Source organism: Dickeya chrysanthemi NCPPB 402 (genome assembly GCF_000406105.1).
GTDB lineage: Bacteria > Pseudomonadota > Gammaproteobacteria > Enterobacterales > Enterobacteriaceae > Dickeya > Dickeya chrysanthemi.
In genome coordinates this window covers 1,333,286-1,529,000 of the sequence record NZ_CM001974.1, presented here as the reverse complement: position 1 = coordinate 1,529,000, position 195,715 = coordinate 1,333,286, and the positions used below count along the sequence as shown (strand labels likewise).

Annotated in this window: 169 protein-coding genes, 1 tRNA gene and 5 pseudogenes; 75 read left to right on the top strand and 100 right to left on the bottom strand. The window is 55.4% G+C overall.

The genetic code is table 11. The features are described 5' to 3' along the window. Positions 1–9: 9 nt before the first annotated feature. On the bottom strand, positions 10–891 hold the full coding sequence (locus DCH402_RS06960; protein WP_040000465.1) for an NmrA family NAD(P)-binding protein: 882 nt from the start codon (positions 889–891) through the stop codon (positions 10–12). Positions 892–969: 78 nt separating this feature from the next. Here DCH402_RS06960 and DCH402_RS06955 point away from each other — a divergent pair, with 78 nt between their 5' ends. After that, positions 970–1,584 (top strand): TetR/AcrR family transcriptional regulator, encoded by a 615-nt coding sequence (locus DCH402_RS06955; RefSeq protein ID WP_040000464.1) that lies wholly within the window; start codon positions 970–972, stop codon positions 1,582–1,584. A gap of 264 nt (positions 1,585–1,848) precedes the next feature. Here DCH402_RS06955 and DCH402_RS06950 read toward each other — a convergent pair whose 3' ends face one another. Next, positions 1,849–2,334, bottom strand: coding sequence for a winged helix-turn-helix transcriptional regulator (locus tag DCH402_RS06950; RefSeq protein ID WP_200864872.1), 486 nt, complete (start codon positions 2,332–2,334; stop codon positions 1,849–1,851). Between the two features lie 268 nt (positions 2,335–2,602). Between DCH402_RS06950 and DCH402_RS06945 the strand changes: the two genes are divergently transcribed. From DCH402_RS06945 to DCH402_RS06900, 12 genes are all read left to right on the top strand, one after another. Continuing rightward, on the top strand, positions 2,603–3,586 hold the full coding sequence (locus DCH402_RS06945) for an MBL fold metallo-hydrolase (RefSeq protein ID WP_040000463.1): 984 nt from the start codon (positions 2,603–2,605) through the stop codon (positions 3,584–3,586). A gap of 8 nt (positions 3,587–3,594) precedes the next feature. Next, complete coding sequence (locus DCH402_RS06940; protein ID WP_040000462.1) at positions 3,595–4,488, top strand: alpha/beta hydrolase; 894 nt, start codon at positions 3,595–3,597, stop codon at positions 4,486–4,488. An 81-nt stretch (positions 4,489–4,569) separates the two neighbouring features. Continuing rightward, entirely contained in the window at positions 4,570–4,980 is a 411-nt protein-coding gene (locus DCH402_RS06935; protein WP_040000460.1) for a hypothetical protein, read from the top strand. Between the two features lie 70 nt (positions 4,981–5,050). Continuing rightward, a complete protein-coding gene (locus DCH402_RS06930; RefSeq protein ID WP_040000459.1) occupies positions 5,051–5,464 on the top strand; it encodes a tautomerase family protein in 414 nt (137 codons plus the stop codon). Positions 5,465–5,535: 71 nt separating this feature from the next. After that, entirely contained in the window at positions 5,536–6,258 is a 723-nt protein-coding gene (locus tag DCH402_RS06925) for a hypothetical protein (RefSeq protein ID WP_040000458.1), read from the top strand. 144 nt (positions 6,259–6,402) lie between these two features. After that, positions 6,403–6,531 carry a hypothetical protein gene (locus DCH402_RS23265; protein ID WP_264085368.1) on the top strand — a complete coding sequence of 43 codons (129 nt, stop codon included), beginning with the start codon at positions 6,403–6,405 and terminating at the stop codon, positions 6,529–6,531. Positions 6,532–6,555: 24 nt separating this feature from the next. Then, positions 6,556–7,632 (top strand): alkene reductase, encoded by a 1,077-nt coding sequence (locus DCH402_RS06920; protein ID WP_040000457.1) that lies wholly within the window; start codon positions 6,556–6,558, stop codon positions 7,630–7,632. 59 nt (positions 7,633–7,691) lie between these two features. Further along, positions 7,692–8,312, top strand: a complete 621-nt coding sequence (locus DCH402_RS06915) for a flavin reductase family protein (protein WP_040000456.1) — start codon at positions 7,692–7,694, stop codon at positions 8,310–8,312. A gap of 157 nt (positions 8,313–8,469) precedes the next feature. Continuing rightward, entirely contained in the window at positions 8,470–9,366 is an 897-nt protein-coding gene (locus tag DCH402_RS06910) for an alpha/beta hydrolase (RefSeq protein ID WP_040000455.1), read from the top strand. 30 nt (positions 9,367–9,396) lie between these two features. Next, a complete protein-coding gene (locus DCH402_RS06905; protein WP_040000454.1) occupies positions 9,397–10,185 on the top strand; it encodes an enoyl-CoA hydratase/isomerase family protein in 789 nt (262 codons plus the stop codon). Between the two features lie 32 nt (positions 10,186–10,217). After that, positions 10,218–10,451 carry a hypothetical protein gene (locus DCH402_RS22850; protein ID WP_196808435.1) on the top strand — a complete coding sequence of 78 codons (234 nt, stop codon included), beginning with the start codon at positions 10,218–10,220 and terminating at the stop codon, positions 10,449–10,451. 401 nt (positions 10,452–10,852) lie between these two features. Continuing rightward, positions 10,853–11,746 (top strand): MBL fold metallo-hydrolase, encoded by an 894-nt coding sequence (locus DCH402_RS06900; protein ID WP_040000453.1) that lies wholly within the window; start codon positions 10,853–10,855, stop codon positions 11,744–11,746. A gap of 197 nt (positions 11,747–11,943) precedes the next feature. Here DCH402_RS06900 and DCH402_RS06895 read toward each other — a convergent pair whose 3' ends face one another. The 7 genes and pseudogenes from DCH402_RS06895 to DCH402_RS06865 form a co-directional block, all read right to left on the bottom strand. Then, on the bottom strand, positions 11,944–12,351 hold the full coding sequence (locus DCH402_RS06895; protein WP_081642138.1) for an SbtR family transcriptional regulator: 408 nt from the start codon (positions 12,349–12,351) through the stop codon (positions 11,944–11,946). Positions 12,352–12,649: 298 nt separating this feature from the next. Continuing rightward, positions 12,650–13,432 (bottom strand): SDR family NAD(P)-dependent oxidoreductase, encoded by a 783-nt coding sequence (locus tag DCH402_RS06890; RefSeq protein ID WP_040000452.1) that lies wholly within the window; start codon positions 13,430–13,432, stop codon positions 12,650–12,652. Positions 13,433–13,512: 80 nt separating this feature from the next. Beyond that, positions 13,513–14,603: pseudogene (locus DCH402_RS06885) on the bottom strand (alkene reductase). A 445-nt stretch (positions 14,604–15,048) separates the two neighbouring features. Further along, complete coding sequence (locus DCH402_RS06880) at positions 15,049–16,050, bottom strand: NADP-dependent oxidoreductase (RefSeq protein ID WP_040003449.1); 1,002 nt, start codon at positions 16,048–16,050, stop codon at positions 15,049–15,051. A gap of 527 nt (positions 16,051–16,577) precedes the next feature. Next, on the bottom strand, positions 16,578–17,147 hold the full coding sequence (locus tag DCH402_RS06875; RefSeq protein WP_040003447.1) for a TetR/AcrR family transcriptional regulator: 570 nt from the start codon (positions 17,145–17,147) through the stop codon (positions 16,578–16,580). Between the two features lie 321 nt (positions 17,148–17,468). Beyond that, positions 17,469–17,939 (bottom strand): annotated as a pseudogene (locus DCH402_RS06870) (transposase); the annotation flags it as partial. Positions 17,940–17,981: 42 nt separating this feature from the next. Then, a complete protein-coding gene (locus DCH402_RS06865) occupies positions 17,982–18,899 on the bottom strand; it encodes a LysR family transcriptional regulator (protein WP_040000451.1) in 918 nt (305 codons plus the stop codon). A 107-nt stretch (positions 18,900–19,006) separates the two neighbouring features. Between DCH402_RS06865 and DCH402_RS06860 the strand changes: the two genes are divergently transcribed. The 4 genes from DCH402_RS06860 (at position 19,007) to DCH402_RS06840 (ending at position 23,557) form a co-directional block, all read left to right on the top strand. After that, entirely contained in the window at positions 19,007–19,591 is a 585-nt protein-coding gene (locus DCH402_RS06860; protein WP_040000450.1) for an NADPH-dependent FMN reductase, read from the top strand. Beyond that, on the top strand, positions 19,588–20,427 hold the full coding sequence (locus tag DCH402_RS06855; protein WP_040000449.1) for a pirin family protein: 840 nt from the start codon (positions 19,588–19,590) through the stop codon (positions 20,425–20,427). The genes DCH402_RS06860 and DCH402_RS06855 overlap by 4 nt, the downstream gene beginning before the upstream one ends. A gap of 114 nt (positions 20,428–20,541) precedes the next feature. Next, positions 20,542–21,186, top strand: coding sequence for an NADPH-dependent F420 reductase (locus DCH402_RS06850; protein ID WP_040000448.1), 645 nt, complete (start codon positions 20,542–20,544; stop codon positions 21,184–21,186). Positions 21,187–22,309: 1,123 nt separating this feature from the next. Next, the gene (locus DCH402_RS06840) at positions 22,310–23,557 is read left to right on the top strand and encodes a glycosyltransferase (RefSeq protein WP_040000446.1); all 1,248 of its coding nucleotides are present in this window, start codon (positions 22,310–22,312) and stop codon (positions 23,555–23,557) included. Between the two features lie 66 nt (positions 23,558–23,623). On the opposite strand, the pseudogene DCH402_RS21115 reads toward DCH402_RS06840, so the two are convergent. After that, positions 23,624–23,890 (bottom strand): annotated as a pseudogene (locus tag DCH402_RS21115) (sulfite reductase subunit beta); the annotation flags it as partial. A gap of 184 nt (positions 23,891–24,074) precedes the next feature. Between DCH402_RS21115 and ggt the strand changes: the two are divergent. Then, positions 24,075–25,838, top strand: coding sequence for a gamma-glutamyltransferase (gene ggt / locus DCH402_RS06830; RefSeq protein ID WP_040000444.1), 1,764 nt, complete (start codon positions 24,075–24,077; stop codon positions 25,836–25,838). Here ggt and DCH402_RS06825 read toward each other — a convergent pair. After that, a complete protein-coding gene (locus tag DCH402_RS06825; protein WP_040000443.1) occupies positions 25,832–27,430 on the bottom strand; it encodes a methyl-accepting chemotaxis protein in 1,599 nt (532 codons plus the stop codon). The genes ggt and DCH402_RS06825 overlap by 7 nt on opposite strands. A 380-nt stretch (positions 27,431–27,810) precedes the next feature. Here DCH402_RS06825 and DCH402_RS21110 point away from each other — a divergent pair, with 380 nt between their 5' ends. After that, positions 27,811–28,029: a hypothetical protein gene (locus DCH402_RS21110; RefSeq protein ID WP_071604678.1), complete on the top strand. Its 219-nt coding sequence runs from the start codon at positions 27,811–27,813 to the stop codon at positions 28,027–28,029. Next, the gene (locus DCH402_RS22225; RefSeq protein WP_226051576.1) at positions 27,981–28,112 is read left to right on the top strand and encodes a hypothetical protein; all 132 of its coding nucleotides are present in this window, start codon (positions 27,981–27,983) and stop codon (positions 28,110–28,112) included. Before DCH402_RS21110 ends, DCH402_RS22225 begins: the two co-directional genes overlap by 49 nt. Here the strand turns inward: DCH402_RS22225 and DCH402_RS06820 are convergent. Continuing rightward, entirely contained in the window at positions 28,103–28,987 is an 885-nt protein-coding gene (locus DCH402_RS06820) for a LysR substrate-binding domain-containing protein (protein WP_040000442.1), read from the bottom strand. The genes DCH402_RS22225 and DCH402_RS06820 overlap by 10 nt on opposite strands. A gap of 345 nt (positions 28,988–29,332) precedes the next feature. Here DCH402_RS06820 and DCH402_RS06815 point away from each other — a divergent pair, with 345 nt between their 5' ends. After that, positions 29,333–30,508, top strand: coding sequence for a pyridoxal phosphate-dependent aminotransferase (locus DCH402_RS06815; protein WP_040000441.1), 1,176 nt, complete (start codon positions 29,333–29,335; stop codon positions 30,506–30,508). Between the two features lie 138 nt (positions 30,509–30,646). Continuing rightward, positions 30,647–31,423, top strand: coding sequence for a transporter substrate-binding domain-containing protein (locus tag DCH402_RS06810; RefSeq protein WP_040000440.1), 777 nt, complete (start codon positions 30,647–30,649; stop codon positions 31,421–31,423). Positions 31,424–31,788: 365 nt separating this feature from the next. On the opposite strand, the gene DCH402_RS06805 is transcribed toward DCH402_RS06810, so the two are convergent. Together DCH402_RS06805 and DCH402_RS20740 are read right to left on the bottom strand one after the other, a co-directional pair. Continuing rightward, on the bottom strand, positions 31,789–32,229 hold the full coding sequence (locus tag DCH402_RS06805; RefSeq protein ID WP_040000439.1) for a LysE family translocator: 441 nt from the start codon (positions 32,227–32,229) through the stop codon (positions 31,789–31,791). Beyond that, on the bottom strand, positions 32,222–32,890 hold the full coding sequence (locus DCH402_RS20740; RefSeq protein ID WP_050583271.1) for a formyltransferase family protein: 669 nt from the start codon (positions 32,888–32,890) through the stop codon (positions 32,222–32,224). Before DCH402_RS20740 ends, DCH402_RS06805 begins: the two co-directional genes overlap by 8 nt. Before the next feature lie 415 nt (positions 32,891–33,305). Between DCH402_RS20740 and DCH402_RS23260 the strand changes: the two genes are divergently transcribed. From DCH402_RS23260 to DCH402_RS06785, 4 genes are all read left to right on the top strand, one after another. After that, positions 33,306–33,707, top strand: coding sequence for a pyridoxal-phosphate dependent enzyme (locus DCH402_RS23260; RefSeq protein ID WP_267879510.1), 402 nt, complete (start codon positions 33,306–33,308; stop codon positions 33,705–33,707). Continuing rightward, positions 33,704–34,240 (top strand): pyridoxal-phosphate dependent enzyme, encoded by a 537-nt coding sequence (locus DCH402_RS23255; protein ID WP_324607071.1) that lies wholly within the window; start codon positions 33,704–33,706, stop codon positions 34,238–34,240. The genes DCH402_RS23260 and DCH402_RS23255 overlap by 4 nt, the downstream gene beginning before the upstream one ends. Positions 34,241–34,247: 7 nt before the next feature. After that, positions 34,248–35,255 carry a 2,3-diaminopropionate biosynthesis protein SbnB gene (gene sbnB, locus DCH402_RS06790; protein ID WP_040000438.1) on the top strand — a complete coding sequence of 336 codons (1,008 nt, stop codon included), beginning with the start codon at positions 34,248–34,250 and terminating at the stop codon, positions 35,253–35,255. 190 nt (positions 35,256–35,445) lie between these two features. Further along, positions 35,446–35,991, top strand: coding sequence for an NADPH-dependent FMN reductase (locus tag DCH402_RS06785; RefSeq protein WP_040003443.1), 546 nt, complete (start codon positions 35,446–35,448; stop codon positions 35,989–35,991). Between the two features lie 45 nt (positions 35,992–36,036). On the opposite strand, the gene cobA is transcribed toward DCH402_RS06785, so the two are convergent. The 7 genes from cobA to DCH402_RS06750 form a co-directional block, all read right to left on the bottom strand. Beyond that, entirely contained in the window at positions 36,037–36,864 is an 828-nt protein-coding gene (cobA, locus tag DCH402_RS06780; RefSeq protein ID WP_040000437.1) for a uroporphyrinogen-III C-methyltransferase, read from the bottom strand. Between the two features lie 27 nt (positions 36,865–36,891). Continuing rightward, a complete protein-coding gene (locus DCH402_RS06775) occupies positions 36,892–39,540 on the bottom strand; it encodes a nitrate reductase (protein WP_040000435.1) in 2,649 nt (882 codons plus the stop codon). Beyond that, a complete protein-coding gene (gene nirB / locus DCH402_RS06770) occupies positions 39,537–43,715 on the bottom strand; it encodes a nitrite reductase large subunit NirB (RefSeq protein WP_081642135.1) in 4,179 nt (1,392 codons plus the stop codon). The genes DCH402_RS06775 and nirB overlap by 4 nt, the downstream gene beginning before the upstream one ends. Before the next feature lie 12 nt (positions 43,716–43,727). Beyond that, positions 43,728–44,522 (bottom strand): ABC transporter ATP-binding protein, encoded by a 795-nt coding sequence (locus DCH402_RS06765; RefSeq protein WP_040000434.1) that lies wholly within the window; start codon positions 44,520–44,522, stop codon positions 43,728–43,730. 10 nt (positions 44,523–44,532) lie between these two features. Next, entirely contained in the window at positions 44,533–45,465 is a 933-nt protein-coding gene (gene ntrB, locus DCH402_RS06760; protein ID WP_040000433.1) for a nitrate ABC transporter permease, read from the bottom strand. Between the two features lie 12 nt (positions 45,466–45,477). After that, positions 45,478–46,776, bottom strand: a complete 1,299-nt coding sequence (locus DCH402_RS06755; RefSeq protein WP_040003439.1) for an ABC transporter substrate-binding protein — start codon at positions 46,774–46,776, stop codon at positions 45,478–45,480. A 451-nt stretch (positions 46,777–47,227) separates the two neighbouring features. Continuing rightward, complete coding sequence (locus DCH402_RS06750; RefSeq protein ID WP_040000432.1) at positions 47,228–48,517, bottom strand: nitrate regulatory protein; 1,290 nt, start codon at positions 48,515–48,517, stop codon at positions 47,228–47,230. Between the two features lie 299 nt (positions 48,518–48,816). Between DCH402_RS06750 and DCH402_RS06745 the strand changes: the two genes are divergently transcribed. Both DCH402_RS06745 and DCH402_RS06740 read left to right on the top strand, forming a co-directional pair. Continuing rightward, a complete protein-coding gene (locus DCH402_RS06745; RefSeq protein WP_071604677.1) occupies positions 48,817–50,466 on the top strand; it encodes a family 43 glycosylhydrolase in 1,650 nt (549 codons plus the stop codon). Between the two features lie 18 nt (positions 50,467–50,484). After that, positions 50,485–50,682, top strand: a complete 198-nt coding sequence (locus DCH402_RS06740) for a hypothetical protein (protein WP_040000430.1) — start codon at positions 50,485–50,487, stop codon at positions 50,680–50,682. A gap of 66 nt (positions 50,683–50,748) precedes the next feature. On the opposite strand, the gene DCH402_RS06735 is transcribed toward DCH402_RS06740, so the two are convergent. Next, positions 50,749–51,729, bottom strand: coding sequence for an alpha/beta hydrolase (locus DCH402_RS06735; RefSeq protein WP_012769170.1), 981 nt, complete (start codon positions 51,727–51,729; stop codon positions 50,749–50,751). Positions 51,730–52,537: 808 nt separating this feature from the next. Continuing rightward, positions 52,538–53,473, bottom strand: coding sequence for a formate dehydrogenase accessory protein FdhE (gene fdhE / locus DCH402_RS06730; protein WP_040000429.1), 936 nt, complete (start codon positions 53,471–53,473; stop codon positions 52,538–52,540). Positions 53,474–53,806: 333 nt separating this feature from the next. Here fdhE and DCH402_RS06725 point away from each other — a divergent pair, with 333 nt between their 5' ends. Beyond that, positions 53,807–55,105: an MFS transporter gene (locus tag DCH402_RS06725; protein WP_040000428.1), complete on the top strand. Its 1,299-nt coding sequence runs from the start codon at positions 53,807–53,809 to the stop codon at positions 55,103–55,105. A 167-nt stretch (positions 55,106–55,272) separates the two neighbouring features. On the opposite strand, the gene fdoI is transcribed toward DCH402_RS06725, so the two are convergent. The 3 genes from fdoI to fdnG are packed head-to-tail and all read right to left on the bottom strand — an operon-like array spanning position 55,273 to position 59,860. Further along, entirely contained in the window at positions 55,273–55,905 is a 633-nt protein-coding gene (fdoI, locus tag DCH402_RS06720) for a formate dehydrogenase cytochrome b556 subunit (RefSeq protein ID WP_040000427.1), read from the bottom strand. Then, on the bottom strand, positions 55,892–56,794 hold the full coding sequence (gene fdxH / locus DCH402_RS06715; protein ID WP_040000426.1) for a formate dehydrogenase subunit beta: 903 nt from the start codon (positions 56,792–56,794) through the stop codon (positions 55,892–55,894). Before fdxH ends, fdoI begins: the two co-directional genes overlap by 14 nt. A 15-nt stretch (positions 56,795–56,809) precedes the next feature. Continuing rightward, positions 56,810–59,860: a formate dehydrogenase-N subunit alpha gene (gene fdnG, locus DCH402_RS06710; protein ID WP_071604676.1), complete on the bottom strand. Its 3,051-nt coding sequence runs from the start codon at positions 59,858–59,860 to the stop codon at positions 56,810–56,812. An 809-nt stretch (positions 59,861–60,669) separates the two neighbouring features. Here fdnG and DCH402_RS23250 point away from each other — a divergent pair. After that, a complete protein-coding gene (locus DCH402_RS23250; protein WP_267879509.1) occupies positions 60,670–60,804 on the top strand; it encodes a hypothetical protein in 135 nt (44 codons plus the stop codon). Here DCH402_RS23250 and DCH402_RS06705 read toward each other — a convergent pair. The 15 genes from DCH402_RS06705 to DCH402_RS06635 all read right to left on the bottom strand — a co-directional run bounded on the left by DCH402_RS06705 (position 60,801) and on the right by DCH402_RS06635 (position 77,602). Continuing rightward, entirely contained in the window at positions 60,801–61,526 is a 726-nt protein-coding gene (locus DCH402_RS06705) for a glutamine amidotransferase (RefSeq protein ID WP_071604675.1), read from the bottom strand. The two genes, DCH402_RS23250 and DCH402_RS06705, sit on opposite strands and share 4 nt — an antisense overlap. Positions 61,527–61,649: 123 nt before the next feature. Further along, the gene (locus tag DCH402_RS06700) at positions 61,650–62,126 is read right to left on the bottom strand and encodes a YlaC family protein (protein WP_040000424.1); all 477 of its coding nucleotides are present in this window, start codon (positions 62,124–62,126) and stop codon (positions 61,650–61,652) included. A 125-nt stretch (positions 62,127–62,251) separates the two neighbouring features. Continuing rightward, positions 62,252–64,543, bottom strand: a complete 2,292-nt coding sequence (gene hypF / locus DCH402_RS06695; RefSeq protein WP_152486899.1) for a carbamoyltransferase HypF — start codon at positions 64,541–64,543, stop codon at positions 62,252–62,254. 557 nt (positions 64,544–65,100) lie between these two features. Then, positions 65,101–66,129 carry a hydrogenase expression/formation protein HypE gene (hypE, locus tag DCH402_RS06690; protein WP_040000423.1) on the bottom strand — a complete coding sequence of 343 codons (1,029 nt, stop codon included), beginning with the start codon at positions 66,127–66,129 and terminating at the stop codon, positions 65,101–65,103. Then, a complete protein-coding gene (gene hypD / locus DCH402_RS06685) occupies positions 66,129–67,244 on the bottom strand; it encodes a hydrogenase formation protein HypD (RefSeq protein WP_040000422.1) in 1,116 nt (371 codons plus the stop codon). The genes hypE and hypD overlap by 1 nt, the downstream gene beginning before the upstream one ends. Continuing rightward, the gene (gene hybG / locus DCH402_RS06680) at positions 67,231–67,518 is read right to left on the bottom strand and encodes a hydrogenase maturation factor HybG (RefSeq protein ID WP_013318684.1); all 288 of its coding nucleotides are present in this window, start codon (positions 67,516–67,518) and stop codon (positions 67,231–67,233) included. Before hybG ends, hypD begins: the two co-directional genes overlap by 14 nt. A gap of 2 nt (positions 67,519–67,520) precedes the next feature. Continuing rightward, a complete protein-coding gene (hypB, locus tag DCH402_RS06675) occupies positions 67,521–68,735 on the bottom strand; it encodes a hydrogenase nickel incorporation protein HypB (protein ID WP_050583270.1) in 1,215 nt (404 codons plus the stop codon). 70 nt (positions 68,736–68,805) lie between these two features. Further along, positions 68,806–69,150, bottom strand: coding sequence for a hydrogenase maturation nickel metallochaperone HypA (gene hypA / locus DCH402_RS06670; RefSeq protein ID WP_012769155.1), 345 nt, complete (start codon positions 69,148–69,150; stop codon positions 68,806–68,808). Next, positions 69,143–69,652 carry a hydrogenase-2 assembly chaperone gene (gene hybE, locus DCH402_RS06665; RefSeq protein ID WP_050516111.1) on the bottom strand — a complete coding sequence of 170 codons (510 nt, stop codon included), beginning with the start codon at positions 69,650–69,652 and terminating at the stop codon, positions 69,143–69,145. Before hybE ends, hypA begins: the two co-directional genes overlap by 8 nt. Positions 69,653–69,698: 46 nt before the next feature. Continuing rightward, positions 69,699–70,199 carry a HyaD/HybD family hydrogenase maturation endopeptidase gene (locus DCH402_RS06660; RefSeq protein ID WP_040000421.1) on the bottom strand — a complete coding sequence of 167 codons (501 nt, stop codon included), beginning with the start codon at positions 70,197–70,199 and terminating at the stop codon, positions 69,699–69,701. Beyond that, complete coding sequence (gene hybC / locus DCH402_RS06655) at positions 70,199–71,905, bottom strand: hydrogenase 2 large subunit (RefSeq protein WP_040000420.1); 1,707 nt, start codon at positions 71,903–71,905, stop codon at positions 70,199–70,201. The genes DCH402_RS06660 and hybC overlap by 1 nt, the downstream gene beginning before the upstream one ends. After that, the gene (gene hybB, locus DCH402_RS06650; protein WP_040000419.1) at positions 71,883–73,082 is read right to left on the bottom strand and encodes a Ni/Fe-hydrogenase cytochrome b subunit; all 1,200 of its coding nucleotides are present in this window, start codon (positions 73,080–73,082) and stop codon (positions 71,883–71,885) included. Before hybB ends, hybC begins: the two co-directional genes overlap by 23 nt. After that, positions 73,069–74,085 carry a hydrogenase 2 operon protein HybA gene (gene hybA, locus DCH402_RS06645; RefSeq protein ID WP_040000418.1) on the bottom strand — a complete coding sequence of 339 codons (1,017 nt, stop codon included), beginning with the start codon at positions 74,083–74,085 and terminating at the stop codon, positions 73,069–73,071. The genes hybB and hybA overlap by 14 nt, the downstream gene beginning before the upstream one ends. A gap of 3 nt (positions 74,086–74,088) precedes the next feature. Continuing rightward, positions 74,089–75,216, bottom strand: coding sequence for a hydrogenase 2 small subunit (hybO, locus tag DCH402_RS06640; RefSeq protein ID WP_071604674.1), 1,128 nt, complete (start codon positions 75,214–75,216; stop codon positions 74,089–74,091). Between the two features lie 793 nt (positions 75,217–76,009). Continuing rightward, positions 76,010–77,602, bottom strand: coding sequence for an ABC-F family ATPase (locus tag DCH402_RS06635; protein ID WP_040000417.1), 1,593 nt, complete (start codon positions 77,600–77,602; stop codon positions 76,010–76,012). Between the two features lie 213 nt (positions 77,603–77,815). On the opposite strand from DCH402_RS06635, the gene DCH402_RS06630 reads away from it, so the two are divergent. Beyond that, positions 77,816–78,697, top strand: a complete 882-nt coding sequence (locus DCH402_RS06630) for a PhzF family phenazine biosynthesis protein (RefSeq protein ID WP_040000416.1) — start codon at positions 77,816–77,818, stop codon at positions 78,695–78,697. Positions 78,698–79,088: 391 nt separating this feature from the next. On the opposite strand, the gene DCH402_RS06625 is transcribed toward DCH402_RS06630, so the two are convergent. From DCH402_RS06625 to lrhA, 15 genes are all read right to left on the bottom strand, one after another. Continuing rightward, entirely contained in the window at positions 79,089–81,281 is a 2,193-nt protein-coding gene (locus tag DCH402_RS06625) for a multicopper oxidase family protein (RefSeq protein WP_081642132.1), read from the bottom strand. 396 nt (positions 81,282–81,677) lie between these two features. Then, the gene (gene nuoN, locus DCH402_RS06620; protein WP_040000415.1) at positions 81,678–83,135 is read right to left on the bottom strand and encodes an NADH-quinone oxidoreductase subunit NuoN; all 1,458 of its coding nucleotides are present in this window, start codon (positions 83,133–83,135) and stop codon (positions 81,678–81,680) included. Positions 83,136–83,141: 6 nt separating this feature from the next. Next, positions 83,142–84,677, bottom strand: coding sequence for an NADH-quinone oxidoreductase subunit M (nuoM, locus tag DCH402_RS06615; RefSeq protein ID WP_027711557.1), 1,536 nt, complete (start codon positions 84,675–84,677; stop codon positions 83,142–83,144). Between the two features lie 96 nt (positions 84,678–84,773). Beyond that, positions 84,774–86,624, bottom strand: coding sequence for an NADH-quinone oxidoreductase subunit L (gene nuoL, locus DCH402_RS06610; protein WP_040000414.1), 1,851 nt, complete (start codon positions 86,622–86,624; stop codon positions 84,774–84,776). After that, positions 86,621–86,923, bottom strand: a complete 303-nt coding sequence (gene nuoK / locus DCH402_RS06605) for an NADH-quinone oxidoreductase subunit NuoK (RefSeq protein WP_012769142.1) — start codon at positions 86,921–86,923, stop codon at positions 86,621–86,623. The genes nuoL and nuoK overlap by 4 nt, the downstream gene beginning before the upstream one ends. Continuing rightward, entirely contained in the window at positions 86,920–87,471 is a 552-nt protein-coding gene (nuoJ, locus tag DCH402_RS06600) for an NADH-quinone oxidoreductase subunit J (protein ID WP_012769141.1), read from the bottom strand. The genes nuoK and nuoJ overlap by 4 nt, the downstream gene beginning before the upstream one ends. Positions 87,472–87,481: 10 nt before the next feature. Next, positions 87,482–88,024, bottom strand: coding sequence for an NADH-quinone oxidoreductase subunit NuoI (nuoI, locus tag DCH402_RS06595; protein WP_012769140.1), 543 nt, complete (start codon positions 88,022–88,024; stop codon positions 87,482–87,484). 16 nt (positions 88,025–88,040) lie between these two features. Beyond that, positions 88,041–89,015, bottom strand: a complete 975-nt coding sequence (gene nuoH, locus DCH402_RS06590) for an NADH-quinone oxidoreductase subunit NuoH (protein ID WP_012769139.1) — start codon at positions 89,013–89,015, stop codon at positions 88,041–88,043. Then, positions 89,012–91,738, bottom strand: coding sequence for an NADH-quinone oxidoreductase subunit NuoG (gene nuoG / locus DCH402_RS06585; RefSeq protein ID WP_040003428.1), 2,727 nt, complete (start codon positions 91,736–91,738; stop codon positions 89,012–89,014). The genes nuoH and nuoG overlap by 4 nt, the downstream gene beginning before the upstream one ends. Positions 91,739–91,852: 114 nt before the next feature. Beyond that, on the bottom strand, positions 91,853–93,202 hold the full coding sequence (gene nuoF / locus DCH402_RS06580) for an NADH-quinone oxidoreductase subunit NuoF (protein WP_040000413.1): 1,350 nt from the start codon (positions 93,200–93,202) through the stop codon (positions 91,853–91,855). After that, on the bottom strand, positions 93,199–93,729 hold the full coding sequence (gene nuoE, locus DCH402_RS06575; RefSeq protein ID WP_033576343.1) for an NADH-quinone oxidoreductase subunit NuoE: 531 nt from the start codon (positions 93,727–93,729) through the stop codon (positions 93,199–93,201). The genes nuoF and nuoE overlap by 4 nt, the downstream gene beginning before the upstream one ends. A gap of 2 nt (positions 93,730–93,731) precedes the next feature. Then, positions 93,732–95,531, bottom strand: coding sequence for an NADH-quinone oxidoreductase subunit C/D (gene nuoC, locus DCH402_RS06570; RefSeq protein WP_040000412.1), 1,800 nt, complete (start codon positions 95,529–95,531; stop codon positions 93,732–93,734). Between the two features lie 117 nt (positions 95,532–95,648). Beyond that, the gene (locus tag DCH402_RS06565) at positions 95,649–96,323 is read right to left on the bottom strand and encodes a NuoB/complex I 20 kDa subunit family protein (RefSeq protein ID WP_012769134.1); all 675 of its coding nucleotides are present in this window, start codon (positions 96,321–96,323) and stop codon (positions 95,649–95,651) included. 18 nt (positions 96,324–96,341) lie between these two features. Beyond that, positions 96,342–96,785 (bottom strand): NADH-quinone oxidoreductase subunit A, encoded by a 444-nt coding sequence (locus tag DCH402_RS06560; protein WP_012769133.1) that lies wholly within the window; start codon positions 96,783–96,785, stop codon positions 96,342–96,344. A 648-nt stretch (positions 96,786–97,433) separates the two neighbouring features. Beyond that, positions 97,434–98,363 (bottom strand): transcriptional regulator LrhA, encoded by a 930-nt coding sequence (gene lrhA, locus DCH402_RS06555; RefSeq protein ID WP_040000411.1) that lies wholly within the window; start codon positions 98,361–98,363, stop codon positions 97,434–97,436. A gap of 1,337 nt (positions 98,364–99,700) precedes the next feature. On the opposite strand from lrhA, the gene DCH402_RS06550 reads away from it, so the two are divergent. Continuing rightward, positions 99,701–100,915: a pyridoxal phosphate-dependent aminotransferase gene (locus DCH402_RS06550; protein WP_012769130.1), complete on the top strand. Its 1,215-nt coding sequence runs from the start codon at positions 99,701–99,703 to the stop codon at positions 100,913–100,915. A 145-nt stretch (positions 100,916–101,060) separates the two neighbouring features. After that, positions 101,061–101,660: a 5'-deoxynucleotidase gene (yfbR, locus tag DCH402_RS06545; RefSeq protein WP_040003426.1), complete on the top strand. Its 600-nt coding sequence runs from the start codon at positions 101,061–101,063 to the stop codon at positions 101,658–101,660. A gap of 62 nt (positions 101,661–101,722) precedes the next feature. Here the strand turns inward: yfbR and DCH402_RS06540 are convergent, their stop codons facing one another. From DCH402_RS06540 to yfbV, 4 genes are all read right to left on the bottom strand, one after another. Further along, positions 101,723–103,558: an SLC13 family permease gene (locus DCH402_RS06540; RefSeq protein WP_152486898.1), complete on the bottom strand. Its 1,836-nt coding sequence runs from the start codon at positions 103,556–103,558 to the stop codon at positions 101,723–101,725. 144 nt (positions 103,559–103,702) lie between these two features. After that, positions 103,703–104,359 carry a sugar phosphatase gene (locus DCH402_RS06535; RefSeq protein ID WP_040000409.1) on the bottom strand — a complete coding sequence of 219 codons (657 nt, stop codon included), beginning with the start codon at positions 104,357–104,359 and terminating at the stop codon, positions 103,703–103,705. A gap of 41 nt (positions 104,360–104,400) precedes the next feature. After that, on the bottom strand, positions 104,401–104,895 hold the full coding sequence (locus DCH402_RS06530; RefSeq protein WP_040000408.1) for a YfbU family protein: 495 nt from the start codon (positions 104,893–104,895) through the stop codon (positions 104,401–104,403). Positions 104,896–105,031: 136 nt separating this feature from the next. After that, on the bottom strand, positions 105,032–105,487 hold the full coding sequence (yfbV, locus tag DCH402_RS06525) for a terminus macrodomain insulation protein YfbV (RefSeq protein ID WP_040000407.1): 456 nt from the start codon (positions 105,485–105,487) through the stop codon (positions 105,032–105,034). 450 nt (positions 105,488–105,937) lie between these two features. Here yfbV and ackA point away from each other — a divergent pair, with 450 nt between their 5' ends. Next, positions 105,938–107,140 (top strand): acetate kinase, encoded by a 1,203-nt coding sequence (gene ackA, locus DCH402_RS06520; RefSeq protein ID WP_040000406.1) that lies wholly within the window; start codon positions 105,938–105,940, stop codon positions 107,138–107,140. A gap of 90 nt (positions 107,141–107,230) precedes the next feature. Next, positions 107,231–109,372: a phosphate acetyltransferase gene (gene pta, locus DCH402_RS06515; RefSeq protein ID WP_040000405.1), complete on the top strand. Its 2,142-nt coding sequence runs from the start codon at positions 107,231–107,233 to the stop codon at positions 109,370–109,372. Between the two features lie 103 nt (positions 109,373–109,475). Here the strand turns inward: pta and yfcD are convergent, their stop codons facing one another. Beyond that, the gene (gene yfcD, locus DCH402_RS06510) at positions 109,476–110,090 is read right to left on the bottom strand and encodes an NUDIX hydrolase YfcD (protein WP_050583269.1); all 615 of its coding nucleotides are present in this window, start codon (positions 110,088–110,090) and stop codon (positions 109,476–109,478) included. A 90-nt stretch (positions 110,091–110,180) separates the two neighbouring features. Then, positions 110,181–110,732 (bottom strand): phosphodiesterase, encoded by a 552-nt coding sequence (gene yfcE, locus DCH402_RS06505; RefSeq protein WP_040000404.1) that lies wholly within the window; start codon positions 110,730–110,732, stop codon positions 110,181–110,183. Between the two features lie 252 nt (positions 110,733–110,984). On the opposite strand from yfcE, the gene yfcG reads away from it, so the two are divergent. Both yfcG and DCH402_RS06495 read left to right on the top strand, forming a co-directional pair. Next, on the top strand, positions 110,985–111,614 hold the full coding sequence (gene yfcG, locus DCH402_RS06500; RefSeq protein WP_040000403.1) for a GSH-dependent disulfide bond oxidoreductase: 630 nt from the start codon (positions 110,985–110,987) through the stop codon (positions 111,612–111,614). Positions 111,615–111,881: 267 nt separating this feature from the next. Continuing rightward, positions 111,882–112,790, top strand: coding sequence for a TIGR01777 family oxidoreductase (locus DCH402_RS06495; RefSeq protein WP_040000402.1), 909 nt, complete (start codon positions 111,882–111,884; stop codon positions 112,788–112,790). 42 nt (positions 112,791–112,832) lie between these two features. Here the strand turns inward: DCH402_RS06495 and hisP are convergent, their stop codons facing one another. The 16 genes and pseudogenes from hisP to tctD all read right to left on the bottom strand — a co-directional run bounded on the left by hisP (position 112,833) and on the right by tctD (position 128,616). Next, on the bottom strand, positions 112,833–113,606 hold the full coding sequence (gene hisP / locus DCH402_RS06490) for a histidine ABC transporter ATP-binding protein HisP (RefSeq protein WP_013318727.1): 774 nt from the start codon (positions 113,604–113,606) through the stop codon (positions 112,833–112,835). A gap of 25 nt (positions 113,607–113,631) precedes the next feature. Then, the gene (locus tag DCH402_RS06485; RefSeq protein WP_040000401.1) at positions 113,632–114,348 is read right to left on the bottom strand and encodes an ABC transporter permease; all 717 of its coding nucleotides are present in this window, start codon (positions 114,346–114,348) and stop codon (positions 113,632–113,634) included. Beyond that, on the bottom strand, positions 114,341–115,030 hold the full coding sequence (locus DCH402_RS06480; protein ID WP_040000400.1) for a histidine ABC transporter permease HisQ: 690 nt from the start codon (positions 115,028–115,030) through the stop codon (positions 114,341–114,343). Before DCH402_RS06480 ends, DCH402_RS06485 begins: the two co-directional genes overlap by 8 nt. Before the next feature lie 68 nt (positions 115,031–115,098). Continuing rightward, positions 115,099–115,878: a lysine/arginine/ornithine ABC transporter substrate-binding protein ArgT gene (gene argT, locus DCH402_RS06475; RefSeq protein WP_040000399.1), complete on the bottom strand. Its 780-nt coding sequence runs from the start codon at positions 115,876–115,878 to the stop codon at positions 115,099–115,101. A 379-nt stretch (positions 115,879–116,257) separates the two neighbouring features. Then, positions 116,258–116,827: a UbiX family flavin prenyltransferase gene (locus DCH402_RS06470; protein ID WP_040003420.1), complete on the bottom strand. Its 570-nt coding sequence runs from the start codon at positions 116,825–116,827 to the stop codon at positions 116,258–116,260. Positions 116,828–116,971: 144 nt separating this feature from the next. Next, positions 116,972–118,489 (bottom strand): amidophosphoribosyltransferase, encoded by a 1,518-nt coding sequence (purF, locus tag DCH402_RS06465; protein WP_040000398.1) that lies wholly within the window; start codon positions 118,487–118,489, stop codon positions 116,972–116,974. Between the two features lie 30 nt (positions 118,490–118,519). Continuing rightward, the gene (gene cvpA, locus DCH402_RS06460; protein ID WP_012769112.1) at positions 118,520–119,011 is read right to left on the bottom strand and encodes a colicin V production protein; all 492 of its coding nucleotides are present in this window, start codon (positions 119,009–119,011) and stop codon (positions 118,520–118,522) included. Positions 119,012–119,284: 273 nt separating this feature from the next. After that, a pseudogene (gene dedD, locus DCH402_RS06455) lies at positions 119,285–120,141 on the bottom strand (cell division protein DedD). Next, the gene (gene folC, locus DCH402_RS06450) at positions 120,131–121,399 is read right to left on the bottom strand and encodes a bifunctional tetrahydrofolate synthase/dihydrofolate synthase (protein ID WP_040000397.1); all 1,269 of its coding nucleotides are present in this window, start codon (positions 121,397–121,399) and stop codon (positions 120,131–120,133) included. Before folC ends, dedD begins: the two are co-directional and overlap by 11 nt. A gap of 79 nt (positions 121,400–121,478) precedes the next feature. Beyond that, on the bottom strand, positions 121,479–122,390 hold the full coding sequence (gene accD / locus DCH402_RS06445; protein ID WP_040000396.1) for an acetyl-CoA carboxylase, carboxyltransferase subunit beta: 912 nt from the start codon (positions 122,388–122,390) through the stop codon (positions 121,479–121,481). A gap of 229 nt (positions 122,391–122,619) precedes the next feature. Continuing rightward, a complete protein-coding gene (locus DCH402_RS06440) occupies positions 122,620–123,282 on the bottom strand; it encodes a DedA family protein (RefSeq protein ID WP_040003418.1) in 663 nt (220 codons plus the stop codon). Between the two features lie 80 nt (positions 123,283–123,362). Continuing rightward, positions 123,363–124,193 carry a tRNA pseudouridine(38-40) synthase TruA gene (truA, locus tag DCH402_RS06435; RefSeq protein ID WP_040000395.1) on the bottom strand — a complete coding sequence of 277 codons (831 nt, stop codon included), beginning with the start codon at positions 124,191–124,193 and terminating at the stop codon, positions 123,363–123,365. Then, positions 124,193–125,203, bottom strand: coding sequence for an aspartate-semialdehyde dehydrogenase (locus DCH402_RS06430; RefSeq protein WP_040000394.1), 1,011 nt, complete (start codon positions 125,201–125,203; stop codon positions 124,193–124,195). Before DCH402_RS06430 ends, truA begins: the two co-directional genes overlap by 1 nt. A gap of 85 nt (positions 125,204–125,288) precedes the next feature. Next, the gene (gene pdxB / locus DCH402_RS06425) at positions 125,289–126,422 is read right to left on the bottom strand and encodes a 4-phosphoerythronate dehydrogenase PdxB (protein WP_040000393.1); all 1,134 of its coding nucleotides are present in this window, start codon (positions 126,420–126,422) and stop codon (positions 125,289–125,291) included. Positions 126,423–126,563: 141 nt separating this feature from the next. After that, positions 126,564–127,955, bottom strand: coding sequence for a sensor histidine kinase (locus DCH402_RS06420; RefSeq protein ID WP_040000392.1), 1,392 nt, complete (start codon positions 127,953–127,955; stop codon positions 126,564–126,566). Next, complete coding sequence (gene tctD / locus DCH402_RS06415) at positions 127,942–128,616, bottom strand: transcriptional regulator TctD (RefSeq protein ID WP_040000391.1); 675 nt, start codon at positions 128,614–128,616, stop codon at positions 127,942–127,944. Before tctD ends, DCH402_RS06420 begins: the two co-directional genes overlap by 14 nt. A gap of 202 nt (positions 128,617–128,818) precedes the next feature. On the opposite strand from tctD, the gene DCH402_RS06410 reads away from it, so the two are divergent. The 4 genes from DCH402_RS06410 to flk all read left to right on the top strand — a co-directional run bounded on the left by DCH402_RS06410 (position 128,819) and on the right by flk (position 133,245). Next, entirely contained in the window at positions 128,819–129,796 is a 978-nt protein-coding gene (locus tag DCH402_RS06410) for a Bug family tripartite tricarboxylate transporter substrate binding protein (protein WP_040000390.1), read from the top strand. A gap of 14 nt (positions 129,797–129,810) precedes the next feature. After that, entirely contained in the window at positions 129,811–130,239 is a 429-nt protein-coding gene (locus tag DCH402_RS06405) for a tripartite tricarboxylate transporter TctB family protein (RefSeq protein WP_040000389.1), read from the top strand. A gap of 15 nt (positions 130,240–130,254) precedes the next feature. Continuing rightward, entirely contained in the window at positions 130,255–131,772 is a 1,518-nt protein-coding gene (locus DCH402_RS06400; protein ID WP_040000388.1) for a tripartite tricarboxylate transporter permease, read from the top strand. A gap of 261 nt (positions 131,773–132,033) precedes the next feature. Continuing rightward, positions 132,034–133,245: a flagella biosynthesis regulator Flk gene (gene flk, locus DCH402_RS06395; protein WP_040000387.1), complete on the top strand. Its 1,212-nt coding sequence runs from the start codon at positions 132,034–132,036 to the stop codon at positions 133,243–133,245. Between the two features lie 99 nt (positions 133,246–133,344). On the opposite strand, the gene fabB is transcribed toward flk, so the two are convergent. Beyond that, positions 133,345–134,565: a beta-ketoacyl-ACP synthase I gene (fabB, locus tag DCH402_RS06390; RefSeq protein ID WP_040000386.1), complete on the bottom strand. Its 1,221-nt coding sequence runs from the start codon at positions 134,563–134,565 to the stop codon at positions 133,345–133,347. Between the two features lie 158 nt (positions 134,566–134,723). Between fabB and mnmC the strand changes: the two genes are divergently transcribed. The 4 genes and pseudogenes from mnmC to DCH402_RS06370 all read left to right on the top strand — a co-directional run bounded on the left by mnmC (position 134,724) and on the right by DCH402_RS06370 (position 138,944). Then, entirely contained in the window at positions 134,724–136,742 is a 2,019-nt protein-coding gene (gene mnmC / locus DCH402_RS06385) for a bifunctional tRNA (5-methylaminomethyl-2-thiouridine)(34)-methyltransferase MnmD/FAD-dependent 5-carboxymethylaminomethyl-2-thiouridine(34) oxidoreductase MnmC (RefSeq protein WP_040000385.1), read from the top strand. Positions 136,743–136,966: 224 nt separating this feature from the next. Beyond that, positions 136,967–137,799: pseudogene (locus DCH402_RS06380) on the top strand (AraC family transcriptional regulator). Positions 137,800–137,889: 90 nt separating this feature from the next. After that, positions 137,890–138,630 (top strand): AzlC family ABC transporter permease, encoded by a 741-nt coding sequence (locus DCH402_RS06375; RefSeq protein WP_081642131.1) that lies wholly within the window; start codon positions 137,890–137,892, stop codon positions 138,628–138,630. Then, complete coding sequence (locus tag DCH402_RS06370) at positions 138,627–138,944, top strand: AzlD domain-containing protein (protein ID WP_040000384.1); 318 nt, start codon at positions 138,627–138,629, stop codon at positions 138,942–138,944. Before DCH402_RS06375 ends, DCH402_RS06370 begins: the two co-directional genes overlap by 4 nt. Before the next feature lie 65 nt (positions 138,945–139,009). On the opposite strand, the gene DCH402_RS06365 is transcribed toward DCH402_RS06370, so the two are convergent. The 4 genes from DCH402_RS06365 to DCH402_RS06350 all read right to left on the bottom strand — a co-directional run bounded on the left by DCH402_RS06365 (position 139,010) and on the right by DCH402_RS06350 (position 142,348). Then, a complete protein-coding gene (locus tag DCH402_RS06365) occupies positions 139,010–139,435 on the bottom strand; it encodes an organic hydroperoxide resistance protein (RefSeq protein ID WP_040000383.1) in 426 nt (141 codons plus the stop codon). 69 nt (positions 139,436–139,504) lie between these two features. Then, a complete protein-coding gene (locus DCH402_RS06360; protein WP_040000382.1) occupies positions 139,505–140,134 on the bottom strand; it encodes a glutathione S-transferase family protein in 630 nt (209 codons plus the stop codon). Between the two features lie 25 nt (positions 140,135–140,159). Further along, complete coding sequence (locus tag DCH402_RS06355) at positions 140,160–140,837, bottom strand: type 1 glutamine amidotransferase domain-containing protein (protein ID WP_027711521.1); 678 nt, start codon at positions 140,835–140,837, stop codon at positions 140,160–140,162. A gap of 92 nt (positions 140,838–140,929) precedes the next feature. Then, complete coding sequence (locus DCH402_RS06350) at positions 140,930–142,348, bottom strand: coniferyl aldehyde dehydrogenase (protein ID WP_040000381.1); 1,419 nt, start codon at positions 142,346–142,348, stop codon at positions 140,930–140,932. Positions 142,349–142,537: 189 nt separating this feature from the next. Here DCH402_RS06350 and DCH402_RS06345 point away from each other — a divergent pair, with 189 nt between their 5' ends. Next, positions 142,538–143,449 (top strand): LysR family transcriptional regulator, encoded by a 912-nt coding sequence (locus DCH402_RS06345; protein ID WP_040000380.1) that lies wholly within the window; start codon positions 142,538–142,540, stop codon positions 143,447–143,449. 48 nt (positions 143,450–143,497) lie between these two features. On the opposite strand, the gene DCH402_RS06340 is transcribed toward DCH402_RS06345, so the two are convergent. From DCH402_RS06340 to prmB, 6 genes are all read right to left on the bottom strand, one after another. Beyond that, positions 143,498–143,776 (bottom strand): YfcL family protein, encoded by a 279-nt coding sequence (locus DCH402_RS06340; RefSeq protein WP_040000379.1) that lies wholly within the window; start codon positions 143,774–143,776, stop codon positions 143,498–143,500. Positions 143,777–143,810: 34 nt separating this feature from the next. Continuing rightward, complete coding sequence (locus DCH402_RS06335) at positions 143,811–144,374, bottom strand: elongation factor P hydroxylase (RefSeq protein ID WP_040000378.1); 564 nt, start codon at positions 144,372–144,374, stop codon at positions 143,811–143,813. After that, positions 144,374–145,174 carry a sulfite exporter TauE/SafE family protein gene (locus DCH402_RS06330; protein ID WP_040000377.1) on the bottom strand — a complete coding sequence of 267 codons (801 nt, stop codon included), beginning with the start codon at positions 145,172–145,174 and terminating at the stop codon, positions 144,374–144,376. Before DCH402_RS06330 ends, DCH402_RS06335 begins: the two co-directional genes overlap by 1 nt. A gap of 3 nt (positions 145,175–145,177) precedes the next feature. Beyond that, entirely contained in the window at positions 145,178–146,008 is an 831-nt protein-coding gene (gene mepA, locus DCH402_RS06325) for a penicillin-insensitive murein endopeptidase (RefSeq protein WP_040000376.1), read from the bottom strand. A gap of 67 nt (positions 146,009–146,075) precedes the next feature. After that, positions 146,076–147,161 (bottom strand): chorismate synthase, encoded by a 1,086-nt coding sequence (gene aroC / locus DCH402_RS06320; protein WP_040000375.1) that lies wholly within the window; start codon positions 147,159–147,161, stop codon positions 146,076–146,078. A 74-nt stretch (positions 147,162–147,235) separates the two neighbouring features. After that, entirely contained in the window at positions 147,236–148,168 is a 933-nt protein-coding gene (gene prmB / locus DCH402_RS06315; RefSeq protein ID WP_040000374.1) for a 50S ribosomal protein L3 N(5)-glutamine methyltransferase, read from the bottom strand. A 231-nt stretch (positions 148,169–148,399) separates the two neighbouring features. Here prmB and smrB point away from each other — a divergent pair, with 231 nt between their 5' ends. Further along, a complete protein-coding gene (smrB, locus tag DCH402_RS06310) occupies positions 148,400–148,945 on the top strand; it encodes an endonuclease SmrB (protein ID WP_027711514.1) in 546 nt (181 codons plus the stop codon). A gap of 94 nt (positions 148,946–149,039) precedes the next feature. Here smrB and sixA read toward each other — a convergent pair whose 3' ends face one another. From sixA to DCH402_RS06290, 4 genes are all read right to left on the bottom strand, one after another. Continuing rightward, the gene (gene sixA / locus DCH402_RS06305) at positions 149,040–149,525 is read right to left on the bottom strand and encodes a phosphohistidine phosphatase SixA (RefSeq protein WP_040000373.1); all 486 of its coding nucleotides are present in this window, start codon (positions 149,523–149,525) and stop codon (positions 149,040–149,042) included. 895 nt (positions 149,526–150,420) lie between these two features. Beyond that, entirely contained in the window at positions 150,421–152,619 is a 2,199-nt protein-coding gene (gene fadJ, locus DCH402_RS06300; RefSeq protein ID WP_040000372.1) for a fatty acid oxidation complex subunit alpha FadJ, read from the bottom strand. Further along, a complete protein-coding gene (gene fadI / locus DCH402_RS06295) occupies positions 152,616–153,929 on the bottom strand; it encodes an acetyl-CoA C-acyltransferase FadI (protein WP_040003414.1) in 1,314 nt (437 codons plus the stop codon). The genes fadJ and fadI overlap by 4 nt, the downstream gene beginning before the upstream one ends. 277 nt (positions 153,930–154,206) lie before the next feature. Next, positions 154,207–154,503, bottom strand: coding sequence for a YfcZ/YiiS family protein (locus tag DCH402_RS06290; RefSeq protein WP_012769078.1), 297 nt, complete (start codon positions 154,501–154,503; stop codon positions 154,207–154,209). A gap of 384 nt (positions 154,504–154,887) precedes the next feature. On the opposite strand from DCH402_RS06290, the gene fadL reads away from it, so the two are divergent. Then, positions 154,888–156,153 carry a long-chain fatty acid transporter FadL gene (gene fadL, locus DCH402_RS06285; protein ID WP_040000371.1) on the top strand — a complete coding sequence of 422 codons (1,266 nt, stop codon included), beginning with the start codon at positions 154,888–154,890 and terminating at the stop codon, positions 156,151–156,153. Positions 156,154–156,240: 87 nt separating this feature from the next. Here the strand turns inward: fadL and mqo are convergent, their stop codons facing one another. Together mqo and mlaA are read right to left on the bottom strand one after the other, a co-directional pair. Then, the gene (gene mqo / locus DCH402_RS06280; protein ID WP_040000370.1) at positions 156,241–157,812 is read right to left on the bottom strand and encodes a malate dehydrogenase (quinone); all 1,572 of its coding nucleotides are present in this window, start codon (positions 157,810–157,812) and stop codon (positions 156,241–156,243) included. 402 nt (positions 157,813–158,214) lie between these two features. After that, complete coding sequence (gene mlaA / locus DCH402_RS06275) at positions 158,215–158,976, bottom strand: phospholipid-binding lipoprotein MlaA (RefSeq protein ID WP_040000369.1); 762 nt, start codon at positions 158,974–158,976, stop codon at positions 158,215–158,217. Positions 158,977–159,474: 498 nt separating this feature from the next. Here mlaA and DCH402_RS06270 point away from each other — a divergent pair. The 6 genes from DCH402_RS06270 to DCH402_RS06245 all read left to right on the top strand — a co-directional run bounded on the left by DCH402_RS06270 (position 159,475) and on the right by DCH402_RS06245 (position 163,287). Next, positions 159,475–159,549: transfer RNA gene (locus DCH402_RS06270), tRNA-Arg, on the top strand. 165 nt (positions 159,550–159,714) lie between these two features. Next, on the top strand, positions 159,715–160,929 hold the full coding sequence (locus DCH402_RS06265; RefSeq protein WP_040000368.1) for a tyrosine-type recombinase/integrase: 1,215 nt from the start codon (positions 159,715–159,717) through the stop codon (positions 160,927–160,929). Positions 160,930–161,011: 82 nt separating this feature from the next. Further along, positions 161,012–161,665, top strand: coding sequence for a hypothetical protein (locus DCH402_RS06260; protein ID WP_040000367.1), 654 nt, complete (start codon positions 161,012–161,014; stop codon positions 161,663–161,665). A gap of 154 nt (positions 161,666–161,819) precedes the next feature. Further along, positions 161,820–162,026: a helix-turn-helix transcriptional regulator gene (locus DCH402_RS06255; protein ID WP_040000366.1), complete on the top strand. Its 207-nt coding sequence runs from the start codon at positions 161,820–161,822 to the stop codon at positions 162,024–162,026. Continuing rightward, positions 162,026–162,442: a hypothetical protein gene (locus tag DCH402_RS06250; RefSeq protein ID WP_040000365.1), complete on the top strand. Its 417-nt coding sequence runs from the start codon at positions 162,026–162,028 to the stop codon at positions 162,440–162,442. The genes DCH402_RS06255 and DCH402_RS06250 overlap by 1 nt, the downstream gene beginning before the upstream one ends. Positions 162,443–162,456: 14 nt before the next feature. Continuing rightward, positions 162,457–163,287, top strand: coding sequence for an antA/AntB antirepressor family protein (locus DCH402_RS06245; RefSeq protein WP_040000364.1), 831 nt, complete (start codon positions 162,457–162,459; stop codon positions 163,285–163,287). A 39-nt stretch (positions 163,288–163,326) separates the two neighbouring features. Here DCH402_RS06245 and DCH402_RS06240 read toward each other — a convergent pair whose 3' ends face one another. Beyond that, positions 163,327–163,518: a toxin-antitoxin system HicB family antitoxin gene (locus DCH402_RS06240; RefSeq protein WP_027713390.1), complete on the bottom strand. Its 192-nt coding sequence runs from the start codon at positions 163,516–163,518 to the stop codon at positions 163,327–163,329. A 134-nt stretch (positions 163,519–163,652) separates the two neighbouring features. Here DCH402_RS06240 and DCH402_RS06235 point away from each other — a divergent pair, with 134 nt between their 5' ends. The 16 genes from DCH402_RS06235 to DCH402_RS06165 all read left to right on the top strand — a co-directional run bounded on the left by DCH402_RS06235 (position 163,653) and on the right by DCH402_RS06165 (position 176,739). Further along, a complete protein-coding gene (locus DCH402_RS06235; protein ID WP_040000363.1) occupies positions 163,653–163,841 on the top strand; it encodes a host cell division inhibitor Icd-like protein in 189 nt (62 codons plus the stop codon). Beyond that, a complete protein-coding gene (locus DCH402_RS06230; RefSeq protein ID WP_040000362.1) occupies positions 163,834–164,022 on the top strand; it encodes a hypothetical protein in 189 nt (62 codons plus the stop codon). The genes DCH402_RS06235 and DCH402_RS06230 overlap by 8 nt, the downstream gene beginning before the upstream one ends. Further along, positions 164,015–164,191 (top strand): hypothetical protein, encoded by a 177-nt coding sequence (locus tag DCH402_RS22585; RefSeq protein WP_161624064.1) that lies wholly within the window; start codon positions 164,015–164,017, stop codon positions 164,189–164,191. Before DCH402_RS06230 ends, DCH402_RS22585 begins: the two co-directional genes overlap by 8 nt. Next, positions 164,181–164,381: a hypothetical protein gene (locus DCH402_RS06225; protein WP_040000361.1), complete on the top strand. Its 201-nt coding sequence runs from the start codon at positions 164,181–164,183 to the stop codon at positions 164,379–164,381. Before DCH402_RS22585 ends, DCH402_RS06225 begins: the two co-directional genes overlap by 11 nt. Continuing rightward, entirely contained in the window at positions 164,374–164,559 is a 186-nt protein-coding gene (locus tag DCH402_RS06220; RefSeq protein ID WP_040000360.1) for a hypothetical protein, read from the top strand. Before DCH402_RS06225 ends, DCH402_RS06220 begins: the two co-directional genes overlap by 8 nt. Next, positions 164,556–164,774 (top strand): hypothetical protein, encoded by a 219-nt coding sequence (locus DCH402_RS06215; RefSeq protein WP_040000359.1) that lies wholly within the window; start codon positions 164,556–164,558, stop codon positions 164,772–164,774. Before DCH402_RS06220 ends, DCH402_RS06215 begins: the two co-directional genes overlap by 4 nt. 80 nt (positions 164,775–164,854) lie before the next feature. Beyond that, positions 164,855–165,403 (top strand): hypothetical protein, encoded by a 549-nt coding sequence (locus tag DCH402_RS06210; RefSeq protein ID WP_152486897.1) that lies wholly within the window; start codon positions 164,855–164,857, stop codon positions 165,401–165,403. 10 nt (positions 165,404–165,413) lie between these two features. Beyond that, a complete protein-coding gene (locus DCH402_RS06205; protein ID WP_040000357.1) occupies positions 165,414–168,113 on the top strand; it encodes a TOPRIM and DUF927 domain-containing protein in 2,700 nt (899 codons plus the stop codon). Positions 168,114–168,632: 519 nt separating this feature from the next. Next, positions 168,633–169,157 (top strand): thioredoxin domain-containing protein, encoded by a 525-nt coding sequence (locus DCH402_RS06200; protein ID WP_040000356.1) that lies wholly within the window; start codon positions 168,633–168,635, stop codon positions 169,155–169,157. Further along, on the top strand, positions 169,154–169,438 hold the full coding sequence (locus DCH402_RS06195; protein ID WP_040000355.1) for a helix-turn-helix transcriptional regulator: 285 nt from the start codon (positions 169,154–169,156) through the stop codon (positions 169,436–169,438). Before DCH402_RS06200 ends, DCH402_RS06195 begins: the two co-directional genes overlap by 4 nt. Before the next feature lie 5 nt (positions 169,439–169,443). Then, entirely contained in the window at positions 169,444–169,737 is a 294-nt protein-coding gene (locus DCH402_RS06190; protein ID WP_040000354.1) for a hypothetical protein, read from the top strand. Between the two features lie 11 nt (positions 169,738–169,748). Further along, positions 169,749–170,501: a hypothetical protein gene (locus DCH402_RS22995; RefSeq protein ID WP_040000353.1), complete on the top strand. Its 753-nt coding sequence runs from the start codon at positions 169,749–169,751 to the stop codon at positions 170,499–170,501. Beyond that, entirely contained in the window at positions 170,498–173,773 is a 3,276-nt protein-coding gene (locus DCH402_RS20735; RefSeq protein ID WP_233276323.1) for a hypothetical protein, read from the top strand. Before DCH402_RS22995 ends, DCH402_RS20735 begins: the two co-directional genes overlap by 4 nt. Positions 173,774–173,829: 56 nt before the next feature. Then, on the top strand, positions 173,830–174,624 hold the full coding sequence (locus DCH402_RS06175; protein ID WP_040000352.1) for a TIGR02642 family protein: 795 nt from the start codon (positions 173,830–173,832) through the stop codon (positions 174,622–174,624). A 226-nt stretch (positions 174,625–174,850) separates the two neighbouring features. Beyond that, positions 174,851–175,399 (top strand): hypothetical protein, encoded by a 549-nt coding sequence (locus tag DCH402_RS06170; RefSeq protein ID WP_040000351.1) that lies wholly within the window; start codon positions 174,851–174,853, stop codon positions 175,397–175,399. Positions 175,400–175,965: 566 nt separating this feature from the next. After that, positions 175,966–176,739, top strand: coding sequence for a CatB-related O-acetyltransferase (locus tag DCH402_RS06165; RefSeq protein ID WP_040000350.1), 774 nt, complete (start codon positions 175,966–175,968; stop codon positions 176,737–176,739). Between the two features lie 435 nt (positions 176,740–177,174). On the opposite strand, the gene DCH402_RS06160 is transcribed toward DCH402_RS06165, so the two are convergent. Beyond that, positions 177,175–177,966 carry an NPP1 family protein gene (locus DCH402_RS06160; protein ID WP_040000349.1) on the bottom strand — a complete coding sequence of 264 codons (792 nt, stop codon included), beginning with the start codon at positions 177,964–177,966 and terminating at the stop codon, positions 177,175–177,177. Between the two features lie 657 nt (positions 177,967–178,623). Between DCH402_RS06160 and DCH402_RS06155 the strand changes: the two genes are divergently transcribed. Continuing rightward, entirely contained in the window at positions 178,624–179,433 is an 810-nt protein-coding gene (locus DCH402_RS06155; protein ID WP_040000348.1) for a 5'-nucleotidase, lipoprotein e(P4) family, read from the top strand. Between the two features lie 195 nt (positions 179,434–179,628). On the opposite strand, the gene DCH402_RS06150 is transcribed toward DCH402_RS06155, so the two are convergent. Next, complete coding sequence (locus tag DCH402_RS06150; RefSeq protein ID WP_040000347.1) at positions 179,629–181,485, bottom strand: Svx/AvrXca family virulence/avirulence protein; 1,857 nt, start codon at positions 181,483–181,485, stop codon at positions 179,629–179,631. Between the two features lie 413 nt (positions 181,486–181,898). On the opposite strand from DCH402_RS06150, the gene fepB reads away from it, so the two are divergent. Then, complete coding sequence (gene fepB, locus DCH402_RS06145) at positions 181,899–182,945, top strand: Fe2+-enterobactin ABC transporter substrate-binding protein (RefSeq protein ID WP_040000346.1); 1,047 nt, start codon at positions 181,899–181,901, stop codon at positions 182,943–182,945. Between the two features lie 35 nt (positions 182,946–182,980). Here the strand turns inward: fepB and entS are convergent, their stop codons facing one another. Further along, a complete protein-coding gene (entS, locus tag DCH402_RS06140) occupies positions 182,981–184,255 on the bottom strand; it encodes an enterobactin transporter EntS (RefSeq protein ID WP_040000345.1) in 1,275 nt (424 codons plus the stop codon). A gap of 265 nt (positions 184,256–184,520) precedes the next feature. Between entS and fepD the strand changes: the two genes are divergently transcribed. From fepD to DCH402_RS06125, 3 genes are read left to right on the top strand one after another with little or no spacing between them, the layout of a single operon-like run. After that, entirely contained in the window at positions 184,521–185,543 is a 1,023-nt protein-coding gene (gene fepD, locus DCH402_RS06135) for a Fe(3+)-siderophore ABC transporter permease (protein ID WP_050583268.1), read from the top strand. Between the two features lie 12 nt (positions 185,544–185,555). Further along, entirely contained in the window at positions 185,556–186,590 is a 1,035-nt protein-coding gene (fepG, locus tag DCH402_RS06130; RefSeq protein WP_040000343.1) for an iron-enterobactin ABC transporter permease, read from the top strand. A gap of 37 nt (positions 186,591–186,627) precedes the next feature. Next, entirely contained in the window at positions 186,628–187,425 is a 798-nt protein-coding gene (locus DCH402_RS06125; protein ID WP_040000342.1) for an ABC transporter ATP-binding protein, read from the top strand. Positions 187,426–187,804: 379 nt separating this feature from the next. Here the strand turns inward: DCH402_RS06125 and DCH402_RS06120 are convergent. Further along, positions 187,805–195,715: non-ribosomal peptide synthetase (locus DCH402_RS06120; RefSeq protein WP_040000341.1), on the bottom strand; the 7,911-nt coding region annotated here is incomplete at its 5' end.

Here is a 195,715-nt window from a genome sequence, read left to right as displayed (position 1 = left end):
CCTGGTCTTTTACCTAAAGAACTCAATGTTTTCCTTAAGCCAGTCAGAAAGCTCACGCGGGGCTGAGCCGGTTAGTTCTTCGACCGTCAGGGTTCGCTCTATCAGTACTGACTGATTGAATATTTGATCCAGTCCAACCAGCAGTTCTGCAACGAATGAAGGCAGGCCTTCAGCCAGTAACGCAGCACGCTGTTCCTCGGGTGAGCGGTCCATATAGGTGACCGTACGACCTAAAAGATCGGATAATTTCTCTGCAACCTCATGCATTGTCCAGGTACGTGGGCCTGTAAGGTGATAAGCACGCTGGGAGTTATCCGCTACTTTTTCAAGTAGCGCCGCACGTGCCGCATCGGCTATATCCCGAACGTCAATCAGATTGACACGCCCCTTACCTGCTGCGCCTGCCCAGGTTCCAGCAGCGACATGTCTGCCAGCGCGCTTGAGTACATCCATGAAAGTCGTCGGTCTCAATACGGTTGAGGCTACAGGTTGTTGGGCCAGATGAGCCTCTATCGCTGCATGCCACGCAAAAGGATTGGCGAGCGTCGCGGGTCCCATCACGGAAAGTTTAACAATATGGCGTACGCCTGTTTTTACCGCTGCATCAATGAGTGCCATCTCATTAGCCACCTGTTGAAGGGATGTACCATGGGAGATAAAAAGCTTATCGACCCCCACAAGCCCCATTTCTAACGTTGAAGGCTTATCAAAATCCACAACCGCAAATGATACTCTGTCGGAAATATTTTCAGGTTCCTTTTGACGCGTGAGTGAAATAATCTCCACGGGATCTGATGAAAGCTTATTGATTAAGTGTGAACCGACCCGACCTGTCGCTCCTGCAACAGCGATACGCAATACAGGTGCGGGAGTATTCGATTGATTAAGCATGGTGAACCCTTATTATATGATGGAACGATCAGTACAACAATCTTGGTACGATCATTCCAGATTGTCAACGGAGGATTTATGAGCGGTAAACCGCAATACGATGAAAATGCCGTGCTGAATGCAGCGATTGATGTTTTCTGGGGGCATGGTTATGCAAACGCATCCATCAGCGACCTTACTGAAGCAACTGGCCTGTCCCGGTCGAGCCTTTATCAGCGTTTTGGGGATAAGGACGGGCTATTCAATGAGTGCCTCAGGCTGTATACGGACCGCGTCCTGACACGCATGAATTCGATTCAATCTGAGTCTTCAAGAGTGAGGGTTGAAGCATTGCTGCGTGAATTCCTTCCTGACAGCGCTGGAACAAGCCACCGCAAAGGTTGCCTGCTGTCTCGCAGCCTCACTGAGCAGGCAGACCTTACACCCGAAGGAAAAATAACTACGAATGTGGGCATTTGCCAACAGCGACAGGTATTTTTAAACATTTTGGCGAAAGGGCAATTAGCGGGTGAAATCGCGGAGGATGTCGATCTGGAACTGCTGGCCTGGTATTACTTTGGCATTCTGCAGTCAGTTGTCAATCTGCCTTCAGCCGGAGCAAGCCGACAGACGCTTTCACAGCTCATTGATATTTCAATGTCGGCCTGGCCAAAAAGCGAGATTACCCATCCAGATTCTGATGGGATAACCTGAATCGGTATCATCAAAAATATCAGGCCCCGCACTTACCGGAGTTTAAAACCAGAAATTGCCGGCGCATCAGCAGGCAGCGTTGTGCCTAAACAACACATCTGAGTGCCCCACCGTTTCTCATTTCATCTCAGCAGCCTGATCAAACCGCCACCTGGCGGCTTCAACTTCAGGCTATTTATTAAGCGTCCATTAGTGTAGTTCACGGAATGGTTGCTGCAAGGTCCGGCTGCCATCGGGATGTATGTCATGGCGCAAAGATGAGTACTAATGATCGATTGCCTTCTTATCGTCGCCCTGGAGCTCGCCCAATACTGAGCGCGCCGGACGCGGTGCACCGAGATGCAGGTAACGGAGTTCATCCATAAAGGCACTCCAAAATGAGGGCCCCCCCCTTTCCAGCCGCTCCGCACGCAAAGACGCTTCCTTGCTAGCTTGCGTATGCCGAAGACCCCAGGCAGCCATCTGTGCGAGCAGAGGTACAAGCTGTATGGCCGCTTCCGTAAGGCTGTAGATCCCTTTCTGATGATGATTCGGATCCGGACATCGTGTCAGCAGGCCTGACGCGGTCAAGTGCTTCAGCCGACTTGCGAGAATGTTAGTGGCGATGCCTTCCTGATTTTGCTCCAGCAGGGCGCCATAACTGCGTCGGTTCTCGAACATAACATCGCGGATAACGATCAGGCTCCAGCGGTCGCCTATCTGTTCAAGCGTCAGGTTGATCGGGCAGCCCGATCGTCTTGTTTGCGGCACAGCGATTCTCCTTAAATTTCCACTTGCATTATGCAAGTTTCACAAATATCATTCAACCACTTGCAGTTTGCAAGTAATGCGATTCCTGACGGATCGACAGCGAAATCGAACATGCGTGTGGCTTTCACCACGGATTATGTCGGCAATTCGGTAGTGCGGGTGGCCGGAAAGGCAACAACGACATGGCACGATGAGCCGGCGTTCCGCGAAAGATCATTACGTATTTACGTACCTATCTCACTACACACAACAATGATTAGGAAACACGATGAAATTCTCCACTATCAGTTCGCGTACCCTGCTCGCGGTATCGTTAGCATTCGGCGGCACCTTCGTTGCTGTCGCACCGGCCCAGGCTGCAGCGCCGATGCAGCACAAGCAGGTTGCGGGCTTCTATCGCACGATGATTGGCGACTATGAAGTCACCGTGCTCCATGACGGCAGCGGCAGCATTGACTCCAGCCTCCTGCATGGCGATCCGGCGCTCATCCAGTCCCTCCTGGCGCGCTCCTTCCAAAATGATCCCAAGAAAGTCTCGGCCACCGTCCAGGGCTACCTCGTCAACACCGGATCCAAGCTCGTTCTCATCGATACCGGCTCAGGCGGCCACTGGGGCGGCCCCACGCTGGGCAAGCTCGTGCAGAACCTGAAGGCCTCTGGCTACAAGCCGGAGCAGGTTGACCTGGTGCTGCTGACCCATCTTCACGCTGACCATAGTGGCGGGATCTACAAAGACGGGAAACGCGTCTTCCCGAATGCGACCGTGATGATGAAGAAGGCCGACGCCGACTTCTGGCTGTCGAAGGACATCATGGCCAAGGCCCCGGAAGACGCAAAAATCTTCTTCACGGTGGCACAGGATGCCGCCGCGCCTTACATCGCTGCAGGCAAGTGGAAACCGTACGAAGGCATGGACGAAATCGTCCCCGGCATCGCACCGTATGCCATTCCCGGCCATACGCCTGGTCACACCGGCTACATGATTTCCTCAAAGGGTCAGTCACTGCTGGTCTGGGGCGACGTCGCTCATGTTGGCGCCGTGCAGATGCCGCACCCGGAAGTCAGCATCGTCTTTGACTCAGACAGCGCATCGGCTGTCAAAACGCGTGAAGCCCTTCTGGTGAAACTCGCCGCGGACAAGACAATGATTGCCGCTGCCCACATGCCGTTCCCTGGCCTGGGCCGTCTTCGCCAGGCCGACAACGGCGTGGGCTATGACTGGGTGCCGGCTACCTTCGTCAACCTGAAATGAGGTGAACCATGAACTACGACTCATCTTCCATCCGCACGCTCCGCGATGCGATGTTCGCATCCAACTTAGCGCATCCCGTACAGACCATCGAGACGCTTCGCGTCGACATGGAGGCAATTTCACAGGTGAACCCGCCGGCGGCTGACCTAACCGTCGAGCCGACCGAGCTCGGTGGCGTAGCCGCGGTGGCGATTACGGCTCCCGGCGCGTCCAAAGACCGGGTTATCTACCATTTCCACGGTGGTGGCTGGGTGGCTGGCTCTCCTGCCTCGCATTTGGGCATGCTCGGAGAGCTGTCTCGAGCGGCAAAGTCCCAGGTCATCGTTCTGGACCACTCCAAGGCACCCGAGCACCCATTTCCGGCGTCCTACGACGAGTCCATCCGCGGCTACGAAGCAGTGCGTGCGCTTGGCAAGCCGTTCGCCGTGACAGGAGATTCCAGTGGCGGCGGCATGGCTCTCAACGTTCTTGCCTACGCATCCTCAAAGGGCCACAAGGACGCGCGAGCCGCGCTACTCATTAGCCCATGGGCAGACTTAACGCTGACGCTGCCCTCGTTAACGCAGTTGGCCGACCGCGACCCAATGGTCAACGCGAGCGCAATGCGGGAGATGGTCAAGGCGTACGCAGGCGACCACGACTTGAAGGATCCCCGCATCTCACCCCTGTTCGCCGACATGCACGGTTTTCCTCCACTGCTCATCCATGTCGGAAGCGACGAAATACTTCTCGACGACGCGCTTGAAATTGACCGAAAGGTGCGAGCGGCCGGCGGTGAGTCGCACCTTGAGGTCTGGCCGGAGATGCTCCACGTCTGGCACATCCAGACAGCCTCTTTTCCTCAGGCCCACGACGCGCTGCAGCGAGCCGGCGAGTTTCTCATCGGGCACCTCGAGAAATAGCCCGCGCACACTCTGCGAAGACGCAGACACTCGATAGAAGATTGTAATCACTACTGACAAGACATCAGACAGGAGATTGTAATGAATACTGACACCAACGCGCCGGGAACGGCATGGATGCAAATCGTCATGAAGAAAGGCACGAGCGACTTCGCGAAGTCGTTTACCGCTGACGCCAGCCTTCAGACCTCAGCCCTCAGCAAGACCGTGGTCGGCCCGACACTCATCGGGGCGTTCTTTGCCGCGACAAGCACGATGTACGAACACTTCGTGTTCACTGCGGAGACCGTCGACGGTGCGAAGACTTACCTTGAGTGGGATGCCATCCACGCTGGCAAGCCGATCGCCGGCGTCACCCTGCTCACTCGGAATGAGTCCGGCCTCATCAACAACATCAAGCTCTTCCAAAGCCCGTTTGCCGTCGTTCGTGAGTTCTCATCCGGCCTTAGGGAGCGACTCGAAGGAACACTCGGTCAGGACTTTTTCAGCTAAGCCGGAAAACAAGCTAAGCCGGGAAAACAGCACCTCATTTAACCTGAACAACACAGCCGAGGAAACACTCATGCCAATATTTCACGCCCACATTCCGGCTCAAAAATTCTCTGGCGACGAGAAGCGGGCTCTGGCGGATGCCTTAAATCTCGCACTTCATGAAGCCATGGATACACCTATGGATGACCGTTTCGTCATCATCAGCGAGCACAAGGACGATGAATTCTTCATCCATCCGACTTTTCCTGACATGAAAAGATCCGACAAGCGCATGATCGTAACGGTGACGACCGGTACGAGCAGGACAGTGGAGCAGAAACGCAAGCTCGCGGAGTTGGTCACCCGATACGCAGTAGAAAAGGTCGGCGTCAGCCAGGACGATGTCACCCTTATAATGCAGGCTATTCCCCTGGAGAGCATGAGCTTCGGCGGTGGAAAGCTGGTCTCTGACATCGACCTTTCTATGCCGTGGGTAAACAAGTAAATCAAACTTAAGGAGTTCTTTTTCAATGTGCTACTGCATCAGATTTATGATTTAAAGGGGAGGAATACGATATGAACGAATTATTAGAGCTTGCAGTAAAAGCTCATGGCGGCCTGGATCGCTGGGAGAAAATTTCAAAAGTAAACGCCCAATCAAACATTGGAGGAGCGCTGTGGCATATCAAAGGAAACCCAGGTCTTTTGGACGATTACGACTTTGAAATTAAAACACACGAACAACACGTGATCTTCAATAGTTTCTCCGCAGTGGATCGACGCAGTATTTATACACCGGATCATGTATCCGTAGAAAGCACGAGCACGGGCGAAACATTCCTTAGCCGTCACAATCCACGTGATTCATTTGATGGTCATGTTCTAGAAACACCGTGGGACGATCTACATGTAGCATATTTCGCAAGTTATGCAATGTGGACGTATATGACTCAGCCTTTTTTGTATACGTATCCCGGCTTTGTGACTGAGGAACTGTCTCCATGGTTGGAAAATGGCGAGACATGGCGTCGTCTTAAAATTACATTCCCTGAGAACATTGCTACTCATAGCCGTGAACAGGTTTCTTATTTTGGAGAAGACGGCCTGTTGCGTCGACATGATTATACAGTAGATGTTAGTGGTGGTGCGCCTGGTGCCAATTATGCGTCTGATTACCATGAGTTCAACGGCATCATTGTACCGACAAAACGACGTGTTTACCCTATGCAACCGGACGGACAAAAGGTACCGGAGCCTCTACTAGTTACCATAGATATGAGCAAAATCTCTTTCATATAACTAGGGAATCTTTTGAGTCTTTCCGAAAAAGATTCGGTTTTTGAGGTATTCAAAAAAGGTCAGTAAAACGGGAAACGCGTCTTTCCGAATGCGACCGTGATGATGAAGTAGGCCGACGCTGACTTCTGGCTTTCGAAGGAAATCATGGTCAAGGCCCCGGAAGAAGCAAAAATCTTCTTCACGGTGGCACAGGATGCCGCCGCGCCTTACATCGTTGCAGGCAAATGGAATAGCCGCTTAAGTTCCAAACAGAATGCATCACTACACGACTAATTCAGCTTGAAAGAGGCACACTCCATGACCACCTTGTTCGATCCCATCCAAGTCGGCGACCTGCAGTTACCCAACCGCATCGTCATGGCGCCGCTGACCCGCTGCCGCGCCAGCGCCGGCCGTGTTCCCAATGCCTTAATGGCCGAGTATTACGCCCAGCGTGCCAGCGCCGGACTGATCCTGAGCGAAGCCACTGCCGTCATGCCAATGGGCGTCGGTTACCCCGATACTCCGGGCATCTGGTCCGCAGAACAGGTGGCCGGCTGGAAGCTCGTCACCGATGCGGTTCATGCCGCAGGCGGGCGCATTTTCGTGCAGCTGTGGCATGTCGGGCGGATTTCCGATCCGGTTTATCTGAACGGCGAGCTGCCCGTGGCGCCGAGCGCCATTGCCGCCAAGGGCCATGTGAGCCTGCTGCGGCCAATGCGCGATTTTGTGACGCCGCGCGCGCTGGAAACCGCAGAGATTCCGGGCATCGTCGAGGCCTACCGCAAGGGCGCGGAGAACGCGAAGCTCGCCGGATTTGACGGCGTGGAAATCCACGGTGCCAATGGCTATCTGCTCGACCAGTTTTTGCAGGACAGCACCAACCTGCGCACCGACCAGTATGGCGGCTCAATCGAAAACCGCGCCCGCCTGATGCTGGAAGTGACCGATGCCGCGATTTCGGTGTGGGGCGCCGGTCGGGTCGGTATGCACTTGGCACCGCGTGGCGAGTCGCACTCGATGGGCGATTCCAATCCGCTGGCGACTTTCGGTTACCTGGCCAAGGAACTGGGCCAGCGCGGCATTGCGTTCATCTTTGCCCGCGAATCGCTCGGCAAAAAACGGATCGGCCCGGCGTTGAAGCTGGCGTTCGGCGGCGTGTTTATTGCCAATGAGGCATTTACCGGCGGCACTGCTCGCCAAGTACTCGCCGCCGGCGAGGCGGATGCCGTTTCTTTCGGCAAGGATTTCATCGCCAACCCCGATCTGCCGCACCGACTGGAACTGGACCTGCCACTCAATGCGCCGCGCCCGGAAGCCTTCTACCCTTACGGCCTGCCCGATCCGGTGGTGGGTTACACCGACTACCCGAGCCTGGCACCGGTGATGGGATGAACTCGGATTAATAAACGTACAACGAAGCCCGCCAAGCTGCGGGCGCTTTAGGTAAAACTATGACCGACTGGCATTTCTATGAACCGGCGCAGGGGCATTCCCTGCGTCACGATCCGCTCAACGCCATCGTCGCTCCGCGACCGATCGGCTGGATCAGCACAGTCTCTAACGATGGCGTGCGCAACCTTGCCCCCTACAGCTTCTTCAACCTGTTCAGTTACAAACCGCCGATCATCGGCTTTTGCTCGCTGGGTGCGAAGGACTCGCTCGCCAACGCGCGCGACACCGGCGAGTTCGTATGGAACCTGGTGACGAGAGAGCTCGTCGAGACGATGAACGCCTCCGCGGCGATGGTGCCAGCACACGTCGATGAGTTCGGGTTAGCCGGGCTGGAGAGTCTGCCTTCTGCCAAAGTGCGGCCATCGCGCGTTGCGGCTAGCCCGGTGCAGTTCGAGTGCGTGGTTACCCAGATCGTGCAGCTTGAGGCGCAGGGCGGCGCGGCGCTGCCGGCGTGGCTGGTGTTGGGCGAAGCAGTAGCGATCCACATCGACCGGAAGTTGATCAAGGACGGCGTGTACCAGACTGCGCAGGCGCGCCCGATCCTGCGCGGCGGTGGGCCGGCCGACTACTTCGAAATCAGCGCGGAGCAGCTTTTCAGGCTTGAGCGACCGGTTGATTGACCCGGCGCCGAGCAAGATCGTGCATACAGAGATTCATCACCGGCCGCTCGATGGCGTCCGGAAATTTTCCGCGAAACTCGGTCGCCGCCAGCAAGGCAAGGTCGATGCCAGTCACTTTTACGGCGCCGCCTGACATTTTTCTACAAGGAGAACTCCCATGTTTCAACGTACCGATATCTCATTTGAAGCCGAGGGCGGTGTCACACTACGCGGCTGGCTCTATGTGCCCACCGGCGGTACCGGCCCTTATCCCGCCATCACCATGGCGCATGGCTATGCCGGCGTGAAGGAGCACGGCCTGGAGCGATTCGCCGAGAAATTCGCCTCGAATGGCTTTGTCGTCCTCCTGCACGATCACCGCAACTTCGGTGCCAGCGATGGCACGCCGCGCCAGGATATCGACCCATGGCGCCAGATCGCCGATTGGCGGCGCGCGATCAGCTTCCTGGAACATCAGGACGTCGTCGACGCGAAGCGCATCGGCTTGTGGGGCACGAGCTATTCCGGCGGTCACGCGCTCGTGCTTGGCGCAACCGAACGCCGCTTGCGCGCGGTCGTCGCGCAGGTGCCGACGATCAGCGGCTTCGAGCAAGGACTGCGCCGTATTCCGCCCGACGCCGTTGCCGCCATTGAAGACGCCTTCGCGGCGGACGAGCGCGCGCAAGCACGCGGTGAGTCGCCGCACCGACAGACGATCGTCAGCGCCGATCCTACCATCCCTGCTTCGTACCGCGCCAAGGATGCCGTCGAGTTCTATCTGCAGCCCGTGCCCGACGGCGTCTGGGAAAACAGCGTCACGGTGCGCTCGACGCGCGCCGCGCGCATGTACGAACCGGGCACGTGGATTGCGCGCGTGTCTCCCACGCCGCTGCTGATGATCGTCGCGCTGCAGGACACGATCACGCTGACCGATCTCGAGCTGGCCGCCTACGAGCGCGCCCTTGAGCCGAAGCGCCTCGTGACGATCCCCGGCGGCCACTTCGATCCGTACACCACCAGATTCGATCAATCCAGTGCCGCCGCGCTGGACTGGTTCAAGGAACACCTCGCGTAACCTCAACTTACGACAACACAGGAGTCCGGCATGTCTCATCTCACCCATACCATCGATCATGGCATTGCCACGATCATTCTCGCTCGCTCGCCGCAAAACCGCATCGGCGACCAGATGGTTGACGAACTGGCTACAGCGATCAATGCGATCGAACGCAGTGATGCACGCGTCGTACTGGTGCGCGCCGAAGGCGAGAACTTCAGCTTTGGCGGCGACATCATGCCCTGGCCCGACGACACCCCCCGCCAGTTGCGTGCGCGCTTCGAGGGTTACATGGATGTCTTCAATCGCTTCGAACGCCTGCCCTTGCCTGTCATTGCGGTGGTGCACGGCTTATGTGCCGGCGGTGGTTTTGAACTGGCGTTGCGCGCCGATGTCATCTTTGCCGCCGAAAGCGCAACGTTCTGCCATCCGGAACAGTCGCTTGCCCTCGTGACCCTGCTGGGCGGCATCTATCGCGTCGCCGAACGCGCAGGACGCGCACGTGCCATGGAATGGGCGCTGACTTCCGAGCGCGTCCCTGCCGCGACGATGGAGCGCTTCGGCGTGATCAACCGCGTCGTCGCCGATGCCGAGCTGCTTGCAGAGGCGCATGCCTTCGCCGCGAAGTTCGTGCACGGCCCGACACGCGCCCACGCCGCCCACAAGGCCTTGCTGCGCGCCTGGGCTAACGGCGGTGTCCAGACGGCCGACGATGTGATGTTCAACATCGCCATGCCCTTGTTCGAGACGGAAGACGTGAAGGACGGGCTTGCTTCGGCTATCAAAGCCCTAAAGGCCGGCACGCCGCGCCCGATGCTCGAATTCAAGGGCTATTGATCCGCCACGCAAGCCCTGTCAGGGAGCGGAACATGCCCGAATTGCTGACACGGGTGGTCGAGGCGAATGGGGGATTGGCGCGCTGGAAGAAAAGGCATGAAACGCTCAGCACCGCTATCGTGACGGGTAGCGCACTGTGGGCGCTGAAGGGACTGGTTCAGGATGTCAGTAGAAAAGGCTGGCGTCAGCCAGGACGATGTCACCCTTATAATGCAGGCTATTCCCCTGGAGAGCATGAGCTTCGGCGGTGGAAAGCTGGTCTCTGACATCAACCTTTCTATGCCCTGAGTAAACAAGTAAGAAAGACGAAGCGGCCCAGTTCCTGGAAACGAGGCCGCGAAGTTGACTTGAAACGGATGTCTCGTGCGTTTCTCCGGCGTGGGGCTCATGTGGCTCCGATCCGACACCGCTCACTTCTGATTTGACAGCCACAACGGATCTACCATCTGGCCCCCACAACGGCAGGGCCAACCCTGAATCTCCGTCTTCAGAGATGGTTCACTCGACCCTGCCGCTTTTCCCTGCAGGATGCGATATACGATACCGCCGATTCGACAGCTTCGCCCATGTTAATCAGTTATGGAATCGGCAACAGGCCAAAGATCTTGACATCTTGTACTTATCGTTCCATGATGACCTTGTGAAAACAATTCTATAGGAACGTTATATGTATATGAAAATAAATGGAATTATAAAAAACCTCCTGATGCTTTGCACCCTTACTCTCACAGCTGGAACAGTTTTCGCCAGCCAATCAGTCAACGTTTCCGATCTGACTTTTCATGTATTCACTTCAGAAGACGATGGCTTTTTTGATAACTCGGTGATTGTTGAGGGGGATAAAGAACTCCTGCTGATTGATGCGCAACTTACTCGAGCGAATGCGCTTAAAGTCCTCGATTTGATACGATCGCTCAAAAAGAATCTTAAGCAGATTTATATCACTCACGAACATGCTGATCATTTTTTGGGGTTGGAGGTCTTCAAGGACGCTTTTCCACAAGTGGAGATTTTAGCTAACCCTAAGGTCGCGAGCCGTATAGATGAGGTATACAAGGCCAAGCTTGAAAAGTGGCATGGGATACTGTCGTCAAAGGCTGCTACCCGTGAAATTCCCATAACCAGATACGATGGAGACCAACTCAGTATTGAAGGTACAAAAATCGAGATTCATAAACATCTTCAGGGGGATACCGATGAGAACTCCTACCTTTGGTTCCCAAAAGAGCGTGTCGCGGTAGTCGGTGACATGGCCTATGACCAAATGCACGTCTATACCGTCGAAACGACGCCTGAGAGCCGAAAACGCTGGGTTCAAAATCTCGATGCGCTTGCAAAACAAAACCCTAAAATCGTTATTCCAGGGCATAATTTTCCGAATAAAAAACTTGACGCCTACAGTGCAATTTATTTCACAAAACAATATCTTTTGGTTTTTGAAGAAGAACTTTCCAAATCAAGCAGTCGCGCCGAATTTCAAAACCGCATGAAAATAAAATATCCAGATGCAGAGCTTTTCTTTAGCGTAGAAAGAGCCTCCGCTAAGTTTTTAGCTCAATAACTCTTATCACAATTATACCCAAAATAATTCGAGCTGCAGGACAACACCACGCGTTGCGTTTTGAATAACGCAACGCGTTGGCTCGTAGGGCGAGGCCCATTGATGGGCCGAGTAAGAAAGCCAACGCACCTGCAACGTGAAGTATGACGAGCATCCCATGAGGCGTGAGGCTTCTGCTACGTTACCGGAAGTAATATCTACTGAGAAACATCACGAAGTGGCGCTCCCGCGCACAGTCCCGTCATAACGATATCGATGAGCCAGGTTAGCCGTGGTTTCCAATCGTCATTAAAATCGAGCTGCCAGATCCCTGCAATTGCAAGGAAAAAGTCGCCAGTGGTAACGCCGGCGTGGATTGTTCCAGCCTTCTTATTTGCATCGAGTAGTAATTGCGCTGCAGCGATTATCGGGGCATAGCCCGCATTTCCCGGACAGTCCTGCGTGAGTGATACCTCACGAATTGCATTGGCCAAGCCAGCTTTGGTTATGGCGTACTCGGCAAGGCGATTTATCCACTCCCTCAATGCCTGGTCTGGCTGACGAGTCTGGAGCAAGTGCTCAGCAAATTTTGCGACCTGCAACATCTCATAGCGATAAACCTCCATCACTAATATTTCCTGTGAGGGAAAGTTACGATAAAAAATGCGCCCGTGACTGTTGGATATTAGCCGGATCAACTCGCAGATTGAGCTGACCCTAGCCATAAGCACTGGTTGGCTTGTAATTTCGTGCGCAGTGGGCGCACGAAATCTTTAAAAAAACCATGCAGGAGTCAATTGGTAGTACGTCAGCAGGCAGCGTTTCGCTTAAACGAAAACATCTGATTCCCCATCTTTTCTCATTTCATCTCAGCAGTTTGATCAAATTTCCGCCTGGCTGCTAAGCCCCACTACACTCTTACAGTTAGGCTCGATACCGTTCTGCAACGTCAGCCTGCCGGATGTCAGAAACCAACGCCTGTCGTGCTTGATCAAGCGCTTTCCAGTATTCATCATTTTGCAGGGGCGGAATTGTTACAAGTTCTCGACGATCAAAGCCGACCAACGCAGCATCCACCAGAGCACCGACTTCCATCATCTTGGCGAAGGAACTGATATCGACGCCTGCGCGCTCCCAGATCTCGGTATAGGTTCCGGCGGGAAGAACCGCCTGCACATAAACCCCTTTGGGTGACAATTCCAGGTTCATTCCCTGAGAAAGAAAGAGGACAAAGGCTTTGGTTGCGCCATATACTGACATATTGAATTCAGGTGCCAGACCGACTACCGAGCTGATATTAACGATTGCTCCTTTACCATTTTGTACTAAGCGTGGAGAAATGGCGCTGGAGAGGCGTGTCAGAGCAGTTATATTAAGAGCAATAAGCCTGTTAATAGAGTCTGGAGTCTGATCAAGAAAATATCCCGATTGTGCTATTCCGGCATTATTAATAAGAGTTTCGATTTTTGAATCAGCTTTCAGGCGTTCTTCGACTATCGCCAGTTCATCAGATTGAGTCAGATCAGCAGGAAGAACGTCGACAACAACCCCATATTCCTGGTTTAAACGAGTAGCAAGAGCTTCCATCCGGGCTTTATCACGTGCAACCAACACTAAATCATGGCCGCGTTGGGCAAAGCGCTCTGCATAGGTCGCGCCAATCCCAGTGGAAGCGCCGGTGATCAAAACAGAAGACTTGGTTGTCATATTTATATCTCTCTAATATTGAAATGAATTTGGTATAAGTAATATTTCACAGCAAATTAGTATCAAAATACTCGCTGTTATCAGATATCGGTATTAACTAAGGAAGGATAATCGGTATACCCTTCGGCTCCCCCGCCATAAAGTGTTGCAGGGTTAATTGGTGCCAAAGGCGCACCGGTTTTTAAACGTTCAACCAAATCCGGATTAGCAATGAAAGGACGCCCGAAGGCAAAGAGGTCAACCTTACCTTCGGCGAACTGTTTTTTGGCCAAATCCAGATCATAGCCGTTATTGCCTATATAGGTATTCTTAAACCGCTGACGCAGAGAGTCGTAATTGAACGGAATATTCTCGCGAGAGCCGCCTGTCGCGCCTTCAACAACATGAATGTATACGATACCCAGAGTATTAAGCTGATCTACGATGTAATCGTACTGCTCTTGAGAGTCACTGATGGAAATCCCATTAACCTGAGAAACAGGTGAAATACGCACACCAGTGCGTTCTGCACCAATCTCTTTAGCAACAGCGGCTGTCACCTCCAGTAATAGCCGGGCACGATTAGCGATTGATCCCCCGTAGGTATCTGTACGCTTGTTAGCACCATCTTTAATAAACTGTTCAAGCAAATAGCCATTAGCACCGTGAATCTCTACGCCGTCAAAACCGGCAGCCATGGCGTTGGATGCCGCCTTACGAAAATCCTCGACGATGGACCGGATCTCATCAAGCTCCAGAGCACGCGGCTCTGATGCCTCGGAAAACCATTGTTAACAAAAACTTTTGTCTCGGCACGAATAGCTGAAGGCGCAACTGGCGCAGCACCTTTAGGTTGCAGATCAACGTGGGAAACCCGTCCTACATGCCACAACTGCACAAATATCCGTCCGCCTTTGGCACGAACCGCATCAGTGACTTTGCGCCACCCCTTGATTTGCTCCTCTGTATAAAGGCCGGGTGTATCCTGATACCCCTGAGCCTGTGCCGAAATCTGTGTCGCCTCAGTAATTAACAAGCCTGCGGAAGCGCGTTGCGCATAGTAAGTCGCAGCAAATTCACCGGGAACAAGGCCTGAACCGGCACGGTTACGTGTAAGCGGAGCCATTACAATATGATTCGTTAATATCAGAGAACCCAGTTTGTAAGGCTGAAATAAACTGTTATCTGTCATTTTACTTTCCTTCCTGTTTTGTATCGTTCATTTATGATGACAACCATAATCAATAAAGTCAACATCATTGATTACAATCATAATCAATAAATTGTTTACGATAATTTAAACTTTAAAATCAATTATTTATAAAATAAACAACACACAATTTAGCGCCTGGATATGGTTAAAGCACGGCGAGAGCCCGCGTAAACTTTCCTTCAAAAAGTACTTTTCAATGCAAAGGCAGGTTTCTGAATATGTCAGAATGAGATGAGAGGCGTCAGCCTGTTTAATTAGGCCGACGCTATTTGAATAGCTTACTGATACAGCGAATTCGCTTAACGCTCCGCTTTAGCGGTTGCGCCATACCAAACGAGCCGTTCAAAACGGCTCGCACTTTTTTCCAAAATTCGAATGAGTTGAGGTCTATTTTTATTTAAAAGATATATTCATGAATAATGTTTCATATCAGTTTAACGACCACCTTTCCCTTGGCCCGACCAGTTTCAAGATACGCCAGCGCCTGTTTGGCATCCTCAAATGAAAATACCTTATCAATTACAGGATGAATCTTTCCTGCCTCAAGAAATTCAGAGATCTCTTCGAGCTGCATACCATCAGTATGTACAAACAGGAATGAATACTGTATGTCCCGCTTTTTAGCGAGACGGATAATTTTCCAACTCATCAGCTTAAAGATAAATTTCATCAGAAAATTCATGTCTCGTGCATGGGCAAAGGCTGCATCAAGAGGACCGATTAGCGATACAACACGGCCATGGGGTTTTAATATATTGAGCGACTTCTGAATATGGTCGCCTCTCACCGTCCCAAGCACTACATCATAACCTTGTAAAATATCCTCAAACTCCTGCTTCTTATAATCTATTATTTCATCCGCTCCCAAACGCCGAACCATCTCCAGATTGCCCGTACTTGTCGTTGTACCTACCGTTGCACCAAGTTGTTTAGCCAGTTGAATAGCAAACGATCCAATCCCACCTGAACCCGCTGGTATGAAAACCTTTTGCCCTGGCTTCAGGTGTGCACGTTCTTTTAACGCCTGCCATGATGTGAGTCCTACCATGGGAATGGAAGCAGCCTGCACAAAGTCGAGGTTTACGGGTTTGTGCGCTGCCGCCCTTTCGGGAACAACAGCAAAGTCTGCCAGTGCCCCTATACCCATATCGAAGATGCTGGCAAAAACGGCGTCTCCCGGTTTGAAACGAGTTACACGGCTGCCAACTGATTCAACCACTCCCGCAAGATCGCTGCCAACTGTGGCGGGGAGAGCAAACTTAAGCACCGGCTTAAATGTTCCTTTTGGGATCATGTAATCGATTGGGTTTAGCCCTACCGCGTGAACCTTCACAAGAATGTCGTTCGGCTGAATTTCAGGAACCGGAATTTCGTAGAATGTAATGCTATCGGCCTTGCCATATTCCTTGAACATGAGTGCTTTCATATTCGTCATCACCTATAGGGATTTTGGTTAACCTTATGCTGCATAAACACAATTTTTGTATGCAATCAATATGGAGTCAGTTGAACAACGCCGAGACATGCTAATCACCAGGATGTTCATTTAATGCTGCTGCGTTCAGGTCGTATCATCACTATACATTGATGTCGATCATAATCAAACTGTCGTAAAAAAATAAAATGATGACCGTCATCTTTACTTTGGTTAACCACGGAAAATACCAGCAGAGACGAAGTCGCTAGTACGCCCTCAACGAGAACGAAAGAGAAAGCTTACTCTTTGTTTTATTTTAAATTAATTATTTTTTGTCGTCTTTATGGCGAGTGGACATGCAGGGCTAATTGCGAACGTTCCAGATAACAGTAGCGCGCTTAATGCATCAATATCCACCTCAACACAGTCTCTTTATAACTACAAGAAATGACTCATCAGGGACTGCGCACACCGGTCAAAAGCCGGTGCCGTCAATGGGATTTATCGGAGTGAGCGCGCAATATCGCTTTTTCTAATTAGCTATCTTTTGATGCCAACCGCGAAAGAATCTCCCGGCAACAAACGTCCAGAATTTCGTCTGCCAGTGGCGAGTCATCAGGACAGGATCGTGACAAAATGACTGCACCTACTGAATGAGCTAATGTGTTGATAATTTTTGTCCGCATATCCACATTGCCATCAGCGACATTTCCACCACCTAACAGAGAGAGTTGGCTTTCTATACCTTCAGCAAATGTCGCTTTAATCGTTTCATTCTGACGAGCGGCATCACTACACAAAGCGGCCATAGTACAGCCTTTATTTCGTCCATCCCGGTGTTCCCGCGAAAGATAATGCTTGACGAAATCGACAATCTCTACCCCATCCATTTTTATTTCGGATTGTGAAAAACCGCATGCAGCCGCTTCCGCCATCAGATCGGCTTTGGAGTCGAAATGTTTGTAAAATCCGCCATGGGTGAAGCCCGCCGCCGCCATGAGATCCGCCACGCCTACGCCGTCGTAGCCTTTTTCCCGGAATAACATCGAAGCTGTTTCGACGATATGTGCTCTGTTCGCCTGCACCTGTGCTTTGGTGACTTTCATGTTAGCCATCCCCTCTATGCGTAAATACTCAGCCCTATATTCTACATTGATGTCACTCATAATCAAAGATGTCGTATTTTTGATTTTAATCATCATCATAAAAAAACATGTTGCGGTTCGGTGTCGCGATATTACAAGTGACTATATTCATTACATTAATATTTGTGATATCCGCTAAATGCACCAACAGACAGGAGATAAATCATGCCTTTTAAAGCGCGACAACTCACTCAATCAGGCAACCACATCCTGCTGCTCACACCGATTTGAGCTTACAGGGTTCAGGATATGTCTCGATAGATGAAACTACGTTTTACAGAATACGCCGTTACTCCATCTGCTGCTTATCGCTTCGCGTATTGCTGTTGCATCAGCCTCCATCCCGGCCGCAACGCGCTGAAGGTCAATGAGCCCACTCTGACTGACGTCAGCGAATCACTGATTTAACTGGGATTTATTCTTCGTTTTCAGCATCTGGTAGAAGTCGAGTGACAGCTGTTGCGCCATTTTAAGTTGCGGTTCTTTTTCGCACATTGACCTGATGAACCGGGACGCACAGTTTTCTTCTCCTTTGACCATTCGCCAGGGCATCAACCAGCGACTGACCCGGGATGCAGAGGGAAGGCGTCCCGGCGCGGTAACCGAGCCGTCAACTTGTTTACGCCACTTAGCGACAACATCCCTGACGGTCGTGTCACTGCCGGTAAAGCCAGCTTCAACCATTTCTCGCCATAGCTGCCGGGCATTGTAATTACTATTTTTACGCTGCTCTTCCAGCCATTCCTGCCACGGGCGTTGGTGACATCTGCACATTTCAGTCCGCAAAAATCGCGTTCAGAGAGACATTCGGGTCAGCATGGCGCTGCTCACCAACTTGTTCGCGACCATGTCGATGAATGCGGAGACCGCCGGTGGCAGATGATGTCGACTGGGGTACACGAGATTCAGACAGTGGCCCTTCCGGGAGTACTGGGGCAACACACGCGTGAGCGCGCCGGACTTGAGGCCGTCTATGGTTATGGTAGACGGAAGCAGTGCAATACCGAAGCCAGACAGCGCCGCTTTGCGCAAAGCCTGCGCCGTATTGGCGCTGAAGCGTCCCGCCACATGCACCTCGCTCTCGCTTCCGTCTGCCGCTGTCAAGCGCCAAACACCCTGGCCACTGGGGTGGCTGAAGAACAGGCAATCATGGTCGGCTAACTCCTGCAGCGTTTGAGGCGTACCACGTGCGGCTAGATACGCCGGGCTGGCCACCAACCCATCCGTCCCCTCGTCAAAAACCTTGCGCGCAAAGAAGCTTGAATCCTCCAGTATCCCTCCCCGGACGGCCACGTCGATGCGCTCGGCGATCAAGTCAGCCCTGCCGTCGCTGAGTACGAAGTCCAGGCGCACCCGTGGATACGCGGCCATGAACTCGTTCATCCATTCCATGGGGAAGAAATCGAAAAAGTCGGCTGGCGCGGCCACCCGAACCAGGCCACTGGGCTCGTCGTTGCCAGAGGTCAACTCCCGGCCGGCGTCGAACAGCCCATCCACAGCATTGGCGCAGCGGTCATGGAACGCCTGCCCCGCAGCCGTGAGCGCCAGGTGGCGGGTCGTGCGTTGCATCAGGCGCGTGCCCAGTTGTTCTTCCAACTGCTGTACGCGGCGGCTGAGGGTGTTGGGTGGCACGCCCAGGCGCCGTGAGGCCTCGGCAAAGCTGCCGCAATGCACAACGTGGACGAATATAGCTACATGGTTAAGGTCTAGCATCGATGATTAGTTATAAATATGGACGAGTTCACTCACATTAAACCATCTATTCAATCAATGCGAGCAGGAATAAAGTACATACATCGTCAACCACTGGAGACTTTGTCATGAGTGCTGCTCAACCCCGTATCGGCATCATCATCGGTTCTACGCGAGAGGGCCGTTTTGGCGACAAGCCCGCGCAGTGGATTCACAACATCGCCAAACAACGCACAGACCTGAGCGTTGAGCTGGTCGATTTGCGCGACCATCCGCTACCGTATTTTGCGGAGTCGGTGTCTCCTGCCTGGGGCCCGGTGAGCAACGAGGAAGCGCAACGCTGGGCGCAGAAGCTTGATACCTTCGATGGCCTGATCGTCGTGACCCCAGAGTACAACCACGGTCCGACCGCAGTGCTGAAGAATGCCTTCGACTATGCGTACAAGGAATTCGCCCGCAAGCCGATCGCCTTCGTCGGCTATGGCAGCGTGGGCGCTGCGCGAGCCGTTGAACAACTGCGACTGGTCGCGGTCGAGTTGCAGATGGTACCGGTGCGCAATGCCGTGCATATCGGCATGGTGGAGTTCATGGGCGTCTGGCAGCAGAGCCAGCAGTTCGGGGACTTCCCGCATCTTGCGCAAGCAGCCGGCGACATGCTGGACGACCTGGCCTGGTGGGCCAAGGCACTCAAGTCCGCAAGGATCACGGCATGAGCGCCGTACTCGCAACTCGGGGGCGCTCGGTCATGCACCGTACCCGTGGCTCCACGCACGGTCCCGTCACGCGCCTGATGACCCCCTCGGATCTGGGACGGCACCTGAAACCTTTCGTATTCCTGGACCTGGTGCACTTCCGCCCCGATGGCACCAACCAGAATTTCGCAATGCATCCGCACTCCGGCATCGCGACTGTGACCTTCATGGACGAAGGGGACATTCGCTACGAGGACTCAACAGGCGAAGCCGGCGTACTGCCCGCTGGCGGCGTCGAAGTGATGGTAGCGGGCGGTGGGGTATGGCATACCGGCGCACCAGTCGGCGGGAAGATGGGGCGCGGTTTTCAGCTCTGGGTGGCGCTGCCTGCCGCGCAAGAAAACGGGCCAGCGCGCAGCCAATACCTCGCGCCGACGCAAGTGCCTCAGGTGGGGCCAGCGCGTGTACTGGTTGGCGAATATGGCGGGGCGCACAGTGCCGCGGAACTGCCTGCAGGCATGACCTATCTGGGTGTTCGTCTGCGCAAGGGCGAACAGTGGTCGTACACGCCGCCGCAAGGCCATACCGTGACGTGGGTAGCGTTAGCGACCGGGCGTTTGACTACAGACGAGTCGATGGAGGCCGGCGAGCTCGTGGGGTTTGAACCTTCCGGCGAGACCATCGACTTCGTCGCGCAGGAAGATACGAGTTTTGTGCTCGGGTCGGCCGTGCCTCATCCCCATGATCTGGTGTTGGGGTACTACTCAGTGCACACCAGCAAGGAGGCTCTGGTTCGCGGCGAGACCGGGATCCAACGCATAAGGCAGGAGTTGCAAAAGGCGGGGCGGCTTTCCTAAAGTCCACCTCGTTCGGCCGCCCTGCGCGTTCAAGTCGGGGCGTTAGTGTTCAATCAAACATTTCAGGTGCCGAGCGATTCGTGCCCGGGCCTCTTATCAAATAAGGAAAGAATCATGACTATCGGCATCATTGGCTCAGGCGGTCTCGGCTCCAACGTGGCACGCGCCCTGGCAAAAAGCGGCCAGTCAGCCATTATCTCGACCCGACGCGGTCCGGAGTCGCTCGCATCGTTGGTCGCTGAGCTGGGTCCCTCCATCAAGGCGGGTACGGTAGCAGAGGCCGCAGCAGCAGACGTCGTCCTCATAGCGGTGCGTTGGGTGGACTTGGGCCAGGCGCTGGCCGACCTGCCTGACTGGAATGGGCGCATCGTCATCGATGGCACCAACCCCGTCGCCTTCCTCGACCTGGATTCGCCCGAACGCAACGATGCGAGCAATCCGTTGGCTGCCTATGGCATCAAGCCCATCGATCTCGGTGGCAAGTACTCCAGCGAAGTCTTCCGTGATTTCGTGCCGGGTGCCCGCGTGGTCAAGGCGCTGAACCATCTGGATGTGAACGTGCTGGGACAGCCCGAGGTCTCCGGTGGGCGGCGCGTGCAGTTCTACTCCGGCGACGACGTGGCCGCGAAAGCGGAAGTGAAGAAGATCCTGGATGCCATCGGCTACTTCTCTGTCGATCTGGGATCGCTGGATGTCGGCGGTCGCCTGGCTCAGCTTCCGTTCGGCCCCCTGTCGGGTGCCAACTTCATCAAGATCTGATCATCCAAGGCGCACTCTCCAGAGAGGAGAGTGCCCGTTCTTTTGCACTTGCACTGAGCTGAGTGAGCAGCGCAGTCCACCTAAAGCGCAGATAGCCCGCGGTAGCGTCATTTAGCTGAAAAGATTCCAGACTGACAAGAAACTTTCAGTAGGGGCCACACTCGCCCCCTTAGCCAACTTTTGCCAAGCAGTCGCACAGCCACAGGGCGAGATCGTGGACTTCCTGCTTCACGATCTCGCCCTGCGGCTGAATAGGTGTGCAGGGAAACCTTGCCGCTCTTGGCATCCAGCCAGTCGCGAGCCGATGTTGCCATTGAAAGCGGCGTGATTCGATCCAGCGAGCCATGACCTAAGGAAAACAGGCGTTTCGCATGCTGCCTCTGGCACACGGTGACAGGTGTGAAGAAGCGCAGGCCGAGGTCCAGGGAATTCGCGGTGTCCCGTTCTTCGTTCTTGAGGATGGAACGCAGTTGTCCGGTGCTCAGCCCAAGGGGGCACTCTTGAACGCGCTTCGCGCCAGTTGGAACAAAAGTTGCGAGGCATTTTCTTTTGTCGGGTATGCATCTCCCTGACGCTGTTACCCGTCAGGCATCTTCGCTGAACAATGCATAACTCACGATCAACATAGTCATCATCACAACCGAATTAATGCAAAAATGAAACGAGTTAGCTGCTTTTTTCGCTTAGGTTGATAATCAATCAATAAAATATTAATCAGAGCATTACGCAATCTCTTCAACACCTAAAAAGTCGTGATTATTTAATTTTGTTATCTCTTTTTTTGCTATTTTATTTTTATATATAAAAAACAAATCAATGTGTAATCACTATTAAAACCCTCTGCCGAAATAATACCTGTACAGCCTTACACTACCTCCCCTATACTCGCGACAACACGTTGACCCGTCGATTGTTATTATCGCGGCCCAGCGTAACCGTTACGGTATGACGTCTTACCAGAACAGGCGAGACGCCCTATCCTCAGCAAACCAGCCTCATGCGGGGTAAAGGAAAAACGCTGAGATCCGTGAAAACGTAATTGTCCATGTCATGATTAATTACGGTAATAAATTACACATCAAGGAAGATATGCGTCGGAAATACTGGCGAACAGGAGGGAATCATGAGGATATTTTTATCCACACTTGGCTCTGCCGGAGATGTTTATCCATTCATCTTAATAGGAGAAGCATTAAAGAATGCAGGATTAGAGGTTTACCTTTGTACTAATCCATATTTTGAGAAAACGGCAAAGGAAAGAGGGCTTCATTTTATTCCGGTTGGCAGTAGCGAAGAGTATTTACGTACGGTTAATTCACAACGATTATGGCATCAACGCTCCGCCTTCAATGAAATGGTTAATTACATGAATGCGCAGCAAAAACCGGCCTATGACGCGCTGGAACCATGGGTAGACAGCTCTTCAGTCATCCTCACATCACTGTGGTCGTTCTCCGCTAAGATGTTCAGTGAAACCCATGGCTGCTGCGTCATTCCCGTCCGTGTTACACCTTCAACATTTATCTCCAGTTACGATCCGCCCCAGCATCGTCAGTTGGCATGGAGTCGGCGACTGCCGATAAGTCTGCGCCGCCTGTTTTTGTATTTTGTCGAGAAATACCTGGTTGACCGTACACTGGCGCCCTTTATCAACAACTTCAGAAGCCAGCTACAGTTACCGCGTATCGAACGCATTCTGACATCATGGACGCATCATTCAGATTCGGCTTTGCTATGCCTGTTCCCGGAATGGTTTGCCTCCCCGTTGCCAGACTGGCCGGCTCATGTCCGTCAGGTGGGTTTTCCATTATTTAATTTGCTGGATAACCAGCAAGATGATGAGTTGGCACGCTTCATTGCACGTGCGCCTACCGTGATTTTCATGCCGAGCTGGGCATTGAGCACTAAGCGGGAATTGATCGTCTCTCTGGTCAAAAAAACCCGCCAACGAGGTTATCAATGTCTGATCATCAGCCAACTAGACCACCATTTAGCCGACGATGACGGCATTCGTGTCGAGCGACATATCAACCTGAGTCAATACCTGCATCAGTGCGCCGCCATTCTCCATCATGGCGGCATTGGCACCATGGCGCAATCTTTCGCGGCCGGCATCCCTCAACTGGTTATTCCCAGTGCCTTTGATCAGTTCGACAACGCTCGCCGGGTCACCGCCATGAAATGCGGAACATGGCTTAAAGACAGCGATATCGACAACCTGGATGAGAAATTACGCCAGATCCTGGACGATCCCGATATTGCGGAAAATTGTCGACGTACCCGGCAGCAATGTGTTCCTACTCAGGCCGTCTGCGAGCAGATCGTCACCACCGTGCACGATGCCTACACCCGACACATGGCCCGAAGCTAGCGCGAACGCTTGTCTGCTCACATAGCTTGCGGTTAACACGAAGGCGATGCCTGACAAAGGTCAGCCATCGCCTGCCGTGGCTCGCGAGTCCAACCCAAGATGGTGCAACAGTGGGTGCACCGGTTTGATGTCGTTCTTCAGAACAGCGCGCAATTGTATCGTTTGCCGGTTGGTAATACGGATACTGCCGTACTGGGTATGGTCGCGGGCAAACGCGTCGATGCCCAGCCACTGGCGCGGCGTGATAATGCCGCCGGGCAGGCGAACACGCAGCATCACCGTGTGCAACGGCTCCAGCTTCTGAGCAACACGCTCCTGACGGAGATCACGCTCGATGCGAAACGGCATAAGATTTTGTCCGATCACATTCCTGAAGATTTTCCGGGCATGACATGCCGCCGCGGTTACACTGATAACGCCATGTTGTTCAACGTAAAAATGGCATACGACATGCATGACTGAACACACAACCAACACAGCACTAACAACAACGCCAATAAAACAACAAGGGGGTTCTATGGCATCAGGAAAATGGCGGCTACCGTTAAGTCTGGCGGCATTACTGGTCAGCGGTGCCGTCCACGCAGTTTCCATACCCGCAGTGGAAGCAAAGAACGGGATGGTGGTGACTTCACAGCATCTGGCATCACAAGTCGGTGTCGATATTCTGAAAATGGGCGGCAACGCCATTGATGCGGCAGTCGCCGTCGGTTACGCGCAGGCGGTCGTCAATCCCTGTTGCGGCAACATTGGCGGCGGCGGGTTTATGACGATTCACCTGGCGGATGGTCAGGACACATTTATCAACTTCCGTGAAACCGCGCCGGCCGCCGCCTCTGCCAACATGTATCTGGATGCCGACGGCAAAGTCAAAAAAGACGCCAGCCTGTATGGTTATCTGGCGGCGGGTGTTCCCGGCACGGTGCTGGGGCTGGAAACCGCACGCGAAAAGTACGGCAAGCTGACTCGCGCTCAGGTGATGGCGCCCGCCATCAGGCTGGCGCAGGAAGGCTTTGTGTTGACCCGCGGCGACACCGATATCCTCGACACTACCGTCAAACGGTTTAAGCAAGACCCGGAGTCTGCGCGCATTTTCCTGCGCCCGGACGGTTCTGCCTTACAGCCGGGCGACCGGCTGGTACAGGCCGATTTAGCCAACACATTGCAGGCGATATCGGATAAAGGCCCGGATGCGTTCTACCAGGGTAAAATCCCCCAGATAATCGAAGACGCCGCCAAAAAAGGCGGCGGCATCCTGACTGCCGCCGACTTCGCCAACTACCGGGTTACCGAAACCAAACCCATCACCTGCAACTATCGTGGTTACCAGTTCATCTCGTCACCGCCCCCCAGCTCGGGCGGGATTACGATGTGTGAAACGCTGAACATTCTCGAAGGCTACGACCTGAAGAGCATGGGGTTCAACTCGGCGCAAGCCATCCATGTCATGACCGAAGCCATGCGCCACGCCTACATGGATCGCAACACCTATCTGGGCGACCCGGCGTTTGTCAAAAATCCCACCGACCGATTGTTGAGCAAAGAGTATGCCGCCGAGATCCGCAAAAAAATCGACGACACCAAAGCCACGCCGTCCGAACAGGTCAAGCCCGGTATGGAGCCGCATGAAAAACCGGAAACCACCCACTACTCGATTGTCGACAGTCAGGGTAATGCCGTCTCTACCACCTATACGGTGAACGGCCGTTTCGGCGCGGTGGTGATAGCCCCCGGCACCGGCTTCTTCCTGAACGACGAGATGGATGACTTCACCGTCAAAGTCGGCGAAAAAAACCTGTACGGACTGGTCCAGGGTGAGCGCAATGCTATTGCGCCCGGCAAACGCCCGCTGTCATCAATGAGCCCGTCGCTGGTGACCAAAGACGGCAAGATCTTCCTGGTGATCGGCTCGCCGGGTGGGTCGCGCATTATCAGCATCACGCTGCAAAGCGCGCTGAATATTCTCGATTTCGGTATGCTGCCGCAAGAAGCGGTGGACGCACCACGCATCCACCATCAATGGTTGCCGGACGAGGTGTACTATGAACAGCGCGGCTTGTCCGCCGATACGCTCGCGCTGCTGAAAGAGCGTGGCTATAAGATGGTGGAACAGACACCATGGGGCGCGACTGAACTGATCATGGTCGGGTTGCCCGGTGTGGAAGGCGTTATCCCCGCCAACTCCGGCAACGACTCGGCGGTTTCCGGCAAGGTACGCGAAGGTTATCTGTACGGCGCCAACGATTCACGTCGACCGGCTGGCGCCGCCATCGGTTACTGATACCCCAGCAATAGCTCTTGTTCTGCAACACGGGTGTCCGGCCGCGCGCCGGATGCCCGATCCGATAACCGAAATACCCCGACCGCCTGCACCAATTCCTCGGACTGACTGCTCAAGCTTCCCGCCGCGGCCGCCATCTCTTCAACCAGCGCCGCGTTTTGCTGGGTAGTACGCTCCATACTCACCACCGCTTCGCCGATTTGCGATACCCCACTGCTCTGTTCATGGCTGGCGGAGCTGATCTCACCCATAATATCCGTCACCCGGCGGATACTATTCACCACATCCTGCATAGTATGGCCGGCATTATCCGCCAGGGCGCTACCGCTTTCGATCCGCTCCACGCTGTTGGAAATCAGCGTTTTGATCTCCCGCGCCGACTCTGCGCTGCGCTGCGCCAATGCCCGCACTTCGCCAGCCACGACCGAGAACCCGCGTCCCTGCTCGCCGGCACGTGCCGCTTCCACTGCCGCATTCAGCGCCAGAATATTGGTTTGAAACGCAATACCGTCGATCACACCGATGATATCGGCGATGCGCTGGGCGCTGTCATTGATGTCGCGCATGGTGTCGACCACTTGCGTGACCACGCTTCCCCCCTGTTCTGCCACCTGGCTGGCCGTCTGGGCTAATTGGTTAGCCTGACGGGCGTTATCCGCATTTTGTTTCACCGTCGCGGACAATTGCTCCATGGAAGCCGCCGTTTGCTCCAGCGCACTGGCCTGAGATTCCGTACGGGCAGACAAGTCATGGTTACCGTGTGCAATTTCGCCGCTGGCCATCCTCACCGATTCAGCGCCATGCCGCACCTGCGTGACTATGCGGCCCAGACTTTCCTGCATATGCGACAGGGTGTTCAGTAGCGTAGTAATCTCATCGCGCCCACGGGCATTGATGGGATAGGTTAAATCGCCATTCGCTACCGCTTCGGCCGCCGCCTGCGCCTGCGACAGGCTGCGGACAATACCGCGCACCATCAACCAGCCGAACACCGCGGCACCGCCGATGCCCGCCAGTACCGCCAGAATAGCCAGCGTTTTCAGCCACTGATAACGTTGCACCGAGCTGGTGTACTCGTCTCTGGCAACCTCAACCTGCAGCGTCACCAGTTGACTCAGCAGTGCGTGACCCTGCTTTTCCAGCGCGCTGACCTTGTCGTCGTAAAGACGTAGCGCCAGATCGGTTTGCCCCGCCCGGATTGCCGCATCCGTCGGCTGTACGCCCTCCCGGTGATAACGTTGCAGGTTTTCGGCAAGCTGGTCCGCCAGGCGCGTTTCTTCCGGCGTCAGGTAGGTCGCACGGTACTCGGCCCATACCTGGCCGATATGGGACATATTCTGGTTTAATTCATCAATACGTTGTTGTTTGTTAAGTGCATTCGGTAATAACAGCATATCCATGATCAATACCCGGTTACGCTGCACCAGCCATTCCAGTTTTTCCAACTGCGCCAGCACCACCGTGCGATCTTCATAGACGGTTTTGAGCGACTGATTAGCTTTTTCAGCAGTAAAAAGACCAATAGCGCCCATAATCAGAATGCCTAACGATAGCATTCCGGTGAAACTCCATAATCGTGTCGAAATCTTCATGGCTACTAACCCTGTGCTGTGTAATGTCGTCTGTTGTTATGTTTCGAGTGACAATACCGTTATCCCGCATTCGCCAGGCCGGGCGGCGTATTTTTGCGTTGTCTGTACGAAAACAGGAAATGAACTATATATAAAACCTTGTAATGACAGAAGGTTAGCAATTTTCTTAGCCGGCGCACAAAATAGAATGGAATAGCGTTTCAAAAGAAGAATTGCATGGCGGTAACCCACTTTTCGCATGAGAAACGTTATTGATGTTATTGAAGTCAGCCATTTATAAAAAAACGTCAGTAATTATTTTTTATCGTGGCCGCTAATTAAAAAGAAATTCTTATGATTGAATATCACCCTTTGTGACACCTGTTCGGAGAAAGAAATTTATGTTTCATACTCTGTTACTGCCTGCACCGGTGCGCCCGGGCGACACGATCGGTTTCTTTTCGCCCTCCTCACCAGCGACACACTTTGCCCCGGCACGGTTTGACCGGGCAAAAACCTTTCTTGAACAGCACGGTTATCGGCTGCGCGCCGGTGCGCTGACGGGCAACCGTTGCCGGTACTGGCGGATTTCGACTGTTGCCACACCCACCCGATGTTGACCCTACCGCTCGGCATCGGTGTGAGCGTCGATTTCGACGCAGGCCAGGTCAGGCTGTGTGAACCCTGGCTGCATCAGCCTTGATCCGTCGATAAACAGGCGGTGAAGCTGGTCAGAAAATCCGTCAGCCATTCCGGCTGAGTGCCGGGCCGGTGCACCAGATAATAGGCCGCGCCGGTTCTCACCGTGCCGACAAACGGCATCGTCAATCGCTGGCGGCGAAGATCTTCCGCCACCAGCGTCACATCGGCTATAGCAATCCCAAACCCCTGAATCGCCGCGCTGATCGCCAAATCCATGGTGTCGAACTGCTGATTGCGGCGCATTACCTGCTCACTGATGCCCTGCGTTTTTAGCCACAATTTCCAGTCGCGCTGATCATGGGTGGGATGCAGCAACGTCAGCCGGGCCAGTTGTTCCGGCACCAATGCCGCCTGCCCGGCTAACAACAAGTGCGGCGCCAGCACGGGCGACAGTACCTCGTCGAACAATTTGCCGTCATGCTGTGTGGGTGCGCGCTCTGGCGCAAACACCACCGCCACATCGAAATCTTCATGGCGAAAATCGACACCGTGCTCGGTGGTGGTGGTCAGGGCAACATGGAGATCCGGTCGTGACTGTTCCAGCATCATCAGGTGCGACACCAGCCAGCGCATGGCGCAGGTCGGCGCTTTCATGCGGATCGAGCGTCCTTCCCGTACCCGGTCGGTTACCCGAAACAGTTGCTCGAACACCTCGCTGACCTCCGGCAGGAGCCGACTTCCCTGCGGAGTCAGGCGCAAGCCGCGGGCGTGGCGCTGAAATAACGCAAACCCCAGCCACGCTTCCAGCGAGGCGATTTGCCGGCTCACCGCGCCCTGAGTCACAAACAGCTCCTCCGCCGCGCGGGTGAAATTGAGATGACGAGCGGTGATCACAAACGCGTGCAGCGCATTCAGCGGCGGGATACGTTTATTCATGTTCAGCCATACCCTCCGGCGGGTAGCCATAAGTAAATTGATTACATAACTATGCAAAAAAATGGGCACTGCCATTGACCGGTTAATCCTGCATTACTGATGCTAACGGCCGCTCATTTCATCAGACATGCGGCTCATCATCACAGCAACTTATCGCTGACAGAGGATAAAATCACCAGGAACAGCCTCAAGCCATGCATTTTTCTCATGGCTATTATGACAACAATTCGATTGTGGTACTACTACCGGCAACGTCTAATACATGAATAGTTATTCATTTATTACGTTTTGACGTACTGTGTTACTAACGTCTTGTGTATTAACGGCAACCCACGGAGATCACGTATGCCGATTCACACCCCGGTGCGGTTTAGTTCCAAATTACCGGATGTCGGAACCACCATTTTCACCGTTATTGGCCAGTTATCCAGTCAGCATCATGCCATCAATCTGTCGCAAGGCGCGCCCAGTTTTCCGTGTTCCCCTGAGTTGATCGCCGGGGTGACCCGCGCCATGACCGAAGGTCATAATCAATATGCCCCGATGTCCGGGCTGGTATCGCTAAAAGAAGTGGTGGCGGAAAAAGTGCGGCGTTTGTACGGCCAGCATTATGACGCCGGGCAGGAAGTGACGATCACCGCCAGTGCCAGCGAAGGGCTCTATTCCGCCATTTCTGCGCTGGTGCATCCGGGTGATGAGGTGATTTATTTCGAACCCTCCTTTGACAGCTACGCGCCGATTGTACGGTTGCAAGGCGCAACCCCGGTTGCGCTGAAACTGGCGGTACCGGGGTTTAACATCGATTGGGACGAAGTGCAGGCCGCCATCACGCCGCGCACCCGCATGATTATCATTAACTCGCCCCATAACCCGAGTGGTCAGGTGTTGAGCGCCGATGACCTGGCGCAACTGGCGCGCCTGACGCGCAACACCGATATCGTGATCCTGTCCGACGAAGTCTACGAACACGTGGTCTTTGACGGGCAACGCCACCACAGCATGGCAACCCACAGCGAGCTGGCGGCGCGCAGCGTTATCGTTTCGTCGTTTGGCAAGACGTTTCACGTTACCGGCTGGCGCGTCGGTTACTGCCTGGCTCCGGCAGCGCTGATGGATGAGATCCTCAAAATCCACCAGTTTATGATGTTTTCCGCCGATACGCCGATGCAATACGCCTTTGCCGAATACATGGCGGACCCGGCGACCTATCTGTCGCTGGGCCAGTTCTATCAACAAAAACGCGATCTGCTCACGCAGGCGTTGCAGGGCAGCCCCTTTGAGCTGCTACCCTCCGCCGGTTCCTTCTTCATACTGGCCAGCTTCGCGCACTTCAGCGATGAGAGCGACGGCGACATGGTTAAACGCCTGATCGTCGACCACGGTGTGGCGACCATTCCGCTCTCGGCGTTTTACACCGATGGCACCGACAATAAGCTGATCCGTCTTTCATTCTCTAAAGATGACGCTACGCTACTGGCGGGCGCAAAAGCCTTATGTCAGGTAACGGGCTCGCACCGTTAATCGGCGTTGTGTGATCATTGCGAATATGAGTGCGTATTGCGAATAACGATGCCGTACCTGATTGGCCCCCGAGGACTACGGTTGTTTGATGATAACGTTTGAACACTACTGATTGATTTACCGGAGATCGTTCCCACTATGAAAAAACTAAGCATGTTGATGTTGTCACTAGGGTTGTTGTCCTCTTCCGTTGCACTGGCGCAAAGCGAATTGCGTTTTGGTCTGGAAGCGGAATATCCGCCGTTTGAAAGCAAAAATGCCAAAGGGCAACTGGAAGGGTTCGATATCGATCTGGGCAACGCCATTTGTAAGGCCGGCAACTTCACGTGCAGTTGGGTAGAAGCCTCCTTTGACGCGCTGATCCCGGCACTGCAAGCCAAAAAGTTCGACGCCATCAACTCCGCAATGAACATCACGGAAAAGCGTAAAGAAGCGATCGACTTCACCCAGCCGATTTACCGTATTCCCACCCAATTAGTCGGCAAACCGAATACCGGTCTGGCACCGACGGCCGAAGCACTGAAAGGCAAAAATATCGGTGTGTTGCAGGGTTCGATTCAGGAAGTGTATGCCAAGGCGCACTGGGAATCGAAAGGCGTGACGGTGACGAGCTACAAAGATCAAAATCTGGCCTATGACGATCTGGCGGCAGGCCGTCTGGACGGTACGCTGGTGATGGCGGCGGCAGGCCAATCCGGTTTTCTGGATAAGCCGGAAGGCAAAGGTTTCGCCTTTATCGGCGGGCCGGTGGAAGACACCGCGATTCTGGGCAGCGGCATCGGTTTCGGCCTGCGTAAAAGCGACGCCGCATTGAAAGCCGAACTGGACAAAGCCATCAAACAGGTGAAAGACGACGGCACCGTCGAGAAACTGGCGAAGCAATACTTCCCCGGCTTCGACGTGCGGGTGCAATAATCGCCGCTTCTCGCGGCTACAGCAACCGGAACGATGATAAAGAAACGACAAAGCCCGTGCCAGGTGGCACGGGCTTTGTTTTTAACGGTATTGATAAACAAGAGCCTTAGAGTATTGCTCACACCGGCAAAACCTCCTGATATTTATCCCGCCAGATAAATTGATTTTTCACAACCGGCTCATATAACTGCTTAATGCACCATAGATCATCCAGCCTCCCAGTAACATCAGAATCCCCCCCGGTACTGTACCCAAAAGAAAATCCACACGCCCTGTGGATAGTCTTTTTAATTGTGCCGTAAGAAAACAGTAGAAGATATTGAAAAATGTCGCACCCAGACAAAAAACCGTCCCCAATATCAGGATCAGATAACTTGGGCTGCTTTTATTGATAAATTGAGGAAAAAAGAGACAAAAAATACGCCGACTTTAGGATTAAGTATGCTGATGACCAATCCATTCATCAAAAAAGAACGAGCATTACCGATCACTTGACTTTCACTATCACCACGGACACCTGAAGGTCTGGATCGATAAATATCATATCCCATCCATAATAAATATATTGCACCGGCCAATTGAATCAGCGTGTAAAATGCGGGAAAAGAAAAAATTACGGCTGTTACTCCAAGCCATGTAATAAATACGTAAAAGTAGTAACCCAACGCCAGCCCCAAGGCAGACAACGAGGCAGCAGGCCAACCGGAACGATGGTAGTTTCCAGTAACATACACTACATCTGCCCCTGGTATAGCGTTAATAGTCAAACTTGCCGCAAAGAATAATAGCCAGTTAACATCAAGCATGGTTTATTGCCTCTTTCATTAAGAGAAATGTTTTTTCTGATAATTTTTTTCGCTCTTCGGTGAAATCGCGGCTAAGGAATAATGGACTTTCATGGGCCGTCGGAGAGGAGATTGTATCTACCTGAGAGAATTTTCTTTCAGAATCGAGATATTTTTTTAACAAATCAAACGCCAGCAAATAAGACTCTCCTTTTACCGCCCATATCGATTCCATTTCCCATAACCGGCTTAATCTCTCTATATGAATAATTTTTCCCGTATCAATGCCGGAATCAACATAGTGGAGGGTTGCGCCTGCTGCTTCCTGCATTTTATCCGTTTTACCACAAATAGCCAGTTGTTCAATGGCATACATGCCTCTTGCATAAGGTAGTACCGCAGAATGTGCATTGACAACACGATGATGAAAAAAGTCCAACCATGTATCACTTAATATCGCATCAAGAAAAATCACCGCCCCAAATACATTGTTCTCCCTGATACGATCATGAATCCTTTCCAAAGCCAGATCTGAAAAATCGGCTACCTCCACGCGATCAGACACAGCCAGTGCATGTCGCTCAGGTACACCATAATGTCTGGCAAGGTATATTTCTGACTCACTCAATCCCTTGTATGCTACTGACAAATCCTGAAGATCTTTTTCCGTTAAATTTTTCATTCTACATAGTTTACTGTGGATAGCATTAACCTCCTGAAAATCTAATCCTCTTACATTCCTCACGATCCAACACATTCCATGTGAGAATAACTTATCACAAAGAAAGCTGGTATGGAAAAAAGTTTCCGTTAAACAAGCATACATATTATACCCACCAAAAAATAATAGTTTTGAAATATAAATAACTTATGACAATAATTTATATCTAAAAACAAAATTACATATAAACAACTGCATTTCAATTTAAAAATAAAAAATAAGCCATTGATTAAAATACTTATTCTAAAATTAAATAATTTTAAATTCGTTTATAGATAAAAGATATTACGTTTAATTTGAATCATCACTCTTTTACGAGTACTAATTCTATTAGATGAATAAATTACTCACTTAACTACTGCTGGAACAATAATTTATGCTCTTTAATGACATATCACCTCTTATTCAAGACGATTGCTTTTTGACATTAAAAGAATGGATAAATGACAGAGATATCATTTTAAAAATAGAAGGGTTATCTGTTAGCGGATCGATTAAAATCAAGCCGGCACTTTATATGCTTGAAGAGCTTGAACGTAGAGGGATATTAAAGAAGGGCAATAAAATTATCGAAAGTTCATCAGGAAATCTTGGCATTGCATTAAGTATGATTTGTGCATGGAAAGGGTATACTTTCATTTGCGTCGGAGATCCCAATATGTCTCCTGTTGCAGCAAAAACTATAGCAGCTTATGGTGGAGAGCTGATTACGGTAACCGAGAGAGATAACCAAGGCGGTTATCTTGGGACCAGAATAGCCCATATAAAAGAAAAATAAAAAACGATAGTAATATTATTTGGATAAATCAGTATGAAAACAAAAATAATGTTAACGCCCATTATTATACAACTGGAAGGCATATTCTTCAGAAAATATCAAATCCCGATTATGTTTTTATCGGAGCGGGTACCACCGGAACATTGGGTGGAGTATCCCGCTATTTAAAAGAACATTCGCCATCAACAAAAATAATCGCCGTTGACACATATGGCTCTATTACATTTGGTGGTTGCAGTGCAAAAAGAAGGATCCCGGGATTGGGTACAAGCTATCCACCTGATATTCGAAGATACTCAGTATTTGATGAGTTAATCTATGTAGATGAAGCCGCTACTATACAAGCATGCCATGACCTTTCCAGGCATGGGTTACTTTTAGGTGGATCAACTGGAACCGTATTGGCTGCCATTCGCTTAATGCAAGACCGGATAAATCCGGGGGATACAGTGGTGGCTATATCTCCTGATATGGGAGATAAATATCTTGACACAATATATAACCCTGACTGGGTAAACCAATATTACCAATGAGGTAAAAATGAAAAATGATTTTTATGTCATCACATCAGCTGATGTACACTCATGGCTATCAAAAAACAAAAAAGAAATATCAACTATCGTGAAAGAAAGTTACTGTTTATTTCATGATGGAAAAATAACCAACCCTGACAGCTATTTCCTTCGATTCCCTGATAGTGAAAAAAACAGAATCATAGCTTTACCAGCATCCATCAACACCGATGAAGGCAGTTGTGGTATCAAATGGATAAGCAGTTTCCCAGAGAACCTTAAAGATGGGCTGAATCGGGCTTCGGCCGTTATTATCCTGAATGATAGGAAAACAGGGTATCCTATCGCATGCATCGAAGGCAGCCAAATAAGCGCCATCAGAACCGCAGCATCTGCAGTTGCCGGAGCTGAATATCTGCATGATAAGAAAAATCATATCGAGCGTCTCGGTATCATTGGAACTGGCCTTATCTCTTTTCATATTCTGGAGTACTTTCTGAACTCAGGATGGAGTATTAAAAACATTCTCGTTAATGATACTTCTCACGATAAGTGCTCATCCTTTATAGATAAATGCCAGTCAATGACCAATATACCCGTTGAGTCAGCAACAATAGCCAATACTATTACACGCTCGGATATGATTGTTTTTGCTACATCAGCAGTGGCGCCACATATCCACGATCATAACCTATTCTCTCACAACCCAACACTGTTACATATTTCACTCAGGGATCTGGGTGAAAATGTTATTTTGAATGCTGACAATTATGTTGATGATCACAATCATGCTGTAAAGGCAAAAACGTCTTTACATATAGCACAAGAAGCTAGCGGGAGAACCGACTTCATAAAAGGTAATATTGCCGACTTGATCAAAGGATCAGTCATACCGAATTATCAGCGCCCAAGGATATATTCACCCTTTGGTATGGGTATGCTGGATATTGCGTTAGCTACTCGTATACTGAATGAAATGAAAATAAGTTCCTCATTGGTTATTGATAATTTTCATCCTATACCGCTATTTGACTGATCCGCTTAATCATGCCCTTATAACAAGTCGATTGCTCCAGTAAGGGCATCATATTAAGTGCAACCTCACATTATTGACATGGCAATTTTCCCCCCACGCTCTATGCTATGACGAGTCAGGGACAAACGACGACGCAGTGCGCGCCGACGTTATCCTGGTGATTTTCTTTTCACACAAAAAGGACAACACCATGAATCAAATAAAATTATTAGGTATTGTCGGCAGCCTGCGCAAAGCCTCTGCCAACCGGGGATTGTTGCGTGCCGCGCAGTCGGTACTGCCCGCGTATGCCACGCTGGAGATTGCCGACCTGCTGGATGTACCGTTTTATAACGCCGATTTGACCGAAGTACCTGAGTCTGTACAACGCATCGCCAATCAAGCCAGTGAGGCGGATGGCTTCGTGTTTGCCTGTACTGAATACAATTATTCGATGGCGCCGGCACTGAAAAATATTCTGGACTGGTTATCCCGCCTGCCGGATACCACCATTCTGAGCGGCAAACCGGCAGCGCTGATGGGAGCCGGCGGCGGTATGGGCACCTCGCGGGCGCAGTATCATTTACGCCAGAGTTGCGTCTACCTGAATATTCATGTGTTGAACAAGCCGGAAGTCTTCGCTAACGCCTTTGCCGGTGGTTTCGACGAGCAAGGCAACCTGAAAGATGAAAACATCACCGTTCTGATCGCCGGGCAAATGAATGCGCTGGTCGATGAGATCGGGCTCAGAAGATAACACATCCTTTCATCAGGCTACCGCCCACTGTCGGGCGGCAGTCGCTTATGCCGCCGTTCCCACCTTCATCAGCGCTTCGCTGGCCACCGTCAGCGCCGGATAGCGACAAAAACGCACCACTTCCCCCACCACCAGCAAACTGGGCGACTGCGGTTGATAACGTGCCATCAGCGCGGGCAAGGTCGCGAGCGTCGCGGTCATCACGCGTTGTTCCGGCTGCGTCCCCCGCTCGATAATCGCCAGCGGCGTACCGGCGGGCAGGCCATGAGCCATGAGCTTCTGGCACAGACGGCTGGCATGACTCAGCCCCATATAAAACACCAGCGTTTGCTGGCCTGCGCCGAGCGTTTCCCAGTCCAGTTGCGGCTCGCCGTCACGGGCATGGCCGGTGATAAATCGTACCGACTGGGCACAATCCCGGTGCGTCAACGGCAACCCTACCGCCGCCGCACAACCGGTGGCGGCAGTAATCCCCGGCACCACATGGCAACGGACGCCCTGCCGATGCAGATAATCCATCTCCTCGCCGCCGCGCCCGAAAATAAACGGGTCGCCGCCTTTTAAGCGCACGACGCGTTGCCCGGCTTGCGCCAGTTCCATCAACAGTTGATTGATTTGCGGTTGCGGCAGCGCGTGGTTGCCCTGCTGCTTGCCGACATCGATGCGCAAGGTCTCCGGTTGTAACAACGCCATGATATCGGCGGAAACCAGCCGGTCATGCACCACCACATCCGCCTGCTGAATCGCCCTCAGCGCTTTGATAGTCAGTAATTCGGCGTCGCCCGGACCGGCCCCCACCAGCCAGACATCGCCTGCCAGCAGCGGCTGGCGTTGATGGCCACGCGCCATCAGCGTATTCAGAGTAGGGTTCATGTTGTCACTCCTTAATCCGGGCGCGGCTCAGCCCGCCCGACGCAATGTATCCGGCGTCGCATACTGTTGCAGCAACGCCTTCAGTTCCGGTATGCAGGACCCGCAATTGGTCCCGCATTGCAGGTGTTCCCCCAGTTGCGCCACGCTGTGACAGCCCTGACGGATGGCATCGACAATGCGCTGCTCACCAACCGCGAAACAGCTGCAAATGGTCGCACCCTGCGGTATTTCCCCCTGCGGCGCACAACCTGCCAGCAATGCCAGTCTGTCCGGCGTATGTTGCGGCGGCGAGGCAAACGCCGCCAGCACCGCCTCACGCGCCAGTTGCGGACGATGCGCCCCCACATAAAGCGCCACGGCGACCTGCTCGCCCTGCCAGCCAACCGCATGAAACAACCGGTCATCCCCCTGCGCCTGCTGAAATTCAACGTCGCTCAGGTCATATTGCCGGGTCAGCCAGTCGAGCCAGTGTTCCGGCGTGCGTTCGCCGGCAATCACGTAATGCGACACCCCGTCGGCGGTAATCCGGCTCCAGTAGCCGCAGTCCGGCGTTGCCGCGTCGCCGCGGACAAACAGCTCGCCGAACCAGACGGCGGGCCAGCGCTGAATGCGTACCCGCGACTGTTTGCTTTCCGGCTGCCCGGAATAGGGATCGGTCACCGCCGCGACCAGGCTGTCGACACGCGCCTGTGTGCTGAACTGCCGGTTCCAGTGCATAGGAACAAAAATGCTGCCGAGTTGCTGACCGCGTTGGACCTGCGCCCGCGCCAGCATCCAGCCCGAACCGGCGCTGATGCGCACCAGCTCGCCATCATGCACGCCGGCGTTTAGTGCATCCTGCGGATGCAGGTCGCAGTAAGGTTCCGGCAGATGCCGCATCAGGCGTGCGGCCTTGCCGGTGCGGGTCATGGTGTGCCACTGGTCACGCACCCGGCCGGTATTGAGCACCAGTGGATACGCCGGCGACGGTGGATTGACCGGCAATTGCGGGGTGATTGCCAGCAGCCGCGCCTTACCGTCCGGATGCCAGCAGCGACCGTCGGTATACAACCGTGCGGTACCGCCATCGGCATGCGTGGTCACCGGCCACTGCACCGGGGCAAGTTGTTGCCATTGCTCATCGCTGAGCATCGCCAGCGCGCTGATGTCGAAAGCGCGCTGGCCCTGATTCTCAAACCCGGACAAGGCGGCGTGTTCACGAAAGATCTGCGCCGGATGGCGGTAATCAAATGCGTCGCCGAACCCCATACGTGTTGCGACCTGCGACACAATCCACCAGTCTGCCTTCGCTTCGCCCGGCGCGGGCAGGAATGCACGCTGGCGGGAAATACGCCGTTCAGAATTGGTCACCGTGCCGTCTTTTTCCCCCCACGCCAGCGCCGGCAATAGGATGTCGGCACATTCCGTGGTGTCGGTGTGGCGCATTACGTCGGAGACGATCACCAACGGGCAACGCAACAGCGCCTGCCGCACCCGGTCTGCTTCCGGCATAGACACCACCGGGTTGGTGCCCATTACCCACACCGCCTTCACCTGCCCGGCTTCGATGGCACGGAATAGATCCACCGCCATCAGCCCCGGTGCCGACGCAACCCGGTCACTGCCCCAGAAACGGCCGACCCGCGCCACCTCTTGCGGGCTAAACCCCATGTGCGCCGCCAGTTGATTCGCCAGCCCGCCCACTTCACGGCCACCCATCGCATTCGGCTGACCGGTAATCGAAAACGGACCGCATCCGGCCCGGCCGATACGGCCGCTGAACAGATGCGCGTTGATAATCGCGTTGCATTTGTCGCTGCCGGACGCAGACTGGTTAATGCCCTGCGAATAGAGCGTCACCACCTTGTCGGTCTCGCTGAACCACTGGTAGAAGCAGGCCACGTCCTCGTGCCGTAACCGGCAGAATTCAGCTACCCGCTCTGGCGTCCACTCATCGGCGGCCGCCAGCGCCGCCTCCACCCCGCTAAGCGCGTCGGGCGGCGGCACGTTCTGCTGCGCCAGCCAGCGCAGCAATCCGTTGAACAACCCGGCATCACTGCCGGGCGCCAGCGGCAGATGTAAGTCCGCCGCATCGCAGGTGGCGGTCCAGCGTGGGTCCACCACCACCACCCGCATGTGCGGGCGCTGCTGTTTGGCCTGCATCAGCCGTTGATACGCCACCGGGTGTGCCCAGGCGGTGTTGGAGCCGACCAGCACCACCAGATCCGCCTGCTCGATATCCTCGTAGTTACACGGCACCGCATCGGCGCCCAGCGCCCGTTTGTAGCCGATAACCGCCGAAGCCATGCACAACCGGGAATTGGTGTCCATGTTGGCGCTGCCGATGAATCCTTTCATCAGCTTGTTGGCGACGTAGTAGTCTTCAGTCAGCAACTGCCCTGAACCGTAAAACGCCACCGCCTGCGGGCCGTGCTGCGCAATGATATCGCCGAGCGACTGCGCGACCCGGTCCAGCGCCTGCTCCCAACCGACACGATGCCCGTCAACCAGCGGCCACAACAGCCGCCCTTGCAGGCTCAGCGTGTCGCCGAGCGCCGAACCTTTGACGCACAACCGCCCTTGATTGGCCGGGTGCCGGCTGTCGCCTTCAATGGTCACCCTCCCGTCCGGTTGCGCAGTGGCAATCACTCCGCAACCCACGCCGCAGTAAGGACAGGTGGTGCGGCAGCCGCTCATAACACCTCCGCCATGTCGGCCGCGACCACGCTTATCGGCTCAGCGGCCACCCAGATCCGATCCTGCACGATGCGCACCGGCCAGGCACGTACCCGCAGTTGGCTGTCATCCGGGCTGACGCCGTCACGCAGGCGCAGACGTTTTTTGTACAACGGCGAAATCACCACCGGCTCGCCCGCCACGTCGCCGACAATGCCGCGCGACAGCACGTTGGCGCCACTGCCCGGCTCCAGATTGTCGAGCGCGAATACGCGCGCCGCCTGCCCCGGTTGCGCGGCCGGGAGATGGAACAACGCCACCTGTTGATGCCCGACGCGCGCCGCCATCCCCGCATTCGCCGGAATATCGCTGAGGAAACCGACGCACTGCCAGCCATCGGTGCCAGACGCATCGGATGCGGTGGTCGGCTTTTTCTCTTCCGGGCGCGCCGGGCGAATCTGACCGCGTTCCGGCACCATCACCACCGCTTCATCCGGGGTATCGCTGTTAAGGAAGGCGCGGAACAATGCGCGGTTTTCGTCATGCGCCAGCGTGGTCTGCCACTCGCACTGGTAGCTGTCGATAACATGGCGCATCTCGCTTTCCAGCTCATCGGCAACCCCCAGACTGTCGTCGATCACCACCTGACGCAGGTAGTCGACGCCGCCTTCCAGATTATCCAGCCAGACGCTGGTGCGCTGGAGCCGGTCCGCGGTACGGATGTAAAACATCAGCAGGCGGTCGATAAACCGGAACAGCGTCTCGGTATCCAGATCACTGGCGAACAGGTCGGCATGACGCGGTTTCATACCGCCATTGCCGCACACATACAGGTTCCAGCCCTTGTCGGTGGCGATCACGCCGATGTCTTTACCCTGCGCTTCGGCGCATTCACGAGTACAGCCGGAAACCGCCATCTTGAGCTTGTGCGGCGAGCGCAGCCCTTTGTAACGGTGCTCCAGCGCAATCGCCAGCCCGGTGGAATCCTGCACGCCATAACGGCACCAGGTGGAACCGACGCAGGATTTCACGGTACGCAGCGACTTGCCGTAGGCATGACCGGTTTCAAAGCCGGCGTCGATCAGTTCCTGCCAGATAGCCGGCAATTGCTCCAGTCGCGCACCGAACAAGTCGACCCGCTGGCCGCCGGTGATTTTGGTGTACAGGTGATAGCGTTCCGCCACCTGCCCAATCGCAATCAAGCCTTGCGGGGTTATCTCACCACCGGGGATACGCGGCACTACCGAGTAGGTACCGTCCTTTTGGATGTTGGCCAGAAAACGGTCATTGGTATCCTGCAACGGCACGTGTTCAGGTTTCAGTACATAGTCGTTCCAGCAGGATGCCAGCATCGAGCCGACCAACGGCTTACAAATTTCACACCCTAATCCATGACCATGACGGGCGATCAACTCGCCGAAACTGTGAATGCGGTTAACGCGGATCAGGTGGTACAACTCCTGACGCGAATAAGCGAAATGTTCGCAGATATCTTTTTTCACCTCGATGCCCGACTGCTGCAACCGGTATTCCATCACCTGCTTGAGCAGCGGTACACAGCCGCCGCAGCCGGTGCCGGCCTTGGTACAGGCTTTCAGCGACTCCAGATCGGTGCAACCGTTGTCTACCGCCGCAAAAATATCCGCTTTACTGACGTTGTGGCAGGAGCAAATCTGTGCGCTGTCCGGCAGCGCCGCCACACCCAACCCTTTCGGGGCGGCACCGTCCAGCGCTGGCAGAATCAGGCTTTCCGGGTGCGCGGGTAACGTCATGTCGTTGAGTTTCATCTGCAACAGCGTGCTGTAATCGCTGCTGTCGCCCACCAGCACCGCGCCCAGCAGCCGTTTGCCGTCCGCCGAGACGATGATTTTTTTGTAAACCTGGTTCGGCTCGTCGTTCCACTGATAACTCTGGCTGCCTTCGGTCTTGCCGTGCGCATCGCCGATCGAGGCCACATCCACCCCTAACAGCTTGAGTTTGGTGCTCATGTCAGCACCGGTAAAAGACTGCTCCTGCTGTTCCTGCTGCGCCGACCGGGCCAGTTGGGCGGCGACGGTGCGCGCCATCTGGTAGCCCGGCGCCACCAACCCGAAGATCTGCCCTTGCCATACCGCACACTCGCCGATGGCGAAGATAGCGTCATCCGAGGTCTGGCAATGATCGTCAATCACGATGCCGCCGCGCGTGCCTATCTCCAGCCCGGCCTCACTCGCCAGCCGAACGCGTGGGCGAATACCGGCGGAAAACAGTATCAGATCGGTTTCCAGCGACGAGCCATCGGCAAAGTTCATGCGGTGACGCGCCTGCTCACCTGCCGTAATGGCGAGCGTTTCTTTGCTGGTGTGCACATGCAGGCCCAACGCTTCAATTTTGCGCCGCAGCAACTGTGCGCCGCCATCATCCAGTTGCACCGCCATCAACCGGGGCGCGAACTCTACCACATGGGTCTCCAGCCCCAGTTGGCGCAGCGCATTGGCCGCTTCCAGCCCCAGCAGACCGCCGCCGACCACCACGCCGCTGCGCGATTCGCGCGCGTAGTCGGCAATCGCATCCAGATCGTCCAACGTGCGATAGACCAGACAGCCGGGGCGATCATTGCCTTTGATCGGCGGTACAAACGCATAGGAGCCGGTTGCCAGCACCAGGCGATCGTAAGGCATTTCCTGACCGTTCGCGTCGCGCACGCAGCGGCGCTGACGATCGACAGCCATCACCTGACAGCCGGTACGCAGCTCAATACCGCTCTGCTCGAAAAAACCTTCACTGACCATCGACAGCGATTCGGCGCTGCGACCGGCAAAATACTCGGACAAATGTACCCGGTCATAGGCCGGGTGGCGCTCCTCACCAAACACCACCACGTGATACTGTTGGTGCAGGTTGCGCTCCACCAGTTGCTCCAGAAAGTGGTGACCGACCATGCCGTGCCCCACTACCACCAATACGGGTTTACTCATGACAGAAATCCTTACGGCTTCAGGCCGACTGTCTACTTCAGGAAAAGAAAGACCAAACAAAAGCGACGACGGCGCCGATGGCAGCCTGGCCTCCATGGCCGCCAGCAGTTGCGGACTGTCGCTGACATGACCGAACAACAGCGCACCGCATAACCGATCGTCGCGGAATATCAGACGGCGGTAATGACCGCCGAGCGGGTCCGACAAGGTGTGGAGCCGATCACCCGGCTGCGGGTGCAGTTCGCCTGCGCTCACCACGTCAATCCCGGTGACTTTCAGCCGGGTGGCCAGTGCCGTCGGCGTGTAATCCGCTACCGGCTGCCCTGCCAGTCTGGCAGCCAGTACATCCGCCTGCGCCAGACAGGGCGCTACCAACCCTACCGTCTCCCCGTTCACCTCCGCGCATTCGCCGAACGCGCTGATGTATTCATCGGTGGTACGTAACTGGCCGTCCACCACAATGCCGCGCCCGCACGGCAGGCCGCTGTCGCGAGCCAGCTCACATACCGGCTGTACACCGGTCGCCACCACCACCAGACCGGCGGGAAGACGTGTACCGTCCGCCAGCGCCACCGCTTCGACCTGGCCGCTCCCGCGCCTTTCATTACCGATAAACGACTGGATCTGTACACCGGTCAGGCAACGAATGCCGCGTTCGTGCAGACGGGCGCACAGCAGGTCGCTGGCGACATCGTCAAGTTGGCGCTCCATCAGCCGGGGGTGGCGGTGCAGCAACGTCACCGTGGCGCCTTGTAAGCGCAACGCGGCGGCAGCCTCAATACCCAGCAATCCGCCGCCTACCACCACCACCGGCTTGCCCTGCCTTACCGCCGCCCACATCCGCTCGACGTCATCCATAGTGCGAAAGCCGGTCACGCCCGGCAGGTTGATGCCCGGCAACGGCGGCATCAACGGACGTGAACCGGTCGCCAGCACCAGCTGGTCATACGCCAGACGGCGGCGATCGGTGATGACCTCCCGTGTCGCCCTGTCGATACGCGCTACCGACTCGCCGGTCAGTACCGTCACGTCCATCGCCTCGGGCGCGGACTCCAATTGCGTCTCTTCAAATTTTTTTTCGCCCCCCAGCACCGAGGAGAGCAGCACGCGGTTATAGCTGGCGCGCGGCTCGCTATCGATGAGGGTGATGCGGTAGCGTTGCGCGGCAAGCTGCCCCAGTTTCTTTACCAGCCGGGCGCTGGACAGGCCGTTACCGATGACAACCAGATGCGCGATCATCGTTTCCTCCCGTCAAGCCGCGTGCGGCTGTTTCTCGTAGAGGAAATGCAGCACCTGCTGGCGGTACTGGTGATAACGCGGGTCATCCGCCAGCGCCACGCGGGAACGCGGTCGTTCCAGCGCCACCGTCATGATTTCTCCCACGGTGGCGGCCGGGCCGTTGGTCATCATCAGCACTCGGTCGGAAAGCAGCACCGCTTCATCCACGTCGTGGGTAATCAGCACGATGGTGGTATTCAGTCGCTGCTGAATATCCATGACGGCATCCTGCAAATGGGCGCGGGTCAGCGCGTCCAGCGCACCGAACGGTTCGTCCATCAGCAGCACCTTGGGTTTCATCGACAGCGCGCGAGCGATGCCCACCCGCTGCTTCATGCCGCCGGAAATCTCGTGCGGGCGCTTGTTCAGCGCGTGCCCCATGTGCACCAGTTCGAGGTTATGGACAATCCATTCGTGCATTTCGGCCTTGCCCATCTGACCGCGAAACACCTGTTTCACCGCCAGCGCCACGTTGTCGTAGGTGGTGAGCCACGGCAGCAGCGAATGGTTCTGGAATACCACCGCCCGCTCCGGCCCCGGACCGTCGATTTCACGGTTGTCGCACAGCAGACCGCCGCGGGTCGGCAGCGTTAACCCGGCAATCAGGTTGAGCAGCGTCGATTTGCCGCAGCCGGAGTGCCCAATCAGACTCAGGGTTTCCCCGGCATGAATATCGAAACTCACGTTATCGAGCGCCACGAACGAGCCGCTGGCGGTGGAGAAACGCTGGCTCACCTGCTGAATACGGATAATCGGTTGATTACGCATCGTTTTCTCCTTAACGGGTTTCATAGCTGAAGCGTTTGGCCAGCAACATCAGCCCTTGCTCAAGTAACAGCCCGACCACGCCAATCACCAGAATCGCGATGATGATGTTGGGCACATTGAGGTTGTTCCACTCGTTCCAGATCCAAAAACCGATGCCGATGCCGCCGGTCAGCATTTCCGCCGCCACGATCACCAGCCAGGCGATACCGATCGACAACCGCACCCCGGTCAGCACGCTCGGCAATACCGCCGGCAGCAGGATTTTGCGCATGATGGTGAATTCGGACAGCTTCAATACCCGCGCTACATTCAGGTAATCCTGCGGGATCTGGCGCACTCCTTCGGCGGTGTTGAGGATCATCGGCCAGATCGAGCAGATGAAAATGGTCCAACTGGATGCCGGTTCGGCACGCTGAAACAGCAGCAGGCCGATGGGCAGCCACGCCAATGGGCTGACCGGACGCAACAGCGAAATAATCGGGTTGAACATCGCCGCCATAAACCGGAAACGGCCAATCAGGAAACCGGCGGGAATGCCCACCAGCGCCGCCAGCCCGAAACCAATACCGACACGCTCCAGCGACGCCAGCACGTTCCAGCCGATACCCTGATCGTTAGGCCCGGCCACGTAAAAGGGCTCGGCAAAAATGCTTTGTGCTGCCAGCCAGGTCTGCCACGGCGTCGGGAAACCTTTGCTGCTCAATGCCGCGATTTGCCAGACCGCCAACAGCAACAACATACCGAGTCCTCCCGGCAGCAACCGGGACAGCCCGTTGCTCAGGCGCTGCCGCCAGACAGGGCGCGGCGCTGTTACCGCCGGTTCATCTGCCGGCGGTATGGTTGCCGCTTCGGGTAACGCCACCACGACGGCATCGGTGGCGGCGCTTGTTTTTTCCGGTTCAGCGTCAGGGACGATCGAAAGAATCTGGGCTTGCGTTTTCATGGTCGCTCTCCGTTACTTTTTCACGCTGACATTCACGCTGAAGCTGTTGGCATAACCGGCCGGATCGCTGCCGTCCCACCGCTTACCGTCAATCAATACGCTGCTGCGCATCTCGCCGGACGGCAACGGCACGTTACCGACCGCGCCGGCCGCCTGTTTGTAGATATCAATGCGGTTGACCTGACGGGCTACCGCCTGATAATCCGGCTCCTGCGTCAGCAGGCCCCAACGTTTGTGCTGGGTGAGAAACCACATCCCGTCGGACAAATACGGGAAGTTCACTTCGCCGTCGTGGTAGAAGCGCATGGCGTGCGCATCCTGCCAGCGTTTACCGGCGCCGTTGTCGTATTGCCCCAACATGCGCCCGACAATCGTCTCCTCCTGGGTATTGACGTAGGCCCGCCCGGCGATGACGCGCGCGGTTTCGCGCCGGTTATCGTCCGAGCTGTCTATCCAGCGCGAAGCTTCCAGCACTGCCGCCGTCAATGCCCGTGCGGTGTTAGGGTTAGCGTTTACCCAGGCGGCGCTGGTGCCGAGGACTTTCTCCGGATGATCCGGCCAGATCTCCTGCGACGTGGCGGCGGTAAAGCCAAGGCCATCGGTAATCGCGCGTTGGTTCCAGGGCTCGCCGACGCAGAAACCGCTCATGTTGCCGATCTTCATGTTCACCACCATTTGCGGCGGCGGCACCACCACGGTGCGCACGTCGTCAAACGGGTTGATGCCGGCGGCGCCCAGCCAGTAGTAGAGCCACATGGCGTGGGTGCCGGTGGGGAACGTCTGGGCGAAGGTGTACGTCCCGGCCGGACTGGCTGATATAAACTTTTTCAGGCTGGCGGCATCCGTCACGCCCGCTTCGCGCAGCGTGTTGGACAGGGTGATCGCCTGGCCGTTGTTGTTGAGGGTCATCAACGCCGCCATGTTGTGCTGCGGCCCCGACGTACCGGCCTGCAAGCCGTACAACAACCCATAGAGCACGTGGGCGGCGTCCAGTTCACCCGACACCAGCTTGTCGCGCACCGCCGCCCAGCTCGCTTCCTTACTCGGCACAAGGGTGATGCCGTATTTCTTATCAAACCCTTTGACCGACGCCATCACCACCGAAGCGCAATCCGTCAGCGGAATAAAACCGACGCGCACCTCTTTTTGTTCCGGAGCATCTGAACCGGCGGCCCAGGCACTGTTCATTATCCCAGGCATTCCCGGCAGCAGCATGGCACCGCCCAGCGCGGCGCTCCCCATCAGAAACCGGCGACGGGACAACATGGGTATTGGGTTATCAGTTTTGTTATCGGTTGTGGAATCACTCATCAACGACACCTCGGCAACCCGCCTTTCGGCGGCAAAAACAAAAAGGCGCCCATAAGCCATGCGAAAAATCGCACGCTTATGGGCGCCTTTGCCCAGCGTCTTCCCGCGCCGCCATTGGCACGGAAAAGCCGCAGTGAATTGTTACCGGAGATGAAGCAAGGGATGTGCCAACCTGCCAGATATCCCTATGACCGAACAGTGCATTGAGTAGACTGTCCATGCCGCGCCGACTCGCCGACGTGTCCCGATGGGGCTATTTTGCTCGCCGGCGGCGTAGCAAATATTGAGCTGGATCAATTCAGCCGGGATATCCGACAGATTGGAAAACCAGCCGGGTATCGAAGCGGAGCCTCACTTTGCCGCGGGGTTGCCGCCTGCAACTGCACTGTTATCTGGCACCGGGCGCACATTTTATGTGCATTCCGTGCACGACGATGTCGCGCTGCTCCCGTCAGGGGCCTTCCTGAAATACATCGGCCACCGCCAGCATCGCGGTAGCAATCTCGATGAGTTTTTTGTTCTGGTTCATCGCCATGCGGCGCAGGGTTTTATAAGCGTCCTCCTCGCTCAAGCCCCGATGCTGCATCAATAACCCTTTGGCCCGGTCGATTTGGCGACGCTCATCCAGCGTCGCACGCATCGCCGCCAGTTCATGATCCAGCGCCTGCAATCGCCGCGTCTGCTGCTGCACCAGCGACAACAACGAACGGCCCAGTTGTGGCCGCACGCCGTCGCTGTCCAGCCAGCCGCCTTGCCCGCTCCGGCTCTGCTCCACCTCTGAATGGGCGATAAATACCGAATAGCTGTGATCTTCTCCCTGCTGCATCGCCATCAGGCCGGCGACGTCGGCTTGTTGATCAAGGCAGGCTTGTTCGGCCGCGGCGATACGATCACGGCACAGTTGCATCAACGTCTGCGCCAGTTGGTCTTCTATTTGTTTCATGGCATCGATTCGCGCCGTCGCCAGCGCGAACCATTGCAAACCGCCGTCCGGCGACAGATTATCCGGCACCCGGGTGCAGGCGACGCGGCGCAACCGCTCAAACTCCCGGTCGGTCGCCAGCGATTGCCAGCGTTCCCGACTGGCGTCGTCGGCAAAATGGGTAAAGGTATCGAAGCAACGCTCCTGACGGTCGATCAAATCCAGCAACGTCTGCTGAACGCTGACCGGGAACTCACCGGCGGCAAACGCCGCCGCGCCGACCGCCCGCTCCTGCCCGGCCAGCTCCTTACCCTGCATAAAGCTGAACATCGCCACCAGCGCACGGGCAATCATCGGCTCCGCTGCGGTATCCGACACTTCAAACACCAGCGTCAGCAGGTGGCGAATGCTGTCGTTAAATACCGTCATCACATCCGACTGCGGTAACGCACGCTGACGCATCTGCTGGCGCATCGACGGCAACAGCCCCAGGGTATACACCACGCTGGCGACACGGCTGAACAACCGGCTGGCTTGCGGCAGCAGGCTGGCACGCTGCGCCAGGTCATCCAGTTGTGCCATAAACTGCGATTCGGCCTGTTGTACATCCTGCTCGCGTTGCGATAACTCATCGGCACACAGCCGCCCATCCGAGCACAGGAACAGGTTGGATGTTCCTCGTTCCCGTTGCAGCATGTGCACCAGTTGACTGATGCGCCCCACCAGTTCGCCGCTTTGCAGCAGCCCGCGCAGGCTGTTCAGCTCACACTGACGCGATGCCATCAGAAAACGAATTGTCGTTGAAGGGTCCGCTATCATTCTCTCTTCTCTCCATACGGCATCGAATACCACCATGCCGTCATACCGCCATGAAGGGTATTTTCCATGCAAAACCCTTGCCTCATCAGGCCCGCGCCTGACAAACCGTAGACCATTTTAGCATAGTGAGAACGCGTACCGCCCTTGCCCGACACGGCGCTCAACCTGAGTGCCGTCAAAGAAATACCCGCTGATTCGAGCAGAGTCACGGAAAACTCATCAATATTATTGGAGGATATCGGGCTATATCCCGCTATCGCTCGGGGTCCCCCTCTATTTTCATAAGCCAGGGAGATAGTATGAGGCATTGGATGAAATGTACGGCCGGGCTACTGGCGTTCATCGCACTGGCCGCCTATGGGGAAGGCCCCGTTGCCCCTTGTGGCGATAGCGCCGTCGCGTCCTGGGCCCAAGGTATTGAACATCAACGCAAGGCGGATTTGGCTAACGGCTGCTATCTCAATCCGATTATGTCCGGCGATCATCCCGACCCGACTATCCTGAAAGACGGCCATGACTATTACATGACCTTCTCATCTTTTGATGCCATTCCCGGTCTGGTTATCTGGCATTCGCAGGATCTGATTAACTGGCAGCCGGTCGGCCCGGCGGTCACGACGCCGGTAGATTCTATCTGGGCACCGGAACTGGTGAAGCACAACGATAAGTACTACCTCTACTTTATTACCAATAAGACCGACCCGGTTTCCGGCGCCAAAACCAAGAAATTCTATGTGATTACCGCCGATAACATCCGCGGAGCCTGGACGCCGCCACGTGAGATCGTGGTTAAAAACGATAAGGGCGGCAACGGCGCCACCAGCGATCCCGGCCACGCCGTCGGTGAAGACGGCAAACGCTACATTTTTATGTCCGGCGGTGTTCGCGTGCAACTGCGGGACGATGGTCTCTCGGTTGCCGACGGCGAGGCCGGTATCGCTAAAACGGTATACGCCGGCTGGCAATATCCGGAGGAATGGGATGTAGAAAGTTTTTCGCAGGAAGGGCCAAAGATGCTCAAGCATGGCGATTACTTCTACATGGTGCTGGCTGAAGGCGGCACGGCCGGTCCGCCCACCGGGCATATGGTCATCGCTGCACGATCGCGCTCCATCAACGGTCCCTGGGAAAACTCTCCCTATAACCCGATTATCCGCACGCAGAGCGCGAGCGAAAAGTGGTGGTCACGCGGCCATGCGACGCTGGTGGAAGGAATGGATGGCCAGTGGTACATGGTTTATCACGGCTATGAAAACAGCTTCATGACGCTGGGACGACAGACGCTGCTGGAGCCGATCACATGGACGGCGGACGGGTGGTTTATCTCCGCCGGTTATGACGTCGGCAAGCCGATTCCCCGCCCCGTCGGCGGCCATGCCGTACCCCATGGCATGGCCTTTTCAGACAGTTTTCGGCCAGCGGTGTTCGACAGCGTCTGGAGTTTCTATATGCCGGGTGAAAATGAAAAAGCGCGGATTCGCTTTGACAACGGCAGCTTGCTTCTGCGCGCCAAAGGCCGCTCTCCTAAAGACACCACGCCCCTGTTTATTAATGCCGGCGATCTCGCTTATCAGGTGGATGTCGAAATAGCGTTTGAACCCAAAGCGCAAGCCGGGCTGCTGTTGTTTTATAGTAACCGTCTGTACGCCGGTTTAGCGTTTAACGCCAACGGGACGGTCATGCACCGTTACGGGCTGGAACGCAACGGCGCCAAAATTGCCGATATCACCGGCAATGCGGTGCATCTGCGACTGGTCAACCGACGTAACATTTTGACGCTTTATACCAGCCCGGATGGCGAAAAATGGACCAAGTACGGCGTACAGATGGAAGTCTCGGGCTACAACCAAAACGTCGGCTACGATTTTCAGGCGTTACGACCGGCTATCTATGCCTCGGGCGAAGGCAATGTACGTTTCTCTCACTTCCGTTATACCGCGCTGCCTTAATGACACGACGGCGTTGTGATGAGCGGTGGTGAAACGTGCCCTATTGCGCCGGCAAAAACCGGCCCGTTAGGTTTACGCCTGGGCAAAGACATTTCCCGGTTTGCCGGTTTGCTCGCCGGCCTGCTGGCGTCGTCGCCGGGTTATGCCGCCGTCGCTGGGTGCGGTCAAAACTGTATCGATTATCTGCGTGAAAAAGACATCAACCTTCACGGGTAGGCCCTATGAAGGTTGATGTCTCTTTACCGGAACCCGGGCTGCATAACCTGCAGCCCGGGTTGATTATTACAGCTGACCGTCGGTGCCGTTACCCCCAGTCGGAGCCGTTTGCGTGATAGGTTCACCCAGCGTTTGTTTGAACCAATTCACGATCTTGTTGATGATCACCGGCTGGAACCAGTTAATATCACCATGACCGGCCCCCTCCAGCAGCAAGTACTCCGCTTTGTTGCCGCCAGCTACCAGCGCTTCATACAGTTGCTTGCTCTGCAACGGTGAAACGACGGTATCCGCGCTGCCGTGCATGATGAGATACGGCGGTTTTTTCCCGTCGATATGCCCCATCGGGCTGGCATTAAGCGCTTTGACCGGGTCGCTGGTAATGGTGGCGCCGGGGAAATCCCCAAATGCCGTGCCATTGACCAACAACGCTTCCGTTACCGCCGGCGAATCATGCACTACGAGCAGGTTTTCGGGAAGGCCTTCGCCAATGCTCAACAAATTGGAAATGCCGTACGCCGAAACCACCGCCTGAACATCCGACGATTTATCCAGAAAGCGCCCTTTATCAAAGTTACGCAGCCCATTCGTGGCACCGGTCATCTGCGCGACATAACCACCGGCGGAATCACCCAACACACCAATTCGGTTCGGGTCAATGCCGTATTCCGCTGCGTGTTCACGCAAGTAACGCACCGCCGATTTGGCATCCTCAATCAGTGCCGGGTATTTCTCGGCCACCACACGATATTCCGCCGCCGCGACGACAAAACCGGCTTCCGCAAGCGCCATACGCACATCAATGTATTTGGCATACGCAGCGGAAGCGAAGCCACCACCGGGGAAATAGACAATCGCCGGTTTAAGTGTCGTCGTACGTGGGACAAGCAACGACATTTGCAACTGCTGTACTTTTTGTATACTTTTAATCTGGGAATAAACGATGTCATTAATCGCATCAATTTGTTGGCGTACTGGTTTAACACGAATAACCTGTGCGCCTTTAGTATATCCCATCAGATTATTAACACTGGTTGAATTAGCCATAATAAATGAGTCCTTAAATGATTTAGAGAAAATATTTTACAATCGCCTGTCAGGCGATAATTCCTGATAGCCATATTTCACCATTTCCCGAATATACCCGTCATACTTCAAGTTGCAGATGTGTTGGCTGCGTTCGTTCACCCGAATCACTTACCTGAGTAAGCTCATCGGGATTCTCTCTCTTGCCGCCTTCCTGCAACTCGAATTATTTTGGGTATAACAGCCGAATTGCGCATTAAATAACGCAATACATCGGCTCTTTACGGCAAGGAAAATAACACGTGATTTTATCACTGCGGAATAACAGCGAAAATAAAAACACGTAAAATAAACCGAGCCATAACGCCGACATGGCGGCAAGTTAAATATGACGACATGTTCAGATAATACCTTTTGAACAACGCCACTATACTTGTCATTCAGAATATAAAAAAATCAGGCCTGTCCGTTGGTAGGGGGAAGAACGCCAAAATATCGGAAAGAAAACGCTTTATTCTAAAAAAGAAAAATAAAAAAGAGATAACAAAAAAACAACGTTACCTCTCTTTATTTATTGTCTTATTCTTATAACCAATTAATTACAAATGTAATTAATTAATGAAAGTGGAATTAAAAAGAATATACCCTAAATAACTTAAGTTGCAGAATAAAACGCGCTGCGTTTTGGACAACTCAGCGCGTTGGCCCATGACGGCAAGACTCATTATGATTCTTGTAACGCGGCGAGGCAGGCGCTGACACCAGTCAGTGATACAACGTCAACGCCGGCGCTGGCTCCAGAGCACCAGCGCCGTGCCGACAGGTTGAATTATCCCGCCTGTTGGCTACTGTCCGGGAACAGGAATGGGTTGATGCTACTGCGGGAGAAGCCCTCTTCTTCCATCTTCACATCCAGCACCAGCGAGGCCAGGTCATCCGCCACGGCCTCCACCCGATGATCCTTTTCCTGATACAACAGCTTCAGGTACGTCCCACAGTCGTCGCAGCTTTCTACTTTAATCGCCGCGTTCTCGTCATCCAATGACCAGTAATGCAACTTGCCGGCCTGCTCGCAATTACTGCACTTGACGCGCACCATGTGCCACTCGGTCTCGCACAGGTTGCAGTGCAGGTAACGCAAGCCGCTGGTGGTGCCAATCTGCACTACGCCGGAAACCGGCATGCTGCCGCATACCGGGCAGAACTGGCGATGTTCACCCTGCTCGGCCTGCGCACGCCCGGGCAACTGCGTCGCCATCTGAGCCCAATACAACGACAGCGCCGCCCAGACAAACGGCGCTTTATCATTGTCTTCCGCCGTGAATTGCTGGCTGAGCAATGCATCCGCCAGCGCATCCCATTGCTGAACCGACATTTTCTCCAGGTTTTCCAGCGTCGCCAGCACCTGGCCGCCGGCGCTGGCCTTAAGTTCTTCGATCAAAGCCTGTAGCAAAGCGTGCCAGTGCGGATCGCGCGTCAGCGTCGCGGCATCCAGCGGCGGACGGCCGGCACTGTTGCGCACCAGATCCGTTAAATCTTTCTCCAGCGGATGGTCATGGTGCACTTTCTCCTGCGCATCTACCACCCCGGCGGCAAACAGCAAATAATCCGCCAACGGGTGATCCTGTGCCAGTTGACGCAAACGCTCGGCGCGGCCACGGTAGAGACTTTTCAGGTTAGCGAATAGCAAAGGAGGAATGACGCCGAGGGTTGAGCTTTTCCCACTGTCGGCCAGTTGCTCCTGCGGCACGATACGAATACTCATCAGGTGATGTTTCCTGTTTATTCATGTTGCAGAGACCGCGCACTCGCCCGTGCGCCAGACCCGTTCTGATGCCTTCATGTTAACAGGTTATTCCCTACAATAAGGAGTGATTTTCCGCCCAATACGGCAAACGGGAACGTCGCTGCTAAACAGGATGGACAGGACCGGCCATCAACAGCACAATGCTTCGGCTGTTCTGCGCAGACGGCTTGCGGCGGGTTCGATTCATTTCACCTTTCGCCCCCGGCGCTGCATGATAAAGCGCAGCGCCAATGCGTATCACGATCCCAATGCGTACACGATCATTGTGTCTACATGCAGGAAACAACGTACATGACCGCAGTTAATTTTCCTTCGCCCACAGGTGCCGCGGCGACTTACCGTAAAATCGCCTGGCGATTGATTCCATTTTTATGCCTGTGCTATCTCGCGGCGTATCTCGATCGCATCAACATTGGGCTGGCGAAATTGCAGATGGCGAATCAACTGGCGCTCAGCGACATCGCCTTTGGTCTGGGCGCCGGGTTATTTTTCGTCGGCTATATTCTGTTTGAAGTCCCCAGCAACCTGATTCTGCAACGTGTCGGCGCCCGAATCTGGATTGCGCGCATCATGATAAGTTGGGGGCTGTTATCCGCCGGAACGATGTTTGTCGCCACGCCGGCGCAGTTCTATGTGTTGCGTTTTTTACTTGGTGCCGCGGAAGCCGGTTTCCTGCCCGGCGTACTGTTCTATCTGACACGTTGGTTCCCCTCCTGGCGGCGTGGCCGCATTATTTCGCTGTTTATGATTGGCCTGCCGCTCTCCAGCGTAGTGGGAGGCCCGCTGTCGGGCTGGATTCTGGCGCATTTTGATTTGGCTTACGGGCTACACGGCTGGCAGTGGATGTTTCTGTTGGAAGGCCTGCCCAGCGTGTTGCTTGGCGTGCTGGCCTTTTGGCTACTCCCGGAAAACGTTGAGCAAGCGAACTGGCTGAATGAAACGGACAAAGCGCAGGTGCGCGCCGACCTGGCAATCGATACCCGTGAGGCGCCATACCTGAAGCATCGTTTTCGCGATGGTTTCCTGAACCTGAAAGTCTGGATGCTGGGCGGCATCGATTTCTCGATTTTGCTGTGTGCTTATGCCATGGGCTTCTGGCTGCCGACCTTCATTAAAAAAGCCGGCGTGGCCGATCTCGGTCAGATTGGTTTGTTGACGGCAATCCCCAGTATCGCGGCGCTGGCAGGAATGGTCATACTCGGCGCCAGCTCCGACCGGTTACGCGAACGGCGCTGGCACATCATCGCGCCATTTTGGCTAGGCGCGGCGGCAATGGCGGCCAGCACTTTCTTCACTCAAAACATCGTGATGACGGTGTTGCTGTTCTCGGTAGCGCAGGCCACCATCATCGGTGCCGTACCGGTGTTCTTCAGCCTGCCGGCCACCTTCCTCTCCGGCACCGCTGCCGCCACCGGCTTTGCACTGGCCTGCTCACTGGCGAATATCGCCGGTCTGGTCAGTAACTCCATCATGGGCTTCGCCATGGAGCTAACCGGCAGCGGCAGCGGCGCGCTGTGGTTCTTCGCTTTCTGCCTGTTGCTCAGTTCGCTGTTGGTGCTGGCGCTACCGGCAAAGCTGGTCAATCGGTGAGTCAGGCTGTAGGCAAACAGCCATGTTGCTTTGCGAACGAGTCAGTTTGTCTGATCAGGGAAGCGTTTCGTGCGAGATAAACGGTGTCGTTTCTTTGTTACCTCATCGCATGTACCACAAGGAGAGGCTCAAATACCGCCTCTCCTTGACCTGCTTTGCAATGAGGATCAGTGCTTATCCTGCCCTTTGGATTGCAGCTCACGATGCCAGCGCGGGTGGTGTTTCTTCGCCCAGGCGCTGGACACCCAGCCCTCCACCATCGCGGTGATGGTGCCTTTCACCCACAACGCGGCATACACATGCACCATGATGGTCAGGATCAAACCGACCGCCGAGACCGAGTGCACCACCAGCGCCGCACGGATCACCGGAATAGAGAACGACGGTGCGAAGTACGGCCGCCAAATCACAATCCCGCTTGCCAGCAACAACAACAGACAGGTAATCGCCAGCCAGAACACACACTTCTGACCGAAGTTATACCGGCCGGTATCGCCGACTTCTTCGTTACGGGCGATCTTGTGGATGTTTTTCGCCCATTCCAGATCGCTGCGCTCAATCAGGTTGTGTTTCCAGTAACGTAAAAACATCAGCAGGAAGGCGACAAACATCACCACCCCGACGAACGGGTGCAGAATGCGCGCCAGTTGCGGCGTACCCAGCACGTTCATCAGCCAGTTAAGCGACGGGAAGAAAAAACCCAGCCCGCTCAATGCGGCGAACACAAAGCAGAACGCCACAATCCAGTGATTAATGCGCTCGGGGGCGCTGTAACGCTGAATCCGATTACTCTTTTTCATGCTGCTTGCCCTCGTGGTGCACGTCGTCATCGTCTTCTACCCGGTTCGGGCCGATACCCACGTAATGGAATACGCTGGCCGCGAAGGTGGCGGCAAAACCGATGGCCGCCAGCGGTTTCCAGATGCCTTTCCAGAAGGTGACCGCCGGGCTAATGCTCGGGTTAGCCGGCAGGCCGTTGTACAGCTCTGGCCGGTCTGCGTGGTGCAGCACGTACATCACGTGCGTCCCGCCGACGCCCGCCGGGTCATACAAACCGGCATTCTGGTAACCCCGGCTGTTCAGGTCTTTTACTCGTTCAGCCGCCAGCACTTTCATTTCGTCTTTGGTGCCGAAGTGAATCGCGCCGGTCGGGCAGGTTTTCACACACGACGGCTCCTGGCCGACTTCCACCCGGTCAACACACAGGGTGCATTTGTACACCTTGTTGTCGTCCTTGTTCATCCGCGGCACATTGAACGGACAGCCGGCGATACAGTAGCCGCAACCGATGCAGTGCTCGGACTGGAAATCAACGATGCCGTTGGCGTACTGGATGATCGCCCCTTCCGACGGACACGCCTTCAGGCAGCCCGGATCGGCACAGTGCATACAGCCGTCCTTACGGATCAGCCATTCCAGCTTGCCGTTTTCCTCGAACTCGGCAAACTTCATGACCGTCCAGGATTTGGCGCTCAGATCGGTCGGGTTATCGTAGACACCGACGTTATGCCCAACGTCGTCGCGGATGTCGTTCCACTCGGAACAGGCCACCTGACAGGCTTTACAGCCGATACAGGTGGTCACGTCGATAAGTTTAGCGACCTGCTCTTTGTGGTTACGGGCCTGCGGCGGCGGCGTCAGTGAGTTGGTCGCGGAGCGACGGATAATATCTTGTGATTGCATGGCCATAGTGTTTCTCCGCGACTACGCTTTTTCCACATTAACCAGAAACGCCTTGTATTCCGGCGTCTGACTGTTGGCGTCACCGACATGCGGCGTCAGGATATTCGCCATAAAGCCTTTCTGGGTGGTGCCTTCAAAGCCCCAGTGACAGGGTACGCCGATGGTTTCCACCGGTTTGCCCTGGATCGTCAGGGTACGGATACGCTTGGTGACGACTGCCTTCGCCTTGATATATCCTCGTTTGCTGCTGACTTTCACCACATCGCCAGCCTGGATACCCTTCAGCTTCGCCAGCCCTTCGCCGATTTCTACAAACTGCTCCGGCTGCACAATCGCGTTAAGGCGCGCGTGTTTCGTCCAGTGGCGGAACAACTCGGTGATGGAATAGGTGGTGGCGACGAACGGGAACTCCTCTGCCGTACCGATATACGGGCGGTCGGCCGGCAGAATACGGGCTGCCGGGTTAACCTGAACCTTGCTGTAAACCGGGTTGTTTTTCAACGGCGATTCCAACGGTTCATAGTGCGCAGGGAAAGGACCTTCGGCCATCTTGTCGATAGCGAACAGGCGGCCCAACCCTTCGGCGTTCATGATGAACGGACCGGCGGCGCTGCCCGGCGGCACAGTGACGGCGAAGTCCGGTACGTCGATCCCCGTCCACCTCTGGCCGTTCCAGCGAATCAGCTCTCGTTTGGCATCCCACGGCTTACCCTGCGGGTCTGCCGAGGCGCGGTTGTAAAGAATGCGGCGGTTTTGCGGCCAGCACCAGGCCCAGCCCGGCGTGCAGCCCAGGCCCGACGGGTCGGCGTTGTCGCGACGCGCCATCTGATTGCCCGCTTCCGTCCACGAACCGGCGTAAATCCAGCAAAAACTGGCGGTGGAGCCATCATCACGCAACAGGGAGAAATCCGGCAGTAACTGACCTTTTTTCAGCAACAGGTTGCCTTTATCGTCGAACAGATCCGCCAGCGCACGGCCGTTGGCTTCTTTGGTAATTTCCTCGGCGGACGGGTCTTCCGGCTCCAGGTAATTCCAGCTCATGTTCAACACCGGCTCAGGATTGGCGCCGCCTTCTTTGGCATAGAGTTCACGCAGGCGCAGGAACAACCCGGCCAGAATCACCCCGTCGTGGCGTGCTTCACCCGGCGGCACGGCACCCTGATAGTGCCATTGCAGCCAACGCCCGGAGTTAACGATGGAGCCGTTTTCCTCGGCAAAGCAACTGGACGGCAGGCGGAATACCTCGGTCTGAATCTGGCTCGAATCCACATCATTGAGCTCGCCGTGGTTCTGCCAAAAGTTGGAGGTTTCCGTCGACAGCGGATCGATAATCACCAGGTATTTCAATTTTTTCAGTGCATCGCGAGCGCGGTTGGAGTCGGCGAAAGCCGCCATCGGGTTGAACCCCTGCACGATATAGCCGTTGACCTTGCCTTCCAGCATCATGCGGGAGTACGCCAGCGCGTCGTAGCTCTTATCCCACTTCGGCAACCAGTCGTAACCCCAGTCATTCTCTTTGGTCGCGTTGTCGCCCCAGAAACTCTTCATCATGCTGATAAAGAACTTCGGCGTGTTCTTCCAGTAGTTGACCTGATCCGCCAGCAACGCTTTCGGCGTTATCTGATCGAGATACATCGTCAGCGAGGTCTGTTTTTCCGACGGCAGCGGCATATAACCCGGCAGGTTCAGCGACAGCAACCCCAAATCGGTGTAGCCCTGAATGTTGGAGTGACCACGCAGCGCGTTCACGCCGCCGCCGGCCATACCGACGTTACCCAACAACAGTTGTACCATCGCCGCGGTACGGATAATTTGCGCACCGGCGGTGTGCTGCGTCCAGCCAAGGGCGTACATGATGGTCGCGGTACGATCCGGTACGCAGGTTGACGCCAGTTGCTCACAAATGGTCAGGAAATCCTGCTTCGGCGTACCGCACACGTTGGTCACCAGATCCGGCGTATAACGGCCGACGTGCTCTTTCAACAAGTTCCAGACGCAACGCGGATGGCTCAGGGTATCGTCGCGTTTGGCAAAGCCGTTTTCATCCAGTTCATACTGCCAACTGGTGCGGTCATACTTGCGCTCTTTTTCGTCGTAACCGCTGAAAATGCCTTCATCAAAGTGGTAATCGTCACGCACGATCAGGCTGGCATTGGTATACGCCATCACATACGGCATCTGCACCTTGTCGTGGCTCAACAAATAATTCACCACGCCCAGCAGGAAGGTGATGTCGGAACCGGCGCGAATCGGCGAGTACATGTCGGCCACGGCGGCCGAACGATTGAAGCGCGGGTCGACGACGATCAGTTTGGCGCCATTGTGAATCTTGGCTTCTACCGCCCATTTGAACCCGACCGGGTGCGCTTCCGCCGGGTTGCCGCCCATCACCAGAATCACATTGGCGTTTTTGATGTCTACCCAGTTGTTGGTCATGGCACCGCGGCCAAAGGTCGGCGCCAGCGCCGAAACGGTCGGGCCGTGGCACAGACGCGCCTGGGTATCGATGCCGATCATCCCCAGTGCGCGGGCAAATTTTTGATCCAGTATTCCGGTTTCATTACTGGCGGCGGAGGAACACAGCATCCCGGTGGTCAACCAGCGGTTAACCGTCACCCCGGCGGCGTTCTTCTCGACGAAATTGGCGTCGCGGTCTTTTTTCATCAGGTGAGCGATGCGATCAAACGCGTCGTCCCAACTGATGCGCTGCCATTTGTCGGAACCCGGCGCGCGGTATTCCGGGTATTTCAGGCGCTGGTCGCTATGGATAAAATCCACCAGCCCGGCGCCTTTCGGGCACAATGAACCGCGGCTGACCGGATGATCCGGATCCCCTTCGATGTGATAAATGGATGCGGTGGCGTTTTTGGCGCCGTCGCCGAGGCTGTACATCAGAATGCCGCATCCTACTGAACAGTAGGTGCAATTATTCCGGGTTTCTTTGGCGCGCAACAGCTTGTATTGCCGCGTTTCGGCTAACGCCGCACTGGGCGAGAAGCCCAGAGCGGTGACCGTCGTTCCGGCCATACCGCCTGCGCATATTTTAAAGAACTGCCTTCTGCTGACCTGCATGGGAGATTCCTCGCACGACATCACTCAGAGCTATACCCGTCATTCGTCAAATTGCAGGTCCATCGGATGCGTAACAAGGCTCACCGAAACCTTACCCTGAAAGGCCAACGTACGACGTTATCCAACACGTTGTCCTGCAACTCTGATTATTGGGGGCAATATCGTATTTTATGTATTAATGCTTTATTAATTTAAATGAATGCCGGCAGGGAACGAGCACAAACCCCTACCAAACCTATGTATTATGTATCGACGAATAAAAAGCGCCAATTAATTATCTCAATAACAACAAACAAATCACAATTCATCGATGAAAAGCGGTTTTTTAACGTTATTAATCAGTTAAAGATAATCATTCTCATTAATCTAAACGAATAAGTCATTCTATCGCTATGTTATTTTTTACATAACGATCACAAGACAGCGACCCGCGCCAGGTTATTGCAACAAGAAATAATTAAAATTTATTTATGAAATAGCGTTAATCAGTCATTACTGACAAGCTGAGTCTCATTAATCAAGCTGGCGCAGACAGACGGCGGTATCTGATTAAAAAAATAAATAACTTACCCCGATTAAAATGAATATACCCAAAATAATTCGAGTTGCAGGAAGGCGGCAAGAGAGAGAATCCCGATGAGCTTACTCAGGTAAGTGATTCGGGTGAACGAACGTAGCCAACGCACCTGCAACTTGAAGTATGACGGGTATAAATCAGCAAATCGGGCCACCGCAATCCGGTTATTTCTTATAAAGAAAGATATCGCCGGTTATGCCGTTTATCGCCAAACAGGAATATGTGTTAAATAATGCAAACCGCTGGTCGCCAGCGAGCGAGTCAACCGACACTGGGGAAAGTGCCGCCGATCGGGAAACGCGGAACCGAACGGCTGGCTCATCTGGTCGGCCAGTTGTTCGAATTTCGCCAGCGCCATACTCCTTAGCGAGACAACGCCTGCCGGACAAAATCCAGCAGCAAACGCCGCGCCCATGCCGGTTCAGTGTCGTCGGTCATTTCCGGCAATGCACAGTGGCGCAGGCAGGCATTCATCACCACCGCATCCATTTCCGGGTGGAACTGGAATGATAAGGTATGCGGCGTATAACGAATAATCTGGCAGCCATCCTGCGCCGATGCTGCCAACACCTGTGCGCCGGGCGGCGGCGTCACCACCGACTGAAGATGGCTAAGATACGCGCTAAACTGCGTCGGTATCGCCGTCAACAGCGCATCGTTCGCCGCATTGTCATGCAGAGTCACGGTTTTCAGCCCCATTTCCCGCCCGTTGGGGTTATCCGCCACCGTGCCGCCCAAGGCGTGCGCCAACAGTTGATGACCGTAGCACACTCCCAGCACCGGCAACCCGGCCGACACACTCCGGCGCAGCCAGTCGGCGGTGCGTTCGCTCCAGTCCAGCCGGTCGGTCACCATCGACCAGGAACCGCTGATAATGGCGGCATCATGTTCGTTATGGTGCGGTAATGCCTCGCCGATATCCGGCCGTACAACGTGCAGTTGTACGCCTTCATCGGCCAGCGCGCTGCTAAACCAGTCGGCCTGCTGGCCGACAGCCGTAGCGATAGGTGCGGGCGGTTCGCCCATCTGCACAATGAGCAATGAAGGTGGTCGTGATGAAGAAGAAAAATCTGGGGTCAACGTGGTCATAGCGCGTCGCTTGTGCCTCGAAGGACGGTAAACAAGATAAGTTTTGAACGTACCACGCAAGGCACGCCCTGTCATCGCTTCATGTTATTGATTTTTCCCCCCCGGCACCCGGCGGCAACGCCATCACTGCCGGACGGCTGAGCGGTAGGCCAGAGAAAAGACATCGTAAAAATAGAGGTAACCCTTGGTCTGCAACAAGCGGGCAATCCCTTCTTTTACCGGCGCGGCGACCTGTGGGTTATGCAGCAGCGCCTCCAGCGTCTGAGGCGACACATGGCGGCTGTTGTACCACTCGCCGTTGTAACACACCCGAAGATCCAGCGCGTCGATATCCTCAAAACGGTAGCGCGGGTTAATGTCCATCGACATCGCCAGCGACATCAGCGCCAGAAACAACGTAAATCCCACGACATAAGGCGCGCCGAAGTACGGCGCATACCACAAAATTAGCGCCACCGGCACATAGCTCACCAACATGCCGCCAAACAGATAAGGGTGGCTGGTGATAAACCTGCGACTAAAACGAATGCGGTTATCACGCCGTTCTTCTCGATTCAGACGTTCGATTTCTTCATTCAAAATACGTTTCACTTCGTCCATACCGATCCTCCGCCCCCAGCTTATTGGTGCGCAACGGTAGCACGGCGCGCTAAATCAGAACAGATACAGTCTGGTGAGAAAAAGCGATAACAGTTGGCTCGACATGCTGCTGACTCGGTATCTCGTTATTCCGGAATGGAAAGACGACTGGCGGCGATCAGCGCCTGCCCCAGCGCCAGCCCGCCGTCGCCGGCCGGCATACGCGACGGCATCAGCAGGGTAAAATCCGCCAGCCGATCACGTAACAGCGTAGCCAGCAAACGGTTATGCATCACCCCGCCCGAGCACACGACGGTGTTGATGCCCTGTTCCCGCGCCGCCTGACGTACCAACGCCGCCAGCCCATCGGCCAGCGCCAGATGAAACGCAAAAGCGCGGTCGGCCGGTGCTGCGCGATACGCCAAAAACTGGTGCCAAAAGGTGGACAGATCCAGTTGGCTGCCGGACAGCGGCAGAGTTACCGGAGGCCGGTCATTCTGATGTTGCCGGGCCAGTGCTTCCAGCCAGCAAGCCGCTTCCCCCTCCCAGCTCTGTTCGCCGGCAAACCCACAAGCCGCGGCTACCGCGTCGAACAGCCGACCGGCGGACGACGCCAATGGCGCGTTAAGGCCCCGTTCAATAGCCCGCGTCAGCAACGGCCGCACACCGACGGGGATCACGACCGCCTCCGGCAGAGACGCCCAATCCGGCACGAACGCCAGACACTGCGCCAGTAGATTACGCCACGGCTGGCGCGCCGCCAGATCGCCGCCCGGCAGCGCCACAGCAGGCAATCCGCCCAAATGCCGACACTGACTGTAATCTACCCGCAGGCACTCGCCGCCCCACCAGCGGTTGTCGCCGCCGTAGCCGATGCCATCCAGCGCCAGCCCAATCACCGCCCCGGCGTCACGCGGCCAGCGGTGTTCAGCCAGACAAGCAACGATATGCGCGTGATGGTGCAGCACCTCAATGCAGGGGATGCCCAACCGCTCTGCCTGCTGCTGCCCCACACAACGGCTGACATACCCCGGATGTGCATCCACCGCGATGGCCTGCGGAGTAAACCGGTAGATATCGGCAAACAGCGTTTGCGCCTGCCGGTACTGCTGCTCCACTTCGTCATCCGCCAGATCGCCTAAATGCTGGCTGACGATGGCAGAGCTATCACGCAGCAGGCAGAAGGTGTTTTTGAGATCCGCCCCCATCGCCAGCAACGCGGGCTGCTCGCGAAACCCCGGCGGCAGCGGCAGGGCATCCGGCACATAACCGCGCGCGCGCCGTAGCATCTCCGCCCGCTCGTCCTGCATCCTCACTACCGAGTCGTCGGCCCGCTGCACAATGTCGCGATCATGCAGCAGCCACAGGTCGGCGATAGTCGCCAGCTCGTTCAGCGCTTGCGTATTATCCAGCGCAGGGGGTTTACCGCCGGCATTGCCGGAGGTCATTACCAGCGGTCGGCCCACCGCCGCCAATAACAGGTGCTGTAATGGGTTGGCAGGCAGCATCAATCCCACTTCATCCAGACCGGGGGCCATCCCGGCGGCCAGTTCGCCATCGTGGCGTAACGGCAACAGCACTATCGGTGACGCCGGGCTTTGCATCAAACGTAACGCCGACGCAGGTTCCGCCACGCTACTGCAACGCGCCAGCCAATTAGCATCCGGCAACATCACCGCCAGTGGTTTAGCCGGGCGATGCTTACGTTCGCGCAGCCGCGCCACCGCCTGCGCGTCGGTGGCGTCACAGGCCAGATGAAACCCGCCCAATCCTTTTACCGCCACGATCCGCCCGGCACATAGCGCCGCGGCCGCCTGCGTCACGGCATCGTCGCCGTCCGTGATGGCGCCAGATGCATCGCACAGCCACACCCGCGGCCCGCAAGCCGGGCAGGCGTTAGGCTGGGCATGAAAACGCCGATCCGCCGGGTGCTGATACTCTTGCCGGCACGTCGGGCAAAACGGGAACGCCGCCATCGCGGTATGCGGGCGGTCGTACGGCATCCGGCGAATAATGGTAAAGCGCGGACCACAGTGGGTACAGTTGATAAACGGATAACGGTAGCGACGATCGTGCGGATCAAACAACTCCTGACGGCAGGCATCACAGGTGGCGGCATCCGGCACAATGTGGGTATCCATCTGCCCGGCGCCGCTGTGCTCAATGATGAAATCGTCCGGCGGTGTTTCCCAATGATAAGGCCGGCATGTCATCTGGTCGATCTGCGCCAACGGCGGGCACTCGGCGTATAACGCAGCAATGAAATCCGCCTCGGCGCTCGCCGGCCACAGCCGGACTAACACCCCCGCGCCGTCATTCAGCACACTGCCTTTGGCTCCGAGCCGGTGAGCAATTTGCCAGACATAAGGCCGAAACCCCACGCCCTGCACCTTGCCTTTAACGCGAATTTCAATTCCGTTGTGATGTGGTGACATCATGAGCTATCACTGTATACGTTGCTGTATGGACACCGTCACATCCCGCATATCCAGGCTGCTAACAAGCAATCGGGCTGTCTTGCAAACGGTGAATTTTTTCTGGTCAGTGAATAATTTCGTGCGGAATACACAGCATCATTTCTTTGCCATTTCATCGCACGCACGACAAGGAGAGGCTCAAACACCGCCTCTCCTTGTCCACTGGCTGGGAGGCTAAACTATGAACCCTGACGGGTTCACCCTTGCGGGCCAGCGCAAGCGCTGTTCCATTTTGCGTTGCAAAATGGTGTGCCGCTACGCGGTTCCTTCGGCGTTCGCCTTCGCTATTCGGGCCGCCCGTGACGTGGTTACTCGCCCCATCCCTGGGGCTCGCCCTACGGGCCAGCGTAAACGCTGTTCAAAAACGCTCCCGACGTTTTTGTCCGGCACGGCACGGGCTTTCGCCGCGTCCATGCGGCTCACCCGACGAAACCGTCCACCTCAGCACAGTTTTTGACGCCGGAAAAACGCCATCCTGCACGTACTGAACTGGTTAGTAGCCTATAACCCACTAATATTCAGCAAATCCTCGGCATCGGCTCGCTGTGGGGCAAGTCCAGCAGGCGGGAGGTGCCGAATACCCCGCACAGGCGTACCTGTTTTTTGTCGGTGACGCTGCCGATAACCGCCGCATCGCGCCCCAGCGGATGAGACTGTAATACGTCCAGTACCCGGCTTTCCGCCTCCGGCGACACTGCCAGCACCAGTTTGCCTTCGTTGGCGAAATTGAGCGCTTCCAGCCCCAGCAGTTCGCAGATGCCGCGCACCGCCGATTTAACCGGCAAAGCGCTCTCCTGCACTTCCATACCGCAGCCGCTGGCCTGGGAGAATTCATGCAGGATCGCCGTCACCCCACCGCGGGTGGCGTCGCGCAGAGCGCGTACCCCGTCAATCTGGCGCAGCGGCGCAATCAGCGGCGCCAGCACCGCGCAATCGCTGGTCAGCTCGGCTTCCAGCCCCAGTTTCTCGCGTAAATTCAGAATAGTGGCGCCGTGATCGCCCAGCGTACCGCTGACGATCAGACGATCGCCGGGGCGGATTTCACCGGTACCCCACTGTACATGCTGGGGAATCACGCCGATGCCGGCGGTATTGATGAAAATTTTGTCCGCCGCGCCGCGCGGCACCACCTTGGTATCGCCGGTGACGATCTGAATACCCGCGTCGCGGGCGGTCTGCGCCATCGAATTGACGATGCGCAGCAGCGTTTCCCCCGCCAGTCCCTCTTCCAGAATAAAACCACAGGAGAGGTAACGTGGCACGGCACCACTGACCGCCAGATCGTTAGCCGTACCACATACCGCCAGCTTGCCGATATCGCCGCCGGGAAACTCGATCGGGTCGATAACATAGCTGTCGGTGGTAAACGCCAGCCTGTCACCCTGCGCGTTCAGCGCCGCCAGCGGCAAACGCGCCTGATCCTCACGTTCAGCCAATAACGGGTTATCGAACGCCTGCAAAAACAGCCCTTCGATCAGTTGCTGCATTGCCTGCCCACCGCTGCCATGCGCCAGGGTAATTTCTTTTGGCAATAACGTGTTCTTCATCAGGCGCACTCCCGTCGATACTGGTAATAAGCGGCACAGGCGCCTTCTGAAGACACCATCAACGCGCCGATAGCATTTTGCGGCGAACAACGCTTGCCAAATAGCGGGCAATCGCCCGGCTTGCAGCGCCCGGTGAGCACATCGCCGCAACGCGACAGCGGCTCATCCGCCACCCGCTGCTGCTGCGGTTTAAAGCGGCGCTCGGCGTCAAATTCCGCGTATTCCGCCCGCAGTTGCATACCGGAATCGGCGATTTCGCCCAACCCGCGCCATTCACTACTGGCTTTGGTTTCAAATACCTCGGCCATCGCCTGCTGCGCCAGCGTGTTGCCGCTGTCCGGCACAATGCGGCGGTACTGATTCTCCACTTCGCAACGCGCATCGTGCAATTGCTGCACCAGCATCAACAACGCCTGCAGGATATCCAGCGGTTCAAAGCCAGTGACCACAAACGGTTTATGGAACTGCTCACACAATGGCTGGTAAGGATAAGCACCGATGACCATGCTGACGTGCCCCGGCGCCAGAAAGCCGTCGATACGCAAATCCGGCTGTTCCAGCAGGCTTTTCAGCGTTGGAATGATGGTGATGTGCTGGCAAAACAGCGAAAAATTGCCGATACCACGACGTTTGGCCTGTTGCAGGGTCAGCGCGGTACTCGGCATGGTGGTTTCAAATCCCAGCCCGAAAAACACCACCTGCCGATCAGGGTGTTGCTCCGCCAGCGCCAGCGCATCCAACGGCGAGTAGACCACCCGGACATCTGCGCCGTGGCGACGGGCATCCTGCAACGACCCGTTGCGGCCCGGCACCCGCATGGCATCGCCAAAGGTACAGAAAATCACCTCCGGACGAGCGGCAATCTCCAGACAGGCATCGATACGCCCCATCGGCAACACGCACACCGGGCAGCCCGGTCCGTGCACAAACTCGATTTCCGGCGGCAACAGCCGGTCGATGCCGAACTTGAAAATAGCGTGAGTATGCCCGCCGCACACCTCCATCAGTTGCAGCGGACGCGTCTTCAGTTGCGGCATATCGTCAACCAGCGCCTGAATGCGCTGTAACAGCGATTTCGCCAGTTCGGGATCGCGAAATTCATCAACGTACTGCATAAATGGCTCCGGTTTGCCTGACTTCATCCAGTTCCAGCCCGACCGCCTGCATGGATTGTAGCGCCGCAAGCGTCTCTTGTGCTTCCTGCTCGTCCAGCAAACTCATGGCGAAACCGACGTGCACCAGCACCCACTGCCCCACCAGCTCCGCCGGGTCGCCTTCGCATACCAGCGCAATGTTTACCTCACGCTGCACGCCGCAAACATCCACCCGCGCCGGATAATGCAGATCCGGCCCAACGGCGACCACTTTTCCGGGAACGCCCAGACACATAATTAGGCTCCTGACAGCAGTGACGGTTGTGACGGCGATTGCGCCCCCAGAAGCTGGGCTTCCAGCCAGGCCAGCCAGACTTCCATCCCTTCGCCGGTGCGCGCCGACAGCGCCATCACCTCGATCTGCGGATTGACGCGCCGCGCGTTAGCAACACAAGCCTCCAGATCGAAATCCAGGTACGGCAGCAGATCGATCTTGTTGATGATCATCAGCGACGCGGCGGCAAACATATGCGGATACTTGAGCGGTTTGTCTTCCCCTTCGGTGACCGACAGTACCGCGATTTTGTGCCGTTCTCCCAAATCGAAACCGGCCGGACACACCAGATTGCCGACGTTTTCGATAAACAGCAGGCTCTGATTCGGCAGTTGCAGTCGGTGCATGGCGTCATGCACCATCTGCGCATCCAGATGACAGCCTTTGCCGGTGTTGACCTGAATCGCCGGCACGCCGGTAGCGCGAATGCGCTCGGCATCATTGGTGGTTTGCTGGTCGCCTTCGATCACCGCGCACGGCACACGCTCACGCAGCAAGTGCAAGGTATTGGTCAGCAGCGTGGTTTTGCCGGAACCGGGGCTGGACACCAGATTCAGCGCCAGAATGTGAGCAGCGTCGAAATGCTCGCGGTTATGCGCCGCCAGCTGATTGTTTTTGCTCAGCACATCCATTTCAATCTGCAACAACCGTTGCTGGCCGACACCCGGCGCGTGAGTGCCCGCCGCGCCCTGCCCGTAGTGCAGGTGATTTTCCTGCTCCACCGGCTGAAAGCGCTCTTCTTGCTGACGGTGTTCGTGTGAATGCGCGTGATGGTCATGGCTATGATGAGCATGGCTATGATGGGCATGATCATGGTGGTGGTGATCATGAGGTTCGTTGTCATGGTGGTCATGCGAACCGTGCGTATGGGCATGATGTTCATGCGTGTGACGGCCCGCCGACGGACGCGCCGCGCCGTGGTAATGGTGGTGTACGTCGCCGTGGTGATAGTAGTAATGGTGATGATGAATAATCACACCGGGCGTAGCCGACGTTTCGTCATGTTCATGGTCATGCCCGTGGTGGTGGTCATGATGGTGAGGATGCGAATGAACAGGGTCATGACTGTGGCTATGTTCGTGGTGGTGATCGTGCGTATGGGGATGGTGGTGTGAATGCGCAGGTTCATCGCCCTCAATCCGGCGTTCTCCCTCGCCACAACCGCATGTGGTACACATTGATACGACTCCTCCGGTCAACCAGACCGCTTTTTACTGATGACACGCCGCGCTGAAAACGCCACGTGTTTTATTCAATCGCCAGTTGCTTGAGTTGCAGGCTATCGCCTCCGCTTTCGACACGCAGGCTATGGCTGCCGCAATGCGGGCAGCCGCTGTCGTGGTCTGTCACTTCCACCGGCTGGCTACACTCCCAACACCAGGCTTGTGCCGGACGCACCGACAGATGCAATTGGCAGCCTTCCGCCAGCGTCTGACGGCAGACCGACTCAAAACAAAACTGCAACGCGCTTTCTTCAATACAGGATAGCGCGCCGATCTCCAGCCAAACGCCGGTGACCCGGCGGGCGCCATGCTGGCGCGCCTGTTGCTCAATCAACTCCAGCGCGTTGTAGCACAGGGAAATTTCATGCATCCCGCTGACTCCGATAACGGCTGAACAGCGCGCGGCGACTCAGGTTTTCCGGCGCATCGGCATTCTGCACCGGCAATGACAGCGCCATGCGTGCGCTTTGCTGCGCCAGTTGCAGCGCCTGTTCCGCACCGAGCGCAGGGTCCAGCGGCGACATCAGCGAGCAAGACAGATACTGCTGCCCGTCATCACTTTCGCTGACCACAAACTTCACGCTGCCGCAGGGCAACTCCAGCGCCAAACGGGTGGTAAGATCACGTCGGGGCCACTGCTGCCCCGGTCCCGGCAATACCAACAGGCTCAACATCCACGGCGTCAGCAGGCAACCGAACCACTGCTGTTCAAACAGGGTAAAACCACAGGCCCGCACCGGAATGCCGTCACGGTAAAACGGCAACATCCGCATACGCTCTTGCGCAATACGGCTAAACTCGGCTTCCAGCCAGGCCACCGGATTCTGATCATGCCCCGCAATCCACGCCAATTCTTTGCGCTCATCGGGTATTAGCGGCGGATTATTGCCGCCGTCGTATGCCGAAGCAGAAAAAATGTCAGTCACCGCACACCTCCTGCGCTGTTTTTTCCGTCACTGCCACGCCGCTTTGACGCAGCGCGGTAATCATGTGCTGTAGCGCCGGCTCCAGCGCCCGGGTCACGGTATCGGACAAGCCGATACCGGAATCGAGCACTTCCGGCTCCACACCAACCAGCGTCAGTTGGCGGGGAAATTCACCGGTCAGTTGCAGCGCCATCAGCACATCGGCCAACCCTAACTGGTGCGGGGAGATCTTGCGGGTAAACAGCGCCGGGACTTCGCGGTCGCGCAGCACCGTCACACTGCCCGGCGCCTTGCCGGTGAGCACGGCGTCGGCGACGATCAGGTGATCGCGCCCGGCCATGCATTCCATCAGCTCCATGCCGCAGGTGCCGCCGTCCACCACGTCAATGACGGGCGTACAGTCAAGCCGCTGCTCCAATCGCTCCACCAGCCGCACCCCAACCCCTTCGTCACTCAGCAGAATATTGCCGATCCCCAACACCAGTATGTTCATCACAGCACCTTCACCCGGGTCACTTCATTGCCGTTGACGGTATCCACCACATGCACCGCGCAGGACATGCACGGATCGAACGAGTGAATGGTACGCACCACTTCCAGCGGTTTGTGCGGGTCCGCCACCGGCGTGCCCACCAGCGACTGCTCGTACGGGCCGGGCTTGTCGTCGCCGTTACGTGGGCAGGAGGTCCAGGTGGACGGCACTACCGCCTGATAGTTGGTGATCTTGCCGTTCTTGAACACCACCCAGTGCGACAACATGCCGCGCGGCATTTCACCAAAACCGACGCCATGAAACTCGGTATCCGGCGAAAAATCCGGCTTGATGAAGGTCTGGTGATCGCCTTTGCCGATGTTGTCCACCAGCGCCTGCCATTGCTGCGCCAGCGTATCTTTCAGTACGCAGCAGTGCACCGTACGGCCAATCACCCGGCCCAGCGTGGAGTGCAGATGTTTCTCTTCCAGTTGATGACCGCTGAGCGCCTGATAAGCCGCTTTTACCTGATCGAAGTGAGCCAGCGTATCTTTGTGCTTCGCCGCCAAACCGCACAGCAACCAGGCCAGCGGCCCCACTTCCACGGTTTTGCCGTAGAAGGTCGGCGATTTCACCCACGAGTATTTGCCGTCTTCATGCCAGCCGGTGTAATTCGGCCGGGTCAGCCCTTCCCACGGCGCCAGCGGCTGATCGTCCTGATACCAGGCGTGTTTACCGCTCTCACGGATACCGTCGATCAGGAACTTATCGCTGTGGCTGGTGATCGGTCGGTAGTGCGACAGGTCGCTGTTTTCGATATACCCGCCCGCCAGCAGGAAGCTGCCGTTTTTGTTGTCGGTCGGCAGTTCCGGCACGCTCAGGTAGTGATCGGCGCCGCGTCCCAGCGTCAGCCACTGCGGGTAGTGGGCGGCGATCACCGCGCAATCCACTTTGTAGACCTGCTCGATAAAATCGCCCAGCCGATCGATAAAGCTTTTCACGTACATCAACCGTTCCAGGTTGAGCACGCTCGGCGCGTCCAGATTGATCGGGTTAGCCACGCCGCCGACCGCCAGGTTCTGGATATGCGGCGATTTGCCGCCCAGAATCGCCACGATGCGGTTGGCATCACGCTGGCATTCCAGCGCCTGCAAATAGTGAGCGACGGCAATCAGGTTCACTTCCGGCGGCAGCGACATCGCCGGGTGGCCCCAGTAGCCGTTGGCGAAAATCCCCAACTGCCCGCTGGCGACCAGATCTTTCAGCTTCTGCTGCACCTTGGTGAACTCGGCGGCGGTATTCAGCGGCCAGTCGGATAATCCTTTGAGCAGCGCCGCCGCTTTCTGCGGATCGGCTTTCAGCGCGGAAGTCACATCCACCCAGTCGAGCGCCGACAATTGATAGAAGTGCACAATGTGGTCATGGATGCTGTGCGCCGCCAGAATCAGGTTGCGGATGTATTGGGCGTTGACCGGCACGTTCAGGCCAAGCGCGTTCTCTACCGCACGCACCGAAGCGATGGCATGCACCGTGGTGCACACGCCGCAGATACGCTGCACGATCATCCAGGCATCGCGCGGGTCACGCCCTTTGACGATCTCTTCCATGCCGCGCCACATCGTGCCGGATGACCAGGCTTTGATGACCTTGCCGTTTTCAATTTCGCAATCAATGCGCAGATGCCCTTCGATACGGGTAATGGGATCAATGGTGATGCGTTGGCTCATGCTTTACCTCAGCCTGATGATGCGTATGTTCGCCTTTCAGCGCGGGCAGTACCGGCAGCAGGCGGATTAACAAGATGTAGGCGCAGACCTCAATGGCGACGAAGCCAATGGAAATCAGGATCTCCTGCGCTTTGGGGAAGTAGTGGTAGCCGTTGCCCGGATTGAACGCCAGCAGCGAATAGCTCAATCGCCACAGGGCGGCGCCGAACAGCATGCAAAGCGCGCTGACGAACAACCAGCGGGCATCCTGACGGCAGCGTTTCAGCCGCAGCAGCACCAGCGGCAGCACCATCAGAGCGGCTTCGCACCAGAACATGACGGCAAACCGGTCGCCGGCAAATAACAGTGTGGTCTTCTGATGCCAGACGATCTCGCCGAAGCGCAGCACCACAAACAGCAGCACCAGCACGTGAGCCAGCCCGGTCAGCTTACGAAATAGCGCTTGTTCGTCCGGGCCGCGCCCTTTCAGCCCGGCCTGCACCAGCGAGCCTTCGAAAATCACGATCGAAAAGCCCATGATGAACGCGGTCAGCAACGACAGCAGCGGCAGCAGTTCATAGCTCTGCCACAGCGGATGCACCTTGTAACCGGCGGAAATCATCAGCGACCCCATCGATGATTGGTGCATCGTCGGCAGCAACGCCCCCAACGCAATGATGAAGAACATCACTTTGTTGAGCCGTTTCAGCGATACATGCCAGCCGAAGCGTTCCAGCACCACCGGTGCAAACTCCAGCGCCATCACCCCGATGTAGATGGTCATACACACGGCGGTTTCGAACAGCACCGAGTTGGTGTTGAAGTAACCGGGGATATAAAAGTACGGCAGGTTCCAGTAACGGCCGACGTCGATGGTTATCGACAAGCCGCCCAGCGAATAGCCAAACAGACTGGCGAGTAACGCCGGACGTACCAATGGGTGGTATTCGCCGCGGTTGAATACATAGACCGCCCAGGCCAGTGCCCAGCCGCCGCAGGCAAAACCGGTACCGACCAACAGGTCAAACGCGATCCAGATCCCCCACGGATAGCCGCCGTTCAGATCGGCAACGGAGCCGATCCCCAGAAACAGACGTTTCACGATGAGGATCGCGCAAATCGCCACCAGCGGAGCCAGCAGCATCACCGGCCAGCTCACCAGCCGACCGCCCAACGGACTTGCTTTATGCGCCGTCATGAGGTTTCTCCTGTGAGTCGTGCGTCTCTTCGCGCTCAGCACGGGTATTGCGATGCACCAGCACCGACAACCCGGCCAATACCGCCAGCGGCAACACCATGCCCTTGTACAACGTGTGCTGGATGTGCTCTGAACGCGCACCGGTGGACAACGGTTCCAGCGCCGGCATTTCCAGGTTTTGATACGGCACCCCGGCCAGCACCAGCACCTGCGTACCGCCCGCTTCCGTCTCGCCATAGACATAGCGTTCGTAGCTCGGCACGGTGTGCAGGTAGGTGTCTTTGCTACTCAACGTCTGGCGCGGATAGGCGTATTCATCGCCCGGTTTCAGCGCCAGCCGACGTTTCGCTTCCGCCAGCAATTGCTCGCGAGTGCCGTAAATCACCGCCCCGGTCGGGCAGACTTCCACACATCCCGGCATACCGCCTTTGTCGAGCCTGGCCAGCTCCGGCTGGTTGCACAGTTCGCATTTGTGGATCTTGCCGAGCGGGTTTTCATAGTCGTACTTCGGCACATTGAACGGACAGGCCACCATGCAGTAACGGCAACCGGTGCAGATGCTGGCGTCGTAATGCACGACGCCGGTTTTCGGATCTTTCTTCAGCGCCGAAACCGGGCACACCGACACACAGTTAGGATCGACGCAGTGCATGCATTGCTTCTTGATGTAGGCGTAGCCGTCCTTCGCCTGATCCTTATTCTTGCCCTCACCGCTGCGCCACACCTGAATGATGTTGTTGGTATACGGGCTCAGTTTGTCGTTGTTGGACCAGGTCGCCGCCCCGCCGGCATAGACTGCGCTATCCGGTTTATACTCCAGCTTGTTGACCTGCTGACATTTGCTCACACACGCCTGACAGCCCACGCACAGCGTAGAGTCGTACAGCATGCCGAGCGCGCCGGGGATCGGCGGCCGGTTGGTGGCCTCCGCCTGGCTGGCAAGCGGCGTACCCGCCAACAGCGCTCCCGCGGACGCCAGCTTGAAAAAATTGCGTCTGTTCACGGCTTAGCCCTCCCGGGATGCATTGCCGGCGTCCTGCTGTTTTTGCTGCCGACCCAATTCGCGCACGGCCATCAGGCTGACGCCGGCGACCGCGCCCAGCACGCCGCCGATAAGCCCCGTAGCCGTCGCGGAACTGTTGCCGCCTTCCGGGCTGGTCACCGACGGTTTTTCAACCCGCGGCGTTGGGTTTTCCACATTAGCCAACTGGAAAATACCCTTGGTAAACCCGATGCCTTGCTCGTTACAGCCGTAGCATGGATGACCAATCCCCACCGGCCAGATGCCGCCGCCCACGTCGCAAAACTCTAGCGTCGGGCAGTTACCGTAGGTTTCCGGTCCCTTGCATCCCAGATGGTAGAGACACCATCCCTGCCGATGCCCTTCATCACCGAACTCTTTGGCAAAACGGCCGGCATCGAAATGCGGGCGGCGTTCGCAGTTTTCGTGGATCAGGCGAGCATAGGCGAAGGTAGGGCGATTCTGGCTGTCGAGTGCCGGTGCGCGTTGATAGGTGATAAGGTGCGCCACCGTCGCCAGAAAGTTGTGCGGGTTGGGTGGGCACCCAGGGATGTTGATAATGGTTTTGCCCGGCAACACCGCCTGCAAGCTGGCGGCGCCCGTCGGGTTGGAACCGCTGGCCGGCACCCCGCCCCAGGCGGAGCAGGAACCAATGGCGACGATGGCGGCCGCATGTTCGGCGGCGGCGCGGATATGCTCGACAATCGGCTTGCCGGCCACCATACAGTAGATGCCGCCGTCTTTCAGCGGTATGGAACCGTCTACCACCAGTACGTATTTACCTTTGTACTGTTCGATAGCGCGGTGTTTATTCTCTTCCGCCTGCTCGCCAAACGCGGCGGAGAGAACTTCGTGGTATTCCAGCGAGATGGTATTCAGCAGCAGGTTTTCAATGGTCGGGTGGGTGGATCGCAGCAATGACTCCGTACATCCGGTACATTCCTGCGCGCCAATCCAAATCACCGGCGGACGCTGGGGAGACGTCAGTGACTGGGCCATCTCTGCGGCAGCGGCCTCTTTCAACCCCATGGTGGCGGCAAGTGCTGCACATAGCTTCATAAAATCACGGCGATTGATGCCGTGATGGGAAAGCATCATATTTTCCCCATTCATTCTTTATTATTCTCCTGTAGCCAAGTCGGAGTAACACATTTTCGTGCCGGCATAGAATAATGAGGAGAATAACGTCACCGACTTGATCTCTATCAATCGGCCGGGGAATAACCATTTTATTTATGCGCCTTCTGTGAAGCTCTCCGCGACATTTCTTTTTTAAAAACACGGCATGCCGGATTAAATGAGAAAATATCTCAACGCGTAACAAACGGATATTTTTCTGTGATCAAAAATTGCTTAATCGATTTAACTGCGACTTATATCAGTTATAATAAAAATATTATTACATTGATTTTTAAATATTTTTATCATTTTGCTTTTATACCCAAAATAATTTGAGTTACAGGACAAAATGCGTTGCGTGTTGAACAACGCAGCGAATCCCTGGGAGCTTACTCAAGTCAGTGACTAGGCTGAGCGACCACTCTGCCGGGAGCAGAGTTGAACGCAGCGTGCTGCGGCCCTGAAAGAGCGAGGGGCCGAGTAATAAAGCCAACGCACCTGCACGTGAAGTATGACGGGTATAGCGGGTTTTATTTTTCGGTTATTTTTTACATTCATCATTTTCTCATCAACCAACGCGATTACTTTAGATACTTTACTTTTAAAAACGTAATTGCAGGATAATATCGCTGTTGAAACCGAAGATAAAAGTGCACACTGCGGTTATTTTTCATTCAGTGTTTTCATTATTCTTCCACAATCGGTGATTGCCACACGTTGCTTTTAACATTTCAGGCAATAAAAAAAGCAGCCGACAAGCGGCTGCTTTTCACCGAAACGCTGAATATTATTCGATTCCGCGGCTACGCAGGTAATCCTCATAACTGCCGCTGAAATCAATCACTTTACCCGGCATCATTTCCACAATCCGGGTCGCCAGCGAGCTGACGAACTCACGATCGTGAGACACGAACAACAGCGTGCCCTGATACAGCTCCAGCGCCATGTTGAGCGATTCGATAGATTCCATATCCAGGTGGTTGGTCGGTTCGTCCATCACCAGCACGTTCGGTTTTTCCATCATCAGCTTGCCGAACAGCATGCGCCCTTTTTCACCACCGGACAGCACGTTGACTTTTTTACGGATGTCGTCCTGAGAAAACAGCAAACGCCCCAGCACACTGCGTACCGCCTGCTCGTCGTCGTTTTCCTGCTTCCACTGGCTCATCCAGTCAAATACGGTAAGGTCGCCGTCAAACTCGTACTCGTGATCCTGAGCGTAGTAACCGATGCGCACGTTTTCCGACCATTTCACCGTACCGGATTCCGGTGCCAGTTCACCCACCAGTGTTTTCAGCAAAGTGGACTTACCGATCCCGTTCGTCCCCAGAATAGCCACTTTTTCCCCGACTTCCACCAGCATTTTCAACTGGCTGAACAACGGCCCGTTATCAAAGCCTTTGGTCAGTCCGTCGATTTCCAGCGCGTTACGGAACAGTTTCTTGTCTTGTTCAAAACGAATAAACGGGTTCTGACGGCTGGATGCCTTCACTTCCTCCAGCTGTATTTTCTCTATCTGGCGAGCACGCGAGGTCGCCTGACGCGATTTGGAGGCGTTAGCGCTAAACCGGCTGACAAACGACTGCAATTCGGCAATCTGCGCCTTTTTCTTGGCGTTGTCCGACAGCAGACGTTCACGCGCCTGCGTTGCCGCCGTCATGTATTCGTCATAATTTCCCGGATAAATGCGCAACTCGCCATAATCCAGATCCGCCATGTGGGTGCACACCATATTCAGGAAGTGACGGTCATGGGAAATGATGATCATGGTGCTGTTACGTTCGTTCAGCACCTGCTCCAGCCAGCGGATGGTGTCGATGTCCAGGTTGTTGGTCGGCTCGTCCAGCAGCAAAATATCCGGATTGGAGAACAGCGCCTGCGCCAGCAGCACACGCAGTTTCCAGCCCGGCGCCACTTCGCTCATCGGCCCGTAATGTTGTTCCAGCGGGATCCCCACGCCCAGCAGCAGCTCGCCGGCGCGCGATTCAGCGCTGTAGCCGTCCATTTCGCCATATTTGACCTCCAGATCAGCGACCCGGTAACCATCTTCCTCGCTCATTTCACTCAGCGCATAGATACGGTCACGTTCTTCTTTCACTTCCCACAATTCGGCGTGCCCCATGATCACCGTGTCCAGCACGCTGTATTGCTCAAACGCGAACTGATCCTGACGCAGTTTACCGATCCGCTCATTCGGATCGATAGCGACGTTACCCGCGCTTGGCACCAGGTCGCTACCGAGGATCTTCATAAAGGTGGATTTGCCGCAGCCATTGGCACCGATCAAACCATAGCGATTACCGCCGCCGAATTTAACAGAAATGTTTTCAAACAACGGCTTACTGCCGAATTGCATCGTAATATTATTGGTTACCAGCACAGCACTTACTCGATTCGGAATGTGATTTGGCGCGCATTATGCCACAAGCGAAACGCAGAATCCCGGCGATTATCGTGCGCTTTTTAATCAAACCTAATCTAACCTCTCCCCTTTGCGCTCCCTTGCGTTGCCCACAGCCGACAATAGACACGACAGCACACGGTCAGGCGTACATAATGAGCATTGTCACGAATCGCAGAAGGAAAAAATCAGATGCCGTCATCACGCCGTTTTAAGCAGGTCGACGTGTTCAGCTCTCATCCGGCTAAAGGCAATCCGCTGGCCGTCATTCTGGACGCCGACGGCCTCAGCGATGAGCAGATGCAATCCATTGCTCACTGGACCAATTTATCGGAAACCACCTTTGTGCTGCCGCCGGACAACCCACTGGCTGATTATCGGGTGCGTATTTTCACCCCATCGGAAGAGTTGCCGTTCGCGGGTCATCCAACGCTGGGGACGGCACATGCGCTGCTGGAATCTGGCCTGACGCCGCATGTACCGCATCAGCTCATCCAGCAATGCGGTGTCGGGTTAGTGCCGGTGGCGATTAGCAATGACGGCCAGCTTGCGTTTCACGCACCGGACGTCACGATGACAGAACTCGACCCGCACTATTACGCGTTGCTCGATAGTGCGATCGGCAGCCATTTACGTCATCCGGACCATCGTCCGGTCAACGTGCAGATGGGTATCCGCTGGCTGACGGTACGAATGGAAAGCGCGCGCGCCTGCCTAGAGGCGCGTCCTAACGCCACTCATCTGCAACGCTTACAGCAACTCGGCCAAACCAATGGCGTAGCGATCTACGGACCGCACGACAACGGCAACCCTACCGACTACGAAGTACGAGCCTTTTTTATGATCAATGATACGGTGGTGGAAGACCCGGTAACCGGCAGCGCCAACGCCTGTATCGCCCGAGTGATTCAGCACAGCCCATTGCCGGAACAAGCGGACCACAGGCTTGGTTATCGGGTACGTCAGGGCACCATGTTGTACCGTGACGGCCGGGTCAACGTATCCTACATAGATGGCCAACCATGGATTGGTGGTTACAGCAACACCTTGATTGACGGACAGATTACTCTTTAATTCACGCCCAGAAGGTGAGCGGGCAGGCTTAACTGGCCGCCCGCAGCTCACGTCACGATGCCATGAACGTAAAAATAATGTGACTTTCATCACGAAAAAGTTGAAATGACGTTCCTGATCTATTATTATCAAAACCGTGATGAACATCACATAAAAACCACGACGATACACGACGATAATGGAGATACAACATGAACACATTCATCAGCTTCTTCAAAAAACTGGGCGACATCTACGTGAGCTACTGCGAACGTATCGGCTCTATCATCAGCCCGTTTTAATATGAGCGCCGCAGACTAAAAGCCGCCTACTACCTTGAGGCGGCTTTAGTTTTTTCACTCCCTTTCAGCAATATCTCCCAGTCATTTTTCAGTCCATCTCCCATTCCCGGTTACTTCGCCGACGATGTTTGGCTTCTTTGCGCCTGTGACAGCCCAATCTCGACATTTTCCATCATCCCCTGATCCTCGTGATCCAGAATATGGCAGTGCAGTACAAATTCACCGATATAGCGCTGATAGCGGGTTCTTATCAGTATGCGGTAGTAGTTTTGCGGCGTACCCGTCAATTGGCCGGGCAATAAATTGGTTTTGACGAAAATGGTGTCTTTCCACTGCCCTTTCAAGCCGGCGAACTGGCTGTCGCCATCGGCTTCCGTGACGCCGGGCAGGCTGACATCACGCCCCTGAGGGTCGTAAATCGCGACAATCTGGAACGGATTCACATGAATATGAAATGGATGACTGACACTGTACGAACGCAGTTCCCATTCTTGCGACGCCCACAGCGGCAACTTTATATCGATGCGGTTAGGGTCATAAGCCTTTATTTGTTTCGGTAACCACACACCATTAACGTTTTCGACGCCAAAATCGTGACCAATGGCGAAGATGTCCGCTTTATTCGGCTGCGTACCGCCAGCAAAAAAGACAATTTTCTGTTTTGGTTGACCGGCAATCTCTTCATCACTCACATTGCGAGTATGTGGTGCAAACCGGGTGAGATAGATCTGGTTATCGCTACGATTGAGGTCATCAATAATGTCCTGCCTCACCGCTTCCGGCATCAGCTTCTGCGCCGAATAGGTCAGTTTCCGACGTAACGTCGGCACAAAATCCTGCACCGCGATATTGTCCGAGCCGGATACGGAAACAAACCCCAGCAAACTGTTGCCCTGAGCCTTACCGGTAATACTGCCAGTCATGGATTGCGGTGACTGGATCATGCAATAGCCGCCCGCCTGTGGAAACATCGTCAACAGATCATAACGGTACCCCGGCTGCAACGTCACCTTATCTGCCGTCAGCGAACGGGACATAGTTAATCCATCAGCGGCAACCACCTGGAAAGGGACTTTTTCACCAGAACAGAGCTCGTTAATCAACGCCCCCACATCCTGACGGCGCAACTTGCCCAGATAAGCCTTGCGATGCAATTCGTTGAGGCTCAGGCCCGCCTTTATCTTACGGAATTCCAGATTGATGGTTTCCCTTACGCCGCCGTGAATCAGCCGCCAGCGCTCAACCTGCCCGGCGGTGGCTTTGAAGGTCGGCAGTACCACGCCGTTAATGCTGGTCCAGCGGCCGGAGGCCTGCCAGGAGCCAGGACCGAACTGATCGTAATCCTCAATGACCCCCGTCTCGTTGGGGCTGCAATCCCAGTTAATGTTACCCTGCTTATCCCGCTTCAGCTTTCCGTCCCGGCCTAAGCAGGCATACTGAATCTGCTGAAACAATACCGTATGCTCGGGGAACGGTTTCTGAGTATCGGGGTCGATCAGCAGTGTATCCAGATCGCCATTCGACGATGCGGTAGGCTTGCGGTCACCGTGAACGATAAGCGCCCCCGCCATGCCGCTGGAGACCTGCAACGCGGTGGAACCATGCCGGTGTGTGTGATACCAGAGCGTGCCGGCCGGAATATCCTGCGAGAAGTTGTATTGATATTCAAAGCTATTACCCGGATTCACCGACAGCAGCACATTGTCACTATTGCCGGTCGGGCTGATCCAGGCACCGTGGGCATGTAGGTTAGTGCCGTTAAAGCAGTGGGGTGGATCGAGCAACTTCGGTGACGAGCGTGAATCATCTGCTGCCGATTGCACCCTGCCGGTATGGGAATGAACCGACATTGACGACATCTTTTTGCTCTCCGTCTGATGCGGCTGGCAACTGCTATCTACCGGCAAATTGTTCTTAAGCAGAATACGTACCGTTTCGCCGGGCATGACATCAATTTGCGGCGCTACAAACGGCGCTCCGATAACCGGCAGCCTGTCCGTACTGCCGGTATACCCGCGTAAATGCATCTTCTGAAAACGGTTTTGCGACGGATCATAAATTTTCCCATCCACATACCCGACGTCCAGCTCATAATATTTTTCTCTGTTTCCCTCCTGAACACCACTGAAGTGGTTTTGTAATAGCGACCTGACCAATCCCTGCAAATGCGGCGGATTTTCGAATAGAAAATCTGTCTCTTTACTTTCGTCTGGCGCACTTTCATTTTCTGCCGATATGCCATCGGCATGGCTATCGAATACCACTAATGTCAGCAAGAAAATAAAAATATCCCGGAATGTCATTCTGTATCTAACCTTGTCACACGTTGTCATTTCATCACCCCTATGCCGATTTAATTCATTATTTATTTAGCTCACCAAAGATAAAATTTTTAATTATTTCAAATGATTAAAAACAAAAATTACAAAAACCCCTGCCATCACGTCCAGACAGAACACATGTAGAGGAAATTAGATAAAACGATAACTTCGGACAATCAGACGTTTTCCTAAACCTGAAAAAGACTCTGTATCGATATTTTTCAGCAAACAATGAAATCCGATAACTGATTTAAAAAGAAGAATTAAGGAATAGAGATAATATTTAGAAACAGAGCAACGGAGTTAAGGCGATCACATCATCATAGTAAATAAAAAAGCCGCGATAGTTCGCGGCTTTCAGTATGACATTCACAAGGATTACATCAGCGGCTGCGCCAGTTGTACCAATGAAATTAGCGGTTGTGGGTAGAGACCCAAAATCAGCACCAGCAAGGATGAAATCAGCACCACCACACCGCCTGCAGTCAACGCCCAGTTGTTCGGCGTATCGCGGTTCAGGGTCTGCGGTGCACTCAGGTACAAACTTACCAACACTCGCAGATAGTAGTACAGGCCGATAGCACTACCGACCACCACCGCTGCACTCAACCACCACAGGTGAGCGTTAACGCCTACCGCCAGAACATAGAATTTACCGAAGAAGCCCAGAGTCATCGGAATACCAGCCAGTGACAGCATCATCACCGTCATCACCGCAGAAAGAATCGGCTTATGCCAGAACAAACCACGGTAAGAGAACAGTGAATCCGCATCCGGACCACGGTACGGACTGGACATCAGGCTGACCACGCCAAACGCCCCCAGGCTGCTGAACAGGTAACCGGCCAGATACACGCCGATGGTCTCCAGCGCCAGTTGCTGCGTCTGCACCGCGATCAGCGCTACCAGCAAATAACCCAGGTGAGCAATGGATGAATACCCCAGCAGACGCTTGATGTTGCTCTGCGCGACCGCCATCAGATTGCCAAACAGGATGGACGCGAAAGCAATGATACCCAACGTCGTACGAACCGACTCGCTATCCACCAACGGGGCATAGAGGAACAAACGCATCACCGCACCAAAGATAGCAATTTTGCTGGCGGTTGCCAGGAAGGTGGAAACCGGTGCAGGCGCCCCCTGATAGACATCAGGAGTCCACAAGTGGAACGGCACCAACGACAGCTTGAAGCCCAACCCAACCAGCATCATGCCCAGACCAGCCATCAGCAACGGCGCGTGCAACTGGTGATCGCTCAGGCTCTTGCCAAGACTGGCGAAGCTCAGGCTACCGGAATCAGCATACACCAGCGCCATACCAAACAGCAGGAACGAAGACGCGGCGGCAGACAACAGCATGTACTTGATAGCCGCTTCCAGCGAACGCTTCTGACGGAAGGCATATCCCACCATGCCGAACAACGGCAGGGAAATCAGCTCGATGCCAATGAAGAAAGCAGCCAAATGATTGGCACTCGCCAGCAGAATACCGCCCAGCGCCGCAATCAGCACCAACAGGTAGAACTCATCCTTATTGTCCGGATAACCTTCCAGCCACGGATAAGCAAAGGTGCTGGTCGCCAGGCTCGCCGCCAGTACCAGACCGGTATAGAACATGGAGAAACCGTCAACCCGGATTAGCGGGGTAACGTCGGTCGGCCCCATCTGGCCGACCAGATAGAGTGATAACAGCGCAATATTCAGGCCGATGACCGTCAGCGTTGCGTTAATAAAATGGTTGCGTCGCCACGCAATGCACAGCATCACAACCACAACTGTCAATCCAACGATTAACAGTGGCGACATCGCGATCAGTTGTTGAGGAGTTATTGTCATGGCGAATTACAGCCCTGTCGTTGAAATTGTTGAACTCTGAACCGATGACGTAAACCAGTGTTGGATATTAGCCATCGCCGCGCTGGACGTATCCAGAATCGGCTGCGGATACACACCCAGCAGCACCAGCAGTACCACCAGCAGCAGAATGAGTGACAGTTCACGCGCCGTCATACCCTGCAGCGGCTCATCCGATTTAGCGGTGCCGTAGAAGGCACGCTGCATCATCACCAGCGAATAGACGGAGGCAAACACCAGGCCGAAAGTCGAAATCACCGTGATCACCGGAACCACCGGGTAACTGCCGAACAGGATCATGAATTCGCCAACAAAGTTGCCCGTCCCCGGCATCCCCAACGTGGCTACTGCGAAAAACAGCGACAACGCCGGCAAATAACGAATACGGCCCCACAAGCCACCCATCTGGCGCAGATCGCGGGTGTGCAGGCGTTCATACATCTGACCACAGATAATGAACAGACCTGCCGCCGACAGACCATGAGCAATCATCTGTATCACCGCGCCCTGATAGGCCAGTTGACTGCCGGAATAGATGGCAATCATCACAAAGCCCATGTGAGACACCGAGGTATACGCGATAAGGCGCTTGATGTCGGTCTGTTTGAAAGCCATCCAGGCGCCGTAGAAAATACCGATAATGCCCAGCCACATAGCTATAGGCGCAAAATCGTGAGAGGCGGTCGGGAATAGCGGCAAACTGAATCTTAATAAACCGTAGGCCGCCGTTTTCAGCAGGATCCCCGCCAAATCCACCGAACCGGCGGTCGGCGCCTGACTATGTGCATCCGGCAACCAGCCATGCAACGGCACCACCGGCATTTTCACCGCAAAAGCGATGAAGAAGCCCAGCATCAATGCATATTCCAGCCCGTAAGACATCGGGGTTTTCAACAAGCGGGAATAATCAAAGGTCCATTCACCGGTAGCATTGTGATGGACGAACACCAACGCCAGAATGGCAATCAGCATCACCAGACCGCTCGCCTGGGTATAAATAAAGAATTTGGTGGCCGCCGCGATACGCGTCTTACCATCAGAGCCTTTGTGTCCCCACAGCGCAATCAGGAAGTACATCGGCACCAACATCATTTCCCAGAAGAAAAAGAACAGGAACATGTCGATGGCCAGGAAAACGCCAATCACACCGCCGAGAATCCACAACAGGTTGAGATGGAAGAACCCCTGATAGCGTTGAATCTCACGCCAGGAACAGAGGATCGCCAGCACACCCAGCAGGCCGGTCAGCACCACCATCAGCAATGACAAACCATCCAGCGCCAGATGAATGGAGATACCGAAACGCGGTATCCAGCTCAGCATAAACTCCGACTGCCATTGCGGCAGGCCCGTCGGTGTCGCCAGCGAAAAGCCGCCTTGCAGCCACAACTGCAATGACAGCGCCAGTGTCAGCCCCATGGAGATCAGCGCGACCCAGCGCGGCACACGCGTGCCGAAACGCTCGAGCTGCCAGCACAGCAGGCCGCCGATGAAGGGGATAAGAATCAGCCAAGGTAGTAGCATGGCGTTTTGTGTCCCTAAATTAAAGAAAACGAAAAACTTGCTGCCTGCGGGGCCACTTAACATCAAGTGCCCCGCCCCTCTGCATTACCGCATCGTTTACACCAGCAATAGCAGTGCCAGCACCACCACCGCGCCAATACCCATTGAAGCGGCATACCAGCGTACTTGACCGTTTTCGCTGACGATCAGCGCACGGTTACCCCAACGGGTCAGTATGGCTGGAATGTTCATCAACGCATTCAGCGGGTCACGCTGCAACAGCGTTGCGATGGCCAGATACGGTTTAACAAACACCTTGTCGTACAACCAGTCGAATCCCCAGGCATGGAACCACCATGTTGAGAAAAAACGACCCGGTGCGCTGTTGGCGACACTGGTCACCAACTGACGTTTGCCCAGCCACAATGCAGCCGCCAGCAGAATACCGGCAATTGCCACCACACCGGAGGCAATTTCCAGCGTCATGACCTGACCGTGCTCAAGCTCGGTCGTGGCGGGCAGTACGCCGTGCAGCGGCAACGCAATCTGAGCACCGACGAAGGTGGACAGCACCAGCAGCACCAGCAACGGCAAGTGATGGGATAGTCCCTTACCTGCATGAGCTTTGGTTTTTGCTTCACCATGGAACACGATAAAAATCATCCGGAAGGTATACAGCGACGTCATAAACGCGCCCACCAGACCGGCAATGACCAGATTAATGTGGCCGTTGGCCCAGGCACCGGCCAGGATTTCGTCCTTACTGAAGAAACCGGCCGTGACCATCGGCAACGCAGCCAGCGCCGCCCCACCTACCAGGAAGCAGGCGTATACCAGCGGAATGGTCTTACGCAGGCCACCCATCTTGAAGATGTTCTGCTCGTGATGGCAGGCCAGAATCACCGAACCAGACGACAGGAACAGCAGCGCTTTGAAGAATGCATGGGTCATCAGGTGGAAGATGGCGGCATCCCACGCCTGCACTCCTAGCGCCAGGAACATGTAACCGATCTGGCTCATCGTGGAATACGCCAGCACACGTTTGATATCGGTTTGAACCAGTGCAGCGAACCCTGCCAGCAACAACGTCACGGCACCGACATTGGCGACCAGTTGAAGCACATCCGGTGCCAACAGGAACAGGCCGTGAGTACGCGCGATCAGATAAACGCCGGCCGTCACCATGGTGGCGGCGTGGATCAGCGCGGAAACCGGCGTCGGACCCGCCATCGCGTCCGCCAGCCAGGTCTGCAACGGCAACTGAGCCGATTTACCCACAGCGCCACCCAGCAACATCAGCGTCGCCCAGGTGATGGCAGGGGAACCTTCGGCCAGGTGCTGCGGCGCCAACACCAGCAGTTCGCGGAAGTTCAGCGTACCCAGTTCGCGGTACAGAATGAACAGCGCAATCGCCAGGAACACGTCGCCCACGCGGGTCACGATGAACGCTTTCATCGCTGCGGCACCGTTGTTCGGGTTGGTGTAGTAGAAGCCAATCAGCAGGTAACTACACAGACCCACGCCTTCCCAGCCGAGGTACATCAGCAGCAGGTTATCCGCCAACACCAGCACCACCATGCTGGCGATAAACAGGTTGGTATACGCGAAAAAGCGTGAATACCCTTCTTCACCGCGCATGTACCAGGAAGCGAACAGATGGATGAAGAAACCTACACCGGTCACCACCGACAGCATGGTCAGCGACAAGCCATCCAACGCCAGCGTAACGCCGATGTCGAACTTGCCGACCGTCATCCAGCTCCACAGGTGCTGGCTGAAGAAAGTCACTCCGCCAGGCTGTTGCCGACTGAGAAAGTCCACGACTACGCCGCCGGTCACCAGCGCAGCCAGCCCGATAGACCCGACCCCGACGGTCGCGGAAACATTTTCCGACCAACGTCCGCGAGAGAAAGCCAGTAACAGGAATCCGATCAGCGGAAACAGAATAGTTAAATAGAGTAAGTTCATCCGCGCATCTCACTGACAGTATCAATATTCAGGGTCTGACGGCGACGATACAGCTGAAGCAGCAACGCCAGGCCAATACTGGCTTCCGCTGCGGCCAGCGTAATAGCCAGGATATACATCACCTGACCATCCGGTTGCCCCCAGTAGCTTCCTGCGACCACAAAAGCCAGCGCCGCGGCGTTAATCATGATTTCCAGACAAATCAGCATAAACAGCAGATTGCGGCGAATCACGAGTCCGGTCAGCCCCAGCACAAAGAGGATGGCCGCCAACAGCAAACCATGTTGTAGCGGAATCATGCGCGTTCCTCCGTTATTTTCTTATCGGCATCCTGATCTTTGGCAATCAGCTCCCCGCGCTTGTCTTCTCGGCCAATATGGAAAGCCACCACCAAGCCAGCCAGTAACAGCATCGACGCCAGTTCTACCGCCAGTACATACGGCCCGAACAGGCTAATACCAACCGCTTTGGCATCAATCATATTACCGGCGATATTCTGGTCGGTAACGCTGATAATCCCCTTGACGATAATCGCCAGCAGAACCAGAGAAAGCACGCCCGGCCCTAACCATACGGTAGGTTTCAGCCACAGCTTTTCCTGCTCATCGACCGAATTGCCGAGGTTCAGCATCATGACCACGAAGACGAACAACACCATGATGGCACCGGCGTACACAATTATCTCCAACGCACCGGCGAAATACGCCCCCAGCGAGAAGAACACACCGGCAACCGCCAGTAACGAAACAATCAGATAAAGTAATGCATGTACTGGATTGGTATGGGTAATGACACGCAATGTTGCCAGTACCGCAATAATCGCAGTCGCATAAAAAGCGAATTCCATGCTTGGCTCCTTAGGGCAGCAGGCCTTTAACGTCAATGGGTTTGGCTTCGTTTTCGGCTTCGCCCTTCTCTTTCCCATCAACAGCCATACCGGCCATCCGGTAGAAGTTGTATTCCGGATATTTACCCGGCCCCGAGATCAGCAGATCTTCTTTTTCGTACACCAGATCCTGACGCTTGAACTCACCCATTTCGAAATCGGGGGTCAGTTGAATAGCCGTCGTCGGGCAGGCCTCTTCACACATGCCGCAAAAAATGCAACGGGAGAAGTTAATGCGGAAAAACTCCGGATACCAACGGCCATCCTTCATTTCCGCCTTCTGCAGGGAGATACACCCTACCGGGCAGGCCACGGCGCACAGGTTGCAGGCTACGCAGCGCTCCTGGCCGTCCGGATCGCGGGTCAGCACGATACGACCACGGAAACGCGGCGGTGGATTTACCGGCTCTTCCGGATACATTTTGGTTTCACGCTTCTTAAACGCGTTGGAACCCACCATACAGATACTGCGTACCTGGGTGCCGAAACCAATCAAAAGCTCTTTCAGTGTCATGGTTTATTCACCCCTATCAAGCGTTGTACAGAATGACCGCGGCGGTTGCCAGCAGGTTCAGCAGCGTCAGCGGCAGGCACACTCGCCAGCCGAAGGCCATCACCTGGTCATAACGCGGACGTGGCAGCGAAGCACGAATCAGGATGAACATCATCATGAAAAACGCTGTTTTCAACGCAAACCAGACGAACGGCGGCAGGAAAGGACCCTGCCAGCCACCGAAGAACAACGTTACGATAAGTGCAGAAACCGTCACGATACCGATGTATTCACCCACAAAGAACAGGCCAAATTTCATACCGGCATATTCAATATGGTAGCCGTCCGCCAGCTCCTGTTCAGCCTCAGGCTGGTCGAAAGGATGACGGTGACACACCGCCACACCCGCGATCGCAAAGGTAACGAAGCCAAAGAACTGCGGGATAACGTTCCACACGGTGGACTGCGCGTTAACGATATCGGCCATATTGAACGAACCGGCCTGAGCCACCACGCCCATCAGCGACAACCCGAGGAACACTTCATAACTCAGCGTCTGCGCAGAGGCGCGCACCGCCCCCAGCAGCGAGTATTTGTTGTTACTGGACCAGCCAGCGAACAACACAGCATAAACCGCCAAACCCGCCATCATCAGGAAGAACAGCACCCCGATGTTCAGGTTGGCGACCTGCCAGGTCGGGCTGACCGGTACGATCGCGAACGATAACAGCAGCGACGTAAACGCGATCACTGGTGCCAATATGAAGATCACTTTATCGGCAAACGGCGGCGTCCAGTCCTCCTTAAAGAACATCTTGAGCATGTCCGACACCAGTTGCAGCGAACCGCCCCAGCCTACGCGGTTAGGCCCATAGCGCCCCTGGAACAGCGCCAGCAAGCGGCGCTCCCCCATACTCATCAACGCGCCGCAACTTACCACGACCAGCAGAATCACGACTGCTTTGCCGACGGTAGCCAGAATATCCAGTACTTCCGGAGTCAACCAACTCATTGTGCAGCCTCCCGCAGCATTTCAACGGTCGCACCCGCCAGCACCGGAGCAACGCCCGGGAAGCCCAGCGGCAAACCAATCTGGCCCTGATGCAGTTCGGCGCTCAACCGTACCGGCAGGCGCAGAGTCTGACCACCACAGGTGATGTCCAGCAACGCACCGGCATTAACGCCCAACAATGCGGCATCAGCCTGATTCACTACCGCACAAGCCTGCGGCATACGCTGCTGGATAACAGCAGAGCGCTGCGACATTTCATCGCTACCGAACAGGTTGTAGTAAGGCGCAACCTGCCACTGCCCTTGCTGCGGAGCAAACGGTGCGGGGATCTGGCTGAAGTACGGCAGCGAACCTTCGCCGGCTTCGATCATCCGTACGCCCGGATCGCCGTGGCGCAAATGTCCGCCCACTTCATCCTGGAATTTGTTCCACGCTTGCGGCGAATTCCAGCCCGGCGCCCAGGCAAACGGCACCTGTTGACGATCAGCCAGCGGACTGTTGTTCCCTTCCATTGAGAAGGTGAACATGGTGTCGTGGTCCTGCGGCTGACGCGGCTCATGCACGCTGATGTTAGCGCGCATGGCGGTACGGCCGCTGTAACGATGTGGTTCACGCGCCAGCTTCTGCCCGTTGATGCGGAACGACGCATCCGGCGCCGCGTCTTTGATCGCGGCCAACTGCGGCAGCGCGTTAACACAGGCGTCAATCACGTGGTCCAGTTGCGTCCAGTCCACCTGACGGCTGTTATACGTGATGTACAGAGAATGCAGCCAACGCCAGCTTTCCAGCATGACCACCTTGCTGTCGTAGTAGGTCGGATCATAGACCTGGAAGAAACGCTGGGCGCGCCCTTCCTGACTGATGAGCGTGCCGTCGCTTTCTGCAAAGCTGGCGGAGGACAACACCAGACTGGCTTTATCCATGATCGCAGTGCGTTGATGATCCAGCACAATCAGGTTGGCGGCTTTCGCCAACGCGGCATCCACACGGGCAGCCGGCGCATGACGATACAGGTCGTTTTCCAGCACCACCACGCTATCGGCCTCACCGGTTTCCAACTGCGACAGCGCTTCATCCAGCGAACCACCGCCCATTATGGTTACACCCATGCTGTTGGCGGAAGCGGCTACAAAGGTAATGCCGACATCGGCACCGCGGCCTTTCAGCGCTTTGGCGACGTTGGCGGCGGCGGCAATCACATCGTTGCTACCCGCGTTGGTGCCGGAGACGATCAGCGGCTTGCGGGCGCCCGCCAGCGCCTGAACAATCACGTCCACTTTCTGGCTGAGATCGGCCTGCAAATCGCTGACCGCCGGCGCGGTATTGTCGAGCGCATGAGCAATCGCAAAACCGAGTCGGGCCTGTTCCGCCACCGGCGCGCGATAGCTCCAGGCGGCGATATCGTCCAGACGGGTGCTGTCGACGTTAGTGACGAACAGCGGATGTTTGGCGTGCTGACCGATGTTCAGGATCGCCGCAATCTGCCAGTCGGCCACTTTCTGGGCTGCTGCCATTTCACGGGCTTTGCCTTTCACCGCCTGACGCACCGCCAGCGCAATGCGCGCCCCGGTCTGGGTCAGATCTTCACCCAGCACCAGCACGGCGTCGTAGCTTTCGATCTCACGCAGAGAAGGAGTACGCACACCACTCTCTTTCAACACTTTCAGCATCAGTTGCAGACGATTTTGCTCCGCCTGCGACACGCCAGTGTAGAAGTTGTCGGCGCCGACCAGCTCACGCAACGCAAAGTTGCTTTCTACGCTGGCGCGCGGCGAACCGATACCGATCACGCGCTTAGCCTGACGCAACACATCGGCCGCGCCTTGCAATGCCTGCTCGGCGTTCAGGGCAATCCAGTCATCGCCGCGACGTTGCAACGGCTGACGAGGACGGTCTTTCAGGTTGACGTAGCCATAACCGAAACGACCGCGATCGCACAGGAAATAGTGGTTCACACTGCCGTTATAGCGGTTTTCGATACGACGCAACTCGCCGTAGCGCTCACCCGGACTGGTATTGCAACCCACGCTGCACTGCTGACAAATGCTCGGCGCGAACTGCATATCCCATTTACGGTTATAACGCTCGGAATGGGTTTTGTCGGTGAAGACCCCGGTCGGACACACTTCCACCAGGTTGCCGGAAAATTCGCTTTCCAGCACCCCGTCTTCCGGGCGACCGAAATAGACGTTGTCATGCGCACCGTAAACACCCAGGTCTTTACCATCGGCGTAATCTTTGTAATACCGCACGCAGCGGTAACAAGCGATACAACGGTTCATTTCATGAGAAATGAACGGGCCGAGGTTCTGATTGTGATGCGTACGCTTGGTAAAACGGTAACGACGGAAGTTGTGGCCCGTCATCACGGTCATATCCTGCAGATGACAGTTCCCGCCCTCTTCACACACCGGACAGTCGTGCGGGTGGTTGGTCATCAGAAATTCCACAATGGTTTTGCGGAACTGCTTTGCTTCGTCATCGTCAATAGCGATATAAGCGCCATCCGACGCTGGCGTCATACAGGACATTACCAGACGACCACGGGTATCTTCCGCGTTCTGATACTGCTTGACCGCACACAGGCGGCAAGCACCGACGCTCCCCAGCGCCGGATGCCAGCAAAAGTAAGGAATATCAAGTCCCAGAGACAGACAAGCCTGCAGCAGGTTATCCGCTCCGTCTACTTCATATTCTTTGCCGTCTACATGAATCGTTGCCATAGTCAGCATGCTTCCATAACAGCCCACCTCAGGCGGGCACTAATCAAAAATTCTGTCTGCGGGATGAACCGACGTTTATTCCCGGCATGATGCTCAACACACCGGGCAACGTGATTACCAGCGCTGTTTCAGCAGGTTGGGCTGAATACCGCCAATCGGTTTGGCGTTACTGACAACCTGTCTGGCGATGCCTGCCTCGAATTCGTCCCGGAAATATTTAATGGCGCTCTGCAACGGTTCGACCGCCCCTGGCGCATGGGCGCAGAAGGTGTTGCCCGGCCCCAGGAAGCGGCACAATTGTTCCAGCGTTTCAATATCGCCGGGTTGCCCTTCACCACGCTCCAGTGCACGCAAAATCTTCACGCTCCACGGCAAGCCGTCACGGCAAGGCGTACACCAGCCGCAGGACTCACGGGCAAAAAACTCTTCCAGATTGCGGGTCAGCGATACCATGTTGATCTCATTATCAACCGCCATCGCCAGCGCCGTACCCAGACGGCTACCCGCCTTCCCGATGTTTTCGAAGTCCATCGGCAAGTCGAGATGTGCATCGGTCAGAAAATCGGTACCCGCTCCACCAGGCTGCCACGCTTTTAAGGTCAGGCCATCGCGCATACCGCCGGCATAATCTTCCAGGATTTCACGGGCGGTCGTGCCAAACGGTAATTCCCACAGACCTGGATTTTTCACACGGCCGGAGAAGCCCATCAGTTTGGTGCCGGCATCTTTGCTCTTGCCAGCCGACAGCCCCTGATACCACTCAACGCCATGCTCAATAATGGCAGGTACGTTGCACAGCGTTTCTACGTTATTAACGCAGGTGGGCTTACCCCACGCACCGGCAGAAGCCGGGAACGGTGGTTTAGAGCGCGGGTTGGCGCGACGACCTTCCAGTGAGTTGATCAGTGCGGTTTCTTCACCGCAAATGTAACGACCCGCGCCGGTATGGACAAACAGCTCAAAATCAAAGCCGGTGCCCATGATATTTTTGCCAAGCAGCCCGACTTCCGTTGCCTCAGCGATAGCACGACGCAAATTGGCCGCCGCCTCAACGTATTCGCCGCGCAGGAAGATATAACCGCGATAAGCTTTCAGCGCATAAGCGCCGATCAGCATGCCTTCCACCAGCAGATGCGGCATCTGCTCCATCAACAGTCGATCTTTGTAAGTGCCTGGCTCCATCTCATCCGCGTTACACAGCAGATAGCGGATGTTCATGCTTTCGTCTTTCGGCATCAGGCTCCACTTGAGACCCGTGGAGAAACCTGCGCCGCCGCGACCACGCAAGCCGGCATCTTTAACCAGGGTGACGACCTCATCCTGTGCCATACCGGTCAGCGCTTTTTTCGCACCGGCATAACCATTTTTGCTGCGGTATTCGTCCAGCCACACCGGCTGTTTATCCGCACGCAGGCGCCAGGTTAAAGGATGCTGCTCAGCCGTCAGAACAATGTTTTTACTCATTGATACTGCTCCAGTAATGAATCGATATCATCAGGCTTCAACTGACTGTGGGTGTCCTCGTCGATCATCATGGTCGGCCCCTTGTCGCAGTTCCCCAGGCAGCAAGTCGGCAATAACGTAAAGCGACCGTCAAATGTTGTCTGACCAGGCTTGATATTCAGTTTTTTCTCCAGCGCAGCCTGAATACCCTGATAACCGGTGATATGGCACACCACGCTGTCGCAGTAGCGGATCACATGCCGGCCAACCGGCTGACGGTAAATCTGGCTATAAAACGTCGCTACACCTTCGACATCGCTAGCTGGAATACCGAGAATCTCGGCAATGGCGTCAATCGCGCCATCCGGCACCCAACCGCGCTGTTTCTGAACAATTTTCAGCGCTTCAATCGATGCGGCACGCGCATCTTCATAGTGGTGTTTTTCATGCTCGATAGCGTCGCGCTCTGTGTCACTTAACACAAAAACATCGCTGGCGGCCTGCGCCGGAGCATCGATAGGATCCTGAGTGTTGTTATGTTCGTGCATAATTAGCGGTCCACATCTGACATGACAAAATCAATACTACCAAGGTACACGATCAGGTCGGATACCAGACAGCCACGAATCACCGCCGGAATTTGCTGCAAGTGTGCAAAACTTGGCGTACGGATACGGGTTCGGTAACTCATGGTGTTGCCGTCGCTGGTCAGGTAGTAACTGTTAATTCCCTTGGTGGCTTCGATCATCTGGAATGATTCGTTAGCCGGCATCACCGGCCCCCAGGAAACCTGCAGGAAGTGGTTGATCAGCGTTTCAATGTGTTGCAGCGTGCGCTCTTTCGGCGGCGGCGTAGTCAATGGATGATCGGCCTTGAAAGGACCTTCCGGCATATTCTTCAGGCACTGCTCCAGAATACGCAAACTCTGGCGCAGCTCTTCCACTTTCAACATTACCCGGCTGTAACAGTCGCTGATGCCATCACCTACCGGCACCTCAAAATCGAAGTTTTCATACCCGGAGTAAGGCCGCGCTTTACGCACGTCGAAGTCGATGCCGGTAGCACGCAGGCCGGCACCGGTCACGCCCCACTCCAACGCTTCTTTGGCGTTGTAGGCGGCGACACCTTGCGAACGTCCTTTCAGGATGCTGTTTTGCAGCGCCGCTTTGATGTAGGTATCCAGACGTGCCGGCATCCAGTCGAGAAATTCACGCAGTAAACGTTCCCATCCACGCGGCAGGTCGTGCGCTACACCACCAATACGGAACCAGGCCGGGTGCATGCGGTAACCGGTGATGGCTTCGACCAGATCGTAGATTTTCTGGCGATCGGTAAACGCGAAGAACACCGGCGTCATGGCGCCGACGTCCTGAATAAAGGTACTGATATACAGCAGGTGACTGTTGATACGGAACAGTTCGGACAGCATGACGCGAATCACCTTCACGCGCTCCGGCACCTCGATACCCGCCAGTTTTTCCACCGCCAGCACATAAGGCATTTCATTTACGCAACCGCCGAGGTATTCGATACGGTCGGTATAAGGGATATAGCTGTGCCAGGACTGGCGTTCCCCCATTTTTTCCGCGCCACGGTGGTGATAGCCGATATCAGGAATACAGTCGACTATCTCTTCACCGTCGAGTTGCAGAATGATACGGAAGGCACCATGGGCTGACGGGTGGTTCGGCCCCAGGTTCAGGAACATGAAGTCTTCGTTATTGGTACCGCGCTTCATCCCCCACTCTTCCGGTTTGAAGGTCAGGGATTCCATCTCCATATCTTCACGCTGTTTGGTCAGCACGAAAGGATCGAATTCGGTAGCGCGCGCAGGGAAATCCTTACGCAGCGGGTGCCCTTGCCAGGTCTGCGGCATCATGATGCGCGTCAGATGCGGGTGGCCTTTGAAAGTGATGCCAAACATATCCCACACTTCACGCTCGTACCAGTTGGCGTTGGGGAACAGTTTGGTCAGGGTCGGCATAGTGAGATCGTTTTCCGATAATGCCACCTTCAACATGATATCGCGGTTGCGCTCAATCGAAATCAGGTGATAGAAAACGGTAAAATCGGCGTCCGGCAAGCCCTGGCGATGAGTACGCAGACGTTCGTCCACACCATGCAGGTCAAGCAACATCACATAGGGTTTTGGTTGCTTCTTCAGAAAAACCACTACATCCAGCAGTTGCTCGCGTTTAACCCACACCACCGGCAAGCCGGTGCGAGTGGCCTGAACGGTAAAAGCGTCTGGTCCAAACCGGTTACACAGCTCGCCGACGACCGGATCATCCAGGTGATCGCGGGTTTGCCATGCAGGCAGAGCGACATCGTGCGTCGTTAAATCTGTCATAAATATGTCACCACAGTAAATGTGCTATTTCTGTGACTGATGATGGCTACACACGTTTATCGTGATATGAATTTATCGTGATCTTACGTAGCCACTACAGCCCTCACTCACAGGGGGTCAAATCTCATCAGGAGAACGTAGATTGGTTACCGCAATGCGTTCGCCTCGTTTACGTTCACGCTCGGATTGCATGTTGGCGCGGTAAACCCCCTGATCGCCTACCACCCATGACAGAGGGCGGCGTTCCTTACCAATAGACTCTTTCAGCAGCAACAACGCCTGCATGTAGGCTTCCGGACGCGGCGGACATCCCGGGATGTAAACATCAACCGGCAGGAATTTATCCACCCCCTGCACTACGGAATAAATATCGTACATACCGCCGGAATTCGCACAGGCCCCCATGGAAATAACCCATTTAGGTGCCAGCATCTGGTCATATAAACGCTGAATGACCGGCGCCATTTTTAAGAACGGCGTACCGGCCACGACCATAAAATCCGCCTGACGCGGTGAAGCGCGAATAACTTCGGAACCAAAGCGCGCAACGTCGTGCACCGAAGTAAATGACGTCGCCATTTCCACATAACAGCAGGAAAGACCGAAGTTATAAGGCCACAGGGAATTGCTGCGCCCCCAGTTGACCATGCTGTGCAGCGACTGTTCGAGGTTGCCCATGAAAACGCTGCGATTGACATGCTGTTCAAGCGGATCGCCGACAATCTCTTGCTTCTGGAGGGGGTAACGGTCGTTCTCACCGTCCGGGTCAATGCGGGTGAGCGTATAATCCATCTTCTAATTGCCTCGCTATTACTGCTGATGAGTGTTGGTGGTCTGAGTCACGACATTGGATTTCACGACTTGTCTTTTGGAACGCACAGGCGTCCAGTCCAACGCGCCGATACGCACCAGATAGACCAAACCAGCCAACAGCACCAAAATGAAAATTGTAGCCTCGACGAAGCCTATCCACCCACTCTCCCGGATAGAAACAGACCAGGCATAAAGGTAGAGGGCTTCAACGTCGAAAATAACGAAAAACATAGCAACCAGGTAAAACTTGGCGGAGAGACGCAACCGTGCGGAGCCGACGGAATCGATACCTGATTCATAAGGAATGTTTTTGTGTCGCGCCCGGGCTCTTCCTCCTAACAGGAAACCGCCGAGCAACATAAAGCCGCAGAGACCTACAGCAACGATAACGAATAGCGCAAAAGCCCAGTGATGGGCGAGGACTTCAGTAGTTGTTGACATACTCTTGCTTACTCATCAAAAGTGACCGGACACCTGCTCTTTGCTCGGCAGTTTGTCGCCACATCGATTAAAAGGAAGGATTTTTCGCCACAAAAACGCCACAACTTATAAGGTTAAGAAGCGCTTTAATGCGGTCTGATTCCCTGTTATGTAACCTTATTTTCAACGCCACTAAAAATAACAGCACATTACTTTACATGCACGTGGTTTCGTTAACATTTTGTGTGTAATGCGGTAACTAAATCGAGTCAGTTAATCGCCCTACGTTAACGATTCCTCCTGCAGAAAGCCCTTATAGGCCGGGTGACTATATCATTTTCGGCAAGAATTCCTGTTCCCCCATAGTGTTAATAGGGGTATTTTTTGATCCAGGGCACACTTTTTTCATTTATGTTAGTAAAAAAACCATGTTGATTGTTCATCCATTAACCTTTTCATTCAATCAACATAGATTTAAAAAAAAGAAATGCAGTTTTAATAATAAGGGAACACATCTGATGAGGTAAACAATAGTGGGTAGCCAGAGGACGACGAGGATAGGCTACGATGTTCAACACAACCGTAGTCAAAAGCGAGAGATGAATAAACAAAGCGTAGCGTGGCTCATCGCCCTGCTACGCCAAGAGTCAGATAATATCTGTTAATGAATTATTCGGTGGGGGGATTCCGCATCTCGTTTTCCGCCGCCGAGCTAACCGGCAGCAGATGAGAACGCGTGCCAGACTCGATAGCACTGAAAATGGCATTAGTCAGATCGTTATCATGATCTGGGTTCTTGCACAGGTAGTAACGAGTATCAGGTAGTTTCGGCAATCCTTCCTCTTCACCCAGTACACGCAGTTCCGGGCTCATCATCTCTACCGAGCGTACCGTAATCCCCAGACCGGCTTTTACTGCTGCACGCACGGCGGACAGGGTAGAGGCGACATAAGAAATCTTCCATGGAATACCGGCAGCCGTCAGTTGATCAAGCGCCAGCGTGCGGAACGGACTCGGTTCATCCAGTACAACCAACGAAACGGTTTCACCCGGTTGATACTGATAATCGGCCGCGCAATACCACAACGTCGGTGATGTACGCAGCAACACATGGGGTAAATCCTCGGCATTGGACGTGGTAATGACCAGATCAATTTTCCCCTGTTGCAGCATATCCGCCATTTCTGCGCTGCGTTTAATACTGACCGCAATCGACAGCTTTGGAAACACCGTAGTCACACGCTGCAGGATGAAAGGCAGAATGGTATCCGCCGTGTCATCCGATGCGCCGATGGTCAGTGTTCCCTGGATATCGCTATACATCAGTGAGGCGCAAGCCTCATCATTGAACTGCAGAATTTTTCTGGCATACCCAAGAAACTGGATGCCATGCTCGGTTAGCAGCTTATTTCGCCCATGACGGGCAAACAGCTCCTTACCGATCAGCTGTTCCAGACGCTGCATCTGCTGGCTTACTGCCGACTGTGTTCGACACACAGCAACAGCGGCTGCCGCAAACGTATTCAAATCTGCAACAGCGACGAACGTTCTCAACAGATCAAGGTCAAGGTTGAGGACAGGGCGACTTGTATTTGTCATACGGCTCTTCACTTATCTATTTTAATTTTTAACAAACATACCTGGTGTTGATGTCGATGCCCCGGCAAGGACCGGATGCACAATAAAAGACGGACAGTATCGCAGACGAACGGTTTCGACAAAAGGTTATGAATATTCCTTTCTTCGAATCGTCTCTCTCCCCCCAACCTCCTTATTCAAGCATCTTATTACGTAATCAAACTCTCAAAAACAACCTTTTTATTTATTTTAGATAATAAAATAAAAACTCAAAAAACACCAGCCGTCTCACTTAGCCACAATTTACAACCCTGAGATATAAGATTTTGATTGTTTTTACTTTAAAAACGTCTTCATAGAAATATACGACATCTCTTACTTTTCACTTTTGACGCATACTTTGTGCATCATTGATTCTCCGTTTGCTTGAAAAAGACATTACATGCAAAACATCGGCACAGCCTCAACATACATTATTAAAATTGAAACCTTGTTTTAATAAAGTAACAAAAATCATCAATTGACTTGATGAATCCAACCTATCCGACAGAATTATCTCATGTGGGACACACTGGTAAAAAATCGGCCTTCGCCACGCACAAACACCTTTAATACAGCGAGTTACTATTAACTGACGACCCATTTTTTATGTAAATATTGTTATTTTTTGTAAAAAAACAAAAATAATGCAAAGACACCGCATGTAACATAAACGTTTATGAAGTTACACGTAGAAGGCCCCCGCAGTAAAAAATTTATCTTATCGGCAATAAGATATACTGGTTTCGTTTATTCCCTTCCGGCCATTTACGCTATTCGATTAAATAACTCCACTTTTTATTATCAGCGAGTTGCCTCTCTCTTTTATTTTATCATCGACAAAAGAGTGTCCGGCGATTTTCGATGTGAGAAACATCAGCTTGTTTCAAACATTACCGTATTTAGAAAATGGTTTTTATAACCTCAACACGCGCTATCATTTTATGATACCGGTTTCAGCGTTTAAATCAGGTATAAAAAATACGCCAATTGCATCTGAGATTATTCCTTCAGCCGCAACGTGAAGATGATTAATGCCTCATTATGCGAGTCAGGCCGAATAATTGACCGATATCAGATGACTTTTTTTATGACCCCAGCATCCAGTTAAGATAAGACGAAAAACAAAAATCGACGCACATTTCCAGAACATTCCGTTAACAATACGTGCCATTTATCGCTGTTTCGCTGGTAACCATTATCCAGGAAGCAACGTCACAGCCATTGTAATGATTCTTCAAAACACACGGCGGGAAGAGTACATTAGTCGGGTTAGGCGATTACTCATCAGGAACAGGATCCTGTAAAAGGTTTGTTACATGTTACCAATAGAAAAATCGAAAAAACTGGAAAACGTTTGTTACGATATTCGCGGACCAGTACTAAAAGAAGCAAAACGACTGGAAGAAGAAGGCAATAAAGTACTCAAGCTGAACATCGGCAACCCGGCACCTTTTGGGTTTGAAGCGCCGGATGAGATCCTGGTGGATGTGATCCGCAACTTGCCGACGGCACAAGGCTACTGCGACTCTAAAGGGCTCTATTCCGCCCGTAAAGCCATCGTACAGCACTACCAAGCCCGCGATATGCGCGACATCACGCTGGAAGACGTTTACATCGGTAACGGTGTATCCGAGCTGATTGTTCAATCAATGCAGGCGTTGCTCAATACTGGCGACGAAATGCTGGTGCCCGCACCGGACTACCCCTTGTGGACTGCCGCCGTTTCGCTTTCCAACGGACATGCCGTGCACTACCGTTGTGATGAAGAATCAGGTTGGTTCCCGGATTTAGACGACATCCGCAGCAAAATCACCCCTCGAACCCGCGGGATCGTCATTATCAACCCGAACAATCCTACCGGGGCGGTATACAGCAAAGAACTGTTGCTGGAAGTGGTTGAAATTGCCCGTCAGCATAGCTTAATTATTTTTGCCGACGAGATTTACGACAAGATTCTTTATGACGATGCACAGCATCATTCCATTGCCGCACTGGCTCCGGATTTGCTGACCGTCACATTTAACGGCCTGTCCAAAACCTACCGCGTAGCCGGGTTCCGTCAGGGATGGATGGTGTTGAACGGGCCGAAAAAACACGCCCGCGGTTACATTGAAGGGCTGGAAATGCTGGCGTCGATGCGTTTGTGTGCCAACGTACCGATGCAACATGCCATACAGACGGCTCTGGGCGGTTACCAAAGCATTAGCGAGTTCATTCATCCGGGTGGTCGTCTGTATGAACAGCGCAATCGGGCCTGGGAACTGATCAATCAGATTCCAGGCGTCTCTTGCGTCAAACCGAGTGGCGCGCTGTACATGTTTCCTCGTATTGATGCTAAGCGATTCAATATTCATGACGACCAAAAACTGGTGCTAGACCTGTTGTTGCAGGAAAAAGTGCTGTTGGTACAAGGCACCGCATTCAACTGGCCGGAGCCGGACCATCTACGTATCGTGACCTTGCCGCGGGTTGACGAACTGGAAATGGCCATCAACAAGTTCGGCCGTTTTCTGGAAGGTTATCACCAGTAAATGAACAACGTCCGGTGTCAATCGGCACCGGACGCCTCTTCTCAAGCGGCGTATTGCTATTTTCCTGTGCTGTATCCGGCCTGATTTGCTTCTTGATGCCGGAGCCGCCACAATGAACCTTCATGCCGTACGCTGAGAGATGTTTATGGTTCAAAGTCACTTCTTCGCCCATTTATCCCGCCTGAAACTGATTAGTCGCTGGCCGCTGATGCGCAATGTCCGAACAGAGAATGTCTCCGAGCACAGCCTGCAGGTAGCATTCGTCGCACATGCGCTTGCGGTAATCAAAAATCGCAAATTCAATGGCAATATCAATGTCGGCCGCATCGCTTTACTGGCGATGTACCATGATGCCAGCGAAGTCCTCACCGGCGATATGCCGACTCCCATCAAGTATTACAATGCGCAAATCGCCCACGAATATAAAAAAATTGAAAAAATCGCCCGCCACAACCTGATTACCATGCTACCTGCTGAACTACAGCAGGACTTCAGCCCGTTGCTGGATGAATCCCACATCAGTGAAGAGGAACATGCCATTGTTAAACAGGCGGATGCGCTTTGTGCTTACCTGAAATGTCTGGAAGAGTTGTCGGCGGGCAATAACGAGTTTCTGCTGGCTAAAACCCGACTGGAAAAGACGCTGCAACAACGCCAGAGCCCGGAAATGGATTATTTTATGACGGTGTTTATTCCGAGTTTTAGCCTGTCGCTGGATGAGATCAGTCAAGAATCGCCTCTTTGACCGCCGCCGAAAACAAAACCGGACAACCTGAATCATACCTCAGGCTGTTCGGTTTCTTGCGTTCAGAATGGATATAACCATGGCACCATCACCACACTCACAACCATCACCAGCAGCGTAAAAGGTACACCAACCCGAACAAAATCACTAAAGCGATACCCACCGGGCGCCAGTACCAATGTATTGACCGGCGAGGAAACGGGCGTCATAAACGCCGCCGAGGCGGCAATCGCGATGATCATCGCAAAAGGATACGGTGAAACCTGCATCTGTTCCGCGGCGGCGACGGCAATCGGCGCCATCAATACTGCCGTCGCCGTATTGGATATAAATAACCCCGTCAGTGCGCACAACAGAAACAGGCACACCAGCATGACATGCGGCCCCGCATCACCGCCAATCTCCATTAACCCTTTGACCACCAGTGCTACGCCGCCGGTTTGTTGTAGCGCCAGCGCAAACGGCATCATCCCGACAATAAGAATCAGGCTCGGCCAGTGCACCGCACGGTAAGCGCTGTCCATATCAATACAGCGAAATTGCCCCATCAACAGACATGCAATCAAGGCCGCAATAGCATTCGGAATCTCATCGGTGAGCATCATCGCCACCATCAGCGCCAGACAAAATAACGCATGTGGGGCCTGATTACTGGCAGGTGCGACTTCATCGACTTCCGCCGGCAGATTGAGCACAATAAAGTGGCGTTTGTGCTGATGCAGCAGGCGGATATTCTTCCAGTCACCGATAACCAGCAGGATATCGCCCAACTTTAACGCTTCATCAGCCAATGTTCCTTCCAGCGCTTCACCGTCCCGGCGAATGCCGACCACAGTCAACCCGTAGCGACTGCGAAACGACGCTTCCTGCAACGTTTTGCCCAGCAGTCCGGAATCAGGAATCAGCGACACCTCCGCCATGCCGACATCGCGCGCCTGTTCAGAGAAATATTCACCGCGCAACACCATCGGCTCCAGGCGCTGGGTGGCGCAAAATTCACGCAGATCCACATCCGATGCCGACATATCGATCAGCAGCACATCATTCAGCCGCAATTCACTATTACCGCTCACACTCACCATAATGCGCCGGAATTTTTGCCAACGCTCAATCCCCACCACATTCGCGCCATAGCGCTGGCGTAATTGCAAATCGTCCAGCCGTTGGCCGATTAACGGCGATCCGGTTCGGATCGCCAGCCGACGCGCCCGCCCGGTCAGGCGATATTCCCGAATCAGATCACGGAACGTTTTACGTTTCCAGCCCTCTTTCACACCATCGCTGTCAGTTACGGTCAGCCAGAAACGCGCCACCAGCATATAAACAATACCGGTCAGTAACACCACCATGCCGATCGGCGTGACGCTGAAAAAGCTGAACCCGGCCATTCCGATACGCATCAGTTCACTACTGACCACCATATTGGGCGGGGTCGCGACCAGCGTCATCATGCCGCTAATCAACCCGGCGAACGCCAGCGGCATCATCAATCGGGCGGGAGTGGTTTTCATCCGCGCCGCCACATTCAGTACCACGGGAATAAAAATGGCGACGATACCGGTAGAACTCATGAAGGCGCCCAGTAGCGCCACCGTCAACATTAGCAGAATCAGCATACGGGTTTCACTCTGGCCGGCCACACGTATCAGCCAGTCGCCAACCTGATAGGCAACCCCGGTTCTCACCAACCCTTCGCCGATCACAAACAACGCCGCGATCAGGAATACGTTTGGATCGCTGAATCCGATTAGCGCCTCCTGCAGAGTTAGCGTACCACTCAATACAAACGCTACGATCACCAACAGTGCAATCACATCCATACGAAGTTTGCCGGTGGCAAACAGCACAATGGCAATCGATAGCAAAATGACGACCCAGACCAGCGAACTGCTCAGCATGCCCCCTCCTGACGTTAACGGTACTTATTCATCAGGCGGCGAACCGGTAAAAAACAATGCAGCCAGATAACCGCTCAAAACCAGCATGCCATAAAAAAACCCTGACAAAGCAGGGTCTTGATCATGTTTAGCGGGATTTAAGCATCAATTCAGGGTGAGAGTTACCCAACCATCGGCTGTACATGAAACATGCAATTTATCAAGGGAATGTAATACGGCAGCCACCTCATTCAGATGCGGCGTATCGGCGGGAGCGTTCACCGCAATCACTTTGCATCCGGCCGCCAGGCCTGACAGCACGCCGGCAGGCGCATCTTCCACCACGACGCATTCCTCAGGGGAAAGGCCCAGCCGTTGCGCTCCCAACAGATAGGCATCCGGATTCGGTTTACCGCGCGCAACCTGCTCCGCCGTAATAAACTCGTGCGGCGCGGGCAACCCCGCCGCACGATGACGCGCATGTGCAATCGGCACCGTTCCCGACGTCACTATCGCCCACGGGATATCCAGCTCATCAAGCCTGGCCAGCAGCGCTTGCGCGCCCGGCATTGCCTCAATACCCGTCGTATCCGTCGCCTCCACCTGCTCAAGCTCGACAAACTCGCGCTGAATCGTCTCTTCACTGGCGCCGGCCAGAAAATGGCGCAGCGACGTTATCGCCTGTTTGCCATGAATAAAGTCCAGGACTGTCTGTGGTGCGATATCATGATCTTTTGCCCAATTGCTCCAGGCCCGCTCCACCGCCGGCAACGAATCCACCAACGTACCGTCAAGATCAAACAGAAAACCTTTACACTCCACAGACAGCCCCTTGTTTTTTACGTAATCCGCCCCTGAACGTCTCAGGCATTGATGATTTGTGCAATCTCCACCGCACTCAGATGATACTGGCGCGGGCAAGATTGCCAAATCGCCAGCATGCGGACATATTTATCCCACATTTTGGTCTGTGAGTTAAAGCCGTGCGTGCCGGAGTCAAAGTGAGGATAACGCCCTTCCACATGCACCATAAAGCGCACATAGCCAAGATAGCGCGCTTCAGTCGCCGCATCGAAACCCAGAAACGCCAGGCGGCGCTCGTCCATATCCGGCTTATCTTTCAGATTCGCCCAGGAAACCTGCAACGCATGATGCATTTCCATCACATTGATGAGGGTACGACACACTTCTTCACTTAAATCGCCGAAATCGCGATCCAACTCGCGCATTTGCAGCCCGTAACCTCGTTCAATGATGGTTTGCAGACGGCGGTAACGCTCAGCATTATCGGGATCCAGCATCGACATCATTTTGTATTGATTAGACAGGATAAGTCTTTGAGCATTGGTCATTTCCATGGTGCACTCCTGAATCTGATTCCGACGAAAGGGATATTGACAGCAGAATCGCACAGTGGCCGACGTTCGTTTCTTGATTTAAAACAGCATCCAATGGAAAAAAACTCAGCCTCTTTGGCTAAAAACCGGGTTTACATCAAAGAGAGTCCAGGAAGGTCTTGTCGAGTTGCTTGAAAGCTCGATTCAGCACATCCGCCAACATCTGGTAGGTCGGTTTCCCTTCCACCGGCGTCAGCGCCATTCCTGACTCCAGCAGCTTATTACGAATTTCATGAAACCAATGCAGTAATGAAGGCGGCAAAGGCGTAACTGAACGACGCCCCAGCCACCAGAGCCCCTGCATCGGTAAACCAAGGGCAAACAGCGCCGTCGCTACACTGGGCCCCAACTGCCCGCCCAGTGCGATTTGCCACGTCAGGGTAAAGACGGCTACAGGCGGCATGATACGAACGGCAAAGCGGGTGGCGCGCACCACGCGGTTTTCAGGAAACACGGGTGCCAGCCGCTTATCCGCGGGCCAGGTCTTCATATAGTGCTGGCCAAAACGGAACAGTTGCAGCCATCCGGTCTTATCGGAGGGGGTCGTCGACATGCTCAACCTCAACTTCACATATAAAAAATAAAAATTTTGTACAAACTACCAACTGCAATTGACAAGCTTAAAATATATTTTGTGTTTAATGATTGCTGTCGGTATCCTAATTAGCCTTTTGGCCGCGATAAAAGCCGTTTGACGCTGTTTTGTACTCGCTGTGAGGCATATGCTGTTTCAGGCAGCGTTTACAGTGTCGGCTGGCGAATCCGGTCAGTGTTGATTCAGCGCGCAGCAGTGCGAGTCTGCTGTCGCCGTTTTTTGCTGCGCCGATGTCACCTCGCAGGAGCGTTTATACGCTGCCGATCGTTCGTCACATCGGTATTTTCCGTTGTCATGTCTGGAAAATTCACCCGGCCATGATGTTAATCATAAATGTCAACCGCCTTCTGCGCTACGCTAGTCGTTATATGACATTTTTTTAACCATGTATAACAAGTAGGTACTTCCATGTCGAGTAAGTTAGTACTGGTTCTTAACTGTGGTAGCTCTTCCCTGAAGTTCGCCATCATCGATGCCGTAAACGGAGACGAATACCTGTCTGGTCTGGCCGAGTGCTTCAATCTGCCCGAAGCACGCATCAAATGGAAAATTGACGGCGGCAAACAGGAAGCTGAGTTGGGTGCCGGTGCCGCCCACAGTGAAGCACTGAGTTTCATCGTTAACACCATCCTCAGCCAGAAACCGGAGTTGTCCGCTCAGTTGGTGGCGATTGGTCATCGTATCGTACACGGCGGCGAAAAATTCACCCAATCCGCCGTTATCAACGACAACGTGCTGCAGGGTATTAAAGACGCGATCCCGTTCGCACCGCTGCATAACCCGGCTCACCTGATCGGCATTGAAGAAGCGCTGAAAGAGTTCCCGAACCTGAAAACCAAGAACGTCGCTGTATTCGACACCGCGTTCCACCAGACTATGCCGGAAGAGGCCTACCTGTACGCACTGCCGTACAAGTTATACAAAGAACACCACATCCGCCGTTATGGCGCTCACGGTACCAGCCACTACTTTGTTTCCCGCGAAGCGGCAAAAGTTCTGAACAAGCCGGTAGAAGAGCTGAACGTCATCACCTGTCATCTGGGCAACGGCGGTTCCGTTACTGCCATTCGTAACGGCAAATGCGTTGACACCTCCATGGGTCTGACCCCGCTGGAAGGTCTGGTGATGGGGACTCGCAGCGGTGATATCGATCCGGCTGTGGTTTTCCACCTGCACGACTCTCTGGGCATGAGCGTAGACAGCATCAACAAGCTGCTGACTAAAGAATCCGGCCTGTTGGGCCTGACTGAAGTGACCAGCGACTGCCGTTACGTAGAAGATAACTACGAAACGAAAGAAGACGCCAAACGCGCCATGAACGTATATTGCCACCGCCTGGCGAAATACATCGGTTCTTATTCCGCGCTGATGGAAGGTCGTCTGGATGCGGTGATTTTCACCGGCGGTATCGGTGAAAACGCGGCGATGGTGCGTGAACTGACGCTGAAACAGCTGGGCCTGCTGGGCTTTGAGGTTGACCACGAGCGTAACCTGGCTGCTCGTTTCGGCAAAGGCGGCAACATCGCCAAAGACGGTACCCGTCCGGCATTGGTCATTCCGACCAACGAAGAATTGGTCATCGCTCAGGACGCACTGCGCCTGACCGCCTGATAGTCTCCCCACTCCGTCAGCTCAGGCTGACGGAGTTGTTTTAGCAGCATCGTTTTTGAACAACGAGCAACCGCAAACAGAGGTTAAGCCGTGTCCCGTACAATCATGTTGATTCCTACCGGCACCAGTGTGGGCCTGACCAGCGTCAGCCTGGGTGTCATTCGTTCCATGGAACAAAAAGGCGTGCGCCTGAGCGTATTCAAACCTATCGCTCAAGCACGCTCTGGTGAAAGCGCACAGGATCAGACCACCACTATCGTCCGCGCCACCTCCGCTATCCCAGCCGCTGAACCGCTGGCAATGAACTACGTGGAGTCAATGCTGAGCAGCAATCAGCAGGATGTACTGCTGGAAGAAATCATCGCTCGCTACCACGAGAGCACCAAAGACGCGGAAGTCGTATTGGTCGAAGGTCTGGTACCGACTCGTAAACATCAGTTCGCCAACGCGCTGAACTATGAAATCGCCAAGACGCTGAATGCAGAGATCGTTTTCGTACTGGCGCTGGGCAACGATTCTCCGGCACAGTTGAAAGAGCGTATCGACATTGCACGCTCCAGCTTCGGCGGCAGCAAGAACAAAAACATCACCGGCGTTATCATCAACAAGCTGAATGCACCGGTTGATGAACAGGGCCGTACCCGCCCCGACCTGTCTGAAATCTTCGATGATTCCACCAAAGCCAGCGTTGCCAATATCGATCCGAAGTTGCTGTTTGCCAACAGCCCGCTGCCGGTTCTGGGCTGCGTACCCTGGAGCTTTGATCTGATCGCAACCCGCGCCATCGACATGGCGAACCACCTGAATGCGCGCGTGATCAACGCCGGCGACATTCAGACTCGCCGTGTGAAATCAGTGACTTTCTGTGCGCGCAGTATTCCGCATATGCTGGAGCATTTCCGCCCGGGCTCACTGTTGGTGACCTCCGCCGACCGTCCGGACGTATTGGTTGCCGCTTGTCTGGCCGCCATGAACGGCGTTGAAATCGGCGCCCTACTGCTGACCGGCGGCTACGAAATCGACCCGGCCATCAGCAAACTGTGCGAACGTGCCTTCCAGACCGGCCTGCCGGTATTCATGGTCAACACCAACACCTGGCAGACTTCGCTGAACCTGCAAAGCTTCAACCTGGAACTGCCGCCGGACGATCACGAGCGCGTAGAAAAAGTGCAGGAATATGTGGCTCGCCACATCGATGCCCAGTGGATCGATTCCCTGACCGCCACGTCCGAGCGTTCACGTCGTCTGTCCCCGCCGGCATTCCGTTATCAGTTGACCGAACTGGCGCGCCAGGCCGGCAAACGTATCGTGCTGCCGGAAGGTAACGAACCGCGTACCGTTAAAGCCGCCGCTATCTGCGCCGAACGTGGCATTGCACAGTGCGTGCTGCTGGGTAATCCGGATGAGATCCAACGCGTAGCCGCTGCACAAGGTGTCGAGCTGGGCAAAGGCATTGAGATTATCGATCCGGTTGAAGCCCGTGAGCGCTATGTTCCGCGTCTGGTCGAACTGCGTAAGAGCAAAGGCATGACCGAAGTGGTCGCCCGCGAACAACTGGAAGACAACGTCGTACTGGGCACCCTGATGCTGGAACAAGGCGAAGTTGACGGTCTGGTCTCCGGCGCCGTTCACACTACGGCTAACACCATCCGTCCGCCGTTGCAGTTGATCAAAACCGCACCGGGCAGTTCACTGGTCTCCTCCGTGTTCTTCATGCTGCTGCCTGAGCAGGTACTGGTGTATGGCGACTGCGCCATCAACCCGGATCCGACTGCCGAACAACTGGCGGAAATCGCTATTCAGTCTGCCGACTCGGCCGCCGCTTTCGGCATCGAACCGCGCGTGGCGATGATCTCCTACTCCACCGGTAACTCCGGTGCGGGCAGCGATGTGGATAAAGTCCGCGAAGCAACCCGTCTGGCGCAGGAAAAACGTCCGGATCTGGTGATCGATGGTCCGTTGCAGTACGACGCCGCCATCATGGCCGACGTTGCGCAGTCCAAAGCACCGAACTCGCCGGTTGCAGGTAAAGCCACCGTGTTCGTATTCCCGGACCTCAACACCGGTAACACCACCTATAAAGCGGTACAGCGTTCTGCTGACCTGATCTCCATCGGGCCGATGCTGCAAGGCATGCGTAAGCCGGTTAACGACCTGTCCCGCGGCGCGCTGGTAGACGACATCGTCTACACCGTAGCGCTGACCGCCATTCAGGCCACCCAGATTGCCTGATGAGGATGTAGCAGCGCATCGACTGATACGCCGCAACGACAGAAACACAAACGCCAGCATCCGCTGGCGTTTTTTATGCGGCCCATTCTCACCGTAACGGCAATTAATGCTCTTCTTCTACGGCATCATGGTCTTGTGTTCCGCTCGGCTCCTCGCTTTGAGCCCGTGACGTCACACGTGTCGGCTTGATGTAATCATTGTTGCTGCCGCTGTTGCGGCTTAGCCAAAGCGACAACGCTTTGAGCGAATCCGGGGTGAACTCATCGCAGCGCGCGGTAATCTCTTCCGGCGTCAGCCAACTGACCTCGTCAATTTCTTCGGCCTGCAAGGCAAACGGGCCATGCATGACACAGCTGAACAACGCGCCCCACACCCGGCAGTCATCGCTTTCATAGTAAAACAGGCCGTGCTCGGCAAACGGCACGCCCGCAATGCCCAGTTCCTCTTCCGCTTCACGGCGCGCCGATTCCAGCAAATTTTCACCGCTTTGCACTACGCCGCCGGCGGTCGCATCCAGCCAGCCGGGGTAAAAATCTTTGGTTTCGGTACGGCGCTGAACCAGAATCTTGCCCATGCCATCATGTACAACAATGTAGGTAGCACGGTGCCTCAGGTGCTGAGCACGCATCTGTTGGCGACTCGACTGGGCAATAACCTCGTTGTTTTCATCAACGATGTCGACCCACTCCGTGCCTGCCGTCTGTGTTTGTTCCACCATCCTCTGAAACCCTTTCGTCGTGGCGCGGTCATGCGCTTCAGTTTTTAGAAATTTTGGAATTATCGATGTAATACGAGAGTAGCGTCTAACTTAGTGGCTAATCGTAACCTGCGCAATAGCCTCTCCACTCCCTAATGACACAACCCGCAACACCCCAGACTCCAGCAAACCGTAACTGGCGGGATAACCGCCTTTAGGCAGACTGACGGAGCCGGGATTGAAGCAGAAAATGTCATCACGCCGCTCGGCCACTGGAAGGTGCGTGTGGCCAAACACCAGTACATCGCCGGCATGCAGCGGCGGGCGTTTTTCCGGGTGATAGAGATGTCCGTGGGTCAAAAATAAGCGGTTGTCAGGCAACAGCACTTGTTGCCAGGGCGCGGTGATCGGAAACTGTAACAGCATCTGGTCAACCTCGCTGTCGCAATTCCCCCGAACCGCCATAATCTGTGAAGCGTAGCGGTTCAGTAAAATCGCGACATCTGCCGGTTGGTAGCGATCCGGCAACGGATTACGAGGGCCATGATTAAGAAAATCGCCCAGCAGAATCAGCCAGTCGGCGCCGCTCTGTTCAAAACGGGCCAGCAAGGTTTCGGTGGCCGACAGTGAGCCATGCAGGTCAGACGCAAACATCAGTTTCATGGTTCTATCCCGATGCGTGAACATATTCAGTCTCGCTATAGTACCAAAAACCGATGTCACCACAGGTTAAAATTATCGGTCTATCGTGTTTCCGACCGGATTCCCCATGGCGCAGTTATCTGTATGAAAGGTAAAGAATAGCCATAACGGTTATTTATGTTTTATCCGGGAAAGTGCTAGGCTTTCGCCTGCCAACTGTTTTTCAGAGCCCTAGCCTAGGGCTGACGGCTTTCCCCAATGGAGAGATGGTTCATGATTGATGTGTATTACGCCCCTACCCCTAACGGTCACAAAATCACCCTGTTCCTGGAAGAAGCACAGTTACCCTATCAATTACACAAGGTGGATATCAGCGCCGGCGATCAGTTTAAACCGGCGTTTCTGGCCATTTCCCCCAATAACAAGATTCCTGCCATCGTCGATCAGCAACCTGCCGACCTGGGCGCACCGATCAGCCTGTTCGAATCCGGTGCTATTTTGCTCTATCTGGCCGAGAAAAGCGGCAAGCTATTGAGCTCCGATGTGCGGGAGCGTGCCGCCACTCTGCAATGGCTGTTCTGGCAGGTAGCCGGTTTCGGGCCGATGCTGGGACAAAACCACCATTTCAACCACTTTGCGCCTCAGCCGGTGCCTTACGCCATCGAACGCTACCAAAAGGAAACGGAGCGGCTGTATGGAGTGCTGGATAAACAACTGCATGACCATGCCTGGCTGGCCGGCAATGCGTACAGCATCGCCGATATCGCTACCTATCCCTGGGTGGTGTCTCACGAACGCCAGCATATCGACCTTGACGCCTTCCCGGCAGTGAAAAGTTGGTTTGAACGTATTCGCGAGCGCCCAGCTACGCAGCGCGCCTACCAGCTCGCCGCTAAAGCCTGATCAGGCTTGCCGCCATGCCCGATTTGCCGGGCGTGGCTTTTTCGTCCTATTCGGCAATCATCAAACGCTTTGTTGCCACCAAATATGCTGTTCTGTCCTGAAAAGTGCTTGTTCCGCTGATAAAAATTCCCTGAGATGTGGTCAACATCACCGGCAGGTACGGATGGATCATCTATGCTAAAACCAATGGAGAAACGCGACTTCAGCGGATACGGCACCATTGCCCGGCTAAAGGAAATAACCTGATATACAAAGCGAGGCCAGCTTATGAAGCTACTGATCACCGGGGGAACCGGCCTTATTGGACGTCATCTGATTACGCGCTTGTTGTCCCTGTCGCACCAGGTCACGGTGGTGACCCGCTCTGTGGAGCGCGCGCGACGGCTGTGGGGCGACCAGGTCAATTACTGGCACGGACTGGAAGAACACACCTCGCTGGATGGCTTCGACGGCGTTATCAATCTGGCTGGCGAACCGATTGCCGACAAACGCTGGACCAAAGCGCAAAAAGCACGGCTGTGCCAAAGCCGTTGGGATATCACCCGCCAGCTCGCGCAGTTGATTCGCCGCAGCCAAACGCCTCCTTCGGTATTTTTGTCCGGTTCGGCGGTTGGCTATTACGGCGATCAGGGGCAAGCGCTGGTAACCGAAGATGAACCGCCTCACGATGACTTTACCCATGAACTTTGCGCCCGTTGGGAGGCGCTGGCGCTGGAGGCGGAAAGCGATCATACCCGTGTTTGCCTGATGCGTACCGGGGTGGTTCTGTCGGCAGAAGGCGGTGCGCTGGCCAAAATGCTGCCGATTTTCCGGCTGGGGATGGGTGGACCAATCGGCTCCGGCAGGCAATACCTGCCGTGGATTCATATTGATGATATGACCAACGCTATTTTATATCTGTTGGACACCCCCATGCTGAGAGGCCCCTTCAACATGGTGTCGCCCTACCCGGTGCGTAACGAGAAATTCTCCGCCATGCTGGCGAACATGTTGGATCGCCCCGGTTTTGTTCGTACTCCCGGTTGGGCTCTCCGGCTATTAATGGGCGAAGCCGCAACGTTACTGCTGGGCGGGCAACGGGCCATTCCGCAGCAACTGGAGCAAGCCGGATTTGGTTTTCGCTTCTTTGAGCTGGAAGAGGCGCTGAAAGATTTGCTGCATCCCCGCGCCGGTTGATCAGAGTCAATCGGCGCGGGGACAGCACGAAGATACGAAACGTTACTTCAGCGCACCAGACAGGAACTGCTGCAAACGAGGGCTTTGCGGGTTGCCGAATACCGCCTCCGGCGGCCCTTCTTCTTCCACCAGCCCTTGATGCAGAAAGATCACATGGCTGGATACATGCCGGGCGAACTCCATTTCGTGGGTCACCACCACCATGGTTTTACCCTCTTCCGCCAGTTGCTGCATGATGCGCAAGACTTCGCCCACCAGTTCCGGATCCAGCGCCGACGTCGGCTCGTCAAACAGCAACACATCCGGCTCCATCGCCAGCGCACGGGCGATAGACACTCGCTGCTGTTGGCCGCCGGACAAATCGGCCGGGTATTTCTCCTGTGACGCACCGGTAATACCCACTTTATTCAGGTAGAACTCCGCGCGCTTGCGGGCTTCCGCCTTGCTCAATCCCAGCACCTGCACCGGCGCTTCCATCACGTTCTCCAGCGCCGTCATGAAGCTCCACAAATTGAAATGCTGGAATACCATGGTCAGCCGGGTACGCAGCAGCTGTAGCTGCTTTTTGTCGAACACCTTCAGCTGACCATCTTTGTCCCGCACCATGTGAATTTCCTGTCCATTCACATGGATAGACCCTTCACAAGGTTTTTCCAGAAAGTTAATACACCGTAATAAGGTGCTTTTACCCGATCCCGATGACCCGATAATCGAAATAACGTCCCCGGCTTTAGCCTGTAATGAAATGCCTTTCAGCACCTCATGCTGACCATAACGCTTACGTAATTCCGTCACCATCAGCTTGTTATTCTGCATGCTTTGTCTGTTCCTGCACTATTTATTAATGGGATGAACGGGTGTGAAGATGCCGTAACCAGCGGCGTTCCGCCTTCCTGAACAACGAGATCAATACAAATGATATCGCCAGGTACATCACGCCGGCGATGCCAAAGGCATAAAACGGTTTATAGGTGGCTGCGTTGATATCACGCGCCACTTTCAGCAAGTCCGGCACCGTGACGGTAAATGCCAGCGAGGTGGAATGCAGCATCAGGATGACTTCGTTGCTGTAGGCCGGTAGCGCAATGCGCAATGCCCCCGGCAAAATGATGCTGCGATATTGTTTGAAACGTGAAAACCCGTAGGCCCGCGCCGCTTCGATTTCACCGTGCGGCACAGAACGAATGGCACCGGCGAAAATTTCCGTGGTATAGGCACAAGTATTCAGCGCCAGCGCCAGAACGGCGCAATTCAGGCCGCTGCGAAAAAACGCGTTCAACAAGTCGGTGCCGCGCACGATTTCCAGGCTGTATACGCCAGAGTAAAACACCAGCAGTTGTACGTAGAGCGGCGTGCCGCGGAACACATAGGTAAAAGCCCAGACCGGCAACCGGTAGCGACGGCGAGGCGAGACGCGGGCTATCGCCAGCGGAATCGCCATCAACCCGCCGAGGGTCACCGATACAATCAGCAGCCACAGCGTCATCGCCAGCCCGGTAAGACGGTAGCCGTCACTCCATAGCAAGGCTTGCCAGTATTGTTGCAGAATCTCACTCATAATTTACTTTCCGGACTCCCTGTGAGTAGCGTTTTTCCAGCCACCACAGCACCCCGTTGGACAAGGTGGTAAAAATCAGATACAGCACACCGGCGACAATCGCGAAAAAGAACGGATGATGCGTTCCCTTTCCGGCCAATTGCGTTACTTTGATCACATCGCTCAGCCCCAGCAGCGACACCAGCGCGGTCGACTTGAGGATCACCTGCCAGTTGTTGCCAATCCCCGGCAAGGCAAAGCGCATCATCGACGGGAACATGATGCGGCGAAACACTTTCATCGGCGAAAAGCCAAACGCCACCGCCGCTTCAATCTGACCTCGAGGCACCGCCAGATAAGCGCCGCGGAATGTTTCGGTGAAGTACGCGCCGTAGATGAATCCCAGCGTAATAATCCCGGCCGCCAGCGGATCGATATCGATTTGATCCATGCCTAGCGCTTCGGTGACGCTGTTAAGCGCCATCTGTAAACCATAGAAAATCAGCAGCATCAGGACCAGATCCGGTACGCCGCGAATCAGGGTGGTATAGCCAGAAAAACAACCGGATAGCACTCGGCTGGACGACAGCTTGGCCGCCGCACCCACCAGGCCAATCAGCAGTGACAGCACCAGCGAACACACCGCCAGTTGCAGCGTCATGCGTGCGCCATCCATGATTAATTCGGAATAGCTATAAAGCATTACATCAATCCGCTCAAAAAAGAGACACCACCGCCTGCACAAAACAAGCGGTGGTTAATCAGGAAGGCTTAATCACCGTATACGTTGAAGTCAAAGTACTTCTTCGCCAGCTTGTCGTAAGTGCCATCCTGACGCATGGCGGCAAACGCTTTATCCAGAGCGGCTTTCAACTCGGTTTCGTTCTTGCGCAATCCCATACCGGTGCCGACGCCGAACAATTTGTCGTCTTTCACCGCCGGGCCGGCAAACACATAGTCTTTACCCGCAGCCTGTTTCAGGAAACCCTCACTGCCTGCCACTTCATCCTGAAACGCGGTATCGATACGGCCAGAGGTCAGATCGGCATAGATCAGATCCTGATTCTGGTAGGCCACCACATCCACGCCCTTCGGTTGCCAGTACTGGTTGGCGTAAGCTTCTTGCGTAGAAGCCTGCAACACGCCGACGCGTTTCCCTTTCAATGCCTCCAGCGTCGGCTGAATCGGCGAGCCTTTCTTCGCAATCAAACGTGCATTGGCGGCGTAAAGTTTGTCGGTAAACGCAATCTCCTGCTGACGCTTTTCAGTGATCGACAGGGAAGAAATGATGGCATCGATCTTTTTCGCTTTCAGAGACGGGATCAGCGCGTCGAAATCACTCTCGACAAAGGTGCAATTTGCCTGAATGCGTTTGCACAGTTCTTTTGCCAGGTCGATATCAAACCCCACCAGTTGACCACTGGCATCCTTGGATTCAAACGGTGCGTAGGTCGGGTCAGTACCAATCTTGATATTTTTAGGAACCTCGGCGAATGCGCTGCCTGCAGCCAATACCAGTGCGAGGGGCAAAAGCTTCAACATTTTTTTCATTGCGTTACCCTATTTTATGATTGTGTATGTCTAAGTGATTCGTGAATTTGACCGCGAAATAGTGGTGATGAATACGTTTGCTGTGTGAATTAATTTGCGTGCTGTTTGCAAAAATATAGCAAATTTTATGCCATAAAAAATATGCTATTCTGCATAAAGTCAGGCAGCGTGATCATGATAAGTGCATCAATATAATCAATGAATTATGCTGAAGCCTGCGATGAAATAAGCGGTGAGGCGAAGCTGGCACGCACTAAATGCACGAATTTAGTGCACAACAATGCACCACAAAAACACAACGCATAATCATGGTGCAAAAACGGTTTCTCTCAGAGAATCAGCGCCGTGATAGCGTGGCGCGGGCCACCACCAGAAAGGCTTACGCCCCCTGCCAGCGGGTAAACAGATCCTGCGGTAATGCAATATCAAACTGATCGAGTACGCGGTTAACCGTCTGATCGATGATATCTTGCACAGTTTGTGGGCGGTGATAAAACGCAGGCACCGGCGGCATGATCACCGCGCCCATTTCTGCGGCCGCATTCATTAACCGCAGATGACCAATATGAAGCGGCGTTTCCCGCACGCACAGCACCAGCGGGCGACGCTCTTTCAGCACCACGTCTGCTGCACGAGTCAACAGGCTGTCGGTATAGCTATGGGTAATGCCGGACAGGGTTTTGATAGAACAGGGAAGAATCGCCATCCCTGCGGTTTTGAACGACCCGGATGAAATGCTGGCGGCGATATCGCGGGAATCGTGCACCACATCGGCCAACGACTGTACATCGCGCACGGCCAGTTCCGTCTCCAGCGATAGCGTTTGCCGGGCCGCAGGGCTCATCACCAGATGCGTTTCAACCCCGCTCACTGGTTGTAGCACCTGCAACAACCGCACTCCATAGATCACGCCGCTGGCGCCGGAAATACCGACAATCAGTCGCTTCATTTTCACCTCACGGGCCACCGCTGTAGCGGTGATAACAACTTGTGCGCTGACTTTGCCGCATCCCCCAAAGATTGGCAAGAATAACAGCGACAAAAAAGGGAGCTTGCGCTCCCTGTGTCGTTATCGGTCTATCGCTGATGATGCTCAACCTTCGTTGTGCAGTTCCAGATCTTCGACTTCATTCTGGCTACGCATCGCTTTGGCATCGTCATTACGTAATGCTTCCAGGTAGTCCAGATAATCCTGATTCACATCTTTGGTGACATAAACACCGTTGAACACTGAGCATTCAAACTGAACAATTTCCGGGTTATCTTCACGCACGGCGTCGATCAAATCGTCCAGATCCTGGAAAATCAGCGCATCGGCACCAATAATCTGACGGATTTCTTCCACTTCACGGCCGTGAGCGATCAGTTCATTAACGCTTGGCATGTCAATCCCGTACACATTCGGGAAACGAATTTCCGGTGCCGCGGAGGCCAGATAAACCCGACGGGCGCCCGCTTCACGCGCCATTTCCACAATCTGTTGAGAGGTGGTGCCGCGCACGATGGAGTCATCCACCAGCAGTACATTCTTGCCGCGGAATTCCGCCCGGTTGGCATTCAGCTTACGACGCACGGATTTGATGCGAGTCTGCTGGCCCGGCATGATAAAGGTACGGCCGACGTAGCGGTTCTTCACAAAGCCCTGGCGGTAAGGCTTGTTGATAATACGAGCAATTTCCAGCGCGATATCACAAGACGTCTCCGGAATCGGAATCACCACGTCGATATCCAACTCTTCCCACTGGCGGGCAATCTTCTCGCCCAGCTTCTGACCCATGCGTACACGCGCGCTATAAACCGAAATCTTGTCGATAAAGGAATCGGGGCGAGCAAAATAAACATATTCGAACAGGCATGGGTGGCTTTTCGGGTTTTCAGCGCACTGGCGAGTAAATAGCTGACCGTTCTCGGTGATGTACACCGCTTCACCCGGCGCCACATCACGCAGGAATTCAAAACCCAGGGTATCCAGCGCGACGCTTTCCGACGCCACGATATATTCGTTGCGGCCATCGTTCAGTTCACGCTTACCGATCACCAACGGGCGGATGCCGTTCGGATCCCGAAACGCAACCATACCGTGACCGATAATCATGCCGATACAGGCGTAAGCACCACGAATCTGCTGGTGCACTGCCGCCACTGCGGCAAAGATGTTATCGGCTTCCAGCGGGTAGTGCTGAAAACGGTCCAGTTCTTTGGCAAACACGTTCAGCAGAATTTCGGAATCGGAGGTGGTATTGACGTGGCGGCGCCCTTCTTCGAACAGCTTCTGACGCAGTTCATGGGCATTGGTCAGGTTACCGTTATGCGCCAGCGTGATCCCGAATGGGGAGTTGACGTAAAAAGGCTGGGCCTCTGAGGCACTGGAACTGCCTGCTGTAGGATAGCGGACATGGCCAATCCCCATGTTGCCCTGCAACCGCTGCATGTGCCGGGCTTCAAACACATCCTTCACCAGGCCGTTTGCTTTGCGCAGACGAAAGCAATTGGTCTCATTAATGGTGACGATGCCTGCGGCATCCTGCCCACGGTGCTGTAACACCGTTAACGCGTCATAAATCGACTGGTTGACCGGTGTAAAACCGGCGATACCGACAATACCGCACATGTGGTCTTTTCCTCATCAGCGCTACCGCGGCTAGATGTGCCGCGGCAAGAAACTCGACGTGCTTTGCAGGTAGTCAAAAAACCACCTGATGATATAACTGAACTGCGGGATTAACTGAGATTGCTTCCAGTCAGCACTCTGTGAAAAACCGGTGAAGGTATCGAGAAAAAACAGTAACGCAGAGACAATCAACACACCGCGTAAAGCACCAAAGCAAATGCCCAGTACCCGGTCAGTGCCTGATAATCCGGTGCGTTCAACCAACGAACCGATCACATAATTGACGATAGCACCCACAATCAAGGTCGCAATAAACAGAATGGCGATAGCGATACCGTTACGCACCAGTTCATCATTAAACCGCGTGAAATAGACCGCGAGATAGACATAGTAGTGGCTGGCGATAAAGAACGCCGCCCCCCAGGTCACCAGCGACAACGCTTCACGTACAAACCCCCGGATGAGACTGACCAGAGCCGAGAATCCGATAATACCGATAATGACGTAATCAACCCAAACCATGAACCATCCTAATAATGAACGATGACAATCATAGCGCCGGTCATCCTGTTCGCGGCGCATTCTAACAGAAAAAGAAAACGTTTGCGTAGCGTATTTCCGGCCGATTTTTTCGATAGGCGAATAAATAAAAAAAACCTCTCGCCGTCATAGGAATAGCATCCGTGGTTTGCCACTCGCTACGGCAAGACGGCGCTGATGCACCGCACAAAATACAAGGGGCAAGGTCGCTGCGCGCCCCTACCCCTGAATGTGGTTTATTGCTTATCGGCTGACTCAGCGCGCACTGTAAGGCCGAACCTGCCCGCTCAACCCACTGAGTTGCTGCAAGTCTCCCAGCGCGGATTGCAGTTTCTGCTTCGAGGCATCCGGCCCGACATAGATGCGGGTAATCTGCCCCACCACCGGTGTCGACGGCACGGTATAAGCACGATAGCCGGACAGTCGCAACTTCGCGACAATCTCATTGACTTTATCGGCATTCTTTAGCGCCCCTAATTGCACGACAAAAGCCTGACCTGCTGGAGCCTGCTCCTGAGCCGGCGTTTTATTTTCCGTCGGCTTGTTTTCCGGCGTACGGGGTTCCGTTTTGGTTTCCGCCGCGCGGGTGTCGACCGGTTTTTCGACCGGTTTACCGTCAGCCGTTTTACTTTCCACCGCTTTCACGTCAGGCTTAGGCCGGGTATCCGCTTTCGTCTCCGGTTTTTTGGTTTCCGGCTTCGCCGGCTGGGCTTTCATCGCAGGCGGCGCGACCTGTTGTACCGGTTGCCGAGGCTCCGTTACTATCGGTGCGGCAGGCACAACCTGACGGGAAGGCGATGATGCTGAGGCACCATGACGCTCGGGCACGGGTGCCGGCGTCAGGTGCGGTTCTTCTTCCACCCCGGCGCCCACATCACTTTTGTTTTGCATCGCTGCTTCAGCGCCTTCAGGCGGCTGGGCAGGCAACGGCTGATTGACAGGCGGCATCGACTCCGCCTCCAGTGTATCACCCGGCTTGGGAACCAGCGGGATGGCGGCAAAATCCTCTTCATAATGCTTTTTTTGCCATCCAGCAGCCCAGGCAGCACGATGACCCCCAGCGCTACCATCACAACGGTTCCCACCAGGCGATTCTGAAACTTACTCGCCATGCATTCCGCTCCCGTCCAACGCTTCCATCACATGCGCGACAGTATGGAAAGAACCGCAGACAATCACCACATCATTTTCTCCGGCGTCCCGCATTGCCTGTCGCCAGGCTGTCGCCACATCCGGGTACTGCGTGCAGTCCGTCAAATGTTCGGCCAGTTGATCCGCGCCGGCACCGCGCGGGCCTTCCAGCGGCGCGCAATACCAGACATCGACCTGCGGTTTAAGATGCGACAGCGTACCGGGAATGTCTTTATCGGCCAACATGCCGACCACCGCCCGCACCTGACCGGTACGCGGTAAATCAGCCAATCGTGCGGCCAGATAAGCCGCCGCATGAGGATTATGCGCGACATCCAAAATCAACAACGGTTTTTCGCTCACAATCTGGAAACGTCCCGGCAGTTGTGCCTGACGCAACCCCTGGCGAATAACCTCGGCGGTTAACGCAATATCGGAAGCGTACAACGCCGCCAGCGCCGTTGCGGCATTGGCCAACGGAACGGTAGGAACGGGCAACGCAGCATACTGAACGTCGTCACACTGCCAGCGCCAGCCATCGCCCTGCAATGCAAACTGCCAGTCTGCACCACGGCGAAACAGGCGCGCGCCTTTTTCCTGCGCCACTGCGGCAATCGAAGCCGGCATATCCGGCTCACCGACGACGGCCGGCCGGTTGCCGCGGAAAATCCCCGCCTTTTCCCGGCCGATACTTTCCCGATCGTTACCCAACCAATCGGTATGATCCAACGCGATGCTGGTCACCACCGCGACATCGGCATCCACAATATTGGTGGCGTCCAGACGCCCGCCAAGACCCACTTCCAGTATCACCACATCCAGTTGCGCCTGTTTGAACAGCCACAATGCCGCCAGCGTGCCGAATTCAAAGTAGGTCAGCGAGATGCCGTTACGGCCCGCTTCAACCGCAGCAAAGGCTTGTGCATGGTGGAATTCCGGTAATTCACGCCCTTGAATACGTACCCGTTCGGTGTAACGCAGCAAATGTGGTGAGCTGTATACCCCAACCCGAAGCCCGGCCGCGCTCAAAATGGACTCCAGCGTGCAGCAGGTGGTGCCTTTGCCGTTCGTGCCGGCTACGGTAAATACGCGGGGAGCAGGTTGCAGCAGGTCAAGGTGTTCCGCTACCTGCCGGATACGATCCAGACCAAGATCAATGGCCTGACTGTGCAGATTTTCAAGATAGTGAAGCCACGTGGCCAGAGGCGACGTGGCTTGAGGTGTCTGAAGATTGTCCATGAGTCCCGTTCACTGACTTACGGTTGATTGCTGCCGGGAACACGGCAACAACGCCGCCCTGCTCCCGGCTCATCATTGATTAGGCATCACTCTGTGATTCGTGCGAGGCGGACATCCGCACCACAGCTTGCTCCTGCGGCTCCGAGCGGTTAGTCAGCCGGGACAGGATGCTGGCCAATTTGTAGCGCATATCTGCACGACGGACGATCATGTCGATAGCGCCTTTTTCCAGCAGGAACTCACTACGCTGGAAACCCGGCGGCAGCTTTTCACGCACCGTCTGCTCGATAACGCGCGGGCCGGCAAAACCGATCAATGCTTTCGGCTCGGCGATATTCAGATCGCCCAGCATCGCCAGACTGGCGGATACGCCGCCCATTGTCGGGTCGGTCAACACCGAAATATACGGTAAACCACGCTCACGCATTTTCGCCAGCGCCGCACTGGTTTTCGCCATCTGCATCAGCGACATCAGCGCTTCCTGCATACGGGCACCGCCACTGGCGGAGAAACAAACCAGCGGGCAGTTATCTTCCAGCGCTTGCTCCACGGCACGAACAAAACGCGCACCGACAACCGACGCCATCGAACCGCCCATGAAAGAAAACTCGAACGATGCGGCAACCACCGGCATGTCGTACAAGGTCCCTTTCATCACCACCATCGCATCTTTTTCGTCAGACTGCTTCTGCGCGGCGGTAATACGGTCTTTGTACTTCTTCGAGTCTCTGAATTTCAGGACGTCTTTGGGCTCCAGCTCGCTCCCCAGTTCCACCATGCCTTCCTTGTCCAGAAACGCGTGGAGACGAGCCCGGGCGGACAACCGCATGTGGTGATCACATTTCGGGCACACTTCCAGATTACGTTCCAGCTCGGCACGGTAAAGCACCTGACCGCAACTGTCACATTTCGTCCAAACCCCTTCAGGTATGTTCGCCTTACGGGTGGGTGTGACATTACTTTTATTGAGAATTCGTTCAATCCAGCTCATTGATAACCTTTCTGCTTGAACCTGGCACCAGCCAGTACGCTGCTACACGTTACCCAATCCCTGGCAACGCCGCCTATGAAGCGATATCTCATCCCGATGCGTCGGGACGCGATATTGGTATTCAGGCCTGTTTATACAAACACCGCCGTAAATGCTGCTCATTAAACCATAACGATCCGGGCGTGTGGACAAAAAACTGGTCAAACCGGATGTTAAAATAATTTTCCACTTATTTCATATTTTGCCGCGTTATGGCGCGTTTATGCCGCCAGAACTCGATTAACCCCGGCAGGATGGAGATGAAGATGATTGCCACAATCAATAACTTCAGGTTCTCCTGCACCAACGGCAGATCACCGAACAGGTAACCGGCATAGCTGAACGACAGCACCCACAACACCGCCCCGGTCACGTTGTACAGAGCAAACTCGCGATAACGCATGTGCCCCATCCCGGCGACAAAGGGCGCAAATGTTCTCACAATCGGTACAAAGCGCGCCAGAATTATTGTTTTGCCGCCGTGGCGTGCATAGAACGCGTGAGTCCTTTCCAGATAGCTACGCCGGAAGATGCGCGAGTCGGGATTGCGGAATAATTTCTCGCCGAACAACCGGCCAATGGTGTAATTGACCGTATCGCCCAACACCGCCGCCAACACCATTAACGCCACCATCATGTGAACATTGAGGTCGTTAGTCGGCAATGCGGCCAGTGCGCCGGCGACAAACAACAGCGAATCACCGGGCAGGAACGGCGTTACGACCAGCCCCGTTTCGCAAAACAGAATCAGAAACAGAATTGCGTAGATCCATACGCCATACTGCGCCACCAGCTCAGCCAGATGCACATCGATGTGCAGGATGAAATCTATGATAAACCGTACAAAATCCAGCATAATCGCGTCCTTATCAGTTCAAATGCCGGCTTATTCAAAGTCGGCCTCGTCGTTTATCGACGGCGCGCCGGCTCCCCTCACACCACCTCGTCCGGCAGAAACAACGGCCCCATCGACGCACCGGGAATACCGAAATTCGCCGGATAATCCACCGCAACCAAATACAGCCCGTCGGCTTTTGCCGTCGCGGCCGCCAGGGTGCGATCTTTGGCCGCCAGCAGCTCGGCCATCCAGTTTTCCGGCTGGTTGCCGCAGCCGATCTCCATCAGACTGCCGACAATATTGCGCACCATATGGTGCACAAACGCGTTGGCCTTGATGTCTACCACCACGTAATCCCCCAGACGCGTTACCCGCAGGTGCATCAGGTTGCGCCACGGCGTGCGTGACTGGCACTGCACCGCCCGGAACGAGGTAAAGTCGTTCTCACCCAGCAGGCACTGACCGGCGCGGTGCATACGCTCGGCATCCAGCGGCAGATAATAGTGCGTTACCCCCTGCGACAGAATGGCCGGCCGAAAACGCCGGTTATAAATCACATAGCGATAACGGCGGGCCGTAGCGCTGAAACGGGCGTGAAACGCCTCATCCACCGTTTTCACCCAGCGTACGGCGATATCCGGCGGCAGGTTAGCATTGACACCCATGGTCCAGGCGGCGTCTTTGCGCACTGCGTGGGTGGTAAAATGCACCACCTGCCCGGTCGCATGGACGCCGGCGTCGGTTCGACCGGCACAAAACACATCGATGCGCTCGTTCGCCACCTGAGACAGCGCCGCTTCCAGACACCCCTGAACGCTATCCACTTCGGCCTGACGCTGCCAGCCGTAATAACGGCTGCCGTCATACTCAATCCCCAGAGCGATTTTCAGCGGTGCTTCATCGCCTACATGCTGCAACGCCGTCATTACCCCAGGTACTCCTCAACCAGCCTTTCAGCGGTTTCCACCGCCATCAGTGCGCCGCCGAAACGGATATTGTCGGCCACCGACCAGAACTGCAACAGCTCAGGAATACCGTAGTCGTTACGCAGACAGCCAATATTCAATTGCACATTGCCGGAGGCGTCTTCCACCTGCGTCGGGTAATCATCCTCCTCGCTCAGCGTGATATCACTCGCCTGCGCCAGCACGTCGCGCGCTTCATCGGCAGACAACGGACGCAGCGCCTCCAGATGCACCACCTGCGCATGGCCGTAAAACACCGGCGACTGCACGCAACTGACCGAAATCGGCAAGCCGTCGTCCTGCAACACCTTGCGCACCTGCTCCACCAGCCGACGCTCTTCACGCACGCTGCCTTCGCTGTCCGCCAGCAGCGGCAACAGGTTGAACGCCAGCTGTTTCGGGAACAGGCCAGGCTCAGCCGGGATACCGTTGAGCAAACGCGCGCTTTGGCCGGCCAAATCATCCACCGCCGCTTTACCGTGAGCCGACACCGACAACAGGTTGCTGACGTGCAGACGCGACAGCCCGGCCTGCTCCGTCAACGGTTTGATCGCCGTGAGCAACTGGCTGGTGAGACTGTCCGCCACCGCCACGATATTGCGGTTGCGGTAATCCGCCAGCACATGAGGGTTCACGCCCGGCACCACCAGCGGCACGTCCGGCTCCAGCGCAAACAGGCCGCTGCTGTCGATGACCAGACACCCCGCGTTACCCGCCGTTTCCGCGTAGCGGGCGCTGGCTTCCATACCGGCCACGAAAAAGGCCAGTTGTACCTGTGACCAGTCGAAATCGGCAGCGTCTTCCAGGCGCAGCGAACGACCATTAAAACGCAAACTCTCGCCGACACTGTTCTCACTCGCCAGCGCATAGAGCTCACCTACGGGAAACTCACGCTCCTGCAATAGCTCCAGCAATGCCTTGCCGACAGCGCCGGTGGCACCCAGCAACGCGATATTCCAGCCATTGGACATGTGGTCGTACTCCCCAAGAATAATGAATAAAACACACCGGACGATGATCGCACCGCCCGGATTAATCTGATTTTGCTTCAGGAAATTAGCGATCGTTAACCGACGCGGTGAATCCCAGCCGGTTAAGTTGTTCAGCGCTCTCCCGATCGGCGCAGACGACATGCAGCGATGACCACTCGCGCCGCTCCTGATAGAACTTGCGCAGCCGGTCAAATTCGCCGGGGATATGCGCGACCTGACGCAATAAGGCGTCATCGCGGCGCACATCATACACCAGATGCACCAGCCGTTTGAGCTGATGCTCATCCAGCGGTACCGTCAGCGTGACTTCGGCCAGCTCCGGTACCGGTAGCAGCGAGGCCAGCGCCACCTGTTGCGGCTGACCGATAAAACGACTCCAGGCTTCGAACACCTGGGTGGTACCGCGTGCTTTGCCTTCCAGCGTATAACCGGCGATATGCGCAGTACCGATGTCGACCCGCTCCAGCAGCTCAACGGACAAATCCGGCTCTGGTTCCCATACGTCCAGCACTACGCTGATGTTTTTGCCGTTTTGCAACGCCGTCAGCAAGGCGGCGTTGTCCACTACCGGGCCGCGGCAGGCGTTGATCAAAATAGCGCCGTCTTTCAAACGTGCCAGCAACGCGGCATTGACACTGTGCCAGGTGGCATAAGGCCCCTCTTTCAGCAACGGGGTGTGAAAGGTCAACACGTCGGCCTGCTCCACCAGCTCGTCCAGCGACAGGAACGGCCCGCTGTCGCCGCGATCCGCCCGCGGCGGGTCACACAGCAACGTACGTACGCCCAGTGCGGTCAGGCGCTCATTGAGGCGAGAACCCACATTACCTACCCCAACGATACCGACGGTACGATCCGTTAGCGCGAAACCATCGCGTTCCGCCAGCATCAGCAACGAAGAAAAGACATATTCCACTACCGCAATCGCATTACAGCCGGGAGCCGCGGAAAACGCGATGCCCTGCCGACGCAAAAAATCCTCATCGACATGATCGGTGCCGGCGGTCGCCGTGCCGACAAATTTCACCGCCTTGCCGGTCAGCAGATCGGCGTTCACTTTCGTGACCGAACGCACCATCAGGGCATCCGCTCCGTTTAGGGCATCCGTCGGAATGGGCCGCCCCGGTACTGCCGTCACGTCGCCCATACGGCTGAACAGCGCCTGCGCATAAGGCATATTTTCATCAACTAGGATTTTCACGTTGGCTTTCCTGATAGACCGCTGACGACACCCACGCCGTCGCGACGAAATGAAGGGCGTTATTCTGCCACAAACCGGCTGGCGGTAACACTGACGGCGGCAATCAGCCCGCGACCGCATGTCGTCAGCACAGGCGTTTTTTCAGGGCGCAGGCTCGCTAAAAACGATCCGTACCCGCAGTCCGCCCAACTCCGGGCAGTCCAGCAATTGAACCCGGGTTTGATGCCAGAGCGCGATATCCCTCACCAGCGCCAACCCCAAACCCGCGCCCGGCAAACCATGATGGTTATCCAACCGGTGAAACGGCCTCATCGCCTGCGCACGTTCGGTGACCGGAATCCCCGGACCGCTATCGTCGATATCCAGTTGCTGCGCCTGCACCCGCGCCGTCACCACACCGCCTTGCGGCGTGTATTTCAGCGCATTATCCAGCAAGTTGGCGCACAATTCCGCCAGCAGCAACGGCTCGCCGCGAATCAGACAACGCTCATCGCCTTCGTATCCCAGATCGATTCGTCGGCTACGCGCCTGCGGTAAACGGGAAAAACAGGCATCCCGCACCAGTTCGGCCAAATCGACGGTTTGCCAGATATGCTCTTTACTGTCCTGCGCCCTCAGGCGCGACAGTTGCAACAACCGATCGGTCAACTGAATGGTATCGTCCAGCGTGGCGCTCATGCCGGTCAGGCTGTCGCGCCACTGCGCCGGTTGCGAACTATTCAACGCTACGCCGACCTGGGTTTTCAGCACCGCCAGCGGTGTTCTGAGTTGATGCGCCGCATCTGCGCCGAAACGCTCCTGCCGCTGAAGCAACCCTCTGAGCCGTTCGATATAACGATTGAACGCCACCAGCAACGGCTGCATTTCCGTCCAGGACAACAATGGCGGCAACGGCGTGAGATCGCCCGGTTCACGGCGCGCCATCAGGCCGGATAACTGACGCAGCGGCCGCAGCAATTTACGGAACAACAACAGCACCAGCAACAACGCCAACAACACCAGCGTGCTCTGGCTGATTAAGGCTGTCAGTAATTGCCGGTGTGCGAACGCCTCGCGGGAGCTCAGCGTTTCCGCCACCAGAATCAATACCATACCTTCCACGCCGGCCTCATTGACCGGTTGCCAGAGCGCCGCCACCCGGATCGCCCGGCCGTGATAACGCGCATCATAAAAATGCGCCAGCGCCGGATAATGCCGGGATAGCGGAATACCGTGCGGCAACGGCGGCAGGTCATCATAGCCGGAAAGCGTTTTGCCTTGTGGCGTCACGACCTGATAGTAGAGCTGATCGTTCATGTTGCGCTCAAAGCTATCCAGCACTACCCAGGGCACATCTACCGCCAGTTGCCCGTGACGCACGGTCAGCCGTTCAGCCACCGTGCGCGCCGAAGCCAGCAGGGTACGATCGTACGCCTGCGTCGCCGCCGCTTTCGCGCTGTGATAATGACTCCAGACCGATAACGCCCACAACAGCGCCATCGGCAAACCGAGGTACAGCATTAACTGACCGCGCAGCGAATTAACTTTCGGCATGGCTGCACTCCAGGCTATACCCCAGCCCACGTAACGTCACGATCATCACATCGCTGCCCGCCAGCTTTTTGCGGATGCGGTGCACATACAGATCGAGACTGTCCGGGCTGGCCTCATCGGCCAGCGTAAACACCTGCTCATACAAATACTGGCGCGATACCGGACGACCACGGCGCTGCATCAGCGTATGCAACACCGCTTGCTCGCGCGGCGTCAACGCCAGCGGTTTCTCCTGGAGCAGAAAATAGCCTTCATCGTGCCAACTGAGAGCGCCAAAACGCTGCACTTCCTGTATTTGCCCCTGACTACGCCGCAGCAGCGCACGCAACCGTGCCTCCAGTTCCGCCAGTTCAAATGGTTTGGTGAGATAATCATCCGCCCCCAGATTCAGCCCCTTGACCCGATCTGCCACCTCGGCACGGGCCGTCAGCAGCAGCACCGGCAGGTTCTGACCGCGTTTACGCAATCGTGCCAGTAATGCCAGGCCGTCCAGACGCGGTAACGAGACATCCAATACCACCAGCGTATACGCTTCCTGCTGCAACAGCTGATCCGCCGCCACGCCATCGCCGACCAGATCCACCGCGAATCCCGCCTCACTCAGGGCTTTTTTCAGCCAGTGGGCCAGCTCAGGGTGATCTTCAACCAGTAACAGTCGCATCGTCGCCAACCTTTATCCACATTGCCTTGTCCTTTTGATTCTCATCCTATGGGTATTTTCCTCAGGCTCGGCCGTTTTTTTAAGCGACGGTAATCACATCCTGAACACATTTCCAATAACCGAAAGGCAACTGAAAGGTTACATCATTAACAATCCAACAACACTCCCACGTTGGGAATGATAAAAACAGGAAGGAATGACAATGAAAAAATACCTCGCCCTTTCTCTGACGCTGTGCGGATTATTTGCCAATACAACCGCCGTTCAGGCCGCCGCGCCGGCCCGCACCGAATGCATCGCACCGGCCAAACCGGGCGGCGGTTTCGATTTAACCTGTAAGTTACTGCAGATATCGCTACAGGAAACCGGCACGCTCGACAGCCCGATGCGCGTGACTTACATGCCCGGCGGAGTCGGCGCCGTCGCGTATAACGCCATCGTGGCGCAACGCCCGGACGAGCCCGGCACCGTGGTGGCCTTTTCCGGCGGCTCGCTGCTTAATCTGGCGCAGGGAAAGTTCGGGCGCTACGGCGTTGATGATGTGAAATGGCTGGCGGCGGTCGGCACCGACTACGGCATGATCGCGGTACGGGCCGACGCCCCTTATCAGACACTGAAAGATCTGCTCAGCGCCATGCAGAAAAGCCCTAATCAGGTGGTGGTCGGCGCCGGGGCGTCCATCGGCAGTCAGGACTGGATGAAAACCGCGATGCTGGCGCGTCACGCCGGGATCAGCCCGCGTGATATGCGCTACGTCGCGTTTGAAGGCGGCGGCGAACCGCTGACCGCCATGCTGGGCGGGCATGTACAGGCGGTTTCCGGCGATATTAGTGAAATGGTTCCCCATCTGCAGGGCGGCAAAATTCGGGTTCTGGCGGTATTTTCCGAGCAACGTCTGCCGGGGCCGCTCGCCGGCATCCCCACCGCTAAAGAGCAAGGGTATGACCTCGTGTGGCCGATCATCCGCGGTTTCTATCTCGGCCCCAAAGTCAGCGATGCCAGCTACCAGTGGTGGGAACAGGCGTTTAAGCACATCGTCACCACCGAGGAATTCAAAAAACAACGTGACTTGCGCGGCTTGTTCGAATTCAACCTGACCGGACAGGCGCTGGATGCCTACGTCAAAAAGCAGGTGGCGGATTACCGCGAGCAGGCGAAGTTGTTCGGGCTGGCTAAATAAAAGAGGAGCGCATCATGAGCGATCGTTTGTTTGGCGGAATCTGGCTGGTGCTATGCCTGATCGGGCTGGTTGTCGGCTGGGGTATCCAGAGCGAATACAGTTACGAGCCGGTTGGCCCGCGACCGTTTCCCATCGCGATTTTGGGGTTGATGACGCTGTGCGCCGTCCTGATGTTGCTGCGTAAACCGGATCCCCTTGTCTGGCCTGCCGCCGCGGTTCGTCGGCGCTTGCTGCTGCTGGTGATCATGCTGGCGCTGTACGCCTGGTTGTTTGAACCGCTCGGCTTCCCGCTGACCACCGCTCTGCTGGGTTGCGGCATCGGCATACTGTTTGGCGCCGTGTGGTGGGTGGCGGCGCTGTCCGGTGCGGTCATGGGCGTATCGCTGTTTTACGCCTTCGATAAATTGCTCGACGTTACGCTGCCGGCCGGCGCGTGGCTTTAACCGGGAGACTCACTCATGGATACCTGGTCTTTTCTGATGCAGGGTTTTGCGGTAGCGATGACCCCGCAAAATCTGATGATTGCGCTGATCGGCTGTTTTATCGGCACCATTGTCGGGCTGCTGCCCGGCCTTGGCCCAATCAACGGCGTGGCGATTCTGATGCCGCTGGCCTTCGCACTCAAACTGCCGGCGGAATCCGCGTTGATTCTGCTTGCCACCGTTTATCTCGGCTGCGAATACGGCGGGCGTATTTCTTCCATTTTGTTGAATGTACCGGGCGATGCCGGCGCTATCATGACGGCCCTTGATGGCTACCCGATGGCGCAACAGGGCAAAGCCGGCGTGGCGTTGTCTATCTCCGCCGTCAGTTCATTCGTCGGCTCCAGCATCGCGATTACCGGCATCATTCTGTTTGCGCCCTTGCTGGCTAACTGGTCGCTGGCTTTCGGCCCCGCGGAATATTTCGCCCTGATGGTATTCGCCATCGCCTGCCTTGGCAGCATGATGAGCCACAACCCGCTGAAATCTTTCCTGGCGGCGTTGATTGGCTTGTCGATGGCCACCGTCGGCGTGGATGCGAATACCGGTGTTTATCGCTTCACGTTCGATAGCGTCCACCTGTCGGACGGTATTCAATTCGTGGTGGTGGTTATCGGCCTGTTTTCCGTCAGCGAAATTCTGTTGATGCTGGAGCAAACCGGCAGCGGGCAAAAGGTCACCAAAGCCACCGGGCGCATGTTGTTCAACGTTCGCGAAGGCATACAGTGCATCGGGGCGACGTTGCGTTCCTCACTGCTGGGGTTCTTTGTGGGGATACTGCCGGGTGCGGGCGCTACTATCGCCAGCGCCATGGCCTGGATGACGGAGAAAAAAATCAGCGGCAACAGCGACAGTTTCGGTAAAGGCGACATCCGCGGTGTGGCCGCGCCGGAAGCCGCCAATAACGCCTCAGCCTGCGGCTCGTTTATTCCGATGCTGACGCTGGGCGTTCCCGGCTCCGGCACCACCGCCGTGATGATGGGCGCGCTGACGCTGTACAACATTACGCCGGGCCCGGCCATGTTTACCGAACAGCCGGACATCGTCTGGGGGCTGATCGCCGCCATGCTGATCGGCAACCTGATGTTGCTATTGCTCAATCTGCCGATGATTGGCCTGTTCACCCGTATGCTGGCCATTCCAATGTGGTTTCTGGTGCCGGCGATTGCCGCGATTTCCGCCGTCGGCGTTTACGCGGTGCACAGCACCACCTTTGACCTGCTGCTGATGGTCGGGCTGGGCGTGTTCGGATACCTGCTGCGCAAAATGGACTTTCCCATGTCGCCGCTGATCCTCGGTTTCGTGTTGGGAGAAATGCTGGAGCAGAACCTGCGCCGCGCCTTGTCCATCAGTAACGGCGGGTTATCCATCCTGTGGGAAGGCCGCATCAGCCAGACATTACTGAGCATGGCCGTACTGATTTTGGTCGTACCGCCGATGCTGAAATACTGGCGGCGTCGCCGTACCCAGTTGCAGTCCGTCCCTCGTACCTGACTGCGTTACGATAAAGCGAGCGCCGCGGATGATGTCATCCGCGCGCCGCTTTACCCTCGGTGATCCGCACGCTTTTCCCCGACCATGCATTTTCTCGCCTTTTTTCCCTACGCAACGGAATGTTAACCTGTTGCAGGTCAACGACTATCGGTAATAGCGCGCCGTTGTTATGATGACGCCAGGTGTGTCGAGCCGGTGTGATGCGATAACATCATCGGGTGGAGGACAACCCCGTCATGCGTCTAGGGTAAGGATCACAACATGCAACCGATCAATAACCCCGGTAATGTTTCCCTGCCGGGAGAAAAGCCGCTGGAAACCACGCTGTCAAAAGCCGCCGCCCAGATGGATGATTTACCGTTGACGCTGGCGCAGCGCACTACGTTGGAAAAGCTGGTGACGCAGATTTCCACCCTAAGCGGCGCCAAGCCTGCGGAAATCTGGGCCACCGTGCGTGCTGAATTAGGGACGAAAAACAACGCGGATCTGCTCGCCAGCCAATTCCCGGCGGCCGAGCAAAGCTTGCAGACTCGGCTGGCAACCGTGCAAGGCTCGCAGGATACCCGCCAGTTGCTGCAACAGTTGACCTCAATGTTGTCGCAGGGCAATAACCGTCAGGTTGCCAGCGATTTCATTCGCCAGCAATTTGGTCATACCGTGCTCAGCTCGCTGACGCCCTCGCAACTGAAACTGGTGGTGGCGTTGTTGCAAAACGGCCAGTTACCGCAGGCCGCCACACTGTTATCGACCAACGGCAACACCCCAACGCTGACGTTCGGTAATACCGCCACCGGGCAACCGATCCCGTTTCCTCAAACACCCACAGCCACCCCCCTTCCCTCGCCGCTGCCGCCAACGTCTCAGCAACTGGCCGCCTTATTACAGGCCGGCGTCGTGCCGGGCGGCTCCGGCGCGAATCCGTCAATAAACGCCTTGCTGGACCGGGCATTACTGCCGGCGGAACACAATCAGCTTAATCAACTGGTGGCAAAACTGGTGGCGCTGAGCGGCGAATCGCCGGGCAAGGTCTGGCAAACGTTGATGGACATGCAAGGATTGAAAACCGGCGACCCGATTCCGGCGAAGAATTTTCAGGTATTAAGCCAGTTTCTCAATACACAAAGCCTTTTGTTACAACAGCACACATCGCCAACCCTGAGTACCTTGCAGGCGGCGCTCAGACAGCCGCTCGACCAGCAGGAGCAGCAACTGTTGCAGGACTTCACCCGCAATACGCTGAATATCACGCCGCAAACGCCGCTTACGCCGTCACAAATCAGCGACGTGGCGACCTTTCTCTACCGGCGGCGCCTCCAGCAAATACAAGAAGCGTCCACCGTGCCGTTGCAGCCGTTTATCAACCCGTTAATCATGGCGTTGCCGCAGGAATGGCGGCCGCTGGTGAATAAGCCGATCGGGCTGGCGCTGGTAGCGATGCTGGTGGTGGCGTTGTTGATGTGGGTATTACTGTAAGGCGTGGAAATCACAGGGAAAGGCAGGTTGACGGCAACGCGCGTCAGATAAAAGAATACCGGGCAAGCCCGGTATTCTCTGCATAATTACCGATTACTGTTACTGCGCGTATTTGCGCATCACCAGTACGGCGTTGGTGCCGCCGAACCCGAAGCCGTTGGACATCACGGTCGTCAGGTTACGCTCAGTCGGCTCGGTAACGATGTTCATGCCCTGCGCCTGTTCATCCGGCGTTTCAACGTTGATGCTCGGCGCAATGAAACCGTGCTCCAACATCAGCAGGGTATAAATAGCTTCCTGCACGCCTGCAGCCCCCAGTGAGTGGCCGGTCATGGCTTTGGTGGCGGAAATCGGCGGAACGTTGTCGCCGAACACCTGACGGATAGCCCACAGTTCTTTCACATCGCCCACCGGCGTTGAAGTGCCGTGGGTATTGATGTAATCCACCGGCGTATCGACATCCTGCAACGCCAGCTTCATGCAGCGAGCTGCACCTTCGCCTGACGGCGCAACCATGTCGGCACCGTCGGAAGTGGCGCCGTAGCCGACCACTTCAGCGTAGATGTGCGCACCGCGTGCCAGCGCGTGTTCCAGCTCTTCCACTACCACCATACCGCCGCCGCCGGCGATAACGAAACCGTCGCGATCCGCGTCATAAGTACGGGAAGCGCGTTCCGGCGTCTCGTTGTACTTAGTGGACAGCGCGCCCATCGCGTCGAATTCACATGCCAGTTCCCAGCACAGCTCTTCACCGCCGCCGGCAAACACGATGTCCTGTTTGCCCATCTGAATCTGCTCAACCGCGTTACCGATACAGTGTGCAGAGGTGGCACAGGCAGAACTGATGGAGTAGTTCACGCCGTGGATTTTGAACGGCGTCGCCAGACAGGCGGAAACACCTGAAGCCATAGCCTTGGTTACCACATACGGACCAACGGCTTTCAGGCCGCGTGGGCTGCGCATGGCATCGGCGCCAAACACCTGGAAGCGCGGAGAACCGCCGCCGGAACCCGCGATCAATCCGACTCGCGGGTTGTTTTGGTAAGTCTCTTCGGACAGCCCGGAATCCTTGATGGCTTCCTCCATGCACAGATAAGCGTAGATAGAGGCATCGCTCATGAAACGCACAATCTTACGCTCGATCAGGCCTGCCGTATCCAGCTTGACGTTACCCCAGACGTGACTGCGCATGCCGGAATCTTTCATTTCTTGGGAGAAAGTGATGCCAGAACGGCCTTCACGCAGGGATGCCAGCACTTCTTCTTTGTTATTACCGATACTGGACAGGATCCCCAGACCCGTAATCACCGCACGTTTCATTCAATACCTCTTCCGCTTGTAGAGTTTGGATTTAGCTCCGCACTTTAGCGTACAGTTGTAAGCTGAACAAGTCCGATCAGACTAACTTTTCTCAAATTTGCGACTTAATAAACCAGTCGCTAGAATCGCGCCACCGCCTGAATAATGAGTGAGCTGCCGTGACCAGCCCCGCCATCCAACATGCAGACCTGAATTGGAACGATCAGGGTACACCTGTATCGCAACAGTTTGATGACGTCTATTTTTCCAACCAGGACGGGCTGGCGGAAACCCGCTATGTCTTTCTGCAAGGCAACGGTTTTCCGCAACGCTTCCTTGAACATACCGGCCCGGTGCTGACCATTGCGGAAACCGGTTTTGGTACCGGGCTGAATTTCTTGACGTTATGGCAGGCGTTCGACGGGTTTCGCCGGCAACAGCCGGATGCCGCCTTGCAGCGCCTGCACTTCATCAGTTTTGAAAAGTTTCCGCTGCGTCAGTCGGATCTGGCCGCCGCACATGCCGCCTGGCCGGAGCTGGCTCCCTTCGCCGATGAACTGCAACGACAATGGCCGCTGGCGCTGCCCGGTTGTCATCGGCTGATTCTTGCACAAGGACGCATCACGCTAGATCTGTGGTTCGGTGATGTCAATACGCTGCTGCCGAGGTTGGACAACAGCCTGACGCACCATATCGATGCCTGGTTTTTGGATGGATTTGCGCCGGCTAAAAATCCGGACATGTGGACTGAAACCTTGTTTAACGCTATGGCGCATCTGTGCCGCCACGGGGGAACGTTCGCCACCTTCACCGCCGCCGGTTTTGTGCGTCGCGGCCTGCAACAGGCAGGGTTTCAGGTCAGCAAAATCAAAGGATTCGGACAGAAGCGGGAAATGCTATGCGGCACCGTCTTGCATCGCAGCGAACCGCCTCACCCATTCCCCTGGTACGCGCGCCCCGCCGCTGCGCATCCGCAAGAGGTGGCGATTATCGGCGGCGGTATCGCTGCCGTCCTGACGGCGCTCGCGCTGCAACGGCGCGGTGCGCAGGTTACGCTGTATTGCGCCGACGAACAGGTGGGGCAACGCGCCTCCGGCAATCGGCAGGGGGCGCTCTATCCACTGCTGAATGACAAGCAGGATGCCTTGTCAGGGTTCTTCGCCACCGCATTCGGCTTCGCACACCGCTGCTACGACGACCTCGCTGCACAAGGTGTGGCGTTTGAACACGACTGGTGCGGCGTTAGCCAACTGGCTTACGATGAAAAAAGCACACGTAAACTTGCACAGATTCTGGCGGGCAACTGGCCGGATATGCTGGTGCACCCGGCGGATGCCGACACGCTGACCGAACAGGCCGGCCTGCCGTTGCACACCCATGGCCTCACCTACCCACAGGGTGGTTGGCTATGCCCGGCCGAACTGACCGAATCAGCCTTCATGCTGGCCTGCAGACAAGGGCTCCAGGCGCACCTTGCCGTCAGCGTGACGGCACTCGCGCCGACCGGTAACAGCTGGCAACTGACGCTGGCGGATGGCCGTCAGGTGCGTCACGCAACGGTGGTGCTGGCGAACGGTCATCAGATAAACGACTGGGAGCAGACCCGTCACCTACCCGTTTACGCGGTACGTGGCCAGGTCAGTCACCTCCCCGACACGCCGCCGTTATCGGCGCTGCGTCAGGTGCTGTGTTACGACGGTTACCTGACGCCGGTCAGCCCACGTCATCAGACACACTGCATCGGTGCCAGTTATCATCGTGGCGACACCACCACCGATTACCGTGAAGCCGAACAACGGCAGAACCGTCAGCGGCTCATTGATTGCCTGCCCGACAGCGACTGGCCGACCTCGATAGACATTTCCGGGCAACAGGCGCGATGCGGCGTGCGTTGCGCCATTCGCGATCATCTGCCGTTGATCGGTCAGGTGCCCGATTACCAGCAAACACTCGCCGGGTATCAACATCTGCCCGAACAGCTTGCCGCTGGCGCAGAGATAGCCGCGGCCCCCGCCTGGCCGAATCTCTATCTGCTCGGCGCGTTGGGCTCGCGCGGCTTATGTTCTGCACCGCTGGCCGCCGAAATCCTGGCATCCCAGTTATTCGGCGAACCGCTACCGCTGGATAGCGATACGCTGGCGGCGTTGCATCCTCATCGTTTCTGGGTAAGAAAGTTGCTGAAAGGCAAAGCGGTATAACCGAATATAGGGGTTACACGTATTCGATACGGCAGCAATTTCGTACTATACCGCCAATTATTCGCGCGGCAGGATAGCGGCGAGCGCGTGGGGTATGCGACACATCGCCACTCGCCGGCGCGAATGCGGCCGACAGCGCCCACAACACCAGACTCGCTTTATGAGCCTGCTACAGCGCCTCAACGTGAAAGATAATGAGGATCAACCGGGGTCGGGAGCCGATGATGGAAACCACGTCGTTACGGGAAAAAGTGCAATTTCACCACCTGAAAGAACTGGGTGGTCTGGAAATGCTACAGGCACGCTACCACCGGCAACGTTTTTCCCGTCATTCACACGAAAACTTCTGCATCGGTGTGATTGAGGAAGGCGCTCAGCGGTTTTACCGCACCGGCGGTGAGCATGTTGCGCCCAGCGGCGATATTATTCTGGTTAATGCCGATGAGATACATACCGGCCATGCGGCGGTGGCCAGCGGCTGGTCTTATCGCGCCATTTATCCTTCGCCGGATTTGTTATGTCATCTGTCGCGCGACCTGCGCGTCCCCCAGGGTGCAATTCCCTGGTTTCCCGACGCGGTGGTTCATGATCCCGGCTTATCCGCGCAATTTCGGCTGGCTTTCACCCTGCTGCCGCAAGCCGGCAATAGCCTGCTGAAAGAAACGCTGCTGTTTTCATCATTAAGCTGGCTGATGATGAAAACAGCAAAACCCGCGCCGACGGACGGGCACTGCCACAGGCGACCCCCGCGATTCTGCGGGCAAAATGCTGGCTTGACGACGCCCCGGAGCAAGATACGTCTTTGTTGCAACTGGCGGAGATAACCGGCCTCAGCCCCTGGCATTTTCTCAGGCAATTCAAATCTGTAGTGGGCATGACGCCCCATGCTTATCTGATTCAGGCCCGCCTGCGTCAGGCGCGTTCACTGCTGATAACAGGCATCAGCCTGTCTGATACCGCCTCCCAATGCGGATTTTCCGACCAAAGCCACTTCAACCGTCATTTCAAACGGGCGATGGGGATCACGCCGGGGGAGTTCGTGCGTACGTTGAAGTAGCCTCTCACAAAGCAATTTCCTTCAATACCGCCTCGGCTGTAGCGCCTATTCTTTCGCGTCATGCGTTGAAGAATAAGGAAGGTCGAGGGTATGTCATTGTCAATTTTCACCGCTTTGTCACGGCGGTATTCGCCGGATTCGGCATCCAGCCAGTTTGTCAGCGGCGCTGTCGCCATGCTGCCGCTGTGCGTTTCGGTTATTCCCTGGGGGATTCTGGCCGGTTCGATGGCCGTGCAGGCCGGGCTGACATTCTGGCAAGGGGTCGGCATGTCGGCGATTATCTTTGCCGGCGCAGCGCAACTGGTGACGCTTGGCCTGTTGATGTCCGGCAGCAGCGCCGTGACCGTGTTACTGACCGTGATGGTGATTACCGCCCAACATCTGATTTACGGGCTGACATTACGCCCCACCATCGCACCGTTAGCAGCACGCTATCGCCTGTTACTCGGTTTTCTGCTGACGGATGAGCTGTTTGCGCTGGCCATTGCGGCCAAAACCCGGCTGACTACCGCTTATCTGATCGGCGCCGGGCTGACGTTCTATCTATGCTGGGTAACCTGTAGCCTGGCGGGAATCGTGATGGCCCACGCACTCCCCAATCTTGAGCGCTACCATCTGGATTTTTCTATTGTCGCGACCTTTATCACGCTGGTGGTGCCGATGGTGAAACGTCTGCCGGTACTGGCGGGGACGCTGTTTTCACTGTTCATGTCGATGTTGCTGGCTTACTGGCGTATCGAAGGGGCGATGATGATCGCCGGGTTAGGCGGTATGGCTCTGGCCGTTATCACGGCCCGGCTCACCGGAGAAACATCAGGAGAAACATCATGAGTTGGGGATTATTGTTACTGTTGGCGCTGGTGGTATTTACCTATCGCTACGTGTTTCTGGAACCCAGCGTTCCCGTCAGGCTGCCGGCCTTATTTCGGGAAGCGCTTAACTATTCGGCCCCCTGCCTGCTGACGGCGATTTGCGGCCCGGTGATCCTGATGCAGCAGGACACGCTGCGCCCCTTGCCGGATAACCCGTATCTGTGGGGTGCGATAGGCAGCGTAGTGATAGCATTACTGATTCGCCACACGATGCTGGCGGTAATGGGAAGCTTGGGTGTGTTTTATCTGCTTTGCTTCTGGCTACTGCCATAAGCCCCTCACTCCCTTAAAAAACGTGGGATGACCGTCCGGTGGTCATCCCTGATTGCGATGAGCGGTTACAGCACCGTCAGCGTCACATCTACATTGCCGCGAGTCGCGTTGGAGTACGGGCAAACCTGATGCGCTTTTTCCACCAGTGCCTGCGCCTGTACCTTATCCATGCCGGGAATGGTAATCCGCAGCTCAACTTCGATGCCGAAACCATCACCGGATTGACCAATGCCCACCAGCCCTTCAATCACGGTGGTTGACGGCACCAGCACCTTCTCTTTGGAGGCCACCAGTTTCAGCGCGCCGGTAAAACATGCGGCATAACCGGCGGCAAACAGCTGTTCGGGGTTGGTGCCGGAACCACCGAGCCCACCCAATTCACGCGGCGTGGTCAGTTTCAGGTCGAGGTGATTATCCTCAGACACCGCGTGTCCATCCCGCCCGCCGGTTACCGACGCCTGGGCACGATACAGTACTTTTTCAACAGCCATAACAGTGACTCCTATTTAAGACAAAATAACCGTTTTAACATCAGTAGACGTGTCGGAAGCCGACACCACTTATGCCGGTGCCGATTCCAGACGCTGCGCCTTCTGCCAGCTCGGCGTATCAGACAATCGCGTCGCATAACGGAGAATGTTGGGGTATTGCTGCCCCAGATTAAACCGCTCCGTGACCAGCTTCACGACGAAGCCCAGCATAAAATCCGCCCCGGTCAGGCGCTGTCCGACAATAAACTCACGCGAGGCAAGGTAGTCGTCCAGATAAGCAAACACTTTTCTGAATTCTGTTTCGGCATACGCATCCAGAAACTGCAACGTCTGACCATTTTGTTTTTCAAACTGATTAAACACTTTCAGTAACACAGGCAGCATGGCCGAGCTTTCCGCAAAATGAATCCATTGCAGATAGTCGACATAACAGGCTTCCTGCGCGTCGGGTGCCAGGTGCGGTGCGTACTTACCGATAATGTACTCAACGATAGCGCCTGACTCGACAATCACCTTGCCGTCAATCTCAACCACCGGCGATTTACCCAATGGGTGGATAGCCTTCAGTTCTTCCGGCGCCAGTTGCGTCGTCGGGTTGCGCCGGTAGCGGACCAACTCATAAGGAAGCTGCGCTTCTTCAAGCAACCAGAGGATACGCATGGATCGCGAGTCATTCAGATGATGTAGCTTTATGCCCATTCTGCCCGTTTCCTTTATCAACCGATTAAGCCAGCTGTTTTAACAATGCTTTGGCGACCACTTCCGAACTGGCCGGATTCTGACCGGTAATCAACTTGCCGTCTTCAACCAGATAGGGGTGCCAGTCCGGTCCCTTGGAGTACAACCCACCCAGTTTTTGGAACTCGTCTTCAATCAAAAACGGCACCACATCGGTTAATTCCACCGCGGCTTCTTCCGAATTGGTAAACCCGGTAACCCGACGGCCTTTGATCAGCGGCTCACCATTCGCCGCCTTGACGTGGCGCAACACGCCGGGCGCATGGCAGACAAAACCTATCGGCTTCCCGGCACGTTCAAACGCTTCAATCAGGGCAATAGAGGTCGGCGATTCAGCCAAATCCCACAGCGGGCCATGCCCCCCCGGATAGAACACCGTGTCGAAATCATCCATGCTGACGCTGTCCAGTTTTACTGTCGTAGCCAGTGCCTGCTGAGCGGCCGGATCGGCCTTGAAACGGTGGGTCAGCTCGGTTTGAAATTCCGGTAAATCGCTTTTCGGATCCAGCGGCGGCTGTCCGCCAGCCGGCGATGCCAGCACGACCTCGGCGCCTGCATCTTTAAACACGTAGTAAGGGGCAGCAAACTCTTCCAGCCAGAAACCGGTTTTTTTACCTGTATTTCCCAACTGATCATGGGACGTCAACACCATCAATATTTTCATCGTAATTCTCCTCACATCACCCCTCGCGGGTGTATTTACATCAACCAGTTAGAAAGTCGTGGTCGTTCAGAAACATTTGTTGTTCAGAAACATTAGTCGTTCAGAAACGCTTCAAGCTGAGACAGTTTGTCGCTATAGGGTGCCCGTAAACGCAGGTTTGAGGTTCCCTCTTCATTTTGGACCACAATCGGTTTGGCATGGCTAAAACGTTGGAAACCATGAATGCCGTGGTAAGCCCCCATCCCGGATGCCCCCACCCCGCCGAAGGGCAGCTCATCGATACTGGCGTGCGTCATCACATCATTGATAACCAGTGCACCCGAGGTGGTGCGTTCAGCGAACAGGGTTTGCCGCGCCGTCTGTTGGCCGAAGTAATACGCCGCCAGCGGACGAGGGTGCGCATTGATGTACGCAATCGCCTCTTCCTGCAAAGAACAGGTGCGAATCGGCAACAGCGGTCCGAAGATTTCTTCCTGCATAATCTGCATATCATCAGTCACGTTCAGGACCAGATGCGGCGCGATTTTGCGGGAAGCGGCGTCGAAATCCGGTTCACCCTGCGGGGCCAGGCTCAACAATGTCGCCCCTTTGCTTGCGGCATCCGTTAACAATCCGACCAGACGCTCATAGTGTCGCGACGTAATAATAGCCGTATAGTCCGGGTTCTGCTGAAGCGTCGGAAATGCCTGTGTCATGAATGTCTTACCGGCATGTACAAAGGCATCGACCTGGTCTTCACGCAGCATGACATAGTCGGGGGAAAGGCAAATCTGCCCGGCATTAAAGGTTTTCACCGTTAGCGTCCGCTGCGCCGCCAGAGCGACATCGGCATCGTGGTCAATCACCACCGGCGATTTCCCGCCCAGTTCCAGCGTGACCGGCACCAGGTTCTCCGCGGCAGCACGCATGACATGGCGGCCAACGGCAGAACTACCGGTAAAGACCAAATGATCAAACGGCAAGCTACTGAATGCCGCGCCGATTGCCGCATCACCCAACACCACTTCCAGCTCCAGCGGGTCAAAATAACGGGCGATCAGTTCCGCCAGCAGTTCCGATGTCGCCGGCGTCAGTTCCGATGGTTTCAGCATGGCGGTGTTGCCGGCGGCAAACACGCCGGCCAGCGGAGCAAACGCCAGATTGATAGGGAAATTCCATGGGCTGATGACCCCTACCACCCCCAGCGGTTGACGCTGTATCCAGGATTGCATCCCCGGCATCGGGCTATCGACAAGCGTCGGTTTCATCCACTCCGCTACGTATTCTGCGGAATGCTCAAGCGTTTTCACTGTCGTGGCCATATCGGCGACCAACGACTGATACAAGCTACGGTGACCAAAATCCGCATCCATCGCTTTGCTGAGCGACGAATAGTTTTCCCGGATAAGCAGGGCGCTGCGCACCAGTCTGTCACGACGCAGCGCAGCATCGGCAGGCCCGGTCGCGATGTGGGCGTTCTTCATGGTCTGCAATATCGCTTTTAAATCGTTGCTTGTTTGCGCTAAAGGCATTGTGATAGCTCCTTACCCATCGTGCGGAGTTTTTGTACACCGCGTGGTATAAATTTTTCTCTACGTCCTGCCGAAAAATTCTCCGGCAAGAAACAATTTTGTTTTGATGGAGCGCACTTTACTGGTGTTAAGCGGTTGTGACCAACTAGCATATTTTGGTATAGGTATAAAAAAATTTATGGATTCTCTATGTCTCTCGTTCGTTTAAGAACCTTTATCGAGGTGTATCGGCAGCGTTCCATCAGCAGTGCCGCCCGGACGCTCAATCTGACGCAACCGGCGGTGTCGCAGCATATCGCCGGTCTGGAAGCCTCAATTGGGCATCCTTTATTTGCACGGCAAACACGCGGGGTCATTCCTACCTCGGCGGCGGATGAGCTGGCAGCGGATATCGGTGACCGGCTGGATGAGGCGGAAAACGCGCTGGCATCGGCAAAAGCGCGTTCGCTGGAACTGGCCGGCGCATTGCAAATCATCGGGCACGCGGATTTTCTGGCTGAAGTCGTCGCCAAACAATTGCTGCCGCTACTGGAGGTGGGGGTACGCGTCCGGATGCAAACCGGCGATTACGACGTGATTGTCCAAAGTCTGCTCGAAGGTTACTGCGATCTGGGGATCTCCGCCGCGCCGTCAAATGACAACCGGTTAAAAAGCGAATTGATGCTGACCGATGAAATTATGGCGGTTGCCGCACCACAGGTGGTCGCCCGGCTGGCTAAAGCGCCGGACACGCTGGCGGCAATGCAAACCGAGCCGCTACTGGCCTATAGCCTGACGCTGCCGCTTATCGATAACTGGTTTACCGCCAATAAAGTCCAGGCGCCCACCATTCTCCCGGCGATGGTGGGTCAGGATTTACGCGCGCTGTGCAGTTTATTGTGTGAAGGGTTTGGCTGGAGCGCACTCCCCGCCTATTTGTGTACGCCGTATATCGAACGAGGTGAGCTTTGTGAAATTCCCGCGCCGATTGCGCGAGCCAACCGCAGTTACTATTTATTGTGGCAACCCAGTGCGTTGCGCCAGCCGCGCGTCGCTCATGCCAGGCAGGCGTTGCTGTTTCGGTTAAGGCAAAAACACGGAGATCCGCATCGGAACAAATAGTGACGTTACAGGCCGAAACAGGCGTTCGCCCCTTTCGGCCCGCCAGGATTACTGCACTTGCGCCTGCTGGTAGAGTGCGTCCCACACCTGGGCGACCAGCGCCTGATCCGGCGGCGACAGTTCGCCGTTTTTAATCGCCTGATTCAGGCTTTCCTGTACGCGATCATGTAACGCCTGCGCCGTCTGTTCGCCATGCGCTTCGGCTTCTGCTACCGCCAGCGTCAGGTGACCACGCAGGTAACCGCTGGCAAACAGTTCATCATCGCTGGCGTGCTCCACCATATTGTCAATCAGCGTCAGGATGCGCGCCTCAAATACTGCGATCATTGATGGTCCTTAAATGTCTGTTGTCCGCCGAACATTACAGATCGGCCGGATAAGGGAAATCCGCCGCGGTTTGCGGCGCAGTGTGGTAATAGTCCTGCAATGCCTGAATAAAACGCGCAGGCCGGCCAGGCACGCCCTGTTGCAGATAAACCATCACCTGCGCGTGAACCCGGCGCTGGAAAGCGATACGATCCGGGTCGACATCGCCGTTCAGGTTGTCGCAACTGACATTAAACGGGAAGCCGGCGGCCACGCAGAACATCCACTCCAGCGCCTGCGGCTTGATTTCCACCACTTCGAACTGGCTTTGAGTCGCGGCATCGCGCCCGTCCGGGCAGTACCAATAGCCGAAATCCACTAACTTACGCCGTGCTTCGCCGGCGATACACCAGTGGGAGATCTCGTGCATGGCGCTGGCGTAAAACCCGTGAGCAAATACGACTCGGTGATACGGCGCCTGCTCGTCGGCCGGCAGGTAGATAGGCTCATCGTCGCCTTTTATCAGGCGGGTATTGAACTCTTCACTAAAACACCGATTGAAAATAGTGATCAACTGGTCGTAATGGTGAGTGTTTGCAGTTTCAGTCAACATCGTCATCAGAATAGCTGTCCCAACCAACGGGCAATATCGCCGCCGTGGTTGTCATGAATCAATTTAATACTCATCAGGGCGGACATGATAACCAGCATCGGGCGGATAAGTTTTTGCCCTCTGGTGAGTACCATTTTTGCCCCCAGACGGGCACCGATAATTTGCCCGACCAGCATGACCAACCCAATTCCCCAAACCACCTGCCCGCCTAACATGAAAAACAGCAGGCTGCCGAAGTTGGAGGTAAAGTTAAGCACCTTGGCGTGCGCGGTGGCTTTTGCCAGATTGAACCCCAGCAACGTGACATACGCCAACGCGTAAAATGACCCGGCTCCCGGTCCGAAAAATCCGTCATAAAAACCAACGCAGGCGCCGCCCAGCAGGGAAAACGGCAACAGCGACAGACGCGCCTGCCGATCGTCTCCCCCTACTTTCGGCATCAGCAGAAAATAGAGACCGATACCAATCACCAGCACCGGCAATAACTTACGCATGAAATCAGCGTGAATCTGCTGGATCAGCCAGGCACCGAATACCGCACCCAGAAAAGTCAACGGCACGGTCAGCCTGAGTATTTTCATATCCACCGCTTTGCGACGGATGAAATACAGGCTGGCGGAAAAAGAGCCGCCAACCGCCTGCAATTTGTTGGTCGCCAGTACCTGAGCCGGCGATAACCCCGCCGCCAGTAACACCGGGATGGACAACAATCCGCCGCCGCCCGCGATCGAATCCACAAAACCGGCGATCACGCTGGCTAAAAACAGCAAAGCCAGAATGTCCGGCCCGACAACAAACCATTCCATGAATTATTCCGCAATCAGATGACGATCAAGCAATGCCTGACAGGAGGGAGGCAACGGCGGCGGCGTCGTTTTAGCCGGCGATTCGGCCCCCGGTTTTTTCGGCTGGAACCAACTGTTCAACTCGGCACCGCACCCGTCGCCTGCCGGCGGCGTGTCCTGCTCCTGACATTCCAGACTCTCAGGCGGGCAACGCAGCCGTACGTGCATATGGGCGCGATGAGCAAACCACGGCCGAACCTTGTGCAACCAGTTGCGATCGCTTCCCGCTTCCAGACACAGTTGTTTTTTGATGGCGGGGTTCACAAAGATGCGCGTGACATCGTTATCCTGCGCCGCGGTTTTCACCAGCTTCAGCACATCCGGCGACCAGACGCGCGGATTAATGTTTTTACCGTCCGCCATCACCAGGTCCAGCGGCTGCGGCTGCAACAACTGCTGCTGGCTCCAGCGCTGGCGCGGCAGTTGCAGCCAGATATCCACATCCAGTCCCGATTGATGGCTGGCATGACCGCTACTGAAGCGTCCGCCGGCCGGCATCCCCATGTCGCCGATCAACACCGTACCGCCGGTGGTTCGATGTACGTTGCCGCTGAGGCGGTGAATAAACGCCAGCAGATCCGGATGACCGAAGTAGCGTCGTTGATCAACGCGCATCACCTGATAATCAGGCGACTGCAACGCCAGCGGCTGTGCGCCGATGATACACCCATTGGCAAACGCGCCGATGGCCTGCGGCTGACCCGCCACCGGATGCGTGATTTCCTGCCACGGTGTCTTCGCCAGCGCGGTGCTGCACCACAGCAGCGCCGCCATCCCAATCCAGTTTATTTTCATTATGTTGTGTCGTTCGTTATGGTCTTCGCGACCGGTGTATTCCCCGGTTTGGTATTACCGGCTCACCTTACCAGCGAGGCACCGGGCTGGCGACATCCGCACACTGTGCCCGCTGACGCAACAGGTGATCCATCAGCACAATCGCCATCATGGCTTCGGCAATCGGCACGGCACGGATACCCACACACGGATCGTGCCGCCCCCGGGTGATCATTTCCGTTGCTTCGCCGTCGCGGGTAATGGTGCGGCCCGGCACGGTAATGCTGGACGTCGGCTTCAGCGCCAAATGCGCCGTAATCGACTGACCGCTGCTGATGCCGCCCAGAATGCCGCCGGCATGGTTACTCAGAAAACCCGTCGGGGTGATCTCATCTCGGTTTTCGCTACCGCGGCGGTTCACAACGGCAAAACCGTCGCCGATTTCAACGCCTTTCACCGCGTTGATGCTCATCAGGGCATGCGCCAGATCGGCATCAAGACGGTCAAACACCGGTTCACCCAATCCCGGCGGAACCGATTCGGCCACCACCGTCACCTTCGCGCCGATAGAATCACCCTCTTTTTTCAGCGCGCGCATCAATTCATCCAGTGCTTCGATCTTGTCCGGATCCGGGCAGAAAAACGGATTCTGCTCAACCTGCGCCCAGTCTTTCAGTTCGCATACCACATCGCCCATCTGCGCAAGATAGCCGCGGATCACCACGCCATGCTGTTGTTGCAGGTATTTTTTGGCGATGGCACCGGCAGCCACGCGCATCGCGGTTTCACGGGCGGAAGAACGACCGCCGCCACGGTAATCGCGGATACCGTATTTCTGCTCGTAGGTGTAGTCGGCGTGACCAGGACGGAATAGATCTTTGATGGCACCATAATCCTGCGAGCGTTGGTCGGTATTTTCAATCAGTAAACCGATACTGGTGCCGGTGGTTACTCCCTCGAACACCCCGGACAGAATACGTACCTGATCCGGCTCGCGGCGCTGAGTGGTATAACGGGATGTTCCCGGACGGCGGCGGTCCAGGTCGTGCTGCAAATCGGCCTCGGTCAGCGGAATACCCGGCGGTACGCCATCCACCACACATCCCAGCGCAATACCGTGGGATTCACCAAAAGTGGTGACACGGAAAAACTGACCAATACTGTTTCCTGCCATCACGGCTCCTTAGCATTGAAAAAATATCAGAACGCCGGGCCGCTCTCTACGCCGCCCCACGTCCGGTGAAGGGATTAATCCCGGTAAATACTGAACTCGGCCTGACAAGCCAACAACTGGGAACGAGTCAGCATAAAGACGCCGTCGCCGCCATTGTCGAATTCCAGCCAGGTGAACGGAATATCCGGGTACTGTTCCATCAGATGCACCATGCTATTGCCGACTTCGCAAATCAGGACGCCCTCTTCAGCGAGGTAATCCGGCGCGCACGCCAGAATCCGGCGAACCAGTTTCAGACCATCGCTACCCGCCGCCAGCCCCAGCTCCGGTTCGAAGCGGTACTCCTGCGGCAGGTCGGCCATATCTTCTTCATCCACATACGGCGGGTTGGTCACAATCAGGTCATACTGTATCGTCGGCAGGTCGCGGAACAGATCGGAGCGGATCGGCGTGACGTTATATTCCATGCCGTGTTGTTGAATATTCTGCTCGGTGACGGCCAGCGCATCGGCGGAAATATCCACCGCATCCACTTCCGCTTCGGGGAATGCCTGCGCACAGGCGATGGCGATACAGCCGCTGCCGGTACACAAATCAAGAATATGGCGCGGCGGATGGGGCAAAATCGATGCAAACTGCTGGTTGATCAACTCGCCAATCGGCGAACGGGGCACCAGCACCCGCTCATCAACGTAGAACTCCAGCCCGCAAAACCAGGCTTTATTCGTCAGGTAAGCCACCGGTACACGTTCGTTGACGCGGCGAATCACCCGTTCAACGATGCGATGACGCTCACTGGAAGTCAGGCGGGCAAGGTACATGTCTTCCGGAATATCAATCGGCAGAAACAGCGTGGGCAGCACCAACTGCAACGCTTCATCCCACGGATTATCGGTGCCGTGGCCGTAATAGACGTTAGCGGCGTTAAAGCGGCTCACTGCCCAGCGCAGCATATCCTGAATGGTATGCAAATCGTTGACCGCCTCATCGACGAAAATTTTGTCCAAGTTTGTCCTCCGCAGACTACTGTCTCTGTGATCGCATGTTTCTGTGATGGCGCTAGTTTGCCATGAAGACGGCGACAAATCAGCAGATATCACCGCCGGGCGGCGCGGGTTGGGGATCGCGCGGGGAGAACGACAAGGTTTTGTTTAGCCACCGGCACGGAACAGGTAGACTACGCCGATACCGCATTCCTATTCTGAAACAGAACGGCGAAAAGATAGAGTAACGCACTAATGAAAAAGAAATTCATGCTTGATGACGAGGAACAGGCGCTTTTCCGCACATCGGTGGCGGGCGCCACCCGGCTGCGTCAGGATACCTATGTCCATCGTCCGGTTCGCCATAATAAACCGGGCGTGTTGCCGCCACGTAGGATGATGCAGGAACAGGTGGACGCCAGTTTCTACTTTTCGGACGAATTTCAACCACAACTGGAAAACGAAGGGCCGACGCGTTATATCCGCCCGGGTGCCAGTCATTACGAATTGAAAAAACTACGGCGGGGAGATTATTCACCGGAGTTGTTTTTGGATCTGCACGGGTTGACGCAACTGGAAGCGAAACAAGAATTGGGGGCGCTGTTGGCCGCCTGCCGACGTGAACATGTTTACTGCGCCTGCGTAATGCATGGTCACGGCAAACACATTCTTAAGCAGCAAACACCGTTGTGGCTGGCGCAACACCCGGACGTCCTGGCCTTTCACCAGGCGCCGAAGGAATTCGGCGGCGATGCAGCGTTGCTGGTGCTGGTGGCACAGGAAACCGCCGACGAAGAATAACGTCGTCGTTGCCTTACACGCACTCCCCGCACAACCAGCCCCACACCACACCGTATATCGACCCGTGCCGACGGCGGCACTGGCGATCAACGGGTCAGGGTTTGACTTTCGCGGCCAACTGGGACGGCGTCACCTGCCAGTGGTACACCCCCGTTCCGGCGATGTCGTCCAGTTCGACGCAGGCAATCGCCGACGTCGCGAACATCGGGGCATTCTCAGTCGGACACAGCCCGGCGACCAGATATCCCACCAGCGGCAAATGGGATATCACCAACACCGCACCGGTGCCCTCTTTCGCCAGCGCCAGCAAATAGTCACATAACAGCTCGGCGTTACCTCCCGGCGTCAGCTCCGGCAGGCACTCATTTTCCGGCAACGGCACGATCTCCGCGACGACCTGCAACGTCTGCTGCGCGCGTACGTAAGGGCTCACCAGAACCCGCTCAATATCAATCGCCTGATCGTTAAGCCAGGCTGCCATCTGACGAGATTCTTCATCGCCCCGGCGGCTTAACGGCCGGAGCGCATCACTGGCGGCGTCAGGTACGGCATCACCATGACGCATGATCAAAACTTGCATATTACACCGCTATATTGATGAAAAAAGGGCAATAAAACCCTGGGAATAGCTTTAGATTAACTGAATCGGCACGACGCCGTTTTGCGGCGGGTCACAGCCTGGCATCGGAATCGCCGTCGTCTTATTGATGGCGTTTTGACCGACGCAAAGCGCATTTTTTTACCCCAATTGACAGCGAATCGCAACCGACCCTACACGTACACCGTGCGTATTCCTCTCTGTCGCCGGGTGGTATTTACGCACCTGCCGCCAACATCCCATTATTTCAGACAATTAACCTTGCTCCTGGCAGGGAAAAAGCCCGGCCATGTCATCATAATATGCTGCAGACTGTCCATTGAATTTCATTTACCAGCACTTTAAACTGGAAAATATTTTTTATTTAGATAAAAAAATTATCAATTCCATCAATACAGAATAAACCGACACCGGTTTTATTTTTCTGATGCTTTTACACTTTTTCATCTCATTGCGGCGAGAAACACTGGAAAAAATAGGCCGTCTCACTCATAGTGAACAGATAAACACCTGTACCGAATACAGCGTGTTTAAATAATTCAGCACGGTATTATGCCCAGCATTCAGGGAATCGTTATTCTGGGTGGTAGAAAACAACGGAATGAAAAAATAAAAAAATAATACCTTTCAATGAAATAGAATTATCACTTCGCCGCGGAATAGCGGCGAACGCGGCATTTTCATCAATTAGCCACTTTAACCTAAAGTCAGATTCAAAAAATAACGTGAATCGTTATCCAACAATGATAATTTTTAAACAAGATCGGGTTATCTTATTCAAAAAAACCATCTTGCCGACGTTGAATCAATTATTCGCCTCACCTCAAAAAGAATAAAAAGATAATCACCGGCGGGTTCAGGTTGCTCCTGTACCCGCTCAGCACCCTGCAACATCAACAAAACCAGCCTGCTGACGCTGGCGTCGGAGCAACCCTTCCGCCGGCGCAAAGCGATCGCCATATTGTTGCTGCAACGACTGTAATGTCGCCACGACCGTGGCGACGCCTAACTGATTCATATAGTGAAACGGGCCACCCAAAAATGGCGGAAAACCGATCCCCATCACGGCGCCGATATCACCGTCGCCGGCATGACGGATAACCCCTTCATCCAGACAACGCACCGCTTCATTCAGCATCATCATGACGCAACGCTGTGCCATCAATGCCGGATCTAAATGCGCTTTTGGCGTGACATCCAGCAACGGGTAAATACGCTGGTCGGCCACCTTCTCCTGGCGCCGCCACAGGCTGGATAGCCGTTCACCGCGAGACGGTTCGTAACGGTAAAAACCGCGCCCGTTTTTACGGCCTTGACGATTATCTCCGGCAATCGCTTCCAGTGCCGGAGGCGCGCAAAATCGCTCGCCCAGTCCAGCAACCAACACCGGCACGATTTTCATCGCTACATCAATGCCAACCTCATCCAACAACGTAAACGGGCCGACCGGAAAACCAAAGCGCACCAGCGCCCGGTCAATCGATTCCACCGGTTCGCCTTCCAACAGGCAGCGTGCAGCTTCATTCAGGTAAGGCGCCAGAATGCGGTTAACATAAAACCCGGCTTTATCCGCCACCACAATCGCCGTTTTGCCCTGTTTTTTCGCCAGCGCCACGGTGGTGGATAGCGTTTGCTCATCGGTCCCGGCGTGGGGAATCACTTCAACCAGCGGCATCTTATCCACCGGGCTGAAATAATGCAGGCCGATCACCTGTCCCGGTCGACTGGCCGCCGCTGCAATTTGATGAATCGGCAGCGAAGAGGTATTGGTGGCAAACACCGTATGCGGCGGCACCACCGCCTCGACTTCCCGCACCATGTGTTGCTTAAGCGAGAGATCCTCAAACACCGCTTCCACCACCACATCGACGTGCTCAAACCCCCGGTAGTCGGTTCCACCGGAAATCAGGCTCATTTGCCGCCGCTGTTCCGCCGCTGTCATACAGCGACGCGCAACCTGCCGGTTTAATCGTTGCCAACTGCCGTGCAACGCATGGGTAATGCCTTTCTCATGAAGATCTTTAATCCTCACCGGCAATTGGCCATTAAGCGCGGTAACACCGGCGATGCCGCCGCCCATTAGCCCACCGCCCAACACGCCGACCCGACGCAATGGACCGGGCACCACCGGCGCACCGGGATCGTTTTTCAACGCCGTAGTGGTAAAAAACAGCCGCCGCAATGCCACCGACTCCGGCGACATCACCAGTTGGCCGAAGGCGCGGGCTTCAGCCTGATAACCAGCCTGACTGCCCTGCTCCAGACCGTGGCGCACCGCTTCAATGATGCGTATCGTCGCCGGATAATTGCCCTGAGTCTTTGCCTGAGTCTGGCGTCGTACCCGTTCGAATAGCCGACGGCGTACATACGGCAACATCAGTAATCGATGCCGCCAGCCGGGTGAGAATGCGCGTCGCTTCCCCCGACGGATAAACCCCAACGCCGCCTCCAGCAATATGGCGGGCGGCACCACGTCGTCCACCAGCCCGATGCGTCGCGCCTGCGCCGCCCGTAACTGGCGCCCAGTGAGTATCAACTCCAGTGCCCGATCCACGCCGATCAGACGTGGAAGCCGCTGCGTACCGCCGGCCCCCGGCAAAAGTCCTAACTGCACTTCCGGTAACCCAAGCCGGGTCACGTCATCCGGGGTACAGAGGCGATAATCGCAGGCCAACGCCAACTCCAGACCGCCGCCAAGGCAAGCGCCATGAATGGCGGCCACCACCGGGAACGGCAGGCGGGCGATCGCTTCCAGCGCTTCCTGACCGGTTTCCGCCAGCTTTTGCGCGGCGGCGGCATCGGCACAGGCATTCAACATGCCGATATCAGCCCCGGCGATAAACGACGTAGGCTTACCGGAAAGAATAATCATCCCCTGCAACCCGCTGTGTTGACGCGCCTGCGACAACGCTGCCTGCAATTGTTCAGCAAACGCCGCTTTTAAGGTATTCACTTTTTCGCCGGGAACATCCACAGTAAGAATGCCGATATGATCGTGACGAAATGTCAGTTGGATTGCAGCGTGTTCCTCACGCTCATCAGTCTGCGGCCGGCTCCTCAACATCGGTTCGGTCATTTCGTCACCTCCAGCACCATCGCCGCACCCAATGCTCCCGCCGCGCAGGCGGTCACCAGTCCTAATCCGCCACCGCGTCGGCGCAACTCATGCAGCGTTTGGGTAATCATGCGCGCTCCCGTCGCGGCAAAAGGATGCCCATATGCAATCGACCCGCCCCGTACGTTAAATTTCGCCTCATCGACCTCGCCTAACGGCGCGCTACGCCCGAGTTTGTCGCGAGCGAATTCGGCGCTGGCAAACAGGTGAAGATTAGCCAGCGTTTGAGCGGCAAAGGCCTCATGCATATCGATCAACGCCAGCTCGTCCAGCCGAATACCGGCCCGATCCAGCGCCAGCGGCGTGGCATAAGCCGGCCCCGCCAGCATATCCCGCTGTACCGGAATAGCGCTGAACGCATAGCTGCGCAGGTAGCCGAGCGGCGTTAATCGCAATTCACTGGCGCGGGATTCGTTCATTAACAACACCGCGGCCGCGCCATCGGTTAGCGGAGAGCTGTTACCCGCCGTCACGCTACCGTAACGGCGATCAAACGCGGGTTTAAGGCGGGAATACTGCGGCGGCGCACTGTCACGGCGAACCGTGTTGTCTTCACTCACCGCCTGCTTATACGGCGGCACCCAGGTCGTCATCACTTCATCACGCAATACGCCCTCAGCCCAGGCTTGCGTGGCCCGCTGGTGTGAACGATGGGCGAAAGCATCCTGCGCATCACGGCTGATGCGGTAATCTTTCGCCATCTGCTCGGCGGTGTCCCCCATGCGTAGCCCGGTGGAATACTCCGCTACGGCAGGCGCCACCGGCAGTAAATCCCGTGGTCGCAAACGGGCCAGCAACGCCAGCCGTTGGGGCAACGTTCTGGCGCGCGACAGATCAACCAGCGTGCGCGCCAACGCTTTACTGACGCCAATCGGCAGCACGGAAGCGGAATCCGCCCCGCCGGCAATGCCGATGTCGATCGTGCTGGCCAAAATACTTTCCGCTATGTTAGCAACCGCCTGAAAGCTGGTGGCGCAGGCACGGGAAATGCTATAAGCGTCGGTATACGCGCTCATGCCGCTACCGAGTACGATTTCACGCGCAATATTCGGCGCTTCGGGCATCTGAATCACCTGCCCGAACACCAGTTGCTCAACCTGCTCCGGCTCAATACCGCTGCGCAGCAACAGTTCGTTGACCACCCGTATTCCCAGCTCCAGCGCCGGAATGCCATGATACACCGTCGCTTGCCGGGCAAACGGCGTTCTCAATCCACTGACAATCGCAATGCGATCACCGCGGCGGGTAAGCAACGGCGTGACTTCGCGCATAACCATGAGATTCATCCCTTTTCAGAGGCCGATGAGGTCTGAACTCATTGTTAACCCGACGATTACATTATGCAAACAAGCCGAGACCAAATAGCGAGGCGCGCCACGCTTGCGGATGTTCAGGCACCCCTGGCATCGCCAGACAGGTAGAAAACATCATGGGACTGGACGAATCGGGAAATGTGGAAAATCGTCTCGCTCAACCAATCTGCTGAGCGAGACGGCAGGCACCGGAATCGGGCCTTACCAGATGATCTGGTTGGTACAGGAAGGTGGATTAGCGCAAGCCGAGCTGGAAAATCAGGGTTTCAGCCTGACAACTGAAGGTGAAATCCATATCCAGTTTCACCCCACCATCCGCGTCAGACAGGCGGGCATCGATCACACAAGGCTCGGATTCCACCGAACGGGCTTTTTCCGTCAGTTGCTGCTGCGTTTGTTCCGCTTCACTACGGCTGCTAAACACACGACTATAGGACGCGGTGCAGTCGGTGTTGTCCATTACGGTTCCCACATCCACACAGCAACAGGCGGCGGTTTCTTCTGCGCTACATTTATTAATCGCGTTTGTCATGGCAAAACTCCTCTGCGGCGACAGGCGCTTCCAGACCTGAAAGCACGCTATCAATATAATCTGGCTCTCATTTTACTCACCCTGATTGCCTATCACTAGCACTTACTGATTAAAGGGATAATGCGTGATGCAGATCACACATTAACGTTGTTTTTCAATGAAATAGGCTAATAAATCTAAACAGAATCATGATATTTGTTAACCAGATCCAACTTCTTAAATCAATTCGGCAACAAAAATAGAACCAAAAGAAAACATTTCATAATGTTGAATCTATAATTTTTGCAACTGGTCTGATTTGTCAGCCCATGAAGCCCCCCCTACAATGCGCGTCCCTTGTTACACGCCTAACAAAAGTAGTCAATATTCAGTGAGGTTTCGGTCATGAGCCAGAAAGTCCTGTTAAAGAAAACATCACTTGCTGTGGCGCTGGCGCTCATGGCATCCAATGCAACGGCGGCTGGTTTCCAGTTAAATGAGTTCTCCTCATCCGGCCTGGGCCGCGCCTTCTCAGGCGAAAGCGCCATTGCAGACAACGCCACCTCCGGCAGCCGCAACCCGGCGACCATGACGCTGTTTGATCGCCCGACCTTCTCCGGCGGCGCCACCTATATTAATCCGGACATCGATCTGCGCGGCACCAGCAGCACCGGCCGCGATGCCAGCGCCGATAACATCGCGCCAAACGCCTGGGTGCCTAACCTGCATTTCATCATGCCGCTGAACGATCAGTGGGCATTCGGCGCCTCTGCTACCACCAACTTTGGGCTGGGGACTGAGTTCAGCGACAATTTCAGCGCCGGTTCCATCGCGGGCAAAACCGACCTGAAAACCTCGAACCTGAATCTGAGCGCGGCCTATCGTCTCAACCAGCATTTCAGCGTTGGTCTGGGCGTTAATGCCGTGTACGCCGACGCCAAATTTGTACGTAACGCCGGCGAAATCGGCCCGGTGCTGGGTGTGAGTTCAACGTCTGAGATCACCCACATGGATGGCAAAGAATGGGGTTATGGCTGGAACGCCGGTATTCTGTATGAACTGGATAAAAACAACCGTTTCGGCCTGAGTTACCGCTCTAAAGTCGACATCGATTTTGACGGTTCCTTCAGAAACGATCTGCCACCACCGCGCGGCACCAGCGGCACCACTATCCCCGCTAAGCTGACACTCAACCTGCCGGAAATGTGGGAACTCTCCGCTTACCACCGCGTCGCCCCACAATGGGCGGTTCACTACAGCCTGGCCTACACCAGTTGGAGCGACTTCCAGGAACTGCGCGCTACCGGCAGCAACGGTCAGCAATTGTTCCAGAAAGACGAGAACTTCCACGACGCTTATCGCATCGCGCTGGGCACTACTTACTACTACGACGACAACTGGACGTTCCGCACCGGTATCGCGTTTGACGACAGCCCGGTACCCGCCGACAAACGCACCATCTCCATTCCGGATCAGGATCGTCTCTGGCTGAGCGCCGGCACCACTTACGCCTTCAACAAAGACGCGTCGGTCGATGTAGGCGTGTCTTACATGCACGGCCAGAAAGTGACTATTCGCGAACCGGGCGTAGCCCCTAACCTGCCCTCTTACACCTTTAATTCTGAAGGTCGGGCGTGGCTGTATGGCGTGAACTTCAACTATAGTTTCTAACCCGAACGCCTGTCTCTGGTTCGCAAAAAAGGCCGCGATTGCGGCCTTTGGCTTTAAATAGCACGTCGGTTGTTGATGCCGGCGGCATTATTCCGGCTTCACTTCCATATAGTCCAGTTTTAGCGTGCTGCTGGTGTAACTGCGGATCTGATTAGTGAGTTCAATATTGCCTTCCAGCTTCTGGCCGTAAGACGGAATGATCTCCTTGAGTTTGGTCTGCCATTGCGGTGTTGCCACCTTATCTTTGAACACCGTCTGCAGCAGGCTCAGCATGATCGGCGCCGCTGTCGATGCACCCGGCGAAGCCCCCAACAATGCGGCAATGGAACCGTCTTTGTCGCTGACGATCTCGGTGCCCAGTTTCAGTACGCCGCCCAGCTCTTTGTCTTTCTTAATGACCTGTACACGCTGACCCGCCACCGCCAGACGCCAGTCAGACTGTTTCGCCTGTGGGAAGTACTCTTTCAGCGCAGCAAACCGGTCGTCGTCGCTCATCATCAACTGCCCGACCAGGTATTTCACCAGATCGAAATTATCGATCCCCACATCCACCATCGGCATAAAGTTGGCGGTGTTCATTGAGGAGATCAAATCCCACAACGAACCGTTTTTCAGGAACTTGCTGGAGAAGGTCGCAAACGGGCCGAACAACAGCACCTGCTTGCCATCGAAAACACGGGTATCCAGATGCGGTACCGACATTGGCGGCGCCCCCACCGAGGCTTTACCGTACACTTTGGCCAGGTGACGTTTTACGATATCCGGGTTATCGGTAACCAGAAACTCGCCGCCAACCGGAAAACCACCGTAGTTATCCGCTTCCGGAATACCGGATTTCTGCAACAATTGCAGTGCGGCGCCACCTGCGCCGATAAATACAAACCTGGCGTTGATTGCACTTTCTTTGCCACCGTTTTTCAGGTCAGCCACAACGACACGCCAGGTGTTGTCCGGGTTACGCTTGATATCGCGCACTTCGCTGCTCACTTTCAGGTTGAACGTCGCCTGTTGCGTTAAGCCGTTTACCAACTGGCGGGTGACCTCGCCGTAGTTAACGTCGGTACCAATCGGCATACGGGTGGCGGCAATCTTCTGCTGCGGGTCACGCCCTTCCATCACCAGAGGAATCCACTGTTTGATCTGTTCCGGGTTATCCGAGAACGCCATACCACGGAACAAGGTGCTGTGTTGCAACGCCTGATAGCGTTTGTGCAGATAATTCACGTTGTCGTCGCCCCACACGAAACTCATGTGCGGCACACTGTTGATGAAGGATGCCGGGTCTTTCATCACATGATGAGAAACCTGATAAGACCAAAACTGGCGGGAGACTTCGAACGCCTCGCTGATTTCAACGGCTTTGCTGATATCAATCGAACCGTCGGCTTTTTCCGGCGTGTAGTTCAGCTCCATAAATGCAGAGTGACCGGTGCCGGCATTATTCCAGCCGTTGGAGCTTTCTTCCGCGACATTGTCCAGGCGCTCAACCATGCTGATGGTCCAATTCGGCTCCAGCGCCTGCAAATACGTCCCAAGCGTAGCGCTCATGACGCCGCCGCCAATCAGCACCACATCCACAGTGTTATTTTCTTGCGCCATGACAGGCTGTGCCAGCCCTATCACGCCCAGACACAAGGTGGTAACCAGTAGCTTTTTCATATTTATGTCCCGTTATGTCAGTGTGTCATCCCTGCAGGTGAACAAGGGGGATTCCTGATTAGCGAGATAACGATACAAAAGCGCTGAGCCATGCGGGAAACAGCGGCAGATAGACCTGCATCTATGATGTCGGCGCAACGTAAAACCGGCTGGCGACAGGCGGAGATAAAAACAGGTTACGCAACATGCGGATTGCCTGCTCAGGGCAGCTGAATCGTTACCTTTTCTAACCGGCTGTTATTATTGTTACATAAACGATAAAAATGAATTTATGTAATTAAATAAAAACCAACAACAAAATAACGTTTCAAAAACAATCTGATTGTTGCGCCACAAGGAATTCGGCAAGAAAATTAGTTACAAAAGGCACCCGCAGGTGCCTGTGCAATACTAAAAAAAGGCTTATTTATTCGAATCAATTTCGTCCAGACTCCCCTCAATAGCTTTAGCATTCGGGTTAGCCACGGGAACGGATTTCCCGCCATTAGCCAGGAAGTCATGCCGCTGGAAGTAGGCGTCACGCACCATCAGGTACGGATCGGACGAGTTACGCAGCAACCCATCGGAATCCAGCAAACGGGCGCGGGTTTCCAATCCTTCCACCGCCCACTTGCCGGCGGACATCCAGAAGGTGAGATAACTCAATGGCGGGTAGAGCGTGTCCACCACGCCTCCCCCGTCTTCACGCAATGTCGCACTACCATAACCCGGCAACACCAGATAAGGCCCGTAACCCACATCGTAATACCCGAGCGTACTGCCGAAACGGTGCGGCTCTTCTTTCGCCAGTTTGGGATTCGCCATCGATGCCACATCGATCAGGCCCCCCATACCCAGCAAGGTATTGAGGAAGAAACGGTTGAAGTGAATCATCGCCTGATAGGGTTTCCCCTCGACGAAATAGTTCACCATGGTGGCAGGTTCCGCCAGGTTACCGAAGAAGTTACTCAACCCATTACGCGCAGGTTGCGGCATGTAATCACGCCAGACCACCGCAGCAGGCCGCACAATATATGGATCCAGCACGTTATAGTTGAACCCGAACATGGTTCGGTTGAACCCTTCCAGCGGATCCGAGCGTTGCTCCGGCGCTGAAGTTTTAGAGCTGGCACAGCCGACAAGCACCGCGCTCGCCAGAACCACACCACCCAGACGAAAATTCATAACGTATCTCCCTGCTGAACTTTCATACAGTCCGCACAACCTGCCATCGGGCCACCAGCGCACAAGGCCACATGGTATCATTTTAATACACCGGGCATTGGTTTGCCCGTGCCGCCGGTGGCGGTCTGTCGGAAAAATTGCGTTCGTTTGATTGCGACGCCAGATGTGACGCACCTCTCACAAGCGCTTCAGAATTGTCCGGTTCATACAAATGACCTTACCCGAAAAACAATCGCTATCCACGCCGGCTGATGCAATGGTCAACATTGTAAGATATAGATCCTGTGTCAGGCACTGGTATAATTCCAGAACCGATTGTGCGATCGCAATCTAATTCAGTCACTTGCAACAACAGCCCCCGATAACAGGGCTGTGAGGAAAACGGAAGATACCACGATTAAGACGGGTATTCAGGTCAAAACTGGTGGCAGATTGAGCAAACGCACCGGCAAGTGCTTATGAAGTCAGTCAAATCGGGTATAATGCTGCTCCAGCACGGTCCCCGTAGTTAAATGGATATAACGAGCCCCTCCTAAGGGCTAGTTACAGGTTCGATTCCTGTCGGGGACGCCAATCACACTTCTCCCAGCGTCTACTCAAGTCAACAAACCTCAGTAATACCAAGGCTTCACGATAAATCTCACTCTCTCAACGTCCACTACAATCTATTGCAATCAACACATTTCAGGGGGTACATTTGGGGGTATTCCGTGTTCGGTCTAAAACTGATACCCCCAAATGAAACTAAATGCACGGCAGGTTGATACCGCCAAACCTAAAGATAAGCCGTATAAATTGGCAGACGGCGGCGGCTTATACCTGCTCGTCAACACCAACGGCGCACGTTATTGGCGTCTAAAGTACCGGATTGCGGGTAAAGAAAAGCTCCTGGCACTGGGGGTATATCCTGATGTCTCGCTTGCCGATGCCAGAACGCTGCGTGATAAGGCGAAAAAGGCTCTCGCTGCTGGCGCTGATCCATCCGAGAATAAAAAGGATGAAAAGGACGCCCGCAAGGCTCAAGTAAAAAATAGCTTCAAGGACATCGCGCTGGAATGGCTCGCCAGCAAAGCCAAAAAGTGGTCGGCCGGGTATGCCAATGAAAATATGGTGCTACTCACTAATAATGTTTTCCCTCGCCTGGGGGATCGCCCGATCGCAGAAATTAAACCGCTGGAGCTATTGGAAATACTCAAAAAAATAGAAAATCGCGGCGCTACTGAGCAAGCCAGAAAGGTGCGGATGCGCTGCTCTGAGGTTTTCCGTTATGCCATTGTCACCGGGCGAGCATCGTATAACCCGGCGCCAGACCTGATAAGCGCTATGCAAGGGCATGAATCGAAACATCACCCTTTCTTAATCGCTAAAGAGCTACCGGATTTCTTTACGGCGCTATCCGGCTACTCTGGTAGCACGCTGGTGGTGTTGGCCGCACGGCTGCTTATCCTGACCGGGTTACGTAACGGTGAATTGCGCGGCGCCACCTGGCAGGAAATAGATATCGAAAATGCGCTATGGGATATCCCCGCAGAACGGATGAAGATGCGCCGCCCTCATCTTGTACCGCTATCACGTCAGGCTCTTGCTATCGTAGAGCAGATAAGAGAGATAACGGGTAACTATCCGCTGATGTTCCCGGGCCGGAATGACCCTCGCAAAACAATGAGTGAAGCCAGCATTAACCAGGTATTTAAACGCAGCGGTTATGCCGGAAAGGTCACATGCCACGGTTTCCGCCACACCATGAGCACCATTCTTCACGAACAGGGCTACAACACGGCATGGATTGAAACCCAGCTTGCTCACGTCGATAAAAACTCAATTCGTGGCACCTATAATCATGCTCAATATCTGGATGGCAGGCGCGAAATGCTCCAGTGGTACGCGGACTATATGGACACGCTGGAGAACGGCGAAAATGTGGTTCACGGCTCGTTTGGGAAACGTGCATAACTGGATGAATAGACAGCCATTAAATACCTCAGTAGACTACTGTAGACAAATAAAGCATAAGCCACTCTTGGAACGGTGTGTCATGAGAGATTTCAATGTCCCAACTGAATTTTTAGAGTCTGACGATTTTAATAAAAGCATTGCTTCACTAAATGAACTTCGTGAACGTGATGATGATGTCTTTGAGGTAGAGTATCGCAAAAAAATTGCGAAAGAGGTTTTCGATGATTTATCTCGAATAGTAAAAGAAAGGTTAAATGAACATTTTGGTGATCATTACAATATAGATTATGACAAGATCTACAGCCCACCATCACCTAACCCTAAGAATGAAGTAGAAATCCTTCATCTATTTATATGGCAACGCTCTTTTTGGATATGCGAAAACCTATCAATATCAAGAAATTTATTTCAACCATTAACACTAGAAATCCTCATTCATATTATTGAAAAAAGAGAAAACCATGCATTAAAGCTATATGAAATACTACTTTATCCATTTTATTACGCAGACGAAAAAGCCTTTTTCTCGGTTAATATTGGACGCACTGGGGGAAGACCTCAGCATAAACACAAGGATGAAACCATGAAAATGGCTAATAGTCTTATTGCAAGTAATAAATCCTTAAGCATCGATGAAATATCAGCAACCATTTATCAAAAAATGAGTAGTCGCTATAATGATAGCCCCAAGTTATTAACCATAAGAAATTGGATAATAAAATCAACACGATAAAATCAAAAGAGCACCTAAACCGGTTTACCTTAAAAACCGGTTTTTTATTAGATAGGGCTATTTCTTAACTAAGCGCTTAATCCACCTACCCCCACAAGTATGGGACAAAAGATAATCACCCCTGTAGACCGCAATCACCTACAGGAGATAGTCAATGTCCGCACAATCTAAACGTATGCTACGGATTCCAGAAATATGCCATAAAACTGGCTTTAGCAAAGCATGGATCTACAAACTCATTGCACAAGGCCGCTTCCCGCATCCAGTAAAAATCGGTTCACGTTCCGTCGCGTTTATTGAAAGTGAAATTGATGACTGGATTAATCAGCGTATTGCTGAATCGCGCGGTGAGGTGGCATGATGGAAAAGAAAAACCGCCTACTACAGGCGGTCAGTCAGAAAGGTAACGTTTCTGATCATACCGCCAGCACATCCATTAAACCAGTCCCTAAAAAGCATCGCGCACGGGTTTTCATGCTGCGTTCCGGCGCGGGTGGTTTTACCGAGAATGACATTCTCCACCACTGCTGCCTTTCTTCTGGCCGGAATTACGCCACGGAATTAGAACGCCTGCTTGATATTCGGTTAGTGCGTATTGACGAACCTAACGTTGACGGGATCGGCAGTCATTACCGTTATCGGTTTGCAACGCGTGATGATATTTCCCGCGTTATTCGACTGGTCAATAGCAATGCCGAGATTAACGGACACCCGCCGCTTACCCGGCAGGAAATTAACCATATCCTGAGCCTGTACCCGGATTACGCCGCCCGCTAACGGAGCCTGATTTTATGACATCAAAAAACAATGACCTTAACGGTCAGGGACTCGCTCACCCTGAAAACCGCCAGAGCGATATTTCCAGTAATGGCTTTGCCGAATTAATCCCGGTGATTTCTGGCCGGATAGGCGAACGCGAAACCAATATTGTGAGCGCGAAAGCGTTACATATCGCACTGGACATTGGCAAAGACTTCTCCACATGGATCACTGACCGGATTAGGGAATATGGTTTTGTCATTGGCAGTGATTACGCCGTCCACAAAGTGTTTTCTCCAAAATTGGGGAAAAGCCCGAATAGCAAGGCTTGTAGCCCTATTCCCACGGGTCGCCCCGGCAAAGATTACTTTCTGACGATCGACACCGCTAAAGAAATAGCGATGCTGGAGCGCAACGAACAGGGCCGCGCCGTTCGTCGTTACTTCATCCAGTGCGAGGAAGCCTTACACCGTAGCACGCCGGAAGTGGCCGCTCGTTTTCGCCGCCAGCTCAAAGCCCGCCTGACCGCCGCAAATTATTTCAAACCGATGTGCGCCGCACTGGAAACCGCCCGTTCGGAGCTGGGCAAGAAAACCCTGCCGTACCACTACACCACCGAAAGCAACATGATCGCCCGTCTGGTACTGGGCGGTATGACGGCAAAAGGCTGGGCGCAGGTCAATGGTGTAACCGGCGAACCCCGCGACAGCATGAGCGCTGACCAACTGGAGCACCTTTCCTACCTTGAGCAGACCAACATCACGCTGATCGAACTGGGGCAAGACTACCCCCAGCGCAAAGCCGAATTAACCCGGCTGTCTCAACGCTGGATGGCAAAACGGCTGGGGGTGAATCATGCGTAACGCTTCCATCCAGCAATGGAACTATGGCGAAAGAATTACTCAGCCTTTGGGTTCAATGCCGAGGCGCTTTAATTCCTCACGCCCCAGCGTCTTGAGCCAGTTTCCTAAACTCATATCCGAATTAGCGGCGGCAGCCTCAAACTGCGCTTTTAGTTCAGGCGTAATACGGATCTGGAACGTTGGAGACCATCCCGCACCTTTCGGGCTTTTATCGCGCTTTATCGTTGACACGTACGTACGTAACCTCATAGTATGTTTTCATTACGTACGTACATTAACATGCGTAATAGCAAAAATAAAACGCCCCCGAACAGTGCTATCAACACCGAGCGAGGGCTAACCACAATGTTATCGGAGCTAACACTATGGCTGATTCACAGTCTACCCAAACTCGCCCCAAATTTACATGGCGCTTTCTGGCGCTGGGTATGTCGTCCAATCGCATTATCCGCATTGTTGCCACCACCGAGCGCGAAGCGCGGGAAAAATCCCCTGCTGGCTGTGTCATGGTTTTTGCTGGCCGCCTGCCGGTTAAGGCGGTGCGCCATGTTTGATAACACCCCGTTAGAACTGGATGAAATCATCGACCAGTGCCGGGCGCTGGCCTATGCCGCCGTCAACACGGATGAACCGCAGGCGCGTGAAATCCTGTTATTCATCCTGCAAGAGCGCATCGATCACTTGTATCACGCCAGCCAGACAGAACCTGAACAAGAGGAGGTGGAGCGTGTTTAAGGTTCATATCACCCAAACCAATCCCGTTACTGGTCGGGTAACACAATACACATTGGAAACGCCAGTTCGTACCCGCGAATATGCGGAACGCTCCGCCAAAAATCTTAACCGCAAGTTCCGTAAAGCTGGCGTTAAAGCGGAAGTGATCGAGGTGGAACATGGCGCATAACCATTCACTGACACAGGCAGCCCAGCAGGCCGAAAGGTTGTGCGTTCTGCTGATGATGCTGGAAATGACACACAGAGAGCTGGATGGCGGCGATTTATCGACAGCGTTAGCACTGGCCTGCGATTTATCCGGCACGTCGTCCTTATGGCTGCTGGAAGAGCAAAAACAGCGAGGCCAAGACCATGAATAACGCTATTCCATTGGATTTAGCCGCATTTCGTGCCGGGCAGGTCTCTGCGCTGTACGACGTCATCCTGAATATGGCGGAGAAAGAGCGCGTTTCCCCACAACTGTGTGCGCTTATCGGTATTGCCAGCGATATTCACGCCGAGATCCGTGCATCGCTTGATAAGGAGATGTCCCAATGAGAGAACAATGTCTTGAAGGCACGATGAGCAGCCTTCGCGGGCTCATCGATTTACTGACTTGTTGCGATAACACCACTCAACCTGAAGCCGTGCGCCAGACGGCGTTTATCGCGCTTTTACTGCTGGATGACTTGATTGACGGCTATCAACGTGAGGCAAAGCAATGTGCCTTTCCCGCAAAGAATACCAAACACAGCACAGGGAGTGGCGTATGAACGACATCATTTCTTTACCCCTGTCACTGGAACATGAACGCGCCCCGTATATCGATGTTTCCCCTGATGGCGTTTGTCTTATGGCGCTGGACGATGAAGGCAAATACGAAGTGGCAACGTGCCACCCGTTTGATTATGCCCTTTCCAGCCTGAATCGCGGCTATTACGACCATGACAACCTAAACGGGCTGCGTGTGTTTCATGCGCTGGCAAAAGCGAAAGAGAAAGGCTATTTCCAGCCCAATGATCAGCAAGATTTGGAAATGTGGCGCTGGCTGGTGGCTTACGAATTCATAAGGGAGCAGCAGCGGATCAACGGTGAGCAAGGTGTTACAGGCAACGGCAGCAATAACGGGGCTCTCTACCGAGGGAAACACGGCACCATGTATGTTTACCCTGATACGGAGCGCTTTGCGATGGCGAATAATATCGAGGGCGCATTGATCGGGAAATTTGGCCGTGAACAAGGCACTAAAAACGCCACTCTGTTCTATCAGGGAATGCTCAATCATCAAAGCAAAGCGCCTGAATTGTCCGATATGGGGCGGGCAATACTGGCCGATATGCACGATGAATTTATTCAGATGCGCAATAACGGTGCGCTACCACCCACACCCATGACGCACTGAGGGCAATGGAATGCGTAATATCGATTTTATCCGTGAAGTGACCCGCTCGGCGGTGGGCCGCTGGCCTGATGTGCTGGCCCTGCTGGGTATTGAGGTTCCCCGCCACCCCACCACGCTCACCCCCTGCCCGGCGTGCGGCGGCACAGACCGTTTCCAGTTCGATAATCTGGAGGGGCGCGGCACCTGGCATTGCCGCCACTGTGACCCGGAAGCCGGTGACGGGCTGGCGCTGGTGATGAACGTTCGCCAGTGTAACGCAGCAGACGCCGCCCGGCTGGTGGCCGACGTGCTGGGAATGCCAGCCGGTGCGCCAGCGCCGGACACGCGCCAGCATGATACCCGGCAATCCCCCTCTGCCGACGAGCAGGCCCGTACCGCAGAAAAAGCCCGGCGCTTTGCCGCCCGGCTGAAAAAACTGACCGCACAGGCACAGCCCGGAGAATCCGCTTATCTGGCCGGAAAGGGCTTGACCGGGTTGTCGTATCCACTGCTGCCCGATGGCACCCTGCTGCTGACGTTACAGGACGCCAGCGGCACCACCACCGCCGCACAGACAATAACCCCCGATGGCCGCAAACGGCAGGTGGCCGACTCGGCGAAACGCGGCGCGTATCACGCGGTGAATGCGCCCGCACAGCCCGATACGGTGATTATCGCCGAAGGGCTGGCGACGGCATTAAGCGTTCACCGGATGCGCCCGGAGGCGCTGACCCTCGCCGCTATCGACGCGGGCAACATGGTGCCGGTGGCAAAGGCCATGCGCACCCGGTATGCCAGCGCTCGTATCATTCTGGCCGCCGATAACGACATCAACCCGGATACGCCGAACGCAGGGAAAGACTGGGCGGAGAAAGCCGCCCGTGCGGTCAACGGCCAGGTGGCGCTGCCTCCCACCGATACCAAGGCCGACTGGGACGATTACCGCCAGCAATACGGGCTGATGGCCGCGACGCACGCGTTTGCCGCCTCACTGTATTCACCGCCAGCGGACGAACCGGACGACGACAAGCCAACGCATAGCGACCCGTTAAAGCCACATGTGCAAAGCCGCCGGGATGGGGTGTTCTGGGTAACCCCCAAAGTGGATAAAGACAGTGGCGAGATTATCAACAATGAAAGCTGGCTGTGCTCCCCGCTGGCAGTGGTGGGCATTGGCCGGGACGACAAAGACCAGTACCTGATAATGCGCTGGCGGCCCATCGGCGCGAAGACCGACACCACACAGGCCATTCCGCTGGCGGATATCGGTGAGCGCGAGGGCTGGCGAACGCTGAAAAACGGCGGCGTGAACGTCACCACCAAAAACAGCCTGCGTGCCATTCTGGCCGACTGGCTCCAGCGCAGTGCCGCACGGGATATCTGGCATATCGCGCACGCGACCGGCTGGCAGTGTGGGGCTTACCTCATGCCGGACGGGGAAATCATCGGCACCCCTGACAGACCGGTACTGTTCAGCGGGCGCAGCGCAGCCGCCGCAGGCTACACCGTCAGCGGCACGGCAGAAGGCTGGCGCGACACCGTGGCCCGCCTTGCCGGGGGCAACTACGCCATGATGACCGGTATGGCGGCGGCGCTGGCAGCACCGTTAATCGGGCTGGTGGGGGCTGACGGATTCGGCATCCATTTCTATGAGCAATCAAGCGCCGGGAAAACCACCACCGCCAGCGTTGCCACCAGCCTGTACGGTAACCCGGAGTTACTGCGCCTGACGTGGTACGGCACCGCGCTGGGGCTGGCGAACGAAGCCGCCGCCCACAACGACGCGCTGATGCCGCTGGATGAAGTCGGTCAGGGTGCTGACCCGGTGAGCGTGGCGCAGGCCGCCTATGCACTGTTTAACGGCGTCGGCAAATTGCAGGGGGCCAAAGAAGGCGGCAACCGGGAGCTCAAGCGCTGGCGCACGGTGGCAATCAGCACCGGCGAAATGGATTTGGAAACGTTCATTGCCAGCGTGGGCAGAAAAACCAGGGCGGGACAACTGGTACGGCTGCTGAATATCCCGTTAAGCAAAACGGCGTGCTTTCATGAACATGCCAACGGCAAACAGCACGCCGACGCACTGAAAGACGCCTGCCAGCAGTACCACGGTGCCGCAGGCCGGGTGTGGATTAAGCACCTTGCCGACCACCCGCAACAGGCTATCGAGGCGGTGAGAGCTGCTGAAACCCGCTGGCGCAGCCTCATTCCTGCCGACTATGGCGAACAGGTTCACCGGGTGGCCGCCCGCTTTGCCGTGATGGACGCGGCGCTGTCACTGGGCCGGGTCATTACCGGCTGGGATGAACAGACGGGCCGGGATGCGATACAGCACAGCTTTAATGCCTGGGTGCGCGAATTCGGCACCGGCAACAAGGAGCACCAGCAGATTATCGAGCAGTGCGAAGCGTTCCTGAACGCCCACGGCCTGAGCCGGTTTGCCCCGCTGCCCTACAACCCGCAAGACCTGCCCATACGTGACCTTGCCGGATACCGGGACAGAGGCAAGCACGATGCCGCCCCGATGATGTTCTACACCTTCCCGGCCACCTTTGAGGGCGAAATCGCCAGGGGGTTTAACGTCAGGCAGTTTGCCGAAATCTTGCGCGGAGCGGGCATGTTGACGCCCCCCACCAGTGGGCGCGGCTATCAACGTAAGTCACCGCGCATTGATGGGCGGCAGATAAACGTTTACGTGCTTCAGTACCGGCCGGAGGACGACCCGCCAGAATAGGAGGCTTTCACACACGTAGAAGGTATGTTGGTTCAGTTGGTTCAGTTGGTTCAATAAGTAAAGATGGTTGTTTTACAAGGAAAACGCATCCCATGTTGAACCAACACTGAACCAACAAAGGGGCGTTTTGAACCAACACGGCGACGTACCCGGTTACTTTCTGGCTGGCGGGCGGCGTGAACCAACAAAAAGCACGGCTGAACCAACGAGAAAGACGCGGTGTTGGTTCACACAAATCCAGTGCTGGCGCGGCTTAGCGGACCGTGAACCAACTGAACCAACTGAACCAACATCTTTCTGATGATCTATAGGGGAATGTGGCGGGGATAAAAAAGACGGGGAAAACAGCCCAACAAACTGGCTACATACTCATCTTGCATCCCCCAGCAATACGCGCTAACTTACGGAAAGATACCGGAGTATGGCTTAAAAACCACTCCGGTTTTTTTTACCTACAACCTGCCATAACCCCCAAGCCTGCATGGTTAGCCCAGCAGGCTTTTTTAATGGATAAATACGATGGAACCTCATGAATTAGCTGAATCTCTTCGCAAAGAGGACGAATGGAAAGAAGAACAGGAAAGGACGTTTGGCGGCACTGACCTGAAAATCGTCTACATCGGAGGTAAACCGGAAAAACGTATTGACTACAGGGGCCGTCCGTTTCTGTTTCTTCAATCAGTCCCTACGGATATTCCGCCCGTTGTTGCACGGTATTTGCTGGATAGCTTCCCTGGCATATTCGCTACGCCGGAAGAAGCCAGGCACAAGGCTGCACAAGTGGCGGAAGCCGAACACCAGCGGCAGATTACCGCCGAAAATCGCCGCCAGCAGGAACGGGCACAGCAGCAGGCTGACGCCGAAGCAAGCAGCCTTGTAGTGAAAATCGGCAATGATGACGTTGATCTGACGAAACTCACAAGTTACCGGTTGCGTGAATTAGCGCAAGAGAATGGCGTAAACCCTTATTCCCTCCCCCCTCAACCCAACGATATGCGGCGCTATCTGGCCGATCACTTCAATCAACGGAAAATGCAGGCATGAGCGAGAAAGTAATACGCGAGAAAGCGGCGTGTGAAAAGGTTGGCATCAACCGGATTACGCTACGGCACATGTGGGAAAACGGCCAATTCCCGGCACCGTTCAGCATCACAGGAAGCCGTGCGATTGGCTGGCGTGAAGCCGATATCGACGAGTGGATTGTTAAACAGTCCAGGGCGAAACGCCGGGCGGCAGTTATCGCCCGTCGAGTTTTGGAAAAACCAGAGCCAACGTTTAATGAAGCGCTAAGTATGGTGGCACAACCTCTTTTTGAGCAGGAATAAATACGATGTCATACGGACTCATTGATATTGCGGCACAGACACGCCAGCAAGGTATGCAGGGTATGCAGCAAGCCGCTGAACAGGAACAGCAGCGTGAAGCGGCGAATGAGCAACTCAAAGCACAGCAGAAAATGGCAGCTAATCAGACGAAAGGCACGATGGCCGGGATGGGCGCGGCGGGTGGTGCGGCTTTAGGCTCAACGGCGGCGGCCGGCGCAGCAATGGGGTCATTTGCTCCAGGCATTGGTACGGCAATTGGGGCGGCGGTTGGCTTGTTGGCTGGTTCATTGTTTTCATAATTGGGGGATTTATGGCAGATGTAAGAGGATTGGCTGACGGCTTTCTGGCAGGATTTAGCACTGTCGATAATGCGCTACAACGCCGGGAAGAATCGGAATTGCGGCGGTTAATGATCGACCAGCAACAGAAGAATGCCGATCGAAATTATGAAATGGCGGTAAACACTCAGAACTGGCGCCAGTCTACTGATGAACGCGATTACAATAATTTGGTTCAGCAACAGAAAATTGAACAAGAGAATAAAGCGAAAGATCGCATTTTGGATAATCGCCGGGTAGATATTTCTGCCGGGACGCTGGCTGTTTCTCAGGCTGCCGAAAAACGACAACAGCGCCAGCAGCAGCTACAGGAAATGACCACTCGATATGGGCATCTGGCTGAAGGGATAACGCTATCAGCCCGTGCGGGAGATAAGGAGACAGCCACACGCCTGTGGTCACAGCTTCCTCCTGATGCGCAACAATTTTACACTGCGCTAAACCCGGATTATCTGACCAGCCCTAAAGCAGCGCAAAGCGCTCTGTATCTCAAATCACGCGCGCCGGCGCTGATGTCTGGTCAAATCAGTGCCGACGACCCGGCAGTCATATCTGCCGCTGATGAGATGCTACGCCCAGAGTTAAGCGTAAAGCAGGGTGAACTGGCTGACGATGGCAAGCCGATGAAAGACCGGAAATTAACACATATCAGGCTCCAATCACGCGCAACCGCTCCACCGATCCCAATGACCCTCCGCTACCTCTATCCAGTGAGCAAATCATGAGGACATTGGCACAGCGCTCTCATTTGCTGGGAATGACACAACCCAACCTTAAGGAGGCTAATCCGTACACTGAGCCTGACCCGAACGCACCTTTTATGCCAGTACAGGACTACATGCAGGTGCCGCAACATATCCGCATTCAACAGATATCCGCCGGGAAATCTCCGGTCGAGATCGTTAACGATTACAACAGTGCGGGTATGGAGCGGCAAAAATACCTGAGTGAAGTGAAGAAGCAGCAGCAAGCATCTACAGATGGCAAGCTACAAAGACAGGATGTGATTGAAACGTATGACCAGCAAATCAAGACTATTGACGGACTGCTAACCGATCCGGGCTTTGGCACTTCTGTAGGCGCTGGGTTGGGTGTGGTGAGCAAGCATATTCCAGGCACTGACGCAGCCAGTTGGGATACTCGCTTTAAGCAATTTGGAGGACAGAACTTCCTTAGCGCTATTCAGGCATTGCGTGGCATGGGCGCATTATCTAACGCTGAAGGGGAGCAAGCCCGTATTGCCGTGTCGGGATTAAGTGCTAGCCAGTCCGAAGAAGAATTTATCCGCCGCGCCAATGACCTAAAAACCTTTCTGACGGATAAGCGTGATCGTTATGCGACTGCTTACGGGATGAACACCCATCAAGGGCAGGAGCAAGGCGAGCTGAAAACATTCGGCGGCAAACCCTTTTCTAATGAGCGTGTGGCCAACGCCAGCAAATGGGCGAAAATGCCAGGCGCGACGGTGGAAAAAGTGGAAGGTGGTTATGCTGTTCGCTTGCCGTCTGCCGGTGGTCAACAACAGCCCGCATCCCCGAACCAGTCTAATGGTGTAACGGCACCTGGCGCCGTTGTACCGCCCAGTCATCCGGCAATACCGCAAACAGCAATTGATATGCTGCGTCAGCGTCCGGATACCGCTCATCTGTTCGATCAGACATTCGGGCAGGGAGCAAGCCAGCGCTATATTGGGGAGCGCGCCTCCCCAAAAGATGAAGGGCTGATCGGTAGTGGTCAGCCCGAACCCGTCCCAGACGTCCCCCAATACGCACAGAGTATGAAGGCATCCCCGCAACAGCCTGTTACCGCCACCGTGGAGCCGACAATTCAGGAACGTATCATGATGCAGGCCAGACAGTCGGGTATTCATCCCGAAATGGGCGCGGCCAGAGAGTTCAGCACTGTGAACTGGGACTCAATGAAATCGACTTTGAAACTCCTGAAGCCAGAGCAGCAACAGCAGATCGCCCAGCAGATAGCGAATAAGTTTGGCGGCAGTACCAGGCAAGACGAACAGGGGCGGCTCTTTGTAACTGTCCCTAGCGGGGAATACCTGCTTAACGGAGATGGCATGACGAGGGAGGCTGTAGAAGGGTTTGCCAGCACGTCTCAGCCACAGCCGCAGCCGCAGCCGCAGCCAGTAAGTGTCAATGTTCCGACAGCAGAAACCAACCCTTACGCACAGTTTGCTACCCCGGCTTCTCCGCAAGACATATCAGCCACCAGCCAAGAGGAAAATCCCTACGCGCAGTTTGCCCAGCAAGCGCCAAAAGCACGCAGCTTGTTGCAGGATGGCTTGCTTGGGGTGTCTGAGGCAGGTGGCGCAATTGCTCAGGCTGGGATTAACGTCGCCAATATCATTCCTATGGCTGGCGATGCGGTGCAAAGTGCCGCGGCATGGGCCGGCGGAAAAATGGGGATCGGTGATGGCACCTACACCCCTGCCGCCCGTTTCTCGCTTCCTGAGTCCATGCGGCCACAGACCGAAGCGGGACAGGTCGCGGCTGATGCGTTACCGTACCTGGTCAATCCGGTACAGGGAGCGACGCGAGCAGCAACCGGCGCAGGCGCAAGACTGGCCGGGCTGGTCGCAGAGAATACGGTAGGCGCACTGGCGGAAAACAGCGGGCAGAATGATGCGGCTGAACTGGCGGAGGATTTAGGCGTGGCCACCGCTGTCGGCGGCGCCGTTCGCGTTGTCGGTAATGCGGCTGGCGCGGGTTATCGTGCGCTTAAAGGCACTATCACCCCAGAAGCCCAGGCCGCTATCGATTACGCGAAACAGAATAACGCTCCGCTAATGACCAGCGACATGATGCCGCCGCAAACCTTTGTCGGTCGCTCAGTTCAGGCCAACGCGGAGAAAATCCCTGTTGTGGGTACGGGACAAATGCGTGCGGAGCAGCAAATGGCGCGCTCTCGACTGGTGGATGAGTTTTCACAGCGATACGGCGTTTACTCTGCTGCCGATGTGGTTCAGAGCATTAAAGAGCAGAATACGGCTCTTAAGCGTGCCGCTGGCGATCGCTTTAACGAAATCAGAAACAAGATGGATGGTGTTGGCAATGTCCAGCCTCAACGTGCAATTGATGCGATCGATCGAGAAATTACGCAGTTATCACGACTGGGAAAAACCAGCGATGAAGCGACTATTAGCCGCTTGAAAGATTATCGGGAAGAACTGGCAGGGGGAAACGTCAATTTTAGCTTGCTGGATGACTTGCGTACTCAATTCCGCATGGATGTGAAAGGGGAACGTATGGCGATGCCGGATCGTTCCGCTGTATCCGTTAATCGCGTCTATGAAGCCATGACCAAAGACCTCAATAGCGCAGTGAATGGCGCTTTGGGTGAACGAGAGGCATTTCGTTGGGCGCACGCCAAAGCGGTTTATGCTCAGGAAGCAGGTAAGGTAAAGGGAACGAAGTTAAAAGGCATTCTGGAAAAAGGCCATATCACGCCGGAAAGCGTCAATTCTATGCTGTTTGATAGTAAACCCAGCCAGGTAAGAGCACTGTACGATTCTCTCGACAACAGAGGCCGACAAGCCGCCCGCGCCGGATTGATTGCCAAAGCACTGGAGGGTGAAGCGTCCCCGGATCGCTTTCTGCTAAGGCTTAAAAAATACTCTGAACATACAGGGATATTTTTTAAAGGCGAAGAACGGCAATACCTTACCGGCCTGACACGTTACCTGCAAAGTACGCAACGCGCCTCTCAGGCATCAGTGACCCTGCCTAACGGACAGGTGGCCGCACAGATAGGTTCCGTTATGGGGCCGGGACTGGCAGGAATATTTGGCGGGCCGGTACTCGCAGCGAAAGTCATCGGAACGATGGGAACCTATGGCGCATTTGGCCGGTTATACGAAAGCCAACCGGTGCGGGATGCGCTGCTAAAGCTGGCGAATACCCCTAAAGGTAGCACCGTATTTGAACGTAACCTTGACGCGGTAAACCGTGCGATTACGGCTACTACTCAGGGGATAGAAGAGTAAACGCCCCATTACACAAGCTCGCTTCCCCCCTTATAAACCAATATCAGCAGGAATCTATGACCAGCATAATTGAACACACTTTACGTTTACACGAAGCCAGAAGCGCCGGCGCATTTACCTCATCCTGCCGTGGTAGCGGGAAAATAGGCCGTGATCAGTATCTGGGGGCGTTATCCACCGCCAGCAAACACCACCCGGTAGGCTATGACTTGCTCATGCTGAGATATAAATCAGATCCCCCTGCCGGCGACAGATTGCAAGTTGCGGTTAAAGAGTGGGTCCCTTCACAACGGAACATACCGGATCATGCGGTAGCGGTCTGTCTGCTGGCTATTAATCTGGCAGTCTGCCGTCCATTGCCCCCACAACTCGCCAGACGTGCCAGCTTGCTACGCCGCTATGGCGCTAAAGCAGTTCGCACCAAGAACCTGATCGGCATCCTCAATGCAGAGAAAAAACGCCTTGAGAACAAAACCAGCAGCAAGATAGCGCAGGAACGCGCCGCCACGCTCAACAACCAGATAGCGTTAGAGAAAGCCTCACTCCGGCAGTGGTCAGAACAGGAAGCCGGTAATAGCGATATATGCCCATGCTGCAAAGGTTCAGGCGAACAAACCAAAAGGCCAGGCAGTCAATGCCTTGAATGTGATGGTGTCGGCCGCTTGGTATCCACAACCGACGATATCAGGAAATCGCTGTCTTTAGCCGGCATAAAAATTGATGAGGCAAGATGGCTGGTGGACTATGTGCCGTTGGTCAATAACTGCCTTCACTGGCTGGATGTGGAATATCACCAGGCTATCGAACAGTTAAAACGGAAAGTCAGACAGGAAGAAAACGCACAGGTGTAACTGCGCAAAAAATTGCGCAATTCGCAGCACTGCGCAAAAAATTGCGCAATTCGCAGCACTGCGCAAAAAATTGCGCAATTCGCAGCACTGCGCAATTCGCAAAAACGGAGCGCACCGGACTTCGCAAACAGCCTCTATCCCTTGCTGTGCCTGATCTTATCCATTATGTGCAATTCGCAGTTGCGCAGGCGTTCGCAGATCTTTTCGTATTGATCACGGGGGAAAATTGCGCAATCGAACACGGCGTTACACCACATCACTTCCTTCCATTGGGCTGGATGCCCTCACCCTCCTGAAAAACGTTTCCGTTAACCTTCACATACCCATCATCCACGCAACCTTCACACGGTGTGATGACGGTTTTACTGTTACCCTCAACGGAAACACTTTTTCCCTGTCTCTTGTCACCACACAAGTGAGTTACGGCACACGCTATTGGTATCAATGCCCCCAATGCGGAAAACGTGCGACCAAGCTGTACGTTGATTCGGATATTCTCACCTGCCGGACGTGCTCCGGCCTTTGTTATGCCAGCCAAAGCGAAAGCCAGCTAAAACGCTGGAGGCGGTTGGTACGCATGGAAAATATGGCAAAGCTGGAACTGTGCCCGGATTACTGGAATCAGATCGCTCGGGTGGGGTTTAACATGTCCAGACTTCCAAAACCCGCAGGTATGCGCGGTGATACGTTCCGCCGGAAATATCTGGAACTGATCCGGCTCAGGATGAAGTGCTGGGAAGCCCGACAGAATTTAGTACATGGAAAGCGCAAGTGATGTGTTGGTTTTCTGTTTGGGGGAGTTATTTTGTTACAGAGCCAATCTTTTTTTGATTTGCAAGCGAACAAAAAACAGTCAAAAGCAATTCACACAAAACCATGCGGGGGTATTTTTGGGGGTATCCATTAAAACAAAACAAAAATAAAATCATTAAAATCAAACAAATATAAATTTAGTTTCACTCCTGTCGGGGCCATCGACCCGTCTCACACCTTCTCAGCAAGGCTAAAAATCCTTTAAAAACAAATAAAAGAGAAAATCACGGTCCTACTCCATCCAACCAAAACCCAGAATAAACCCTATACCCTCAATGACGGCAATGGGCTGTCTTTACCAATCGACAACATTGAGATCTTTCCTTTATTCACGTTACCGCCGCGGCCGTTAGCTACCGCATCTCTAACTTACTGAGTGCCAGGGTAGTCATTGGGAGAAGCAACTCGTTCATTATCTCGCAGACTCTCAGAAATTGAAAAATAGCCTTTAAAATCATGCAGTAAAACACCATTCATGCTGGTAATTCTATTATGCTATGATAGTTGCTTTATGGCACGGATACCGGCATGAACTACCCAATAACATTCAGATGGAATAAAAGGATTGAGGATTTTTTTATTTCAGAAAAAATATTCTTAAAACACATATTAAAGACAAAAGGGGTTTATAAAAAAAGAAGCATATTAAGGATGAGTAGAGGCAAGAAGTTTTCAATCAGTTGTGATATTTTTGCTGAAACCTACTCAACAATGCCTGTCGGTGGCTTTTGCTCCGTGGGTGCATATTCGTATTCCTGCAGCCCTTTACCCAATGATATAACCATTGGGCGATACTGCAGTATTGCAAAAAATGTAAAAATAATGGGTAGCCAGCATCCAATAAATTGGTTTACAACCAGCCCAATTACATATAGAGAAGATTTTTCCGCCAGATCAATTACGGGGTTGGGCGAGACGGCCAGTATATATTTTAATGAAGTACTACCTTCACCAGTCATAGGAAATGATGTATGGATTGGTGAGGGAGCAGTGCTAAAAGGCGGGATAGTTATTTCTGATGGTGCGGTTATTGCTGCCAACGCCGTTGTTACAAAGGATGTCCCTCCATATGCTATAGTCGCCGGCGTTCCGGCACGAGTTATTAAATATAGATTCACTCAAGAAAAAATAGATAATCTTATTAATTCAAAATGGTGGGACTATGAGTATTCCGACTTACCAAAAACAGATGACATAAGTTTATTCTTGGAAAAATTCCATGATGGAGTTTCCTCTGGAAGTATAAAAAAAGCGATGATACGTAAGATAAACATATCAGATGCAATAATGTCGTTAAAGTGACGTCAATCATATAATGCCCCTCGCGCTCGGCACTCTCGCCGAGCGTGTATTAATTGTTGGCAATAGCCCGGAACAGATTGAAAACTATAACCTCTCTTAAGGTCGTGCCCACATTATGCGGATAGGACCAATATAAGATTTTCTACGACTCGCCAGATGGAACAAAACCCATGATTAACGAAGTGTTTTTCTTTAACGCCACTTCCGAGAAAAAATCAGCCTTGATTCATTATATTGAGAGTATAGGATTTCAAAAAAATGGAGATGACCAATGGGTATAAAACAACATGATGCCGAAAATACCATTTCCATTTCAATTGAAAAAAGCTAACGCATATCATTACTTTAATGGATTGAAATTATCTCACCTTAAGTAATCTCAGTATCTACTCTTCGATTGATGAAACAGCCGGGCCAGGTGGCCCGGCCTGAGGATTATTTAGAACTGTCCACGCTGGCTTGCGTGAAGGTCGGATAATCGCCCGGTTTACCGTTGTTCAGGTTAGACAGAAAGTTCCCGTCCTTCATCGGAATATCGGCCGACTCATAATTGAACGTATTCATTTTGTTACGCATATTCTGATTGCTGACGCCGTCACCATGCACCGAATACCAACTGACAATATCCGGCGTGACAAAGGTGTTGTACGGGTTTTCCGCCTGCTCGCCTGACTGGGCAAAACGGAACGCGTGGGTCAGCGCACCGTCTTTGTGGTACACAAACTTCAGGTGACCATTTTGCTTATCAAGACTGGACGCGGCAGCGGTCGTCAGCTTACCGTGAGCGCTGTAGCTACCATGTGTGACGGTACCGTTTTTGGTCCAGACCGCCGCATATTCCCAGTCGTGACGATGACCGCTATTAATACCGGCCGTAATCTGATCTTTCAGGAAATAGAGCGCATAAAAATGCCCGCAATAACGATTACCGCCGTTATTGACGCAGGCGTAACGGTGCAAGGTATTGGACTTATCCAAAAACGTGGTCCATCGGCAGCCGCCGGTCAGGCTGCCGGTCGGCTTCAGGCCACCGTTCTGCTGGCCACTACGGCTAATCCCTGCACTGGGCAGGCAACCATCCGTATCAAAATCGAATACCGGCGCAATCGACGCGGCATTCACGCCGGAAGGCAACGCCTGATCCAGTTTATCAAAGTCATCGGCGTGAGCCGCAAACGCAATCCAGAGGGGGAATGTTGCCAGAACAGCTGTCTTCTTTAAAAACATATCATCTCCTGTTTCTTTTTTACTTAGGCGTCATGCCTGTCAGTGTTTTTAAAAAGCAAAATAAAGAGAGGTGATTAATATTAATTACCGCAATAATCACATCCCCATTTTATACCCTTCATACTTCAAGTTGCAGGTGCGTTAGCTGCCCTCGCTCACCCCAGTCACTTACTTGTGTAAGCTCCTGGGGATTCGCTCGATTGCCGCCTTCCTGCAACTCGAATTATTTTGGGTATATATCTGTTATATTTCAAATTGCAGATGCATTAGCTTTCTTACTCGGCCCATCAATGGGCCTCGCCTTACGGGCCGCCGCCGGCAGCGTTACAACACTCATGATGAGTCTTGTTCTGCAATTCGAACTATTTAGGATATATACCCTAAATAATGCGTGTTGTCCTGCACCTCGAATTATTTGGGATATATTTTCTAATAGCCGCTGCCATTTCAGTATGTTGCAACCACCGCATTCAATACGTTTTCGTTACGATTCCCGTCATTACTGTCTGTACACTGATTCGTGACAGTTATTAAAAAAGTGCGTACAAATAAGACCGGTATATTTACTCCCCGATATATTCCTGCTTCTATATCGCTACTGCACGACCTCTTCGGCTTGGCGCACATACCTTGCTCAGCCATAAAAAAGGAAACTCCATGAAAAAGCTGACTTTCAGCGCCGGTGCCCTGATGGCGATGCTGGTACTCTCCGGCTGCAGTACTCCCCAGTCTCAGGATGCCCAGACAAGACTCGCCAACCAGTCGGTACTGGCTCTGAACTGGCTCCAACAGTCGGGCGAGTATCAAGCCTTGTGTTATCAGTCATTTAACTCCGCACGACTAGCGTTCGACGCCGCACCGGTCAAACCAGGCAAGAAAAAGGTGGTCGTGGTCGACATTGACGAAACCATGCTGGACAACAGTGCCTACAGCGGTTGGCAGGCCAAAGAACATAAATCATTCAACCTGATCAGTTGGAACCGTTGGTCTCATGCACGCCAGGCACTTGCCGTGCCCGGTGCGGTGGAATTCACCCGCTACGTCAACAGCCATGGCGGACAGGTATTTTATGTATCCAACCGGTTGATCATCGAAGCAGGCGATACCCGCGACAACATGATCAAACTCGGCTTTCCCGACGTGAACGATCAGACGCTATGGCTAAGTAAAGGCAACAGCAACAAGCAGGCACGCTTTGATGATATCGCCGCTCAGGGCAACGACATTGTGCTGTATGTAGGAGACAACCTGAACGACTTCGGCGCAGCGACCTATCATAAGGACAATACGGCGCGCCGGGCGTTCGTCAGCAATAATCAGGCGAAATTCGGCACGCAGTTCATCATATTGCCTAATCCGCTGTACGGCGACTGGGAAAGCGGCCTCAGCAGCAACTATAACTCGCTGACGCCAGGGCAAAAATTGCAAATACGCGACCAGCAGATCCGCGCCTGGAACGGGCAATAATTCCTGCTGGCTAACAATATTGACGACAAGAACAACGGGGCGAACGCCCCGTTGTTTATACCTTAAATAACTCGAGTTGCAAAACGAGACGCATAATGAGTCTTGCGACGTGAAGTACAGCAGGCATATCCGCTGACATTGCTTACAAACCACGTTACCGGACACCCGATGCCATACCTTGCTTACCCCAGAGGCTTACTTTGCGTAAGCCGGACGTTCGGTCACTTCCGGTACGGCGTCGGTCAGGTTGGCGCCGGCCTGGCTATCTTTCACTTCATTTTCGTCAATGAAGCCGTAGAACACGCCCTTGGATGCAGACACGCCACGAATTTCTGCATCGCCGCGCAATTGTGCCGAGCCGGATACCACTACGCCCGGTTCGAAAGCGCCCGGTCCTTTGAACACGGTGTTCACCTGCGCGTTATCCTTGATCACCGTGTCGCCCTGCACTACCGTCAGGCCGCTGACGCGGGCATTGCCGGAAACGGTGCCGCTCAGTACGGTGGCGTGATCTTCGATACGGGCATAATCCAGCACCTTACCGCCGATCACACGGGCGTACGGCCCGACATAAGCGGTCGACGCCACTTCCGCGCCATTCGCCACCCAGCCGCCGCCGTTGCTGTGACGACGGCCATTGGCGGTCGGCGTCGGAGCGTTCGGCTGTGAACCTTCCGCCCAGGCGTTGGTCAGGTCCACCGTCCACGGGTAGCGGTACAGCGAATAATAGGCCTGATCCCAGGCGACCTGGTGCATTTGCGATGGTGAGCCCATCACCACCAGATACAACCCTTTATCACTCGATTTCACCGCAAAGTTGCTGATTTTGGCCGACGCGCCGCGTTGCAACGCGCTGTAGCGGCTCTTACCGGCGGAGTCGATCGCCACCAGGCCCCAGCGCCAGTCGGAATCCGGCTGGGCGAGAGCAACCGGGTCGTTCTTCAGGCCCGGCAGGCTGTTAACCGCCGGCGCGCTTTGTACCACGCCCTGGAACGAGACCGTCACTTTGGTGGCGCCGCTGTCCGGAATCAGGCGGACAATGTTGTAGCCCCAACGCTGCGGCGCCTGATCGAACGGCACAGCAAAACGTCTTACGCCGGAGGCGCTGACCGGTTCTAATGCGGTAGTACGCAGTAATTGATCGGCATTATCCTGAGACGGCGTCACCGCACCATATCCACCGTAAGTCCGGCGATAGAAACTACCGCGGTCGTAACCGTCAGGATCGGTATAGTCCCAGTTGACGTTATGCATCGCCCAATCGCCGAAGAAATCATTCAGTTCAGACTGGCTCCAGCCCATGTTGCTCTTCAGCACGCTGATAGGATCGGTGGTGTTTTGCTCGGCGCTGCCGGCTTTTGGCGCTTTGGCCCAGATGTCGTTCACTGCGCTGTAGCCATAGCGGTTCTTCAGATGTTCCATGAACTGCCAGTTACAGTAACGATCGCGGGTCGACCCCAGATACAGGTGCGGATAGTTCACCAGCATGTCGGAACAATGCGCGGAGGTGCCGCGGTATTCGTCCAGTTGATGCGTCATCCAGTTGGCGTGAGATTCCCAGATCCAGCCAACCCAATTTTGATTACCGTAAGACTGGAAGCTGCCGGTCTGTCCCTGCAACGCATGGGTGAATTCATGCGCCAGTCCCCAATGGTCAAGCAGCGTACCGGGGCCGATCCACATCCCCATAGTACCGCCATCCGCAATCCCGCCGGTCAGACCGAAAGACGGGTCGATGTGAACATTCGCTTTGTATTTAACGGTCGCATTGCAGTATGGCTGCGGGAATTTGATCTGGTTGATGAACTTGTCCCAAATCAACTCCAGTTGCTTGCCGGCGGCAACGGCATCGGCCTGTTTAACCTGATTACCAGTCCAACGAAACGCAAAATGTTCAGTCTGATACTGCGCGGCCGGCATATCACTGACATTACTCACCTGCCAGTTACCCGCCACACAGGTTTCGTCCGCATAAGCGGCATTCGCCGCCAGTAAACTGCCCGCTACAAGCAGACAGCGACCCAGAGAAATATGCTTTCTTATCTGCGACATAAGTCCTTTTTCCAAGCATGATAATGATAAATACGCCTTCTCACGATCCTATGAAAAGGAAAGCAAACCTCCTGACACAGGACGTCAAAGGCAGCCTTATAGGGTCTTCATGACCTGTTTTACCTACTGAATATCGTCACTCACTGACAGAGTAACCTATAAACTTTATTACACTTTTCAATACAGCAATACGGACCACTCTACAATTATTGACAAAACATCATATAAACATGGAATACTTACCACTGATAAATCAATAAAAATGCCTAACATCAAAAAATCAGCATGGTTAGCTGATAACTCCCGCCATCGATAATTATTAACACAAACTCATGATTCCCCCTGACCATATTGTATGTGAGACGCATTATCGATAACCTTGCTGCTTATTTTCATGCTCGACAGGTAATCGTATGGTGGGATCAGACGGGTGCGCCGCCGGCGTGCTATCAGGAAATAACAACTACCGTTATATGGGGTGGATGCTGGGGTTACTGGCAATGCTGCTGGTCGGCTGCGACAACAGCGCTTCTTCGACGCAGCAGACGTCAACCGCCCCTGCCGAGGGTTGGCCGCGCACGTTGCTAACGCCAAAAGGGCCGGTAACGCTCGCCCATCCCCCTCAACGCATCGTTTCCACCAGCGTCACCATCAGCGGCACACTGCTGGCGATCCACGCGCCGTTGATCGGCTCTGGCGCGACCAGCCCCAACACCATCGTGGCTGATGAACAGGGGTTCTTTCGCCAGTGGGGCGCCGAGGCGAAAGCGCGCGGCATTCTCCCGCTCTATGTAACCGAACCCAACGCCGAAGCGATTGCCGCCGCCGCACCGGATATGATCGTCATAGCCGCCACCGGCGGCGATTCCGCCCTGAAACTGTATGAACAGCTTGCCGCCATCGCCCCGACGCTGGTGGTGGATTATGGTGATAAAAGCTGGCAGCAGTTAGCGGAATATCTGGGTCAGGCAACCGGTCGCGAAACCGATGCCCGGCAGGTGATTGAACGTTTCGAACAACGGGTGCAGGCAGTGAAGCAAGCTATTCAGTTGCCGCCTCAGCCGGTGTCGGCACTGGTGTATTACGAAGACGGCCGCGGCGTCAACCTGTGGACACACTCATCCGCGCAGGGGCAACTGCTCAGCGAGCTCGGCTTCCAGTTGTCGTCGCTGCCGGACAACCTGCCGACGGAAACCCGCATGGGTAAACGGCAAGATATTTTGCAGATCTCCGGCGAGAACATGGCCGGCAGCCTTAATGGCCAGTCACTGCTCCTGTTCGCCAATGACGACGAGACCGTTAACCGGGTCGTCGCCAATCCATTCCTCAGCCATCTGGAACCGGTTAAACAACGCCGCATCTGGGCGATGGGTCCGGATACCTTCCGGCTTGATTACTACAGCGCCGGCAACCTGTTGACCCGTATAGAACAGAGCTTTCGCCGGCCAACGCCCCACTGAGGTATCGCATCATTACCGTGGTGCTGCGGTGCTGCTTACCCCTCTTGTATCGCGTCGCCGGTTTTCTCTTCATCCGGCGACGGTTCGCCGAAACGGCACTGGCGCAGCGGCCGCACCAGCAACGCCATCACGCTGCCCAACAACGCCGCCGCCGCGCCAAAAACCAGGATGCTGCTTGCAGGCGCCAGCAGTTTGCCCATCACCCCCAGAATCAGCGCCCCGACGGAATCGCCAGTGACATCCTGCGCCGTTCCCAGGCTATTGACCCGCCCCAGCAGGTGATCCGGCGTATGACTCTGGATCAAGGTGAACTGCAACAACGAGGTGATCGCGTTGAAATAGCCATAACAAACCAACGCCAGCAGCGCAGGCAGCAAATGGCTGAATACCCCCAGCGACCCCACCGCCAGAAACGCGCCCGTCGCACACCCCAGCAGGATGCGTCCCGGCCGCTGCACGCCCGATACCCAACCACTGGTGAACGCCCCCAGCATGGCGCCCAGCGGTACGGCGGAATACATCAACCCCACCGCCGACGGCCCGGCATGGTACGCATCGCCTGCTAACGCCGGAAATAGCACCCGCATCGCCCCGACCACGCTTACCAGCATCCCCAACAGCACCACGCAACCCACCACCGGGTGCGCACAAACGAATCGAACGCCACCGACCAGCGCCTGTAATGGATGCTCCGGTTTGCCCGGCGCCGGTTTCATTGCCGGCAGCCGCACCAGCGGGATCAACGTTGCCAGCGTGCCTGCTGCGGCCACCGCAAAGTTCCAGCCCACGCCGCCCGCAACAATAATCACCCCGCCCAGCGCCGGCGACAAAATCGCTCCCAGTCGCACCGTCAGCATGGTCAACGCGCCGGCAGCCGGCAAATTTTCCCGCCCGACCAGCAACGGGATCACCGCCATCAGGGCAGTCATACCCAGCGCACCAAAAAAGCCGTCCCAGGCTGCTAGCAGGTAAAGCGCCAGCAATGACGGCGAACCGGAAAACGCATTCAGGCTCAGCGCCACGAACCCTAGCCCACAGGTCGCGCGGGCAAACAGAATCAGTTTACGGCGATCGAAGCGGTCCGCCAGCACACCGCCCAACATCAGCCCGATAAACATGCCGATGCCATCCAGCGCCACCGCCATCCCAACCTGCAACGTGGAGCCGGTCATTGCCTGAATCTGTACCGGCACACCGACGGTCAACATACCGAGCGCAAATACCGACAACATACGGGCGACAAAAATGGCGCGAAAATGCGCATTCTGCTTCAGCAAGCTGAAGTCGAGAAAAAAAGAAGATTTAGCCATGAGCGTTGGTTTATTTCCTGTTCTTAATGAAAATGCTGTTTTGTCCCGCGGCACCGCCGCCATTAACGGCCTGAGATGACCACTCGTCAGCCAAAATGTGGAGGCAAGGGCGGCACGGTAAATGGCGCCAATACGGCTTCAGGTCAATGTCTTTGCCGAAGTCCCTATGCTATCCTAGCCACGTCACAACATTAATGATAATAATAATCATATGCATTATTTAATAAAGCGATTCTTATCAGTGAGACCCGTCATTTCCGGTCAGATGATCGCGACAACCGGCTTACCGCGCTTACCGCCATTAGTCACTGGTCGGCGTATCGCCGGTGTGATCCCCTGCCTGCTGCTGCTGGCGTTGATCTCTCTTGCCAGCCTGATGCTGGGCGCCCGCGCTATTGCGCCGGACGTGGTCTGGCACACGCTGTTCAGCCAGTTGCAAGGTCCGGACAGCACCATCGTTTTACAGGCGCGGCTACCGCGTACTCTGGCCGGCATTCTGGTGGGCATGGCACTGGGCGCCGCCGGCGCGGTGATGCAGGCGCTGACCCGCAACCCGCTGGCCGACCCCGGCATCCTTGGCGTCAACGCCGGCGCCAGCTTCGCCATCGTGCTCGGTATCAGCGTCTTCGGCATTACCGGTATGGCCTCGTGGCTGGGTTTCGCCTGGCTCGGCGTACTGGCGGCCGGCCTGATGGTGTGGGTCATCGGCACCCTGAGCGGCGGCCGGGTCAACCCGATCCGCCTGACGCTGGCCGGCGTGGCGCTGAGCGCCGTGTTGTCTGGTTTTACTTCATCGCTGTCGTTGCTCAATCCGCTGGCGTTTGATCAACTGCGCTTATGGGAAGCCGGCACGCTGGATATCCGCTCATTAAGCAATGTCGCCTGGGTGACCCCCACCGTATTGCTGGGCTGTGCGCTGGCTTTTTTCACCGCCCGCTCGCTGAATACGCTCAGCATGGGCGATGATCTCGCCACCGCCCTCGGCACCCGCGTGGCATTGATTCGCGTTATCGCCATGCTGTCGGTGATGCTGCTGTGCGGTTCCGCCACCGCGCTGGCCGGCCCTATCGGGTTTGTCGGCCTGATGATCCCGCATATCGCACGCGGCTGGGCCGGTCCTGATCAGCGCTGGATCCTGATCTATTCGCTGCTGTTCGCCCCGATACTGCTGCTTGGCGCCGATATCATCGGTCGATTGCTGGTACCGGGTGAGCTGCGGGTCTCCATCGTCACCGCCTTTATCGGCGCGCCGGTCCTGATCTGGCTGGTACGTCGACGTCACTCTTAGGGAACTCCTGCTATGTCTACCCGAACCCTGTTCCTGCGCCTGCCTGCCGACGTTGCCAGCGGCCGTCTGCCGCTGCGCGCGTTGTGGGTCAACCTGGCGCTATTACTGGGCGGCGCAGCATTGCTGACGCTGGCGGTGAGCCTCGGCACCCTGCCGCTGTCCGCCGCTATGGTGTGGCAGGCGCTGGCAGGCCACGGCGATGCCGGCACCGTGACCGTCGTCACCCAATGGCGCGCCCCACGGGCGGTGATGGCGCTGCTGTCAGGCGCGGGCCTCGGCGTCAGCGGCGCCATTTTCCAGTCGCTAACCCGCAACCCACTGGGCAGCCCGGACGTGGTCGGGTTCAATACCGGCGCGTATACCGGAGCGCTGGTGACTATCATTGTGCTGCACGGCAGCTATTACCAGATTGCCGGCGGTGCGGTACTGGGCGGCCTGGCGACGGCGCTGGCGGTTTATCTGCTGGCGTGGCGGCGAGGCATCAGCGGCTTTCGGTTGATCATCGTCGGTATTGCGGTCAGTGCGGTGCTGTCGGCGTTCAACACCTGGCTGATGATCGCCGGCGCGCTGGAAACGGTGATGACCGCCGCGCTGTGGGGCGTCGGATCGCTGAACGGCATGACCTGGACCAAAGCCACGCCCGCTTTGTTGCTGATCCCGTTGACGCTGCTGGCGACGTTGCTGCTGGCACGGCGCCTGCAACTGCTGGAGATGGGCGACGACAGCGCGCGGGCGTTGGGCGTGAGCGCGGAAAGCAGCCGATTGCAACTGATGCTGTGCGGTATCGTATTGATTGCGGTGGTGACTGCCTGCGTCGGGCCGATTTCCTTTATCGCGCTGGCGGCACCACAGATTGCACGTCGCCTGGCTCGCGCCAGCACTATGCCGTTATGCGCCTCGGCGCTGGTCGGTGGGCTGTTGCTGCTGACCGCTGATATCGTCGCGCAACATCTGTTTGCAGGCCGGCAATTACCGGTAGGCGCGGTGACGGTCAGCATCGGCGGGCTTTACCTCATCGGGTTACTGATCCGTGAAGCGCGTCGGTAATCCGTATCGTTAATTTGCCTGTAATAGAGTGATTCGGATGACACAGCTTTTGCACGCCGAGCAGTTAACGCTGGGCTACGACAACAACATTATCGCCCGGGATCTGAGCGTGGCGATCCCGGCCGGAAAATTCAGTGTAATCATCGGCCCCAACGCCTGCGGCAAATCCACCCTGCTGCGTGCGCTGTGCCGCCTGCTAAAACCGATGGCGGGCGACGTCTTGCTGGATGGCACCAGCATCCACCGTATTCCGACTAAAACGCTGGCACGGCAACTGGGGCTGTTGCCGCAGCACGCCATTGTGCCGGATAACATCACGGTGATGGATCTGGTGGCGCGCGGCCGCTACCCGCACCAGACGCTGCTGCGCCAGTGGAGCGACGCCGACCAAACGGCGGTGGCGCAAGCGATGGCGGCGACCAACGTCAGCGAACTGGCGGAACGCAGCGTGGATGCGCTTTCCGGCGGCCAACGCCAGCGGGTGTGGATAGCGATGGTGCTGGCGCAGCAAACGCCGCTGTTGTTGCTGGACGAACCGACTACCTGGCTGGATATCGCCCATCAGATTGACCTGCTGGACCTGTTCCGCGAACTGAACCAGCAGCACGACCGCACATTGGTCGCGGTGCTGCACGACCTTAATCAAGCCTGCCGCTACGCCGATCACCTGATCGTAATGCGTGCCGGTACGGTAATGGCGCAGGGCGCGCCCGCCGATATCGTCACCGCCGAACTGGTACAAGATGTGTTCGGCATGGCCTGCGTCATCATCGACGACCCGGTTTCTCACACTCCGCTGATTGTGCCCTGCGGTCGCCATCACCCGGTGCCTTGACGCTGTTGACAAACAGCGCTGTTGTTTTGTTATTGGTGATTTATGTTGGAGTTGCGAGAGGTTTCGTGCTTGGTGACATCCGTTATCCCTTTGCGACATCATCGCACGCACGACAAGGAGAGGCTCAACGCCGCCTCTCCTTGACCTCTGGCTGATGGCTAAACTGTGCCGCTGGCGCGGTCCCCTCGGCGTTCGCCTTCGCTATTCGGACCGCCCGTGACGTGTTCCCAACACGGCACGGGCTTGCGCGGCTTCCCTGCCGCGCATCCGGCGAAGTCGCTTGCCTCAGCACAGTTTTTGACGCCAGAAAAAGCTTAACCTCACACTTAACGAGTTTTTCATCTGCCTGATTGGCCGACTATCGTCGGCCATTCTCTGATTACCTGCGCAGCAGTTTATTCAGCAACGGCCCGAGGTTTTCCAGCGATGCCGGCGACAGAATATCCGCATGTTCGCAAGGCTGCGGATACTGCGTCAGTGTGCCGACATACGGCGCCCAGGTGGCGTTGACATCCATGTCAGCCGGCAAGGTTCGGGTCGCCACAAACAGCGTGGCTTCACCGTCGTAACGGCCCGAGTGGGCCGATGACAGCAACCGTACCGCATCCTGATAGTTGGCGACGATATTGCTAAACATCGCCGCCCGTTCCGCCCGTAATTGCAGATCGTCCTCCGCCTGGGTGTCGGCCATAAACCCGGCCTGTTCGCGCGCCACTTCCTCGCGGGCGTCGGCTTCGTCCGGGGCGCTCCAGTCCTGCCCTTCCGGCGGGTAGGTATCCAGCAAGCCGAGGAACGATACCGTTTCGCCCGCCTGTTGCAACCGCGCCGCAATACCGTGCGCCAGCGTCCCCCCCAGCGAATAGCCCAGCAGGAAATACGGCCCCTGCGGCTGAATACGTCGGATGGTCGCCAGATGGTGATCGCACATGTCAGCCACCGATTCGCAGCGGGCGATCACCCCGTCCGGCCGCGGCGATTGCAACCCGACGATCGGGTAATCCCCGTCCAGATAACGCAACAACCCCGCGTACTGCCAGGCAAAACCCGACGCCGGATGCAGGCAGAACAACACCGGTCCACGGCCGGAACGCAACGGCAGCGTTTCACCATTGCCATCCGAGTGACTGCCGTCGGTTCCGTCGTCCACCAGCGCAGCGATGCTGGCTACGCTGCGCGCCGCCATGATCTGCCCCACCGTCAGCGAGCGCTGCAACCGGCGGCGAATCTCGGCGGCCAGCCGCATCGCCAGCAACGAATGACCGCCCAGCGCGAAGAAATCGTCCTCCGCCGATACCGTTTCGCACGCCAGCAGTTCGGCGAACAACGCGGCGATGGTGCGTTCGCTGTCCGTCTGTGGTGCGCGTCCGGCGGCCTGCTGCCCGGCTGGCGCCGGTAATGCCTTACGATCCAGCTTGCCGTTGGCGCTGAGCGGGAATGACGTCATCAGCACGTAACTCACCGGCACCATATGGGCCGGCAGTTGTTGCGACAGCGCCTGTTGTAACGCGGCGATATCCAGCGTGGTCTCGGCCTGCGGCACCAGCCAGGTCACCAGTTGCCGGGCATCGGCACCGTGTAGTCGGGCTGATTTTCCGCCCAGCTCACGCGCACCGACCACCGCCTGCGCCACGCCGGGCTGCGCCAGCAGCACCTGCTCAATTTCGCCCAGTTCGATACGCTGCCCGCGGATTTTCAACTGATCGTCGCTGCGACCGAGGTAGTCCACCGTGCCGTCCTCCAGCCAGCGGGCGATGTCGCCGGTGCGGTACATGCGCTCACCGCTGGCGAACGGGTCCGCCACAAAACGGCTGGCGGTCAAATCCGGCCGACGCAGATACCCCTGCGCCAGTTGGATGCCGCACAGATACAGATCGCCCGGTACGCCGACCGGCACCGGCCGCAGCGCGCCGTCCAGAATGCGCAGTTGGGTGTTCCACACCGGCAGGCCGATGGGGATGCCCGGCAACTGACAACGTTCCAACGCCTCGCCGGATGCCGGTTGCCAGGTGACATCTACTGCCGCTTCGGTCGGGCCGTACAGGTTGTGCAGCGGCGCCGCGATGAGCGCCTGATAATTCAGCGCCAACTCGCGCGACAACGCTTCACCGCTACAGAATACCCGCCGCAAACTGCCGCAGCCGATCTCCGCACGCGGGCGCGTCTCCAGCGCGCTCACCCAGGCCGCCAGCATCGACGGTACAAAGTGCAGGGTGGTCACCGCGTAGTCGTTGATCAACTGTACTAGTGCCTCCGGGTCGCGGTGCGCATCCGGCGGTGCCATCACCAGCCGGGCGCCGACCATCAGCGGCCAGAAGAACTCCCACACCGAAACATCGAAGCTACACGGCGTTTTCTGCAACACCACGTCATCCGCCTGTAGCGGGTATTGATGTTGCATCCACCACAAGCGGTTGACGATGGCCTGATGGCCGACCACCACCCCTTTCGGGCGGCCGGTGGAGCCGGAGGTGTAAATCACGTAAGCCGCCTGTTGTTCCGCGACCAGCGACGATTGTTCCGCGATCTGCGGCGACGGGTGACGCGGCGACTGGCGTTCATCCGCCAACGTGTCCAGCAGCAGTACATCCGCCATGTCGGCAAAACGTGACTGCAAACTGCTTTCGGTGATCATCAGCCGGGGTTGCGCATCCTCCACCATCAGCGCCAGTCGTTCATCCGGATAACCGGTATCCAGCGGCAGGTAAGCGGCACCCGCTTCCAGAATCGCATACAGCGCCAGACTGAGGCGCACCGAGCGCGGCAACGCCACCGCCACGATATCGCCGGGCCGCACGCCGGCGTCGATCAGCCGATCGGCCAGTAGCCGGGTTTGATGTCGAACCTGACGGTAAGTCAGTTGATGCCGGCAATCCACCAGCGCGATGCACTCCGGCGTGCGCTGCGCCTGCGCCGCCAGCGCCTGATGCAACGTGCCCGGCGGCACCGGCTGTTCAGTGCGGTTGACCGCCGCCAGCAACGCCTGTTCTTCCGGCAGTTGCAGGTTCCAGGCCGATAGCGGGCGCTCTGGCTTGGCCACCAGTTGTTGCAGCAACAGCAACAGGCGTTGCGCCAGCCGCTGTGGCTGCGTCACGCCGTCGCGGTATTCCATCAACAACCGCAGCCGTTTGCCGGGCAGTACCAGCAGCGTCAGCGGATAGTGGGTGTAACCCCGATTGTTGACCGCCTCGCAGCGCAGCGCCTGTCCTGGCTGACTCAGTTCATCGCCATCCGGGTAGTTCTCCACCACCAGCAGGGTGTCGAACAGCGTGCCGGTCCCCGCCAGTTGCTGGATTTCTCCCAACCCGACATCATCGTGCTCAATCAACTGGATTTGTTGCGCCTGCAATTCGGCCAGTTGCGGCGGCAGCGCCCGCGCGGCATCCAACCGTACCCGCACCGGTAACGTATTGCTGAATAACCCGACCTGCTGGCTGATGCCGTCAATCTGCCCGAAGCGACCCGACACCGGCGAGCCGAACAGCACATCGTCCGCCCCGCTGCTGGCGCTGAGCAGCATCCCCCAGAGGCCCTGCATTACGCTATTGAGCGTCAGGCCATACTGTTTACACAGCGCCAGTAAGCCGTGTTCCAGTTGCGGTTCCGGCAGTAACTCCAGCTCTCGCACCTCACCATGATGCGGCCCGTCACCAAATAGCAGGGTCGGGCGGGCATCCGTCAGCACGTCGCGCCAGCGCTGACGTGACGCCTGCGCATCGCGGGCTGCCAGTTGGCGAATAATGTCGGCATACGGCACCGCGTGCGGCGTCAGCGCGCTACGGCCTTGATACAATGCGGTGAACAAATCGCGCAGGCACACCGGGGTCGACCAGCCGTCCACCACCAGATGATGCGCATTAAGAAACAGCGTGTGCCGCTCCCCGTCCGCGTGGCTGACCAGCAACGCGTGCAGCATCGACGACGGCTGATGGAACAGGTCACGCGCCAGTTCAGCTTTTTCCAGCGCCAGCAAGGCATCGGCTTCGTCGTCTGCCGACATCGCCGGTAACGTCAGGTTCTCCAGCGGCCAGTAGCTATAGTCGTCACGCAGTACCGGCAACACCTGCAACGGCGCCGACGTCTGTTCGGTATCGAAGCGCGCCGCCAGTTGCGGATGGTGACGCACCACCGCTTCCAGCGCCTGACTCAGTTGTGCGACCGACAGCGGGCCGCGCAGCGACAGCCGGGTCAGCGAGTTATAACTGCCGGCGGCTTGCGCCAGTTGAGCGTGAAACAGCAATCCTTGCTGTAGCGGCAGCACCGGCAATACCGCCGCCAGCGGCCCGTAGTGTTGACGCAAGCGCTCAAGCGTCGGGTCATCGACACCGCTCAGCGCCACGTCGGCGGATACCAGCGTATCGGACAGCGGCGGATAAGCGGCCAGATCCCGCCACGCCTCGATCGCCTGCATCATCCCCTGATGTAGCGCATCGATATCCTCCGCGTCGAACACCCCGTGCGCCCATCCCCAGTGGATAGCCAGTTGCGGTTGTTCGCCTTGCTCATCGACAAAAATATTGATATCCAGCGGGTGGCTGAGCGGTATCGTCGGTGCCTGCGCCACGGCAAAGGCATCGCGGAAATAGCGCTCGCTGCGGCGCGGCAACCAGGGCCCTTCGCCCGCGTCGAAGCGCCCCAGATAATTGAATAGAATTTCAGGAGCGTGCACTTCCAGCGCCGCCAGCGCGTCGGCGCTCTGTGCATCCAGATAACGCAGCACGCCATAGCCGACGCCGCGATCCGGCACCGCCCGCAACGCACCTTTCACCGAACGCAGGATAGCCCACGGCGTAGCGTCCACGGCCGACGCATCAATGCACACCGGGTATTCGGCGGTCAGCCAGCCGACCGTGCGCCCGAGATCCAGCCCCTCCGGCGTGTCGATACGCCCGTGAGATTCCAGCGCCAGCCGTAACGGCTGAACGCCAAAGCGGCGGTGACAGGCCAGCACCAGCGCCCCCAGCAGGATCTCGTCCACCCGCGCCTGATAGCGTTCCGGCAACGTCGTCAGCACCGCATCGGTCAGCCCGTTATCCAGTACCCGGCGTGACAGCCGTCGGGTTTGCTCCTGATCACGAGACGGATCGAGACGTCGCTGCCCCAGTTGCGGCAGCGGGGCCGCCAGCGCCGATTGCCAGAGCGGCAATTCGGCACGGCGCGCCGCTACCTGCCCTTTCAGACTGGCGGACCAGTCGACCAACGAACACTCTTCGGCAGGCAACACGGCCGGTTGACCGGCCATCGCCGCCTCAGCCGCCTGACGCAATTCCGGCAGCAGGACGCGCCACGATACGCCGTCCACCACCAGATGGTGAACAACCCATACCAGCCCACAGGCGCGGCCGTCGCGTTGCAGCAGCACCGCTTGCATCATCTGCCCTGCCGCCGGGTCGAGGCGCGCCACCGCCGCTTCAAACGCCCGTTCGGCCGCCGCCTCAACCGGCTCCTGCGCCGTCAGCGTGTCGCTAAGCACGGATACGATCGTGGACGAAGCGGCGTCAATCACCAGTTGCCCGTCGCGGGTCAGCGCGGTCAATGCCGGGTGCGCCTGCGCCAGTGCGGTCAGTGCTTGTGTCAGGTGCGCCGGTTGCAGCGCGTCCGGCACCGACAGGAAAACGCCGTGCGCAAACCGTTGGTTGATGCCCGCCAGTCGGTCGAAGCCGTGCACGACAGGCAGGCCGTCTACCACGCCATGCCGTACCGTGCGTGCCGGCCCGGATGCCGCCGCCAGCGGCTGCATTGCCTGCGCCATGCGCGCCGGCGTGCGTTCGGCGAAAATGGTTTTCGGCCGCAGTTGCCAGCCGGCGCGGCGCAACAGCGTGCCCAGCCCCATGGCGGAAATGCTGTCGCCGCCCAGCGCAAAGAAATCCGCCTCCGCGCTGACTGAATCCAGTTTCAGCAAACTGGCGATGGACTGGCAAATCAGCCGTTCCTGGTCGGTGGCGGCTTCACGCCCGGCCACCGCGGCGGCCTGTTGCGGTTTCGGCAGCGCCTGACGGTCAATCTTGCCGTTGACGGTCAGCGGCAGTTCCGCCATCACCATCAATACCGCCGGGATCATGTAGTCCGGCAATTGTTCCGCCAGTTGCGCCAGCAGGCGGGCGGCGCAATCCGGTTGTGCGCGGGCGGCCTCGTCCGGCACCGAGCAGTAACCAATCAGCCGATGCGTCGCGCCGAGCGGTTCGGCGATCACCACCGCGGTGCTGACCTCGGCCAGCGCCACCAGCGCGTTTTCCACTTCGCCTAGTTCGACGCGGAAACCCCGTACTTTGATTTGGTGGTCAACGCGGCCGATAAACGCCAGTTGACCGTCGTGACGCCAGCGCATCAGGTCGCCGGTGCGGTACATCACCGCGCCCGGCATGAACGGACAGGCGACAAAGCGCGTGGCGGTCAGATCCGGGCGGCGCAGATAGCCGCGCGCCAATCCCGGTCCGGCGATGTACAGCTCACCGGGCACGCCCACCGGCACCGGGCGCAATTGGTTATCCAGCAGCCAGACCCGGGTATTGGCGACCGGCTGGCCGATCACCGGTTGATCCGCTACCGTGACCCGCGCGCCCAGCGTATCGATGGTGTATTCCGACGGTCCGTAATAATTATGAATTTCCATCTGCGGATGCTGGCGCATCAGTTGCCACAGCCGCGGCGTGGCCGCTTCGCCGCCAATCATGATGAAGGCCGGCTGATGGTTATCCGCCTCCAGCAGACCACTGTCGATCATCTGGGTGAAAAACGATGGCGTGATATCCAACAAGTCGACGGGCGTCTGGTTAAAATGCTGCACCAGCGCCCAGGCGTCTTTACGCAATTCTTCATCGAAAATGTGTAACTCGCTGCCCATCATCATGCAAAACAGCGGTTCCCAGGAGGAATCGAAGGAGAATGACGCGGTGTGCCCGGCGCGCAGGCGACGGCCGTGTTGCTGTGAGAAACGGGCGATCGCCGGGCCGAACAGGAAGCTTGAATGCGACATCATCAGGTTGAGCAAGCCGGCGTGGGTACTCATCACCCCTTTCGGCTTCCCGGTAGAACCAGAGGTGTAGATCATATACGCCAGATGGTCGCCGCACAGCGGTTCGCGCCGTTCCGCATCCGTCACCGGGTGGGCGGGTAACCGGGCGCATTCGGCCCGCAAGGCGGCGTCGTCCAGACACAACACCGGCGATAGCTCCGGCATCTGCGCACGCACCGCGCTGTGGGTCAACAGCAGCGCCGGACGCGCGTCATCGCACATCAACGCCAGACGCTCGCGCGGATAATCCAGATCCAGCGGCATGTAAGCCGCACCGCTGGCCAGCACCCCGAAAATCGCCACCACCGACGATACCGAGCGCGGCACGCCGATCGCCACCACATCGCCGGCGCCAATGCCTTGCGCCATCAACCGGCGCGTCAGTTGCATCACCCGCGCCGACAATTCACGGTAACTAAGCTGTTCACGACCACAGACGACGGCCAGCGCATCCGGCTGCTGTTGTACCTGCTGTTGCAAACAATCCAGCACCGAGCGCAACGTCGCCGGTATCGTCAGGCGCGGGCCGCTGCCCCACCCGTCGATATGCCGCCATTCGCTGTCGCTGAGCAGGTTCAGCGCGCCGATAGCCTGACTCGGTTGCCGTACCAGTTGTTCCAGCAGGTGTTGCAGACGCTGCGCGTGTCCCTGCAACACCTGCTCATCATAACGCGCCGGGTTGGCGACCAGCTCCAGTTGCAGCTCGCCGTCCTGCACGCCGAGGGTAAATTCCATATCATCCACCGGTCCCATCGCCAGCACGTGCGTCGTCACCGGCGTATTTCCCAGCGTCAACCCGGCGTTGTAGACCTTGAAGTTAATCACCGGTCCGTACAAGCCTTCACTGCCGCCGACCAGCCCCAAATCCCGCCGCAACTGCTCCGCTTCATAGCGTTGATGACGGCGTACCGCCTTAATTTCCGCCAGCAGCGCCTGCGTGGCGTCAATCAGCGTCATATCCGGCTGTAGCGTCAGTTGCAACGGCAACACGTTGACCACCGGCCCGCAAGCGCACAGCGCCGCCGACCCCATCCGCCGCATAAACGGAAAACCCACCGACAACCGCGACTCGCCGCTCATACGGTAGAGGTACACCGTCAGCGCCGCCATGGCGATCTCGGCCGGTTGCGCCTTACCGCCAAACCGTTGTTCCGCCAGTGCGGCAAACGGCGCAGCAGGCAGCGTCACCTGCTGTTGCAAAGTGCGGGTTCCCGCCGGCGCCGGCGTACACACGTCCGCCGCCAGCGATACCGGTGTCGGCAACTCGCCGGCGTGGTC

Excerpts from the sequence above, each read along its gene's own strand:
- DCH402_RS06960 (WP_040000465.1), bottom strand. The coding sequence starts at position 891 with ATGCTTAATCAATCGAATACTCCCGCACCTGTATTGCGTATCGCTGTT.
- DCH402_RS06955 (WP_040000464.1), top strand. The coding sequence starts at position 970 with ATGAGCGGTAAACCGCAATACGATGAAAATGCCGTGCTGAATGCAGCG.
- DCH402_RS06945 (WP_040000463.1), top strand. The coding sequence starts at position 2,603 with ATGAAATTCTCCACTATCAGTTCGCGTACCCTGCTCGCGGTATCGTTA.
- DCH402_RS06940 (WP_040000462.1), top strand. The coding sequence starts at position 3,595 with ATGAACTACGACTCATCTTCCATCCGCACGCTCCGCGATGCGATGTTC.
- DCH402_RS06935 (WP_040000460.1), top strand. The coding sequence starts at position 4,570 with ATGAATACTGACACCAACGCGCCGGGAACGGCATGGATGCAAATCGTC.
- DCH402_RS06930 (WP_040000459.1), top strand. The coding sequence starts at position 5,051 with ATGCCAATATTTCACGCCCACATTCCGGCTCAAAAATTCTCTGGCGAC.
- DCH402_RS06925 (WP_040000458.1), top strand. The coding sequence starts at position 5,536 with ATGAACGAATTATTAGAGCTTGCAGTAAAAGCTCATGGCGGCCTGGAT.
- DCH402_RS23265 (WP_264085368.1), top strand. The coding sequence starts at position 6,403 with ATGGTCAAGGCCCCGGAAGAAGCAAAAATCTTCTTCACGGTGGCACAG.
- DCH402_RS06920 (WP_040000457.1), top strand. The coding sequence starts at position 6,556 with ATGACCACCTTGTTCGATCCCATCCAAGTCGGCGACCTGCAGTTACCC.
- DCH402_RS06915 (WP_040000456.1), top strand. The coding sequence starts at position 7,692 with ATGACCGACTGGCATTTCTATGAACCGGCGCAGGGGCATTCCCTGCGT.
- DCH402_RS06910 (WP_040000455.1), top strand. The coding sequence starts at position 8,470 with ATGTTTCAACGTACCGATATCTCATTTGAAGCCGAGGGCGGTGTCACA.
- DCH402_RS06905 (WP_040000454.1), top strand. The coding sequence starts at position 9,397 with ATGTCTCATCTCACCCATACCATCGATCATGGCATTGCCACGATCATT.
- DCH402_RS22850 (WP_196808435.1), top strand. The coding sequence starts at position 10,218 with ATGCCCGAATTGCTGACACGGGTGGTCGAGGCGAATGGGGGATTGGCG.
- DCH402_RS06900 (WP_040000453.1), top strand. The coding sequence starts at position 10,853 with ATGTATATGAAAATAAATGGAATTATAAAAAACCTCCTGATGCTTTGC.
- DCH402_RS06895 (WP_081642138.1), bottom strand. The coding sequence starts at position 12,351 with ATGGAGGTTTATCGCTATGAGATGTTGCAGGTCGCAAAATTTGCTGAG.
- DCH402_RS06890 (WP_040000452.1), bottom strand. The coding sequence starts at position 13,432 with ATGACAACCAAGTCTTCTGTTTTGATCACCGGCGCTTCCACTGGGATT.
- DCH402_RS06880 (WP_040003449.1), bottom strand. The coding sequence starts at position 16,050 with ATGAAAGCACTCATGTTCAAGGAATATGGCAAGGCCGATAGCATTACA.
- DCH402_RS06875 (WP_040003447.1), bottom strand. The coding sequence starts at position 17,147 with ATGAAAGTCACCAAAGCACAGGTGCAGGCGAACAGAGCACATATCGTC.
- DCH402_RS06865 (WP_040000451.1), bottom strand. The coding sequence starts at position 18,899 with ATGCTAGACCTTAACCATGTAGCTATATTCGTCCACGTTGTGCATTGC.
- DCH402_RS06860 (WP_040000450.1), top strand. The coding sequence starts at position 19,007 with ATGAGTGCTGCTCAACCCCGTATCGGCATCATCATCGGTTCTACGCGA.
- DCH402_RS06855 (WP_040000449.1), top strand. The coding sequence starts at position 19,588 with ATGAGCGCCGTACTCGCAACTCGGGGGCGCTCGGTCATGCACCGTACC.
- DCH402_RS06850 (WP_040000448.1), top strand. The coding sequence starts at position 20,542 with ATGACTATCGGCATCATTGGCTCAGGCGGTCTCGGCTCCAACGTGGCA.
- DCH402_RS06840 (WP_040000446.1), top strand. The coding sequence starts at position 22,310 with ATGAGGATATTTTTATCCACACTTGGCTCTGCCGGAGATGTTTATCCA.
- ggt (WP_040000444.1), top strand. The coding sequence starts at position 24,075 with ATGGCATCAGGAAAATGGCGGCTACCGTTAAGTCTGGCGGCATTACTG.
- DCH402_RS06825 (WP_040000443.1), bottom strand. The coding sequence starts at position 27,430 with ATGAAGATTTCGACACGATTATGGAGTTTCACCGGAATGCTATCGTTA.
- DCH402_RS21110 (WP_071604678.1), top strand. The coding sequence starts at position 27,811 with ATGTTTCATACTCTGTTACTGCCTGCACCGGTGCGCCCGGGCGACACG.
- DCH402_RS06820 (WP_040000442.1), bottom strand. The coding sequence starts at position 28,987 with ATGAATAAACGTATCCCGCCGCTGAATGCGCTGCACGCGTTTGTGATC.
- DCH402_RS06815 (WP_040000441.1), top strand. The coding sequence starts at position 29,333 with ATGCCGATTCACACCCCGGTGCGGTTTAGTTCCAAATTACCGGATGTC.
- DCH402_RS06810 (WP_040000440.1), top strand. The coding sequence starts at position 30,647 with ATGAAAAAACTAAGCATGTTGATGTTGTCACTAGGGTTGTTGTCCTCT.
- DCH402_RS06805 (WP_040000439.1), bottom strand. The coding sequence starts at position 32,229 with ATGCTTGATGTTAACTGGCTATTATTCTTTGCGGCAAGTTTGACTATT.
- DCH402_RS20740 (WP_050583271.1), bottom strand. The coding sequence starts at position 32,890 with ATGAAAAATTTAACGGAAAAAGATCTTCAGGATTTGTCAGTAGCATAC.
- DCH402_RS23260 (WP_267879510.1), top strand. The coding sequence starts at position 33,306 with ATGCTCTTTAATGACATATCACCTCTTATTCAAGACGATTGCTTTTTG.
- sbnB (WP_040000438.1), top strand. The coding sequence starts at position 34,248 with ATGAAAAATGATTTTTATGTCATCACATCAGCTGATGTACACTCATGG.
- DCH402_RS06785 (WP_040003443.1), top strand. The coding sequence starts at position 35,446 with ATGAATCAAATAAAATTATTAGGTATTGTCGGCAGCCTGCGCAAAGCC.
- cobA (WP_040000437.1), bottom strand. The coding sequence starts at position 36,864 with ATGAACCCTACTCTGAATACGCTGATGGCGCGTGGCCATCAACGCCAG.
- DCH402_RS06775 (WP_040000435.1), bottom strand. The coding sequence starts at position 39,540 with ATGAGCGGCTGCCGCACCACCTGTCCTTACTGCGGCGTGGGTTGCGGA.
- nirB (WP_081642135.1), bottom strand. The coding sequence starts at position 43,715 with ATGATCGCGCATCTGGTTGTCATCGGTAACGGCCTGTCCAGCGCCCGG.
- DCH402_RS06765 (WP_040000434.1), bottom strand. The coding sequence starts at position 44,522 with ATGCGTAATCAACCGATTATCCGTATTCAGCAGGTGAGCCAGCGTTTC.
- ntrB (WP_040000433.1), bottom strand. The coding sequence starts at position 45,465 with ATGAAAACGCAAGCCCAGATTCTTTCGATCGTCCCTGACGCTGAACCG.
- DCH402_RS06755 (WP_040003439.1), bottom strand. The coding sequence starts at position 46,776 with ATGAGTGATTCCACAACCGATAACAAAACTGATAACCCAATACCCATG.
- DCH402_RS06750 (WP_040000432.1), bottom strand. The coding sequence starts at position 48,517 with ATGATAGCGGACCCTTCAACGACAATTCGTTTTCTGATGGCATCGCGT.
- DCH402_RS06745 (WP_071604677.1), top strand. The coding sequence starts at position 48,817 with ATGAGGCATTGGATGAAATGTACGGCCGGGCTACTGGCGTTCATCGCA.
- DCH402_RS06740 (WP_040000430.1), top strand. The coding sequence starts at position 50,485 with ATGAGCGGTGGTGAAACGTGCCCTATTGCGCCGGCAAAAACCGGCCCG.
- DCH402_RS06735 (WP_012769170.1), bottom strand. The coding sequence starts at position 51,729 with ATGGCTAATTCAACCAGTGTTAATAATCTGATGGGATATACTAAAGGC.
- fdhE (WP_040000429.1), bottom strand. The coding sequence starts at position 53,473 with ATGAGTATTCGTATCGTGCCGCAGGAGCAACTGGCCGACAGTGGGAAA.
- DCH402_RS06725 (WP_040000428.1), top strand. The coding sequence starts at position 53,807 with ATGACCGCAGTTAATTTTCCTTCGCCCACAGGTGCCGCGGCGACTTAC.
- fdoI (WP_040000427.1), bottom strand. The coding sequence starts at position 55,905 with ATGAAAAAGAGTAATCGGATTCAGCGTTACAGCGCCCCCGAGCGCATT.
- fdxH (WP_040000426.1), bottom strand. The coding sequence starts at position 56,794 with ATGGCCATGCAATCACAAGATATTATCCGTCGCTCCGCGACCAACTCA.
- fdnG (WP_071604676.1), bottom strand. The coding sequence starts at position 59,860 with ATGCAGGTCAGCAGAAGGCAGTTCTTTAAAATATGCGCAGGCGGTATG.
- DCH402_RS23250 (WP_267879509.1), top strand. The coding sequence starts at position 60,670 with ATGCAAACCGCTGGTCGCCAGCGAGCGAGTCAACCGACACTGGGGAAA.
- DCH402_RS06705 (WP_071604675.1), bottom strand. The coding sequence starts at position 61,526 with ATGACCACGTTGACCCCAGATTTTTCTTCTTCATCACGACCACCTTCA.
- DCH402_RS06700 (WP_040000424.1), bottom strand. The coding sequence starts at position 62,126 with ATGGACGAAGTGAAACGTATTTTGAATGAAGAAATCGAACGTCTGAAT.
- hypF (WP_152486899.1), bottom strand. The coding sequence starts at position 64,543 with ATGATGTCACCACATCACAACGGAATTGAAATTCGCGTTAAAGGCAAG.
- hypE (WP_040000423.1), bottom strand. The coding sequence starts at position 66,129 with ATGAAGAACACGTTATTGCCAAAAGAAATTACCCTGGCGCATGGCAGC.
- hypD (WP_040000422.1), bottom strand. The coding sequence starts at position 67,244 with ATGCAGTACGTTGATGAATTTCGCGATCCCGAACTGGCGAAATCGCTG.
- hybG (WP_013318684.1), bottom strand. The coding sequence starts at position 67,518 with ATGTGTCTGGGCGTTCCCGGAAAAGTGGTCGCCGTTGGGCCGGATCTG.
- hypB (WP_050583270.1), bottom strand. The coding sequence starts at position 68,735 with ATGTGTACCACATGCGGTTGTGGCGAGGGAGAACGCCGGATTGAGGGC.
- hypA (WP_012769155.1), bottom strand. The coding sequence starts at position 69,150 with ATGCATGAAATTTCCCTGTGCTACAACGCGCTGGAGTTGATTGAGCAA.
- DCH402_RS06660 (WP_040000421.1), bottom strand. The coding sequence starts at position 70,199 with ATGAACATACTGGTGTTGGGGATCGGCAATATTCTGCTGAGTGACGAA.
- hybC (WP_040000420.1), bottom strand. The coding sequence starts at position 71,905 with ATGAGCCAACGCATCACCATTGATCCCATTACCCGTATCGAAGGGCAT.
- hybB (WP_040000419.1), bottom strand. The coding sequence starts at position 73,082 with ATGACGGCGCATAAAGCAAGTCCGTTGGGCGGTCGGCTGGTGAGCTGG.
- hybO (WP_071604674.1), bottom strand. The coding sequence starts at position 75,216 with ATGAATGGGGAAAATATGATGCTTTCCCATCACGGCATCAATCGCCGT.
- DCH402_RS06630 (WP_040000416.1), top strand. The coding sequence starts at position 77,816 with ATGCCGTCATCACGCCGTTTTAAGCAGGTCGACGTGTTCAGCTCTCAT.
- DCH402_RS06625 (WP_081642132.1), bottom strand. The coding sequence starts at position 81,281 with ATGACATTCCGGGATATTTTTATTTTCTTGCTGACATTAGTGGTATTC.
- nuoN (WP_040000415.1), bottom strand. The coding sequence starts at position 83,135 with ATGACAATAACTCCTCAACAACTGATCGCGATGTCGCCACTGTTAATC.
- nuoM (WP_027711557.1), bottom strand. The coding sequence starts at position 84,677 with ATGCTACTACCTTGGCTGATTCTTATCCCCTTCATCGGCGGCCTGCTG.
- nuoL (WP_040000414.1), bottom strand. The coding sequence starts at position 86,624 with ATGAACTTACTCTATTTAACTATTCTGTTTCCGCTGATCGGATTCCTG.
- nuoK (WP_012769142.1), bottom strand. The coding sequence starts at position 86,923 with ATGATTCCGCTACAACATGGTTTGCTGTTGGCGGCCATCCTCTTTGTG.
- nuoJ (WP_012769141.1), bottom strand. The coding sequence starts at position 87,471 with ATGGAATTCGCTTTTTATGCGACTGCGATTATTGCGGTACTGGCAACA.
- nuoI (WP_012769140.1), bottom strand. The coding sequence starts at position 88,024 with ATGACACTGAAAGAGCTTTTGATTGGTTTCGGCACCCAGGTACGCAGT.
- nuoH (WP_012769139.1), bottom strand. The coding sequence starts at position 89,015 with ATGAGTTGGTTGACTCCGGAAGTACTGGATATTCTGGCTACCGTCGGC.
- nuoG (WP_040003428.1), bottom strand. The coding sequence starts at position 91,738 with ATGGCAACGATTCATGTAGACGGCAAAGAATATGAAGTAGACGGAGCG.
- nuoF (WP_040000413.1), bottom strand. The coding sequence starts at position 93,202 with ATGAGTAAAAACATTGTTCTGACGGCTGAGCAGCATCCTTTAACCTGG.
- nuoE (WP_033576343.1), bottom strand. The coding sequence starts at position 93,729 with ATGCACGAACATAACAACACTCAGGATCCTATCGATGCTCCGGCGCAG.
- nuoC (WP_040000412.1), bottom strand. The coding sequence starts at position 95,531 with ATGACAGATTTAACGACGCACGATGTCGCTCTGCCTGCATGGCAAACC.
- DCH402_RS06565 (WP_012769134.1), bottom strand. The coding sequence starts at position 96,323 with ATGGATTATACGCTCACCCGCATTGACCCGGACGGTGAGAACGACCGT.
- DCH402_RS06560 (WP_012769133.1), bottom strand. The coding sequence starts at position 96,785 with ATGTCAACAACTACTGAAGTCCTCGCCCATCACTGGGCTTTTGCGCTA.
- lrhA (WP_040000411.1), bottom strand. The coding sequence starts at position 98,363 with ATGACAAATACAAGTCGCCCTGTCCTCAACCTTGACCTTGATCTGTTG.
- DCH402_RS06550 (WP_012769130.1), top strand. The coding sequence starts at position 99,701 with ATGTTACCAATAGAAAAATCGAAAAAACTGGAAAACGTTTGTTACGAT.
- yfbR (WP_040003426.1), top strand. The coding sequence starts at position 101,061 with ATGGTTCAAAGTCACTTCTTCGCCCATTTATCCCGCCTGAAACTGATT.
- DCH402_RS06540 (WP_152486898.1), bottom strand. The coding sequence starts at position 103,558 with ATGCTGAGCAGTTCGCTGGTCTGGGTCGTCATTTTGCTATCGATTGCC.
- DCH402_RS06530 (WP_040000408.1), bottom strand. The coding sequence starts at position 104,895 with ATGGAAATGACCAATGCTCAAAGACTTATCCTGTCTAATCAATACAAA.
- yfbV (WP_040000407.1), bottom strand. The coding sequence starts at position 105,487 with ATGTCGACGACCCCCTCCGATAAGACCGGATGGCTGCAACTGTTCCGT.
- ackA (WP_040000406.1), top strand. The coding sequence starts at position 105,938 with ATGTCGAGTAAGTTAGTACTGGTTCTTAACTGTGGTAGCTCTTCCCTG.
- yfcD (WP_050583269.1), bottom strand. The coding sequence starts at position 110,090 with ATGGTGGAACAAACACAGACGGCAGGCACGGAGTGGGTCGACATCGTT.
- yfcE (WP_040000404.1), bottom strand. The coding sequence starts at position 110,732 with ATGAAACTGATGTTTGCGTCTGACCTGCATGGCTCACTGTCGGCCACC.
- yfcG (WP_040000403.1), top strand. The coding sequence starts at position 110,985 with ATGATTGATGTGTATTACGCCCCTACCCCTAACGGTCACAAAATCACC.
- DCH402_RS06495 (WP_040000402.1), top strand. The coding sequence starts at position 111,882 with ATGAAGCTACTGATCACCGGGGGAACCGGCCTTATTGGACGTCATCTG.
- hisP (WP_013318727.1), bottom strand. The coding sequence starts at position 113,606 with ATGCAGAATAACAAGCTGATGGTGACGGAATTACGTAAGCGTTATGGT.
- DCH402_RS06485 (WP_040000401.1), bottom strand. The coding sequence starts at position 114,348 with ATGAGTGAGATTCTGCAACAATACTGGCAAGCCTTGCTATGGAGTGAC.
- DCH402_RS06480 (WP_040000400.1), bottom strand. The coding sequence starts at position 115,030 with ATGCTTTATAGCTATTCCGAATTAATCATGGATGGCGCACGCATGACG.
- argT (WP_040000399.1), bottom strand. The coding sequence starts at position 115,878 with ATGAAAAAAATGTTGAAGCTTTTGCCCCTCGCACTGGTATTGGCTGCA.
- DCH402_RS06470 (WP_040003420.1), bottom strand. The coding sequence starts at position 116,827 with ATGAAGCGACTGATTGTCGGTATTTCCGGCGCCAGCGGCGTGATCTAT.
- purF (WP_040000398.1), bottom strand. The coding sequence starts at position 118,489 with ATGTGCGGTATTGTCGGTATCGCCGGTTTTACACCGGTCAACCAGTCG.
- cvpA (WP_012769112.1), bottom strand. The coding sequence starts at position 119,011 with ATGGTTTGGGTTGATTACGTCATTATCGGTATTATCGGATTCTCGGCT.
- folC (WP_040000397.1), bottom strand. The coding sequence starts at position 121,399 with ATGGACAATCTTCAGACACCTCAAGCCACGTCGCCTCTGGCCACGTGG.
- accD (WP_040000396.1), bottom strand. The coding sequence starts at position 122,390 with ATGAGCTGGATTGAACGAATTCTCAATAAAAGTAATGTCACACCCACC.
- truA (WP_040000395.1), bottom strand. The coding sequence starts at position 124,193 with ATGACGGCGTTGCAGCATGTAGGCGATGAAGCACCGCTGAAAATCGCT.
- DCH402_RS06430 (WP_040000394.1), bottom strand. The coding sequence starts at position 125,203 with ATGTCCAATGGCTGGAATATCGCGTTGCTGGGTGCCACCGGCGCTGTC.
- DCH402_RS06420 (WP_040000392.1), bottom strand. The coding sequence starts at position 127,955 with ATGCCGAAAGTTAATTCGCTGCGCGGTCAGTTAATGCTGTACCTCGGT.
- tctD (WP_040000391.1), bottom strand. The coding sequence starts at position 128,616 with ATGCGACTGTTACTGGTTGAAGATCACCCTGAGCTGGCCCACTGGCTG.
- DCH402_RS06410 (WP_040000390.1), top strand. The coding sequence starts at position 128,819 with ATGAAAAAATACCTCGCCCTTTCTCTGACGCTGTGCGGATTATTTGCC.
- DCH402_RS06405 (WP_040000389.1), top strand. The coding sequence starts at position 129,811 with ATGAGCGATCGTTTGTTTGGCGGAATCTGGCTGGTGCTATGCCTGATC.
- DCH402_RS06400 (WP_040000388.1), top strand. The coding sequence starts at position 130,255 with ATGGATACCTGGTCTTTTCTGATGCAGGGTTTTGCGGTAGCGATGACC.
- flk (WP_040000387.1), top strand. The coding sequence starts at position 132,034 with ATGCAACCGATCAATAACCCCGGTAATGTTTCCCTGCCGGGAGAAAAG.
- fabB (WP_040000386.1), bottom strand. The coding sequence starts at position 134,565 with ATGAAACGTGCGGTGATTACGGGTCTGGGGATCCTGTCCAGTATCGGT.
- DCH402_RS06375 (WP_081642131.1), top strand. The coding sequence starts at position 137,890 with ATGTCATTGTCAATTTTCACCGCTTTGTCACGGCGGTATTCGCCGGAT.
- DCH402_RS06370 (WP_040000384.1), top strand. The coding sequence starts at position 138,627 with ATGAGTTGGGGATTATTGTTACTGTTGGCGCTGGTGGTATTTACCTAT.
- DCH402_RS06365 (WP_040000383.1), bottom strand. The coding sequence starts at position 139,435 with ATGGCTGTTGAAAAAGTACTGTATCGTGCCCAGGCGTCGGTAACCGGC.
- DCH402_RS06360 (WP_040000382.1), bottom strand. The coding sequence starts at position 140,134 with ATGGGCATAAAGCTACATCATCTGAATGACTCGCGATCCATGCGTATC.
- DCH402_RS06355 (WP_027711521.1), bottom strand. The coding sequence starts at position 140,837 with ATGAAAATATTGATGGTGTTGACGTCCCATGATCAGTTGGGAAATACA.
- DCH402_RS06350 (WP_040000381.1), bottom strand. The coding sequence starts at position 142,348 with ATGCCTTTAGCGCAAACAAGCAACGATTTAAAAGCGATATTGCAGACC.
- DCH402_RS06345 (WP_040000380.1), top strand. The coding sequence starts at position 142,538 with ATGTCTCTCGTTCGTTTAAGAACCTTTATCGAGGTGTATCGGCAGCGT.
- DCH402_RS06340 (WP_040000379.1), bottom strand. The coding sequence starts at position 143,776 with ATGATCGCAGTATTTGAGGCGCGCATCCTGACGCTGATTGACAATATG.
- DCH402_RS06335 (WP_040000378.1), bottom strand. The coding sequence starts at position 144,374 with ATGACGATGTTGACTGAAACTGCAAACACTCACCATTACGACCAGTTG.
- DCH402_RS06330 (WP_040000377.1), bottom strand. The coding sequence starts at position 145,174 with ATGGAATGGTTTGTTGTCGGGCCGGACATTCTGGCTTTGCTGTTTTTA.
- mepA (WP_040000376.1), bottom strand. The coding sequence starts at position 146,008 with ATGAAAATAAACTGGATTGGGATGGCGGCGCTGCTGTGGTGCAGCACC.
- aroC (WP_040000375.1), bottom strand. The coding sequence starts at position 147,161 with ATGGCAGGAAACAGTATTGGTCAGTTTTTCCGTGTCACCACTTTTGGT.
- smrB (WP_027711514.1), top strand. The coding sequence starts at position 148,400 with ATGAAAAAGAAATTCATGCTTGATGACGAGGAACAGGCGCTTTTCCGC.
- sixA (WP_040000373.1), bottom strand. The coding sequence starts at position 149,525 with ATGCAAGTTTTGATCATGCGTCATGGTGATGCCGTACCTGACGCCGCC.
- fadJ (WP_040000372.1), bottom strand. The coding sequence starts at position 152,619 with ATGACCGAACCGATGTTGAGGAGCCGGCCGCAGACTGATGAGCGTGAG.
- fadI (WP_040003414.1), bottom strand. The coding sequence starts at position 153,929 with ATGCGCGAAGTCACGCCGTTGCTTACCCGCCGCGGTGATCGCATTGCG.
- DCH402_RS06290 (WP_012769078.1), bottom strand. The coding sequence starts at position 154,503 with ATGACAAACGCGATTAATAAATGTAGCGCAGAAGAAACCGCCGCCTGT.
- fadL (WP_040000371.1), top strand. The coding sequence starts at position 154,888 with ATGAGCCAGAAAGTCCTGTTAAAGAAAACATCACTTGCTGTGGCGCTG.
- mqo (WP_040000370.1), bottom strand. The coding sequence starts at position 157,812 with ATGAAAAAGCTACTGGTTACCACCTTGTGTCTGGGCGTGATAGGGCTG.
- mlaA (WP_040000369.1), bottom strand. The coding sequence starts at position 158,976 with ATGAATTTTCGTCTGGGTGGTGTGGTTCTGGCGAGCGCGGTGCTTGTC.
- DCH402_RS06265 (WP_040000368.1), top strand. The coding sequence starts at position 159,715 with ATGAAACTAAATGCACGGCAGGTTGATACCGCCAAACCTAAAGATAAG.
- DCH402_RS06260 (WP_040000367.1), top strand. The coding sequence starts at position 161,012 with ATGAGAGATTTCAATGTCCCAACTGAATTTTTAGAGTCTGACGATTTT.
- DCH402_RS06255 (WP_040000366.1), top strand. The coding sequence starts at position 161,820 with ATGTCCGCACAATCTAAACGTATGCTACGGATTCCAGAAATATGCCAT.
- DCH402_RS06250 (WP_040000365.1), top strand. The coding sequence starts at position 162,026 with ATGGAAAAGAAAAACCGCCTACTACAGGCGGTCAGTCAGAAAGGTAAC.
- DCH402_RS06245 (WP_040000364.1), top strand. The coding sequence starts at position 162,457 with ATGACATCAAAAAACAATGACCTTAACGGTCAGGGACTCGCTCACCCT.
- DCH402_RS06235 (WP_040000363.1), top strand. The coding sequence starts at position 163,653 with ATGGCTGATTCACAGTCTACCCAAACTCGCCCCAAATTTACATGGCGC.
- DCH402_RS06230 (WP_040000362.1), top strand. The coding sequence starts at position 163,834 with ATGTTTGATAACACCCCGTTAGAACTGGATGAAATCATCGACCAGTGC.
- DCH402_RS06225 (WP_040000361.1), top strand. The coding sequence starts at position 164,181 with ATGGCGCATAACCATTCACTGACACAGGCAGCCCAGCAGGCCGAAAGG.
- DCH402_RS06220 (WP_040000360.1), top strand. The coding sequence starts at position 164,374 with ATGAATAACGCTATTCCATTGGATTTAGCCGCATTTCGTGCCGGGCAG.
- DCH402_RS06215 (WP_040000359.1), top strand. The coding sequence starts at position 164,556 with ATGAGAGAACAATGTCTTGAAGGCACGATGAGCAGCCTTCGCGGGCTC.
- DCH402_RS06210 (WP_152486897.1), top strand. The coding sequence starts at position 164,855 with ATGGCGCTGGACGATGAAGGCAAATACGAAGTGGCAACGTGCCACCCG.
- DCH402_RS06205 (WP_040000357.1), top strand. The coding sequence starts at position 165,414 with ATGCGTAATATCGATTTTATCCGTGAAGTGACCCGCTCGGCGGTGGGC.
- DCH402_RS06200 (WP_040000356.1), top strand. The coding sequence starts at position 168,633 with ATGGAACCTCATGAATTAGCTGAATCTCTTCGCAAAGAGGACGAATGG.
- DCH402_RS06195 (WP_040000355.1), top strand. The coding sequence starts at position 169,154 with ATGAGCGAGAAAGTAATACGCGAGAAAGCGGCGTGTGAAAAGGTTGGC.
- DCH402_RS06190 (WP_040000354.1), top strand. The coding sequence starts at position 169,444 with ATGTCATACGGACTCATTGATATTGCGGCACAGACACGCCAGCAAGGT.
- DCH402_RS22995 (WP_040000353.1), top strand. The coding sequence starts at position 169,749 with ATGGCAGATGTAAGAGGATTGGCTGACGGCTTTCTGGCAGGATTTAGC.
- DCH402_RS20735 (WP_233276323.1), top strand. The coding sequence starts at position 170,498 with ATGAGGACATTGGCACAGCGCTCTCATTTGCTGGGAATGACACAACCC.
- DCH402_RS06175 (WP_040000352.1), top strand. The coding sequence starts at position 173,830 with ATGACCAGCATAATTGAACACACTTTACGTTTACACGAAGCCAGAAGC.
- DCH402_RS06165 (WP_040000350.1), top strand. The coding sequence starts at position 175,966 with ATGAACTACCCAATAACATTCAGATGGAATAAAAGGATTGAGGATTTT.
- DCH402_RS06160 (WP_040000349.1), bottom strand. The coding sequence starts at position 177,966 with ATGTTTTTAAAGAAGACAGCTGTTCTGGCAACATTCCCCCTCTGGATT.
- DCH402_RS06155 (WP_040000348.1), top strand. The coding sequence starts at position 178,624 with ATGAAAAAGCTGACTTTCAGCGCCGGTGCCCTGATGGCGATGCTGGTA.
- DCH402_RS06150 (WP_040000347.1), bottom strand. The coding sequence starts at position 181,485 with ATGTCGCAGATAAGAAAGCATATTTCTCTGGGTCGCTGTCTGCTTGTA.
- fepB (WP_040000346.1), top strand. The coding sequence starts at position 181,899 with ATGGTGGGATCAGACGGGTGCGCCGCCGGCGTGCTATCAGGAAATAAC.
- entS (WP_040000345.1), bottom strand. The coding sequence starts at position 184,255 with ATGGCTAAATCTTCTTTTTTTCTCGACTTCAGCTTGCTGAAGCAGAAT.
- fepD (WP_050583268.1), top strand. The coding sequence starts at position 184,521 with ATGATCGCGACAACCGGCTTACCGCGCTTACCGCCATTAGTCACTGGT.
- fepG (WP_040000343.1), top strand. The coding sequence starts at position 185,556 with ATGTCTACCCGAACCCTGTTCCTGCGCCTGCCTGCCGACGTTGCCAGC.
- DCH402_RS06125 (WP_040000342.1), top strand. The coding sequence starts at position 186,628 with ATGACACAGCTTTTGCACGCCGAGCAGTTAACGCTGGGCTACGACAAC.